The organism is Paenibacillus polymyxa (genome assembly GCF_001719045.1).
GTDB classification, from domain to species: Bacteria; Bacillota; Bacilli; order Paenibacillales; family Paenibacillaceae; genus Paenibacillus; species Paenibacillus polymyxa_B.
Map to the genome: position 1 here is coordinate 3,718,872 of NZ_CP015423.1, position 230,686 is coordinate 3,949,557.

The following is a 230,686-nucleotide window of genomic DNA, read 5'->3' on the forward strand; positions in this document are numbered from 1 at the left end:
GCTTTTGTCGATGCGGATCTGGTGACAGGAGTGCCAGATTCCAGTATTTCGGCTGCGATTGGTTATGCTGAGCAGACAGGTATTCCTTATGAGCTGGGTATGATTAAAAATAAATACACTGGACGTACCTTCATTCAGCCGAGTCAGGAGTTACGCGAGCAGGGTGTGAAAATGAAGCTGAGCGCTGTACGACGTGTTGTTGAAGGTAAACGAGTCATTATGATCGACGATTCTATTGTCCGGGGCACTACATCCCGCCGAATCGTGAATATGTTGCGGGATGCAGGGGCACTGGAGGTACATGTACGTATTACCTCACCGCCTTTCAAAAACCCGTGCTTCTACGGTATTGACACGCCGGATCGCCGGGAGCTGATTGCTTCATCCAAAACCGTCGAGGAAATTCGTGAGGAAATTAACGCCGATTCGCTTTACTTTATGAGCGCCGAGGGTTTGATTGCCGCTGTAGGTGGATATAACGAACAGGATTACAAAGGCGGCTTGTGCCTAGCCTGTTTCGATAATGATTACCCGACTCAGGTAGATTTCAAAGGTGAAGAAAAGTTCGGATGTAGTTGTTGAGAAAAGGGAACAAAAGAGGCACAGTGGTGCATGGCAGGAATGGGGATGGCGGTTTTGAGGGGGAGCACTCCGCGTTTGGAAGGTTCTTACGATCGCTGTTGCCGCTGGATTCCCGAATTGGAATAACCCCTTAGAGGGTTGGAATCCAGCGGCAAAGGCGAACGCTTCGCTTCTCCAGAATCCTTCCACCCGCTCCGTTCCTCAGATGTGCAGCATTTTGCAGCAGTGCCTGTACCTCTTTGGTTCCCACCGGGAAGAGGATAGGTAAGGTCGTTAAAAACTCATGGCATAACTATTTCATGCCATGAGTTTTTAACGGGCGGCTTTACAAGCCGCCCGTGAGCCAGCGAAGCTCAACAGCAGGCAAGGCGAAGCTGCCTGCCTCAAAGGGCAAAGAAGCGAGCGGCTCGTAGGCGCCGTTCACTTCTTGTCCGGCACGTCCCCGCCTTTGCGAAGCAAACAGACCGGGACGTGCCCGCCGCCGTGAAGGCGGCCACGCACCAAAGCGTGTCTTTGTGAATTGCGGGAATGACCCGCAATTCACAAAGGACAACACGCGACTCACAGCACGAACCAACCACCAAGCAGCACCCAACCTTACACATCTGACCAATTCTTGAGGGGTCCAGGGGGAGCAGCCCCATGGAATCCTCCCTATTAGGGAGGACTTAGGAGGGTCAATCATTTGAAGGAGTGTTCATGAATGTCCGAAGCATACAAAAACGCAGGGGTAGATATCGCTGCCGGTAATGAAGCAGTAGAACGGATGAAAAAGCACGTTAAACGTACCTTCCGTCCCGAAGTGCTGACGGACTTGGGCGGATTCGGTGCATTGTTCGGCCTGAATAAGGATAAGTACGAGGAGCCTGTACTCGTTTCCGGTACCGATGGTGTCGGCACGAAGCTAAAGCTTGCTTTCGCAATGGATCGTCATGACACCATTGGTATTGACGCGGTTGCGATGTGTGTAAACGACATTGTCGTCGGGGGAGCGGAGCCACTCTTTTTTCTGGATTACCTCGCTTGTGACAAGGTTGTGCCCGAGAAAATTGAAGCTATAGTCGCTGGAATCGCAGAGGGATGCCATCAATCGGGCTGTGCGCTGGTCGGCGGTGAAACCGCAGAAATGCCAGGGATGTATAGCGAGGGTGAATATGATATTGCCGGATTCACGGTAGGGATTGTAGATAAAAGCAAAATTATCAACGGTAGCTCCATTGCTCCCGGAGATACAGTGATCGGTCTGGCCTCCAGTGGAGTTCACAGTAACGGCTTCTCCCTGGTGCGCAAGCTGTTATTGGAACAGCAGGGTTATGATTTGCATGATGAAATCGAAGGCTTGAACGGCAAACTGGGCGATGTACTGCTGGAGCCGACGAAAATTTACGTGAAATCCGTTTTGGCATTGCTGGACAAGGTAAAAGTAAAAGGCATGGCGCATATCACAGGTGGCGGTTTTATTGAAAATATCCCTAGAGTGTTACCGGATCACGTCAATGTGGATATAGAATACGGCACTTGGCCGATTTTGCCAATCTTCCAGCTCATGCAGGAAAAAGGCGCAATCTCCAACAAAGACATGTTCACAACCTTTAATATGGGAATTGGGATGGTAATCGTTGTAGGCGAAGAGCATGCACAGACTGCACTGGAAGTTCTGAAGGAACAGGGCGAAGCTGCATATGTGATCGGAAAAGTAACGGAAGGCAGTTCTATCGTGACCTTTACGGGAGCAGAGGTGTAATGAACGAGTACCGGATTGCTGTTTTTGCATCAGGCGAAGGGACGAATTTTCAGTCATTGGTGGATGCGGCTGCGCGAGGAGAACTGGGCGGCGCCTCGGTAGAATTGCTCATCTGTGACAAGCCTGCGGCTACTGCCGTAGCTAGAGCACAGAAAGCTGGAATTGCGTGCCATACTTTTCGACCCAAGGAATATCCTTCTCGAGAAGACTATGAGCGTGAATTGGTGGCTTTACTGGAGCAGAAATCGATTGATCTCATCGTGTTAGCTGGCTACATGCGTTTGCTATCCAGCGTCATGGTCGATGCCTACGCAGGAAAAATTATTAATATTCATCCGTCACTACTTCCGGCATTTCCAGGGAAAGATGCTGTTGGACAGGCATTGACCTATGGGGTCAAGGTAAGTGGCGTTACCGTTCATTTTGTGGACGGGGGCATGGACACGGGAGCCATTATTGCCCAGCGTGTCGTGGAAGTTGACGACCATGATACAGCGGAATCTTTATCCGCAGCCATTCAATCCGTGGAACGTCAGCTATATCCAGAGGTAGTTGGCAAATTGGCCCAAGGTAAAATCCAATTAAATGGTCGCAAAGTGATTTCACTTCTCTAAGAATGATTGTAATTTGTCATATCATTGTCATATCAAGGATGCTGTACAGGCATTTTCCGATATTTCTCGGGAAATAAAATGATAAAAGAGAATTTTGCAAAATTCTGAAAGAGCTAAAGGAGGAGACAGGGTGAGTATTAAAAGAGCGCTCGTCAGCGTATCGGATAAGCGGGGGATCGTGGAATTTTGCCGCGAGTTGTCCAAATTGGGTGTGGAGATCGTTTCGACAGGGGGAACGAGCAGCTTGTTGTCGAAGGAGGGCATTCCCGTCATCGGTATTTCAGAGGTAACGGGTTTTCCTGAAATTATGGATGGACGTGTTAAAACACTCCACCCTGCGGTACACAGCGGCTTGCTGGCTGTTCGGGATAATGAAGAGCATCAGCGTCAGATGAAAGAACTTGGATTGGGTTATATTGATCTGGTCGTTGTGAATCTGTATCCTTTTGCGGAAACGATCGCCAAACCCGGTGTAACTTATGAGGACGCGATTGAAAATATCGACATCGGCGGTCCAACGATGCTTCGTTCTGCGGCAAAAAATCATGCTTTTGTCAGTGTGGTAGTCGATGCTGATGACTATAGCACAGTGTTGGAGGAAATCCGTAAGGATGGCGATACGGAGCTCAATACCCGTAAGCGTTTGGCCGCAAAAGTTTTCCGTCATACGGCGTCATACGACGCTTTGATATCCGATTATTTGTCGAATGTGACAGGCGAGCCGTTGCCTGAGCGTTACACTGTAACCTATGAAAAAATTCAGGATTTGCGTTATGGCGAAAATCCACATCAGCAGGCGGCATTTTACCGTGAGCCATTGGCGGCAAAGGGTACGCTGACAACAGCGAAACAACTTCACGGCAAAGAGCTGTCTTACAATAACATCAATGATGCTAATGCCGCTTTGCAAATCGTCAAAGAATTCAGCGAACCTACCGTAGTAGCAGTTAAGCATATGAATCCTTGTGGTGTGGGAATTGGCGGAAGTATTTACGAAGCGTACAGCAAGGCGTATGCAGCTGATCCAACCTCGATTTTCGGTGGCATCGTAGCGGCTAACCGGATTATTGATGGTGATACAGCGAATAAGCTGAGTGAGATCTTTTTGGAAATTGTACTGGCACCGGGCTTTACGAAAGAAGCATTGGAGATTTTAACGAAAAAGAAAAATATTCGTTTGCTTGATCTGGGTGAGCTTTCCCGGTCTGAACAGGCAGAGAGCCGTTTCGTCGTGACTTCCATTGAAGGCGGTATGGTAGTTCAGCAAAATGACATTCACGCTGTAGATTCGGATGCACTTACAATTGTAACGGAGCGGGCACCATCCGAGGAAGAACTGAAACAGCTTTTGTTTAGCTGGAAAGTGGTTAAGCATGTGAAATCCAACGCCATCGTACTGGCGGCAGATAATATGACCATTGGCGTAGGCGCAGGACAAATGAACCGTGTCGGTGCGGCCAAGATTGCTATCGAGCAGGCCGGTGACAAAGCAAAAGGTGCCGTACTGGCATCCGATGCATTTTTCCCGATGGGCGATACGTTGGAGTTGGCAGCTAAAGCAGGCATCACAGCAGTTATTCAACCGGGTGGCTCCATTAAAGACGAAGAGTCCATCAAAGTTGCTAACGAATACGGCATTGCCATGGTCTTTACAGGCGTACGTCATTTCAAGCACTAACTTGTATGAGTTGAGGATGCAGCAGCATTTTCACCTGAACAATCTTAATGGGAGCGGGAGGAAACACCTGAATGGATATTTTGGTTATCGGAGGGGGCGGCCGCGAACATGCAATTGTGTGGGCGCTGAAGAAAAGCCCCAAGGCCGGGCAAATCTATTGTGCACCAGGCAATGCTGGTATCGGACAGTTAGCGGAGTGCGTGCCGATTCCGGTGAGTGACTTTGACGCGCTGACAGAGCTGGCGGAATCCAAAAAGGTAGGACTTGTCGTGGTTGGTCCCGATGATCCACTGGCAGATGGCATTGTGGATGCTTTTGAAGCGAAAGGCATTCCAGTATTCGGACCGCGTAAAAATGCAGCGGAAATTGAAGGCAGTAAAATCTTCATGAAGGATTTACTGCACAAATATCATATTCCGACAGCAACCTATCGCAAGTTTTATACTTATGAAGAAGCACATGCATACTTGAAGGAACAACCGATTCCGGTTGTCATTAAGGCAGACGGACTCGCGGCAGGCAAAGGGGTAACGGTCGCTTACTCGATGGAGGAAGCGGAAAAGGCTCTCTCCGACATTATGGTGACCAAGGTGTTTGGTGAAGCCGGGGCACAGGTCGTGATCGAGGAGTTTCTGGCTGGTCAGGAAATGTCGATTCTCTCCTTTGTCGACGGTGAAACGGTTCGTCCGATGGCCGCGGCCCAAGACCACAAGCCCATTTTTGATGGTGACAAAGGGCCGAATACAGGTGGCATGGGTACGTATTCTCCGTTGCCTCACATAGCCAATTCTATTATTGAGGAAGCTATTGAGACGATTATTAAGCCGACGGCCAAGGCCATGGTTGCTGAAGGGCGCCCGTTCCGAGGTGTATTATTTGCCGGATTGATGATTTCGCCGGACGGCAAGCCAAAGACCATTGAGTTTAATGCACGTTTCGGTGATCCGGAAACTCAAGTGGTTCTGCCTCGTTTAAAATCCGATCTGCTCGATATTTTTCTTGCTGCTGTAAATGGCACGCTGGATCAGGTGGAGATCGAGTGGAAGGATGAAGCGGCGGTATGTGTGGTGCTGGCATCTGGAGGTTATCCTGGAGCTTACGCCAAAGGTGTACCTATCCACGGATTGGAACAGGTAGACGAAGCTATCGTGTTCCATGCTGGAACGGGCATCAACGAACAGGGTGAGTGGGTAACGAACGGCGGACGTGTATTAGGTGTGGTCGGCTTGGGACGTGATATTGCCGGGGCACGGAACAAAGCTTACGAACAGGCGGATCGTATTACCTTTGAAGGTAAACAAAACCGTACGGACATTGCGGCAAAAGCATTGCTGTAGCAGCGATATAAAGGATAAAGAGAACCTCTGTGGAGGTTCTCTTTTTGTTCAAAGGAAATAAAGTTGTAGACTGAGAAAATAAAGCGTTTTCTTAGTGCTTAGATTACAGCAACAAGGAATTCCCCCTAAAAAGGTTGTTTTAGTTCATTCAAATGATTAAACTAACGGTTAATAGTAGGTTCAAGTAATCGATGAGACGAAGAGGGGGAAACCGAAATGAAGACGATCAAGTGCATGATGGACCACCTGTACTGGGCGGACGGACGCATCTTGGACGCGCTCGAGGAGAGTGAGACGAAGAACAAGGACCTTCTGAAGCTGGTTCGGCACGTCGCGGTCGCGGAACGAGTCTGGCTGTCCCGATTGCAGGGCAAGGGCAGCGCGCAATATTCATTGTGGGAGGAAGCAGAAGACCTGACGGCGATCCGGACGATGTTCGAAGAAAACGCCGAGCAATATCGCGTCTATATCGAAGGGCTCGAGGAATCCGAGTTGGACGAGATGATCGACTATGCGAACCAGAGCGGGGTTCCGTTCCGAACGTCCGTCCGGGACATCCTGTCGCAGGTCCTCTTACATGGGCAATATCACCGGGGACAGATCAACCGGGCGCTTCGGATCGAATCGGCAGAGCCTGTCCAAATCGATTACATCACGTTCGCGAGGCTCAGAGCCTAATAATCACCATTACTCGGAATGGGATTGACATTGAACGACGGTATGATAGCTCAACAAATTGCTTTTACCATATAAGAACAATATGCTAATGTATATTAGCAGACGATGATATTTTATAAGTGATAAGAACCTACACTGCCTTATTTAGGATCAAAGAGAGCCCATACCCTTATAAATTGGAAAATTAATTTGCTTCCAAATACGGTTATGGGCTTATTTACTTTTCATAAGCACTACATTAGACTGCCGGTACTTGTTTAAGCTAACGGGCAGGGGAGTTACAATATGTAGAATTGTAGGATAACCAACTCGATGGAAATATTATGTCATTCAAAAAGAGTATAACGATTCTTTACTGATCGTTCTCAATATGTTATATTAATTGAGGGAGGGAGATTGGAATGGCGAGAAGCAAGGAGTTTGAAGAGAAAGAAGTCTTGGATAAGGCGATGCGGCTCTTTTGGGAGCAGGGGTACGAGAAAACGTCCATGACCGAGTTGGTTGAGCATATGGGTATTCATCGAAGAAGCTTGTATGATACTTTTGGAGATAAGCATAATCTGTTCCTGAAAGCGATGGATCGGTTTGACGACAAAATCAGCGCCGCGCTTGCAGGAGGGGTTAAAGGATCCAAGACCGCATCGGAGGCATTACAGTTTATTTTTGGTTTTATGATCGACGGGGATGAGGACTCGCCAGCCGGCTGCTTAATGGTGAATTCGGCCGTAGAATTGGCGGCGCGTGACGTCGAGGTGGATAACAAGTCCACGAAAGCATTCACGACAGCAGAGCAATTGCTCAGGGAGATTATTCTTTGGGGACAACGTGACGGTGAATTCACCTCCACATACAATGCTGAGGAATTGGCGGAATACCTGCATAATGTATGGATTGGGTTAAGGGTAATGGCAAGAACCTCGGCTTCCAGAGAAAAGCTTCACCGTATTACTCATATTTCGATGAAGATCCTGGAATAATAAGGGTAATTGTTAGTCAGTTCAGATGTGAAGTATCCCTTCTGTTAATCCAGCTCTTTCAGATCGAGTTATCTTACGCCTAATTTAGAATGAACATTCTAAAAACGCCGAAAGAAGCTCTAAAGCATAGTTTACAATGAAGTTTATCAGCGCAGTTAAAACAACAAACAACACAACACATAAAAACAACAGAGTAAGGCACTCAGCATTTTTTTTAACGATTTTAAGAATGACCGTTCTCGTTAGAAAACAAGTATCGAGTAAAACTCGCTTACCGTAATTACTACGTATCAAAACGCAGACCAAATAGCTTCAAGAAAACAATTTCACAAACAAAATACAATAAAAGGAGCACATGAAAATGAATATTTCTCAACAAGTTGCATTTGTCACTGGCGCGAACCGAGGTTTTGGTCGCCATCTTGCCCTTGAACTTCTATCCAGAGGGGCTAAGGTGTATGCCGGAGCAAGAAATCCGCAGTCCATTGACATTCCCGGTGCAATTCCTGTAAAGCTTGATATTACGAACCCTCAAGAGGTAGCGGCAGCTGCTATGGCCGCTCAAGATGTTACGCTTCTGATCAACAATGCAGGCTCGGCTACAGGAGCTACTTTGCTTGACGGTGATCTCGATCAAATACAGTTGGAATTTAATACGCACTTCTTTGGCACATTATCCATGATTCGCAATTTCGCACCTATTCTTATTAATAATGGTGGGGGATCCATACTGAATATCCTTTCCGCATTATCATGGTTCAGTAGTGGCGGGAGTGAAGGCGCTTATTCGGCTGCAAAGGCGGCTGCGTGGGCAATGACGAACGAGTTGCGCTTAAATCTGTATCCTCAAAATGTGAGAGTAGCTGGCTTGCATGTGGGCTTTATGGATACAGACATGACGTCAGGCGTTGAAGCTCCGAAGTCCAACCCTGCTGATATTGCAAAAATTGCAATTGATGGAATAGAGTCCGATAGCTTTGAAATTCTTGCTGATGAACCGAGCCGTCAACTCCAGCGTGCTCTCGCTGGCGGTGTAGCTGCTATTTACCCACAGCTTAAATGATGAGCAAAACTGTACTAATTACCGGAGCGTCGGGTGGAATTGGAAAAGAGCTGGCGGATCGTTTCGCCAAAGACGGATACGATTTGGTGCTGGTCGCACGCAGCGAGGACAAGCTCGTGGATCTCGCGGGGGAATATCGGAAAAAGTACCGTGTCCAAACGACATACATCGCCAAAGATGTTGCATTACCTGGCGTGGCAGAGGAAATCTACAGGGAGCTTAAAGAAAAAGGGATCACCGTCGACTTTCTTGTTAATAATGCGGGCTTCGGCTTGTACGGGGAATTCTTGGAGACACAGTTGGAGCAAGAGATGAATATGATCGACATTAATATCAAGGCTCTGACTGTAATGACTAAGGTGTTCTTACCGGATATGGTCAAAAGGCAGCAAGGGGGCGTGCTGAATGTGGCTTCGTTGGTGGCTTTTTTTCCTGGACCACTGATGGCAGTTTACTATGCGACAAAAGCGTACGTACTATCGTTCACTGAGGCTTTGGAGAATGAGCTGCGCGGCACAGGCGTGACTGTGTCCGCACTCTGTCCGGGAGCGACAGCGACTGGCTTTGTCGATCGTGCTGGGCTAGCCACCTCAAAGCTGTTTAGAAGCGGCGTCATGGAGGTTGGGCAGGTGGCTGACATAGGATATCGCGAATTCTTGCGGGGCAAGACTTTAATCATAACAGGGGGGCGCAACAAGTTCATGGCGTTCTTGCCGCGGTTGCTGCCTCGCAAGCTCATGACAAATGCGGTCAGATCCGCACAGGCTAAAGTGGAGCGATAATCGAAAGACATTGGAGTTAATAAACTCAATTCAAAGAGGGGGTTTTAAAATGGAAAAACTGTGGAGCAAAACGAAATTGGCAACCTGGAATTACCCCATCGGTTAGCGATGGCACCAATGACACGTAGTAGAGCGCAAGAGGATGGTACGCCGGGAGAGCTAACTTCCCATTATTATGCTCAAAGAGCATCGATGGGTTTAATTATTACTGAAGGCACACAACCTTCTGATGATGGTCAAGGTTACTTAAGGTCACCGGGCATCTATACGGAAAAGCATATTGAAGGTTGGAAAAAGGTTACGGATGCGGTACATGAAGAAGGTGGATTTATATTTATCCAATTAATGCATGTCGGTCGTGTTTCGCACCCCGACAATACACCACATCATCGTCAACCCGTTGCACCATCTGCGATCGCACCCGGTGTAGAAATGTTTACGGCTAAAGGGATGCAGGAAATAACCGTTCCAAGAGAGTTAAGTGAAGAAAATATCCAGACGACAATTGCAGACTTCCGGAAAGCAGCAGCGGCAGCTATTAAAGCAGGAGCCGACGGCGTTGAAATTCATGGAGCAAATGGTTATCTGATTAATCAATTTATTGGGGAGAATTCTAATATGGTCATTAGCTAATCCGGACTTAGTTGAACGTCTTAAAGAAGGCTTTCCTTTGAATGAAGCAGATCGTAAAACATTGTACTCTGGTAACGGAAGCGAGGGTTACACAGATTATCCTACGATGAAAGAACTTCAATCTCAACATCAGTAAAGAATAACATGGATATTGCTTTATGATGGCGTACAAGTTAAAGTACGCCATCAATTTTTCCAATAAACGAATGTGGAATTAAGATAAATGAGAAAAGGAGAAGATGAAGAATTGAAAGCTGCGCAAATGCAAAAATATTCAAAACAAATCCAATTAGAAATAAACAATATAAAAATACCGGAAATCAATAACCATGAGGTTCTTATCAAAGTAAAAGCTGCAGGTGTAAATCCCTTAGACATTCTTATTTTAAATGGTAGTATTCGCATGATTGCCGATTATGACTTCCCTTTAACTTTAGGAAACGAACTATCCGGCGTTATTGAGGCTGTTGGAAAAGATGTTGTGAAATGCAAGGTTGGAGATCCCGTTTATACGAGGCTGCCAATAAATAAAATCGGAGCTTTTGCTGAGTATGCGGCAGTCAATGAGGATGCGATTTCCGTTATGCCTAAAAATCTTTCTTTTATTGAGGCCGCCGCGGTACCCCTCACGGCTTTGACTGCATATCAAGCCTTGCATGATGTACTTCATGTTCAACCCGATAAAAAACTATTTATTTCTGGAGGAACCGGCGGCTTTGGTACGATGGCTATCCCGATTGCCAAATCGATGGGGTTATATGTGATTACGAGCGGCAGTGAAAGAGGGAGATCACGAACACTGTCCATCGGCGCTGATCAATTCATTAACTATAAAGAGGAAAATTATTTTGATTTGCTATCTAATATCGATTATGTTATCGATACATTGGGGGCAAAAGAAATTAAAACGGAACTTGCTATTCTCAAACCCCAAGGGAAATTGGTATCATTGAAGGCTTTACCCAATTACCGCTTTGCTGCTGAAAATAACTTTCCAATATGGAAAAAGCTATTGTTTGGTTTAGTAGGTGCTCGTTTAGATCGATTAGCAGTTAAACAGAATAAAGAATATCGATTCTTATTCGTGTCCGCTAATGGCAGGCAATTACAAAAACTGACGAAACTAGTTGAGGATGAAGATATTAAGCCCGCTATAGATTCAGTTTATAATTTTGATGACATTAACATGGCTTTAAATAAAGTTTCTACTGGCCACTCCGAAGGAAAAGTGATAGTAACCTTCTAAGGAGAGGATATATGAATTTTGGAAATACGCTCGAAAGGTGCCTTGGCATAACCCCACATTCACGCTTCGTAGCATGGAGCAGCAAAACTTTATTTTCTTCTGACACTTTTTTCTTTGACAAAAGTATACTTATCCTATAGGATTAAAAATACAAAACTGACTGACTGATCAATCGGGAGGAGGGAACCCATGCAGCCACGGAAGGCGAAGCAGTCCGAGACCGTCCCAAATGACCAACCTTCCGAGCACGCGGGGGAAGAAACAGACCGCAGAACACAGCTTCTTCACATTGCATTGAAGCGGTTCGCCGAGCAGGGTTACCATCAAACGAAGATTTCAGATATCGTGGTAGAGGCGGGAGTAGCCCAAGGCACGTTTTATTGGCATTTTAAAAGCAAAGAGGCACTGGCGCTGGAGATTATCGCTACCGGTCGTGAACAACTACTGTCAGCGATTGGACAGGGATATCGCCGTGATGCGGGAACGCTGGCTGATATGGTTAAGGCATCGGAGGCGCTGTTTGTTCGGTTATTTGATTTTGCATTGGAGAACCGCTATCTGATGGGTTTGCTGCTGATCGGCAGTGGTGTCGATGAACCGGTGCGCCAGAGTATCCGAGAGACAAGGGCCGCGATGGAGCTGGCATTCCGGCGTAATATGGAAAGAGCGATCGAGCTGAACATGTTGCCTGCTGAATTGGATGTCGAATTAAGGGCGGCACTACTCATGAGTATGATCGAAGGTGTCATTACACGCTGGCTATTCGGTTCAGAGGGAACATATGACCACATCACGCAGATAACTGCTAAAAGATTGGCAGCAGAGGCGGCTAATTTTGAGTTTTATGGACTATTAGGTCAAAGCTAGAGGGTCAACATCGCATGAATGGCTAGTTGGCAACAAATAACATAGCCAAATCACATATATGAACTCAATCATTTACATCCAGACAGGAGAGAAGGATACATGAAAACACGTAAAAAAGGGTTCTTGGTAACTACACTCATGGCTGTGGCATTGTTCAGCCTTGTGCTGAGCGCTTGCGGTACTAAGCCAGAAGCTTCTAATACTAGCAATGGAGCGGGTAGCAGTAATGTGGCAGCGAGTAACCAGCTCGAAGCAATCAAGAAGGCTGGTGTAATTAAGGTAGGCATGATGGGCACCTATCCGCCGTACAATTTCTTGAACGATAACAAGGAATTGGACGGATTTGATGTGGATATCGCCAAAGAATTGGCGAAGCGGATTGGAGTGAAACCGGAGTTCACGGCACAAGAATTCTCGGGACTGGTTCCAAGTTTGCAAAAGAAAAAATTCGATGCAGTGATTAGTCAGGTGACGATTACAGAGGATCGTAAGAAGGCTATTGACTTCACAGAGCCTTATATCACAAACAATGTAAACATTATCGTAAACAGCAAAACAAATGATATTACCAAGCTGGAGGACTTTAAAGGCAAAACCATTGGTGTCGGCTTGGGAACGAATGATGAATCTTATCTGCGGAATGAAGTACTGCCGAAGGTAGGCGATTTTGAGATTAAAACGTATGATGATGTCATTACTTCCTTAAAGGATCTAAACTCTGGTCGTATTGACGCAACAATCAACAATCTGTATGCTCTCAAGCCCATTATCGATAAAAACGGGTTTCAAATTAAAGCCGTAGGCGAGCCGATTAAGTCGGATCAAGCGGGTGTAGCCATTAACCAGAAAACTCCTGAGCTCAAAGAAGCCTTGAACAAGGCTTTGAAGGAAATGAAGGAAGACGGCACTTACAAAACAATTTTCAAAAAATGGTTTGGCGAGGAGCCAAAAGAATAACGTAAGCCTGTTAGAGGCGTCTGGCTCCAGTCTTGGCTTTCATGCTGACATGGGGCCACTCGTCTGAAAGAAGGGAATATAACCAATGCTTGAATTAATGTGGGAGAACGTCCCTTTTTTATTAAAGGGTGCTTATTATACGCTATATATTACGATTGTCTCTATGTTTTTTGGCCTAATCATTGGTTTGATTGTTGCTGTGGCCCGGTTGAAGGGGAATCGACCTGTTCGATGGCTGGCGCGCATGTATGTATCGATCATTCGGGGGACGCCGGTTTTGGTGCAGATTGCGGTCATTTATTATGGACTGGATGATTATGGAATATCATTCGGATCGCTGACAGCTGCTTGTCTGGCACTTAGCATTAATACAGGGGCGTACTTATCGGAGACGTTCCGTGGAGCTATTTTAGCCGTACCCCAGGGACAGACCGAGGCAGCTTATGCAACGGGAATGTCGCCCGGTCAAACGATGTGGCGTATTATTCTTCCTCAGGCGGTACGGATCGCAATTGCACCGATGGGGAATACATTTGTAGGTATGCTTAAAGAAACGTCGCTGGTGTCGTTTATCGGGGTCAGTGAATTGATGCGGCAGGCACAGCTTTTACAGGCGCAGTATTTGCTTTACATGCCGTTTCTGCTCGAAATTGGCCTGATGTACTGGATTATGAGCATTGGATTCTCCGCTATACTGGAGCGGGTGGAAAAGCGTCTGGCTCGAGCTTATTAAGGTGGAGATGATAGATGATGATAACAACTAACGGATTAGGTAAACGATTCGGACAGGTAGAGGTTCTGAAAAGCATTGATTTTCAGGTTGCCGCTCGTGAAATCGTCGTATTACTCGGCCCGAGCGGTTCAGGTAAAAGTACCTTGCTGCGCTGCCTGAACGGTCTGGAAGAGCTGTCTTCCGGCAAGTTTGAGGTGAATGGGGTTGAGGTCGATGCTACGGCTCCCGTTCGTGTCCGCCAAGCAGCCATTCGTGAGATTCGCAAACAGACAGGGATGGTGTTTCAGCAATTCAATCTGTATCCGCACAAAACCGCAATCGGCAATGTCATTGAAGGACTGCTGACAGTAAAAAAAATGCCGCGCGACAAGGCTATGTCCATCGGACAACGGTTGTTGGAGCGGGTGGGGTTATCGGACAAGCAGGATGTACATCCTTCACGTCTGTCCGGTGGACAACAGCAACGAGTCGCCATTGCGCGTGCGCTGGCGATGGACCCGGCGATTATGCTGTTCGACGAGCCGACATCGGCGCTTGATCCCGAGCTGGTAGGGGAAGTGCTGGGTGTTATGCGAGAGCTGGCTCAAGACGGAATGACGATGGTCGTCGTTACTCATGAGATGAAATTTGCTCGCGAGGTGGCGGACAAGGTCGTATTTATGGCAGATGGTATCATTTTGGAGGAGGCAGCGCCACAGGTGTTTTTTGACACTCCCCAGCATGAGAGAACACAGAAATTTTTACGCCAAATCAGTGAATTTTAAAGTAAGATCGAGGATAAATCATAGATTATTAAGATGGAAAGAAGGCCTTTGAACATGAAAGTATCTACAACTTGGCACGGCAAACGCGCGTTTACTTCGGAGGGACCATCCGGTTATTCTGTAGGGATGGATGCTACGGCGGCTTATGGCGGTGATGGTAAAGGGATGACACCCATGGAACTGCTGTTGGCGGGTCTGGCGGGATGTATGGGCATTGATATTACGATGATATTGGATCGTTTCTTGTCGGACATTACTCGCATCGATATTGACGCAGAAGGTACGCGCAAGGAAGAAATGCCGACAGGCTTTACAGCGATTGATCTGACATTCCACGTAGATGGAGATATTCCAGATTACCGCGTATGGAAAGCGATTCAGATGGGGAAGGAAAAATATTGTGCGGTATCCGATTCCTTAAAAGCGGAAATTCGGATGCACCTCATATTGAATGGAACCGAAGTACCCTATCCAGCATAAGTGTCGAAGGATAGTGAAAGAGAGTCAGCCTGTGTTATATACAGGAGGCTCTCTTTTTTATGTTATTTGAAAATATGACACGTAATGAAACTTTTTGTACTGTGTTTTCGTTTAAAATAGAAATTGAAATATAAAAATGGGAAAATAAACCTGTGTGTGAAGTGCATACGGGGGGAGGTAATAGTGAAACGAAAGCGCCTTATTGTGGTAGCAACTAGTTTGGCTACAGTGCTCATTGTTATGGGTATAGCGGCAGGCTTACTATCTTTCATGCAGAATCAAGTGGCTAATCCCTCGAATACCGTCCGGCCCACAACTGCGATTGCAGCTGACGTTAAGGAAGAAACGAAGGAACAGGATGCTGCCCGCCGTTTACTTCATTTTGTGGAAGCGAATGCAGAAAAAGTTTCGATTACGATTCTGAGAGATGGAAAAAAGTTGGCAGGCCAAGAAGAAAATCGGATGATGCCTTTGGCGAGCACCGTCAAAACAATCATTGCGATCGAATATGCCAAGCAAGCGATGGTGGGTAAGATTAACCCGGACGGGAGAGTGAAGCTGATTTCGCTGGAAAGGTTTTATTTGCCGGGTTTGGATGGGGGTGCTCATACGGCGTGGCTACAGAATATGGAGGCTAAAGGGCGGATACAGAATGAAACTGTATCTGTACGAGACGTCGCCAAGGGGATGATTCAATTTAGTTCCAACGCCAATGCGGAGTATTTAATGGACAAACTGGGAGTGGATGCGATCAATCGGACGAGAGCCAAAATGGGGCTGCAAAATCATGATCCCATTTATCCGTTTGTATCCTCCATTTTGATTCCCTACGAATGGATGAGGGAGAGCCAAGGTGAGAATTGGAATAATACAAAGAATAATATTTCTGCCAAAGAAGCCATTCAGGCGATGTCTGATACGGAATTTCGCCGATATGCCCGCGTGATTCATAACAAGCTGCGCCGTGATGTGAGTGGTTCTTACAAGAGAAACGCAGATATTACGACTTGGTATGATCAGGAGTATGATCGTATCAATACGGATCGCTTTGTAGCTTCAACGACAGCCGAGTATGCCTCTTTAATGAGTAAGCTGAATCGTCGTCAAGGGTTCACAAAAGCTGAGCAAAAGTTATTGTCCGAGGTCTTGGAGGAACCATTTATGGTTCTTCCTGAAAACCAGCAATCCCTGAAACATACTGGGCAAAAAGGTGGCTCCACGGCCTATGCTTTGACACTGGCCATGTATGCGACAGATAAGGAAGGGCATACGACAGAGCTAGCTGTCTTTTTTAACGATTTGGACCCAAGCACAAATGCCAGCTTTCCCGAAATGATAAATGATTTTAAAAAGAGGCTACTGCATGATGAATCGTTTAGAAAAGAAGTTAATCGGCGTATCGGTGTACAGGTGGAGAGGTAGCACAGCTAAACGCTAGGGTATAGTACTGCGTTTAGCTGCGCTGCGCAACTTCTTATCCTCAGCCTATCCGCTGTCTTTTTGTTTGCGTTCCCGCAGCAATAGATACAAAAAATATGGCGCGCCAATGACGGCTGTCACGATGCCAGCGGGAATTTCGAGCGGCGGCTTCAGACCTCGTCCCAGCGCGTCAGCAAGGACGAGAATCAGGGCGCCGATCATCGCCGAACCGGGCAATAGATAGCGGTGGCGATTGCCAAATAACCGCCGTGCCAGATGCGGTGCCAGCAGTCCAATAAATCCGATGGAGCCGATGGCAGCGACACAGGAGGCAGCCAAGGCGACTGACACGGCTAGCAGTCCTGTACGCACACGCTTCACGCTAAGTCCCAGCCCAGCAGAGCTTTCCTCATCTAGGCTCATAATGTCCAGCTTGCGCTGTAGTGTATAGGCGAGAGGCAGCAATACGATTAACCACGGCAGTAGCCCATACACTTCGTCCCAGCCTTTGCCCCACAGACTTCCAGCTAGCCAAGTGAGCGTGTCGCTGGCTTCGAGTGGATACTTGACCAGTATATAATCGGTCGCAGCCTGAAAAATAGCGCCCACCGCCAGTCCGGTCAAGGCTAGCATATTGGGACGCATGCCTCCCTTCATCGAAAGCTGTACGAGCAACAGTGCAGCTAGCCCAGCCCCGACAAAGGCGGCTACAGGCAGCAGCGCCACTGGGGATGAGGGCAGCAGCACGATGACGAGAACCGCCGCAAAGCCGGCCCCCTTGGAGACACCTACCACATCTGGCGAGGCTAGCGGGTTGCGGATCATGCCTTGCAGCAGAACACCGGCTACTGCCAGCCCAGCTCCGGCCATGATGGCCAGCAGACCGCGTGGCAGCCGATAATGATGAACGATGAACCAGGAAGAGGCACTCCGGTCCGTCAGAGCCTTGATCAGCTCAGAGGGCGTAATGTAGGTGCTGCCCACGCCTATAGCTATAAAAGCAACACCTAGCATGAGCGCGAGTAAAATCCACAGTTTTTTCATCGTGAAGCCCTCCCGTTCTTATGCGCCAGATATAAAAAGAAGGGCGCACCCACCAGCGCGGTTACAATGCCAACAGGTGATTCATAAGGAAATGCAATAAATCGTCCAAGCACGTCTGCATATGTCAGCAGCAGAGCTCCGAAGATTGCAGACAGGGGAATGACCCGTTTGTAATTGTCGCCTGTAAACATCTTGATGATATTCGGTACCATCAAGCCTACAAAGCCGATGGAACCGGCTACCGCTATGGCAGAGCCTGCCAGCATAATCACTGAGGCCGAGGCCAGTAGACGGACAAGACGTACGTTTTGTCCCAATCCCTGTGCGACCTCCGTCCCGAGGCTCAGCACAGATAGCGAGGGGGCCAGCGCCAGCGCAAGAATCATACCCACGGCGAACCATGGTAGCACCAGACGCGTGTCGGCCCAAGTGGACCCGTCGATGGCTCCGGCGAGCCAATACAGCACATCAGATATTTGCTCGTTGAACACGAGCAGTCCTTGGGTGATGGAGGCCAGCAACAGATGCACGGCCATCCCGGCAAGGGCCAACTTGACCGGCGTCATGCCCGCCGTTCCGGCCAGCCCGTATACGAAGGAGCCACCTGCGATGGCCCCGGCAAAAGCAAAATAAATACTGCCGGACGATCCGATATTCGGCAGCAGCACGACGGACAGCACGACAGCCAGCGAAGCGCCTGAGCTGACCCCGAATACCTGCGGCGAAGCCAACGGGTTGCGTGTGATGGCCTGCATCAGGGTTCCAGCCACGGCAAGCCCGGCCCCGACAATTAGGCCAATAACGGCACGCGGTAGGCGTACCGTCAAGACAATGAGCTGATCCTTAGACGGATGCTCCGTGAACAGCGCAGTCAGCATGGTGGGGATGTCCATCCTGACTGGGCCAATCGCCACGCTAAGCAGCAATCCAGCCAGCAACGCAGCGATAAGTGCAAAGAAGACCGGCTTATTCAGCCGGTCGCGTGAGGCTTGTCCGATCAACGGGAGCCGTCTCCTTTACTTTGCGCGGGATACAGAAGCGAAATGGCTTGCTCCAGTATTTTTTCGGCTGAGCCGAGTCCACGGTATCGGGTCCACAGTGCCCGGTTTACTTCGTAAACTTCCCCTTTTTTGACGGCCGTAATGTTTTGCCAAAGCGGGTTTTGCTTCCATTCCGCAATCAGCTTCTCATCGGCTTCCACCAAAAAGATCACATCAGGATCCGCTTGTGAAATTTGCTCCAGCGTCAGCTTGACGGTAGGCTCGCTTGTATTTTGAAGGGCATTGTGGATACCCGCTTGCTCCAGTAGTTGTCCATCAAAGGATGAAGCGCCGTGAGCCGATAGTGAATCAGAACGGAATACCCCTAGTAATACGCTGCGTGGCTCACCAGCTTTGATGCCTTCTTTCAACTTTTCCATTGTAGCTTTATGCGTAGCGAGAATTTGCTCGCCTTTTTCCTTCTCACCCAACGCATCGGCGATGACACCGAAGGATGCCAAGTTTTGTTCATAGGAGGAATTGCGGCTCTTTAGAACAATGGTCGGAGCAATCTCACTAAGTTCTTTGTATATGCTTTTATGACGATTCAGATCAGCAATAATCAAATCCGGCTTCAAGGAGCTGATCGTTTCCAGGTTTGGTTGTTTGCGTGTGCCTACTGGTGTGAAGTCGATTTTCTTGCCGAGCAGCCCATCAATATCATCGTCATTTTCCTGAGCTATACCGACAGGAGTTACGCCCAGTTGGGTTGTGGCATCGACAAAAGAGAATTCCAGGGTTACGATTCTTTTGGGTGTACCTGTAACTTTGGTTTCTCCCATCTCATGTTTAATGATTCGAGTGTCGCCTGTTGCTTGAGGTGCTACTGCGCTGTTATCTTGTGACTGGCTTCCACATCCCGCCATAATGACCGTCAGTAGTGCCAGGACCGCTGCAAGCAGCATACCTGTGCGCAGTGGTTGTTTCGGTGTTGCCATATGTTATCCCCCGTTCCAGTATGATTATCAGAGAAACTGATAATCATTATCAATCAACTAACTAACTGTTGATCATTCTAGCAATCGGGAAGGAGGACGTAAATAATGTGGTTATTTAAACCGTTTTGATCGATTAAGTGAATTAAATTCAATAAAATTATGAATAGGAGGAGGGGGAAGTACCAGGACATCAGAGTTGGACGGTTTATGCATCCCTCCGCTGTCGGCGATAGATACGCTCCGGTCTGCCGACGGTTCCGTACACCTGATCGTGGTGCGCGTCGCCACTTTCCACTAAATACTCCAGATACCTTCTGGCTGTAGAACGGCTCATATCCAGCTCAATTCCCACTGTACCCGTAGTCACCTCACCCCGTCGATTCAGGAGATCTAGCACTTTGTCGCAAGTTACTTTATCAATGCCTTTGGCCCATAGTTCTCCAACTCCGTTCCCCGCCATCCGACCGGTGCCCGCGCTTTGAAGCAAACTGTCAATTTCAGATTGTTCGACTGTGGATTGTTCCTCTTGCCATGTTGTGATTTGTCGCCGAAATCGGGCATATTCCTCCAAGGTCGCACGCAATCTCTCGAATATAAGCGGCTTTACGATAAAATCAAACACGCCTGCTCGAACGGCTTGTACCACTGTTTCAGCTTCTTTGGCGGCAGTCAGCATAATAACATCTGTACCCGGATAGTGTTGCTTGATGAACGATAGCAGGGTTAGACCATCCGTGTCAGGAAAATAAACATCCAGCACGACTAGAGGAGGACGGAGCACGTCCAGTTGAAGTTTTGCCTCAAATTCGTTCGTCGCGATTGCACATACGGTGAACCCGTCCACCTTTTCAATAAATCGGCGGTTAATCTCCGCAATTCGCGGATCATCTTCAATAATAAGAACCTCAATGTCCGATACAACCCGCTCATTCATGGGCATAACCTCCTTTTGCATCATTACTCGTATCTGTCCTAATTAAAGGAATGTATACCTCAAAAATACTTCCTCCACCAGGACGTTTGTGCACTTCTATAGAGCCGCCCATTCGTTCAGTGTACTCCAGCACGAGAGCAAGGCCATATCCATGTCCTGCTTCTGCTTTGGTCGAAGCTCCTCTGACAAACAACTTTTCTTGGATATCGTCCGAAATTCCCGATCCGTTATCCGCAACTTCGACGATGATGGCTTCAGTCGTTTCTTCAAGCCGGAACCAGACCTGTCCGTCAGAGATGTAGGACATCGCAACAGCTTCCATGGCATTGTCCAGCAGGTTTCCGGCTATGGAAGCGAGAAAGGACCACTCCAACGTAGGGGACTGGGTTGAGAATGCTCCTTTAATATCAGAATGGAGTAAAACCCCTTTTTCCAGCGCCTGTTTCTTCTTACCGATCAGTAGGCTGGCGATGATTGAATCGGTGAGGAGAGCTGTGCCAATCGGCCTGTGTACACGATATTCCTCTGATTCCTGGGTGATAAAGTCCACCGCTTCGTCATAACACTCCAACTGAATCAGGCCGGATATGAGATACAGCCGATTGGCGTATTCGTGTGTTTGTGATCGCAGTACTTCCGCGTAATCTTTGACCTCTGTCAACTGTTGTGTCATGTGGAGCAGTTCGGTCTTGTCACGCAGACTGGCAACCGTGCCCATGATGCGACCGGAACGATCCTGGATCGGCACACGGCTGACGACTACAATTCGCTGCTGGACCTCAATTTCCTTATTCCATATGTCCTGTCCCTGATCTTGCCCCATCGTTGAATGCTCTACTGTGTAATCGGCAACAAGCATATCAACCAGTACATCTGGAACACCTGTCAAGTGGCGAAGGTCGCATCCGTAGATAGAGGTTTCCGCGGGGAGTCCGATCAAGCGAGCTGCCTGTGGATTGGCAAGTGTGATTTGTCCGTTACTATTCACCGCGATAATTCCTTCGCCGATGGACTCAATAATAGCTTGCTTTTCCTGGTACAGCCGTCCGATTTCCACTGGCTCCAGTCCATGCAGTGCGCGGCGTACCCGTTGCGCTATAACCAGGCTTCCCAATATGCCGATCATCAGCGCGCCCACCATAAACCAGAGCCATGCATATGTGTATGTACGAATATTTTGCTGCACATCTGTCATTAAAAAACCTACAGAGACGAGCCCGATGGCCTTACCTTGCGTATCATAAACGGCTGTTTTGGCGCGTATTGACGGTCCGAGAGAGCCCGTCGATTCAGTGATAAAGGACTGCCCTTGCAGTACCTTATCATTCATGGGGTCTATCATAGGCGTGCCGATGCGCTCTGGGTTTACATGCCACTGCCGGATGAGATGACGATCAGCAATAGTAATAAAATCAGCGCCGCTGCTGGCTTGGACAGGTTTTATGACCTCGTTGATACGCGAACGCAATTGCGTCGTCTCAGTCTGCTCCAGAGCGTCTCTGACCTGCGCATCTACGGCGAGGGTATTGGCGACGGTGAGCGCCCTTTCTCCGATTTCATCATATAGAGCGGACGTGATCATATATCGAAAGGATAATCCCAACAGCCCGGTAACTACCAGTACTAAAAGGGATATAAATACCATTAGTTTTGTCTGAAAACGCATATGCCTTCACCGCCGTTAAACAAAATATAGGAGGAACGGATCTGCCGATCTTCTCCCCCATACGATCTATTTTACTGTATTACAGAAACGCCCGCACTTTTATTCTTTCGAAAGAATGGTCTATAATAGAAATAGTTACATAATACGAGGAGGAACATAAAATGATTATTATTCATGCCGATATGAAAGTTTTACCTGAAAAAAGAGAGGCTTTTTTGCAACAAACCGAAGGGCTGGTCAGCGCATCCCAAGCTGAAGAAGGCAATGTACGCTACACGTTAATGCAGGATCTGAATGATCCCAACGCATTTACGATGGTTGAAGAGTGGAAAGATGCTGCTGCTGTAGATTTCCATAATAATTCTGCCCATTTCCAGGCATTTGTTGCCGCGGCTAAAGAATTGTTGGCTGCTCCGCTTCAAGTGAATGCTTTTCAGGATGCAACTAAACTGTAATCATCCCGTTGGATCATTCATAATCAGGAACAGGAGGAATAGACATGGGGAACATTGCGGATACAACTGTACTGAATAACGGAGTTCAGATGCCTTGGCTCGGTTTTGGTACTTACAAGGCGGAAGGCAATGAGGTCTACGAAGCGGTCAAAACAGCTATTGGGGTCGGTTACCGTCACATTGATACAGCGGCGATCTACGGTAACGAGGAACTGGTTGGACAAGCCATTCGTGATAGTGGGACGTCTAGAGAAAATCTGTTTGTAACCACCAAGCTATGGAATCAGGATCAGGGCTACGATTCAACACTGCGTGCCTTTGAGGAAAGCCGTAAGCGGCTGGGTCTGGATATCATTGATCTGTATCTCATTCATTGGCCTGGCAAGGATAAGTACAAGGAAACCTGGAAGGCATTCGAACGACTGTATGAAGAAGGAAGCGTACGCGCTATCGGAGTTAGTAACTTCCAAGTTCACCATCTCGAAGACCTCCTCAAAGACAGCAACATGGTTCCTGTCATCAACCAAGTGGAGCTTCACCCTCGTCTGACTCAACAAGAACTGCATCAATACTGCCGGGAGCACCAGATTCAGCTTGAATCGTGGAGTCCACTGATGAAGGGGAAATTAACCGAGCAAGCGGACATCGTTGAGATTGCTGCCAAATACGGTAAAACCTCTTCGCAGGTTATTTTGCGTTGGCATCTGGATCGGGGGATTGTGACGATTCCCAAATCTGTAACCCCGCATCGTATTCGCGAAAATGCTGATTTATTCGACTTTGAATTGACGGCTGAGGATATTGAACGAATCAATGGTCTTCATCTGGATGAGCGTGTTGGCACGCATCCCGATAAGCTGCTGTTCTAATATTAAAGATTAAATGTACAAAGAACCTCCTATTCTACGTTAATCGTGGATGGGAGGTTCTTTTTTTATTTATGCATTGGGATCATCTCATACGCTTTTGTCCGTTTGGACAGAGTTACCACGTCCTGTATCCTACTGTTGATTTAATTTGCGATGCAGGAGGAAGGAGTAGAGGATGGGGGTGACGACGGATATACCCAGCCCGGTGAGAAAAATGACCGTCCCGGCCACTCCACCGACCCATGCCGCTACCAAGCCCGAAGCACCACCGAGCATCATCATAGGTCCGCCGAAACGGTGCGTTTTACGCCACACCTCGGGGTTAGACAGAGTCCACGGCGTGCGGATACCGAAGGTATAGTTCGGCTGTACCTGAGTCAGAAAATTACCCATCACCATCAGCAGCAGGCCTATTATCCCCAAAATTACAGCATTCATTTGCAGTCGTATGTTCAGGTTATACAGCAGCATTCCCCAACCGGCTATAGCGAGAATGAGCGAAGTGCCTACACGCGTAACCTCATAGGCTTTAGCAAATTTCTCGAAATTTGCTCTGTTGGGGTCCATGTAGCGGGATAGCCGAAGGAGCAAAGGCACCAGCCCCAACAGCACCAGCATGAGAATAGAACTGTTTTTACTCATATACCCGTCTGCTGTATTGTCAAAGCTAAAATGAGAGGCCAGCACATCGGGAAGCCGGTTATACAGTAGTAAAGCGCCTATAGCAGGTGATAAGGCAATCAAAGTCGTCAAAACATCCGTCAAGCTCCAACGTGTTCGCAATTTCATTCAGATTCCTCCGCATCCTTAATATGATTTACATTTTTCTTGGCAGGGGTATCAGAGTGGGCGATACTGAACATCCAACCGATGACATCCGCCACAACCGTTGTATGCAGGGTGTAGATAATGTTTTGCCCCTGTCGTTCATCCAGCACCAGCCCAGCCTGCTTCAGGATATTGAGATGGTGGGAGATACTGGGCTTACTAATTTGAAAATGTTCAGCCACTTCGCCTGCGCTCATACTTTTCTCCTTTAAAAGCTGTAAGATTGTACGCCGGGTCGGATCAGCCAAAGCTTTGAAGGCATCGTTCAAAATACATTTCCTCCTTTAGATATTTAGATAATATTCTAAATATCTAACATCATAGTAAAATAGAGCTATACTACATGTCAATGGAACAAGTCATCATTTTAGAAAAAAGATTTAGATCAGACTCATTAGGTTTGTAAAAGGCAGCGAAGTTGGCTATAATTAATTTATAATAAAAATAAGAATCTTAATTTAAAGAAAATTGAGGAGGAAATATAAATGAAACACGTATTTCGTAAAGGAACTCATCCGCAAGCCCCAGTTATTTTGCTGTTGCATGGTACAGGCGGGAACGAACAAGACCTGATACCTTTGGCTGAGATGGTAGCACCGGGAGCTTCTGTATTAGGCGTGAGAGGAAATGTGCTGGAAAATGGGATGCCGCGTTTCTTTCGCCGTTTGGCAGAAGGAGTGTTCGACATTGAGGATCTCGTATTTCGCACCAAAGAATTGAGCGAATTTGTGGACACAGCTGCAGAGCAATACGATTTTGATCGTAATAACGTGGTGGCTCTTGGCTATTCCAATGGTGCAAACATAGCCGCCAGCATGCTCTTTCACGATGCAAAAGCGTTACGTGGAGCTATTTTACACCATGCAATGGTGCCGTTGCGTGGGCTGGATTTGCCCGCTTTGAATGGTATCCCTGTATTTTTATCTTCCGGTGAGAATGATCCCATTGTTCCGATTTCGGAATCTCAGGAGCTGCAAGCATTATTGGAAGGGGCCGGAGCGCAGGTGGAAGCATATTGGGAACGCAATGGTCATCAATTGACGCGGACTGAAGCCGAAGCCGCAGGAAAGTGGTTTGGGGAGCATTTTAATGCATAAAATGATCCGATAGCGATCAAGCTACGGATTAGCGCTCTACTGAGCGACCCCATTATTAGGAGGCGACAAACGAATGGCAAAACCAGATAATCGAGCCGACAATGTTGAACATTTGCAACAAAGTATTCAGAACACACAGCAGAACCTGCATGAAGCTGAAGGATATCTAAACGAATTTTCCTCTGAAATCAGCAACGAGGAGCGTAAGCAGATCGAAGAAAAAAATAATCGTCGTAAAGAAAGTATTAGATCATTTCGGGAAGAAGTGAAGGACGAAGCAGCACATTCGCAAGAATAATTTAAAAAGCGCGACCCAATTCCGAGTTTCAATTGGAATTGGGTCGTTTTTTTATGCAAAAATCATCATAGCCTCATACAATTCATTTTCCCCCTATAATGCAAGGGGGACGCTAATCTGCATTGAAAATAAATATTTTATAAATAATGTTGTTGTAAACTAATTTGTATTGATGTTAAATAATAAAAGAAAGCGCAATCATTTATGAATTAGGATTTCATCATGCGAAGGGGGAAGGATATGCTGCTGCAAAGAAAAAGCATGGCTTTGATGCTTATGGCGGTGGTTTTGATGGCTGGACTGCTGCAAGGCTGTTCTTTCAAGACCGATGAAAAGGATGGGCCGGGAACAGAACTTGTATTATGGACGTTCAATGAACTGCATGAGAAGTTTTTTCTGCAAATGGCTGACCAATGGAACCAACAGCACCCTGATGAACTGATTAATTTGAAAGCGAATACATTCCCCTATGACAACCACCACAGCAAGCTGTCGATTGCGCTGCAATCAGGGGTGGGAGCGCCGGATATCGCGGATATCGAGGTGAACAAGATCGGTAATTTCCTCAAAGGGATACCGCAACTGGTCCCACTCAATCCGGTGATTGACCCAGAGATCAAAAACATTGTGCCTTCCAGAGTACAGATTTACGGTAAAGACGGGAAGTATTACGGTATTGATTTCCATGTCGGGGCCGAAGTGATGTATTACAATAAAGAAATTTTGGATCAGGCGGGGGTAGACCCGGATTCCATCGTCACCTGGGCAGACTATGCTGCTGCAGGCAAGCAAGTGCTGGCGAAAACAGGCAAGCCGATGGCGACCCTGGAAACGAATGACCTGTGGAACTATTGGCCGATGATCTCCCAGCAGAATTCGGATTTTCTGGATGACAAGGGCGAGTTAACGCTGGATAACGAAACGAATATTAAAACACTCGAGTTTCTTCAGCAGATGGTAAAAGACAAAATCGCTATTCCCGCACCAGGCGGCGGGCACCACATGGAGGAATACTACGGGTTTATGAACAAAGGTGGGGCCGCTTCGGTATGGATGCCGATGTGGTATATGGGACGTTTTACGGATTACATGCCTGACCTGAAAGGGAAAATCATCATCAGACCCATGCCAGCGTGGGAAAAAGGCGGTTTTCGCTCAGCGGGTATGGGCGGAACCGGAACAGTAGTCACGAACCAATCAGAGCACCAAGATCTGGCGATGCGCTTTCTAGCCTTTGCCAAGCTATCCAAGCAAGGGAATGTGGAGATCTGGAAGCAGCTTGGTTTTGATCCCATCCGCAGTGAAGTGTGGACCATGCCGGAAGCCAAAGCCAAGAATAAATTTACGGAGTATTTCGGAACGAATATTTTTGACACGCTCATCGAAGTCAAAGATGAAATCAATGCGGTGCATATCGGACCGAAAACACCTGATATTGCCAGTGCTGTGCGCAATAAAATACTTTATCGGACACTACAGAATGGCGAAGATCCAGCCACGGTGCTACATGAGCTGGCAGATGAACTGAGATAGACCCCAACAGGAAAGGGAGTGAGATTCATGGCAACGCCCGTTCATACGAACGCTAATGTACCGACAGGTCAGCCGCCACAACCTCAGCGTCCGACCAGAAGCCGATGGAGTCGCTTTATTCATTCCAGCCGTACGGCACCGTATGTGTTTGTCCTTCCATTTTTACTGTCCTTTGCGCTATTTTTTGCCTATCCAGTCATCTCGACGGTCATTATGAGCTTTCAGGAAGTCCTGCCAGGGATAACAACTTATGTTGGACTGGAAAATTATAAGGACTTAATCAATCCTACGTTTGGAAAGGCGATATTGAATAGCGTCCTGTATACGCTGCTTACACTAGTCGTGCTGATTCCTCTGCCGCTGGTATTGGCAGTATTGCTGAATTCGCCTAAAATGCCGGGCAGAGGGTTGTTTCGCTCCGTGATGTTTATACCTGCACTAACCTCGGTGGTGGTAGCAGGAACGATCTTCCGCCTCATGTTCGGGGAATTGGATGGTTCGCTGATGAACTCCCTGTTGGGGGTATTCGGTCTGGAGCCTTACAAATGGCTAATGAATGCGAACACCGGCTTTTTAGCGTTGATTGTGCTGGCCTTGTGGAGATGGTTGGGCGTAAATATGTTGTACTACATGTCGGGACTCCAGAACATTCCTCCTGAGTTGTATGAGGCTGCGCAGATTGATGGAGCCAGTCGTTTCGATTCATTTTGGCGGATTACGATTCCTATGCTGAAACCAGTAACGATCTACGTATTTACGATTAGCATTTATGCGGGTTTGTCTATGTTTACGGAGAGCTACATGTTGTGGAACGGAAATAACTCTCCGAACGATATTGGTTTAACAATTGTTGGCTATCTCTATCGCCAAGGTCTAGAGCAGAACAGTATGGGCTTCGGAGCTGCGGTGGGCATTGTATTGCTCGTATTTACACTAGTGCTGAACCTGATCCAGCTCAAATTTTTCGGCATGTTCCGGAAGGAGGATTAAGCGATGGCTCAGAAACAAAAAGGCTCGTTATCCGCATTGCTCGTTGTCCTGTTTATTCTATTTGCCGGATTTGCCCTGTTTCCGCTATTTGCTGTGACGCTTGCCTCGTTCAAGCCATCGACGGAGCTATTGCGCTACGGATTGAATCTTAAGCTGGAGTGGGACATCATGTCCCTGAAAAACTATGCGTTCATCTTTCAGGGGACGACGGATTATTTTCAATGGTACTGGAACAGTATTGTCATTACCGTCTTGTTTACGGTGTTATGTCTGATATTGTCCGCGATGGTAGGCTATGGTCTGGAGATGTACCGTTTTAGATTGAAAAATGTGATTTTCACACTGGTGCTGGTCGTGATGATGATCCCGGTAGAAATTATCATGCTGCCGCTCTACAAGCTAATGATCGGCATGAAGCTGATCAATACGGTATGGGGTGTAATTCTACCATTTGTCGTTGCGCCGATCCCGATCTTTTTCTTCCGTCAATATTTGAGTGGTGTTCCCAAGGACTTCATGGATGCTGCGCGGGTTGACGGCTGTTCAGAATATGGCATTTTCGTACGGATTATGATGCCTCTGATGGCGCCTGCATTTGCGGCAATGGCTATTTTGCAGGCGATGAACAGTTGGAATAACTTCCTCTGGCCGATGATTGTATTGCGTACCAACGACATGCTGACACTGCCAATTGGACTGTCCAGTCTGCTGACGCCATATGGCAACAATTATGATGTGCTGATCGCGGGGTCCGTTTTGGCTATTTTACCGATTCTCGTCGTGTTCCTGTTCTTCCAGCGTTACTTTATTGAAGGGATGACGGCAGGTGGAGTAAAAGGATAATCGGAAAGGTATTAAATAGAGCAATGGAGTACAAGAAATGTGCAACGTCAGAAAAGGCTGATCGGGCATTGTCCCGGTCTGCCTTTTTTTTAGATTCGATTGATTTTCATTCTCATTTTCATGACGATCATCTGCACAAGCTATGGGTAAACGTGGTATGATATTTGAAAGATTTCAAATACAGAAATATTCAGGCGGAGCGTGGAGAACCTATGGAACCAACAGAAACCCAGAAAACTGACCCGGCCATGGCGTCAGCCGTTGGCATGGAGGATATTGTACGAGCGCATCATATGCTGCGTGAGGTGATTGTACGTACACCTTTACAGAGGGATGCCGTCCTATCGGCCAAATATAACTGTAATGTGTATCTGAAAAGAGAGGATCTCCAAGTCGTGCGGTCCTTTAAAATCCGTGGAGCTTACAACATGATCCGCAGCTTGACTCCTGAGCAAATGGAAAAAGGCATCGTGTGTGCGAGTGCGGGGAATCATGCGCAAGGTGTGGCTTTTTCATGTAACGCACTTGGTATCCACGGTAAAATATTTATGCCGAGTACAACGCCTAATCAGAAGGTGAAGCAGGTTCGTCGCTTTGGCGGTAACAGTGTAGAGGTCATTCTGACCGGAGACACGTTTGACGATGCTTATGATGAGGCCATGAAGGTGTGCAGCGAGCAGGCAATGACCTTCATCCATCCGTTCGATCAGCCGAAAATTATTGCGGGCAATGGTACGATTGCGATGGAAGTGATGGAGAGCCTAGATACACCTATGGACTATGTGTTCGTAACGATTGGCGGCGGCGGTTTGGCGGCAGGCGTAGGTACGTATGTTAAAACCGTGAGTCCGTCCACCAAGGTAATTGGCGTGGAGCCCCTCGGTGCGGCGTCGATGACGGAAGCGATGCGTTTGCGCAAGGTCGTTACACTGGATCAAATAGACAAGTTTGTTGACGGAGCTGCGGTGAAGCGTGTGGGTCAGCTGACATACGATATTTGTAAACACACCTTGGACGATATTGTGAAGGTACCGGAAGGCAAAGCATGTACCGCGATTCTGGAACTGTATAATGAAAATGCGATTGTTGTGGAGCCTGCGGGTTCACTGCCTGTTGCAGCACTTGATTTGTATCGCGAGCAAATTCAAGGCAAAACGGTTGTCTGTATCGTCAGCGGTGGTAACAACGATATAGATCGTATGCAGGAGATTAAGGAACGGTCCCTAATTTACGAAGGACTGAAGCATTATTTTATGGTGAATTTCCCGCAAAGAGCCGGGGCACTGCGTGAGTTTCTACAGGATGTGCTTGGACCGGACGACGATATTACTAGGTTTGAATATACGAAAAAGAATGATAAGGAAAATGGACCAGCTCTGGTCGGCATTGAGCTGTTCCACAAGGAAGACTATCTTCCTTTAATTGAACGAATGAACCGCAAGGGGCTTAAATATACGGAACTGAACAAAAACGAAAATCTATTTAATATGTTAATTTAAAAAGGAGCCTACGGGCTCCGTTTTATGTATAATGCATAGTTTATAAATTTCTTTTTATTTGAAATAAAGCGTTTACAAAACTGATTATGATAGGTTAATATATGGGTAACTTCATAAGTATAAACACTAACGTAATAGATGTGTCACCTGATTTTTATTATAAGATACTCATTCGGAGGTGCGTAAGAATGTTGGAAGCATGGAAAAAATCAGTACAGAGTAAATTGACCCGAACGGCGTTTGCTGCTGTAACCTCGGCTGCTTTAATGCTGTCAGTGATGCCATCTGCATCCGCAGAGCATTGGGCGTTAACTGGCGATGTGGCAGTGCATGATCCGTCTATTACGAAGGAAGGCAACGCATGGTATATTTTCTCCACAGGGCAGGGGATACAGGTTCAAAGATCGGACGACGGACGCAATTTTTACAGATTGCCGCAAATATTCCTGTCGCCCCTATCATGGTGGAAAACGTATGTACCTAAGCAGAAGCCTAATGATGTATGGGCACCGGATGCTCAAAAGTACAATGGACGAGTATGGGTTTACTACTCCATTTCTACTATGGGGTCCCGCACTTCGGCCATCGGATTGACTTCTGCGACGAGCATAGGAGCGGGAAGCTGGAGAGATGACGGATTGGTGCTGCGTACGACGCAATCTGACGATTATAATGCCATTGACCCGAATTTGGTCATTGACACTTCCGGTAACCCATGGCTTTCCTTCGGTTCATGGAATACGGGTCTGAAAATTACTCGTTTGGACAAGAATACGATGAAACCTACGGGCCAGATCTATTCTATCGCTAAGCGTACCGCTGGTGGTTTGGAAGCGCCACATGTTACATACCGCGATGGCTATTACTATCTGTTTGCTTCCATTGATAACTGCTGCCAAGGGGTAAATAGTAATTACAAAATCATTTACGGTCGCTCCAAGAATATCACCGGACCCTATGTAGACAAGAGCGGTAAGAATCTGATGGATGGCGGCGGAACCGTACTGGATGCAGGGAATGACCGTTGGAAGGGACCGGGCGGACAATCTATCTATAACAACAGTGTAATTGCGCGTCATGCCTATGATGCCACCGATGACGGAAATCCAAAGCTTCTGATTAGTGATTTGAAATGGGATTCGGCAGGCTGGCCTACGTACTAAAGAGAGGACGGTTTGGAGTCACCTGTGTAGTAAAATCATATAGATATATTCAAAAACTGTTCCTCCTTAAGGGGAACAGTTTTTGGCTTGCAATGTCATAGAAACATGCTATTATGTATCAAGTTGATAATAATTATCATTATCGTTATGAAAGATGTGATGATTTTCAGGTACGGAGGGAGTGACCTCACCAAATGCAGTCTAAAGACAGCATGGACAAACATACAGATCTGACAGAGAGGGAAGTTCCTAAAGTAGTCATAACAGCACCTCCAGTTCTTCGAGCGGGTAGGATTCGGCAGGCGTTGTTGTTCACAGCTTCGGCAGTATTGTTGGCTTTGGCCATATTCGCCGCCATTTCTCTCGGAGCCAAGGACTTGACCGTAAGCACCGTGTGGTCGGCAGTATTTCACTATGATCGTTCGCTAATGACACATCAGATCATTCACGAGCTGAGATTACCGCGTGTACTGGGTGCAGCTGTTATTGGAGCTGCGCTGGCGGTGGCAGGCTCTCTGATTCAGGGTATTACACGCAACCCGCTGGGAGATACAGGTGTGCTGGGCATTAACGCAGGAGCGATGTTTGTAGTTGCTGTGAGTTTTGCCTTTTTCCCCAATCTACCTTATGGGACGTTAATTGTATTGTCGTTCCTGGGGGCGCTGATGAGTACCTTACTAGTATTTGGTCTGGGAGCATCTGCACCGGGAGGATTGACACCTATGAGATTGACGGTGTCTGGAGCTGTGACGGCTGCCTTGTTAGGTTCCATGACTTCGGGGATTGCGATTTATTTTGATCTAAGTCAGGATTTAGCCTTCTGGTATGCGGGTGGTGTAGCCGGGATTAAATGGTCGCAGCTTGAGATTCTTGCACCGATTTTACTTATGGTGATCGCCTGGTCTATGGGGCTGGCACGTTCCATTTCGCTGATTTCGATGGGCGATGAGGTGGCGTTAAACCTTGGGTTAAATCTCAGGCGTATCCGACTTTTGGGTCTGCTGACCGTGGTGGTACTGGCGGGACTGTCCGTATCGGCTGCCGGGGCCATCGGCTTTGTAGGTTTGGTTATCCCACATATTGCTCGCAAGCTGATCGGTGTGGATTATCGCCAGATTGTACCGTTGTCTGCGTTATTGGGAGCCGTGCTGCTGGTGCTGGCTGATTTGGGAGCGAGAATGGCGAATCCGCCGGAGGAGCTAGCTATCGGAATTATGGTGTCTTTTATCGGAGTGCCCTTTTTCCTCTTTCTCGCCCGTAAGGAAAGGAGGGATTTGTAGTGAGTCGCTCTTTAGGGACCGGGGATACAAGAACGACAAAGGCTTGGCTCGTCTGTTTGGTATTGGCGGGAATCAGCTTTGTTGTCATTGTTCTGGGTTTGAATACCGGAACCATTCGTATTCCACCGCTACGCGTGCTGGATACGTTGTTTGGCGGTGGCAGTGGACGTGATCATATTGTTCTGTTCGAGTATCGTTTGCCTCGTATCGTTGTAACGGTGCTGGCTGGAGCGGGACTAGGCGCAGCCGGGGCGGTCATGCAAGGCTTGTCACGGAACGCACTCGCTGATCCCGGAGTTCTGGGACTTCACGCAGGGGCAGCGTTGGGGCTGGTAATGTTCGTTAGCTTTTTTCGCGATCTGGACGGATCAGCCGCCGTTCTGATCCCCTTGTTTACCTTTGCAGGAGGTGTCATTGCGGCCGTGCTGATTGTTTTGTTGTCCTATAGCCGCAACAGAGGAATCGTGCCCGTGCGTCTGATTTTGTCCGGCATCGGTGTAGCCTCGGGTCTTAGCGCCATAACGCTGTATTGGTCGTTGCGGCTAGATGAGGATACGTACGCATTTACTGCACGTTGGTTGGCTGGCAGCGTTTGGGGCCGGGATTGGATACATGCAGCGGCTTTGCTGCCTTGGATTGTCATTGTACTGCCCTACGTTCTGTCGCAGACGCGCAGTCTGAACAACCTGTCGTTGGGCGACGAGACCGCAGCTGGAATCGGCACAAGTGTGAAGCGGCAGCGCCTATTACTGCTGGGCGCAGCCGTGGCTCTATCCAGTGCCAGCGTATCCATGGCCGGAGGCATCGGTTTTATTGGGCTGATTGCACCTCATCTGGCTCGCCGTCTGGTTGGGCCGATGTACCAGCATTTGCTGCCAGTAGCTTGTTTGGTCGGGGTCGTCATTCTGGTCACCGCAGATACGATTGGGCGTTCGGTGTTTCAGCCGAATGCGATTCCCGCAGGTGTGGTGGTTGCTGTGGTAGGGGCTCCGTATTTTTTATTCCTGCTGTCCCGAACAAAATGACAGAAGGAATAGATACATATGAAATCATATGGTACAAATGATACAACCCGCTGAAATTAATAACTGAGTAGAAGCCTTCTATATTGATCATTATAATGTAGAGTTTCTGTGGCATAGGAGAGAGTAATCATGAGAAAGCACAAATTTGAGGGTTCAGGTTTTAAACGTTCATGGATAGTCACAACTCTTGTTGTATGCATGATCATGTTGTCCGCTTGCGGTCAAGCAGCCGACAAGCAGGCTACCGATACGAAAGCGGCTGGCAGTGCGCAGACAACCATTAGTGCGGATTCGCGTATTGCTTCGATGTCTATTCATTTGACGAACAACCTGCTGGCATTGGGCATTACTCCGGCTGGTTCGGTCATTGGCGGAGATGTGAAGGATTTTCTGCCCCATGTAAAAGATCGTCTTCAAAATACCCGTAAGCTAGGTGTTGTCACAGACCCGGATATGGAAGCGGTACTGGAGCTTCAACCTGATCATATTTTCTTGGATAAAAAATATTCGGGAACCGATGTGGCCAAGTTTGAAAAAATTGCGCCAACCGAAGTTTTTGATCTGGATGAAGGCACATGGAAGGATCAATTAAAAAAAATATCCGTTATGGTCAAACATGAAGCACAGGCAGACGCATTTCTAAAAGACTATGATACACAGAAGGAACGAGTCAAAAAGCTGATTCATTCAAAAATTGGGGACGGAACGGTTATGGCTGTACGTGTGACGGCGAAAGAGGTCCGTGTTATGGGGATGAAGCGTCCGGTAGGACCGCTGTTGTATCAGGACTTGGGCTTGAAGCCAGCCAAAGGTGTAGAAAAGATCAACAAGGCTTATCAGGTTGTTTCCCAAGAGGTTTTACCGGATTATGATGCTGATGCGATCCTTGTTATCATCAGTAAAGGCGCGGATGCCCAAAAGGTATACAAGCAGCTGGAAGGAAATACAGTATGGCAAGGTCTCAAGGCGGTGAAGCAAGGGCATGTCTACATGTTGGACGGACAACCTTGGCTGGACTATTCCGCGATGGGACATAAAATTGCTCTGGATAATGCAGAACAACTATTTTCCAAATAAGTTCTAAAGTATATCAAGCCGTATTCCCCCATGGAGCTTCTTGTAGGCCAGGAATACGGCTTTTTGGCGCACACCCCAGCTGTAAGTCGGTTGCCTGATCGAAATGAAAAGGAGCTGCTGCGATCCAAAATGAGGCAGCTCCATATAATGAGAATTGCGGGCTATGAACGTTTTTTACGCAGAAAAATCGGTTTGAGTCCAATAAATCCAATGGCGGCGAGAATTAAATTCACCCAAGGTGAGATTCTGAATACTGGCAGTACACTGCGCAGCGCCAGTCCGGCGACAAGAATCACGACAACTAACACAACATACATCAAGATGGATTTAAGATTCATCTGGGGCTTTACAGGGGCATGGTCTGGTTGTTGTGTCTCCTCGCCTTCTTCGGGACGGTCCATAAAATTCATCAGAGCTTCAACGAGTAGAATGGCTCCTGCGGCGATGATGATAAGGGTGGATAGGCTGATTTTTTCAAAGGGTTTGATATCCCCACCTGTAAAGGTGACAAACCATCCGATAATTGCCTGTGTCAAGAAAAACATAGACAAGGCAATCCATGCAATAAGCGTATAATTTTTTGCTTTATTCATTTCTTCCTCCTGCTTTATGAGCGTATCCCGGGCTGATGGAACCGCCATTTCGTAACAAAGACAGTATACGTGAGGAAGCGTCGGATGGCAAAAGACTTTATCTATAAAATGTATATTACCGCTGCATTCTCCTCAAACTGGATACAGGGTGAGCACATAGAGCAACCTGAATATAAACGTTAAGGGGTGTGGCATCATGAAACTGGAGAACCAGGCAGATTATTCAGTCCAAAAACGACTGGCAAACGCTTCGAACGGGAATAGCGGGGTGGCCTCGTCTACAAATGTGAGTCACCGGAGCGTTCAAGGATCATCTCCAACGTACCGTATACTGGACGATATCGAAGTGGCTGAGGATACAGAATTTGCGGGTGAACTAGGTGCACAGAACTACCGCAGCCTGTGGCATGAGGATGAACATAACGGCGCCTCTTGTAAGCTGGAGTGGGAGGGACGAACGGAGACCCACCAAATGTTTAGGAACAGCTACGAATAACGAATGTCTACTTTAATGTAGTGGATTCACTCTAATAAATGTAGTATAGCGTTCTCCGGAATCGCATCGGGGAGCGCTATTTGTTTACTTTTTTTACGATGTGAACTGACAGGTTGACAAGGAAGCAGGGCGATGATAGACTGACTTTATTATAAAATCTTATTAATCTTATCGGAATTAAAGTGAATGAATATCCTGGATGGATATTCCACGTTACGATATGAGTTTGAATTCATAAATGTGTAGTGAAGCTTGAAACAGGGGGAATCAGGATGGAACGGCAAATTGGAATTCGCTTTGAACATGAAGAACTGGCAGCAACAATTCATTATCCAAACCGTACAAATGAGGGAGATCGTCAGAAAAGGGTTCCTCTCGTTGTTATATGTCACGGTTTTGTAGGCAATCGTATCGGAGTAGATCGATTATTCGTCAAGACTGCGCGTGAACTGGCCGAAGGGGGATACTTTGTCCTGCGCTTTGATTTTGCCGGTTGTGGAGAAAGCACGGGGGAATATGGCAAGCAGGGGTTAGAGTCCATGATTAATCAGACACGTACCGTGTTGGATTACGCTGTCAATTGCGCGGACATTGACCCGACCAAGGTGACGCTGATCGGTCACAGTCTGGGGGGCGCGGTAGCCCTTCTCACAGCCGTACGGGACAAGAGAGTACAAAATCTGGTTCTTTGGTCCGCAGTGGGCTATCCGTTCAACGACATTGTCAAAATTACGGAGCGAAGCGTGTACGATGAGTCTGTTAAAACTGGTCATGCCGACTATTTGGGCTATAAGTTTACGCCTGCTTATTTTGAGTCGTTAGCTCAATTTCAGCCGTTCCAGGAGGCCGTTAAATTTAACGGAGATGTGCTCGTTGTTCATGGCACCTCGGATGATATTATTCCTGTGGATTATGCATTTCTGTTTCAAAAGATATTCTGGATGCGTCCAGAGGGACGCTGTGATAAAGAGATTATTTTCCAGGGAGATCACACTTTCTCGTCAGGTAAAGAGCGTCAACGGCTGATTGATCGGACGCTTGAATGGCTGGATGAACAGGAAAATATTCAACGGGATTGGCAGCACTGGATGATCTGATTTCAGTGTGTAACGGATTGTATTGGAAATTGCGCCTCCGCCGGAGTAAAATGGAAGAGTAACACTATACTGGCGTGTGGAGGTTGGCAGCGATGACATTACCCTCAATTTTTGTTGCGCATGGTTCACCGACACTGGCTGTAGAAAATAACGCATATACCAGCTTTCTTGCAAAGCTGGGCGCGAGCCTGCCCCGACCCAAAGGAATTGTCATTTTTTCCGCGCATTGGGATAGCCCCGATCAATGTATTGGCGCGGATGATCAGCATGCAGCGTTGCACGATTTCTATGGCTTTCCCGAAGAAATGTACTCAATTGATTACCCTGCACCAGGCGATCCCAAGCTGTATGAGGAGATAGAGCATCTGTTCAGTCAGCATAACCTGTTCCACCAGCCTGTTCGGAACCGAGGACTGGATCATGGAGCATGGGTGGTTTTGCGGCATATATATCCTGATGCAGACATACCGGTCGTACCCTTATCCATTGATTCTCGGCGCGCTCCCCAGGAGCAATACGAGATTGGGCGGATGCTGGCGCCGTTGCGAAAACAAGGAATTTTGATTATCGGTAGCGGTGGATTGGTCCACAACTTGCGGACACTCAAGCAGACGAGTGAGCCAGCTGATTGGGCCGTTCAATATGATGACTGGATTGCACAGCAGCTTCAAGACTGGAATTTGCGTCACCTATTCCAATATGACAAGAAGGCTCCATATGCCAAACAGGCGGTACCTTCTTATGGAATAGAGCATTTTTCACCTTTGTTTTATGCGATGGGGGCTGCGGATCATGAGCGCTCCGCGCGTAAGCTTTTTCAATCGTATGTCCTTGGCTCGTTAAGTCTCAATTGTTGGGCTTTTGGTCAAGAAAGTGATACGTAAATGTAAAAAAAGAACTTCCGAATCCACATGGTGTGTGGGAATGGAAGTTCTTTTGTGTATTTTGCGTCTTCGATTAATTAGAAGGCACGTGTATCGTGAGCATAACAGCGCAAAAAAAATAACCATTATCCCGGAGGATAACGGTTATTTTGGGATGGTTAAGCTATTTTTCGACTAGGGTCCGCTGGAAAGGTATCTTTATTTTTACGAAACAGTCCACGCAGGAAGGGCAGTACCCAACGGTCAAAGCCAATTCTTCCGGCATTTGCACCAGCAACTACAAGGAAGATTTCAAACAGCAGGTAGATTGCATTGGTGCTTACTGTACCCGAGAACAGGAACGAGAAGTTCATAACCATAGCCATCAAAGCAGCCAGTGTAGTCAATGTACCGAGAAGCAGGCCAACCCCGACCAAGAACTCACCCAATGGGATCAGGACGTTGAACAAACCTACATTCGGCAGGGCAAAGGCTTCCAGGAACGATCCCCACCAGCCTTGTACAGCGGGATGGTCTCCACCTGTTTTAGCAATGGCCCCCGAGATAAATCCGCCTGCATCGAATCCACCTGTCAGCTTTTCAAGTCCGTGGGTCATCCATTCATAACCTAGATAAACCCGTACTACAGTCAGCAACCACATTGCGACTTTGTTTTCACGCAACCAGCTGTTAAACATTCAAACCACTCCTCTTTCTTAATCTATAATGTTGGTTGTATTTCATTTTGTTGGGGATGATCATCTTTGCTACACCTTTATTGTAGTAGGTTCAGTTACAGTTATTTGTGATAAAAATCACAAAGTCTGAATATTTTTTAAATTTTAATGTCTTTAGATAAGTATTCTATAGAGTGGTTACGCTTCAATCAAGACAAAAACAGGAAATAAAGCTTATAATGAGAAAAATAACTAAGTGGAGGGATGAACTTGTCCGGGCCCATTTCCCAACGAAATCATTGGTTGCGTGTGATGGCCTCAGCTCTGTTATGCATGACGCTGATGTCTTGTACTGCTATGTCGAATACGGGTGAATCTGATTCCGTTCCCCAACCGACCAAGCAAGTAACAGAGAAGGAGGCGCTTGAACCGCCGAAGGAGCAGTCTATTCCGGCATTTACAGCTCCGCTTACCGGTCTTCCGGTGGAGCAGCCTGTTTTGGAGCGGCCGCTCGCTGTCATGATTAACAATGCTCCGGCTGCACGTCCACAGGCAGGACTTAGCCAGGCAGACATGGTATATGAAGTTCTTGCAGAAGGCGGGATTACCCGTCTGGTCGCTTTTTTCCAAAGTCATGGTGGAGATGTAAAGATCGGACCGGTCCGTAGCATTCGACCGTATTTGATTGAGCTGGGCGAAACCTATGGTGCGTTGCCTATACACGCAGGGGGAAGCACAGATGCCTATGCGATTTTACAGCAGCAGCGGAAGGAACATCTGGATGAGATTTCAAATGGAGGGGCTTACTTCTGGCGAAGCAAAGATCGTCGTCCTCCACATAATTTATACACAGACGTGAACAGACTGCGCAAAGGAAGCGATAGTAAAGGGTATGCCAAGCATACGGACGTTCCAGTATATTCTTACCTTAAATCCGGTGAAACCCCAGTTATGGTGGACGAGACAGTAGCATCTTTGCAAATTCGGTTTTTGCTTAAAAGCTATCGGGTATCTTATACCTATGATCCAGCAAATCAACAATATAAGCGTTTTGTGAACGAAAAGTCACATGTGGATCAAAATAATAACCAACAGCTCTCAGCAGCCAATGTTATTGTAATGAGCGCTAGACATCGAACGTTGGATGATGTGGGCAGATTAAGTGTTGAGCTGGACGGCAGTGGAGAGGCCATGGTGTTTCAACAAGGACAGTTAATACAGGCTGAGTGGCAGCATACACCAGGCGATGCGATTCGTTTTATGAAAAATGGGGTTGAAATCCCGTTAACGCCAGGTACATCCTATATACATGTGGTACCTGCAGATACTTCACTAAAGGAACATGTAACCATAGCAGCAAATTAGAAAACGAAATACACCTTTTTAGGAAAAAATTGTCGGATAATGACCTTCCATGTCGGGCACTGTATACGTATGTCGTGAAATTTGCTTTTACAAACATTACAAAAACATTGATGAGTGTGATAAGATAGCAAAGGTTGTCTATTGCAGTCGAAACAGGTTGCGGATATTTTCGTAAAGGGGTAATCGTTATGAGATTGAAGAAAAAGGATATATTCTTCGAGACGTTGGAAAATATGGCAGATACGATCGTGCAAGCAGCCGATTATTTTGCCCAACATACTTCAAATCTTCAGGATGTGACTTTGTTTACAAATGAAATGAAGAAGTATGAAAATAAGTGTGATGATTACACACACACGATTATTACTGAGCTGAACAAGACCTTCATTACGCCGTTGGAACGCGACGACATCATGGAACTGACAACAACCATGGATGATGTGTTGGACGGTCTTGAAGCGACGGCTTCTCGTTTTTATATGTACAACATTACGGAGCCGGACGAGTATATTGTGCAGTTCGCTGATATTCTGCGTCAATCATCTTACGAAATTCAGAAAGCTGTACATTTGCTTTCGCAGAAAAAATTGCTGGCCATTCGTGAATACACTATTCGCCTGAATGATTTGGAAAATCAGGGGGATGAATTATTGCGTATATGCATCAAAAACCTGTTTGCAACTGTAACTGACCCTATTGAACTGATTAAACGCAAAGAATTGTACGAACGCCTTGAAACGACAACGGATTCATGCGAGGATGTTGCAAATATGCTGGAATCCATCATTATGCGTAACTCGTAAGGGAGTCCTTTTACATGGATACAAGTTTACTGGTATTGGGTATTGTTATTTTTCTTGCTCTGGCATTTGACTTTATTAATGGTTTTCATGATACGGCGAACGCGATTGCAACTTCGGTATCGACCCGTGCATTGACCCCGCGACGTGCGATTATTATGGCTGCGGTCATGAACTTTCTCGGGGCAATATTGTTTACAGGCGTTGCGAAGACCATTGGTGGAAGTGTCGCTGATCCAACCAAGCTTACGAATGGAATTGATATCGTCATTGCGACGCTGATCGCTGCGATTATCTGGAACCTCTTAACCTGGTGGTTCGGTATTCCTTCATCCTCTTCTCATGCACTAATTGGTGCATTGGCTGGAGCGGTGTATGTAGGTGCGGGATCGGATAAATTAAACTGGAGCGGCTTCATCGGGATTGTCGAAGGACTTATTTTCTCCCCGTTGATTGCTTTTGTTGTCGGTTACATCGTGATGATAATTTTAAAATACATCTTCGCTCGTCGTAGTCCGCATACGGTAAACAAAGGGTTTCGTACAATGCAGGTCATTACGGCAGCGCTTCAGTCGTTCACGCATGGTACGAATGATGCTCAAAAGGCGATGGGGATTATTACATTCGCACTCGTTTCGGCGGGGTATCAGGACCATTTGGAAGTACCCATGTGGGTGAAAATTTCAGCCGCAACAGCCATGGCGCTGGGTACGTCTATCGGGGGCTGGAAAATCATCAAGACGATGGGAACCAAGATTTTTAAAATCGAGCCAATTAACGGATTCGCAGCCGACATTTCGGGAGCCTCTGTTATTTTCACAGCTACATTGCTTCATTTGCCCGTAAGTACCACTCATGCCATTACTTCGGCTATTTTGGGTGTGGGTTCTGCGAAGCGTTTTTCCGCTGTGCGTTGGTCGCTGGCCGGTCGAATTATTATTACTTGGGTGATAACGATACCGATTGCTGCGCTGTTATCTGGATTGATTTTCAAAATTCTTTTCTAGTTCATTATTATTTCTTGAAAAATAGGTACACACTATAGAATACACAATAAGCTTCCGTCCGCTTTTTGCGGCAGGGGCTTATTGGCATTCTGGGGCAAAACGGCTTCTTCAAAGTTTACACCTCCAGATAGTTCCATGAAATGTTTTTCAAAAATACCTGACATCAAAGTAGTCAATTTTTAATAACTCCTGTAGAATAAACAGAAAACTTTGAACCGTTCAACTGACTGGAGGAAATTATGCAAAAATCTAGAAAACTAATAGCACTCATGATTTGTTTGTTTTTTGTGGTTGCCCTGGCTGGTAATTTCGGTGTAGTGGCACATGCAGAAAATAAAACAAAGTATGATATCGGCACGGATACAACGTTCGCGCCTTTTGAGTTTGAAGATGTAGATGGTAAATTTGTCGGAATCGACATGGATTTGCTGGCAGCTATTGCCAAGGATCAGAATTTTGAATATACGATTAAGCCTCTTGGCTTTAACGCGGCAGTGCAGGCCCTTGAAACGAATCAAGTGGATGGTGTCATTGCCGGGATGAGTATTACCGATGAACGTAAGCGGAAATTTGATTTTTCCGAGCCTTATTTTGATTCAGGCGTCGTCATGGCGGTCCGCAAGGATAATGATACGGTTAAACGCTATGAGGACTTGAAAGGACAGCGTGTCGCTGTCAAAACAGGAACGGAAGGTTACACATTCGCAGAATCGATTAAGGCCAAATACGGCTTTACTACAGTACCGTTCGATGATTCTTCTCAAATGTATGATGAAGTCAAAACAGGTAATTCGGTTGCCTGCTTTGATGACTATCCGGTACTGGCATATGGTGTAAACCAGAATAACGGCCTTAAGCTGGTAACAGATAAGGAAAAAGGTGCTTCTTACGGGTTTGCTGTTAACCAAGGCAAGAACCAGGAGTTGCTGGAGAAATTTAATGCAGGGCTTGTTAATCTGCGCAATAGCGGGGAATACGATAAAATTTTGGCCAAATATCTTGGCGAATCGGGCAAAGGTGTGGCGCCTGTAGAGACCAGCCGCTGGGGACTGATTTCCGCTTCGCTGCCTTCGCTGATTAAGGGCATGGGAAATACGTTGCTGTACACACTTGTATCTTTACTCGTAGCCTTTATCCTAGGGTTGGTGTTTGGCTTTATGAAAGTAAGCCATAACAAGGTGTTCCGTGGTATTGCAACTGTATTCGTCGATATATTCCGCGGTATTCCGCTGATCGTGCTCGCTTTCTTTATTTACTTTGGTATTCCACAGGCACTGGATTTCAAAATGCCGCTTTTTGTCGCGGCTGTACTGACATTATCCCTGAATGCGGGTGCGTATGTAACTGAGATTATCCGTGGTGGTATTCAGTCCATTGATCCGGGACAAATGGAAGCAGCTCGTTCGCTTGGTCTACCCTATCGGACGGCTATGCTTAAAATCATTTTGCCACAAGCTGTGAAAATCATGATCCCGTCGTTTATCAATCAGTTGGTTATTACGTTGAAGGATACGTCCATTTTGTCTGTTATCGGTCTGGTCGAGTTGACCCAATCGGGTAAGATCATTATTGCGCGGACATTCCAATCCTTTGATATTTGGCTGGTAGTAGCGGTGATGTATCTTATCGTCATTACAGTTCTGACCAAAATTTCCAACCGTCTCGAAGGGAGAGTTCGCCGTGGGTAAAATTATCGTTAAAAACCTGAAAAAAAGCTATGGTAGTAATCAAGTATTAAAGGGCATCGATATGCAAGTACGTGAAGGCGAGGTTGTTTGTGTCATTGGCCCCTCTGGTTCGGGAAAAAGTACGTTTTTGCGTTGTATGAACATGCTTGAAGAAATTACCGCAGGTGAGGTCATTGTGGATGACTACAACTTGAGTGACAAAAACGTGGACATTAACAAAGTCCGTGAAAATATAGGTATGGTATTTCAACATTTTAATTTGTTTCCGCATATGACCGTGCTCAAGAACATTATGTTCGCGCCGACTGAACTGGGGAAACAGTCCAAGGCAGAGGCCCGGGAAACGGCTATGAAGCTGCTGGATCGTGTAGGTTTGGCCGATAAGGCAGATGCACTGCCAGGACAGCTTTCCGGCGGTCAGAAGCAGCGTGTGGCGATTGCACGTGCGCTGGCAATGAATCCAGACATTATGCTGTTCGACGAGCCGACCTCGGCGCTTGATCCTGAAATGGTAGGCGAAGTGCTGGGCGTAATGAAAGATCTGGCGCGTGAAGGCATGACGATGATGATCGTAACGCATGAGATGGGTTTTGCACGCGAAGTAAGCGACCGTGTTGTGTTTATGGACGGTGGTTACATCGTAGAAGAAGGAACGCCACAAGAGGTATTTGGTAATCCGAAAAACGAGCGGACTATTAGTTTCTTGGAAAAGGTATTGTAAGAGGATTAAAAGTGAGGCAGGGTTTGTGTTTGTAGGCGGGGATCTCGTTGTGAGACGCTCCGCGATCCATTTGATCTTTCGATCGCTGTTGCCCCTGAATTTTTGGATTGTATAGGACCTTATAAGGTGAAAATTCAGAGGCAAAGGCGAACGCTGCCGCTTCTACAGATTCAAATGGACCGCTACGCTACTGCCGCTAAACCCGCTCCTTCTTGTTCTTGCAAAAGTCTGTCCCATTCATTCGGGGGAGCAGGAGGAGGAATTAGCACATCGCTTTGATTGCTGCGTCGAGGGAAATAGCGAGACAAGCAACATATGACTGCGTAATGGCGCTTGTGTACATCTCTATAGAGCGCGAGTGATTTTCATTTTTGATGTTTATTTTCATAAATGGAGGGCTTGCTTTGAAGATAAGGACTGCTCATCATGAGGATATTCCGGCTTTGGCTTATCTAATGGAGGAGCTTGGTTATCCTACGACTGTAGAAGATATGAAGATGAGATATGATCGTATCGCTTCTGACCCTAACTACCATACTCTGGTGGCTGAAGATGAAGGGGAAGTCGTTGGGATGGTTGGACTACATGCTGGTAACTTTTATGAAAGAAATGAAGATTACGCGCGTATCGTCGTTTTTGTGATGGATTCAAAACATCGTAATAAAGGCATCGGGAAGGCGTTAAATGAGGAAGCGGAAGCTTGGGCTAAAGAGAACGGGTTGGTTGCCATTGCTTTGAACAGTGGTAATCGAAGTGAGCGACAGGATGCTCATCATTTTTATCGCCGATTAGGATATGAAGCGACAAGCACAGGATTTGTAAAAAAGATTTAATTTATAATGAATTGATTATTTTATAAGGATATCTTGGGAGGCATGTTGGCCTGGAGATATCCTTTTCTTTATTAAAAGGAATACAGGACTTGAGATTGGTATAATGTTAATTGGCTTATATAAAATATAAATAACATAACAGACGCGAAGTGTAAGCGAGGGGGACGTACGGTGATACGTACATTGACTATAGGTCATGATCATCAGGTAACAGTGGGAAAACCATTGGATCAGATCGTCATGGAGGATTACATATGGATGTGGGTAGATTTTAGCGAGCCTACAGATCGAGAGACGGAGCTGCTGACGAGTTACTTTCATTTTCACCCATTGGCTGTGGAGGATTGTATGCATGTTCTGCAACGTCCCAAATTGGATTATTACGAGGATGTGCAGTTTCTGGTCGTGCATGCGCTTGATGTAGATACGTTAGCTGCGGAAGAAGTGGATATGTTTATTAGCAGTCGTTTTTTGGTTACATATCACCATCATGAGTTAGAGGAGCTGGATCAAGCCTGGGAGCGGATTGTCCAGCATGCGAATGAACGTAAAATATGGTCGCGAGGGCCGCTGTCTGCAGCCTACACGGTGATGGACAAGCTGGTAGATAACTATTTTCCGAGCCTTTTTATGATTGAGGATGAATTGGCCGAGCTGGAGGGCTTGGGCGGTCGCGAATCCGTAGAGGAATTAATGAAGCAGGTGTTTGACCTGCGTGGCAGGCTGCTCAAGCTACGCCGTACCATCGTACCCATGCGTGATCTGATGTACCGAGTTTTGAATTCGCAGCATGTGCAGGGCCAAGGAGATCATATGGCTTATTTTACCGATATATATGATCATTTATTGAAGCTGACAGACATGCTGGAGGCCGACCGCGAGATGACAGCCGACCTGAGGGACAGTTATATATCGCTCAATTCCAATCGCATGAATTCAATTATGAAGACGCTGACCGTAATTACGACCGTCTTTATGCCCTTGACGCTGATTGCAGGAATTTATGGTATGAATTTTTCGAATATGCCCGAGTTGACCTGGAAATATGGATATTTTGGTGTACTGTTCTTCATGTTTTTGTTGAGTGTTGCAATGGTGGTCTGGTTTATGCGCCGTGGCTGGTTCAAATAGTATAGTCTACTTTCTTTTGCGCTTGCGCGGACGTCTGCGCGGGGTAGTGGTGCTTTTGCGCTGCGTCTTTTTCCGGCGTGGGCGTGGTGGTGTGTATTCATCCAATTCCTCGGTGATATCTGTGGCAGAATTTTTGCTCGCGGATTTGCCGAATGCTGGGAGCGAGCCCATAATCAGCTTCGCCATTGGAGCAAATTGCTGCACACTAGACATAACCTTTTGCACCTTGCCGACCGTAGCAACAATTCCATCAATGCCACCCATACGGTCAATGAAGCCTTTGATTTCGTTGAGATTACCGAGGTTGCCAAGACCCCCAAGCAGTCCTCCTTTGGCTGGAACCGGGTCTGGTGTGACCACGGCAGAATCCGTAATACTCGCTGGCGCCTCGTAAGGAACCAGCCCGGAAGAACCGGCTTGCGGAACCTCGTTGTATGGATCGAGTCCGGGATAAGGAGATGAACTATACGGATCGGAAAGGGAACGCTGTAGCGGCCTCCGATGATAGTAGTGTCCAGGCATGAGATCACATTCCTTTGCAGGTTGATACTCTACTGTATGTTACAAACGCACAGTGGGTTTAGGCGCGTGTCCCGAAATCAGGTATAAAAGCGGATTTGGGCATTCGTACGGTACGTTTCTATGGTCATAATGTTGTTCTGTAATGCGTGAAACCGTTAATGCTTGAAAAACCGACTATTCCTCGGGTACAATGAGGAGAGATCGTAACCTTGGGAGATGATAATCCATGCAGCTTAAAAAGCTTAATGATAAAAGTATTGATCAATTGTTCGAAGCTATTTTAACTCTTAAAAATTTGGAAGAGTGCTATGTATTTTTTGATGATCTGTGCACGATTAATGAAATTCAATCCCTCTCCCAACGTCTAGAGGTTGCCCGTATGCTAGGCAAAGGCAGCACATATAATCAGATTGAAGCAGAGACGGGGGCCAGCACAGCTACCATTTCACGTGTTAAACGTTGTCTGAACTATGGTAATGACGGGTACAAAATGACTCTGGAACGTCTGGGACGCTAATGCGGAGCCCTGGGATACTGGTAATCAGCCATGGCTCTAGGGAGCCATATTGGGTGGAACAGGTGGATCAGGCAGTTGCGAAGCTTCATTTGTCGGAAGAAATGCCGATAGAGGTTTCATTTTTGGAAACGGTTAAAGGAAGATTGATTCAAAATGGTATTGACCGTCTGGAAGCTTTGGGTGTAACAGATATATTGGTTATACCTTTGTTTGTGTCATCAGGCAGTACGCATGTAGATGAGATTAGCTATGCGCTGGGTGTCAAAGATGCGCCAGACAAAGAAACAGATTTGGAGCCGTTTCGACTGAAGGCGCAAGTGCATTTTGGCAGCCCGCTGGATGACGGAGAAGATGTTGCCCGCATGGTGTGGGACAAGGTTCGCCCGCTATCAGCCGACCCTGCGAGAGAGGTTATTTTACTCGTAGGTCACGGCAGTGTGCACAACGGCTTTTTTCAGCGCTGGGAGCAGGGGGTTTCTTCGTTGGCCCGTACGGTGCAAAGCGTGAGCGGTATCATCACGGACCACGCTTTGCTAAATCCCGAGAGTGTGTACGACAAGGCAGCGTATTGGAATCAGGAGCGGGGTCATGATGTTATTGTGGCACCGCTATTTTTGAGTTCGGGATATTTTACAAGTCGTATGATTCCTAAACGCTTGCAGGGACTCGAATACCGTTATTCAGGAGCCCCTTTATTACCGCATCCTTTGCTCACAAGCTGGATGGATAGACAAATTCGTGAATTATTGCAAAGTGTGCAGAAGCAAGCAAGGTCAAGTCATAGGTAGTCTGGTTCGGCTATAGCGTCATCTTAGCCTTAAATTTCTTTATTTGGGCAAAGTCTGGCTTCTTTTATTGTAAAAGAGGTCTTTTTCCAGTATGATGATATTTTGTACAGACTGAATGTGATGAACTGCTATGTGAATATAAATATCATTAAATATACGGGTGGCGTAACGGAATGAAAAGAGCTAGATTAATCTATAATCCGACCTCTGGGCGTGAGGAAATGAAGCGTCGTCTTGCGGATGTTTTGCAGCGCCTAGATGAAGGGGGTATTGAAGCCTCTTGCCATGCAACTACGGGTGAAGGGGACGCAACGCGTGCCGCAATAGAGGCCATTGAGCGTGGGTATGACATGATTATCGCCGCTGGTGGCGACGGTACATTGTATGAGGTCATTAACGGGATGGCTGAAAGAGAAAACCGCCCGCCCCTAGGTGTGTTTCCTCTGGGGACGACGAATGATTTCGCCAGAGCACTGGGCATCCCCAAGCACTGGGAGGATTATTGCGACCTCGTTATTCGTCAAAATCCGAAGCCGCTGGATATCGGAAAAGCGAACGACCGCTACTTTATCAACATTGCAGGCGGGGGAACTTTAACCGAGCTTACGTATGAAGTTCCGAGCAAGCTCAAAACGATGATTGGCCAGTTGGCGTATTATTTTAAAGGTATGGAGAAGATGGTCAGCCTTGCTCCACAGGAGCTGATCATCAAGGCATCGGGTCAGGAAGTGATTCACGACGAGTTTATGCTCTTCCTGATTGCGAATACGAATTCGGTGGGCGGGTTTGAAAAGCTTGCTCCTGGGGCGACAATAGATGATGGACTGCTCGATGTCATCGCTGTGCGGAAATGTAATCTGGCGGAGATGATCCGATTGGTAACCCTTGCGCTGCGTGGTGAGCATTTGCAGGATAAGAAGATTGTTTATTTTAAAACAGATTACATGGAAGTGACCTCACCCGGCTATGTCCAGCTCAATCTGGATGGCGAACTAGGGGGCACCTTGCCAGCGACTTTCCGGAATTTGCCGCATCATTTGAATGTTTTCCGGTGAGGAATGATGAGGAAATATTTCCGCTTCCGGGCGGCAATGCAATATAGTATATGGAATGCAGAGTAGGTAGTTGTTTTTTGTGTGAACATATTGGTTCTTGCCGTTCTCCGTGGGGAGTAACGGCATTTTCGAGTTGATATTTGTATGTTTAGATGAACGTTCAAATTAGACGTCCGAAAGAAAATATTGCATAAAAAGAAGATCAGAAAGAAGTGACAATCATGACGAATAACCGTAGCGGACGTGGAAAAAGCCGCCGGAATGCAGCATCAGCAACTCCATCCAATCGTATTCGATCCAGTGTAGAGCGTAGCGATCTGCCTGTACAAAAGAATGATGAGGCCGTGATAGACATCATCGGCATGAACCACGATGGTGAGGGCGTAGGACGTGTCGAGGGTTTTACGCTGTTCGTTCCAGGTGCGTTACCGGGTGAAAAGGTTCGAGTAAAGGTGTTAAAAACGAAAAAGCAGTATGGGTATGCCAAGCTGCTAGATATCGCGCAGGCTAGCCCTGACCGGATCGCAGCACCGTGCGCCATCTACGATCAATGCGGTGGCTGCCAGATCCAGCATATGAGCTACGAAGCGCAGCTCAGCTGGAAACGCCAGCATGTCGTGGATGTGCTGGAGCGTATCGGGAAGCTGAGTGTGGCTACAGAGCCCAGTGAGCATACTGCACAGGTTTTGGCTGCTTCTGCGGATACAGATGGTGAGGCCGATACATTCTCGACTTCTGATTCGGCCATGAATGCGGATGGAAATGTCGACAGCATGTCGCGTGTACATGGCGTAGTCGTGCATCCTACACTCGGTATGAGTGAGCCTTGGCGATACCGCAACAAAGCCCAGGTGCCAATTGGTGTCACCGAGGGCGGGCTTGTGGGCGGTTTTTATGCACGTGGCAGCCATCGTATCGTGGATATGAACACCTGTCTCATTCAGGATGAGCGTAATGACGAAGTTGTCGCACGTGTGAAAGAGATTGGACGAGTGCTGGGCATCAGTGCATATAATGAAGAAACCGGACGCGGGCTGCTGCGCCATGTCGTTGTAAAGACTGCTTTTCGCACAGGTGAAATGATGCTGGTGCTCGTGACGAATGGGCGAGATATTCCGCATGCAGATGCGTGGATCGGCAGTATCCGTGAGCATATCCCACACGTGGCAAGCATATGCCAGAACGTGAATACGAAGCGAACGAACGTTATTTTTGGCGACGAGACTCGTGTACTGTGGGGTCGTGACGTGATCTACGACTACATTGGAAACGTACAGTTTGCGATTTCCCCAAGATCCTTTTATCAGGTGAATCCCGTACAAACAGAAGTGCTGTATAGCAAAACCGTCGAATATGCCGGGCTCACGGGCAAAGAAACGGTAATTGATGCGTATTGCGGCATTGGCACGATTTCTTTGTTCCTCGCTCAGCATGCGGATCAGGTGTATGGGGTCGAGATCGTTAAAGAAGCCATCGACGATGCACGAAGTAATGCGCTGTTGAACGAAATGCGCAATGTGAAATTTGAGGTAGGCGCGTCCGAAGACGTCATTCCTGCATGGAAAGAGCAAGGGATCACAGCTGATGTTATCGTTGTCGATCCGCCCCGTAAGGGCTGTGATCCACGCCTGCTCGACACCATTCTAGAGATGAAGCCAGAGCGTGTGGTGTATGTATCCTGTAACCCAAGCACACTGGCGCGGGATCTAAGGATATTGGAGGATGGCGGGTATAGTACAGTGGAAGTGCAACCCGTAGATATGTTTCCGCATACGGTTCATGTGGAGAGTGTGGCGATGCTGGTTAAGGATTTTATGGCCCATGCGTTACAGAAAACAGATTAAATGAATGTAGGATATAAAGTGATTTAAATAAATTGTCTCATCTTTCAAAAAGAAAGCCTGACAGCCGCAAATACTGGTAGTAGGCTTTGAGAACATAGAAGGATACATGTCCTGGAGCAAATTGAAGCAACAGCTGGAGAGTTTCCTCTGTCCTGCGTTATATGGAAAGGTCGAATACTGGGCAACCAGTTATCGGTATTTACCTGATAAATCTGGAATTTGTTATATTGCTGTAGATAAAAAGAACGTAATCAATATGAGTGATATAACGAGCTCGATCAGATGGTATCAGTCGGAGCAGGAAATTAAGAATGATCCAGATATCCAAGTTCCTATCAACAAAGAAGAAATTGAAGCGGTCAGAAAAGATACCAAGGGAATTGTTCCAGAGGATCGTCTATGGTAACTATAAAACATATAACTTTTTTAGTTATAATGATTTTAAAATATGGACTAGTTGGGGACCAGATGGAAGCCATGTTTCCAAAACAAATGTCCCTATCACAGGTTTATACACATCCCTAGCTATAAGTAACATAAACGCTTTTGCTACTTCTCATGCCAGTATGAAATATAATTTGGCTCAAACTTTGATTGCTCTTGGTGTAGCGGCAGTTACATGGGAAACAGTTGTAGGATTAGTTGGCTCTGGACTTACTGGAGCAGCATCAGCGGCTGGTGTGGTTAATGATCGTTCACAAGCTAGATCAAGTCTTAAACAAGCATATAATTATATTCAACGTATGTAATTTTCGGCTGAAGAGTAATAAAATTAGCAAAGGTGATATTAAACCTTTGCTAATTTTATTTTAAAGGGGGACATGCAAATATGGTTTTCGTTATTATCTCAATAGTATCTTTCTTACTACTATTTTTTCTGATTTATAGAATTATTAAATATAAGACAAGGAAATATAACCGTGAAAACTTTGGACTATCACTAATTATGCTTCTTATTCTAGTAGGAAGAATATATATCAATACAGGAGAATCTAATCTAAAACCCTTGCTAATAGGTTATACATTTTTGTTCTCTGTTTTATTATTAATTTTTTTATTTGGTATGATTCGTAAGAAAAATAGTAAGCAATGAACGGAAATTGACCGTTTCTATGAGCTACTGATGATAACTATTTAATGCGTTGGTGAAGAAGATAACCATTCTCTCACCAGCGCATTTTGTTTTTACCTTGAAAAATGGAATGAGTATGGATGAAATACTGGACTAAAAAAATCATGGGCTAATGCAATCAATAGCTAACGAGCAACCGTGGGTTGTATGACGGGAAGAATCAATCGAATCCCGTCTTTCACTCCTTCCATATACATGGATTGTTGTCCTGACTTAGCTGATCGCCTATGGCTTCTTCCCATTCAGATAGCAGATGCTGGATATCCTCATTTTGGTTGGTTTTGAATTGATCCATTTGAGTGAATAAGTTTTTTTCCTCTGTTGAACATGAAGCCTGTTGTTCACTAGCAAGTTCATATTGATAAAATCTATGGCGTAATGCTTCTAAGAACCAATCTGGCCAATCTGACATAACACATTTCCCTCCCGTTGTTGAAGTGTGTGTATGTTAACTCTGATGGGGAGGGATGGCAAGTCATTGTTTTGTGTAAGTTAGTTGTTGGAGTTTTATCAGGAATAGTTAATTTGGTTTAATACGTTTTTAATTCGCTTTTCCAAATCCATTTGTTCCTCTTCTAATAATTGCTCTTGAAAAATATTTTTTATGTTAAACTGTTGTAATTCTTGTCTAATCTTTTGCAGAGCATCTGTCTGTGCTAATTTATGAGTTAATAAATTTTCAGCTAGCGTTGTATACACGATTATCTTTTCACTTAATGTATTTTTACAATCACGTTCAAAGCGTTGAAATGCACTAATAAAAATTTCATCTGCAGTTACATTTTCTATGTTTATTTGATTGAAAAATTCATTAACTTCGTCTGTCAATTCAGAATAGTACCAACATACCCTCGGATAGTAATCTGGTTTTTTATTTTCAAGTTCAGGTAATACCTTTTCTTTTCGAGAACGCAGATCATTGTATTGCACTATTGTTAATTTTTGTTCTTGTTCTATTAAATTGAAGTCTAATTCAGATAGTATTTTAATCATATGCTCTTTAAAAGTATGCAAAATTCTTGAATGGGAAACTAAAATTTCTGTAAGTGCTACATAAATAATTGCTTTGTCGGTTTCGCTTTCTTTAGCTAACATGTCATATTCATTAAATGTTCTTGCAATTGCCTCCTTTTTACTCATTTTTTCATCATCTTTAAATTCTTCGTAAGTTTCATTGATATATTCTAAATATTCTTCATACCCGTAAACCATATTTATAAAAACCTCCAGAGTTATTTTGAAGAAATGCGTTTATCACCATTATGAACAACTTCAATTGTAATATTAGGATACTTTTTATCAAATTTCTGAATGATTTGATTACAACTGGCACATGTATCTTTTTCTGTAAATAGTTTGATTTTCCCTGTTGCGTTAGGATTATCACCTAATCTATGCGCCACATCATTTAATATTTTATACTCTGTATCAGCATCCCTTAAGTAAATATTTCCGGCGGCATCAGGAGCCTCGGTTGCCTTAAATATTGGGTTGTCAGGCTTAAAAGAAAATTCTTCAGTCCCAGGAATTTTTTTATTGGAATTATGAATTCCACTATGTGAATAGAAGTCTGTTTTACTGACTCCTGAAACTTCTACTTCTGCGTAAGCAAAATTACCTGCTTCTTTATATTTATTTGACAATTTCCCCCTAGCTTCTGCCACTTTATCAATAACATGTTGATTTACTTTTGGATCAATTTGACTGGTTGGAAATCTTTTTGTGCGCTGAGCAGCTTTCCCGGTTCCCTCAATCCCTGCATCTTTATTGGGCTTTGGGTTTGAGAGTTGGGGTGCTTCTGTTTTTTCATTTATGATTTTAGGACCTGGATGAACAGGTTCTTTAACTGGTGAATTTAGTATGGTTTTCGGCTTAAAAAATGAACCGGCTCCCTCAACCATCCCTGCTACACTAATGATATTGGACAAATGGTCTGGTGACAAAGGATCTTCAGGTGTCAAAGCTCCACGTATAGCCTCTGTTATTCCAAATGTAGCAAAATTGATTGCGTCACTACCAGAGTTACCTTGATTACGTCCGCGCTCCATATAGGCTTGATACAATCCTTTAGGTATACCAAATGACCAATAATCTAAAAATTCACCAATGGAGTTTAATTGATTTTGAGCCCTTACGTTATTAGCCTGCTCTATGCCTTTGTATAATTCAGCAAGGCTGTTTGCTGTTTTTTGAGAAGCATGTGCCTGCTCCATGGCTATTTGACTTTTTATCATCGCGCTGCTACCCGTATAATCCAGGTAACGATCCCACCAAGACTTAGGCTTCTCAACTTGTTGTTTAGGCTGCTGCTGTGCCATGCGGCTGTCGTAATCGGCTCTCCAGCGTTTTTTTACATCTTCCGGAACTTGCTGATACGCATGAACCATGGCATTCGATTCTTTCAGTAGGTTTTGAACTAGTTCCAATGTGCCACCGGAATTCACAATATGACGTGCACTCGTATACACTTTCCCTAGAATCCACTTGTTATAATAGGCTTGTTTAGCTTTCTCATGCTCGTGTAGACTGATCAACCCTTGCATGGCCAAACCAGCCAAGTATTTTAATGGGTGAACTTCGCTCCCCTTGCTACTGCCTCCAACGGTAGGGGTTCCTTTGCTCCGAACAGGGATCGCTGCGGTTGCTCTCAGAATCACACCTCCTGCAGGTCCACTTAGCGCTCCTGCAACAACGCCAGCCACTTTTCCCATCACTGGAATGGAGCCTAGTAGCTTGGACACCGTACCCATCAAGGCATTCGCCTGTTTAAGCTCTGCTGGACTTGTGACTTTTGCTTTAGGGGAAGAGGCTTGGCTACTAGATGAATCCTTGGCTGCTGACTGGGCTGCTTCATAGGCTTTGATGCTCATGAGTGGCGGCTCAGGCACAGGAGGGAGGTCAGCCACGAAAACAGGAGCCTTCACCGTACCTTCCTGATAAATCACTGGAGCTTTGGTATCCGTCTCACCATCCAGTACCATGCTGCTGGCTCCACCTTTTAAGTATAGCGCCGTGCCAGCTTCGAGTGATAGTTCCTCGCCTGCACCCAGCTTCACATGACCACCCTGAATCTGCACATTCCCCGGACTGTCGATCGTAATGCCGTTACTTTCATGCAGTGTAATGGAAAATTCACCGGAGGTGGATAGAGTCAGCTCATGCTCAGACATTTCTACGCCGCTACCTTGCACATGTTGCCATACCTTCACATTCGGCTGTCCATTGGTGTGGCGTTGTTGTCGCAGTGAATCCGTGACATAGGCATCTTGTTCGCGGTGTGTTGGCAGATACAATTCCACCTGTTCCCCGATTTCAGGCATATCGTACCAGCCACTATGTTCTTCGGCGACATAACGGGTGGACACCGGAAACCAGCAGGCTTTAGTAGGATCTTGCTTCGGGTCAATGTCTAGTTGAAGCTGTACGAAATCCTGTTGTACCTTGAGCACCGTTCCTGTCAACGAAATTCCGGTGGCCTGATCGTTTTCATACCGAGCATAGCGGATATCCTGTTCGGCTTGAAGATCATAACGAGTACGCAGTAAACCATCTGTTAACGTTGTCACGGCTCGAACCACGACCAGCTCTTTGCCTTGTCCAATGGGTAACGTGATGAGGTCACCCAGCGCATAGTATTGTAGGCTTTCGATCATATAGGTGACATACGAGCCAGCACGTTCTCCGGGCTTTTCCGCATCCAACTCATGAAACGTTTTCCGTACTCGATAAAATACATCCCGTTCCACCTTATGCTGCTTGCCTTCTGGCATCCCGAAGAAAACCTTGGGCGAGGCTGCGGTTACCTCTGGCACAAGTACGGAACCAAAGCGAGAAGCGAGGCGTTTTAAAAACGCCCAATCGGTCTCATCATATTGTAAAACAAATGTCTCTAGTTTGGCATAATTGCTTACCGTATCAATGGCATCTCCGTACTTATATTTTCGAACCAGTGCTGTGACCAGATCATCATAAGTACGGTGAATATCTTGATAGGAGCGTCTTTTACGTTTAATATCCATCTGGTATGAATGGGAAGCGGCCTCCAGTTCAAATGTATACACGCCTCGCACACAGTGTACGGACATACGTGTAACAATCCCATGGAACAACCTTCTCAACGATTGTCCCTGATCATTCAACTGACGGATCACAATGGGCTCTTGCTCCATATCCTGTCCGATGCATACAGCTCCTTGTTCTTCGGAGAGCATGCCACTGATATGTAAAAAGGCATGATCATTAATGGTGCGTGTTATTTGAAGTTGTTCGATGTGTAGTGGCTGAAAGGGACCATAAAAGCGTAGACTTTCATATCCGATCCCATCTGATAATACGCTCAAGTGAGTTCAAGACTCCTTTCTATATGTGATGGGTATTTCCAAGTGAAGCACGTCATTTTGCAATTGCTTCTGATTATAGAAGCAGCAGATGGGTGTACCTGTCAGTCAAGATAGATATGTATTACAAGGTTTGTACGTTATAAAGGGATGAGAGGTGATATTTAATAAACAACCCAGCATATGTATGTATCGGTTAAAAGAGAGATTTAGTTTACAGAATGACCCATTGGTTGGGAGATTTACTATGTTTATTTTTAGAAGTAGGAGTATGAGAGGGAAGTGTAACATGAGTTAATATAGGAATATGGTAATGCGCCAAATGATTTGCCATTTGGATGCTTTTCATGCTGCCAAAACAGATACTTAAAACCAAAATGATGCCCTATCCAAACGATCTAAATTTAAAAATAATGGAGTGATAGAATGATAAGAGGACTTGTACTTTTAACTGGTGGGAATATTGAAGATTACTTACCAGACTTGTATGACTGGGGTCTTTCTGAAACCCAAACAGAGCAACATACTTGCCGACCCATAAACGAACTACCTCCATATAAAAATTATAAAGAGAATGTACTGAAGAGACTTGCGAATGGGCTATTAATATACATCTTAGTTGATAGAGCTAATAATAAACGGATAGGCAAAATACAGCTTTTTGACTATAATTCTCGGAATAAGTGCCGAGGTCGGATACTACTTGCCTTTAAACATAGAAAACAAGGACATGCAAATGTATTACTTGAGTTATTTATAGCCTATTGGAAACCTGTGAGGCTGGGGGACACTCCCAAGGCTGATAATATGCTTGAATGAAAAACTAGAAATACAATCTATATTGCGGTTAATTTACGGTGATTTTTATGGATTTTAATGGTAGAATTGATATATAAGTTAAGATATGAGCAACCAATAAAGATTGGTGGGGTGAACATGCAAATTTCTTTTTACAATGAATACATGAAATTGGAGCAAGATGGTCGTGAGACTTATTTAATTTACAATAGTCTATCTAACGGTTTTGGTGAAATTCAAAAAGAATTGTATAATGCGTTCGTTACAAGTGATACATCTTACCTTGCACATTGTGAAGAGATTGAGCATTTGATTCGGGGGCAATTTGTATACCAAGATCCAACTAATGAGCTAGAACAAATGGAGCAACGCTTCACTAAGATACGAAATCAAGAAGATAGGCTAAATCTAACGATTCTTCCTACATTTAATTGCAACTTTAGATGCTCTTACTGTTATGAAAAGCTAACCGAGAAATCAGGTAATCGTGCTTTTACAGATGGAATACAACAGGATATCCTGTCGTATGTACAACAATCCATGCAAGATCCACATTTAAAATATGTCTCCGTGAACTGGACAGGTGGAGAACCGCTGCTTGAATTTAACAAGGTAACTGCTTTGATGGAGAAAATGAACGCAATGGCGGTAGCGAACCAAGTTGAAATCGTACATAACATGGTGAGTAATGGATATTTGCTGACTAGGAAACGAGCCCAGATATTAAAGGATCTAGGTCTGAAAAAAATTCAAATTACTCTGGACGGGAGCCGAAGCAATCACGATCAACGGAGAGTATTAACTAACCAGCAAGGAACATTTGACAAAATTATAAATAATATTAGGGACTCTTGTGATTTAATTCACATGGTTTTACGCTCTAACGTAGACCATCGTAATGTAGGGTCGTTTGACGAATATATAGAGTACTTGGGTAAACAGGATTTTAAGCATAAGGTGGACATTTATTTTTCTCCTACCACGGATTACGATACAGGTGGATGTTCAAGTAGTGGGGGTTGTTTTGCGAATAAAGAATTTTCGGGGATTATTTTAGAATTGTATAGTAAGGCGCTGAATAATGGTCTTCACATTTCCTACTATCCTAAATATGAACCGGTGATTTGTGCTGCAATTTCAAAGAATGCGATGGTCATACAGCCGGATGGCTGGATTCAAAAGTGTTGGGACACAGTTGGGAATCCTAAACATGCAATTGGACACATAAGTGACGTCGCCAAAGCAAAGAGGGATAAAGACAAATGGATGGAATTTACTCCTTACACCGTACCTAAATGTCGTAGTTGTTCTGTTCTACCTTTATGTGGTGGAGGATGTGCGCAGCAGTCGTTTGAGAGTGCAGATAAGCAGCCTATCTGCTGTGAATACAAATATAATTTAAATGAGATGCTGAAATTTAATTTTCAACAGCTTAATATGTAAGCGCTAGCTTTACAGGGATTGCTTTAATTCTTATGAAAGGAGGTGAGAAAATGCGCTGGATCGTAGAACCTCAAGCTGTTCAAAACTCTATTGAGCCTAATGGATGTCTCGTACGTAATAGTAATGGTTGTGTCCTCTACTGGTAAGGAATTATGAATTATTATACTTCATCGCCGTCTGTTCATTGATTGGACAGACGGTTATTTCTCTACATGAGCCATGGTTGAAGATGTATAAAATATGGGGGTTGAAATATGAATACCATATTAATTATAGATCAATTACGCCATTCTGGGGAGTCTATCCAAACATGGATTGGAAATGAGCAACAAATGAATGGAACGCTTGTACATTCTATTACACAGGCCCTCGAACAGTTCAGGATACATAGTTTCGATCTTTGTATTTACATTGGACACAAGTCGTTGCCAGAAGAGGTGGAGTGCATTCGTCGACTACCCAATATCTCAATATTATTCGTCGGAAGTATTGATGGCTATCCAGCAATAGATAGACTTTTACATATCGGCGTCACAGCATTTATAGATCAGGAATCATCTCCCGAAGAGTTACTTAGAGCTGTTAATTCTGTTTTGAATGGAATGGCAGTTCTTCCTGTGCATTTACTTCATCAATTGCACCAGCGGGAAGGAATGAAGGATTATGTACTACTTAACAGGAAAGAACGCTCGATTTTAGAATGGATTGCAGAGGGAAAAAGCAATAAGGAGCTTGCCACGATCTTTTGCGTTAGCCAAAGAACGATCGAATATTATTTAACAAATATCTACATTAAATTCAAAGTTAGTTCTAGGTGTGAGGCAGTCGTTGCAGCTAAAGATAGGGGAATCATTAATGTATAGAAGCTCATGGTCATTCTGATGGAGGTTATAGAATGAAATTATTCCTGCTGAAATACAAAAATAAATTAATATTACTTATTCTATTAATTACCGTGTCAAGTTTAACAAATATGTATATGGCCTTTATATTCAGAGGATTGGTAGATGTCGTTACGTCAGAACATGGGCAGAAGTTTGCTGAAAAGGCGTTGTGGGCTGTTTCCTTTATTATTGTAAGCACTTCGTTTAGATTGTTAACCAGTTTAGCATATGCTTCTTACATAAAAAAGACGATGCTTTATTTAAAAAAAGTTGTTTTTCGGCATATAATTGGTAAAAGTATGACGCAGTTTTCGGAGCATAACAGTGCCAAATATATATCTGTGTTTAACAATGACCTCAAGATTATTGAAGATGATTATTTTAGAAATATATTTAATTTCATTGGTATTATCATTTCATTCATAGCCTCTTTAATTGCGTTACTACTCCTTAGTCCTTCTATAGTGATTGCACTGCTGGTACTTACTTTTTTATCTATGTTCATCCCACGCCTGTTTGAGCGAAAACTGATACACGGGAAAAGGAGAATTGTGGAATCATTGGAGAAATTCACAGTTAAAATGAATGGTATGTACTCCGGGTTTGCAATTATAAAAAGTTTTGGCATTGAGGGATATATAAAGGAACAATATGATTTCATTAATAGAGAAGTGGAAAACAACAAATACAATTTTGCTAAACTGAGTGCCAGTGTTAATTCACTCAGTGATTTGTTCGGAGGATTTATGTTTATTTCAGTATTTATTATTGGGAGTTTTCTTACTATACGAAATTCCATTACATTGGGGACGATGATTGCTTGTGTCCAGTTAACTAATAATGTGGTAAATCCAATCCAAATGAGTATTCAATATGTTGCTCAAATCCGATCATTACGTGACGTTTCAACAAAGATTACGGATATACTATACACAGACTCTCAAGACATGACATATATTCACAAAACAACAATTGAGAGTGGAATTCTCCTTCAAGACGTATCCTTCGGTTATACCAAGGAGGGTTATGTTCTTCAACATTTAAATATGCAGTTAGAACAAGGCAAAAAATACGCTTTGGTAGGAGCTAGTGGTTCCGGGAAATCAACGATACTCAAGCTTCTTATGAAGCAATATGAGACATACGAAGGCACGATCAGTGTGGATGACGTAGATCTAAAAAAAGTTGCTACCGAAAATTGGTGTCGACTGCAATCGGTATTACAACAGGATGTTTTCCTATTCGATACAAGTATACAAGAGAATATTACATTGTATGGACCCTATGAAAAAAATGAAATGGACGATGTCATCCTCCAATCTGGATTGAGTGAGCTTATCACTAAACTTCCGAAGGGTATTGATACACAAGTAGGAGAAAACGGAAGTGTACTATCCGGGGGAGAAAAGCAAAGAATAGCCATTGCCAGAACGTTGATGCGGCATACACCTCTGGTACTCATGGATGAGCCCACATCTGCGCTTGATGCCAAGACGGCATATGAGATTGAAGAAACATTATTGAATTTGGAAAAGAGAACTTGTGTCATCGTTACCCATAGACTGTCAAGATATGTATTGGAACGTTATGATCTTATCTACATGTTTGACAATGGAGCTATTGTTGAGCAAGGGACGTTTCATGAACTGTTGGAAAGGAAGGGCAGCTTCTATACTATGTATGCAAAAGCAGGAGAGGCAGAAGTAAAAGGGTGGATGCAAGATTCAAGCTTGGCTCTTAGTCAAAGTGACCTCTAAAAATATGTTTTTTGGGTAACATTACTATATCCCTTCCATCGTCTCGACGCATGTGGAGTGCGTGGTAGTAATATATCGAGATCAGAAGCATTGAAGTACACAAGGTAATGCTTTTCATTGTTAGTGAGGAATAGTACTTCTGAGTTTTTACTTAAAAATTCTATCATACTGAAGCTCAGGCGGGAACAATGCTTGAGCTTTGTTTCATTAACGATAGATTCAATTTTTTATTTTTAAACCTTATCTTAAAGGACATCCCCACAAGCCGGATTCATCCGTCATTCAAGATATCACTTGCCAATTGGGAACACCGCAGTGTCGTTCCAGACAACGTCATCGTGTGGTGATGTTTCAAGAGTTTGAAGGTCGGGCAATTCGAGTGGTTACCGATTTCATGTAGCTGACCAAAGAACAAATCGCGCAGATGTATAAAGATCAGTGGCAGATTGAAGTCTTCTTCCGTTGGGTCACGTAACATTTGAATATTCCAACCTTGTTTGGCACGCGGGAAATGCGGTCTATGGACACTATTCTGTGCTCTCATGGCCTATATCCTGCTCAAATAGCTATTTGTCATTTCTCAAACAACGTTTCCCAAACATGATATTCTTTCCTTTGCCCGATTTTCTCGTCTATTTCTCCTGCAATAACTACCGGTGGAATGGCTGATCCAGATCCAGCATATTCTTCTCAAAAGTGTCTCTGATTTTATGGGTTAAATTGCTTATATTGGTTAATCAACAGGCGTGATTGCAAATAAACATCAACCTCTCGTCCCAAGAGGTATTAATCTGGTTTTGTCGAAATATAAGATAATAGATTAGCTTGATGATGAGGAAAAAGCTTTTATATAGCAGATATCCTTATTTGAGGCAAACAAAGGGGACTTGTTGTAATGAAGCGAAATAAAAAAGAGGAGAGATTTAATGAAGTCACTCAATTACTTCGTGGGATTGTTAATAAAGCGAGAAATGACCAACTAGCATTTGATTCAGTGTTCTCTAGTGATCTTGACTTGCTTTTTACGACTTCCAATTGGGGATTTAGAGAGATAACACTTGTCATAGCAATTGCTCGATTACTCAATAGAGATTATAAGGCATCGGAAGCATTCTATAATTGTAATCCACGACCTTTATTTGAACAACCGATTCGCCATATTTTATCTGAGAATAATATTCCTCATAGAAAATCGGGACCTTTGAACGTGGCAAAAGCTACGGTGGGTATAAATGATGAATGGGCTGGTCAAAGAAGGCCAGCAAACGTTGCAGCGGCGGTAGTTCGGTTAGTTAAATGGATAGAAAATGCACAGCATGAGGAGCTAGAAAACTTTACTGTTTGTCTTTTGGCAAGACTTCTTAACGAATCTAAAAAAGCTGAAGCATTGAATATTAATATTGAACCTCAAACAGATCCAGATTTTTTATACATGATTTGTAATAGGCTTATTAAAGAAGTGCCCGACGCGGGAAACACGCCTCAACGTATATTTGGTCTATTGCTTCATTCTTATCACGAGATTTTGAATACGGGTATAAAAGTTACTGGATATAAAGATAGAGCATCAACTACGAGTACTACAAGCAAAAAGCCGGGGGATGTGAATGAAGAAACAAGGGAAGGACTGATCCTTAAAGTATATGAAGTAACAGTTAAGCCTTTTGACCAGCAACGTATTATTGAATCTTTCGAAGCTTTAAAAGCTTATGATGAAATGCATAACACATATACAAACGAAGTTATCGTTATCTGCAGAAAATGTGATATACCTAGTGAGTTATCAATAACAGCGCTGAATGGGGTGCTTGGTAAGTATATTTATCAAGATATAATTTATTATTTTGTTGATATTTTTGAATGGATGCATCTTCATTTAGTTACAATGCCAAATGAGAGTAAGCTCTTTTTCTATAAAGAAATAAATGATTATATAAGTGATGTCAATACCTCTATGAAAGTGAAGAGTCTTTGGATGGAATTGAATTCTGATATTCACCACGAAAAGGTTTGAGATGAAGTTAAGAGTAGACTCAATTGATCCAGTATAAAAAATGGAAGGAATGTTAAATAAGATTGGCTATGATTTTAAAGGGAAAATTAATGATCTTGGTCAAGTTAAAAGATCTGAGCGAAGAAAACTAGGAGAAGTATTTGCTTTAAATGAACATATAAAAGGTATGATTCTTGTCATGTTGAGCAATCAAAGGCTATAGGGACATATAGTTAAAAATATTGAAAAAATAACCGATATCTTTTTCGGTTTTGAAAAAGATAAAATAAAACTGGTATTTAAAAAGCTTTTAGCACAGCAGCTTAAAGATATTAAGTGTGGAAATAGAGCAATAGATAAACAGATGGATTAGACTATAATATTTCAATTTTTGAGAGAATTGAAGTTGTATATCGCAGTTTAGATAATTTTGTTCTGAGCGATGAGCCTAACCTTTTAGTGAGGGAATTAGGACAAGGTAGAAATTATAAGCTTAAACAAATGGGATTATTCCTGTCCTTGAGTATTTAAGAATGTTAGTATTCAGACAGACCTTCTAGTCTATTCTGTATACTCGTCGTATCATAAGCAACGAGCGACTAAATTTTTATGGTGGATATCCCTCAGAAAAAGATACTGTTGAATTGCTTAACAAAATTGTTAAAGAGTCTAAGGTAAGGTGGCTCTTCTTACTTAAACTTGATGTGGTTATATTGTGCTTTTATTGCGGTAACGTATGTGGAAGTAGTCCGAAGTGCCATATGTGAATTACAAAACCACCGTATTGGAAGTGAAAAGTATTTATAAAAATAAATTAGTGAAAAATGATTTTGTGAATCAAGTTATATACAATGAGAATGTTTTACTACTTTCTTCGTCTGATTCGAGGCTTGAAAAATTAATTTATTTGATTGGAAATTTGGAACTGAACTCAGATAAAGATTATTTCACAGCACTAGCAACCTCCATTATAGGACAGCAGCTGTCTTCTAAAGCGGCTACTACTATCCGTAAACGGGTAAGCCTATTATGTAATGGTGTAATTACACCAGAATCTATAATATCAATACCATACGACGATTTAAGAGCCGCGGGTTTATCTAAAGCCAAAACCGAATATATCAAGGACTTAGCTGAGAAAGTTTATACAAAAAAAATAGATTTCAATGAGATCTGTCTAAAAGAGGACAATGAAATAATAAGTAGTTTAACTGAAGTAAAAGGTATAGGGAAATGGACGACGGAGATGTTTTTAATATTTGCTTTAAATCGCGTAAATGTTATGTCCTACGCTGATGCAGGACTGCAAAGAGCAGCCAGATGGCTTTATAATTCACCTGAGATACCAAAGTATAACTATCTACAAAAAGTTGAATCTTCATGGGAGCCATTTAAAAGTATTGCATCTCTGTATTTATGGGAATCAATTGATAGAGGTTATGTAGATTCGGGTAATAGCTTGGATGAGTTATTTCTTAAAAAGATACAAACTAAAGAACCCCCGATTAATTAACCGGGGGTCTTGTATTTCTATTCAATAAAGCCATGTTTTCGTGCTGTATTTTGTAAGTAAGTGATGGTGTCGTCTTTCATTCTTGCTTCACGTGTTAGTTCCATTAATGTGGAGAAGAAAAGTTCTATACTTGTTGGTGGAATTTGTGAAAGATAGAATTTGATAAACTTTTTATGAGACATGAAGGTTAAGTAAACCCCTTTAAGCGCGGCAGCGTCTATTAGTTCTTGCTTAGACGCTTCTTGAAGCATGGCTCTTGGACCAGAGACAAAAATTAATCGATTGAAGCCAGAGTCAACGACTTTTCTAACTGCATGTGCAACATCTTCTTGTTTATATAGTTTATCTTTTGCTTCGAAAGCATACAACATTTTATTATTTAGGTAAACATCAATATCACTAACTTCTTTAGATGAGGCGCCAGATTGGTTAACTACATGAACTTCAACCTTAGTTTTTCCTGCTAAAGCCATGGTATGAAGTTTCACTAAAACACCTACAGTTAGTACCAGGGTCTCTCCACCACATGCTTGTTCAAGAAGGTCATTGAGGAAAAGGTCCATTTCAGTCAAGGTTGGAATTTTTGCTGCCTGTACTGTACTTGACTTTCTAATTTCCAAAAATTTAATGAAACAACATGCGATAGCATCAGTAAGAGCATCAAATGCTTCTTGTTGAGTTTGGATTTGCGGTAAGAATGTACAGAGTAAATCAAGTAGCATTTGATCGTTTCCTCTACGAACTGGGTTAGAGGGATTAAGCTCTGGTGCCCGAGCAGGTTTATTGAGAAATGGCTCATTAGAGCTTCCCAAACCACCATTAAAATATTTGCGTTCAAAAGGTACTAACAGATTATGACACAGACTTCTTGCATCATATGCTCCATCTAGCTGTGAACCTGCTTGTAAGCAAAGAGCATTTACTTTCGGATTAGTTGCTTTTGCTAAAAGTGCTGTGACAAGGATATAACGGAAAGTCAAATGAGTGCCAAATAATACAGTTTGGATATTTTTTGAAAATGGCGATTGCCAGCTGTAGCCTTTGGTTGTTGCTCGTTCTATTGCTTTTACTAAAACTTCAGTCGCTTGATTCTTATCTACACGAACTTCACTCAATTGTATAACCCCCAGAGATATATTTTACCACTTTAAAACAGAACATATGTTTGCTATACTGACTTATACCTTTGCTTATAGTACAATAAAAAAATGAATAAAGTTGGAGTTGATTAATTTGAGCACATATACTGGTTTATCTTTGTTCTCTGGTGCAGGCGGAATGGATGTTGGTTTCAAAAAAGCAGGAGTAAATATCGTCTGGTCAAATGAACTAGATAAAGATGCCTGCAACACTTATGAAGCCAATCATCCTGAGTCCACCCTGTTCAGAGGTGATATCCGTAATGCTTTTAATGAGTTAGAGGCATATAAAGGAACGGATATTATTTTTGGAGGACCTCCATGTCAGGGCTTTTCTGTCGCAGGAAAGATGGACCCGAATGATGAACGAAGTACTCTAATTTGGACTTATCTTGATGTAGTCCGGATTATTAAACCTAAAGCTTTTGTACTTGAGAATGTGAGTGCATTAGCTAAGCTAGAAAAATGGAAAGATGTAAGGACGAAAATGTTTCAAATTGCAAATGAAATGGGCTATAGTTGTTATCCGTTTCTGCTTAATTCTTCAAATTACGGTGTTCCACAAAAAAGAGAGCGTGTTTTTTTCATCGGTTTATTGAATAAGGATATTGACGTAGAAAAGATGTTGAAAAGAATTAATGTTCAAGAGAAGCCCATTAAGACAATTAGAGAAACCATATCACATCTAGGACCAGCAGGGTCACCAAATAACCCACATACTTGTGAAGCACGTATTACCCTTGCTTCAAACCCAGTTTTGAGAAAGTCTCCATACGCAGGTATGATTTTCAATGGAATGGGAAGACCATTAGACATAGAAGGTATCGCTAATACACTTCCTGCTTCGATGGGAGGAAATAAAACCCCTATCATTGATGAAGCACTTTTGTATCATTCTGCTAGTGATAACTGGATTGTAGACTATCACAGCAAATTAATGGAAGGCATAATGCCAGAGTTCACAGATGCGCCTTCTAGATTAAGAAGAATTACGCTTAAGGAAGCAGCGTTGATACAAACATTCCCAGAAGATTATATCTTTAAAGGAAGTAAATCCGCTGTATATCGTCAGATTGGAAATGCAGTACCTTGTCTTTTAGCTCAAGCAGTTGCGTCTGCAGTTATTGATGAACTTGATAGCAAACCCATAGATTTTAACTTATCTGGACAAATATCAATTGATTCATACCTTCAAAAGTCCCAGAAAAATTTAGAAGAATATATTTCCATATAGTCTATTATACCTGATTTCGTTACTTAAACAAGAGTCGTCAAAGAAGCTTCATTCAGTAGTTGTGCTTAATACGCATTATATCTTGAGTTGGTCGAAAGCGATGAGAACCGATTTGATATTTTAAAATTGGTCCTCATCGCCTTTTTTTTATAATTCTTTACCTCTGTCAATAGACTAGATACATAAAACTGAGGAATCACGAAGTGGATCAGTGTATGTTCGTATTGTTGCGTGGAAACCAACGATTCTGAGCGTGTACAGGCCTATTAGGCTTGCTAGGTCAAGCCAGACCCGATCTGTTGGGATATACGTAATATCGGTTATATAGACTTAGTTTGCCGTTCGTGGCAAAGGTTTGATTCAAAACATTCTCGGCTACAGGCAGATCATGTTTGGAGGTTGTCGTTGTCTTGTATTTGCATATACCTCAATTTTGAATGCATTTATTATCGTATTATCGATATCCTGTATCCAGTATTTAGTATAACTCCAAACTTAACTCTTGTAATGCGAACGTATATTCCATATAATTAGATACGAACGTTTGTTTCTGTTTATGACTTAGATACAAAATCCATCAGTATGGAACGTTCACTACCATATCACACAAACTACTAAACAGGAGGCCAAAATTTGTCCAGCAATCCAACGAGCAATCAATACCAAATCAAACTATTCCACTTTAACGAGATCACTCATGTAGGCGACCAACTTTGTGCGCCACAATCCAGCACTCGTACCATCACCGTATCGAACAGTATCTACCTCGATCAACTCCAACGAGTCGTAGCAGAACACGATCCTTCCACCGATGTTACCGATGTTATCTTTATGCTCAAATCTGACCAAATTGACGTAGACGATCCATCTCAACTTGCTCTGTTTGAACGTATGTTACGAGAGGGCATCTACTATAATGGAGAGGGATATGTCCGTTCGATCAAGTCACCTGCGATGGGACGTACTCAGAGGACAGAATTTATCCAAGAAAAGTATGTTGCTGATCTGCACAAACACATTACACTCGGCAAGATGCCACCACTCACCAATATCCATAAGTAGGAAGCAGCATTGGGTGTGAGTCGTTCGGCAGCACAGCCAGTACCGTACATTCCACGTATTGTCGTGATTCCAGATTATGAAAAGGATGAAATCATTGAAGATGTGTGGAAAGTGGAAAAATGTGCTGAGGACCCCAAGCAACAGAAGTTGGTATTCGATGAAAAGGCGAAGCAACGTGAATATTTCAAAGCGAAGAAAGAATTGAAGCCATCAAAGGAACAATTACATAAATTAGAACGTATACCGAATAAAACGATCTCGTGGAATGGCCGCACAAAGTCTGTTCCTGATCAAAATGAATATAAAACTTTCAATGGATGGAATAAACAGAATCGTCGCGTGAAGCTAGAAGCAATTCCTTTTCCTGCTCGTTCAGTTATGTATGATGACGAACTATATCCTTGTTATTCCATCGAGCAAACGGAAGAAATACCAATCATAGCAATCAATGAAGAGTCCATCGGATTCAAGCGAGTGGAGTATCCACAGTATGAAAATAAGAATGTTCAATTTTTCGATGGTCAAGGTTTAATGAGCTTTCAGTTTGCAGAGCGTATTGGACAACATCTGAACCTATCCTATTCACCCAATGCAGTTCAGGGTAGACTTCCATATATCAAGGGTAACTTTATCCGTTTTGATCTGATGAAATGGTTCAAGGAAAACAACGTGACCGAGATAAAGGATGTTTTTGGTGAATTACAGCCTGTCATCGACAAAGAGGGTCGTCCTATTGATCTCATCCTCACCAAGTCCTGTTTTAAAGCATGGCATCAATACAATGAGGAACAAGCTAAGCCTAAATGTTTGTTTGAAAATATAGCGGAATATGAAGAATTACTGAAAGTACATAATCATAATCACTTTTGGGTCGCCAATTATGCGAAGCCAGCATACCAGATGAACGCCTACACACCACTGACATACCAATATATTCACGCGTTGAATCTTACACTGAACGATTTATATCAATTAGCTACGCCTCTAATGGATGTCATCAAACGAGTATTACATGGACAAAAAAATGACACCCATGGAAAGTGGCTTCGAGATATTGCGTACACGAAAGCGTTCCTACATATGCTAGTCCAAGAAGATGATGAATCTAAAGATGTAGACGAGGAATCCGACGAACAGGAAGATGAAATAGAACGAGGTCAGAAGAAGCAATTTATAAATGAAATCATCCAAGCCATTGATTTGAATGAACTGATGCTGTATGACGGAAACGTCCGCAAATTCATCGTGAAGCAAGCCATGCTGAAAGTACAGGATATGTTGAAAGGTCGTATTCCGATCCGTGGCTGCTACTTTTATCTGACAAACGATCCGATTGCATTCATGGAGCATGCCAGCGCAATTCCAGTAAAAGGTGTGCTAAAGAAGAACCAGGCTTTTATGAATCGGAAACGTGGAATGCATGCGCTATTCCGTTCACCGTTAACGATATTTAATGAAGTTGGCAAGCTATATTTTGTACACGTACATAACCGATATATGCGTCATTTAGACAATGTAATTGTGCTGAACTGTTGTGATTTAACACTGGCAAGGCTCGGACTAGGAGATGTGGACGGGGACACGGCTCTCTGTACGAATGATCCGACCATACTCTCAGCAGTGATCGACGCGCCTACGACCATCAATGAAGATGATAAAAAAGTAGCTGCTCCTGTACCGAATAATATGGATAGTATCATCAAGATGGAATTGAAGAGTCTACATAACCTGACGGGTAGATGTACGAATGTGAATACGTATTTTCAGAATCTGGCTTTGGAGGAAGGGAGCCTTCAAGCACGGGTTTTGGAAAACTCAGTTTTAAAATTTCTCCAAGGCCAAATCATTGATGCAACCAAAAATGGACTGGAAGTTGAAATTCCATATGTGCTGGATCGTCTGGCTATCCAGATGCCGTATTTCTTTCGTTTCGTGAATGGTGGTAAAGCGGAGGATTATCAGCACTCGACGAAATCGCCGTTTAATCAATTTTGCATTGTGGCAGAAAAGTATATAGATGAAACGTTTAACATGAAAGATGGCAAATTGGATCAGTCCATTTTCAGCATCGAGAGTACGAGACAATTATTACAGGATATGAGCAAGGTAAGCCAGCCCAAGTTTCTGAGCTATCTAGCCCACATTGAACCGCTGTATACAGAATACAACGAGCAGAAAAATAAAATTAATCATCGCCAAAAGGAATTTAATGAACTGAAAAAATGGGAACGTGATAATGATACTCGGAAAGCGATCAGTGCTGAATACGCCAAGTTAAGAGAGAAGTACAAGGCTCAGTGTGAGGAGATCTGTCCGTACCCTTCGATACTTGCCAGTGTAGCTGTGGAGATCGCTTATCAAAATTATGGAACGTACTCCTTTGCATGGTTGTTTGTAGATGGACTACTGGAAAATCTAAAGCAGCATGAAAATGTCATAAAGGGGGAAGTACGAAAGGTGAAACGGCTAACGAATCGAAATGTGGAAGCTAAGGAGCTTACCGTTCAAGCTGGCATTGCTACAATAGATAATGTGGAGTTTCTATTGAATGTGCCAGACGGTGTGTATTCATTATTTGAAATCATGGGACAATTCTTTATTGGATATGAAGCTGAAAGGGAAAGCGTAGTACAAACCAGTCATACGCCTTTTATGCTGGACGAGAAAAGTACAAGACGAATATTGAGGAATTATCTGCTTGGCTTCAGTACATTGAAAAAGTCTCAGGAAGAATCGCAGTTGGTAGCTGACCAGGTATTAGGCAAGAAATTACAGATTCAGGTGGTCGAGTATGGATATGTTCATATTGTAGATGAGCATGGGGAAAGGAAATGTATAATTCCGCGAGATCAGGCCATTCGCCGAGAGGAAGGGTTATCCTTACTGGATTTTGGCGGAGCGACAATTGAATTTATCAGGATTGAAAAAGTAACGAAATCAAGCTTTATCAAATAAAACTAAATCATAGGTCTGTCATGATCTGGCGCCTGTTAACACGGGCGCTTGGGTGACACCTGATATAGGTGCGATCCCACAATGACAGGAGTGAACCTAAATGAACTATTTCTATTGTTATGATATTCATTTGTTTAATTATCTGACGAGTAAGGGGTTCTCGTTTATAACGAAGGCACGACACTATAAGACGAATGTTTTATTTTCCATGTATCTGAAAACGCCAGAACTATCTGTAGCCATTGATGAATGGGAAGCAACAAATCATTAAAATGTAAATGTTAGAAATGATGTGAGGAGCATTTTATGAGAATTGATGATTATAAGCCAAAGCAAAATGTAACTGAGAAGATAAACGGGGAGGAAGCTGAATGGAAATATGGAGATATCGTTTTAATCAGTAGTGGCACGGCATCGGGCAAATCCTTCTTTATCCGAAACAAGCTGGAAGAATTAGCGGATCAGCAAAATGTGAACATACTTTTATTAGTCAATCGAAGGAATTTGTATGATCAGAATAAGGAAGCTATCGAGGATACCTCAAGAATCAAAGTTGAATTATACCAAACGATTGAAAATCGGCTAGACAATGATGAAGAGTACGATTTTTCTCCCTATACATACATTGTGTGTGATGAGTCGCATTACTTTACTACGGACAGTGGATTTAATGATAATTCCGATGATTCTCTTCAAGCTATTCTCGGATTACAATCTCAAATTAGGATTTTTATGTCCGCAACAGGTCATGTGTTATTCTCTTACATCAAGAATCAATACAGACGTAAGCTCAAACAAAAAGGTAATAAAATATGGACGTACTCCATTCCAATTAAATTTAATCAAATTGCATCGTTATCCTTCTACACAGACTTTTATGCAGTAGAAAAACTAATTGAGCACAAATTCAATAAAGCTGACGATAAAATTATATATTTTGCAGACACGATCCAAAAGGCTTTTGAGCTTTACCAGAAGTATGACGATTCATTATTCGTATGCAGTAAAAGCAGCAGCAAAAACAGAAAGTATCTCAAACATGTAGATGATGATCAAGTGGAGTCCATGGTCAAGCAAAATAGGTTTGACTGTAAATATTTATTCACCACTACGGTACTTGATAATGGTTTTGATTTGAAGGATGAGCAAATTAAATTAATTGTATGCGATATATTTGACGTGGATACGATGCTACAGTGTATTGGGCGAAAGAGATTCAAGAATGACCAGGATAAGGTTCATGTGGTGTTGCTGAATCGAAATAATCGAAATTTGAATAATTACTTGAATTCAGTCCAGATGAAACTGGATGAAGCAGACGCTTTTATACATGGTGGAGTTGAAGAATGGAAAAAGCTAGTGGGTAAATTTTCGAGGAAATCCAATCACATCATTAAAGACAACGCAATAAGTGATGGAAAATATAAATCGAAGAAGACAGTGTCCAGAGTTAAATATCTTCAAGCTGTAGCTACGAGAGATCGGCTTAAAGCAATGCTGGATCAGAACAGAGAAACCAATAATTTCAGGGAAGAAAGTGGAGGGAAAAAGGAAAGCGATGCCTATATGATGTACATTTCGAACTTATTACATAAAAATAAAATCACGTTGATTGAGAAACGATTTGAGCAAGAAGAATTATGTAGCTATTTAGACACGATAGTCGGTAAAAGAATATACAAAGAGGGTCAAAAACAAGTCATAGAAAAATTTGATATCAAGGATTATCGAGGTAGATTACAAAAGGATATTAGCCAATTACAATCCTACCTCCAATCGAATCAATTAAAATATGCGATTGGTAGTTTTCCAGATAACCGAAAAAAGTTAGAAGATGGAAGCAACAACCCCCATAAAGGGAAGCGATATTGGTTAGTCAGCAAATTTAACGAATAGTCGGTTGCAACAAAAAAATCGAATTTTTCTTCATTTGGATATTGCCAAAAAGATAGCATATATAAGGATTTTTTTAATCTTGGACCGCAAATTGTGGAGTAATGCTATATATATACATATATCCATGATTTGCTGTCCAGATGATAAAAAAGTCAATGGAATCAACCGTTTTATGAAATGTAAAAAAGCAAAAAAATGAGACAAACCAAAATTGAGCCGCAAAAGGGTGAATTGCCGAAGGCAAGAGGGAAAACGGCGGCAGGTCGATGAATACCGATTACGAAGCGTAGCGAAGTGGTTTTTATCGAGATGGTGAGAGAGTTTCCCTTTATGTGGGTACAAACGTTAAGATCAAAAGAAACCGTCAACAAAAATTTGTAAACAAATTATTTCTTTCCGTAGCCATCCAACATCGTTGGCTGTCTTCATTTTATTTTTTGAACATGATAGATTGACGTGACCCTACTTTTGTATATATAGGGGAAACTGAGGTCAGTCCATTGATATAGCCTAAACTTAGAAAGAATGAAATGGAGAAATGGTCTTTACCTCATGTCTAAGACATCTATTCATTTGTAGTCAGGCTGCTTATTTTAAAATTTTCGTTTTACAGATTGAAATTAATCTTGTTGAATGTACGTTTATATTTGCAAAATTTTAAAATTGAAAAAGCTGGGCTTACAAAGTTTGAGATGTGTCACGTGACACAATGAGCAAATTTACAACTACAAATTAGATACACGGGAACTCTGGCTATTGGCTAGGGTTTCTTTTTCATTTAGAGAGGAGTAACAAGAATGCTATTAATGTTGCAAGCAATAATCGTAGAAATATCACGATTTATTACTGTAGTTGGTGTGTTTTTCACTTGGATGTGGATTGCAGCCTTTTTAAAAGCGGGTTTAGAAAAGGGGATCAAGTGGATTGGAAATCAAATTCGTAAACGTAGAAACGTTAAATCCGTACATAAAAAAACGCCAGAAATAATGAGAAAGCTGTAGACATAAAGGAGCAAGTGATATAAATGAAATGGATGAAATTGAAGATCGATCAACTGGTACATGCCGAATATAATCCAAGGAAGGATTTAAAAGCGGGTGATCCAGAGTTTGAAAAGATCAGGAATAGTGTAATGGAATTCGGTTATTGTGAACCGATTATTTGTAATAGTGATTATACCATTGTAGGAGGCCACCAACGTGCCAAAGTGTTAAAGGCACTCGGATACGCTGAAGTCGATTGTGTCATAGTGGATGTGAATAAGTCGAAAGAGAAAGCTCTGAACATAGCGCTCAACAAAATTACAGGGGAATGGGACTTTGACGCACTGGCTACATTATTAGATGAGTTAAAAGAAGCAGAATATAATATTGAGCTAACTGGCTTTGATTGGTCTGAAGCGGAGAAGTTGTTGGATACATTACATGAAGAAAATGTGGATGAAGAAGATGATTTTAATCTAGAAGAAGCATTACCTGAACATCCGATCACTCGAAAAGGTGACATTTGGCTACTTGGGAAGCATAGGCTAATATGCGGAGATTCGACTAAACCGCAGGATATTGAAACGTTAATGGATGGCAAGAAGGCTCAGCTTATTGTAACTGATCCACCTTATAATGTGGATTATACGGGCAAGACGAAGAATGCATTGAAAATAGAGAACGATAAGATGGACAATCACCAATTTTATGATTTCCTATTGGCAGCTTATACTCGAATGTTTGAAGTAGCAGATGATGGAGCAAGTATTTATGTGTTCCATGCGGATAGTGAAGGTTTGAATTTTAGGAAGGCATTTATTGAAGCTGGATTCAAACTGGCACAATGCTGCATATGGGCAAAGCAAGCGATGGTAATGGGGAGACAAGATTATCACTGGATGCACGAACCCGTATTATATGGTTGGAAGCCGACAGGTGGACACTACTGGAACAGTGATCGTAAGCAAACGACATTATGGCAATTTGATCGCCCCTTTCGGAATGAATATCATCCCACGATGAAGCCGATTCCCTTGATTAGCTACCCGATTAAAAACTCAAGTAAACTTGGTGATATCGTATTTGATCCATTCGGTGGTTCAGGTTCAGCGTTAATTGCTTGTGAGGAAACGGATCGGCTTTGCTATACCAGCGAGCTTGATCCCAAATATGTAGATGTGATTGTAAGTAGATATATTGCTCATGTTGGTGACAATAGCAGTGTATATTTGATTCGGGAAGGTAAGCAATATAGCTACCAAGAAGTTGTTGCTGAGTCGGCAAGGTCAGAGGTATCATGTGCTGACTAAACCGAAAGGGTGATTGAATTGGGTAAGGCAAAAGTGAATATGGTGATTCGATTCCTGAAGGGCATGCAAGCCGAAAAGGTAAATGTGCTAGGGACGGAGGCTCAGGAGGATAATGAGTTGATTCAGAAGGTGATTGAGGATATCGAATTGTTTTACGAGGCTGAGTTAGAAGGGTAAGCTGATACATATGGGGAATGGCCGATAGTGGCTGTTCCCTTTTTTCGTGATGGAGGTGAACAGAATGAGCAAAAATAGTAACAATCCCAAAAGAAACAAGCCTAAGATACTGACCAAGTATGATCAATTTGTTGTGCCAAGGCTGAAGGATATTCCCGTTTGGGTACGTGAAGGAGCCACAGATGAAGAGATTGCTAGGCGACTAAACATTCATATCTGGACATTAGGCGACTATCGCAGGAAGCATCCCAAATTTGCAGAAGTATTGGAACGCCCAACTAAGTGGGAAACCCATGTATATCCTCGGTTAGCGGAAATCCAGCAATGGTTCGAAGAAGGCGTGAATGCAGAGGACATTATCAAGAAACTCGATATAGGTAAAACGACTTGGTACGAGTATATAGATAAACATCCGATGCTGGCTGAACTAGTCAAATGGAGCAGATCTGTCCCTATATCCCACGTGGAAAATTCACTTTTGAAAGCTGCAACAGGGTATGAATATGAAGAAATAAAAACCATCATTGAAGAGGACAAAAATGGAAAAAAGAAGACGCGTATCGAGAAAGTAAAACGATATCAGCCTCCCAATCCGACAGCGATGATCTTCTACTTAAAGAACCGTGCTCCAAATGAGTGGAATGATCGCCGTGAGCTGGTGGTGAATACGAAGGCATTGGAACAAGAACGGAAGCAGCTATTTTTGGATATGATTGAAGCGGATGTAGTGGATGCCGACTATGAAGCTATTGAGGAATCGGTTGAGATTGAGGAAGGATATATGGAGCCGGATAATTCACAGCCATAACGTTATGCCGTCAGTATTTTTATAGATAAACGCCAGTTTCAGCCCTGAATTAGCCTGTAAATTGCCCAAACTAAGTGCATAAGATAAGTTATGCAATCAGTGGACTTTCCCCCACATCAACGGTATGATGTGACACACAAGCGAAGGGTGGGGGCGAATATGGACTATATTCAAGGGTTTGAAGCACATTTACGGAGCAAGGATCGAAGCAAGAACACAGTTTCGTGCTACATCCGGGACGTGTTGCAGTTTATAACCTGGTATCAAAGGAAAACGGAATATGGACTGGACAAGTGGATTGAATTGGATGGCGTGGAGTACAAGAAATATCTGCAAAGCACCAATCAAGCGATACTCACCATCAACCGCAAGATTGCCAGTATCAACGTATTTGCTCAGTGGATGCACCAACAAGGATATATTAAGGAAGAAATACATATCGAAGCGGTAAGGAACAAGGTTGTTCGGCAATACAAAGGGTTAGCAGAAAAGGATTTGTGGAAGCTGCGGAATGAAATTCACCGTATGGGTAATCGGATGCACATTTGTATGATCGAATTATTGATTGGGACTGGCATACGAGTAAGCGAATTGGTTGGCATCAAGCTGAAGGATATTGAAATAAGCGAACGCAAAGGATTATTGAAGGTATTCGGCAAAGGAAACTCCTTCCGCACCATTCCATTAAATAAGGATGTGCGAAAAGCCATTACTCGGTATCTTGAAGTCAGACCACACAGTGAATCAGAATATCTATGTATTGGGCAGCGTGGAGCATTGGAACGAAATGCGATTAACCTGATTCTGAACAAATACGGGGATCGGATCAATGTAAAGGTCACACCACATATGCTCAGACATACACTTGGCTATAAGCTGGTGAAGACGACTCCTTTGACGACCATTCAGCAAATCCTTGGACATGATCACGTAGCAACAACCAATATCTATACCCTAACAACACAGCAGGATATGGCTGAAGCATTGGCAAATATCGAGTGGTGAGCAGCCACTCTTTTTGTCGTGGATAGGAGGGGGGCTTCTATGTAGATAAACGGAGCCGCCAGCAAAGGGTGCAGAAATTTTTGTGATGATTTTATAGTGAATTTGAGAAAGGAGTTATACCCATTGAAACAATAAAGCAAGAAGAGCAGCGACAGGCTGAGCTGCTTAAGCAGTATATGGAGAAGCATTTCAAGCCGCCCAAAATGAAACAACTGATCAAAACGTTCTCTTTCTCTGAACTACGTAAGCTTATTGGTGAGATGGATATTGAGTTTTTCGCTTTAGCCTATTTTCCTAAATACTTTGATCGAGCATTTGGCAAGTTTCACAAAGAGCTATTCACGGAATTAAGACATATGCTTGCGAATACAGGACTGATTACAGCTTTCGGACTCCCAAGGGAGCATGGAAAGTCAACGATCAGTTCTTTTTTATTTCCGCTGTATGCCACACTTTATGATAAATCACAGTTTACATTGATCATATCTGCCACAGAACAAATTGCATTGCCCTTCTTGGACATGATCAAAGATGAGCTGGAAACCAATCAGATGCTGATTGAGGATTTCGGGATTCGTAAAGGGAGCCGCTGGAACAACAATGAAATATGGCTGAAGAGTAAAGGTGGACTGGACTCCTGCATTATGATTCGTGGGATTGACGGTAGTCTGAGAGGTATTCACTATAAGCATCATCGCCCTACGCTGGTATTAATGGATGATTTGCTTAAGGAAGATACCGCACGATCCGAAGCCAAACGAGAACAAATTAAAAATACATTTACGGATGTCATCTTGCCTATTGGAACAAGGGATACGAATATTCTGATCTGTGGAACCATTTTGAATGAAGAAGATATCATGGCTGATCTGCTCAAGGGTAAAATTCCAGGTGTGCGAAGTGTTCGTAAGGCAGCCGTACTTCAATTTTCAGAACGGGATGATCTGTGGTCAGAGTGGGAACGAATGTATAATAACTTGCAAGACGAGGACAGGATCAATACGGCCTTGTCTTTTTTTATGGCGAATGAGGAGGAAATGCTGGAGGGTACGAAAATCCTATGGAACGAGTATTTGGACTATTATTATTTGATGTGCAAGAAGCAAGCTATGGGAGAAAAAAGTTTCTATAAAGAATTACAAAACGATCCGCGTTCAACCGATGAATACATATTTCAGAATCTCATGTATTGGGACAGGTTGCCTGAATTTGAGGATATGGAAATGGCCATGTACATTGATCCAGCCATTAAAGCCGGGAAGAAAAATGACTATTCGGCTATTTCAATTATTGGTCAGCACCGAAAGACAAAGCAGATGTATGTGGTGGATGGAAATATTTATAAACTGCTGCCGGATGATTTATTCCACGTGGCTATTGAAAAATTAAATCTTTATCCTGTAGATAAGCTGGGCTTTGAAGTGAATCAGGCACAAAGCTATATGAAGCAAAAGTTTGAAGAAGAGCTATGGAAAGCGAAGATACATACACCCGTGGAAAGTGTACATTCCAAGGGGCAGAAGCATGAACGTATTATTAGCTTGGAGCCGGAAGTGAAGAAGGGTCATATTCTATTCAATGCAGATAACCTTAGGTACAACCATCAGGTGAAGGATTACAATCGAAATTGTACATACGACGATGCGCCAGACAGTTTATATGGAGCAGTTCAATTGATTCAGTCGGTCAAGAGTCTGATATTTTATGATAGAAGCTTATTATTTTGAGGGTTCTGCTAAAAAAAATATTTACTGAATCACTCGTTAAGCAAATGGACAGTTACCTTCAATAACCATAAAGATTGGATGTAAATGTTTAGCATTTGGTGTCGCCGTTCGTTTAAGGCCTTAGGCTCTTGCCATTTTTTAACCTTTAGATAGGCAAGTGCATAGAATGAAAATAAACGATGAAATGTTGAGAGGAGAATGAATATTGTACCGTAATTCATGCTATCCATATCAATGGAATACTCCAATGCATGACAATTGGAATAACATCCGTTGGAGTAATAATTGGAATGGTCATTATTATAATGGGGTCAACGCGAACGGGTATCCTTATAAATCAACAGATTATGGGCAAAGACCATTTGTAGTAAATATTGACCAAGCTACTAAGCAAAATAATACTTACCGCACCGCTTTGTGGACAGGGAAACACCTTCAAGTAACCCTGATGAGTATTAATGTTGGAGATGATATTGGCTTAGAAGTTCATCCCACAACAGATCAATTCATACGTATTGAAGAAGGTCAGGGACTTGTTCAGATGGGTGAAAGTAAAGATAATTTGAATTTTCAAGCGATGGCCTGTGGTGGGTATGCAATTATGATACCTGCTGGAACATGGCACAACGTTACCAATACGGGGAATACCCCGCTTAAAATATACGTCATCTATGCTCCGCCTGAGCATCCATATGGTACGGTTCATGTAACAAAAGCGGATGCCATGTCTGCTGAATAAAGCCAATATTATTAATGAATCAAGTAAATGAGGGTGGAATGAATTACTAACGGTGAACGCTAGTTCAACAAGGAACTACCTTATTAAAAGGTGGTTCTTTATTTATTTAAGCAACAATTACACAGCCCATTTTGAAAGGAAGGACCTATTTGCAAATTACCGAACAAATCATATTAGATTGTCTAAATGAACTCCACTCAACTGCATTAGTTAAACAGAAATACTCAGACTACTACAATGGTCAGCATGCTATTTTCAAGAACTATGCCATGCAAGAAAGTCGAAGCAACCAAAAGCTCATTTTTAATTTCCTACGTAAGTTCGTAGATAACGAAGTGGGCTATCTGCTTGGAAAGCCAGTAAACTATGTGTCCAAGTCGGATCAGGATGAAGCCATACATAAAATAGATGTGCATATGAACCATTGGGATAAGGAGCATAATTTACAGCTTCGGAAACAATCCGAAATCTTCGGTGAGAGCTTCGAATTGAACTATATTGATTCGGATGGTCAGTTCTCAGCCACAGTATTATCTCCTTTGAATGCGTTTGTGTTAGAGGACGGAACAGCAGAACGAAATGTATTACTTGGCTTACATAAATTTACGAGAAGGTTTGATAAGCAGGTATATTTGGACGTGTATACCGATCATGAAATCCTACACTATACAATCGACAGTGATGATAAAGGCAATCAAATAAAGCAGGACCAAGCAACTGAATTGAAATATATCGGCAAACATAATCACATCTTTGGAAGAGTCCCGCTTATCTCCTGTCCAGCCAATACGGAGAGAAAAAGTGGCTTCCAGGATGTGATTTCTTTATTTGATGCCTACAATGCGTTGAATTCAGACTTGGTCAATGAAATCGCAGATCATCGCAACGCCTATCTCGTGATTGAGAATGCGAAGCTGGAAGCTGAAGATTTATTGAATATGAAGAAGATGGGCATTATTCAAGTTCCGGCTGGAGGAAAGGTAAGTTGGCTTACGAAGGAGATTAACGATTCTTTTGTGAAGAACGAGCTGGACAATATTGAACGCAAAATCTTCGACATGATGGATCAGGTCAACTTCAATGAAAACTGGGCCAGTAATACATCTTCCTTAGCGCTGCGAAACAAGCTGCTTAATCTGGAGAATCGAGTGGCGATGCGTGAAGCGTTGATGGAAAAAGCGATCAAGCAGCGGGTACGGAATTTCTTCACGTTTCTGCACATTAAAGAAGGCATTCAATATGATTACCGGAATATTGCGGTGAAGTTTACTCGTAATTTGCCGACAGACTTGGTTGGGATGGCTGATGTGATCGTTAAATTGCAGCAAGTGGTCTCACAGGAAACACTGCTAACACTGTTACCGTTTGTAGAGAATCCCAAGCTGGAATTCAATAAATTTCATTCGGAGCAGCAACGATTAATTGCTACGGATAAGGAGGTCTCAAATGCAGAATAAAAATAGCATCAAACGGCTGGTGAAGAATAATTGTGCGTGTTATCTCGGAGCAAAGCATGGTACCCCAAACTATTGCTGTTTACAGGATGGCCCATGTGTATTTTTCGTCCAAGCCGATGTTCTTCCCCGTTGTAGCTATTTTGAAAATGGAGTTTTGCCAATGGATGGGAAACTGGATCAAGAATATAAGTCTGAACGTAATGTAGAGACTGAGCCTAAGACAGCGAAGCCGAGGGTGAACTGTACACGTTGTGGAGGAACATTTTTGACAAACTCGAATCGGCAGAAATATTGTGAGAAGTGTAGAGGTAAGGCGAGAAAAGAAAATATTAGGATACGTGTTCGGAAGTTTAGACAAAAAGACGGCTCGATGTAACGCTTTAGAGGTGGGAAAAGCCCTATAAACAAAGGGTTAAAAATAGGCGAAAATGAGGAGTTGGCATGCTTGTGCCTTTTCGTCACTTTTGCGTTTTCTAATGCGTTACATGATTGTCCTGAACATGATATTCAATATTATACAGTTTCAGCATACATATACGTTTCTGAAGTTTAGGCAAACAATAGGCTTGATGTAACGCTTCAGGCTATCCAAAATCCGCATAAACAAAGGTTGAAATATAGGTAAAAGTGGGGAGTTGGTATGTTTGTACCTTTTCCTCGTTTTTGTGATTTCTAAAGCGTTACATTGCTGTCCTGAACATGACATTAAACGGTTCAAACATACATAAGCGTGTTCGGTTCTGTGAGTCGAATGGGCGATAAAGGAGATTATCGAAAATGAATTTAGAACAAATAAAGCAGTTGATTGAAGAAAACCAAACGAATGAGGAATGGCAAACGTATCTTCAGGGTTTGAATCCGTATAGCGTAGAAGGGATAGAAAAATTCATTCAATCAAATCAGCAAGCAAAAAGTTGGTTCGATAGCACGGTGGACAAACGATCAACCAAATCGTTGGAAACGTGGAAGACCAATCATCTGGAGAGTGCAGTGGATGCTGAGATCAAGAAGCGATTCCCGGCTAAGGATGAGAAAGAAATCGAAGTTGAGAAGCTACGAGCTGAAGTCGAAAATATGAAGCTAGAGAAGCAACGTGAACGCTTAACCAGTCAAGCAATTAAAATTGCATCCGAAAAGAAACTTCCACTCCCGTTAGTGGATTTTTTTATTGGTGCAGATGAAGAAGGGACGACAGCGAATTTAGCAATGTTGGAACAATCGCTACAACTGGCTATCCAACAGCAAGTCGAGCAACGACTCAAAGGGGATGGCTATACTCCTCCGGCTGGTTCAACGAATAGCACATTTACATTGGATGCGATTAAAGGCATGTCGTCAAACGAGATCAATCAGCATTGGGATCAAGTCAAGCAAGCATTACAAAACAAACAATAATAAACGAAAAGGATAGGGTGAATAGATATGTCAGTACAAAATTTTATTCCTACGATTTGGAGCGCACGTTTAAATGAAAGTCTGAAAAAGAATTTGGTATATGGGAACGTGGTCAACACTGATTATGAAGGTGAGATTAAAGGTCAGGGTTCCACAGTGAAAATTAATTCCATTGGGGCAATAACGATTGGCAATTATGACAAGGTAGCTGGAATCGGGAATCCACAGGAACTAGATGCTATGCAAAAAACGTTGGTGATCGATCAGGCGAAGTATTTTAATTTTCAGGTGGATGATGTCGATGCTGCTCAAGCGAATGTAAATCTACTGGATGGTGGAATCGTGGAAGCTTCCTATGGACTCGCCAATGTAGTGGATCAGTATCTTGCTGGATTCTACACAGAGGTTAAAGCTGAGAATACAATTGGTAACGATACAACGCCTATAATTCCAACTTCTTCAAAGGCGTATGATTTACTGATTGATTTAGGCGTACTATTGGACGAAAATAATGTACCTGAATCGGAACGATTTGTTGTGGTTCCAGCATGGTATTATGGCTTGCTACTGAAAGATGCTCGTTTTACGAAAGACCCAAATATTATCCGCACAGGTTATGTGGGAGATATTGATGGCATGACCGTTTACAAATCCAACAATGTACCAAATACCACAGGAGCCAAGTATAAACTCATCGCAGGTCATAAGAGTGCGATTTCGTTTGCAGGTCAAGTAGATTCGGTTGAAGCCTTCAGACCAGAGAAGCAATTCTCGGATGCAGTGAAAGGGTTGCAAGTGTTTGGAGCCAAATGTATCAAGCCGGAAGCTCTCGCTGTACTCACAGCCAATAAGTCTTAATTGAGAATGGGATCATATGAAAACACATTATAATAGAAGAAACACGTTTAGGGTGTCCGCTTTGTATGCCCTTATTTTCATTTTTGGAGGGTGATAAGATGTGGTTTTTGAATCAGGAAACAGGCTGCACATGGGAAGTAACAGATCAGGAGCTGATACTGCGGTTACAGGCCAGTGGACATTATGAGCAAGTAGAGGAACCTAAACAGGATAAGACGGAGCAGGATATACCCCAAACGAAAGCTCAAGCTACCAAGAGCATGAAGCGTACCGAGAAGGAACAGTTAAAGGAGGTACAGGAGACAGCACATGAGTGAGCTAATGGATTTGATGAAACGATTATTAGGCATGGAACCAACAGACAAATCCAAGGATGATATCCTGATCCATTATTTGAATAAAGCGAGGAGTAACATTTATGGCTATTGTAATGTGGCGACACTGCCTGTGGAATATGATCATGTCATGGTCGATTATGCGGTGTTTCTTTATAAGAATAGGGATTCGGTTGGACTTATAAATAAACAGGAGGGAGAGCGATCAGCTAACTATGAAACAGGCATTCCGACAAGTATTCGATTGGCTCTTCCTCTACCTAAAATCAAGGTCGGAACAGATTAATGTTCTATGATACGAACCTGAAAATTTTAGATGTTACTCATTTCAACTCTGTTCTGTCAGTAATGGCAGATGTACAACCTTATCGCAAAAGTTTTTCATTTGAAGATGGTTACATACTAGAGACGACATATCGAGCTTTCTGTCCATTGGAATCTTTATTGCAATTAAACGGCTATGTTCGAATTGGCAAGGATATTTTTATTATTTTAGACATAAAAGAATGGAGCGATTATATGGAGTTGTACCTGTATCGCTGTAAGGCAGATTTTGCATTGGAGGTAGAGAAATGACACGGAGCTTAGAGCCGATGCTTGATTTCTTCCTACGAGAGAAAGGCGAACTTGTGCATATTAACAGTGTAAAGCAGCTTGCTCTGATCCGGGTTGCGACAGATACCATTCAAATGACTGATGAAAAAATCATTCGAGCAGCAACACCTTTACATACAGGTGATATCGTTGATTATCGTGATGAACGATATTTAATTACCAGTCAAGCGGATCAAAATGAAAAGTCGTGTCGAGGCAGGATGAAAAAGTGTAATCAATGGCTAGCTTTAAACTGGGATGGACAAGTGAAATGGTTTGATGCTGTGGTAGAAGCCAGAACGTTTTCAACGGAAACAGGTAAAGTTATCTCCATGCCAGAGGGAAATATTATAGTTAGGCTACAAGACAATGCAGACACGAGGGGTATTAGATTAAGTCAACGATTTTATATGACTCATCAGCCGTTTAAAATAGTGGGAATGGATCGTATCCTAAATGGCATCATCCTGTTAAGCTGCACATTAGATAGCATAAATACAGCTTATGATGACGTGGAAAATAACATTGCGGACAAATGGAAGTACGAGACTGCTCACACATACTCATTACATATACATCAGGGGACGATAGCTCATGTACCTCTAAACGAAACAATACCGTTGAATGTAACTGCTACGGATAATGGGAATGAGATAGCCAATCCGACGATTACCTATACATCCAGTGATCCGAGTATAATTAGCGTAGACCAGCATGGACAGGTTATGGGCATTGCTTTGGGACAAGCAAGTATTACTGCGAAACTAACGTATCACCCAACAGTACTAAGTACCATTGAAATGAGAGTTGTCGAAACAGGAACACATTTCTATGCGATAACCATTACGGGCAATTCAGTTCTAAAAACAGGCCAAAGCGTCTCATACGTCAGTCATATCTATGATCATGGAGTGGAAGTGTTTGACCAGTCGGTAGAGTGGAGCCTACAGAATCAAGATGATTCAACTCCGATCATGGGGAGCGTAACTGCAAGTACAGGAAACAGTGTAACCATAAAAGCAAGAAGCAGTAGTGGAGCGAACAATAAAGCCCTTGTGTTGACTGTCACCTTAGTAAGTGATCCTAGCATGACCATAGAAAAGACCATTAGCCTTAAAAATTTATTTTGAGCATTATATCTATTGGCTTGCCTTAGAGGGAGCCATTTTCATTTTAAAGGAGCCACATACATATGCAACGAAAATCCATCGACTACCTACTCAGTCTGAGCCTATTAAAACAATTGAGATTACAAAATGTAATTACAGAAGAAGAGTTTAGAGAAATTGATGAGCTGAATAAAAAGTCTTTCAAGTAGCTATCACATGGACAGAAATGGACTTGATGATGTGCCGCAAGCATTATACCATGTGACCGTATAAAGAAGATATCGAAGGGAGAAACACCTATGGCCCAAGCCGCAACCACAAAAAAAGTCGTCGTCGTTCCCATTAAAACGATGGACATCGTAGAGGGAATTCAATCTATTCAAAAGAAGAAAGTCGCTGCCTATTGTCGGGTCAGTACAGATTCCGAGGAGCAAAAGGAGAGCTATACGAATCAGGTCAATTATTATACCCAATATATTCAAAACAACTTGGAATGGGAAATGGCGGATATTTTCGCAGATGAGGGCATCAGTGGAACCAACACCAAAAATAGAACGCATTTTAATCGGATGATACAGGATGCTCGAAACGGTAAACTGGATCTGATTCTGGTCAAGTCGATTTCGAGATTTGCTAGGAATACACTGGATTTATTGAAATATGTACGGGAACTTAAAAGTCTTGGAGTGGCTGTATTCTTTGAACGGGAGAATATTAATACACTGGATACCACAGGTGAAGTATTGCTGACCATCCTGAGTTCCCTTGCCCAAGACGAGAGTCGAAACATTTCTGAAAACAGTCGATGGGGCATATTACGAGGCTTCCAAAACGGCAAAGTCTTCTGCAACACCACTCGCTTCCTCGGCTATGATAAGGATGAACATGGTGAATTGGTGATTAACGAGCCAGAAGCAGAGATTGTGCGGCGCATATATGAGGAGTATCTAGAAGGAAAAAGCTATCAGGCGATAGCCAGAGGCTTGATGCGAGATCACATTAAAACAGTCACGGGTGGCGATACGTGGTGGGATTCCTCCATTACCTTAATTCTGACCAATGAGAAATATTACGGAGCCTTGCTTCAGCAAAAGACGGTAACCGTTGATTTTCTAACCCATAAACGGATCAAGAATAAGGGACAAGAGCAGCAATATTTTATAGAGGATAACCACGAACCGATTGTATCCAAAGAAATATTTGAAGCGGTGCAAAAAGAGAAGAAACGGAGAGCCAAGCTGAAAGGGAGTGTGATGGGGGAGAGTAAAAGATACTCCAGCAAATATGCACTGAGCAGTAAAGTATGTTGTGGATGCTGTGGAGCCATTTTTAAACGCCGAACCTGGAACAGCAATAACCCATCCAAAAAAGTGGTATGGCAGTGCAAAACGTATGTCAATGAGGGTAAAACAGCATGTGATGCCAAATCGGTTGATGAGCAAGTTTTACATTCCGCGTTTGTGCGATTGTTCAACCGGATGTATGAGAATAAGAAAAGATTGATTAAAACGCTGAAAGCCAATATTGAATCGGTACTTTCCAGCAGAGTAGAGCAAGAACCGCTATTGAACATCGAAGGACAGATGCAACAATTGAAATCCGACTTGAAGGAATTGGTGAATCTGAAGCTACGGAATCAGATTGACGAGATTATATATGATGAAGAGACGAACAGACTTTCCAGTGAGCTAAACGAGCTACGGCAACAGATGCTGATATTAGAGGAGGAAGAGGATCAGAAAGCAAAAATCAAGGAGCGAGTCGATGAAATCATTCGAGTACTAATCTCACGGCAAGATATACTAAAACAATTTGATGATAACCTATTCAATGCGTTGGTGGAGAAGATCACGATTCTCTCACCAGCGCATTTTGTTTTTACCTTGAAAAGTGGAATGAGCATAGACGAAATACTGGACTAAAAAATCATAGACTAAAGTGATCAAAAGCTAACGAGTAACTGTGGATTGTATGACGGGAAGAACCAAACGCATCCCGTCTTTTACTCCTTCCATATAGATGGACTGTTTGTCCTGACTTAGCTGATAACCTATGGCTTCTTCCCATTCAGATAGCAGACGTTGGATATCCTCGTTTTGGTTGGTTTTGAATTGGTCCATTTGAGTGAATAAGTTTTTTTCCTCTGTTGAACATGAAGCCTGTTGTTCACTGGCTAGTTCTAGCTGATAAAAACGTTGGCGTAGTGCTTCTCGAAACCAATCTGGCCAATTTGACATGGTACATTTTCCCTCCCGTTGTTGAAGTGTGTGTATGTTAACTCTGATGGGGAGGGATGGCAAGTCATTGTTTTTGCGTGAAAAAAGGCTCATCCCTAACTCATGATTCAAGTTGGGATAAGCCTTTGAAAGTTTATCAAGTGTTTGTCAAGTTTTTAAATGTTTGGTTTGTGGGTTTTATTGTACGATCTTGTCGTTGGGGTTGTAAACAAATTTACACTAAATTATTAATAGACTTGAGTAATGATTTCATAACATGTTCATTCCAATTATTCTTCTAACATATCAAGAAAACTATTTACATTATCAGCGATTTTTTCTGTAACTGGATCATATTCGTCTGACTCCTCATTGTACCAAATACAAATTACTGGGTCGGTTTTACTTTCGCTAAAATCTAGACAAATGAAATCACCTGCAAATAGGGCTGCAAATGGTACTAATTCAGCACCTGTTATGTCTCCATCGGAAAGTATTCTTTCATCTAACTGACTGAAAACAACCTTGATGTCATACATCCCTTTGTCGTGTTCGCCTGGATTGTCCAATAAACAAAGAAAACGATCAACTACATACCTATTAGATTTATATTCAAAAAATCTAGTTATTGGAATAGCACCATTGTTTTTTGATATAAAATCTATAAAATCTTTAGGAAACTTAATTTCGAAATTCTCTTCCACACGCATAATTAAATTGCTATCTGGAAGAGGGGAAATTATACTTTCATTCTGTGTTTTCAAAATATTTCACCTCTCAAATTAATGTCGTGGAGCGTCTGCCCAGTGTCCTCTTGTTCTTCCCCCATTATGCTTAGTGATATTATGAACACCAAATGGTACAAGTTGCATTAATCCACCTTCTTCATTATGATGCCAAGTTGTTCCTTGTGGTTGTACCTTATTTGGCAATCTATCATTCAACCACTTAAATTGTGCATCATCTGTTGCTTTCCATAGTTCCTTTGGAAGAACATCTTCATGTAGTACCACACCTGCTCTTTTAAAGTCTGCATATCCAAATTTCAATCCGTCTATTTTCTTCACTTCAACCTTAGGAATATCATGATGTAATTCTAAAGCTCGTTCTTTTATCATCTTTCTTTGGTTTGAGGATAATCTACCAACAAAGTCATCTTGCCATGACCATGGTTTATTTGATTTTACTATATCTCCATAAATTAATGCATAATCATCAAGAACATTTTCAAATTTTTTATTCCCTTTGGCGAATTCTTTTATGTTTTCAAGATTAGCTGCTCTATTTTCAATTGCTTTAGAAGCATTACCCGTCCCCTTAGTGCTCTTGCCCGTGTACTTTCCTGATTCTAACGCATCAATCTGTTTTTGTCTCTCAGGCGAAATTTTTGCACCGGAACCTTTAGAAGGTGGGACGTCAGGACCAGGATCATGAAACCGATAATGACCTCTATCTGTTGCGAGGATCGGCGATCTTTTAGTTATACGGATATTCATCTTTCGGGATATACTTTGCAAGTAATTCCCCAAGGATTCAAAATTGGTTGGAAAACGGATGGCATTCGTTTTGAATTTTCCATCTCCAGCCTTGGCAAGGGCAGATTCAGCTTTTGCTGTATCTCCGAATAATCCCGGCGAACCACCTTTACCGGCATTCTTTTCTCCAGCTTCCTTGGCGCCTTTAGATAAGGAGGCTTCTTCTTTACCCAGCTTTCCGAGATTTCTAACTAACTTTGTACCGCCTTTAAGAACTGTATAAATATCTGCTGCACGTTCCACGGCTTTTATACTGTCATATCCTGCATCGTAACTTTCCTGTTTGGTATCGGTATATGGGTTGGGGAAGAAGTTATCCAATTTTTTTACAAAAGGTTCTGTGATGCCGTCCCATACAAAGTTAGCATCTTTTTTCACTTCATTTCCAACGTCCTTAATTCCTTGTTTTACACTGGAGGAATCCTTAATAACTTCCACATACTTGGTACCTTTCTCAACGCCCAATTCTATACCATGCTGAATACCTTCGAAAGTTTCATTACGTCTCAAGATTCCTTCTGGCAAGATAAAACGTAAAGCAAGAGGAACTGTTACAAGATCCGCTATATCGACAAACGAATCCCACATTCCTTTTGCAAAATCCAAACCCGCATCCCATTCTCCCTTGAGGGTCGCGCCTACGTTTTCCTTAACACGTGCTGCCATCACGCCTTGAATTCCCTTTTCAGCGACTTGCTTCTCAAAATCAGACAAAATCGGTTCTGGGTAGTATTGATGGAGGGAAGCTTTAAGTTGGATTTCTGAACTTACGCTGTTAACTTCCTGCTCCAAATCCAGTGTATCGGTTGTTGTATTCAAGTGTAAGCCGTTGGTTCCTTGCAGCAGGATGCTACCTGCCGAAAGACTAAGACTGCCTGTGGCTTGAATTTGTATACGTTGGGTGCTGTTCAGGCTGACACCGTTATGGGTATTCATGGAAATGTACAGTGACCCTTCCTGCGCACTCATCGACAGTTCAGAGTTCCCTAAGGAAATTTCTTTTCCTTGCGGGTTCGCAAAGGATTTGACTCGGGATCGGCAGTTTTACGCTGGTGGCGTTCTGCTGGTGATTCGACCACAGCACCTTGGGCTGCGTGAGATGAAGGGACAGCAACGCTGGATGGTTTCGTTCGAACCGATTGTATGACCATCGCATCGTCTTCGTCTGCACTTGGAAAATACAGCTTCACCTGCGCACCTTTTTCCGGCATTAGATACCACACCTGATTCCCTTCAGCAGAATAGGGGAACCATTGGGCATCCTTGGGATTCTGCTGATCGTCTATATCCAAATGCAACCGAACCTGATTCCGGCTGACATCTAGTATTTTTCCTTCAATAGCCGCGCCAATGATGGTACGATTATAGATTTTAGGGACCTTCAAGCCTTGTGACAATGCGCATTCATACGACCAGGTCATTAAACCGCGAATCAACTGTCCTTCACGTTTGGTGATGACGTAGGTTTCGTGATTGCGCTCCACTTCATCTCCCAATTGCAGCATTCGATCCCACTCAAAGGTATACCGAGTATAGTCTGCAATATGGGCAGATCTCCAGCCGTTAGCCTCCTGATCCAGATAGGGAGCAATCTTGCGCTGCAACGCAAAAGGAACCTCTTTCAAATGAATATGCTGTCTGGCTTGCGGAATACCGATCCAAATTTGCGCATGGTGTGAAACGACATTAGGGACGAGAAGGGCTCCCACATGCGAAGCCAGCCGTTTTAAAAAAGTCCAATCGGTCTCCTGATACTGCAACATAAACTGGCCTGTCGCTTTTTTCTCAAAAGCTTCATCAATCTTGTCCGAGCCCTTATAATCGGCCAGCACTGCGTCGACGATTTCAACATATTTCTGGTTTATGTGCTGAAAGGAGCGGTTTTTGAGCTGCGTATCCAGTTTAAAACTATGAGAAATGACGTCGAGAGTTACCACGATCTCCTGATGTCTGTGCTCCACATCTAAGCAGTATAGTTGTCCCATAAATAAGGGATGCTTCTGATCTTTGGCATCGGAATACCATAGCTCAACTTCGTCGTCACTGCTTGCTTTGGTAATGATTGTGTCTGCTTGATCGGCTTCTAGACTACCCGTGATCACCAGTCTAGCATGTTCTCCCAGCTCGTGACTCATATGGACGTTGTGAAGACGCAGCTTGCCATAGGGCCAAGTGACATGTAAGTGCTGATAGGTAAAGCGGTCTTTCGCTACGATGTTCATCCTTAATCTCCTTGCTTGATAAAATCAACCATCCTGTCCGTCATCTGTAATGGAGATGATACCTCCACCACCAGATCCCGTGCTGTCTGCACCAAAAAAGGAGGATATCGCCTCTTGTACACCTTGACAGCTACACATTAAGGTCGAATTGTTGAGTAGGGCAGGCGCCCCCTCAATCAATACGTCTTCCTTACCGCCTGTCCACTTGGACCCAAACGCAATCTCCGGTTCACAGGGAAGACCCTGCTTCAATTTACACAATCCAAAAGCATTGATTTTGCTAATATTGGCTCCACAAATGGCATCGTCCACGTTCAGAACGGGTTTATCTTTAATGAAAACACCGTGGCTGTACATCATATTGAGCACACCAGGGTCTGTGCCTTGACTGCACTGTAGCTTGGCTCCTCTCACCACATAAGAATGTTCTCCGCTGAGTGCACCTTGAGCCAGAGCTTTAATAAGTAAAGGTAAAAACATACAAGTACCTCCTTGAATAAAAGGTATAAAATCAAGAAAGCTCCGACCATGTTGCGGTGTGCAGCATGGCATAGGTTAAGGGAAACCAGAGGGGAGCATCCTCCAGCTTAAATTGGCAACTTCCGATCACAGCCTTGCCATGCCAGGAACGCACAAAGACAATCTGATAATAGGGAGAGGGGGAAACTAGAAAAATAGCTTCATAACAACCAATGATGGTATCTTGAATAGAAAGAGCCTTTTCATCCACGAGCTTCATACTTGGTTGTGCGCGACTCGTTTGCTCAATCATCTGCTGTTGATAGATTTCTATTTGCGTGGGGTCCAGTTCTTGCCTGCTTTGGTGCAGACCTAACAGGATTCCACCCAGCTTGTCCTGAACAACGAAGCTTTTCGACGGATCTACCGTCTGTCCAGCCCGAACTTCTGGAATAAGAGAGTCAGGCAGGGAAATGGTGTGTTGATTTTCAAAGACAGAAAGGGTTTGAAATCGAATTTCCTGTTCATTCGGTAGGGTTAGTGAGCCTTTCAAAATTCCCTCCATCGCTTCTTCAATAGATATCATCATCCAGCCTTCATTGTTTTCCGCTGTACTTAATTGCTCTTTCAATATTTGTTGATGATGCAGTTTCAAAAAAAATTCATCCCAATACTCCGTCAAGGTTAAACCTCCTTATAAGAGTTCTAGCTTTTGTAGCCGAAAACCACTCAAACTCCGCCGCAGCAAACTTTCAGCAGCCTCCAAGCTAACAATGAAATAGGGTTCCCTCACGTTAGACAGTCGAAAAAAATGGTGTCCATTTACCTTTTGACTATCCAGCACAAGTCGTTTTAAGGTTTGGTCGTGCGCATAAAATTCAGTCTGTTCTGAAATGCCATCGACAGAGGGAACGGATGAAATCCAATATAATTCTTGACGGCTAGGTTCCCGGTTCACGATATACACCTGTTTAAAACGAGCTTGTGTATTGTATAGTTCTAGAATCCGTTTCATAGAATCGGAAAATAGCGGTTGTGAGGGTGAAAACGGTAGCCAGTCCGTGTACTCGGCATCTTCTGTCGCATGAACATCTAAAACCTGAGCCGGAGGCATGCCAACAAATGGCGTTTTAAAAAGGTCTAAATTCATCGGTTTAATGTTTCGGGAAATACGATGATCATCGACCAGCACATAATAATGGCGCATACACATTCCTCCTTATTCCGTCCACACAATAGATTGACGCTGTGCTTCGCTTAATTTCCAATACTGTTGGTACTTTCGTGGGACAAGAGTTCCTTTCATCGAAGCCCCCTCAAAATATGCATGTTCAAACGAATGTACATCTGTAAAATCAGCCCCATCCAGGTTGGCGTGTTCGAAATGAAGCCCACATAGCCCCGGCACCCGAACTCCATGTTCCCGATACGGCTGTCCGCTGGCACTATTGAAGTTAGCACCTCTCAAATCGCTATATCTAAAATCCGTATCGGTCAGTAGGCATCCCTGAAAGTTGCCTCCTTCCAGATTCGCTCGTTGCCAGATGCTTCCGATCAATATGCAGCTGTGAAACTGGCTTCCCCGTAAGTCACTGTGGCTAAAATCGTTATAGCGCAAATCCTTTTGCATCAGGTGAAGGTGGGGAAGAGAAAGCCGCTTTAGGTTTTCGTAAACATAGGGTTCTTCTTCACTGGAATGTATCAATTGCTCTTTCACATGATCTGCAAGAAGTGCTTCCTGATCTTCGACATATAGATTCTCGCTGATATCCTTGTACTCGCCCGTTCGGATAGCTAAACGATCAGCTTTATAAATGGCGAGATACTCAGGCATTTGAACCACTTCTGCCATCCCTAAGCGCAGGAGGGAGTTCACAAACTGGTGAAAAAAAGGAGCGGATTCCAACATCAGTCGTTCAACGTCCACTGAAGTGATCGTCCCCATATATATTTTTCGTTCCTGCTCCAAGGTTTCCAACATGGCATTCATCGGTGCATAGGCCCATGACGCGTCATAAGCTAACTTACAATCCGAAACATCTTCATACCATTCAGCAGAATAAGCCTCTACTATATATAAGTAGGATTGCTCAAGAATCTGCGTGCGCAAGAAAGAATAGTGGATATATCCAATCGGTTCTTTTTGACCTTGTTGCTGCATGCCTAGAATGTGTATACATAAATCCCTGAACGAATTGTTGAAGTCCGAAATGAGCTGATCCTGACAACGTTGGAACTTGTTCTCCAGCGTGTCTAGCTGTAATTCCAGTAAGGGTGTAAAATGATGTTCCTTAAAATGGTGTAACGCTGCTTGTTTATCCATCTACTAACCTCCCGTTAGTTCATCTTGATTTCCGTACCGGAGAAGGTCGTTTTATCATCCAGCGTAATGGTATTGCCTTTACCAGATAGCTCGATTTTTCCGGCGGAAAGCTGGATGTTGCCGGAACTCATAACGATATCGGAGGTCGCGCTAATACTCACATTTTTTCCGCTTACAATATCAATGCCCGTTTTATCGTTAATGACAATGGACATGCCGTTGCCGGAGATGACGATTTGATCCGGGGCGAGCATGATTTCTTTGCCGTATTTGGTTCGTAGTGTCTTAATTGCAGGGTCAGCCATTCGATCTGGCGCAGGAGCTGCTGCGGACAATGCTGAAGAAGACTTTGATCCGGCAGACGAAGCAGAAGCAGTCCCATGTCCAGAAGCGGCAGAAGATTTTCCCGCAGAAGGCTGCGGTTCTCTTTTAACTGAACTGATCGCGTACCCTTCTTCTTCCTTATAACTAGGAAAATAGATACGAATGCTGTCCCCGTCCTCAGGCATACAATACCAGCCCGTGTTATCCGCAGATGCATAAATGGTAGAGTAGGGAAACCAGTAATCGGTATTGGGGTCCTGCTGGTCGTCCATATCAAGCTGGGCGCGAATTTTGTCTCGACGGACACTCAGCACCTTGCCATGAATGGAAGCGCCGATAATAGAGCGATTGTAGTCTTTAATCGGACGTAGACCGCTTCGTGGTGACAGCTTGGCGGTATGGGTCAGCACCCCGTCTTTCATCTCCGTTAGCACCTCAGCGACCAGCAAAAGGTGGCCTTGAAAGGTCACTTCGTAGCCAGGCTCCAGCAGCTTCTCCGTTTCGACTTCATACTGGATAAAATCCGCATCACGCACACCGGGGATATGGTTTTCAGAGGCCGTTTGAAAATCCGCGACCCGTTTGGTGACTTTATAATTGGTGGATTGTATTTCTCCCTTGCTCAGACCCATAGGCAGGCCAAAATAAAACTTCGGTACGCCATAGCCCACCGCAGGAATGAGTGGAGAGTAGAAGTGGGAAGCCATCCGTTTCAGAAATTGCCAATCGGTTTCATCATATTGCATGATAAATGTGCCGATGGGTTTCTTGTGGGACACGACATCCATGGCTTCTGCCTTAGGGTAGCTGGATACAATACTTTCGATCAGACCCGTATAGGTGAGCTTGGGGTTCTGGAAAGAGCGTTGATGCCGCTTGATATCCAGTTCATAGGTATGAGATATGGCTTCAAAGGTCAGATAATGAACCCCGTGAACGACCTTCTCCTCGACATCTAAGGCAATACCTCGAAACAAGGGTTGTCGGTTTCCATTTTTATCCGTGACAAAAGCTTTGACCTGAGTTTCTTCATCCGAAGCACGTACATACAGCTCTCGCTTTTTCTCCGAGATGATACCTGTACAGATCATTCGGGCATGGTCATTAACTGTTTTTAAAATTTTAAGTTCATGAAGGCGAACGAATTCATAAGGCATGATTTCGATATGACCGTAAGTCACGATATTTTCCATAGGTGTCTCCTTCTATAGTTGTGTTTAGTAAGTGACATTCTAAATCCAGCATATGTATTTATCAGTTAAAAGAGAGATTTAGTTTACAGAATGACCCATTGGTTGCGGTATTTACAATGTGTATTTCTGGAAGGGAGAGGTATGGGAAGAGAGAAAGCTGACAGTAATTTTGAGCAATTGCCTTCCAAAGTCAGGAACGGGGCTAATTTAATTGTGATTAAGGTTTCGGGTAAATTAAATATAGGCTCATATGGAACTAGTGGGATCGATAGAAGTGAAGGGAGAACGGGCATCATCTAGAAAAAGGAGTGTTGTGAGAAGGAATGGTTTTTGATATTATAGGTAATATATATAATAAAAAGGAATATATCCCTTTCGCAGTCTCGACACATGTGGAGTGTTGTTCACTATTGGTCAGGAAAGACTAATAGTTTAGGTGTATTGGCATATACAGCAACGGAGCAACAATTGTCATTACAGGTAGAGACTTGTGGAGGCGGCTGTATCGCTTTCACGCAAAACACATGATACCAATAAGGTAGATGTGATTAAGAATGCCTTAAAGCATTTTTAAGTAATTTAATATTGGATACGAAAACAAAAAGTTGTTTGCTCTTTAACGGGGTAGGCAACTTTTTCTATATAAAATTTACTATCACTATGATTTCTACATAAAAAAACGTAATTTTTTTAAATTAATAAAATCATTGCTTGCATTTTCGGAAACAATCTTATAAGATACAAGCAACAACGATAAAAGTTAATTTAAGAAAGGCACAAATTTATATGAAGAGATTAGATAGTATAGTAGAGTTCGTGAGTGGTTCACCGCAATTTAGGATTATAGAAGTGGTTGATGATAATGCACCACTTTACACCTATTATGGACAACAAGATATTGAAGATGATTTGGTTGGTATTGATTCAAATGGTAGTGACAGCAAACAAGTACGAACCTTGGATAAGGTCAGTACGCTATGTCAAGGGGATATTGTTTTTAGTTTGATATCGGGAAAATCTACTATAGTTGGTGTGGAGCATCAGGGATATCTATACACGCAAAACTACGTTAAATTAGTAACTAATGAAAAGGTTGATTCAAAATATCTTGTTTACTTACTTAATGAAGATAAATTCATTAAGAAACAGTTTCAAATGGGGCTGCAGGGGTCTCAAGTTCTAAAATACACACTGAAACAAGTGAAAGAGCTTGAGCTACCAGATCTGCCAACAATAGAAAAACAGCGGATGATCGGTGAACTCTATTTCAACCAATTGCGACTAGAAGCATTGAAAATTAGAGCGGCAAATTTGGAAACTACCATAGTATTAGAAAAGCTTAGGGGGGCAATCAATAAATGACCGAGAATCAATTTGAAACAGAATTAATTCAATACCTGACGAGTCGCACAATTGTAGAACAAGAACATCCTGAAGGAACGAGTAACTTTGATATCAAAGAATCAAGTGCTGGCTACATAGTGAAAACAAAATTATGGAAATACGAACCGCATATTAAATCTACAGAACAACTCTGGAATAATTTCAAGGCGATCCTGGAACAACACAATCAGAATACGCTTGACCATCCTTTAAGTGTTGTGGAATTTAATCAAGTTAAGAAAATTATCTCTGATATTCAGACCCCCTATGAAGCAGGGCAGTTCTTATATGGTTTAAATGGGGTTTCGCAAATCGAAATAGATTTAGATGATGGACGTCATGTGTTTCTTACTGTATTTGATCAAAAACAAATAGGGGCTGGAGATACCGTTTATCAAGTGGTCAATCAAATCAAACGACCATCAGTGATCACAGGAAAAGGAGAATGTCGTTTTGACACAACTCTCTTAATTAATGGTTTACCAATCATTCAAATTGAAGAAAAGCGTGATACGCGTAATGTCGATGAAGCGCTCAATCAGATGCAGCAATATGCTGCAGATCATCAGTATCGTGATATTTTCTCAACCTTGCAAATTTTGGTGGCAATGACACCAAATAATGTGAAGTATATGGCGAATACGACGGCAGATAAATTTAATAAGGATTTTGCTTTTAACTGGCAACGCAAGAGCGACAATACCATCGTGCGTAACTGGAAAGAATTTGCTGATTCTATGCTTTCGATTCCAATGGCGCATCAAATGGCTACTAACTACATGATTTTGGACGGAACAAAGAACAAACAAACGTTGAAAGTGATGCGTCCGTATCAAGTGTATGCGACACAAAATGTGATCGAGGGCTTGAAACGTTCAGATTTTGAACTTGGTACCAATAAAATCGGTTATATCTGGCACACAACGGGATCTGGTAAAACGATCACAAGCTTCAAAACGGCATGGCTGGCAAGTCGTATGCCGAAGGTGGACAAGGTTGTCTTTGTTGTGGATAGAATTGCTTTAACCAAGCAAACCAATGAAAATTACAAAGCCTATGATCCTGATGCGACAGAAGACACATTTGGTAGCGTTCAAAACACAGACAATACGACTGATTTGAGTCGCAAGCTTAAAAGTAAAGACAATAGCATTATTGTTACTTCGGTTCAAAAACTAGATACCTTGGTGAAACGCAAAACCTTTCAAGCTCCAGATAAGAATATCGTATTTATCGTGGACGAAGCCCATCGTTCAACTGGTGGTGACTCATTCAAGAATATCCAAAAAGCTTTTAAGAAATCTGCTTGGGTAGGCTATACGGGGACACCGATGTTTGATGAAACGACCACTGGTCTTCGAACAGAAGATATTTTTGGTCCACTATTACATGCATATACCATTCGTGAAGCGATTGCTGACCGTAATGTGTTAGGATTCAAGGTGGATTTTGAGACAACAATTGACGAAAAACAAATGAAAGAACAATATCTTCCTGCGTTCTACCGTGAACGCTATCCCAACTGGAATGAAGAACGAATTCAAGAGAAAATCAACAATCTCTCCCAGGAAGATATGGATGATGCTGTTGAACCCAGTTTCTACGATGAAAATTTGGATCATATCAAATTAGTAGTGCAAGACATTTTCAAAAATTGGCGTAATCGTTCTAACGAAGGCAAGTATAATGCTTTGTTCACAACTCATGTGGGTGGTGGTAAAGCAAGTACGCCAATGGCAATGATGTATTTTAAGGAGTTTCAACGTATCAACGAAGAAAATAAGATGAATGGCGGACAAACATTAAAAGTTGCGGTGACATTTAGTCAAAACACGTCAAACAATGATAGTATGCTTGCTACGAATCAAGGTTTGCACTATGCCATGACAGCTTATAATGCTGAATTTGGCACATCTTTTGGAATGGATGATGTTTCTGGCTATACCCAAGACGTGACTTCGCGATTAAATAAATCGGTCACCGATCGAAATTTCCTCGATTTGGTTATTGTGGTTGACCAATTATTGACTGGTTTTGATGCACCTGAACTTAACACGCTTTATGTGGATCGAACCTTAAAAGGCGCGGGGTTAATTCAAGCTTATTCAAGAACGAATCGTATTGCAGATATGCAAGAGAAGCCATGGGGGCGTGTGGTAAATTACCGATGGCCTGCGCAAAATGAGAAGTTGATGAATAAAGCGCTTGCCGTTTATGCGAATAAAGACTCAGCCATTCTGTCTGAAGAAGATCAACGTGAATCTAATCAGAAAGATGGTATCATTGCCAAACCATTTGAAGATGTATTTAATGAAGTGAAAGAAGTGGTGGGGAAGCTAGGTAGCTTAACGACTGATTTTCAACAGTTGCCTCCATCTGAAAAGAAAAAGGACGAGATGCTCGATCTGCTCCGTGAATATAACAGAGGGATGGCAAAATTAAAGCAATATGATTCCGATGAAGTTGATGGTGAAAAAGTCGGATTTAACTATGATGATCGAGATGAGTTAATAGAGAAGCTGGGAATGACTTCAGATCAAGAGAAAATGTTAACAACCGTTTTAACGAATGAATTGAAGTCACATATTGCTAAAGAGAAGAAAATCCCTATCTATCAAATCGAACTGCGGATGACACATGTGAAGGATATTAGAGTTGACTATGATTATCTTACTGAACTCGTGGAACGATTATTGAACGAAGTCCACGAAGGCAAAGATGAAGAGGCCAAAGAGACGCAAGAAAAAATCAACCAATTTGCGAATGGGTTGGATGATCGTAACTATGCGACTAAAATTATGAATGCAGCTACTGCAATTATCAAAGGTCACTTCCCACCTGCAGGCTCTGACTTCAAGTATCCTGTGAAGCTGAGTGACAGTGAACATATTATCCAGCAAGCGAACAACGTCAGCCTGGATCGAAGGTTTCTTGACTTCCGAGTGAAGTGGGGAATCACAGATATTATCACAAGTGCTCAAATGCGAGAGCTGTTTAGTCGTCATCGCTACGGAGAGAAAGATTTGGATGATACGGGTCAAATTCGTGACATTATCGCTCAAGCCAGCTCTGACTACATGACACTGGCTCATGATGAGAGCGTGCAGTCTTTAGCTAGAATGAAATATCGCAACGGTTTGCGCGACGCAATTTATGAGCTAGCGGATGAGTTGGCAGAAAGTTAACCTGGTTGAAACTGTTCAATAAGGGATGCAGATGGGAGATTGTGATGAACGAAATACAATTTTTAATGTATGATGCCGATGAAAAAGTGGTTAGTGCAGAAATTGCACATACCACTCAACACGGTGCAATGGAAGGAAAAACACAAACAAAGCCAGTGAAATATTACACTTGGTTGCCATTATTTCAGTTGGCTATCGTGTAAATTCGCAAAAGGCAACGAAGTTCCGTATATGGGCAACGGATGTCTTAAAAGAATACATCCAAAAAGGTTTTAAAATTGATGTTGAACGTATGAAACAAGGTGAGCATGTTTTTGGCAAGGATTCTGCTCGAAGATGAGGTTTTATTGGGAATGCAGGACATTGCGAAAAGCATTGATGATATTCTTAACATTCAATCGCTATGAAATCTTGGATGGAAATGGGCACATTTCACAAAGGCAGCTAAGGAAAAGGCTATTGGCGAGTATAAAGAATTCAACAAGCATCAAAAAATAGTTTCTGATTTTGATAGAGTAATTAAGACCATACAGGGAGAGCAGAAATGAGCGAACATAAAGAAAATGTACCTAAATTAAGGTTTCCTGGATTTACTGATGCTTGGGAACATCGTAGGTTGGGGGAGCTATGTGATGAGTTCCAAAGTGGAAAGAATATCAAATCAGAGGATATTAGGGATGAAGGCAGATACCCTGTGTTTGGTGGTAATGGACTTCGCGGATGCACAAACACTTATAATCACGATGGATTATATGCACTTATCGGAAGGCAAGGTGCACTCTGCGGAAACATGAATATCTCCTATGGAAAAGCCTATTTTACGGAACATGCTATTGCTGTCAAAGGTAACAAAAACAACGAAACAAGGTTTTTATTTTATCTTTTAGGCGAGATGAATCTCGGTCAATATTCGGGTCAATCTGCACAGCCGGGATTGGCAGTTAATAAACTTATAGCACTGTCTGCGTTTGTTCCCTCTTTTGCAGAACAAGCTCAAATCAGCGCATTCTTCAAACAACTCGACCACCTCATCACCCTTCATCAGCGTAAGTTAAATAACGTAAAAAAATTGAAGGCTGGGTTGCTCCAAAAAATGTTTCCGAAAAATGGCGAAGATTTTCCCGAAATTCGTTTCCCTGGATTCACTGACGCTTGGAAACAGCGTAGGTTTGATTTGGTGTTTGACCCAATACCGAACAACTCTTTTTCAAGAGCAGATTTAAACTATGACGAAGGCAAAATAAAGAGTGTCCATTACGGCGATATTCTCGTCAAATATGGTGCCGTTACTGATTGCCGCAAAGATGTGATACCGTTCATTACAGGAGCTGAGGTCTCCGATCATCAGAGCCAACTTCTCCAAAACGGTGATGTGCTGATTGCCGATGCTGCCGAGGATAAAACGGTTGGCAAAGTTACAGAAATAACAGGAATTATTGACATTCCTGTAGTATCAGGATTACACACTATAGCTTGCAGACCGAAGGTGAAAATGCAGCCCAACTATCTTGGATACTATATGAACTCACCATCATATTATCAACAATTATTACCGCTCATGCAGGGAATCAAGGTCCTTTCGCTAAGTAGGACGAATCTTGCCAAAACAATCATTTGCTTTCCGACTTCGGCGCAGGAACAGTCGCTAATTGGAAAAGTGTTTGCTAATGTCGACCACCTCATCACCCTTCATCAGCGTAAGCTAGAACACTTGCAAGAGCAGAAGAAAGCACTACTACAACAGATGTTTATCTAGGAGGAAAATAACAATATGAGCAATAATCTACAAACCATCACAACAAAACTGTGGGCGATGGCAAATGAGCTTCGTGGAAGCATGGATGCTGCAGAATATAAGAACTACATTTTAGCCTTTATGTTTTATCGTTACCTGTCAGAACATCAAGAACAGTACTTAGTTAAAAATAATGTTATTGATGTTGCCGTTGGTGAAACGATCAATAGTGCCTACTTAGAACAAGCGAATGGTGACGATTTGAATGATTACTTAGAAGATATTTCTGCAAGTTTAGGCTATGCCATTGCACCGCTTGATACTTGGGAATCTTTAGTTCATAAGATTGATAATAGCATGGTGATTCCAAGTGATTATCAAACTATTTTTGATAACTTCAATCGAAACGCTGAATTAAATAAAGAAGCTGCGAAAGATTTTCGTGGCGTATTTAACGACATTAATCTTGGAGACTCGCGTCTAGGCTCTTCTACCAATGAACGTGCAAAATCACTTAACCGAATTGTAAAGCTTGTTCATGGCATTGAATACAAGGGTGAAGATAACAAGGATATTCTTGGCGCAATCTATGAATACCTAATCGGTCAATTTGCAGCAAGTGCAGGTAAAAAAGGTGGAGAGTTCTACACACCCCATGAAGTGTCTAAAGTATTGGCTAAAATCGTAACGGACGGTGTAGAAGAATCGGAACATACTTTTTCGGTGTATGACCCGACTTGTGGATCTGGGTCATTGCTGTTAACGGTTCAAGGTGAGCTACCTGGTGGAAATAAACCCGGGGCGATTAAATTTTTTGGTCAAGAAAAGAATACGACAACATACAACTTGGCCCGTATGAATCTGATGATGCATGGTGTTTCATTTAATAACATAACTCTGTCTAATGCTGACACACTTGAAAGTGATTGGCCTGATGGACCAGATGCCCAAGGAACTGACCACCCACGCTCATTTGATGCCGTGGTTGCGAATCCTCCTTATTCTGCTCATTGGGACAATAGCGAAACGAAACTCAAAGATCCACGTTTTAGGGAATATGGTAAACTCGCTCCTAGAACTAAAGCGGATTATGCATTCATTTTACACAGCTTGTATCATTTGAATGATACTGGAACAATGGCGATTGTATTACCGCATGGTGTCTTGTTCCGTGGTGCAGCAGAAGGTGCGATTCGCCAAACGATCATTGAGAAAAACTACCTTGATACCGTTATAGGCTTACCTGCCAACTTGTTTTACGGCGTATCCATCCCAACTACGGTTTTAGTATTCAAGAAAAATCGTAAAACAAAAGACATCTTGTTTATCGATGCAAGCAATGAATTTGATAAAGGTAAAAATCAAAACAAACTTACTGATAAAAACATCAATAAGATTATCGAAACGTACCGAAATCGTGTGGATGTTGATAAATATGCTCACGTGGCATCACTTGAAGAAATCAAAGAAAACGAGTTTAACTTAAATATTCCTCGCTACGTGGATACGTTTGAAGAAGAGCAAGTCATTGACCTTGCCGAAGTGAGTAAGCTTTTAGAACAAGATAAACAAGAAATCGCTGAACTTGAAGCCAAAATCAATGAACAGCTGAAAATTTTGGGTATTCATGTGTAGAAATTGACGAAAAGGGTCAAGGATATTATTCCTCGGCTCTTTTTTTAAGCCATTCGCTTGGGAACGGCGTAAGCTGGGGGGAAGTTATGCCGTGCAGTATTTCTATGAACTGCGGCGCAGTACGTTATAGAAGATGGCAAGGAGGGGCGGAGCTCTTCCTTTTTTTGCGAGTCTTTTGGGGAGTATGCTCCTCAATTGAGTATGATATACTCATTTAGATGTCTATGCTTAACATACACTGCCGTTTGAACTACGTTGCTTAAACATGTTATATGTGAAGAAGAAGCAAGGACATGAAGAGGTTAGCTTTACCATTTTGGGACCAAAGATTTGTCCTGGTATTTATAGAGGAGTTTTTGATATGACGAATAATTTTTGGCGTGATTTGCCACGACCTTTTTTTATACTGGCACCGATGGAAGATGTGACGGATGTTGTGTTTCGCCATGTCGTAAGTGAAGCAGCCAGACCGGATGTGTTTTTTACGGAGTTTGCGAATACAGAGAGTTATTGTCACCCGGAGGGGAACAAAAGTGTACGCGGGCGTTTGACTTTTACAGAGGATGAACAGCCCATGGTGGCCCATATCTGGGGAGATAAGCCGGAATATTTCCGTGAAATGAGCATCGGTGTGGCGAAAGAAGGCTTCAAAGGCATCGATATTAATATGGGTTGTCCTGTAGCGAATGTAGCCGAGAATGGGAAGGGAAGCGGCCTGATCTGCCGTCCCGAAATCGCAGCGGATATCATTCAGGCCGCCAAAGCCGGGGGACTGCCCGTCAGTGTAAAAACAAGGCTCGGTTTCACTACCGTAGACGAATGGCGCGACTGGTTGACCCATATTTTGAAACAAGACATTGTGAATTTGTCCATTCATCTGCGGACCAGAGAGGAAATGAGCAAAGTAGACGCTCACTGGGAACTGATTCCGGAGATTAAGAAACTTCGTGATGAGGTGGCACCAGATACACTGCTGACCATTAACGGAGATATTCCGGACCGTCAGACAGGCCTGAAGCTCGCTGAGCAATATGGAGTGGATGGCATTATGATTGGGCGTGGTATTTTCCAGAATCCATTTGCGTTTGAGAAGGAGCCGAAGGAACACAGCAGTGAGGAATTACTTGAATTGCTGCGGCTTCATCTAGATCTCCATGATCATTATTCAGCGCAGGAGCCACGTTCGTTCAGCCCTCTCGCCCGCTTCTTCAAAATATATGTCCGTGGATTCCGAGGGGCAAGTGAACTCAGAAACAGCTTAGTGAACGCCAAATCAACAAGTGAAGTGCGTACATTGCTTGATGAGTTTGGAAGCAAGGATCATGATGAGGTAGAGGAACGTGAAAATTAAATTGCCAAGTTGGGGCACGGGCTGTTAGTAGGCATTGAAAACATAGGAGGATATATGTCCTGGAGTAAATTGAAGCAACAACTGGAGAGCTTCCGCTGTCCTGCGTTAGACGGAAGGGTCGAATACCGAGCGACCAGTTACCGTTATTTGCCTGATAAGTCTGGAATTTGTTATATAACTGTAGATAAGAAGAACATACTCAATATGAATGATATCACTAGTCCAATCAAATGGTATCAGACGGAGTTGGAAATCAAGAATGATCCCAATATCGAAGTTCCTATCAGCAATGAAGAAATTGAAGCGGTCAGAAAAGATACTAATGGGAACGTTCCGGAGGATCGTCTACAAGTAATTGCAAGAGGTAGAAAAATATCAGAACATGCAAAGGAGCTTTTGTCAGCACAGGCCTCATTAAGCAAGTCTAATTTTAATGTTGTAGCTAATAAGTTTTTAACTACTTCTATAGAGGACAGCTTAGAGAGTAATGATATCTTATTGAATATTCTAGCTTTAGTGGACAGACGAGTTGGAAAAAAGCGAATATTAAACATGACCGAGAAGATGAAGCTAAAGCATCCCAGTGTGCAGTATTTTTATGAACTACGGCGTAGTACGTTATGAAAATAAACAACTTCCATTGATGGGGGCACGTCGTTTTAGGGTTGGGTGCTGTTCATTGTTACTGCATTACACAATGGCAAATAATTTGGATGTCTGGGAAAACAGCAAAGAGGGCCGGTGTGCCCCTCTTATTTTCGTGATGCTGAGCATTTTTGTTTATTTACAGAAAGTGTAGCACTTCATTTTCACAATTGAACATCATAAAAAAACTTTTTTCTCATTTAATGATCTTGCTATATTCGATAAAAGCTGAATTGTATTTCTTATCTCATGTTCCGTAGTGTCTGGGTGAATTGCACAGATTCTGAGAACAGTTTTTCCATTGAGTTGTGTCGTAAGCACAGTGGCATATCCATTCGCCACCATTTCTTGGGAGATCCTTTTGTTGAGTGAATCTAATTCTTGGTCCGATAGCCCAGTTGGCGCATATCGAAAATTAACAATCGCTAACTGTGCGGGGCATACAATCTCCCAATGATTATGTTTTTTGATTTCATCTTCAGCCCATTCTGCGAGTTGAACTCCATGCTCTATAACTTCACTGACAGCATCCGTTCCTAAAGCTTGCAGTGTCACCCATAGTTTCAAACTTCGAGCAGGCCGGGTCAACTCAGGACCCAGATCCCAATAATTCATATGTTCTTCATCAGTCTCGGCATCTTTCAAATACTCTGGATGTGTGCTGAAGCAATTTTCGAGGTGCTGCTTTTCTTTGGCTAAAACCACGCTACAGGAATAGGTCTGCATTAGCCATTTGTGTGCATCCCAGGTGATACTATCTGAACGCGATATCCCGCTCAAAAGAGACTTATATTTCGAAGAAGCCAAAATCGACGCACCGTAAGCTCCATCCACGTGTAACCAAATATTATGTTTTTCACATAGGTCAGCAATTTCGTTTAATGGGTCAATGCTTCCCGTATTGGTTGTGCCTGCCGTGGCAATGATTGCAAAAGGCTTCATCCCAGCCGCTTGATCATCCATTATTTTTTTTTCTAAGGCTGAAACATCCATACGAAAATTTGTATCACTTGGAACCTTCCTGATTTGATCACTGCGGAATCCGAGGATGCGTAACCCTTTGGCGACCGATGAATGAGTTTGATCTGAAACATAAGCAGTTCCAATGGCATATTCCTGCTCGGATAACCTTGCATTGCGTGCAGCCGCTAAAGCAGTCAAATTCGACAGCGATCCGCCCGACAGAAATATGCCTCCAGCAGTATTGGGATATCCTGCTTGGTCACACATCCACCGGATCACTTCCCCCTCTAAAAGGCTTGCGCTCGAACTCAGCATCCAGCTTCCGGTATGGGTATTATAGGCGCTGGTCATGATATCTCCTAACCACGAGTAAAGAGACATTGGACCAGGAACCAATGCGAAAAAGCGAGGGTGTTGCATGAAGGTTTGGTGAGGATAGACGTTTTTCCTCATTTCATCGACTACCTCTTTTACTGGTCTTCCTTTTTTGGGAAAACCAATTTCCTTTAAATGAGCTATCGTATCCTCATCTGCAATGTTGATTACTTTTTGAGATCGAATGTTATTATTTTCTGCTATAAATGAATGTATGAACTGTTCAATAATCTCACCTAATTGCTGATTTGGTTCTTGATTCATTATAAGCATCTCCTTTGCTTAACTTCAACCAAAGTATAATATAACATCTGTTGTCATATTGTGAGATTCACCGATTTCATCATTACGTTTATTTTTAGGCACTTGGCTATTACATAAATTAATTTTCAAGGTCAAAGATGGCTATACAACGGGGCTTGCTGGAATGGAGTTGTTAAAAGATTTGAATTTTATGCTTTTCTAGATACATTGCAAAATGTGATTAATCATATAAAGCAGAAAATGGCTAGTTTGATATCCAGAATATTGAATTCGTTTTATCGAGTTTATTTCTGCTGTTATGCTAAACCCACCCCGTAAACTCCAGTATAGACGCTTTCGCAGATTGCGCTTCGGATTGTGCCCCTTTACGCCATTCTTTTGGCGGCTTTCCCATAAGCCTGGAGAAGCAACGATTGAAGCTGGAAATGGAGTGAAAACCGACTTGTTCGGAGATCGAAAGAATAGAATCCTCCGTGCTTTTTAACTGCTTGCAAGCCTCTTCGATTCGGGTGCTGTTTAGGAAATCGAGAGGCGACGTCCCCATAATTTCATGGAATTTTCTTCGGAAATGAGTTGTACTTAAATGGCACAGATCGGCCAAAAAATCCATGGTAATGGGGTTCATATAGTTTTTCGTGATGTACTCCAGAACCGGAGAAATGACAAAATCGCTTTTCAGGCTATGCTCTGTTTCTTGATCTGCCAACAGTTCATTCCTGGAATGAATTCTAAGGAGTTCTATGTAAAGGGATAGCAATAAGCCGTAGGCACTTTCCTGATAGTAAGGATTCTGCTGTTTTAATTCCTCTACGATTGAAGTCGCAAGTGTATAAACCTTGGGATACTGCTCCTTATCCAATATACAGTTTTTTCCCTTCACCACCCACAAATTTGGCTCGAAGTTGCTGTAAGCACTTTTAAATGAATGTTGAAAGAGGTCCTCTGGCGAAAAAAAGATATAAGACCAAAGGCTGGATGTATTTGGTGAACTGTATGTGGTATGAGGAAGATACCTGGGGATGAAGGTCACATCGCCGGCTTTGAAGGGTATTGATTCTCCTTTGATCTCCATGTTGCCGCTATCTGAATAGCATATACCAATCTCCAAATGGTTATGGAAATGGAGATGTTCACTTTTAATATCTGAAATCTTCCAACGTTCACCGCTTAATAGCAAGACAGGGAAATTTATGGGCAAGCTGTAGTGTCGATATTCTATAACGGGCTTCTTTTTTCTGGGCATATTCAATACCCCCATGACTTTGATTTTAACCAGCAGATATACATCAGGATTTTGCAAAATTCGATTCCAATCGCTCCAAGGTGCAATATATAGACGAACTAGACCATTTCGATCTATATATTGTTTATTGGAAGTCGCTTATTGGATTTTTGCAAAATCCTCACATAAATGATTGGAATTGCGCAGTTTTGTTGCGAATATGCTTAGATGGAGACTATTTTACTGCGTACAATGGAATAAGTAAAGCGTTTCCAAAGCAGTGACGAACAGCTCTCAAGCGCCTTTGGGGGCGTGTGCAAAAGAGAGGAGAACATAGATGCTTCAATTAAATTATGACAAGGAAGAGATATTAAAAGTCATCGACAAAGTCGTCAGAAAAACAATGGCGATGGATTTGACGTGGGACTGGCCTTGCGGTGTGGCTTATTATGGTGTATCCACGGCCTATACAAAAACAGGAAATAAAGACTATTTGAATATGCTTAAGCAGTGGGCGGATGAATATATCGAGCTGGGCCTGCCGCACTGGACGGTAAACACATGTGCTATGGGCCATATGCTGATCACATTGTATGAAGAAACAGGGGACCAGAAATATTGGGATATTGTGATGAGCAAGGTGGATTATATTCGGAACCATGCTCTCAGGTTTGGAGACAATGTTTTGCAGCATACGGTATCCGTTGCTAATGATTTTCCAGAACAGGCATGGGCGGATACGTTGTTTATGGCGGCATTTTTTCTGCTACGTGTAGGTACCAAATTAAAAGATGAGGAAATGATCCAAGATGCCTTAAATCAGTATTACTGGCATATCAAATACCTGCAAGACCCTAGTAGCGGTCTCTGGTACCATGGCTACAATAATGTCAAGCAGGACCATATGTCCGGATTTTTCTGGGGTAGAGCGAATGCTTGGGGAGCCTATACCATGTCGCAAGTTAAAATTCATTTGAAAGACTGGTATTTATATCCGCAGTGCATGGACGTGGAGTGTTCACTTCGGGATCAACTGGCGGCACTGAAGGGGGTTCAAACGGAGAACGGCCTGTGGCGGACGGTACTGGATGACGAGGAGTCCTACGAAGAAGTGTCTGCATCTTGCGGAATCGCGGCAGCCATGATCAATAACGGCAATCCGCTGCATACCAAATACGTGCAAAAGGCATTGGAGGGCATCTTGAACCATATTAGCGAGGACGGACGGGTACTAGGTGTGTCGGGCGGCACAGCGGTTATGAAAGATCGGGATGGGTATCGGAATATTCCAAAAGACTGGATTCAGGGCTGGGGTCAAGGCCTGGCATTGGCCTTTCTGTCTGATATGTTGAATTAGGAGGGAACCAAGTTGTCCAAACAAACTACGGGGAACTTTACACTACCGGGAGAATCCGGTTATGAGGCGCTGACCCTGAAATTAGCTGAACGGTGGGGTGCCGATGTCATCCGTGATAGTGACGGCACGCAATTGTCCGATGAGATTATTAACGCTGGGTACGGCATATATTCGACAATCTGTATCATCAGAGATCATAATGAGTGGGCGTCCCACCATCTGGATAAGCTGCAGCAGTGTTTTTTAATTACAAATCCGAAGGTAGCTGTACAAGATTATGTATCCATCTATCTGATGGAGGATTTTTTTGCTGAACAATTCAAAGTTAATGATTCCAAAGAGGCGTTTAATTATTGGCAGGTTTTTGACAGAACGACCGGAGAGGAAGTTCCAAGAGAACAGTGGAATTATGAAAGGGAATCCGGAAATGTGGTCATTACCGGAATTGTTCCTTGGCATAAATACACGGTAAGCTTTATGGCCTACCGGATCTGGGAAGAGATTTCCATGTACAATCACACAACGAATCATTGGGACAAAGAGCATTTGATGCAGATTGATCCCATCTATGCAGAAACGCAAAAATATCTGCTGGATTGGATGGAAGATTGGTGTCTCCATCATAAGGAAACCACGGTTGTTCGGTTTACCTCCTTATTTTATAATTTCGCCTGGGTCTGGGGCAGCAGTGAGCGCAATCGCCATCTGTTCTCTGACTGGGGTTCATACGATTTTACGGTAAGCTCAAGAGCGCTTGATCTGTTTGCCAAGAAATACGGGTATTCGATGACTGCCGAGGATTTTGTGAATGGCGGGAAATACCGCGTCAGTCATATCCCGGCTGAGCAGCGCAAGCTGGATTGGATGGCATTTATCAATGATTTTGTAATCGAATTTGGCAAGAAATTAATTGACATTGTGCATAGGCACGACAAGCTTGCCTATGTTTTTTATGATGACAGTTGGGTTGGCATGGAGCCTTACAATGACCGTTTTCAAGAGTTTGGATTTGACGGGTTGATTAAATGTGTATTCTCAGGATACGAGGCGAGGCTCTGTTCAGGTGTAAAAGTGAATACGCATGAGATTCGGCTGCATCCATACTTATTTCCAGTTGGTTTAGGCGGGCTTCCTACCTTTATGGAAGGGGGAAATCCCACGCTGGATGCCAAAAAGTATTGGATTAATATCCGGCGCGCCTTGCTGCGGGAGCCTATTGACCGGATTGGACTGGGCGGATATTTGCACCTTGTAGAGCCTTACCCGGATTTTTGTGATTATATCGAAAAGATTGCCAATGAGTTCAGAGAAATTAAAGAACTACATCATGAAGGCAAACCCTATCACATGAAGACGAAGGTAGCTATTTTGCATAGCTGGGGAAAATTGAGATCGTGGACATTGTCTGGACATTTCCATGAAACGTATATGCATGATTTGATTCAGGTCAATGAAGCTTTATCCGGATTGCCGATTGAAGTGCAGTTCATTGATTTTGAAGATATCCGTCAGGGAATTCTACAGGATTGTGATGTAGTGATCAATGCCGGCTCTGCTGGTTCAGCATGGAGTGGTGGGGAGCACTGGAATGACAACAAGTGTGTGGACTTACTGACGAAATGGGTTTATGAGGGTGGTACCTTTATTGGCATCAACCAGCCTTCTGCGGTCGAAGGCCACGACAGCTTTTTCAGAATGGCACATGTTCTTGGACTGGATGAGGATACAGGCTCCAGAGTAGGTCATGGAAGATGGGCATACGAGGCTAGGGATGAGCATGGTTTGGTGCCTGAGGGAGCCAGTATAACGCCAAAGAATAGCATTTATCTTACGGATGGGTCAGCTGCGGTAGTGGAGGAAACGAGTGGTATGATAGCATTGTCTACTCATGCCTTTGGTAAAGGAAAGGGGATCTACCTTCCTTCTTTCGAATTCAGCTGGGAGAACACAAGGTTGCTGCTGAATATAATTCGGTTTGCAGGCAATGAGTTACATGAAACGAAGTACATTACAGATAACCTATATACAGAGTGTGCTTATTATCCAGAAAGTAAAATATTGGTTGTTATTAACAATAGCGATGAACTTCAAAGAACGACGATTGAAACGGAATATGGCAAACAAACCATGGAATTAGATCCGTATGACACCATGATCACCCATATCGGCTTAACAAAATCGGTATAGGAACGGAAAATAATGAGAAGTAGCGGTATCAAGCCCTCCTTTATTTTAAGGAAGGGCTTTTTGTTTCAGCACCTCCAGAAAATCAAGCTAATTTACCGGGGATTTTGTCCATTCAAAAGTATCTCCCCATCATTAACTATAAGTAGAACAATTAAGGAGATGATTTCTTTGAGAAAGGCAACCTTAATGAAAATTAAAAATGCGGAAGCAAAGTTGGGAAGAAAGCTAAAGAAAAGAAGTCACGTGGTTATGAATCTTAAAAAAGCCATTCGTGTAACTCAACTTGGAGATGGATTCGCACGCTTCACTTTCGCTCCGATCACTATTTCTCCTAATAGCTTTAGAAGCACTACGATTAACGGTAACGCCTACAATCTGATTAGCGGTGCATGGACTTTCTCTGGAAATGAACAAGGGTTTCTTCTCAATAATTATTCCGCGGCCGAAGACAGATGGGTATTTACTGCATGGAATCCAACTGGATTCACAAGAACGGTATCCTATGCTGTTATCGCCAAACGGAAGCCATAATTCAAATGTCATCGTTAGCAAGGAAAAGGAGCGTGAGCCTTCTTTTCCTTGCTAAAATGTAGAGGAAATGTTGAACAAACCTTCGATGATCTTATAATTTTTGATAGTGGTTTAAGAGGTGCTCAACTCTATCTTTAATAATCTGTTTTAAAGATTCTGGCTTCACTGATCGTACATAATGACCATATCTCATAAAATAATGAGCGATAAACTCCTCTTCTCCAGGATTATAAAATCCCTTAATGACTGTCTTATCACCATTTTCTATTTTCATAGAAGGATAATGTTCTTTATAAAAAATATCCTTGGCTTGTTCTACAATCTCTACTTCAAAGTCAATGCTCTTCTCGGATTGATACATTTCTAATGAACGACTAAGGAGTTCATCTATAGAAAAGCGAGAATTGTTCTCCTCTTCTTCTACAAAGGTGATTCGATCACACCTGAAAACTCTATATTTATTCGTATGTAACTCTATTCCAGTAGCATACCATTGGCCAAACTTAGCGGAAATTTTGAAAAATTGAACATAGTAACTTTTGTTCTGATTATTTTTTACATATTTAACTTTACACGTACTCTCATTAAGAATGCTTGTTAAAATTTTATCTAAATAGCGACTAACATGATTATGCTGATATATTTCAAATTGTAGAACCTTTTTCATTTTATGAATCTGGTTTATTTGTATTTTAGAAAGACAGTGTTCAAACTTTTCATTCAGTTGATTAACACTTAAGTGAAAGGGGGTGGATTGATAAGCTTCTAACGTCAACATTGCAAAGTACAGAGCATACACTTCATCCATCGTAAAAATAATGGGGGATAACAATCTATTTTTTAGGATACCATATCGTCCATGTCTGCCATGTTCCGAAAAAATAGGCATACCTAGTTGTTCCAATGAACTAATATCTCGTAGAGCTGTACTTTTTGAGATATGGTATTTATCCATTAGGTCATTTAAATTAAAAAACTCTCGACTGTTTAAGTATCTGATCATGTCATTTAATCTTTCTGATTTCTTCATCTAAATCTCCTTATAAAGGTGTCATATTTTGATACCTTTTTATATGATAATAAGTTCAAGGGAATAGATCAAATTCATAAGATATCTACACATATAAAAGGAGACTGATACCATGAGTACAACATTAGAAGTAGCTATTTTCTTATCCATGAACGGAAAGGCAAAAGAAGCTATACATTTTTACAAAAAACATCTCAACGCAAAGGAATTGTTTCTTGTTACCTATCAAGACATGGCCCAACGTGACAGCTCCATACAGCTTACTGATGAAAATAAAAATTATATTTCTCATTCAGTCTTAGCAATCGGAAAAACAAAGGTAATGATAGCAGAAGATACAATGAATCCCAGTGAAGAATATACAGTAGGGAATAATACTTCATTATGTATTCAAAGTGCTGACCTAGAAGAAATTAAACGTTTTTATGATAGCTTAATTACAGATGATCGAGTGAAAATTATTGTGCCTTTATCAAATAATGTGTTTAGCCAAGCCTACGGTATTATTGAAGACCCGTTCGGTATTCAAATACAATTAATGTTTGATAATCGATTATAATAAAAAAAGCAATTTCCATGTTTAATAATTGGATAATAAATGGACAGAAGTAAAAACTAAAATGGGAAAACCTAAGATACGCAGCAGAAAAGGAGACACTATGACGGAGAAAAAAGAAATAGCAGATCAAATAGGGTGGAACTTCGACAACAGTTATTCTCGTTTGCCGGAATCATTGTTTACAAAGCTCAACCTGACTCCTGTCCGCTCACCCAAGCTGATTATACTTAATCATCCGTTGGCAGCATCACTGGGGTTGAACGGTACAGCGCTGCAAAGGAATGATGGCGTAGCGGGGCTGGCCGGTAACCAGGTTCCAGAAGGAGCCGCACCTCTTGCTCAAGCTTACGCAGGGCATCAATTCGGGCATTTTAACATGTTAGGAGACGGTCGTGCTCTGCTGCTTGGCGAACAGATCACTCCCTTGGGTGAACGGGTTGATATTCAGCTCAAGGGCTCAGGCAGAACGCCATACTCCCGTGGTGGTGACGGCCGTGCGGCACTTGGTCCGATGCTTCGCGAATACATCATCAGTGAGGCGATGCATGCGTTAGGTATTGCTACCACCCGCAGCTTGGCGGTGGTATCCACGGGTGAGTCGATCATCCGGGAAACCGAGCAGCCCGGAGCCATTCTGACCCGTGTGGCTGGCAGTCATCTTCGCGTCGGCACCTTTCAATACGTCTCAGCATGGGGCACGTCCCAAGATCTCCGTGCTCTGGCTGATTATACCTTGGAAAGACACTACCCGGAAGTTGCCAATGACGAAAACCGTTACCTTTCACTGCTTCAGGAAGTGATTAAGCGTCAAGCCGAGCTGATTGCCAAATGGCAGCTAGTTGGTTTTATTCATGGGGTGATGAACACCGACAATATGACCCTTAGCGGAGAAACCATTGATTATGGTCCTTGCGCCTTCATGGATACCTATGATCCTGAGACGGTGTTCAGTTCCATCGACAGGCAGGGACGCTATGCTTATGCCAATCAGCCGCATATTGCTGCGTGGAATCTCGCGAGATTTGCTGAGACGCTCTTGCCACTGCTGCATGACAACAGGGAGCAGGCTGTCACACTGGCTGAGGATGCAATTTCAGATTTTGTAAAAATGTTTCACCATCATTGGCTTGCAGGAATGCGGGCGAAGCTAGGGATCTTTAACGAAGAGCAGGAGGATGAATCTCTTATTGAGGAGCTTCTGAGTATCATGCAGAAGCATCGTGCCGACTACACCAATACCTTCCGTGCCCTAACTTTGAACAAGCTGGAGGATACGCTTCTGTTCAGCACTGCGGAATTTACCCAGTGGCACGAGCAGTGGCAGGCGAGACTGGGCAGACAGCAGGAATCACAAGCCTCCTCGCGTCAGCTGATGCGCAGCAGTAATCCTGCAATCATCCCACGCAACCACCGGGTAGAAGAAGCACTAGAAGCTGCGGTGGAACGAGAAGACTACCGTGTGATGGAGCAGCTTCTTGAAGTTCTTTCGAACCCTTATGCCTACTCTACCGAACAGGAAATTTACTCTACATTGCCTGAGGAATCCACCTGTCCTTATCGAACCTACTGTGGTACCTGATGTGGAGCGAACGATTTGAAGATAATCTATATCATGCGTTGGTGGAGAAGATAGCCATTCTCTCACCAGCGCATTTTGTTTTTATAGGGGGAGGTTGCACCTGATTAATCCAGTTCCTGACCGTCATTTTCGATCTGTATGTGCCCGCAATAAAGACATTGATGCGTACAGTTCTGCGTAAGAGCAGGCTGGCCTTCGATGCGCATGTCGCTTTTTCCGTTCAACCAAGGCATCGTAAGGACTGGAATACACGGGGCCTTTTTCACTCCATAAATATCGACCATCTCACTGGCTTGCACAGCCGGATTCAGCGGACTGGAGCAATTCCCAAAAGATTTTATGTTCACACCAGGTACATAATCTCCAATATTCATCTGTGCTTTATTTTTAACATACACCCCGTGGCTAAAAGGGCGCTTCAAACGCGTAGGCTGTGTACCGTAACTACAGCTTAAAATCGCACCTGCCACGACATAGCTTTTTTTCGCACCTGTTCCAGGCTGCACACTTGCTTCTTCCATACGGCTTATTCCTCCTTTGTGGCCATCTCCACTTTTTGCACACGAACACCTGTAAATGGACGACGCAGCAGACTTTCCGCTACCGCGAGATTGATATAGATATGTGCTTCCAACAAGCCGGCGATCCGAAATATAGACGGTTCGATTTTCTCGTACTTAAGTACCAGCTGCTTCAAGGTATGGTCGGGATACCACTCGGTTTGTGAGGAAAGACAGTCCACCACAGGTGGACGCAGTACCCAGTACACATCCTGCCTGGCTTGCTGAAAATCGGTAAGTATAGCGGCCTTCCATTCCAGCTCTGGCATGTATTTTTCCAACAGGGCTTTCATGGAGTCTGAAACCAGCGGCAAAGGGAACTCCAGAAAATCCGGATAGACGGTTCGTGGATCTGTATGTACTGCTAAAAATAGGGGAGTGTCCTCTGTCTGAATGGTATGACCCGAAAGGATATCTTCCACCTGCAAGGGAGCTAGGGGCGCAGTCTCCACCTGATGCTTTACGCGCTCGTCCACCATGAGTCGGTAATACCTCATGACATCCACTCCCCTTTACTCACTGCATCTGTTACCTGTGTAGCCAGTGGCGTTTCTACAGCAGCAAGGCCAATAGCTTGGCTTAGTTGGTCATCTGTAAAGATTACCCGGTGTAGTTTTGCTCCTGTAAAATTAGCTTTTACTAAACGTGCACCTATAAACGAAGCGTCAGTAACATCGGCTCCTATAAAGCAGGCACCTGTTAGATCCGCGCCGTTAAATAATGCTCTTTGCAGCGCGGCATCTTGGAAAGCAGCTCCTTGAAGCTGTGCATGTTGAAAACTAGCTCCCTGTAAATTAGCTCTTGTAAAATCCACTCCATCCAATCCTAACGGTTCCCAATCCAGCCAAGCATCCGATCCATATTCGCTATTGCTTATAACTTCGTCCAGTACAGCCTCTTGCAGGGAACAGCCACTGAAATCGGCTCCGTGAAGCAGGCTGTGCGAAAAGTCTGTTCCATCTAGCTGAGCTTCTCGCCATACTGTGCCTACGAGGATACAGTGATGCAATCGACTTTGTTGCATCCCGATCTGGCGAAAGACTGTATAGCGAAAATCCAAGGAGCTGTAATCTCCATCCGATAGTTGAACTTGAGACAGTGTTTGGTAGCTGTAGGCCGATTCTTCTTTTTCCTCCAGCCAAGACTTTATTATGTTTGCATCCATAGGTCTTCGATCTTCCCGGTACACGGAGACACTATGATCCATATACTCTCCGACGCGAATCTCAACAGCTTCTTCACGATCCAACGTCTCAAACTCTGGTAGGTCGACTGCTTGCTTCATAGCCTGACGAACCAGACTAACGATCATCGTATGAAGATATCCCGCTGCTTCCAGCATGATCTGTTCTAATTCAAGTTCGGAAAGGGAGACTTGCTGCTTCAAAGTTTCAGCCCCAAGCTGTTCACGTAATTGAGTCCAATAGAGAAAAATCCAACTTGCATCGTACTCCAACTGAACGGGCTCAGCATCAAGCATCCATAAGGCATCCGTAGCTTCAACAAGATAAACGGGCTTCTGTTCAAGCCATGTGGTGCGCAGCATAGAGTAGGTGATGTAACCAATATGACCTTTACGACCTGTGAGTTGTTTTTGCCGAACCAGCTCACAAAAGGCGCGAAAATGTTCTACTATATGCTGTAATCTTTGTGTTTGTGTTGATTTACATTTCAACGCCCATTCTTTGCGAATGAAAGACCAAGCTTGATGAAGAGCCGCTTGTTGCTGATCTAACAGATCTGTTTGCTTTTCCATTTCTAATCATCCTTAATTTGACTTCACTTCGCTGCCTTTCATGTCTGCCGACCCACTTAATTCGATATGACTGCCATTACAATCCATCCGGAGCTGACTACCTGCGGACAGACTCATCGTCTTCCCCGCAGATAGGCTGAGATTGCCTCCCGCCGTAATATTCACCTGTTTGCTGCTCGCAATATGAATGCCTTCTTTATCGTCCAGTTTGATATAAATAGCGCCGTCCTTACCTGTAACGACCAGTTCATCCGGTCCCAGTCGAATTTCCTTGCCATGCGGGGTACGCCATATTTTCATTTGCGGATTGGAAAAATGGTTATGCGTACTCTTGCGGTCTGCCCGTCTCACGGCACTACCTGCTACGCCGTCTTCTTCCCGACTACCGGGGAAATAGAGGGAAACTGAATCGCCTTTTTCTGGCATGACGTACCAACCGGTATGACCACCGCCACTGTACACGGTAGAATAGTTGAACCAGTGTGCTTGGTTTGTGTCCTGTTGTTCATCACAATCCAGATGAATGCGCACTTGATCCTGACGTACGTCCAGCACAATACCGCTTAATGAAGCTCCTGCCAGCTTATCCTGGTAGTAGCTTTTTTGCCGAAATCCCTGGTAAGAACCTAACACATACTGATGCCGCAGCAGTCCTTGGCTCATGGCGGTGTAGGCTTCCATCACATACAGGTTATGCCCCTGAAAATTCAACTGAGCGCCCAAGTCGAGTACCTCATCCGTTTCTACCTCATAAAAAATAAAATCATGTTCACTCAGTTTGGTTTGTTCATTCTCCTGAAAATAACGAAAAGGTAGCAACTGCTTACGTACGGTATAACGGGTATGATCCAGTATCGCCTGTGCAGGACTGTCCTCAATACCAAAATAAAATTTGGGACTGTCAAAACGAGCTACAGGCATCAGACTTGTATGATAACGGGAGGCTATGCGTCTTAAAAATGCCCAGTCTGTCTCCTGATACTGAATGGCAAGCCGCCCGATGGCTTCTCCGCCAGTAGCCCCGTCGATCACATCCAGCCCTTCATAGTCCTTACCTATGTGCTCCAGCATTTGAGGAATCGTCATTTTCGTATACTGAAAAGAACGAGTACGCTGCTTCATGTCCATCCGGTACGTATGGGAAATGGCTTCCACCTCCAGATAGTACACACCTCGCACGACTTTTACCTCAACTGAGAGGGCAATCCCACTAAATAGCGGCTTGCTTGCGCCAGATTCATCTTGTTGGCTGACTTCAATGATGGTATTTTTTTCTGTCGTTTCCACGTAACTGTCTTGCAAGTCTTCGGGGATAACACCTGTAAAATAAAGCCGAGTATGCTCGTTAACTTTTTTCGTTAAGGTGAGCTCTTCTAGATCCATTTGTTCATAAGGGTGAATTTGAATTTGATCGTATCCCAGACTCATGGTGTAGTCATTCCTTTCTCATTTATAGAATAGGCGGAGGGTGGAAGGACAGAAAGGGATTGAACCCAGTATTCTGCTACAGGTAACCAGACTTCGAGATCTGCCTCCAGACAGCTAAAGGAACCTATGACAACTCGTCCATTGTGGATAAAGAGCAGCATTTCGTTGTATAGATTACCGTCGATCCCCGCCACCACAAAACGAATCTGTCCAACTGAAAGTCCGGAACAGTTGGTGACCATTTCGGTACCTAACCAGTTGCGAATCGGTTGTACAGACCGTAGAATATCCGCCATTTGCTCTACAAAATTGGGCAGTTCTTCCGCTTCCAGAGCGGTATCTGTAGGATTAAAAGTGATATTGATGGTCTCCTCAGATGAGGTATAAATGACCTTTGGTCGATGCTCTGAAGGATATTTGATTATAGCTTGCTCCATTGGCATAGGAGTAAAGGACTTGGGGATGTAGAAACCAATCTCTCCGTGTAGTATTGTAATGGGCTCCAACGTGAGATAATCATTTTCAACATGAAGTAGCTTTGTTTCTTCAAACATGGAACCGTCCTGTTCCGATTTCTGAGTTTGAGCTGGGATGGATTTCACATTATCGTTATTAGCTGTCTTCTGATCCACCATTTTAGCTTTGAGGCTAAGTATATGCTCGTCTAGATAGTTCATAGAAAGCCCCCTTTTAGGAAAAATACGCGTTTGTACTTGAATATGTAAAGATGAGAGGAGATATTTAAGTACAGAACCAACATATGTATTTATCGGTTAAAAGAGAGATTTAGTTTACAAAATGAACCATTCGTTGGAGGAGCATTGTTCAATATTAGATTCTATTTCATTCCATAACGCCTTTTTGCCGTAATAATTCGGTTGTAGTATTCCAAAGTAGGCGTTGCATCTTGATATCCCCACCAGGATATGTCGGCACAATCGGCTTACCAGTACCAACATTAAAATATCCGCCTGTCACTTCTTGATATTGGGATTCTGTTGCTAAACGAATAATGATGTCCGCTCCTTTCCGTGGGTCTCCGATATGCAAAGCGTTCAATATTTTCGCAAGTATCGAAGAAAATCCTAACTCGCGACCAAGGCCGGTAACGTTAAAGCCTGGATTAAGTGCGTTAACTACGATTCCAGTTCCATCTAGCTGACGTCCAAGTTCTTCTGTAAACATGATATTAAGAAGCTTGGTCTTTCCGTATATCTTAGATGAACCTCTTGCGGTAAATACAGATGTATCTGTTAAATCCTCCGGTAATTTTAATTCACCATGGTTGCGTGATGCTTCAGAAGCCACATTGACGATCCTAGCATTAGTGGATTCCATGAGTGAATTGAGTAGTGTATGCGTTAACAGCCACGGGGCAAGATAGTTTACGGCTATCATTTCTGCCAAACCCTCTGAGGTTATTCGCTGTTCAAATCCATGTAATCCAGCATTGTTCACTAATACATCAATCTTTGGATAATTAGCTTTAATTTCATCTCCCATACGTTTGACATCTTTCATAAGAGACAGGTCCCCGAAAAAAAAGTCTACCTTTGTACTTGGCGCCAGATCTTTTAAAATATTTTTAGTCATTTCAGCACGTTTTTCATTTCTGGCTGTTAAGACTAGATGTGTCCCACGTTTGGCTAATTCAATTGCTACCCATTGTCCAAGACCGTTAGTAGCACCAGTGATTACAATAATCGGGTATATCGACATATAGATCATCCTCCAAATTCTCGATCCAATTACATCCATATTCATGTCTATGCTTTACGGTTGTGGATGCTTTATAATGTAGATCTTCTGCTTGACACTTACCAAAGTTGAAAATATGATTGATATATATCAAGTATATGTATTTTGATTGATATATGTCAAATATATATTCGAACTCATTCAAATAAGGTGGAGACATATGGATAATAAAACTCAACATCCAGATTCTACAAGAGAGCAATTAGAACTGAATCTTGGTGAACAACTTAATGCACTTATAAGCGCGTCGCATGCACTCAATGTAAAAACTGCGGCACTTTTCGATCCATCATTACAACCTGCAGCTTTTCTGATTGTACGTTGTCTCCTGTCATACGGTCCGGCAAGCGCTACATTTTTGGCGGAATCCACCGCTATGGATCGAAGCTCTGTCAGCCGTCTTGTTACTCAGCTTAAACACTTGAATTATGTAAAAAGTGAAACTCATCCTGAGGATCGTCGGGGAGTGTTGATATCCCTGACAGCCAATGGTCGTGAAAAAGCCTTGGAAGCTTTAAAAGAAAAAGAAAAAGAGTTTTATCAACGTATTTCAACATGGGGGGATTCTAAACTTAAAGCGTTCATCGAGATGCTGAAGTGTTTTAACGGGTATGATTGCGAGGATTAATGATTCAACATAAAGCATCATATGATGAAAAAAGGAGGCATTTCAAAAGTGAAAGAAAAAAATGTTAGGGAAATTAGAGTCTCTGATTATCATGATATTTATTTGTTGAACCAAGATTTTAACCCCAATATATATCTATTTCCTGAAGAAAAAGTAAAAGAGAAGATTGAAATGATTATAAAAAAATCAAAAGATGTGATCTTTGTTTATGAAGAAAATAACGAGGTGTTAGGATATATTCATGGAAGCCCACATGAATTACTTTTTTCTGAATCTTTGGTAAATGTACTAGGATTTGTTGTTAAAGAAAAGTATAGAAATCAAGGTGTAGGTAGCATGTTGATTGAGCGTCTTGAACAGTGGGGGAAGTCCCATGGATTTTCCGGGATCAAACTGTTATCTCATCCAAGTAGGATACAGGCTCACAGGTTCTACGAACGACGTGGCTATATGTTTACCAAGGATCAAAAAAATTTTATAAAAAATCTCAAATAAATACATATTCACTAGTTATATCACAAGGCAATGTTTGAAATGTTGCTCTTTCATTCGGATTTCATGTTTTCCACTGTATGAATACAGATTTAAATAGGCTTAATATCGTGATATTTATCATTGAAAAAATATGTATGTTTAGCACTCTAATGCATTGCATTAAATTGACCATTGTTCAGAAAATATGAATAGCCTTCCTTTCCATTTCATGCCTAAAAATGTCTGCTAATTAGCAGTTGTATTTAGGCGTTTTTTGTCATACAATGCATCTAATGCTACGGACTCGGTCTTAGAAACAGTAAGGTTTGGACGGTAAATAGGACGTGGTTTCCTTGTATATTTACGAATCGTGGAACTACTTTGTAGTCGTTCACTCACGACCACGTCAGTCTGAAAAATTAATAATGTTTGGGGACAGTTTTCCGGATCATTAGCGTTTGATGATGAACATATACGAAGGGGAGCGTTCTTTTGGAATCGAAACAATTAACGAGAGGGCTAAAGCCACGGCACGTTGAGTTGATTGCGCTTGGAGGTACGATTGGCGTCGGTTTGTTTATGGGGTCGGCAAGTACGATAAAATGGGCAGGTCCCTCAGTGCTGTTGGCATATCTCTTAGCTGGGATTATTATGTTTTTTGTCATGCGGATCATGGGGGAAATGCTGATTCTTGAACCGGTGACAGGCTCATTCGCTACATTTGCTCATAAATATATCAGCCCTTTAGCCGGTTTCTTGACCGCCTGGAGCTATTGGTTTTTATGGGTTACCGTAGGGATGGCAGAAGTCACTGCGATTGGGGTATATGTGGGCTACTGGTTCCCAGATATCCCGCAATGGTTGCCGGCTTTGGCAGGTGTAATTATTATTGCATTGGCCAATTTGGCGGCTGTGAAATTTTATGGAGAATTTGAGTTTTGGTTTGCGATGATTAAAATTGTCGCCATTATCTTCATGCTAGTAGTTGGTACGGGGATGATCTTCTTTGGACTCGGTAACGGTGGACAACCGATAGGTCTATCCAATCTGTACAGCCAGGGAGGCTTCTTTGCAGGTGGTTTGAAAGGGTTCCTATTTGCACTCTGCATTGTAACAGCGGCTTACCAAGGGATAGAGATGGTGGGTATTACGGCAGGTGAAGCTGAAAATCCGAAGATGACACTGCGAAAAGCCATTAAAAACATCATCTGGCGTATTTTGATTTTCTACGTGGGTGCAATCTTTGTCATTGTTACGATTTATCCTTGGAACCAAATAGGCGAGATCGGCAGCCCATTTGTTCTGACTTTTGCCAAGGTAGGAATTGTGGCTGCTGCGGGTATCATTAACTTTGTTGTACTTACAGCTGCGATGTCTGGTTGTAACAGTGGTATTTACAGTGCGGGCAGAATGTTATATACATTGGCTAAGAACGGACAAGCTCCTAAGTTCTTTGGGAAAGTTTCTCCAAGCGGCGTCCCTAGAAATAGTATAATAACGACCATTTCCTTGCTGCTGGTAGGGGTGTTATTTAACTATTTAATGCCTGATTCCAAACTGTTTCTGTATATTTACAGCGCCAGTGTTCTTCCAGGCATGGTACCGTGGTTTGCATTAGCCATCAGTCAATTTAAATTCAGGAAAAAGTGGAAGGACGAAATGAAGGATCACACCTTTAAATCTCGTTTTTTTCCGATCAGTAATTACATCACTATTGTCTTTTTGTTGCTTGTGATCGTTGGAATGTGGTTTAATCCAGACACACGCTTGTCGTTGATTGTCGGGGCAACATTCATGGCGATCGTCATTGTTGGATATTTCGTCTTTGGCATAGGAAAGCGGCAGAGAATTGAAGAATTAGAGGAAAACTAAAAGATTGCTAAATACGTAACATTTGCCGAGCGCAATTCAGATGATCCTGAGTTCGCTCGGCTTTTCTTTTATATGACGAGGGAGGGGCTACGAAAGGGTTGTTACTGAGGTATAGAACCTGTGGTTATCCTGTTCGCACTACAAGTGTAAATACAAATACAAAAAAAGTGAGAACGAAAATGGAGAAGTTGATTATTGCTACACTCTTACGATTGGCCTTAAGCTCTGTAATTCCAGAAAATAAAAATATAAACCCTAGAAAAAATTGCGCGATTTTGTATGAGTCCCTATAGGTGTCTGGGTATGCGAGTGATAAAAAGGAAGAGATCATAACAACTACAGCAAATATTAAAGTGAGGATTCGGTATATATCCATTTTCTTGAACATAGATAAGTTCCCCCTTCCTATATAACGCCTAGTACATTATATATTTTAAAGGTCAGACCGTGGGACTTCAAATAAATACAAAAAAAGGAGGGAAAATGATACTGGATAAGAGAAGAAACTAAGTGACATTAAAAACCCTTCCGTGAATGAAAAAGCCTTCGTTGCGGCCTATCAAAAAGCAAGGGATGAGACCAATAATCTTATGGATCTATTAAACATTATGGTGTCTACGGAAATGGAAAAACGTCTCAAAGCAGCAACCGAGCAGCAGAATACAGGCCAATAGCTTAAATCATCATTTTTTGAAATAATACCCATACGTACCCGATCCGAGAGAGAAAGCTCAAATTATCTTGAGAACAGCCTAATATGGAAAGGACATAATTTATCCATACTTTCTTCTAATATTTAACTGTTGATAGATTTATTGAAAAGCTATAATGCTAATGATGATTTGAGTGTACTTGGAGAAAAGAGGTTGAGGGTATGAAGTTGAAAAAATGGCCGTTAGTATTCATGATAGGTATTCTCATGCTGTTATCCGTAGGCTGGAACAGTGGAGTATCTTATGCGAAATATTATTACGAATACACTTGGGATCAGTACAAGGGGACTGAAATCAAGACGTACAGGCTGACACCAGTAGCTGGAAGAGCCGGATTCATGGATCAGGAAAAGGCCTTAGCTGCTATTGGCAAAACCCCGAATGTGTATGGAAAGTTCAGTGGCTATAGAACAGAGAAAACAACTGAAATTGCAACCAAGAGTGTAACAGATGAGGTTTATAAATATGCAGTTGTTGATTTTATTAGCGACAAGGAGCCAGAAACTGTAGAATACGTTAATCCAAAAGGTGGAGTTCCTCATACATGGAACGGAACCGATGAGATTCGAATTTTTATGAGAGGGTCTGAGGCAGCTTCTTTGGCAGAGCTGTTTTATGAGGGAACTCCAAGTGAAGGACGCTATCATTTTAATGCTGACGATGTCTACTTAGTTACATTCTGGTCCAGCACAGTAAAACCAATCACTGAAATGTCTGCTGAAGCACTAGTTGAGGAAGGCCCCCCTACGCTTATAAATCGAGAGTTGGTAGGCCAAATAAAAGACAGAGATCCTGCTGCTTATCCGCAAAACGGAACTTTAAACGGCTACTTTTATGTTTATAAGGGTTCAGAGTTTAAAGAGAATTAAAACAGCAGACAGGATTTTATAAGTATATATGTACACGAGAACGAGATAACATTTTGTATTCTCCAAGCGAATGCGGATACAGATGTTATCTCTTTTTTTATTTGTATACGGGATCAACATAGTAACTCAAAAAGATGATAAATATTTAATTGCCAATGAAAACCATTGTTTAGTGATAGGGAATTACGGCTTAAAAAAAGATGGTGAATAGACAGGATAGTAGATTGCCAAAACCACTTTTTTTACTGGCTTTATTCAATCCTAGGGAGATTATTCCGATAATTCAAGTATATACAGTTTGGTGTTAACAGTAATGAAAAACCGATTGAAAACAAGAGAGATTAATTTTCAAAGTTGATATGAAAGTACAGGCGAAAGTGGCTCAGTGCTATCTAGTAAAGGAGGTGTAATGATTCCGAATAATGAATTATGAAAAAAAGTTAAAACAAATTAGGCATTACATGGCTGGTTTACTGGCTGTCTGGTTGTTCTGTATACATAGTGCGCCTGTTTTTGCGGACAGAGCCTTTAACGATATCGGACATTCCTATGCAGCTGATGCGATTGAGGCCATGGCTGCTCAAGGTTATGTTACGGGTTATCAGGATGGGAGCTTTCGACCTTTACATTTTATCTCGCGACAGGAATGGGCAAGCATTTTCGCTAAAACCTTAAAGCGAACATCGAATAACAGAGGCGTAACTTCTTTTCGTGATGTGTCACCATGGGCTCTACCTTATGTACAGGCCTTACAGGAAGAGAGCATTACGAAAGGAATTAGTGATCAATTATTCGGTGCCAAGCACAATATGACTCGTCAGGATATGGCCGTTTGGTATGCCCGCTATTTTGGTGTTACTGAAAATACCCGATCGGCTGGTATATCCAGTTTTGTGGATCAATCTGATATATCAGATTATGCACAAACGAGCGTATGGCTGATGGAACGGCTGGAACTGATCGAGGGAGATACGAATCACTATTTCCATCCTAAAGAGTCTGTGAGACGGCAGGATGCCACGCTGGTTGCTTATCGAATATGGTTAGGCGGTGACGGTCTGAGAGAACGTGCCAAGCGTTTGCTAGGGTCATTAGGAGATGGAACTGCAACGATGCCTCAGACGACCAGCCAACAAGAATCGAAGAAGATCGAGGTCGATGTGACACCGGAAATTAGTCAACAACCTGTGAATTCGGAAGTCGAGGAGCCTAAAAGGCATCGCCCAAGCCCTGATTCACCAGTATCTCCGGTGACACCACCAGAACCGAAGCCGGAACCGTCGGTGACACCGCCGGGACCTAAACCCAAACCACCAGTAATTCCGGTAGATCCACCGGATCATTCTTCGGATTTTCTGGTAGATGAGGTCGTAATCAAGGCGCAGGAGCTGGTAAATCAACCGGAAACATACCCTTCATATCAGCTATCTTTTCAGCTCTACAATAAAGGGCGACCCGTAAGCATTCCTGCTGCCAGCGTCACAAGTGTTACGTACACATTTAGTGATGGGTTAGGTATTTTTGATGAACAAGGGAAAATTGCGCATCCCGAAAATATTCCGGTTGCGGACAGCTTCATTCCTGTAGAAATGAAGGTCACCGTTGCCAAACCTTATCAGGTCCTTACAGCTCAGGCCAAGCTGATCGTGAAAGGGAAGACTCCGCCGGCAGAGCCACCGAACGTAATCAGGTCCGTATACTTGGCTACGTATACCATTTCAGAGGCTGCTACTTTAGATCCTGCTGCTTGGAATATGTCCTACGTATTTCATAATGCTAATGGAGAGGTTATAGCTCCTGGATTGCTGCCCTCAGACTTGATACTTCGGGTAGAGGATTCCAGAGGGATATTTGATGAGGATGGAAAAATTGCTAACCTGCATTTGATTCCGGTAGTAAATTCGGTCATTCCATTAAAAATCACGGTTGAGTCGCCATCTCAAGGGGTTCTCTTCACATCCGATGCGGAATTAACAGTAGAACCCGGGGAACGCAAAAAGCAATACTTTGCTGTCTCCATCATGCTGCAGGGAAGCGCGACGACGGTAGATCAAATCAAGCAAGCGCGTCAATTGCTGATGGACCACTTTGGTCCTAATATCAAAGTGACGTGGGCGATGGAAAACGGATTTGTTTTTGTAGAAGCAAATCGCCCGCAGCTTAGACAGGTTTTGGCATACGTTGATCAATATGACGACGAAGTCGGAATGTTGGATGGGTATCCGAACCAGTTGAAGTTTCCTATTTGGGAAGCAAAGATGGATGAGTGGTTGTATATGTATCGTTATAATGCATTCAATGAGCTGCACCAATCCGGTACAATGGGATCACCATCTGTGTTTGAAAGCATGGATACAGACCAATATCGGAAGTATCTGCCGAAATCATTGACCAGCTTTACGGTGAATCCCGAACAGACTCAATGGCTTAAAGATCACTATCGGATTACATCCGCGATGGGATGGTCGGCTACACAATATAATGTCAACGGTATGTATGGTGAGGGCTCTCCATTGATGCCTTACTGGTCCCATAAGGACAATCCGATTGTTCCCGCACAGGGACTTGCAGATAATAGCGGTACCGTATTCATGAACTCGGTTACGATTGATCCGATTGGATCACGCTATACGAAAGATTCCTCACGCTGGACTCTTCATCCGCTTGACCCATATGTGACTGAGACGGATGCAGCACCACAACTGTATATAGTACAGCAATATTTGGATAACCCTTATCAACGTATAAATACGGTAAACTACTTGTCCATTATTTTGGACATCAACGCACTTGCCAACACCCATAACATGGCTCCAATATGGGAGAATTTTGTGAACCACTTCCCTGTTGATCGCAAGGTTGAGATTGTAGGCGTGGACGGGCTGAAACAGATTTATGAATCGGTAGCTGGATTGAGTAATGATCATACGGAGTTTACGCTCATGTTTAGAGGCTCAGGTATTAAGACGGCTATGGATTCCAATAATTCACCAGCAAATCTGCGCTATTTGTGGACCGAAAATGCCTCACAGCGGATTATTTTATCCAAAGAGGATGGAGATGCGGCATGGTCCATTATTGACTTTACCGATTATACCCGAAAACCGGTTCCGAAGATGGACTACAACTTGGATGGTCACACGGACGTAAGCTATGTCACCGGAAGGAACTTCAAGCTATGTCCAACGGCTCCTTTAACAGTGGATGAAATTCAACGCGTAAAGGATCGTTTGAAGGATATTTACTTTGCAGAAGAAGTAAATTATCAGTAAGTAATTGGAAAGAGTTAAGAGCTGAGGTTTTATGAAAAGGGGGTGTCCCCACAGCCATCGAAATGGCTGTGGGGACACCCCTTTGTTTTAGAGAAAAGGTTTTACACCCATTCAATAACCTGATCTATAGATCGCCGGGTTTTGCCGCGCGGCTCGTTCAGACGGTATCCAAATGCCACCATACAGGAAATACCGAAATGTTCGGCATCCATAATGCCTTCTTCGGAGAGTATGCGTTCGATTTCCTGTTTATTAAAACCTTCGATAGGACAGGAATCAATGCCGATTTGAGCTGCGGCAGTCATCATGTTGCCCAGTGCGATGTAGGTTTGGCGGCAGCCCCACTCGAACAAGGCTCTTTTATTTTCCTCCAGCCCAAAATCAGATTTTAGAAAGGCATCATACACTTTCTCTCTGCCTTGAATCACTTCAGCGGGTAATTGCTGTACGTTCTCCATCATACTCTTGATATAATCGGAGGAGGCTACCATATCTTCAGGAAGTCTAGAGAGGATGAGTACAAAATGGCTGGCTGTTGGCAGTTGTTTTTGCGCCCCCCAAGAGTAAGGCAGCAGCTTCTCACGCATAGCTTTACTCTGAACGACAACAAATTTCCAAGGTTCAAAGCCAAATGAGCTTGGAGATAAACGACCGGTTTCAAGAATAAAATCAAAATCGGAATCGCTAATTTTCTTATGACTATCAAATTCCTTCGTTGCATGTCTGAACTCGTATGCAGATAAGATTTGATCTTTAGTAGTAGTTAAGGTTTCCATCGTTATTCCACTCCTTATGGATGTGATTAAAATTGACGCTTACCAAGTGACATGCTTAATATTAGAATATACATGATCGTTTTTGAAGTACGCACATTAATGTGCTGTAGTATATAAAATGATACCAAGGAGGAGAAAAGCCTATGCGCAATCGGAAAGGCGGCTTTGGGGAATGTACCGCTGGAAATGATCAGGCGTGTCCAGTTGAGTTCACGCTGGACGTGATTGGGGGCAAATGGAAAGGGATTATTCTATATCATCTTATGTATGGGACTAAGCGATTTAGTGATTTTCGGCGGATCTGTCCGGGAATTACTCAGCGTATGCTGACACTCCAATTGCGCGAGCTGGAAGAGGACGGAGTCGTTCACCGTGAAGTCTACCAACAGGTTCCTCCTAAGGTCGAATACTCTCTAACTGAATTTGGAAAAACGCTGATCCCGATTATTAACCTGATGAAGGATTGGGGAGAAGAATATAAAACAAAACAGCGATCATTAGAAAGCAGTCTTCAGCAGCCTAGCCCCAATGTGTAGGTTTTTGAGACGGCTCCACGAAAAAAGACCTGGCCATCATTTTTTGGCAGGTCTTTTGTTTTTTAAAGTGAAATGATGCAAAGTTCGTTTTTCAGTTGACAGCAAGGACGACGCTTGATATATTTCTTACGATATTGATAATCATTATCATCTGTATGGGAGATCATCTCCACAATATATAGGGGGCTAATCAGTTGAAAAGAAAATCGTATTTTATGATGACAGCTATGTTACTTGTATTGTTTGTATTCATCAGCGCTTGCGGCGGAAATAATAATGGAAGTAGTCCGGCTTCATCTTCAGAAGATAAGCAAGAGTCGGCTACTACTGGAGAGACTAGAAGCTTTAAAACGGTTAAAGGGGATATTCAAATTCCTGCTAAGCCACAGCGCATTGTAACGGATTTTTACGGCGGAGAATTGCTGTCCGTGGGTGCTAACGTGGTGGGTGTGGAGCCGACTGCGTTTCAAAATCCTTTTCTGACCGATTTGCTGAAGGAAAAAGGAACCAAAGAGGTGGGCGATCCGACCAATTTGGAAAAGACGCTGGAACTCAAACCCGATCTGATCGTGGTTATGAAGGATACGAATTATGAGGCTTTGTCTAAAATCGCACCTACCCTGTACATTCCGTACGGTACGACGACTAATATCTATGATACGGTTAAGCTGTTCGGCGATATCACTGGGGAAAAGGAGAAGGCTGAGCAATTTATTGCTGCATTTGATAAAAAGGCCGCTGAAGGTCGCGCACGTCTTAAAGGTGTGATTGACGAAAAGGCAACTTTCGGTTTGTATGAGCTGACGGACAAGCACGCACTTTGGATCTTTGGTGACAATGCGGGTCGCGGCGGCCAAGCTGTATACAATGCGCTTAAACTGAACATGCCAAAGAAAACAGTGAACTCCAAGGAACAAACGGTGCAGCTTTCGATGGAGGTATTGCCACAGTATGACGCAGATTATATGTTCCTGACTACGTATGACCCCGAGAAAAAGGGTGACGCGCTCAAACAACTAAAGTCGTCCGCTGTGTGGGGGAATCTTCCAGCGGTGAAGAACAATAGAGTGTTCTTTAACGATTTTGATACGTATTATCGCTATGATCCAATCGCTATTACCGGGCAAATTGATATGATCGTAGATATGCTGGTCGAAAGAGAAAAAGAGAATAAAGCTAAACAATAGATGTGAGATTCTGCGTTGTAATGAATTGCCCAAAACAGATAGGAATTCGCATATTATACGCAGTATATAGCATTAAAAACCAGTCCAACATGAATCATGTTTGGACTGGTTTTTAATTTACTATTTTGTCGTAATTTCAATAGTATCTTCTTTTTGTATCCAATCAGGCTATTTTTTAATGAGTAAGCAGAATATATTGGTTCGAACAGGTTAAACACGGTTATGAGCAATCTAATTCGCTATTCGACTGCGCACCATCAACAAGGTTTGTTCTTTGATCTGTCCGATTTCACGGATGAGTGCGGCTGTCTTGGTCTCATAGGAGTATTTGACATCCAAATCTTTCAGCGAAGCAAGGTTAATGTCGACGGTAAGCAGGGCGGATTGAGCGGCGGCTTCGAACAGGATCGCGCCGATGCCAAGATCCGAAATCACATTTTTATTGGATATTTCCACAATGTTGTAGGCTTGCGACAATCCGTCCCGGCATACTTCCAGCAGGCGCATGGGTGCCTCAATGGCAGCGATCACCGCTGTCTGTAAGGAATGGGTACGATAGCGCTTTTCTTCGTCCGTTTCCTTGGGCAAACGCAGCGCGGTCATGTACTGTTCAAAGGATTGGATGTCTGCGGCCATTAGTTCCTCACAATGTGTAGACAATCCTTCCATGCTGCTAATGACGTCCGTGATTTGTTCATGGATATGCGCATATTTTTCTCCTTGTGAAAGATTGGCGGTCATAGAGGTCATAGCCGCGCCTAGTGCCGCAGCCAGTGCGGATACACTTCCTCCGCCGGGGGTAGGCGCTGCACTTGCAGCCTCTTTTAGAAAATGCCCGATGGAATGATTCCACGACAGTTCACTCATGAATAGACCACCTCTCTGGAGTAGTGTTGCAGATGTATTGCTTTGAGCAGATTTTTGTATAAAATCGCAGTTGTTAAGGTGCCAACACCGCCGGGAACCGGAGAAATGGCATGGACCTTTTCCCCAACGTCTAAAGCGGCATCCCCCACTATTTTTCCCTCTAGCGTCTCATTAATTCCCGCATCTACCAAAATCAGACCGGGATGAACCATATCCTGTGTGATCACATCAGGGCATCCGACTGCGACGAAGGCAATGTCTGCATGGCTCAGATGCTCTGCAATATCACGTGTACCTGCATGACAGGCGGTAACGGTGGCATTTTCTCTTTGCAACATGTGGAAAAGGGGAAGTCCCACTGTCTGTCCGATGCCCACGAGAGTGACATTTTTGCCTGCCAATGTGTGACCGTAATGCTTAAGTAGCTCGATACAGGCTTGAGGTGTTGCGGGATATAGTCCGGCGTCACCTGTTACGGTAGCCAGCTTGTTATCAGGTGTAATTCCATCAATATCCTTGTAGGGGGCGATGGATTGTTTAATAACGGAGGCGGAAAGATGTTGGGGAAGCGGCAGTTCCAGCATAATGCCATGTACATGGGGTGCATTGTTCAGACTGCCGATCAGGTGCAGTAGCTCGGTTTCGCTAACATGACGATCAAAAGTATGAAGATGAAATGAGATGCCCAGCTTCTCCGCTATTTTTTGCTTGGTCCGGGCATAGTAGGCAGAAGCCGGATCGCCTTCTACCAATAGTGTCGCCAGATGGGGACGGTGTCCTTGCTGCTTCATTTCTTCTACCTGTGAACGGATCGTTGCATATACTTGCTCAGCTGCTTCTTTGGATTTCATGATAATAGCCATAGTCCGAGCCTCCTCTGAATTTATCGCATGATTTATCAACAGGGTGTCATGGTCTTGTAAAACGAAAAAAAGTATTTGCACAAGGTCGTCAAGACAGACGAATCCTCTGCAAATACTTCTCCCAGGCGAACGGTACGCTTTTTTTGTATGCTCCCTCGTGGTTCATTCCACTGACTTCGCCAGTCACATACAGCGTTATTATGTCTTATATTTTAACAAATAATCCTCAGAAAAGAAACCCGCGAACATTTGGAAAACGGGTTATGTTACTTGTCTATATGACAAATGTCATATACCCGAGCTGACGTTTATGACTACAGCGTCTACAGTCTTCACCTTATACTGAGATTAGATCAACATGTACGCCTAACAGGATCAAGGTATAGGCGTCATTTTAAAGGAGGATCATAATGAGTATGACACAACTCCCATTAGCCCAATTGAAAAAAAATATGGCTCCCTACGAGAAAATAAACACGAAATCCAGCGTTCTGCAACTCATCAATACTTTGGGTCCACTGATCCTATTGTGGTATGCTGCTTATCTTAGCCTGTCGGTTTCGTACTGGCTGACGCTTCCCATTGCCATTGTTGCATCGGGGTTTGTGGTACGGACGTTTATTATTTTTCATGATTGTGGTCATCAATCCTTCTTCAAAAGCCGCAAGCTGAACGACATTGTGGGAACGATTACAGGTATTATTACGCTCTGTCCTTATCATCAATGGAAAAATAGTCACGCGATCCACCATGCAACCAGCAGTAATCTGGATAAAAGAGGCACAGGTGACATGTGGGTGCTTACGGTAGAAGAGTACACAGAGGCTTCCACATGGACACGGCTGGCCTATCGCATATATCGAAATCCTTGGGTTATGTTCGGACTAGGTCCGATCTATACTTTTTTGATTTCCTATCGCTTTAATATCAAGACAGCCAAACGCAAGGAAAAAATGAACACTCATGTGACGAATATATCCATCGTTGCATTGTATGCACTGTTGTGCTGGGCTATTGGATGGCAGGCCTTCCTTCTCGTACAGGCACCTATCTTTTTTGTATCCGGTATGTTGGGCATCTGGTTGTTCTATGTACAACATCAATTTGAGGATTCGTATTTTGAGCATGATGAAGAGTGGAGTTATATTAATGCAGCCGTAGAAGGCAGTTCTTACTACAAGCTTCCTAAAGTATTGCAATGGATTACGGGGAATATCGGATTTCATCACGTTCATCATTTGAGCCCCAAAGTGCCAAATTATAATTTGGAAAAAGCGCATGAAGCGACACCGTTACTTCAAAAAGCAACCACGATCACAGTAAGTAGCAGTCTGCAATCATTGAAATTCCGACTTTGGGATGAAAATACGAAAACCTTTTTGACCTTTAAACAAGTGAAGCCGCTCCTCAGCAAACGTGTTGCAGTTACGAAACCCATCCCTACACCTGTTGTAAGCACAGAAAGAAAATAACGTTGTACAAAACTTGGTATGATATGATAAGAGATATAAGTCAAGTGAAGTAGAAGAGGGTGGCAGGATGCAAAAATGGTATCAGATTTTTCAAAGAAATACTGGACTTAGCCCTTATGTGTGGGTCGTCTTTTATATCCTGCCCTTTTACTACTTTAGCTCTTCATCTACAAGTCATATTATTCTGGGTACTGCAATTATTTTGGTGTTTTTTGCATGTTATGTATTGGCTTTTGTCTCGAAAGGCTGGCTCATATACTTTTGGACCAGTGTACAAATTGCCATATCGATTACCATGACACTGCTGTTTAGCTATATGTATTTTTCCATATTTATCGCCTATCTGATCGGTAATATTAAAAGTAAGGCTGCATTTACGACGCTGTATATTATTTTAATGGTTATTACGATTGGATTGATCAATTACGGTTTTGTTTCTCAGAATCCCGTTTTTATTAAACAGATTCCTTTTATCCTGCTCAATCTGATCGGTGTGATTCTCCTTCCGATTACGAATTTTAATCGCAACAAAAGCGATCGGCTCCAAGTCCAATTAGAAGATGCCAATAAGAAAATATCGGAATTGATTAAGCTGGAGGAACGGCAAAGAATTGCGCGTGACCTGCACGATACCTTAGGTCAGAAGCTGTCACTCATCGGGCTGAAGAGCGATTTGGCGGGCAAACTGATGGATCAGTACCCGGAGCGTGCTCATGCTGAAATTAACGATGTTCGTCTCACGGCGAGAAGCGCACTAAAAGAGGTGCGGGAAATGGTTACTCAAATGCGCGGTATGCGACTAGAGGATGAACTGCTACGTATTCGGCAGATTTTAAAGGCTGCTCACATTGAATTGACTCTAGAGGGCGACCCGAAGCTGGAGCATACATCATTAATGAATGAAAATGTCCTTAGTATGTGTATGAAGGAAGCAGTGACAAATGTGGTTAAGCACAGTGGAGCCACCGCTTGTTCCATCACCATTGAGCCGTCTCGTAAGGAATTAACCCTTCGGATTCAGGATAATGGAGTCGGTATTACGAGAGAAAATGGAACCTTTCGTGGAAACGGCCTGAAAGGTATGAAAGAAAGGCTCGAATTCGTGAACGGATGTATGGAGCTGCGTTCAGATCAGGGAACGACCTTGGTCATTAAAGTGCCCAATATCACTGAAAAGCCGAATGAGGAGGTGGGGCCATGATTCGAATTGTCATCGCGGAGGACCAGCGTATGCTGCTGGGTGCTCTAGCCTCCCTGCTGGACTTGGAAGAGGACATGAAAGTAGTCGGAAAAGCAAGCAACGGGGAAGAAGCTTTAGAGCTGGTGAAGCTGCATCAGCCCGATATATGCATTATGGACATCGAAATGCCGATCAAGAGCGGATTGGATGCGGCTGAGGAACTCAAAGGCTTGAACTGCAAGGTGCTGATTTTAACTACGTTTGCTCGCCCCGGGTATTTTGAACGAGCGATCAAGGCGGGGACACACGGTTATCTGCTCAAGGACAGTCCCAGTGAAGAGCTGGCTTCCTCCATTCGAAGTATTATGGCAGGTCGGCGTATCTATGCTCCGGAACTGGTCGATGATGCTTATGCCGAAGTCAACCCGCTAACAGAGCGTGAAAAAACCGTTTTGGCGCTCATTGCTGACGGAAAGAACACAAAAGAGATTGCTGGTGAACTGTATTTAACGACAGGGACGGTGCGCAATTATATTTCAGTCATTCTCGATAAGCTGGGTGTCAGTAACCGGATTGAGGCAATTACACGTTTTAACGAAAAAGGTTGGTTTAAATGAGAAACAGGGACGCTATGAAGCAAAATGTAGCGCTCTGTTTTTTTGTTTTATCCATAGATTTGGTATGCCTTTAGCGTACTACCTTGTGATACAATAGGATAGTTGTCCACAGGATGGACTGGAGTACAAGGAGGAGCAGAACCCCATGAAACAAGCCCCATTTATAGCCGTTGAAGGGCCGATCGGAGCAGGTAAAACGACGTTAGCTTCGATGCTTTCAACCGAGCTACATTTGCCGATGATCAAAGAGATTGTCGAGGAGAACCCATTTCTCGATAAATTTTATCAAAATATAGATGAGTGGAGTTTTCAGCTGGAAATGTTCTTTCTCTGCAATCGGTACAAGCAGCTGGAGGATACAGGTCTGCAATATATCGAGAAAGCTCAGCCCGTTATTTCTGATTACCATATCTACAAGAATTTAATTTTTGCTGAACGTACGCTTAAGGGTGTGAAGCTCGAAAAATATCGTCAAATCTATCATTTGCTCACAGATGATATGCCTAAGCCGGACATTATCATTTATATCAGAGCAGATTTGGATACCTTGCTGGGGAGAATTCGCAAGCGTGCACGCTCTTTTGAACAGGAGATGGACCCCGCCTATCTGGAGCAATTGATCATAGATTATGATAAAGGCATGCAGTTTCTCGCTGAACAGTCCCCTTCCCCTCGTATATTGACCGTGAACGGGAATGAAATTGATTTTGTAGAAAATCAGGCACAATTTAAACAAATTGTTTCCGATGTAAAGGAGCTTATATAGTGAATAATTACAACATTCCTGCGAGTGCCCTGATTACGGTAGCGGGCACAGTGGGTGTAGGTAAATCCACGCTGACTGGTGCTTTGGCCGGACGCCTTGGTTTTAAGACCTCTTTGGAGCAGGTCGATCATAATCCCTATCTGGAGAAATTTTATCATGATTTCGAAAGATGGAGCTTTCATTTGCAAATTTATTTTCTCGCGGAACGCTTCAAGGAACAAAAGAATATCTTCTTGTCTGGTGGAGGTTTTGTACAGGATCGTTCTATTTATGAGGACACAGGCATTTTTGCGAAAATGCATGCCGATCAGGGAACGATGAACCCTACCGATTATGAAACGTATACTAGCCTGTTTGAGGCGATGGTGATGACACCGTTTTTCCCACACCCTGATGTGTTGATCTATTTGGAGGGCAGCTTGCCTTCCATACTGAGTCGGATTGAGGAGCGTGGTCGCGAGATGGAGATCCAGACCGAGCGATCCTATTGGGAGCAAATGCATCGCAGATATTCCAATTGGATCAACGAATTTGATGCCTGTCCTGTACTGCGTCTGAACATTGATGAGTATGATGTACACGACCCAGCTTCCATGGATGCCATTTTGGAAGAAGTAGGAAAAGTGATATCAAAAAAATAGAGATATAACCCCAAATAAATGACAGGGACTGTGGTACAATCAGTATAAATTATGCTGATAGACTACAGTCTTTTTTTGTCGAATGAACATGTTGAGGCATGAGATATGAATAACGGTATAGTGGACAAGTTTAGGCTGGAATGCGAGAATAGGTACATATGAATTGTAATGACTCACGGGAAGGATGGGATACTGTGATGCGTTTTGGTATTGTTGGAACCAACTGGATAACAGAGAGGTTTATTCAAGCTGCGATGGAGACGGACGAATTTTCCCTGACGGCGGTATACTCACGCACAGAGGATAAGGGCAAAGCTTTTGCTGACAAATATAACAGCCAGCCGGAGGTTTTTACAGACCTGGCGCAAATGGCCGCAAGTGATCAGGTCGATGCCGTATATATTGCCAGCCCCAATTCCTTACATGCGGAGCAGGCGATCTTATGTATGAATCACGGAAAGCACGTGTTGTGTGAGAAACCCTTTGCGTCTAATGCAGCAGAGGTGAAGAGCATGATCGAAGCCGCGCGCAACAACGATGTTCTGCTGATGGAGGCCGTTAAATCCACACTGATGCCTAACTTTAAAATAATAAAGGATCATATGTATAAATTAGGCCGGGTTCGGCGTTATTTTGCAAGCTACTGTCAATACTCCTCACGCTTTGATGCTTTTAAGCAAGGTAAGGTATTGAATGCGTTTAATCCGGCCTTTTCCAATGGTTCCTTGATGGACCTTGGAGTGTATTGTTTGTATCCTATGGTGACTTTGTTCGGCAAACCTGAGGAGGTTCGGGCGGTTGGTGTACTTTTATCCTCTGGTGTCGATGGCGAGGGCAGTATCGTGATGAAGTATCCTGATATGGATGCTATCGTCATGTATTCCAAAATTACAGATTCCTATCTGCCTGCTGAAATTCAGGGTGAGAATGGAACGATGGTGATCGACAAAATCAGCCAGCCCTATGAGGTGAAAATTCATTATCGGGACGGCACAATTGAGGATCTAACCAAAGCTCAGACGCGTGAGCCAATGTATTATGAAATTCAGGAATTTATTGATTTGATCAAGAGTGGTGAACGCAACAGTTCCATTAACTCCTTGGAGTGTTCACTTACAGTCGCTGAAGTGATGGAGGAGGCAAGACAACAATTCGGCCTTCGTTATGAAGCAGATTTGAAAAATACTTCTGCACATTAGTCTGTGGAATGATCGAGATTGCAATGCACAAAGGGCTGCCGGTTTGCAAACTTTGCAAATATACGGTTAGCCTTATTTGGCTTTGTAGCCCTAAAAGTGTAAGCAATTGTGATGACAGGAGTCAGAAGGCTATATTCATTTTTTATTGACAGATTCTCCTTCTTGTCTTAAGGTGTTAACAATGCAATATACAGTTAAATAATCCCACCTTCGGTCAAACGAAGATTAGGGAGTTTTTTTAGGGTATAAATCCGATTAAATCCACCGGATTACTAAAATGGGATAGAGGAATACATACATTGTAGACGTAAGGAGGAAGCAGTTTGATAAAGTTTGAACAAGTTAGCAAAATATTTACCTTACCCAATCGTAAGGTAAATGCTCTCGAAAAGGTTTCGTTATCGGTTGAAAAAGGAGAAATTTTCGGCGTGATTGGCTTTAGCGGTGCAGGTAAAAGTACGCTGCTGCGGCTTGTCAATTTACTGGAACGCCCCTCAGAGGGACGAATTGTCGTTAATGATCAGGATGTTACTCAGATACGTCCTAAGGAACTAAGGAATTTAAGAAGACGGATCGGGATGGTATTCCAAACCTTTAATTTGTTTAACTCTCGTACTGTATATGGGAATCTGGCTTATCCTCTAAAACTGGCTAAACTGCCCAAGACACAGGTAGATGCTCGTGTTAAGGAGCTGCTGCAATTTGTTGGATTGGAGGACAAAGCGGATTCCTATCCGGAGCAGTTATCTGGCGGGCAAAAGCAACGGGTCGGCATTGCCAGAGCACTGGCGAATTCGCCCGATATTCTCATCTGTGATGAAGCGACCTCGGCCCTCGACCCGGAAACGACAGAAGATATATTGAGGCTGCTGAAAAAAGTAAATGAAGAGTACCAGATTACGATCTTGCTCATTACCCATGAAATGAATGTGATTCGCAGTATTTGTGACCGTGTGGCGGTGATGGAGAATGGTAGGGTGATTGAGCAGGGCAGTGTGTTCGATGTATTTGCCAATCCACAGACGAAGACGACGAAAAATTTTATTCGCTCTGTACTGAATGATCAGCTTTCACCCAAACTGCTGAACAAGATTCGGGAGCATCATGCCGGCCGATTGTACAGACTTGTTTTTCGGGGTGGGGCGACCAGTGAACCGGTGCTTTCTAGAGCGACACGGAAGCATAATCTGGATTACAACATTGTATATGGAAGTATTAATGAGCTACAGGGAGCGCTGTTCGGAAGTTTAATTGTCGAGTTAATCGGTGCAGACGATGAAGTTAACAAGGTCGTGGAGGAACTACGAACGACGGTGGAAGTCAGGGAGGTCGTCGATCATGAGAGTTAATTGGGATACATTTTGGCTCAAGGTAGTGGAGGCTACAGGGGAAACGCTTTTGATGGTTGTTGTCACGCTGATTTTTGCCAGTATTCTGGGGCTTATGATTGGTTTAGTACTGTATGTGACACGTAAAGGGAGCTTGTTTGAAAACAAATTTGTGTTTATGTTTCTGAATTTGCTGATTAATATCATTCGCCCGATTCCGTTTATCATTTTTTTAGTGGCGATTAGCCCGTTTACGCGTTTAATCATGGGAACCACGATTGGAACCTCGGCGGCTATTTTCCCAATGACTATTGTAGCGGCCTTTGCTGTAGCGAGAATTGTGGAAAATAATCTGGTCTCCATAGATCCGGGCATGATAGAAGCTGCCAAGGCACTGGGTGCGACTCCATTTCAGATCATCACGGGTGTGTTGATTCGGGAAGCGCTGGGACCTTTGATTCTTGGGTTGACGTTTATTACCGTGGCCTTGATTGATTTCTCTGCCATGGCTGGTACGGTGGGCGGAGGAGGCCTTGGGAATCTGGCAATGACCTATGGTTATCAACGATTCGATACCTCGGTCATGATTGTCACGATTGTTTTGCTGATTATTTTTGTACAGGTCGCCCAATATGCGGGGAACTACTTGTCTCGTAAATTTCTACGGCGCTAATGGTAACAGAGTATTATACATAACGATTAAAGGGGAAATGAAAATGAAAAAAATATTTCGCTTGGGTTTACTAGCTATTCTTAGTGTAGCGGTTCTATCTGCTTGCTCGGCTAACGGTTCGGGCTCAAATGCAAATGAAAAAGTACATGTTAAAATCGGGGTTTCAGGATCTGAGGACACGTATTGGGATGTGCTCAAGAAGAAAGCAGAGGCCAAAAACATTGAAATTGAGCTGATCAGTTTCTCGGATTATACATTACCCAATAAGGCGCTCGCCAATAAAGAGGTAGATTTGAATTCCTTTCAACATTTGGCCTTTCTCAGTCAGTTTAATGTAGAAAATGATGTGAATATCGTCCCTATTGGTGCAACGATTATCGCTCCGATGGCACTATACTCTGAAAAATTCAAAAACGTATCGGATATTCCTGACGGCTCAAAAATTGCTATACCGGATGATCCCTCCAATCAGGGACGGGCTTTAAAACTGCTCCAGTCTGCAGGGCTGATTAAGTTGAAGCAGGATGCGGGCCTGTATCCAACCACGGATGAAATAGAAGGTAATCCTAAAAAGCTGGAGATTGTCCCAGTTGTTGCCCAGCAGACGCCGCGCGTCTTGTCTGATGTAGCCGCCTCAGCTGTGAACAGCGGTGTTGCTACGGATGCTGGGCTCAAGCTGGACGGAGCCATCTACAAGGATGATGCAAGCAGCGAAGAAGCGAAGCCATATGTGAACGTGTTTGCTGCCCGTGCGGAGGATAAGGATAATGCGACTTACAAAACGATCGTGGATTTGTACCATGATGCTGATGTAGCCGAGGCGGTAAAACAGGATTCCAAAGGAGCTAACGTCGTGGTAGACCAGTCTGCCGAAGAGCTACAGGCCACATTGGATAAGCTGGTAGCAGATGTTAAAGCACAAAAGAAATAAGAATGTTGAACAGAAGTAGGGTTGGAAGCATACTAATCTATTTTCGAAACGAGGAGAGATTGCGATGAGTACAACGAATACGGTCGATACACATAGACAGCGGATTATTGAGAAAATTGAGGAGTCTCGTCAGCTTTACACGGAAACGAGCCGGTTTATTCATGCTAATCCCGAAATCGGCAATCAAGAATTTCAAGCTTCCCAGGCACTGACGGGTATTTTAGAGCAAGCGGGGTTTGAGGTAACTCGTAATGTAGCGGGACACGAAACCGGATTTGTTGCACGTAAGGCTTCTGCTAGGCCAGGTCCGAAAATCGGATACTTGGCTGAATATGATGCATTGCCCGGTCTGGGCCATGCTTGTGGCCACAATATTATCGGAACCGCAAGCACGGCAGCAGCCATCGCCTTGGCGCAGGTGATCGACGAAACGGGAGGTGAGGTGTATGTGTTCGGTACACCAGCGGAAGAAGGCGGTCCTAATGGTAGTGCAAAAGGCAGCTTCGTGAAGCACGGGCTGTTCGAAGGGATTGATGCTGCACTGATGGTTCATCCATCCGGTGTGACCCGGCTGACCTCACCAAGTCTGGCAGTTGATCCGCTAGATTTTCATTTTTACGGCAAAGCGGCTCATGCCGCAGGATCACCAGAGCAGGGAATCAATGCGCTCGATGCGGTGCTACAGTTGTTCAGCGGTATCAATGCTTTGCGTCAGCAACTGCCGACCGATGTGCGTATTCATGGCATCATTACGCATGGAGGAGACGCGCCCAATATCATTCCGGACTATGCGTCGGCACGCTTTTTCATTCGGGCAAGTACTTGGCAGCGCACAGAGGAGGTTTCCACGAAAGTTCGCCATATCGCAGATGCTGCTGCTTTGGCAACAGGAGCCACTGTGAAAATCGAACGTTTTCAAAATGAAGTGCGTGATTTCATTCTGAACGATACGCTGGACGAGGTTGTAGGTCGTGAACTGGAAGCGCTGGGAGAACAGCTGGATCGTGGCCCTCGTGCCGGACTGGGTTCGACGGATGCGGGGAATGTGAGCCATGTTATCCCGACTGCACATGCTTACATTAAGATCGGTCCAGATGATCTCATCGCTCATACGGTGGAATTCAGGGAAGCGGCTGGCTCTGAACAGGGTGAGGAAGCCTTAGTGACTGGAGCCAAAGCGTTAGCCTTGTCAGGCTTGGAGCTACTGGTGAATGAAACACTACTGGTTGCGGTGAAGGAAGATTTTAAGCGTACGCATTCAGTGGCACAGTAAGCCAAATCCACACAGGGCATAGCAGAGCCGTCTAATATGAGTGTTATAGTTGAAGAGGATATCCTTCAGTCTGGTTGGCTGCATGGATATCCTTTTTCATTTTCTTATAAGCTGCTATCCTTGCTCCTCAATCGCTAGGTCACTCATAACCTCATTTTTACAAAGTACTATATTTCCAAAAACAACGTATTAACAATTGATTGTTATGATCATAATTATAACTTTTACATATTTAACCGCAAAGAGGAGTGTACACATGTTTAAGAAGTTTCAAAAATGGTCAGCAACATCTATGTCTATTGCTCTTATGCTAGGTTTGATTACTGGTCCGTCTGCTTCGCCTGTCTATGCTGAATCACCAGGGAACACAGATGGTATTAGCAAAGTTACAGCTACATTTTATGGAGACACAAAAGGCTCCAAAGGGTTTACCTGGTATACTTCAAAACTGCTCACGAACAGCACTGTTCAAGTAATAAAGAAAACGGATTCAGAAGCTGATTTTAAGAGTGCTATCGCATTCGTAGGCGCTTCTTCTCCATCGACCAATTCTGCAGAAGAGCTTGTCCATAAAGCCGTAGCTACAGGTCTTCAAGCGAACACAACTTATTATTATCGTGTGGGTGATGCAACGCGCGGGATATGGAGCGAAACAGGTACGTTTCAAACGGCTCCTAAGAGCGGTGAATTTACCTTCATTGATCTAGCTGATACACAAGCAAAAAGCGAAGATGAAGCCATATTGTCTTCACAGACGCTCGAAAAAGCACTTCAAACTGTAGGTAATGCTCAGTTTGTAGTCCACAACGGAGATATCGTAGACACCGGTACCAAAGAAGAACAGTGGGACTGGTTGTTGGGACATTCACAAAAAAGTCTTTTGAATACAACCATTGTTCCTTCAGCAGGTAATCACGAGGATGAGAACTACGCTTTTTATGATCACTTTAATATTAATGGACCAGCTGGTTCTGCTACTAAAACAGGAGCATACTACTCCTTTGATTACAGCAATGCTCACTTTATTGTACTGAACTCCAATGAGGACTCAGAGAAATATGCCAATTTTTCTGAAGATCAAGTTGAATGGTTAGAGAAAGATGCTGCGGCAGCCAAAAGGGCAGGTGCAAAGTGGATTATTGTTAACATTCATAAAGGTCCCTATACCACCTCTAATCATGCAACAGACTCTGACATCATAGATAGTAACGGAGTTCGTAACCAGATTGCACCTTTAATGGCTGAGCTGGATATCGACTTTGTTGTGCAAGGGCACGATCATATTTACGCTCGTACGAAACCAATCAATCAAGAGGGTAAAGCAACAACGCCAACAAAAGTAAAAGATACATTAAATGAAAAGACAATTGAATACAGTGTGAATCCAGACGGAAGTATCTATGTCATCCCAGCAACCGCTGGCCCCAAAGTTTACTACAAGAACCCAAGCGAAAAACTTGGAGATAAGTACTATAATCTCTTTGAACTAGCTGAAGAGAATCATGCGGCAGTATATGGCCCAGATCCGAGTGACAATCGTAGACCTACACGAGGACAGGTACAGAATTTTGTTGGCATCACCATAGACGGAAACAAACTTACAGCCGTAACGTATGAAATTGATCAAAACAAAAATGATGCCAAACCTTTTATTGTGGATCAATTCGGAATCATCAAAAAAGATTGGTATAATTGATTTCATAGTTTCTAAATGATTATAAAAGGATATCCTACAGTCTGGTTGGCTGCATGGGTATCCTTTTTCATTTTCTTAGGGGATATCTACTATTGTACTTGTAATACTTACGCCCTGTTCGGAAGCTGGTAAAACGTACATAATGCAATTAACGACTTTACAAGTTTAAACATGGAGTGACTTACAGGAGGATGAAACGACGATGGCTTATCAAGAAATCAATGGAGTACGAGTATGGGGAGCACCTGATCCAGGGGCATTATCTCAAGCCCGTACATGTGCCGAAAACGGCAATGTGATTCAGGCGCTGCTGATGGCAGATCATCATAAAGGCTACAGTCAGCCGATTGGCGGTGTGATGGTATATGACGGACAAATTTCGCCTTCAGGTGTCGGGTATGATATCGGTTGCGGGAATAAGGCGGTAAGAACCAAGCTATTTGCAGCAGATATTATGCCGCGTATTTCAGCCGTGATGGATGAGATTGCACGTCATATTTCGTTTGGCGTAGGCCGTGTGAATGCGATTCAGGTAGACCATGAGCTGTTCGATGACCCGGACTGGGGGGTATATGCAGCGATAGGGAAACAAGAACATGACAAACTGAAGTCCTTAGCGAGAGAACAGCTGGGTACAGTAGGGAGTGGCAATCATTTTGTTGATATATTCGTGGAGGAAGCGACAGGGCGGGTCTGGATTGCCAATCATTTCGGCAGTCGGGGCTTTGGCCACAAAACAGCAAGTGGGTTTCTAAACTTGGCCGCTGGACGAGAGTTTCTCGGAAAGGCGCCGGGAGAGCATATGGATCAGCCGCCTGTGCTGCTGGATATGAACAGTGAGCTGGGGGACATGTACTATCGTGCGATGCGTCTTGCCGGACGCTATGCGTATGCGGGACGTGACTATGTGATAGAACAAGTGCTTGGTATTATGGGAACCGAAGCGGACTTTACTGTGCATAATCACCATAATTACGCATGGAAAGAACAGCATGATGGGCGTGACACCATTGTGGTCCGCAAAGGCGCTACTCCCTCGGCACCTGGCCAGATTGGCTTTATTGGAGGAAGCATGGGCGATATTTCGGTAATTGTGCGTGGAAGAGATACGGTAGAAAATCGGGATTCCTACTATAGTACAGTCCATGGCGCAGGTCGTATTATGAGTCGTACCCAGGCAGCCGGTAAAATGAATTGGAAAACCCGTACACGGAGTGGTGGACAAATCACAGACGTACAGATGAAGGAGGCCGTTCGGAACTATGGTGTCCAGCTGCGCGGAGCCGGTACAGATGAAAGCCCGTTCGTCTACCGTAAACTGCGCGAGGTACTGGATGCTCATTCCGAGACCGTGGAAGTTATGCATGAACTGAAGCCTATTGGGGTATGCATGGCTGGGGCCAATGAATTTGACCCTTATAAGGATTAATCAAAAGACTATGCCTGGCAGAAGTGTTCATTCGCCGAGCATAGTCTTTTGAGTACATGCATGAGTATATAATAGAAGGAATTCATTGCTTAGTGCACTTGTTAGCAGCTCTATGTCTACAGCTTATCAGCAAAAAGCTGTTCTTTAATATAAGCGACTGGCATCTCTTGGCCTGTCCACAGTTCGAAGGCCAATGCGCCCTGCCACAGCATCATGCCCAGACCGTTAATGGCAGTTGCACCTACGGATTCGGCTTGTTCCATCAGCTTGGATTTAGCTGGGCTGTACACTACATCGGTTACGATCAGGTCGGAACGAAGCATGGACACATCTTCAATCACACTTTTGCCTTCCAGCGGTTTCATACCAACACCTGTACCGTTAGCGAGAATATGACTTGTGCGGATCTCTTCACGTAGCTGTTCTTGATTTTCCAATGGATAGATATTCGCCTTGACTTGGGTGTGTTTCATATCTTCATTAATAATACGGACATTCTCTTCTGCACGAGCAAAGAACTGATCGTTACGGGCAAAGATTGAAATTTCAGCCAGACCTGCTTGAGCCGCTTCAATAGCAATCGGTGTAGCTGCGCCGCCAGAGCCGACAAGTGTCATTTTCTTACCTTTGAGGTCAATGCCGTGTTCACGCAAGTTGCGAACATAACCAGATCCATCTGTACTGTAGCCTTTCAGTATACCATCTGTGTTTACGACGGTGTTGACGGCACCTGTAAATTTAGCGCTGTCGTCCAGCTCGTCAAGGTACTGTAATATAGCTGTTTTGTTAGGCATGGACACGTTATAACCACGTATGTTCAGAGCGCGCATCCCCCGTACCACTTCTTCAAGTTGTTCGTTTCCTACTTCAAAGGCCATATACGCGTTATTCAGGCCCAGCTTTTCAAACGCAAGATTATGCATAGCCGGGGACAAAGAGTGTCCGATTGGTGTAGCAAGCAGTCCGATTAATTGTGTTCTTCCGTCAATACGTCCAGCATTTTTCATAATATAAGCCTCCAAGTAATCTGTGTGGTTTAATGAAACACTTTTTTATATCGATAAGCAACAAACAAGGCCAGCAAAATACTGACTACAGCAATCGCAATATCCAGAATGAATACCGAGGTAATTCCCAAACTTTTGGACATGCCCCCGGTAGCCAAAGGCATCAGAATGAACGAAAGACTGGCTGCTATGTTCACGAGAGAAGTCGTAGTGCCTTTGTTCTTGCGGAAAAATTCCGTCATAACCGTGAGGGCAATTTGGAATATGCCTGCGGTAGACAAGCCGATCAGGAATGAACTGATCAAAGTAGCGACAGGATTGTGCCATGTAATTAAAGCCAGCAAAGAAAGCAGGGCAATAAGCGGATATACAATCATGACAGTAATCGGTTTAATGAATCTACCAAGTACCACAGCTAACAGAATAACGGAAACCAATGAACCTATACTATAGTAGCTCAGCAGTTTAATGGCACTGGCTTTGTCCATGCCCAGGGCCTCTTGTCCAAAGGTAGGAAGCCATAGCTGTACGATCATGAACAATACAGTAGAAGTAAAACCGATAATAATCAGAGATAAACCTTCTTGCCAAAACTTAGGCTCGCTGCGGAAAGTATCTGTGGATTGGGCAGCCTCGGTTGAAGCCTTTTGTTCCTCTGCTTTGTGGTTGGGGAAAGCTGTCATCGACAAGAAGATACCGTTCAGCAGATAAATCCCTGCTGGAATAAAGAAGGAGTATCCATAGAACATGTCGTGATTAATAAAGAAAGCAATCATGAATGGAATCACAATGGCACCGATTGAGATGGATGCTTTGACCAGTACCGTTGCAGACCCGGCTTTTTTTCCAAAGCCTTCAATTAATGCAGGATACGTTCCTGCATCCATCATAGAGTTGCAAAGCCCTGCGATAATAGCAAACACGAATGCCAACGTATAGTTAGGCGCAAGCGGAATGCCGATCAGGAAGATTAAATAAGCAAATGATGCAATAACAATGAGTGGTTTTCTTCCGTATTTGTCTGACATTTTTCCGGCTACCCCGAGAGCGAGCAGCTTACCGATCCCAATCGCGGACACCAGATAGCCGATGGCTGCTTTATCCGTGTTCAATTGAACGGTCAGGAAGCTCATATTCGACGATAGAATAACATTGATCATACCCAGAAGAAAATAGTTGATGTAAAGCCCTGCTGCCATTCTGATATAAGGATTTTTCATAAGTGTAACTCCCAACTTAAATTTTAGATCAATGGCCTAGGTAGGCATCGTCCAGCTGTATTACATTACGCCTACAGATAAGTGAAATTATTCACATTCTTTCTATGTCATTATTATATAAGGAGTGTTATTATAAATCCAATGCATATTTTTATCGTTTTTCATAGTTTGGGTCTATAATTTAAAATATGAATTAAAGAAGGAGAGTACATAATTATGAACCTGAAGCACTTACAATATTTTCGTGTACTTGCGGAGATGGAGCATTTTACCCAGGCAGCTGTGCGACTATGTATTACACAACCCAGTTTAAGTCATGCGATTTCAGAATTAGAAAAAGATTTGGGAGTTCATCTGTTCGAGAAGCAGGGGAGAAATATTCGGTTAAACAAATACGGACGATTTTTCCTAAAGTATGTGGAGCACGCGATGGATGAATTAGAAAAGGGAGAGCATAATTTACGAGAGTTAGTGAGTCCAAGCCATGGAAATATAGATTTGGCGTTCATTTACACGTTAGGCTCACACTTCATTCCAGCGATCATTCAAGCCTTTTCAGCTCTGGATGCCCATAAAGATATCTCCTTTTCGTTTCACCAAGGGAATACGAACGATATTATCCAGGGGCTAAAGCAGGAACATTATGATGTGGCGTTCTGCTCTCACATGGAAAATGAACCGGATGTGGAGTTTATTCCGTTGGCTCAGCAGGAACTGGTTGTCATTGTTTCGCCTGATCATCCACTGGCGTCTCTAGACCAAATTGATCTTAAGGATACGGCAGATTATCCGGTGATCTTCTTCAACAAAAAGAGTGGGGTGCGGCCCATTATTGAAAATTTGTTCGCCAAAGCGGGTGTTACGCCACAGATTATTTGCGAGATTGAAGAGGATACAGCAATGGCAGGACTGGTGTCTGTCAATTACGGAATTGGGGTTATGCCTCGCATTTCATCGTTAGATTATTTTAACGTCAAAACATTGCCTATTGTAAATCCAGAATACGAGCGTTTTATCTACCTAGCCAGCATCAAAAATAGATATTTATCCCCGGCAGTAGTGGACTTTCGGAACTTTGCACTAAGTTACGGCAAGGAGTTCTATCTGAAAACGCATCAGCGCGTCTAGGCTGAGCTCCCGCAATATTTAAACTTGATAAATCTTAAAATGTGTTCTATACTTCATCATCGACACAGGTAATGTGAAATGATTCACATTTTTGATACTACAAGACTTACTTACAAAAGCAGGTGAATTCATGATGAAACGTTCTTCTTTTCCAGTGGCGACAGGCCTTTATGTAAACTATCTTTTGTTCGGCATGTTTAATATTATGCTAGCGTCCCACATGTCTTTTTTAACAGAGCATTTGCATACAGATCAGGCGGGCATCAGTCTCTTGGTTTCTGCGATGGGATTTGGCAGGCTGTTTACGCTGTACATATCCGGCGTGCTCTCCGACCGTTATGGTCGTAAGCCGTTTATTGTGGCAGCAGGGCTACTGATGGCTGTATTCTTGGTCGGTATACCGCTGAGTCCCAGCTTTGAGATGGCGATCGTACTGGCAGTGCTGGCAGGTGTAGCGAATTCTTTTCTTGATTCAGGTACTTATCCAGCGCTGATCGAAGCTTTCCCCCAATCCTCTGGTTCGGCTACAGTGTTAGTGAGAGGTTTTATATCCGTCGGGGCGGCATTTTTGCCGTTAATGATTATCTTTTTTATGAATCACGACATTTTCTACGGGTTCTCTTTCTTTTTACCAGCCCTCATATTTGCTTTAAATGCAATTTACTTGTTCAAGATGAAGTTCCCAGACATGCGGGTTCAGTCACCCAAGAAGCCAGTTGGTGATACTTCTGTATCAAGCGTTGAGCAAACGGGAAAATTGGAGACAAATGACCGAAGTAAGCCGCGGTTTTGGCAGGAGGGGCTATGTCTTATCTTGCTCGGATTTACGGGACCTACCTTGCTTTATATTGTGCAATTATGGTTGCCTACTTTTGGACAACAGTTTATCGGTATGACCGAATCAGAGTCTCTCAGATTATTAGTTTATTACAATGTCGGTTCGCTGATTTCCGTGTTTGTATTGGTAATTGTGTTAAGAAAATGGGTTAAACCTGTTCACATTATTCTTATTTATCCATGTATTTCCTTGTTGGCTTTTGGAGCGCTTCTTCTTTTCAAGTCAGGGGCGGCGGCCATTATTTGTGCGAGTGTCATTGGGTTTTCAATATCGGGTGTACTCCAGCTGACGTTAACTGTAATGAGTGAATTTTTTAGTCAACGAAAAGGACAGATTACTGGGTTTGTTTATACAGCAACCTCGCTGTCATACACGATCATTCCTGTGTTTACAGGCTTTCTTTTGAAACATTCTCAGATATCGAGTGTTTTTATGCTAGCTATTATTGTGAATGTGCTAGGGATCGTACTGGCGGTGTTTGTTAATTTTCGGTACAGTTTAGTTTTTCCAGCAAGTCGCAAATTGTCCCCTAAAATCGTACTGGATACCAAATAAATGACGACAGGACCTAATCATCTGCATGCTTATTCAGAATGCGTTATACTATGAATTATTGTACATGTTCGACCTGAAACTGTAATTTGGGAGTGAGATAGAGATGGCTAAAATCGTAAAGGTGAGAGATGTTCTGATCGGTGAAGGAGCGCCAAAAATTTGTGTGCCCATGGTGGGAGAAACGTTGGAGCAGTTGAAGGAAGAGGCCACTTATTTGCGTACGCTCGACCTGGATATCGTGGAGTGGAGAGTCGATTTTTTCGAGCATGTGGAGGATTTGAAAAAGGTGAAAGCTGCCTTACATGAAATTCGGTCTATTTTAGCAAATATTCCGCTCGTATTTACGTTCCGTAGCGCTCGGGAAGGCGGAGAAAAGGAAATCAGTGCGGCGAGTTATGTGGAATTGAACCGTACAGTAGCCGAAACGGGACAAGTTGAACTTATTGATGTAGAGCTTTTTAATGAGGAAGCTGATGTGAAGACGCTGGTAGAAGCAGCACATAAGCATAACGTATATGTGATTATATCTAATCATGATTTTCATAAGACGCCGTCGAAGGAGGAGATTGTGTCCCGGTTACGCAAGGCGCAGGAATTAGGAGGCGATCTGCCTAAGATAGCAGTGATGCCGACCAATACAGCCGATGTTCTCACTTTGCTGGATGCCACACGTACCATGGCAGAAGAGCATGCAGATCGGCCGATTATTACGATGTCGATGGCGGGGAAAGGTGTCGTGAGCCGCCTGACCGGAGAACTGTTTGGTTCGGCTCTGACCTTTGGTGCTGCTAAGAAAGCTTCCGCTCCGGGGCAGATTCCTGTCACTGAACTGAGAGAGATATTGACGGTGCTGCATAGCCATTCTTAAAAGATGGATAGCATTACTCGCCAGTCAGTAATATATTCGTAGTGAACCAAAAAGGAGGGCCCCATGCGGTAAGCATGCTGGAGCCCTCCTTTTTGGTGTAACTCTTAATTCAATCCCCGAGTAGGTTCATATAACTCCCAACCTAGATTCAGCGTTTGAATAATATAGTCTGCGACTTCTTCCGCATCCAACTGATCCGTATCGATCTTGGAGTGATTCACCGCGTAAATGTCCTGTCTGGAACGGAAAAGATCTTCAATTTCCCCTAAAGTCTTGTTTTGTAGATTGGGGCGGGTGTCAATCAGCATCTTAAGCCGATCTTTCCAGGAATCCCAATTCAAATCCAAGAAGAAAACAATCGATGAAGCCAAACAAGCTTGCTTCACCTCTTCCTGTAAAAATGCACCACCGCCAACGGAAATGATTTTAAGGCGTGTGTTGCTGCACAGCTTCAAAATATGCTCTTTTTCAATCTCACGGAAACGTTTCTCTCCATAAGTTTTGAAAATCTCGGTTGTTGGCATGTTGTACTCTTGTTCAATCTCCTGGTCAATATCCACGAAATCGCGATACAGCTTGCGCGCTAGATGGGAACCGATCGTTGTTTTGCCTACACCCATAAAGCCGATGAGCACAATATTTTGTTCTTTTAATGGAATCTCACTATTGTTTTGCACGATAACCACTCTTTTCTCACCAGTAATGTTGAGATGTAACGCTTCAAAGCACTAAATACATTATACGTTCATCCAACGTGTCATTCAATAGTATAGATCACATCAAAAATAAGGTATAGGACGGAAAAGAGCTTGTGAATACCATTATAGTGATCTAGAGTAAGTCAACGAGACTAGATATTCAAGTCTTGTAATGCGTAAATTGCTGAAAGGCAACTTTGTACAAGTATAAAAAAGGCAAAATTGTGTACTTAATTGAAAAAAAGCATGTATTTTGCCGAAAAATATATTGAAATTACTGGAAGTAGGATTATAATAGAATTATACAAATTGTAAATGTAATCGCTCTATTTACAATTTGTGTGTACCTGAATTTATAGAATGTAGTTACTTTGAACCAAAAACCAAGTATACATATGCAAATAGTATAATAATGCTTTATAGACATGTATCGGTCAATGGGTTCATTGTACGAAGGTGGTGATACGGTCTACGCGTTCTAGTCAACGAAGAATTGGAACAATAAAAAAGTATCTACGAGAGGGATGAATTGAAATGAAAACAAACACAGCTAAAGTATTGAAAAAGGGAATCAGTATCGCTTTATCAGGAATGTTGGTCGCTTTATTTGTCGGCAATTATTCTGCACATGCAGCACCAGAAGTCGTTCATAAGACCATACTTGTTAAAGCTGGAGAAGTATACGATGGTAAAGGCAAGACTGTAGTGGCTGATCCCGATACCTTGGGAGACGGAAGCCAGAAAGAGGCTCAAAAGCCTATTTTCAAGCTTGAAAATAATGCAACTCTGAAAAATGTGACCATCGCTGCCCCTGCTGCGGATGGTGTGCATGTATATGGCAACGGAACTATTTCCAACGTAACGTGGGAGGATGTAGGTGAAGATGCCTTGACGCTTAAAGAACCAGGCACGGTAAACATTACGGGCGGTGGAGCGTTCCATGCGTACGATAAAGTATTCCAAATTAATGCCGAAGGCACGATTAACATTAAAAACTTTAGAGCCGATGATATCGGAAAGCTGGTTCGCCAACTTGGGGGCTCTACATTCAGAGTGAATATGACTTTGGATAACTCGGATATTTCCAATGTAAAGGACTCGATCCTGAGATCGGATGGTCCTAACAGCAAAGCTAAAATTACGAACACTCGTTATCACAATGTGAAACAATTGTTCAAAGGCTTTAAGTCTGGTAATACGAGCGAGTCCGGCAATACTCAATATTAATCGGTATAGAATAGAGTAAGGATAGGAGTATGGATGTGATAAGGGGCTGCCAACAGGTCGCGTGATCTGCTTGGGCAAGCCCCTTTTTGGGTACAGCGAGTTACCCCAAGATGATCTGGGCTTCGTTCGGAACGAGGACTATGATATGATCGTGCTATTACATTTTATACAAAAAAGTTGGGTGGCTATGAATCCTTTTCATCAATATGTGAATGTTGACGGCACCTTAAATGATACGCTGGTGCGGAATCGTGAGGTTTTATATACAGGTACGAATGGCCGGCATGTGGAACGTTTTTACGTTTCCTCCTCTGAAAGTTATATATTTAAACCGCTAACCAACGATGGTCAGGAAGGGCGTGAGAGATGGGTGTATGAGCATGTGCTTCCTGCGTTATCACCGATCTATCCTCGATTGCTAGCCTGGTCTGATGCAGGTGCGGATGGCGGAGGAGAATGGATGGTTTTTGAGGACCTTGGTTCGTTACATCATCTACACGCAGACGAAACTTTATTGCGAGCTGTTGGACTTGTTGCATGGTGGCATGCTTTGCCGACAGATCGTTTTGCTGGGATGCCGTTACGGGGACCAAAGCCACTTATTCAGGAGATGGTTTCCGAGCTATACACGCGCAAGCCGGATGTGTTAAAGCTTTGCAGCTCACTGGGTTTATCTAAGCAACAGATGCGGCGTATATATGTACAGCTGGAGCATGTATCTTTTTCACAGCAGCTTGTACTGTCTCATGGTGATCTTCATCCGGGGAACTATGCGCTGAGCGGGGAACGGCTTATGGTACTGGATTGGGAGCATGCTCATCTGAACACACCGCTGTGGGATGTATATCATCTGATCGATATGTCCCATCCGTTGTTTCCCCGACGCATGACGTCCGAATTGCGTATTCGTATGCTGGACACATACGTGGAGCAGCTGGAGCTGTTGGGGAAAAGAGTGGATCGAACGGCATTTATGCTGGAATATGGCATGTTTGCGGTGGTATTTTCGCTCTGGATGCTGTTGTTAATCACAAGTGATTTGCAAAGGATTGGAACGAACCTGCATAGAAACGCCGACAAATGGTCAAAAGAGCAATTAGAGTCCCAGTTGGATGAAACGTTAGCCTGTTTGAACCAATGTGCAGCAATGATGGATTGGGGACAAGCCCAACAATGTAGATAGTAGCTTAAGACATAGACTGTGTTTAGTTAGCTAAAGAAGGTAGGGAATATATCCATGAAAAAAGTCGGTTTAGTCATGAGAAAAATACAATTTGCTGAAGCGCAGGGTCCACGTATTTTCGCAGAGCGTCTGAAGCAGATCGGGTTGGAATTGGGGGTGGACATCGTATTTGTCTCACCGGAGCGCCATGTGAGCAGCCATGACTGGCTTCCGGGCTATGAGCACGAAAAGGGCGACCTGGTCAACTATGACGTCGTACTGGACCAACTCCATGAGCAGCAGATTGAGCACGTTATTTATACGGTATCTGGCTTTACCTATTTAAATATGTTTTTTAAAAACAGCGTGCTTTTTCCGCATAGTTTTCCAGATCCGGCGCTTACAGGCTATGAGATGATGAAGCCTTTTTATCAGATCGTGGACAAGGCTATTGTACAGACTGCCTTTCTCAAGCAGGAGATGGCTTCGAAGTTTGGCGTAACCGATGTGACAGTCATCCCGATCGGATTCAATGAACGTCTGGTGGAAAAGCATTTTGATTCCTCGCAAGTGATAGAGAACCGGGTGATGTGGATTGGTAGAGATGAGGAGAACCGACGTCCGGATTTGGTACTGGAGTATGCGAGGCATAATCCTGACAAGGATGTCTATATGGTATTTGGCGGTGAACGCTACAAGGAAAGTATGAAGAAGTACGATATCCCGGACAATGTTAAACTTCAATTTGCGTTGACGCAAGATGAGGTGTTTGCACTGATGAACACGGCGAAGGTGTATTGGAGCTGCTCCAAATTCGATACATTCGCAATGCCGCTGACCGAAGCGCTCGCTATGGGGAAAATCGTCGTGAAGCCAGAGCATCCTTGCTATGGACATATCAGCTCTACGCATTCTTTTTCAGGGAATGAGAAAAACTGGTTCGAGCTGGTCAATATGGCTGCCGCCTCACCGCGTCGGGTTTCTACAGAAAATCAGGCATACGCCATGGAACAGTTTTCAAGTCAGGTGATGAAGCAGGGCTATCGGGACTTTTTTGATCATTGGTTAAGCTGAACGGCGAGGCAAAATACTATGGTTGCAACAAGCGTCTGAATGTCCAGTGTGAAATAAAAATAACCCGCAAGGTAGTCACTTTTTTAAAAAATGTCCATCTTGCGGGTTACGGTTCATTGTGTTTTTTCAAAGGGGCTTTGTAGTGTTTGCAACCAGGTTGCGCCTTTTATTGGCGAATTCTTTGACTTATCGTTTGGACTTTACTGGAACTGGGGTTCCTTTTTTAAATCGAGTCGGTCTTCTCTGAATTCTGTTAATGCCGGAGTCCTCCGATTTGGAAGGTAACGCTCTACGAGTTGTCTTTGTTGTCAGTAAGCTTTGGTTGGTTCTGCTAAACTCAACAGTGTAATTGTCTACAGATGAATCAATGGCAAGGCGGCGCATCCCCACTCGTCTGGATGATCCTCTGCTATCGTTCCAACACCAATGAAAATCATGGCTAGTATTTCTCGGAAGCCATGTGCGGTACGTGCCACGCCATGTATTTCTGGAGTGATCTTCAGCATAATAATAGAATGTGGTTCCCCCTACAGACCCGCTCCATATTTCTCTCGTATCACCAGGCTCTAGCCGATACCAGCCCATTTTAGAATAATTCATGGGATGACAGTCGGAATCAGGATAAGCATAGGCAGCAAAGATCGTGTTACTCGTGTGGTTTGTAAAAAAAAGGCTCATCATACACACTTTTTTCCTCATAAATTTGTATTGCAATGCATACTATGAGGAATTTAGAAGAAGAGAGTGGACAATATCTCTCAATCTATGAAAAATGAACCAATCGTTTACGTCCAACTTGCTGTTTTTAGAGATATGCCGCCATTTATTGTTCTCCGGTTGATAGCTGTACACTGTCCAACAAACAGAACGATTCTATGACTGTATCTCCGCTGTTGCTTCAGTATGAGCCGTCTTACGATCCACAATGTAGCTAACTATCATGAGTAGCAGACCGCCGACAGTGATTAGCGATGCAACCCATGGAATAGCGGCTAGCCCCATTTGATTAATAACGACTCCCCCGATAAAAGCGCCGCCTGCGTTACCCAGATTCAATGCGGAATGACTGGAGGTAGAAGCAAGCAAAGGAGCCTCATAGGCCAGATTCATGATGCGAACCTGAATACCCGGCATGATGCCGAACGCAGCAATGCCCCAGATAAAGACGGTAATGACGGCCAATACCTGGCTTTGAAGCGTAAATGTCAGAATGGCCAAAATAATAGCCAGTACAGCATAGTTTGCGATCAGAGATGGAAGTAGTCTCCAATCCGCAAGCTTGCCGCCAACGATATTGCCGATCGTTACCCCTAGGCCAAACAGGACGAGAATCCAGGTAATGCTATGTTCGGCAAAGCCACTAATGTCCGTAAGCAAAGGCGTAATGTACGTAAAGACAGTGAACAGACTACCACAACCGACTGCACCTGTGAGCAGCATCAGCAGCACTTTTGGATTAAACAGGCTTTTGACTTCTTGTTTGAGACTGGAAGGCTTGTCCTGGTGAATTACCGGAATGTAACGAATGATACCAAAGAGAGAAATCAAGCCGATGACCACAATAGCTCCAAAGGAAGCACGCCAGCCGAGTTGTTGTCCGATAAAGGTTCCAAAGGGCACACCAATAATGTTCGCCACGGTCAAACCGGTCAGCACCATAGAAATGGCACCCGCGCGCTTGTCAGGACGAACCAGTCGGGCAGCGATCAGGGAACCGGCTCCCAAAAAGGTTCCGTGCGATAATGCAGTAGCCATACGGGCCGCAATCAGAAATTCGTAATTGGGAGCAATGACGGAAAAAAGATTGCCTAAAATGAATATGGTCATTAGTAGGCATAGCAGCTTTTTCTGCGGAACCTTATGGGTTAATACAGTAAGCACAGGCGCACCAATGGCTACACCAAGCGCATAACTGGTGATTAACTGCCCGGCTTGCGGAATCGTAACATGAAGATCATGGGCTACATTGGGCAGTAGTCCCATAATGACGAATTCAGTCATGCCGATGGCGAAGGCACCAAGGGTCAACCATAGCAAGGAGGGGGGAAAGCGATTTGCTGTCATATTTTGTTGATTACTCATAAGTGTCTTGTATCCTCCTGGAAAAATAGTAATGCGAGTATATCATTACAGGCGATATCTGGCGACCCATTTTGCAAGAATTTTACATACTAAGCTGATGAGTTTTATGTAATTTACAAAAGCGACAGGTAGGAAGGAGCCAAGTATGTTATTTTGGTAGTATGATATTAAGATCGTAAATGACGCTGTAAGGAACGATCTAAGGAGGATACAACGATGGCACCTAAAGTGGTACAGAGTATTACAGATTTAATAGGAGATACACCTTGTGTAAGACTCCAACGGCTCACAGGGCCGCAGGATGCGGAAGTGTATGTGAAGCTGGAGTATTTTAATCCAAGCGGCAGTGTTAAAGATCGGGCGGCGGGCAACCTGATTGCCGAGGCTGAAAAGGCAGGACATCTAAAGCCGGGAGGCACCATTATTGAGCCGACGAGTGGCAACACGGGAATTGGTCTTGCGATGAATGCGGCAGCCCGAGGTTACCGTGCGGTTTTGGTGATGCCCTCGAATATGACGAAGGAACGGATCAATATTTTGAAAGCCTACGGGGCTGAGGTTGTACTGACACCAGCGGAAGAACGGATGCCAGGAGCGATTCGCAAGGCACTCGAACTGGGGGCTGAAATTAAAGGGAGCTTTATCCCGCATCAATTTGAAAATGAGGCAAATCCCGATATCCACCGTACGACGACGGCACTGGAAATTTTGGAACAGACGGAAGGGAAGCTGGATGTGTTCGTCGCTTCTTCGGGAACGGGCGGTACCATTACGGGAACAGGTGAAGTGCTACGTCAGCATTTGCCGGATCTGCGGATTGTTGTAGTTGAGCCGAAGGGTTCGCCAGTGCTATCTGGAGGAAAACCCGGTCCACATAAGCTGGTTGGCACCAGTCCAGGCTTTGTTCCCACCGTGCTGAATACGGAAGTGTATGACGAAATCGTGCAGGTTTCCGATGAGGATGCGATTGCAATGACACGAGCGATTGCTGCCCAGGAAGGGATTCTGGTTGGTCCCTCTAGCGGAGCTACGATATGGACGGCGATTCAGGAAGCGCGGCGTTTGGGAGCAGGCAAACGGGTACTTTGCATTGCCCCGGATACCGGAGAACGTTATCTGAGCATGGGGATATTCGGATAAAAAGATGTGGATGGGGACCAAAGTGATACACGACCGTAAGTAAGTGGTAAAATAGGTGTGTGATAGCGGTTCCACGAACTATTCATATGTGGATGAAGCAGGGAATATTTTGAGGGTTGAAGGAGGAGCAGCATGAAGATTATGCCTTTACAGAAACGTGGAATCTCCGATAGTCGGCTGGCGCTCGGTTGTATGCCTTTTGGTGGAGAATGGAGCCATGCACCGTTTACGCAGGAGCATGTCGTTGAAGCGGAAAGAGCTGTAGAAGCCGCACAATCCATTGGGATTACGATGTTCGATCATGCGGATATCTATCGTATTGGGAAAGCGGAAGAGATTTTCGGCCGGATTTTAAAGGGACAGCCGGGCTTGCGTGAACAAATCGTAATTCAGTCCAAATGCGGCATTTTTCTGCCAGATGGTACGCTCCCGGGCCGCTTTGATTTCTCATATGCTCATATTATGGAGTCCGTGGATGGTATCCTGAAGCGTCTGGGTACCGAATATTTGGACATCCTGCTGCTGCATCGCCCTGATCCGCTGGTAGAGCCGGAAGAAGTAGCGAAGGCGTTCAGCGAGCTTAAGACATCTGGCAAAGTACGGCATTTTGGCGTTTCCAATATGAATGTAAGCCAAATTCGGTTTCTGGAACGGAGCCTAACGGAGCCGCTGATCGTTAATCAGCTGGAAATGAGCCTGGCCCATCTGCATTTTATAGATCAGACAGTACATGTGAACCAGCAGGCAGGGACAAATGTACATTTTGGCGAAGGTTTGCTGGAATATTGCCAAACCGAGGATATTCAGCTCCAAGCCTGGGGACCGCTGGCGCAGGGACGTTTTAGCGGAGGTCCTTTGGAAGGGCAGCCTGAGCATGTCGTTAAGACGGCAAAACGGGTGCAGAAGCTAGCTTCTGAAAAGGAAACGACACGTGAGGCGATCGTCCTTGGCTGGCTTATGAAACATCCGGCACGGATTCAGCCCGTCCTTGGCAGCGCCAATCCTGAACGAATCAAGGCATGTCAGGATGCGGAACGCCAGAGCGAGCTGATGACCCGTGAGGAATGGTATGAATTGTATGTCAGTGCGCGCGGACAAGCCTTGCCGTAACTGGTACTGCGGACCCGTTTGTTACAGCAGGCGTATGTGGATGTAAGTGTATGACCTTGTTTATACGAACTGTAGTTTAATAAGGCCCTCCCTTCGTCTCATTAACAGACGGAGGGAGGGCCTATTTACATGGAGGCATCTCATATTTCCTCAGTAGCTATTCTTCTTCGTAGCGTGCAAGGGCCTTGGACGTTGTTTCCTTCATTCGTGAAATCAGCCGGGAGCCTTGGACGACCTTGACACGTTTGCCAAGGAAACGGATTTTGGATAGCACATATTCACATTCGTCTGCCTGGAAGGTGAGCGTAATACGATAGGTATCTGCTTCCTGAACATATTCGACCTCTTTTTCAAAGCAGGAAAAAGCATATAAAATACGAGACATTTCACCGTTGTATATGGGAATAATTTCGATGATGCCTTGCTCTTTGCGCGACTCCAGTATATCGAGTATACGTCGGGTGAATTTTTCGGCCTCTTCGGGTAGAAGCTCATCTTCCGTGATGTTCACGATATTAGACAGCTTGGTAGACATGAGCGCGCGGTGTCTGCGGTTATACCACAGCAGGCTCCATTCTTTTTTGACCATGGAGAACTCCAGCTTATATGGAAAACCGGACATTTGCTCATGCATGCGTCCGTTGCGCAGTTTGTAGGTCATACAGATGCCTGAACGGGACCGCAGAATGGGACGCAATTCACGCAGGAGTGGATGATATACCGAGACAGCAGGGATACCTGCTTTTTCCCGCAAACTTCCATCGGCCTCCAGCGGCTCGTCGTCTGTGAGCATCTGCCGAAGCTTATCAAGCGTAGACGGGGTGAAAGCCTCTATTGCTGCCGAGTCTGTCAGCATAGATTGGAGCCAGACTCTTTCCTGTGATGTGGTAGCAAAAGCGCCCGATTCATCCAGCCGAGAGACGATCTGATAGTTAAATATTTTCTCGAACAGGCTCATAATAGGCTTGCAGCTCCTTCCATTCCTGTCTGAATTCCTTACGCAGCCGCTGGGGCTCCAATACCTCACAGCTTGATCCGAAGCTGCGAATCCACGGCTTAATCTCGGTGATTCCATTCACTGTGATTTCATAGATAAAGGATTCACTTTCTTCCTCCGCAATCGTACCCCACTGTCCCTGTGACAGCACACGTTCCCGAATAAAGTTGCGCTTCGCGCCCTCAGGATTAAAAAAACGTACCCGTACCTTCACAGGACGACCGGTATCAACAAGCCAGCTGTACCGCATTTTTTCTTCCAACACCGCTAGCAGATCGGCATGAAACTGCTCTGGTACAGGCTTGCCCTCCACCAATTGAGTCATGCCCTCCATACGAAACTTCATGATTCCTTTACCGCCTACATGACCAAGAACATACCAACGTCCATATTGATGATCATAGATGACTTGCAGGGGCAGAATGGTATGTTCACGGCCCTCCGTCTCTTTTTCAAACAGCGGGTTTGTGTTCTGTGACCCGTACATGCTTCGTTTGGATGTCGAAAAATATAAAAAAGTTACACAGCGACGTTGCCGAATGGCATGCAGAAGCGGATGAATATGGGCTTCGTCCAGAATGCGTGAATAATAGTGGTATTTATATAAAAAAGGTTCAATCATATCCCGATCTCCGGCTTGACGGCGCATAGCTTTTTTTAGATGATCTCGCAACAGATATCCCTGAACAGAGGGAAGCTGGGTGTTGGCCATAATGTCTACAAAATCATATAAGTCCAGTAATTCCTCGTCCGTCAGTCCTGTCACCAGATCGTTGCGGACAGCATAGCGGTAAGGTCTGCCGCCGGGCTCCTTGCGAACCACGCCCACTTCGACCAGATATTTCAGATCGGAACGAATCGTTTTTTCATCCGGCAGCGAACTGTCGGAAGGCCGCCCGTTGCAGCAAGCATCCAGCAATTCCATAGTGGTCAGAGGCTGTGACTGTAGCGCTGTCAGCAGAAGAGATAAGCGGACGCTTTCTGATTCCTTGAGCGATTTAGCCCGAAACAAGAATAAAAGTAATGGATCAGCGGATTCGTAATAATTAAAGCGCAGCATCTCATTAAAATCATGTCCCTGGTTCTCAGGCAACTGTTGTTGTACGGATTGGACGATTTCCTTGAGACGCCTGATTGTTTTATCAAAGGTATGCACTGAAATGCCCAGTCTGTCTGCAAATTGCTGCCGATTATAAGCGCCGCTGGTCAGTGTGAGCATGCGCAGGAATTGAATTTCTTTATCAAAACTCTCTCTCGCCATGATGCATTCCCCGTTTCTGTTGCCGTTCTCCGAAAGCAAGTATCCCTTTATTCTAACAGGGAAGGGATGCAGGAAAAAGGGAATTTATTCATCTTTGTAATACTTTCACCATGTTCACGACTTCCAAAATAAAGCATCATAGGGATATAAGATAGCACGATGAAATAAGAAGCAATACATAACAGAAGGGGGATGCAACATGTTTGGACGGGAGAGAAAACGGCTATGCGTCTTCGCCGCTTATTAATAGATGAAACGGATGAGTCGATTAGAGAACAGATTCGGGAAATACTTTAATGATAAGGGAGGGAACAACATGACAGATGTGAAGTATGGGCAGGGTTACATTCAACCAGAAATGCGCGAAACGATTTTGCGTGAGCTGCGCGCGTTGGAGCAGGAGGAGCAAATACGTATTATATACGCCTGTGAATCAGGCAGTCGGGCATGGGGGTTTCCTTCACAGGACAGTGACTATGATGTACGATTTATCTATGTAAGACCCATAGAATGGTATTTGTCTATTTTTGATAAGCGGGATGTGATTGAGCGGCCAATCAGCAATTTGCTGGATATGAACGGCTGGGATTTGAAAAAGGCACTCCATTTGTTTCGCAAATCCAATCCGCCTTTGCTGGAATGGCTGCAATCTCCGATTCCCTATCTGGAGCAGTATTCAGTGGCTGACCAGATTCGTGCGATATCGCCGTTAACCTTCTCTCCGAAGTCCTGTATGTACCATTATCTGAATATGGCGCGGGGAAACTATCGGGATTATTTGCAAGGAGAACAGGTGAAAATTAAAAAGTACTTTTATGTACTACGCCCACTGTTGGCCTGTGGCTGGATTGAACGTTACAACAGCATGCCTCCGATTGAATTTGGAGACTTGCTAGAGGAATTAATTCCGTCAGATACAGAACTTTATCAGGTGATCAGGCATTTGCTGCAACGTAAAAAAGCGGGCGAGGAACTGGATATTGAGCCACAGCTTTCGGTGGTGAATGATTTTATCCAGCAGCAAATTGCTTATTTTGAACAAAAGGCGCCCTTGCTTCAGCATGTGGAGAGTGGACGGGATCAGCAGTTGGATGATTTGTTCCGCACTGCGGTGAATGAAGTATGGAAAGCATAAGCTGGGAAGGAGAAGTGGAGTATGCACATCACGCTAAAAGCAACCGGAACCCATGCAGGGGTGATTTCGCATTTGCTTGCTAAGAATCCTTACAATACGTATGATCGCACAGAAAAAGGCGCACGTGTACGCATGGTGTACACCGTTTTTACCCAGGAAGAGGCTGAGATCGTCATTCAGGCCTCGCCAGATTCGATTGATTTGGTCAAAAACAGTCCAGACAGCTATGACATTACACAATATATTAATGACCGGGAGTTTGTAACCAGCAGCTTATTTTGCACTTATATTCGTGGCTCGCTTGGCACGGCCCTGAACGGCAAACCCAAGGAAGACTATGTAGGATGGGTGACGCACCCTTTTGCGCTGGAGTTATCGTTTGGGCCCGTTGCTTCGGATTTGCCGGATTCTGTGGTGGAGGGACTATTTGCTCCGCTGGGTTATCAAGTGGCCATAGAACGAGGGGAAGCGGACTATTCTTTTCAGCTGAAAAATCGAAGCACCGTCAGATATGTCACGTTAAGTGGTCATCAGACGGTGCAGTATGCGTTGCGTCAGTTATTGCTGTTGATTCCGGTGCTGGATAATTATAAGCACTACTATATTAGTGAAGAAGAGTTTGACAAGCTGAGACGTTACGGTGAGGGCTGGCTGCCAGAGCATCCACTACGCGAGCTGATCATTCGACGCACGCTTCGTTTTACCAATCTGATTGAGCAATTTGAGCGATCTGATTCTGTTTCTGCTGAAACAACAGGTACAAAAAAACACATTGAAAAGGATACTGTCCAAGCTCAAAAGGATAAGCACGAACAGGTTCAACAGCAAGAACAGCCACAGGAGGAAGGGAAGCAGCAGCCTACTGTGCGGCTGAATGAACTGCGATATCAAGCCATAATGGACGTGATTCGCAAGCTGCCTCGAAGACAGAAAATCGTAGATTTTGGTTCAGGGGAAGGGAAGCTATCGGCTCGGATGGCCCGAATGACTGGCATTGAAGAGATTTGGGCTGTCGAGCCGTCTGCGTATGCACAAGTGAGAGCCATGGAGCGTTTTGCCAAGCTGGAAAGGCATGCTGACGCGATCAGCCCTACACCCATGATGGGCTCTCTCTTTTATTATGATGAACAATTGCGGGGCAAAGATGTGATGATTCTATGTGAGGTCATTGAGCATGTGGATGAGCATCGTCTGAACCGGGTGATGAAGACGATTGTGACGGAGTATCAGCCGGGCGTGCTGATCGTGACGACTCCCAATCGTGAATATAATGAAGTGTATCGTATGAATCAGCAAGAGCTGCGGCATGGCGATCACCGTTTTGAATGGAGTAGAAGCGAGTTTCAGGAACGATGTGAGCAGTGGATTGCGGAAGCTCCTTATTCGGTAGCGCTGAAGGGGATCGGAGAAGAGGTCGAAGGCTTTGGACAACCGACCCAAATGGCTATATTTACGCGCAGAAAGGAGCAGAAGGAAGCATGAGCAATTCATCCAAACGTACGATTCATTTACCGCATGCTGGACTGATTGTGTTGGTTGGGGCCTCCAACAGTGGCAAAACCACATTATTGGACAGGCTGGTGAGCGAAGAGATTCTACTGGAGACGGAAGTGGTATCCTCGGATCATTTTCGCAAGCTGGTCGGAGATACGGAATTTATAGACTGGAGTGGACTTCCAAGGCTGGAATCGGATGTACTGTTCTATGAGTATCAGCAAATGTCAGCCAAGGCGTTTGAGGCGATGGATACGATTCTGGCTATGCGCTGTCGCTTGAATAAGCTGACGGTTGTGGATGCCACTCATTTGTATGCTGAGGATCGTCAAAAATATGTACAGCTGGCAGCCAAGGCGCATGTTCCTGTTATGGCCTTGGTACTGGATGTACCCGAAGCTGTGCTGCTGGAACGGGATTTAGGCAGGGAGCATCCGCGTGGCCGCCAACGGGTCAAGCAGCAGGCACAGCTGTTAAAGCGGAACCTGCGTGGTATCCGTGAGGAAGGCTTTAACGCTTGCTATATCCTTAAGGATATAGAAGAAATGAATTTTGTCCGCCGTGCGCAGCCACTATTTCATGAGATTGGCTCAGGTATTGACATCATTGGTGATATCCATGGGTGCTACCGTGAGATGCTGGAAGTGATAGAGCAGCTAGGATATACGGAAGATACGGAAGGACTATACCATCATCCAGATGGCAGAAGACTGGTATCTGTCGGGGACGTAATGAGCCGTGGCCCAGAATCGTTACAAGCGGTGCAGTTCTGGAAAAAGCACGTGGATGCCGGACTAGCGTATATGATTGACAGTAATCATGGCTGGAAAATCGGCCGTTATCTCGATGGAAGAAAGGTGACTCTCAGTCATGGGGATGAACGATTTGCAGAGAAACTGGCCCAGTATGAACAAAAAGCGGGCAAGGCAGCGGCGGAACAGCTTAGAAGTGAGTTGAGAGATTTTCTGCTACATGCACCTTCTCATCTTATTTTTGGCAGAAATGGATTGCGACACGTGGTCGTGGCTCATGCCGGGATTAAGGATCATTTTATTGGCAAACAGTCGGCACGTATTTCTGATTATTGCCGCTATGGAGATACGGAGGGGCAGGATGCGAACGGAAAACCGATCCGCAAGGATTGGTTCGTAGACCATGAATCGGGAGAAATAGTAGTATGGGGACATGATCCGAGACCGCAGCCTACCCTTGTGAATCAGACGGTGAATATTGATCAGGGTGTGGTATTTGGCGGTATGCTGACTGCTTATCGTTATCCGGAAAAGGAATTTGTCAGCGTTCCGGCACATGAGAACTATGCGAATGATCCCGATAGCCCACTTGTCCGGTGGCAGAGAAAACGGTTTTCCCCGCCGAATTTACGCAAGCTCATCGCTGGTTACAGTGTGCTGACGGAATCGTATGGCGAAGTGCGCGTACAAGGAGAATGGATCAAATCCGCTATAGATACCGTGTCACATGTAACTGTACCCATGGAGGAACTGGTATATATTCCACCGACGATGAGTCCTGCTCCAACGGTGTCTGCAGAGGCAGGATATCTGGAGCATCCACGTGAGGCGCTGGCTTATTATCGCGGGCAAGGAGTACAAACGATGGTGGCCGAGAAAAAACATATGGGTAGCCGGGCTATTTTGCTATTATTCAAAAACGAACAGGCTGCTGTTCAATATGTAGGCTACCCGACATTGGGCACGATCTACAGTCGGAGCGGGAGAGCTTTCTTTGAACAAAGCCTTGGGAAGCAAGTGCTGGAAAAGCTAAATGTGGATCTACGGACTGCTGGATATTTTGAACGGAACCAGACGGATTTTGTGTTGCTGGATGCGGAAATTGTACCGTGGAATCTCAAGGCTCGGGAACTGATTGCTGCACAGTATGCCCATGTGGGGGAAGCAGCTCTGCTGGATCGCAGTAAGCTGGTAGACAAGCTGAAGCAGGCAGAGGTTGCAGGCCGAGAGGTTGGAGACTGGTTGGAGGAAATGGAACAGAAGTACGCGAATGCCGTAACGTTTCAAGAGGCTTTTCAAAAATATTGCTGGGATGTGGACGGTCTGGATGAAATTCGTATCGCACCGTTCCATACGCTGGCACACAGCGGAAAGACTTTTTTCGACCATTCTCATATTTGGCATATGGAGCAAAACCGGGAGCTGGCTGGGCTGTCTTCCCTATTTATGGAGACAGAGTATCGCGTGATCACGGACGAAGCAAGCGAGGAAGAGGTCATTCGCTGGTGGAACGAGATGACAGAGGATGGTCATGAGGGGATTGTGATCAAACCGGAACGCTTTTTGATGAAAAATCGGGACAAGATGATTCAGCCTGCAATCAAGGTGAGAGGCCGGAAGTATTTGCACATCATTTACGGTATGGATTATCTTGCCCCTGAGAATTTAAAGCGTCTGAAGCAGCGTCGAACGAACAAAAAGGAGCGTCATGCCCTGATGGAAGGAGCGCTTGGTGTGGAAGGCGTAGAACGTTTTGTCCGCAAGGATACGGTAGATCGTATTCATGAATGCGTCCTTGCCGCGCTATCTCTGGAATCGGAGCCGATTGATCCGAGATTGTAGTTTGCGAAGGAGGGATTGAGATGGAAAGGGGTACACCGTTAATTGATATTGGTGTGAACTTGATGCACCGTTCGTTTCATGCAGTTCGGGAACAGGTGGTGGAGAGAGCCGCGGCTGTAGGGATTTCACCGCTGATTATTACCGGGACCAGTGTCCGCAGCAGTCGGGAGGCTTCTCAGTATGCAGCACGTTATCCGGGCAAGCTGTATGCGACAGCTGGCGTGCATCCCCATGATGCCAAAGACTGCAACGCAGACACGATTCAGCAGCTCCGCCAGTTGGCGGGTCAGCCGCAGGTTGTATCCATAGGGGAATGCGGATTGGACTATAACCGTGATTTTTCGCCACGTGATGTGCAGCGTCGATGGTTTGGCGAGCAAATCCAACTGGCGGGTGAGCTGAATATGCCGTTATTTCTGCATGAACGAGATGCACATGAGGACCTTGTCGCTATGCTTCGGGAGTATCAAGGGCTTGTGGATAAAGCGGTAGTGCATTGTTTTACTGGCACTGAACAGGAATTGCATACGTATGTAGAAATGGGACTGTATATCGGGATCACCGGCTGGATTTGCGACGAACGGCGTGGCAAACATCTGCGTGAACTGGTCAGAGATATTCCCTTGGACCGTCTGATGATTGAAACGGATGCTCCATTTTTGACCCCGCGTAATTTGCCCGTGAAGCCCAAAGAAGGGCGTAATGAGCCCGTGTATCTCGCTCATATTGCTGCTACGGTTGCCGAATGTACAGGTCGAAGCATGATGGAGATCGAAATCGCCACGACGGAGACAGCCAAACGTTTCTTCGGATTATAGGATTGTCAAAGCCATAGATGTGGTATATATTATAGTGAATTAAAAGAGCATTGTCGGGAGCTTGAGAAAGTCAGGCTGAGAGGGTGGCCCTTGCCACTGACCGTGAAATCTGATCTGGGTAATGCCAGCGTAGAGAAACCAAGAACACTATACAGGAATGCCGCTTGTTTTGCGGTTGTCGATAGATTCAATGTATGTCCTAGCATTTTACCTTGACCCTGACTTTGGCTTGGTATCAGTGTAGTAGCTTAGACTACTGGTTATATAAGGCATATCGACGAATGATGTTTTGTATGGTGCTTCACCTTTTACTGCGCATAAAGCTTGCCTGGAGATTCAGCTCCAGACAAGCTTTTTTTATGGCCAAGAGGCCAATTATAAGGAAAAAGGGGAGCACGCAATAATGAATACTGCTGTAAGAGCGTCCAAAGGGTTGAAGCTGACTGATATTTTGGTCACGATTGTGATATCTGTTGTGTTCGGGTTGGTCTACAAAATATGGGGACCTGCCTATGATTTGATGAAACCATTTGGTCTACACGCCGAGCAACTGATGTATGGCATGTGGTTTATGGCAGGCACGTTTGCTTATCTCATCATTCGCAAGCCGGGTGTTGCGATTTTGGCAGAGGTGGCAGCGGCGACGGTCAGCGCTTTTTTGGGAAGCGAATGGGGCATGTCCACCTTGTACTATGGCCTGCTGCAAGGCTTGGGAGCGGAGCTGTTTTTTGCGGCTTTTCTGTATCGGAACGCAAACCTGTGGGTTGCTTCGTTAGCTGCGGCCGGGGCGGCTGTCACTTCTCTGATTTTAGACTTCAGTTACGGGTATATTGATCAGCTATCGACCTGGAACTATGTTTTGTATATTGGATTTCGGATGATTGGCAGTATTGTGATTGCCGGGGTATTCGCGTTCTATCTGGCTAAGGCATTGGAGGTAACCGGAGTTACACGAAGTTTGAGACCTGCAACGGAACAAGATTATAAGGGGCTGGATTGATGAGCCGGGCAACCGAAGATGTGGTGGCTTCGATCACCCGTCTACGGTTGAAATTCCCCGGTGAGCAAGAGCTGCTTTTTCACAATATGTCTTTGTCTGTCCACAAGGGGGAAAAGCTGCTGCTACTGGGACCGAGTGGATGCGGTAAATCAACACTGCTCCAAGTGTTAAGCGGTCTGATTCCACGCACGATAGAAGTGCCCATGAAATGCGATGCTGCTGTAATCCCAAGTGTCTCAGGTATTGTATTTCAAGATCCTGATACGCAGTTCTGTATGTCATATGCAGACGAGGAACTGGCTTTTGTGTTGGAAAATAATCAGGTTCCCCGGGAACAGATGCAATCCCGTATTCGCGAGCTGCTGATACAGGTTGGTCTATCGACGGATGATATACACATGCCCATTGGCAACATGTCACAGGGAATGAAGCAGCGTTTGGCGATTGCGTCTGTGCTGGCTATGGAGCCAGAAGTGCTTTTTCTGGATGAGCCGACGGCTTTGTTGGACGAGGAAGGCACTACACAGGTGTGGGATACCATTCGCAATATTTCGGTAGACCAGACACTGGTGATCGTAGAGCATAAAATTAATGAAATCGTCCACGATGTGGATCGGATTGTAGTGCTTTCTGCCCAAGGGGAGATCATTGCGGATGGAAGGGCGGAAGAAGTATTTCATGTGCATCGGCAGGCATTGTCCGAGTATGGCGTGTGGTACCCGGGAGTATGGAATGAATCGTCTTCGCCACGTTGGAGTGAATCAGTGACACAGCAGAATGGTACGGGGAATGGTACGGGGATTGATTTGCTGGAGCTGGAACATTTTAGTGGTCTCCGCGGTTTAAGTTCAGTGATTTATGTGGAGCATGTCCAGGTGAAGCCTGGAGACTGGATTGGCGTGGTCGGTGAAAACGGGGCTGGCAAAAGCTCGCTGCTGCTCTCCATGATGCGTTTACTTCGCACACAGGGACGTTATAGCGTGCGCGGAATTGAGGCAGGCAGTACGGAACAACTGGCAGAGCGTATCGGGTTCGCGTTTCAAAATCCCGAGCTGCAATTCGTAACGCATACCGTACGAAAGGAACTAGAGTATTCGTTACCCAAGAGCTTGTTTAGTGCTGAACAGTGCCGGGAGCGGGTGGATCGGATGCTCGTACAGTTCGGATTGGAGCGGCTGGACGAGCGTCATCCGTATCAGCTTTCGTTAGGCCAAAAAAGGCGGTTGAGTATTGCTACGGCCATGATCCGTGAGCCGGAAGTGTTGCTGCTGGATGAACCGACTTTTGGTCAGGATGCGCAAAATACCTTTGTCATGCTGGATATGTTGGAGCAGTTGAGAGCGGCAGGCACGGCCATTGTGATGGTCACGCATGACCCGGAAATTGTCCGTCGATATTGTACCGATATATGGCGGATTCAGAAAGGGGAACTACAGTATGAACCTGTCCTTTCCCCATCATAAAACATGGCTGCATCGCGTGAATCCGGGCTTAAAGCTCGTGTTGTTTTCCATACTGTTTGTGGTCGTTATAGTCATTCATGATCCGAATGTCATGTTTAATGTTGCGTGTACTATGTTGCTGCTGCTTGTCTGGTCAGGCCATCCATGGAAGCGGCTGCTGCTGTACGGATCTCCCTTTATATTGGTGTTTATTTCAACTTCAACGGGCATGATGATGTTCGGCAAAGGGGTGACGACCTGGTGGTCATGGGGCTTGATCCATGTGACGCAGGAAAGCTTTTACCGAGGCATGCATCTGGGCTTTCGTGCGCTGAGTATGGCTGCGGTAGGGTTGCTGTTTGGTTTAACGACTCGTCCGGTGGACCTTTTTTATTCACTGATGCAGCAATGGAGGCTCCCTCCGAAGTATGCGTACAGCTTCTTGGCAGCCATGCGGTTAATGCCCATGATGGTGGAGGAATTCCAGGCATTGAGACAAGCACACCGCATTCGAGGCTTACATCAGCATGTGTCCAAATGGAATATGTATGCCACACTCCGCAGATATGCGATTCCGCTGCTCGCTCAAAGTATCCGGCGTGCGCAGCGCATTGCTATTGCTATGGAAGCCAAGGGTTTTGCTAATGAAACCAAGCGCACGTATTATTATGCGATTGGCTATTCGGCTGTAGATATTTTATTTGTTTTCTATTTTGTGGTGATGCTTACGCTGGCTTGGGGACTCGGTATCCGCTATCCTTATGTAGGGGTATGGGATGTACGTTAATTGTTGTCAAAATGCTTTGCCCGTTTTCTGCTCTGTGGTATATTAATGCAATGGGAATTGACGGCTCGTACAGACCCGCCCGGGCTGGCGGGCTTATTACATTTTCCCGCAGAAATGGATCATCAGGAGGCCAAGTTTCATGATTACGCTGCATCAGGTAAGCAAGCATTATACCACCTCAAGCGGCCAATTTCATGCGGTTCAATCCGTGTCCCTTCAAGTGGAGGAGGGGGAAATTCACGGTATCATAGGTGCCAGCGGTGCCGGCAAGTCTACGTTGCTCCGGTTGATGAATGTATTGGAAAGGCCGGATGAGGGAAACGTGGTTGTAAACGGGGAAGAGCTGACTAGCATGCCGGAAAAACGTCTCCGAGAAGCGCGGCGATCCATAGGGATGATTTTTCAGCATTATCATCTTGTTCACAATCGGACGGTCAGTGGAAATGTGGCAATGCCGTTAGAGCTGGCAGGTGTCGCGAAAAAAGAGAGAGCGGAACGTGTGCGCGAATGCCTGCAATTCGTCGGTTTAGCTGATAAAGCAGAACAGTATCCGGCACAACTGAGCGGAGGCCAAAAGCAACGTGTGGCGATAGCCAGAGCGCTGGCGAATCGACCTGCGGTGCTGCTGTGTGATGAGCCAACCTCGGCGCTTGATCCGCAGACGACCGCGGATATTTTGGGCGTGTTACGGGAGATCAACCGTGAACTGGGAGTTACTATTGTAATCGTAACGCACGATATGGACGTGGTACGCAATATTTGTACCCGTGTATCAGAAATGCGAGATGGGCAGCTACTTTCAACGCAGCGTGTAGCTGACACCGCGGTAGGTTCAACAGCGGGAGCAGGTGAAGCTGATGAATGAAATGCTGAGCATCATTGCGCAATATCAGTCTGAGATATGGAAAGCCATCGGAGAGACGTTTATCATGGTGGGGATTTCTATCGCAGCAGCTGTACTGTTAGGGCTTCCGGCAGGAACGATTTTGTATTTGTGTGGTAAAGGGCAAAAATATGAAAATCGACTGCTGTTCACCCTATTGAACAGTGTGGTCAATGTTATCCGCTCATTCCCATTTTTGCTGCTCGTCGTGTTTATGATTCCATTTACACGTCTGGTCGTAGGGACGGCGCTGGGCACGATGGCTGCAACGGTTCCCTTGTCAGTGGTGGCCATCGCCTATTATTCGAGGCTGGTGGAGCAATCATTGCTCGAGGTGCCCAAAGGTGTAATTGAAGCCGCTACTTCTATGGGGGCATCCACCCTCCAGCTTATTTTTAAATTTCTGTACGTGGAGGCTCGTTCCGGGCTTGTACTGGGTTTGACCACGTCCACCATTAGCTTCATCTCCTACTCCACGGTGATGGGCATTGTGGGCGGCGGCGGGGTAGGCGATTTTGCCATCCGCTACGGTTACCAGCGTTTTGAAACAGGCTTGATGGCGTTCACCATCGTTGTCATGATTATTTTCGTACAAACGATCCAGTTCACCGGAAGCACCATATCCCGCCGGATCGACAAGCGGTAAGAGGTTAATGAATCTCTTCATTAACAATTGCACAACTCACTATGGGAAATAAAAATGACTTTACAGTACCTCAAAAGCGGAGCGGGCAGAATTGTTCTGGAGAAGCGTCAGTGTTCGCCTTTGAAATGGGATTCTAACCTATAAATTGTGTTACAAATCAGAGAGAATCCCATTTCAACAGCGATCAGAAGAACAATCTGCACGTGAAGCGGCTGCGGCTCCCACTGTAACTCATTTTTTATCTTCCTAATCACAATTTACTTGGAGGTTCCTCATCAAATGAGTCGGAAAAACAACATGAAAACGAACTTGAAATTACTTACACTATTTGCTGTCGTTATGCTACTGGTTGCCGGATGCGGTGGTCAAAAGCAGGCTGCTCCAGAAACACAGTCTAAAGAAGCAAATTCCCAAAAAGAAGTGACCTTGAAAGTAGCAACGCTAATCCCACCGATGACAGATGTGCTGGATATCGTGAAGCCGCTGCTTAAACAGGACGGAGTCAATCTGGAAATCGTCGTGCTTTCAGACAATATCCAACCGAACAACGCATTGGCAAGCCGGGAAGTAGATGCTAACTTCTTTCAGCATGCTCCTTTTATGCAACAATATAATGAAAGCAACAAGTCTGATTTGGTGGCGATAAAACCTATTTACAACGCTATTTACGGCGCGTACTCCAAAAAATACAAGAACGTTAAAGACCTGCCGGAAGGTGCGACTATTGCCATTGCCAATGACCCGGCCAATACTGGACGTTCTTTAGTAATGATGGAGCAAAACGGTTTGATCAAGCTTAAAGAAGGCGTAGGCTATAATGCTACACAGGCTGATATTATTGAAAATAAGAAAAAATTTGTGTTTAAAGAAGTGGATTTGTTGATGCTAGCGCGGTCACTGGATGATGTGGACATGGCTGCCATGTATCCCGCATATGCCAAGCCGCTCGGTCTGACACCGAAGAAGGACGCGCTGATTACCGAAAAAGACGATACGCACTTTGCCATTAATCTGGTAGCGCGTAAGGATAATGCAGATTCCGATGCTATTCAAAAGCTGGCAAAGCGAATGACTGGACCGGAAGTACGTAAATTTTTTGAGGACAATTACAAGGACAGCGTTGTTCCAGCATTTTAAATAAATAAGTATGTTGAAACATCGTTTTATGATGAAATACGACCTGTATAATGGAAGGAAGTCTGTGAAGAGCAGATGGTCTCCCTTGTGCAGGTCTTTTTTTCACCCTTAATATGGAAAGGAATTATCGAAAACAGGGTATAAAGTCTTATTTTTTAAGGTTTTAGGGTGTTGCACCGCTGCGAATTTTGGTCATAAAGGGCGATGGAGTAATGATAAGGAACATATTAAAATAAAAATACGAACAAACATTCGTTTTCGATTTTGTTAACGATGTTTTTATATGGGTCAAAAAATTCAGCTGACAACGGGCCAAAAGCGTGAATAAAAAGGAAGGGGAACGACATGAAGCTGTTTGTAACTGTAAAAAGTCTGGGAAAGCGCAAGCCCGCACTCGCACGACAGGAAATAGAGCTGAGTCCTGCTCCAGAAACATTGCGAGATTTGATTACTGCAACCGTTGCTCTGAATGTTCAAAAGCTGCGGGAAAAGCAGGAGAGTGTCGCGCTGATTCCGTTCCTTACGGGAGAAGAAGTTCAGGCACAAGGCGAGATAGGCAAAGTGGGATTCGGTTCCATATATAATGATGGTGCCCCGGATATTAAGGATGCCGTGAACACGGCGATGCAGGCATTTGAAGATGGTTTATACAGAGTTTTTGTATGTGACGAGGAAACTATTGAACTCGATACTCCTTTGTCACTTAAGGATGGGAATGAGATTGTATTTATACGCTTCACAATGCTGGCTGGAGGCCTATGGTAGAGGGGGAAACGAAACATGCATCAAGAGAACAATGAGCAGGAATATTTCACCACATTGGAGGAGCGCGCGGCGCAACTGGATGGACCACAACAGGAGTTGGCTCAGTATGTTGTGGAACTGGGTAAGCTTCATTACATACAGGAGAACGAGGAGCCATTTAACGAATGTCAGCGAATATTAAAAGAACGGGCGACAGAAAGCGGAGAACCGCTGTTTAAGCCACTGACAGAGGTATTACATGCTCTAATTGGACAAACAGCGGGCGATGTATTCGCACATCTAACGGAGCATGTGACTGAATCTCCATACAGCACAGGGTATGCGCGCAAACCGTTTCGCACTTCGGATATTACGGCCCATACTTCCCGGATTTATAAAAGAATGGTGCAGTTGATCCGAATGGACTGTATCGGATTCTCCGTAATGGATTATTTAACAAAAAAGGATTATGAACCAGGCAGAGATTACCGGATTCAGGAAACGATTGGTGACTGGATTGCTTATGAGCTGGATCACGGTAATTCACAGGTGCTTGAGGCGTTAAAAGCTATTATTTATGGGGATAATCAGGCGGCGTTACTTACGCGCAATATGATTAAAGGCATGCTCCTGAGTCATCAGGAGGAGAATTATCGCATGATCGGCGAGCTCTTGGCAGCCGCCAAACTCCAGGAGGGATTGCGCCAAAGTATCGTGGAACAAATGGATGAAGGAACCCCGGAGGCTCTAATATATCTGTTGAAGGTAATCATCGACCAAGGCTTCATTCGTTACAGTTCGGTGGTGCGGGCGCTTGCAGTATGGACGGGAATGGGCTTGGAATCCGCCAATCAGCGGGTCGTTCGCCAACTGATCGAGCAGGCATATGAAGCATTGACTCGTAGTGAACTGCGCCAGGAATGGCTGACCAGCTCAAATGCTAATGAAGTTTATATGAGTTTGTGGGCTACGGCAGTACATGAGGAACGTGATTTGTATGGACAGGTTCGGAAACTCATGGAGCAAGGAGCAACCTACCAGAAGATCGTAGCACTGTATGTACTGTCTAACAGTGATAACAAGGATGTGCGCCTCGGAATTGCGAGAGAATATCTGGGTGAAACGGACCAAGAGCTTCAATATTGGATACTGACGAACTATACAAGCAATTATTTTTATGAATGGGTAGAAGGCGGGACGGTCGCGGATCGGATCGTTAAAGTGGTGCGTACTCCTTTGCTGGAGAGCAAAGAGGAGCGGCGTAAGGATTTTGAACGACTTCATAACCTGTTTGTACATATGAAAAAGGGTGAGTCCACCGAGCCCTCCAAGGTGCTGGATTTTGTTAATCTGTATCACCGCTCAGATGCACCTATTCAAAAAATGCTGTATCTCGCTGGTTATGATATGGATGCTTCCTGGATTGGGGAAATCATAGCCTTAAAGGAACAGATTAGCCCTAATCTGCGTGGTGAACTGTTGAATCATTTTGTGCAAAAACCTGAGGATGCGGTACAACGTGATTTTATTTTTTCCAGTTTGTCTGACAAAAGTATGAGTATCCGTGAGTTCGCTGTGGCCAAGGCACGTAAGCTGACGCTGTCGGAACCAGAAATGCAACAAATGGAAGCCTTATTAAAGCTCAAGACGGGATCATTGCGCCAAAGTGTCATTGGTGTGCTGCTCTCACAATCGGAAGAGCCGCTCGCTGGCTCATTGGAACGCTTGCTGCGTGCTAAGGCAGAGCTGCAACGATTGGGTGGACTGGAAGTATTGACGAAGATATATGCAGACCCGGATCGTGCCGAACAGTATGAAAGCCTGCGGACTTTGGCGGATATCATTCAGCAACCTACAGCCAAAGAGGAGCAACTGCTGTCCAAGCTGGGACAGGAGGATGCTTATACAGGGGCTAACGGTTTTGGACTGTACGATCCGAATGTCAAGGAAGCTTGGCTGGAAGAGAAAGTTGATCTGGGTGATTTTCGATTGGCCGATGTTTTTGTTAGTCCATTGGAGAAGCTCAAGCAGTTCTTGAGCGGACTGGACGAGCTTGTTCATCATCATCGTGATGTGGAATATACTGCGGAGTATTATTCGGGCTACAAAGATACATTGCTTATCGGGACGAACCTTCGTCCTCTACGGCTGGTTCAGATCGATGAAGAAGTAGATTCCAGACTGTCTTTATATCCTCTCTATGAGGAGTGGGACCGTTATTTGCAGGAAAGCGGCATGGAAGCGCGTGAACTGCTGGAGCTTGTTTTTTATGACCGATTAGAGCCTATGGACCGAACGCTGGATCGCTATTATCGATACTTTTCTTTTAACATGGACTATTCAGAACAAAGCAAGCACAAGCTGCTGGAAGGATGGCGTAAAGATTTCGCTGAGCAAATGTATCCTTTGGATCGCATTAACGAGGTACAGAAGTGGATGGCAGAACTGACCTATTCCGATCAGGTAAGCACATTAGTTAATGCTTATTTTATGGACACATCCGGTGACCAAACATTTGACGTAATTGACCTTGCTTTAAATTCACTAATGCAAGGCATGCCTAAGGACAGACCTGAAGAGGATATGGGAATGCTCCATCTATTGTCTGGCCCGTGGGTGGCACTGGAGAAGGGGCAGGTCCATGATGATGAGTCCTTTAAGCGCTTTTTCCATACCTTTGTGAACTACGCAGAACTGCCAGGAGCGGAAAATCGTTTTTATTCTCCGCTGGATCTGGAGGATTACTTCAAAGCATATGAAAAAGGGTTGATCGGTATAGGGGAAGTGTATCGGGAGCTGCTGGCTGGTAGTGAAAGCAGAAGACATATGAGTTCCTTAACCAATGCCCGCAATACATGGATTTCTAGCAGACCAGAATTTTTGGAGATACGTCGTACGGTTATTGATCGACTGCTAGAGGTTGAATTGGTTCGAGGCGATTTGCCTACCGAGGCTACGCCAAAGGTTATGGGCTTGAGCCAATTTGAAGGTATGGATTATTTCATCCGTATTCTGGAGGGTCTCGACAAGGAAACGTTTGTGCGTGGTTATGTGTACGGCTACGGTGATCGTATTACCAAAAAGGAATCGTTCAGCCACTTGCTCAAGGCATGTTATCCGAGTGAGGGCGAGGATGCCACATTGCTCAAGGAAAAGCTGAAGAACACTAAAATTACAGATAAACGTCTGCTGGAGGCGGCTATGTATGCACCGCAGTGGATTGAGATTGTAGCAGACTATCTCGGTTGGGAAGGGCTTCGCAGTGCGGCATGGTATTTCCATGCACATATCAATGAAGGTTTTTCGGCCGAGAAGGAAACGATTGTAGCTCATTATTCGCCGATTGCTCCGCAAGATTTTAATGATGGTGCCTTCGATATTCACTGGTTTCATGAGGCCTATGAGACGTTGGGCGAGGAACGTTTTGACCTGCTGTACGATTGTGCCAAGTATATTTCGGCTGGAGCCAATCATCGTCGATCCCAGTTGTTTGCAGATGCGACGCTGGGTAAGCTCAAACGGAGTGAAATGGAAAAATCAGTGGAGGACAAGCGAAACAAAGACCATTTGCTGACCTACAGTCTGATTCCACTTGCTCAGCCGCCTGAACCAGATATACGCGAACGTTATGATTTTATCCAGAGGTTTCTGGAACAAAGCAAAAAATTCGGGGCACAGCGTAAGTCCAGTGAGGCACTCGTTTCACGGATTGCGCTCGGGAATTTGGCACGTAACGCAGGCTATGATGACGTAACCCGTCTCGTATGGGACATGGAAGCTCGTAAGCTGGATGATCTTCGGTCTTATTTTGAGCCACATGCTTTGGACGAGGCTACAACGGTGCAGCTCGTCATTGATACTGAAGGAGCGGCAGATATTGAAATTGTCAGCAAAGGCAAGACGCTGAAATCCATTCCGGCTCGTTTCAAGAAGGATGAGTATGTTACGTCGCTGAAGGAGCTTAAAGGAGATCTAGTGGATCAGTACCGCAGAGCTCGCAAAGAATTGGAACGCTCTATGGAGTCTGGTACGACCTTTATGGTGAAGGAATTGAGAGGATTGCTGGGTAATCCTGTGCTTGCTCCGTTGGTGCGGACACTGGTGTTCAAGGCTGATGATCACCTCGGATATTTTAATGAGGAAACGTTGGTATTGACGGCTCCTTTTGCTGAACAGCATACTATAGGAGAAGAGGACAAGCTGATTATTGCCCATCCCCTTCATTTGTTCGAAAGTGGTCGTTGGAGCGACTTCCAGAAGGACTTATTCGACCGCCAGATACGCCAGCCATTTAAGCAGGTGTTCCGTGAGCTGTACTTGCTGAATGCTGATGAACGTGCAAATGCGACCGTTTCCCATCGATATGCAGGACACCAGGTACAGCCGAATAAAACGGTATCCCTATTGAAAGGTCGCCAATGGACAGTCAGCTATGAGGACGGACTTCAGAAGGTGTACTATGCTGAGAACCTGATTGCGAACCTGTATGCCATGGCGGACTGGTTCTCACCAGCGGATACCGAGGCTCCTACACTGGAGACAGTGCAGTTCTTTGATCGGACAACGTATAAGAGCGTACCGTTGAACGAAGTTCCTCCTGTTCTGTTCTCCGAAGTTATGCGGGATGTGGATCTGGTCGTCAGTGTTGCCCATGTAGGTGGCGTTGATCCAGAGGCCAGTCTGACGACCATTGAAATGCGTAGGGTTATTGTGCAGGAATCACTTCGCCTGCTGAAAATTAGCAATGTACGCTTGGATGGGAATTATGCACGTGTAGATGGGACTCTTGGCGAATATGCTGTGCATCTGGGAAGCGGGGGTGTCTACAAGCAAGCGAAGGGAGCACTGCATATTATCCCGGTGCATTCGCAGCATCGTGGACGCATCTTCCTGCCGTTTCTGGACGAGGACCCAAGAACAGCTGAGATTCTATCCAAAGTTGTGTTGTTGGCCGAGGATCAGAAGATCAAGGACCCGCAAATTCTTACACAGCTTCAAGCGTAGAATAAAATTCTGATATATATAGATTCATAATTAACTCAACGTTCGCACCTAAACAATGATTTCGCATCCTCGACTGTGTAGGTGGAAACTTAGTTTAGTTGCGGAGGTTGAGTTATTTAATATTGAGCGTGCATCAAGCGCGAATAAGGAGATATGGGTAATATTTTAGGTTCTGTGGTTTGATAGGAATCTAACAGTATAACAATTGACGATCATAGGAGAACACAACGATGTTTAAAAGTATCTTTCTAAAAGAGTACTCAACTGAGTATCAATCACAAGTTGTTGATTTAATTTTACATATTCAAAAAGATGAATATGATATCGCCATAACCAAAGAAGATCAGCCAGATTTGCTTGATATTGAAAACTTTTATCAGCGTGGTAACGGCAACTTCTGGGTGGCTCTTAGTGAAGGAAACGTAGTAGGGACTATAGCTTTGTTAGATATTGGGAACCGTAAGACAGCACTCAGAAAGATGTTTGTAAAACAAAACTATAGAGGTAAAACATTCAATGTTTCGAATCAATTATTGCATCATGCCATAGGATGGGCTAGGGAAAGGTCTATTGAAGAAATCTATCTTGGAACAACACCACAATTCGTAGCAGCTCATCGTTTTTATGAGAAGAACGGCTTTGTTAGTATAGCTCCTGGAGAATTGCCGATTGGTTTTCCGGTCATGAAAGTGGATAAAAAGTTTTACAGATACGTCATTCAATAATGGGTATAAATGAAGATGCTGCTAGGCCACAAAAGAAACCGTCGTCTAGCAGATGCTTCTTTTGTTTAGGACAGGCGTTTGCTAGAATAAAAGGGTATGTTGTAAGTCAACGTTAACCAAATTGCTGGGAGGGACACACGTATGAGCAAAAAGATTAAATGGGGAATTGTCGGCACAGGCTGGATCTCAGATCAATTTGTGGCGGATTTGGCGCATGTTACGAATGGAGAAGGGTATGCTGTTGGATCACGCACTATTGAAAGCGCTACCGAATTTGCAGCTAAGCATCAAATATCAAGGGCTTACGGGAGCTATGAGGAATTAGCACAAGATCCCGAGATAGATGCTATTTACGTAGGGACTCCTCATCCTTTTCATAAAGAGAATGTTCTGATGGCTCTTCGGGCGGGCAAAGCAGTCTTGTGTGAGAAACCCTTCACCGTCAATAGCAAAGAATTGGAGGAAATGATCGGCTTTGCACGTGAGCGTAAGCTATTCCTGATGGAAGCAATGTGGACACGTTTTTTGCCTCCGATTCGCCAAGTGCGGGAGTGGATACATGCGGGACACATTGGTGAGGTAAAGCTGGTTAAGGCGGAATTTGGTTTTCGGGTAGATTGGAACCCGGAGGGGCGGCTTTTGAACCCTGAGCTGGGCGGAGGTGCTCTATTAGATGCAGGGATTTATCCGGTTTCTTTTGCTTCAATGGTCTTCGGCCCTGAACCTGAGCATGTATGGAGCACTGCTCATATCGGAGAGACAGGCGTTGACGAGACATTTTCGATCTTGCTGGATTATGGAAAAGGACGCACGGCTATGCTTAACGGGGCAGTCCGTCTCGGATTGACGAATGAGGCATACATCCATGGAACAAAGGGCTATATCCACATTCCGTCATTCCTGAACAGCACATCGGCTACTTTAGTTGTGGACGGTGAAGAGGCACAAAACTTTCAGGATGACCGATCCTCTACAGGCTATGCCTTTGAAGCAGAAGAAGTCGGGCGTTGCTTGAACGAAGGCTTGCTCGAAAGTTCTACTATTTCTTTGGATGAATCATTAGGAATTATGAAACTGATGGATCAGATTCGTTCACAGTGGGGGCTTCGGTATCCGTTTGAATAATCATATTAATTCCAGGGACCTTTCAGGTTCTCTGGAATTTTTTGTTTGTGGGCGTTTTTTTATACCAGGATTTTGCAAAATTCGATTCCAATCGCTCCGAAGTGCAATATATAGACGAACTAAACCATTCCGATCATACATAATTATTTCCAATTCCCAAATAGCGACTTTGGTCGCACGATAGGTAACGCCATATGAGTCAATCAAGAGTGGGACATATGAATCATTTTTTGTGATTTAAATTAGTTAAAAAATAGTCATTAAAAAGTTACAAAAGTGTAATTTTATTATCAGTTAACTGAATTGTGAGCGCTCTCTTTTTATGGAGAAGAATGAAGGTCCTAGTGCCGTACTTCCAAAAACTTTCAATGAAATTTTCGAAAATGTACGGTAGGGTGGTAAACGTGTCACTTGAGCCATTGCGGCTTTTGCTGACTTGCTTGCTTATCCCGTGGCTCTCGATTCTTGTCGGAGCTCGCAGGATCGAGAGCCTTTGCAAGCCTGTGAGAGTTGAATAGGCATTCACCTTATGACCTAACATCAAGGAGGAATTACAAACGTGAAAGTGAAATCAACATGGTTGTTCCGTATGGTGATGATGACAGTTATCGCGGCTGTTGTGATCGGACCTATGAATATTGCAGGAGCGGCAGGAAGCCAGACAGATCGGCCTTGGATGAACACGGCCCTGTCGGCTGAGAAACGGACAGCGTTGCTGCTGCAAGAAATGACGCTGGAAGAAAAAATAGATTTGGTGACTGGTAAGGTCAACAATTACTATGGATTTTATAATAATTCGATGGGGCGGTTGGGTATTCCGGCGCTGACGATGGCAGATGGACCTGCGGGTGTGCGCATCGCCAATCCAGATGTGCAGGACAAGCAATCTACTGCGTTGCCTGCTCCAATTGCGTTGGCTGCAACGTGGGATACCCAAGCTGCCAAACAGTATGGTGATTTGATCGGAGACGAGGCTTTTAATACAACTCATAATGTTGCGCTTGGACCGGGGATGGATATTGCCCGTATTCCATGGGGATCGCGAAACTTTGAATCTATGGGTGAGGACCCGCTACTGCAATCGCAAATGGCGACCGCTTATGTCAAAGGTATACAAAGCCACCCTGTTTTGGCGACTGCGAAACATTACCTTATGAATAATCAGGAAACGGAGCGCTTCACGACGAATGTCAAAGTCAGTGACCGTGCGTTGCATGAGATTTACATACGCCCGTTCCAAGAAGTCATCGCCAAGGCAGATTTGGGAGGGGCCATGTGCTCCTTTAACAAGGTCAACGGCGAGTCTGCTTGTGAGAACAAAACTCTTTTGACGGACCTCTTGAAGAAGGAGCTGAAATTCAAGGGCTTCGTGATGAGTGATTACGGTGCGAACCTGAGTACAGTCGAATCGGCAAATAGCGGATTGGACCTGGAAACACCGGGTACACCATATGGTAAATGGGGAGATCAGCTGCTGGCGGCTGTTAAGAATGGCAAGGTAAGTGAAAAAACGATTGATGATAAGGCTGGGCGCATTCTGGTGCAAATGTTCAGCAAAGGTTTATTCGATCACCCGGCTCAAAATAATCAAATTGATGCCCGTGACCATGGCAAAACAGCCCGTCAATTGGCTGAGGAAAGTATGGTACTGCTTCAAAATAAAAACAATGCATTACCGTTGTCTAAAGATAAACTCAAGTCCATTGCTGTGATTGGCCCCGATGCAGATAACGGCACTGTGGCAGGCGGAGGCAGTTCGTTGGTGAACCCGACGTATACCGTGAGTCCGTTAGAGGGCATCCGCAATCGTGTCGGCAAAGGAGTTACCGTCCAATATGCACCGGGCACAGACCCGATCTCTGCAGGAGACATTATGCCAGGGCCATCTGCTGTTCCGTCTTCACTGTTGACTACATCTGATCAGAAAGAGGATATCAGTGTTGGATATGCGACTTATGGAGATGGCGAACAGGGGCTTCGAGGCGAATACTGGAAGAATAACAAGATGGAAGGCAATCCGATTCTTGTACGCAATGATGACCAAGTCAATATGAACCTTGGATTTTATAATTATCAGGGCTTCAATGCGAAGTCCCCTAAAGTTCCCAATACACCAACGACACTGAACGGCTTGATATCTGCACGCTGGACAGGGGCAATTGCAGCTCCCAAGGATGGTGACTATGCATTGTCATTAACCAGTTTGGGATCAAGCAAGCTATATCTCGACGATAAGCTATTCGTGGATAATCAAGGTGAAAAGCTGGGCACTACGAAGAAAAACATCTCCCTTAAAGCGGGTGAAAAGCACAAGATACGTATTGAATACCGCGCTGATTATCCGACAAATGGTCGTGATTCGGGTGGTATGGTTCGTCTGGGCTGGGAACCTCCGGTAGATACGTCAGATAAGTTGATTGATAACGCTGTAAAATTGGCAAAAAAATCGGATGTTGCGATTGTTGTTACGCGTACGTATGAGAGCGAAGGATATGTTGAGCGTTCCGATATGGAACTGCCGAACAATCAGGATCGGCTGATCCGTGCGGTTGCGGCTGCAAATCCGAAAACCATTGTCGTACAAATGAGCGGCAGAGCCGTGCAAATGGATACCTGGCAGGACAAAGTCCCTTCCATCGTACAAGCATGGTTTGCTGGACAAGAGCAAGGAAATGCTATAGCGCGCGTCTTATTCGGTGATGTGAATCCTTCTGGTAAATTGCCGGTAACTTTCCCGGTTAACGAGCAGTCTACACCCGTGTCCTCACCAGAGAAGTTTCCAGGCGTGAACGGTATAGGTGACTATTCAGATGGTATTTTTGTAGGCTATCGTGGGTATGAGAAATCGGGTATTCAACCGGCGTTCTCCTTCGGACACGGTTTATCCTATACGACATTCGGATATAGTGATCTGAAAACAAAACAGCATGCGAGTGGAAAAAAATCCGATCGTACGAGTTCCGTCGAAGTTTCGCTAAAATTGAAGAACACTGGCAAAACAGCCGGAGCTGAGGTTGTACAGGTGTACAGCGGTAAGCTTCCGACAAACGTAGAGACTCCTTCCCGTCAACTGGCAGGCTGGTCCAAGGTAGAGTTGAAGCCGGGTCAAGAGAAGAAGGTACGCATTAAGCTCGACCCGAAAGCTTTCTCTTATTGGGATGAAAAGTCCAAAGCATGGGTTATGCCAGCGGGTGAAGTGCCCATTTATGTGGGTAGCTCCTCACAGGATTTACGACTGACAGGAAGTGTTACGATTCCGGCAACCTCTACAGAAAAAGCAAAAAAGTAATCCCGTTACATTTGTTTTAAAATGGTTATATTCAAGAGAGCGCGGGCACAAGCACCGGCTCTCTTTTTGCTATCGGTATGCAAACGTCCAACAGGTATGCAAAGGGAAACCCAAGTGAAAGCTGAAATAGTAGGGAGGATGGGGACAGGCTAATGATAGGGAGAGGGGGATATAGATGAAGAAACTCCAAAAGCAACGACGTACTGACATCTGGCTGCTTATAGCTGCAGTAGCCATTTTGATCTGTGCGGTCCTGGTCAGTATGGCTATACGGAATGTTCCGGGGCCGAAAGCAGAAAATAACGTCAACATGTGGCTAACAACACCCGACCCGGCGAATCGCCTAACCCAACAAACCCCGATCCGTTGGGATAAGGATAACAGTAAAGGAAATGCAGCGAATGCGGATACACTGACGATTGAGATTAAGCCAGATATTCATTATCAGACGATGGAGGGATTTGGCGCAGCGGTGTCCGGTTCATCCGCATACCTGATGAATCATGGCATGTCTGCTAATCAGCGTGATCAGCTGCTAAATGATTTGTTTACAGCTAGTGGCATTCAACTAAGTTATATTCGCCATACCATTGGTGCCTCAGATTATTCCGTAGATGAACAGGGACAGCCTGGTAGCTATACCTATGACGATGTGGCAACAGGCAAGGACTATGAGCTGAATCATTTCTCCATCGCCAAGGATCGGGATGTGATCGATGTATTGAAGCAAATCCTGAGAAGAAACCAGGATTTAAAGATTATGGGAACCCCATGGACAGCTCCGCCCTGGATGAAATATGGGGAGCAGATTTATAACGGCTGGTATTTGGACTATACCGATCCGCGCGTCTACCAGGCGTATGCTGACTATTTTGTTCGTTATCTACAGGCTTATGCGAACGAGGGAATTCCGATTCAGGCGATTTCCATTCAAAATGAGCCAGAATTCACGACGCCCAAGTATCCCAGCATGAGTATGGGAGCAGCAGAACAGGCGAATTTTATTAAACAATATCTGGGTCCCACCCTAAATCGAAACCATTTATCTACTCACATTATTGCCTTTGACCATAACTGGGATACAGGGAGCGAATATGCCAAGACCGTGTTAGGAGATGAACAGGCTCGAAACTATACGCACGGAACGGCCTTCCATTGCTACAAAGGAGAGCCCACAGCGATGACAGATGTGCATAATGCTTTCCCTGATAAGCCTGTATATATGACAGAATGTAGTGGGGGAGCGTGGAGTCCGGGCTTTGGAGATAATTTGAGCTGGGATATGTCCAAGCTGATCATTGGTGCACCCCGGAACTGGTCGCAAAATGTCCTCTTTTGGAATATCGCACTTGACCCGTCCGGGGGTCCGACCAATGGGGGGTGCGCCAACTGTAGAGGTGTAGTGACCATCGACCCGTTAAGCGGTGCAGTTACGAAAAATGTGGAGTACTATGCGATTGGGCACGCCAGCAAATTTGTCCGTCCAGGTGCGGTACGTATTGATTCTACACATTATAGTGGGAGTATTGAAACGGTCGCCTATCGCAACCCCGACGGTACGCTTGTCCTGATTGCCGCCAATACGGGAGAGAACACAAAGACATTTAAGGTTCGGCAGGGAAATAAGGTTTTCAAATCTACCCTTCCATCCAAGTCCGCGGCTACCTTTCAATGGAATTCTACGGCTTCCTGACACGGCCTGTACATCAACGTTTTAGAGCGCTTAGCCCACGGGTGAGCGCTCTTTTTTCATTTGCTACAAAACCCAGACTGCGAAAAAAATTTAATATTGTTCAGAATTGGTTCAGAGGCGGATGATAAGATCTTTTCACTAATAACAAGAATGAACCGTTTACGGGGGATAGTCTGATGAATCAAGAAACGAATAAAGAATGGCAAAAAGTGCTGATGGTGACGTTGCTGGCAGGTATGGCATGGGGACCCCATTATTTGACTTTTTTAAGAGTCCAGCTTAAGTAGGTCGTAGGAGTTGCTGGCAGAGCGACTATATTTCAGGTTCATCAAGAACCACAGGAGGCATCTCTTTTGTTTTTTTCACAATATGTCGATGGTGGAGACGGTCGCATCGTGCTGCAATTGTTTTACAACCGAGAATGTGACTTCTCTCATAAATTAGAAGGATATGAGCTGGAGGTTCACCAATTCATGAAAAACGCGAACCGTATGAACGTATCCAGCATAGCACTATATCCGGTTAATCCAGTAATACCGTATCTGATCATAAATAGCTCCTTTTACGATTTCATGGATGTGACGAATGTTGCCTATTTTAATCAAGAGGGTCATTTCTATAACCCAAATGAATTTAATACGGTCGCATATGTACTCAAATATCATGAAACTATACCCGAAAGGTACTTATCAATATGTAGGCAGGCATACACCTTAATCGGTGTGTTTGTCTGAGCTCGCTGTCTTTTGAAGACAGGTCATGAATTCTTATAAAGGTGTAACCCATCAACTATCGTGGGTTACGCCTTTTTGAATACTGAGCATTTTGTATTGATCCAAGCCTTTACTGTACAAGGAGATTTTCAACATGAAACAGGGGCATGGGGAGTTCTTCCGCAGCAGTATCAATATGCTTGAACAATGTACCCAACTGAATTACAATACAATTGATAATGATTTTTAATATCAATTAGAATGAAAAGGGGGAGTTGGACTACATGTTTGGATTGACCAAAAAGCTACATATTTATACAGCACTTATTCTGTTGATATCGGTGCTGGCTGGTTGTGCCTCGGGTGGAACTACAGGGACAACAGACCCTTCAAGTAAGTCTGCAAGTGGTAATGAGAGCAATGCAGCAGGCAGTGGTGCGGACGAGCAGACCAGAGTTATCAAACATGCCATGGGTGAAACGACAGTTAAGGGAACTCCGAAGAGGATTGTAACCTTGTTCCAGGGTGCCAATGATGTTGTTGTTGCACTTGGTGTTAAGCCAACGGGTGTTGTGGAATCCTGGGTTCAGCAACCCGTATATAAATATTTGAGAGATGATCTGGATGGTGTGACGCAAGTAGGTCAGGAATCACAGCCGAACCTGGAAGAGATCAACAAATTGAAGCCGGATCTAATCATTGCCACCAAAACAAGACATGAGGATATCTATGATCAACTGTCCCAGATTGCTCCAACGGTAGTTACCGAGACTTTGTTTGACTGGAAAGAGACGGTAAAGACGGCTGGTGAAGCGATGAATATGAAGGAACAGTCGGACAAGTTGCTTGCTGATTGGGATGCAAGGGTAGCGGATTTTAAAGGCAAAATGGGTGACCGTCTTCCCATTGAAGCGACTATTACGAATTTTAGAGCCGATCAGGTTCGCATTTTCTATATGGGATACGCCGGAAAAATATTGAAAGAGCTTGGATTTACCAGACCGCCTGGACATGATGAAGACACCTGGGGGGTGGAGTTGACCTCGAAAGAGAACATCCCGGATATGAACGCAGATATGATCTTCAACTTTAATTCAGGCACGGAAACAGAAGCTATTGAGAAAAACTATAAGGATTGGACCAGCAGTCCGCTCTGGAAAAATCTCGATGCGGTGAAGAATAATAAGCTAGTACAGGTTGATGAGGTGGCCTGGAACATGGGGGGCGGATACACATCGGCCAACATGATGCTGGACGACCTATACAAGCAGTTCAATCTGAACTAATGGGAGCAAGACCTGCCATGTACCAGGACATTCGTATACGAAGCGTATGGGCAGGCAGGTCTTTTTGCATTTCACGGATGAAAGAGTGAGAATATGTTTCCCCTTTTTACGAAGGCAAGTACGAAAATTTATGGACTATCCGGCTTATTCATTTTGTTATTACTCGCCTGTGTAGCCAGCATGATACTGGGACGTACACACATAACATTTCAAATAGCAGTGAATGCACTACAACACTATGACGAAAGCTCAGTGGAGCATGTCGTACTTCTGACGGAACGTTTGCCACGCACAATTATTGCCGCTGTTGTTGGTGCAAGTTTGGCGGTGGCGGGAGGACTCATGCAAGCGCTAACTCGTAATCCGCTCGCTTCACCAAGTGTGTTTGGGATCAATGCGGGTGCCATCTTTTTTATCGTTATTGCCATCGTGGTGCTGTCGGTGTCCTCGCTCAGTACGATGATGTGGTTTGGTTTTGCCGGGGCAACCATCGCAACAGTGATTGTGTACGCGCTTGGGTCCATCGGTCGTGATGGTCTGACTCCCATCAAGATTGTGCTGGCGGGTACCGCTATCTCTGCACTTTTTGCTTCGTTCACACAGGCAATCCTGGTCCTGGATGGAACGGGATTACAGGACGTGTTGTTCTGGCTTGCAGGTTCAGTGAGCGGTCGAACACTTGACATGCTGTATCCTGTACTGCCATATATGACGGTTGCCGCTGTGATATCCCTGTTTATGGGTCGGGCGATCAATCTGCTTTTGACCGGTGATGATATCGCCAAAGGCATGGGACAGAACGTGCTACTGGTTAAGGTACTTATGGGAGCCGTTACAGTATTGCTGGCCGGTGGTTCTGTTGCGGTGGCCGGTTCGATTGGTCTGGTAGGATTAGTCGTACCGCATATCATGCGGGCGTTTGTAGGCAACGACTACCGCTGGCTTGTTCCCTACTGTATTCTGGGCGGCGCCATTTTGTTATTGGCGGCGGATGTGGTTGCACGGCTGATCATCATGCCGCAGGAAGTTCCGCTTGGCGTTATGACAGCGCTCATTGGTGGTCCCTTCTTCGTCTATATTGCCCGCAAAGGGGGGACGAAGATATGAGGAAGATGATTACTTTTCGCAATAAAAAAGATACGTTATCCTTGCAAATGGAGCGCAAATCGCTGCTCATTATCGGAATCTGTATGGTTTTGATATTGATTGCATCCATTGCAGGAACCAGTGTGGGTAATGATTTTATATCTCCGCTGAATGTGCTACAGACGATTTTCGGTCTGGGCGCAGGTGATCATGACTTTGTCGTGTTGACGCTAAGGCTGCCGCGTGTGCTGTTATCGTTGCTTGTTGGTGCAGCACTAGGCATGTCTGGTGCCCTCTTGCAGGGGATTATCCGTAATCCGCTCGCTTCACCGGATGTGATCGGGATAACGGGAGGAGCTGCCGTTGCCGCTGTAGGTTTTGTCACCCTGCTGGGTGGAACCATCAGTATCAAGCTGTTGCCGTTGTTTGCCATTGTGGGGGCGATGATTACCGCAATCATCATTTATCTTCTTGCCTGGAAAAAAGGAGTTAGCCCGATTCGACTAGTGTTGATCGGAATCGGAGTGTCAGCCATTACGGGGGCCGGGACCACCTTCATGCTGATCCTTAGTCCATTCTATACGGCTGGTCAGGCGTATATCTGGCTGACGGGGAGTGTGTATGGCGCATCGTGGACCGATGTTAGAACGATCATCCCGGTGATTGTAATCGTGCTTCCGTTGGCGATCTGGTTTGCCCGCAGTCTGAACGCACAGGAATTCGGGGATGATCTGGCCACCGGGCTGGGGGTCACTGTACAGCGTCATCGTTCAGCGCTGCTACTGTGCAGTGTACTGCTGGCCGGGGCTGCTGTAGCTGTCGCGGGGACGATTGGTTTTGTTGGTCTGATTGCGCCGCATATTGCCCGGAAGCTGGTAGGGCGCATGTTTGGCAGCATGCTCATCGTTTCGGGACTGGTCGGTGCCCTGCTTGTGTTTGCTGCTGATCTGATTGCCCGTACGGTATTTCTGCCGCTCGATGTTCCGGCAGGGGTATTTACCGCCGGGGTAGGAGCACCGTTTTTCCTGTATCTGTTGTTCAAGAATCGAAATCAGTTTTGAGGAGGAAAATGCTGTGAGTATTCTGGAAGCCAAGGACCTTACGATCGCCTATGGCGCAGAGCCTATTATTGAGAATTTGAACCTGACTATTCCCAAGGGGAAAACTACTGTCCTGATTGGCAGCAACGGTTGCGGGAAGTCCACCTTGCTGCGAACGATGGCGCGACTGCTGAAGTCCAGTTCAGGCTCGGTACTGCTGGATGGCGAGGAGATTGCGAAGTTGCCTACCAAGGAAATTTCAAGACGTATGTCCATTCTGCCGCAAGGTCCTTCTGCTCCAGAGGGACTGACGGTAAACCAACTGGTTCGGCAAGGGCGGTACCCACACCAGACATGGCTGAAACAGTGGTCCGGTGAGGACGAACGCATGGTCAGGCTTGCGCTGGAATCCACACATCTGACTGCTCTGGCTGATCGGCCCGTGGACGCATTATCTGGCGGACAACGCCAGCGCGCCTGGATTGCGATGACACTCGCACAGGGAACAGAAACCCTGCTGCTGGATGAACCAACGACTTATCTGGATATGACCCATCAGATTGATATTCTGGATCTGCTGTTCGATTTGAATGAACAGGAGGGGCGCACCATAGTGATGGTGCTTCATGATCTGAATCTTGCGTGTCGCTATGCTCACCATATTGTGGCTGTCCACAACAAGTCCATCTACGCGGAAGGAAAACCGGAAGACATTGTTACGCAGGACATGGTCCGCGCGGTCTTCCAGATGGAGTGCGACATTACGGTTGATCCGCTGTTTGGCACACCCATGTGCATTCCGCACGGGAAGGGAAGGAAGTTAAATGAAACCACACGCTACAGCCACTTGGCTTGATGATCAAGAGATGCAGGCCTTGGCTGCCGAATACCGTCTGACCTGGGAGCCTTCGACAGATCGTACATTTTCGATGCCATTTACGGACTTGCTGGACCCGTCCAAAAGCCTGAACTATTTGCAAGGGGTGAGAGGCATCTTTGAGACGGACTCCGAAACGGCTACTGTATCGCTCTTTGCTAAACGATATGCTTACTTGATCACAGCTTCGGGTCTCTATGCCATGTCACGCTTCAACAAAGGCCTGAATTATGAGATTGCCAACGGCACGATTGAATCCAGTTATCAGGGAGAGGCATGGCTTCCCAAGGCTCGGCTGACCGATTGGCAGACGACCTCACCAGAGGCGGATCAGCGTGACGTATGGAGAGATCAGGTGATTGAACAGATGTTCGCCGGCAATCTGGCCAAGGTATGGCAATCGCTGTCCAAGGCAACCCGGATTTCCCGTTCAGTCCTGTGGGAGAACACGGCCATTTACGTATACTGGCTCTATGAGAACAAGTTTGCCGAAGGAGCCACGCCTGAAGAAAAGCAGCGTGTCGAAGAGGACTTCCATTATCTAATTTGTGATGCACCTGCGCATCTCTTTGGTGAATCCCGTAACCCGCTCAAGCAGTTTAATACGCCCAAACGGGCAACAGCTGTCTCAGATACACCTATTCGTGTACGCAAAACTTGTTGTTTCTATTATCTCGCCGCAGATGATCCAGAAGATTACTGCCCCACCTGCCCCAAATTAAAGCATTAATACCGATGATTATCATCCACATCCCCAGCCTATACTTCATTGCATCTCATACAGCGAATAGCACAGGCAAGCTTATAACATAACGAAATTCAGAGCTTGCCTTATTTGTTGTGTGGGGGTTATATCATCAATTGAGACTAAACCATGCCTAGAATAGCTGTTTTTATAACATTAATCAAAGATATTTATAACATCTAGTAGGATAAACGTATTTTTTCTATAAGATGCAGTGAGACATTATGATTACTTGTTTAATCTTATTTTTGGAGGTGTTTTCAACTGTTTCTGGGTTTAAGTAAAGTAGCCGCACAAATGTGTTGGGGCTTTGTTCATCAAAATTATGAATAGGAGCCGTCTTGTAAGGATATGCCCAATCCGCCATTTGGGCGGATTGTCTAAGGACATGCTGCTTAAGGTATCTGGTAGATTTCGCCATGGAGCACCAATTGAGCCGCCCAAAGCATAGCATTTAGTATGTGTCGATTGTCCACGGAGGTATGTCCTATTTGTGGTTTTCTTTCAGGTGGAAACATCTTGGATTTCGTATCATGTATTCATCTAATTTTTTTAACCTATTTATTCCTCGTTGAGCAGTTTGAGGACACAGCCTAGTTTGAAATATAAAAAAACTTTTTAGGACTCTTATTTTCTCTCCAATAACTCACTATAGTAGTCGGATATTCCATTTACTCCCATTAATTTATGAGCTGGAATACCCGAAATTCTCATAACGGAAGATTTCGAAATAGCTATATCATGATTTTTCAAATATTCGATTGCTTTTTTGAGTTTTTCTTTGTTCTCTATTGTGACTCAAATTGCTCAGCAGCTTTCCAACACTTAGATATTTGAGCCTCGTCATCTTTCTCTTGAAAAGACTTTCTTGAAGCAGCAATCAAATGATTTAAACCAGAATCATGTAGTGTTTCAGGAGAAATACCACTCTGAACAAAGAAATCTTCCATAGAACACAATCTATTTTGTTTTTCACAGTCTTTTAGATATTTAGCTAGTAATGTATTTATGTTTTTATGGACGTGTGGTCCTCTCTCACGTTTCGGTAAGTTTATTAGCAAATGTTGAACTTCTTTTTGATAGTAACCGTTTAATTCCTATTTTACTAACTTCCCTGTTAGTTGAATAAGAGTACAATTTGTGATTTTATTAGGAGGACAGGAATTGATGCATCAGCACAACGACTTTCGCACATAAGACTTATCGGAGGAATTTATGGATAATAAAAGGTGCTTTTCAATTGGGGAAGTTTCTAGATTAAAAAATGTTACGATAAAAGCCTTACGTTATTATCATAATATTGGCTTGTTGATACCTACATACATTAATTCCAATAACGGTTATCGCTATTATACAATTGATCAATTCATCTATCTGGATATTATAAAAATTTGTAAGCAAAGTAATGTAAGTGTTAAAGAAATTAAAGCCTTATTTGCTAAAGCCGATACTAATTACCTTAAACTTTACTTAGAACAGAAAAAAGAAGAAATTCATAAAGAAATAAAGAAATTAGAACAACTTAATAAACGAATAGAACTATTAAGGGCAGCTATTCATTCATCTGAAGATGAACTTATGAACAATGGATTTAATATTCAGACATTTGAAGACAGATACTTTTTAAGTTTACCTACACAAGGTGGAGAACTTAATAAGATAAAGTCATTCGATAAATTAGATGAAAAATTAGGCGAATTTGCAGCCCATACGTTTCAGTATGGATTAATTTTTTCATGTCACTATGATAATTGGGAAATCAGTGATGTATTTCGTCTAATAACATCAGATGATTATAGACTACTTAAAGATACCTCTAATGTACCTGAATTACCCAAGGGAGAATATTTAACTGTTAATTGTACGAGAGATACTGAAATTGAAACATTTCAATTAGTAAAAGAATATTTGAAGAAAAACAGTTTGACGTGTAATAAGGTTTATATGTTTTATTTAGTGACAGATGTTTTTAATCAATATAATCACTTCTCCCAATTTCAAATAAGTCTAAAGCCCACCCCATAAATGAAGTGGACTGACTTTTAGCTTAAAGTTTGTATTCATAAATAAAATTTGTATTTTCGAGTTTACCGATAGGTAGATTAAATACAGTTGCTTTTTCATCAAGACGGACAAACCCATTATGATCATAGAATCCATAGTTACACATTGTGTCTGTATACAGATAAATTTTATTTGCTTTTGTATCTCTTAAGTAAGAGATGAGCTCATTAAATAATTTTTTTCCTACCTTTTTTCCTCTAGCTTCTTCAGAAACAGCAAAGAATTCTAAGCAACCCTGAAACTCATTTTCTTTTCCTTTAATTAACTTGCTGTTTGCCTCATTAGTCATGGAGGTGAGTTCAACAAATACTTTTCGTTCTATGTCATTTAGATTTAAGAGTTGTAGCAATTCACTTGTATAATCTTCTTGTAGCAATCTATAAGATGTTGCTTCACCAACTCTTGAACCAAAAATTACACCAATGACTTCTCCATCTAATGTAGCTACTCTTCCAAAAGTACTTCTGTTTAATATTGGACTTATGAACATCATTGTAACTGCTGCATTTATGATGCTCTCATCCTCGATAAAATCTTTTGCGTTCCAAGTATCTGCAATAATTGCTTTAATAGGTTCTATATCCTCTTTTCTAATGTCTCTAATATCTAAGTTCATTTTGACTTCCTCCTTTTAATTGATTAGCTTACAAATTGAGTTTAATGTCTCCTCTAATGGGGAGAGTCAAGTATTTATTGCAATGCTTTTTTTCAACTAACCGTTTATTGAATAAAAAAAGCTCTCCTTATTTCAGGAAAGCCGCCAATAGTATAATAAAAATGTAAATTCCCTAAAATAGGCCCGTAAGTATATTGAAAAAGAACAAAATTCTGCCGACGGTTAATACTACAAGTCGATACTCATCTTGTTAAAATATCTTTTTTCATTTTATTCCCGTCTTTACTCGCTTTACGGGCATTTGCGTTGTCTCATTTGGATGTTATAAGCTGTCTCATTCGATAATTTAATTAGTCTCAATTGATGTTATAACCCACATTGTGCCCATTGTTCCATGTACAATCCTTCATTTGGGGATTCTCTCCCTGCAAAAACATCTTTTTTTTCCTAAAAAGCTTATTATTGACAAGGTGAATGAAATTGCCATAAAATAGATTTTGTTTGAAAATGATAATCATTATCAATATAGTTTCCATCAAATCAATCCGATGAAAGCACAACCAGGAGCGAACGCCTTCATTCGGTCGGGGAGGATTTTCATTGTTTCCGAAAGGAATTCATAATCTGCAAAACCGACTCATCATAAGCAAAGCAAGAGAAATGGGAATGAACTGCGAGCCACTTCTCGCAGAATGTGAAGATTTTCTGGAATTGTCCTATGGGGACAAGCGCAGAGTCATTAATAAAACCAGATCGCATCGTCTACCCTTGATCGCTGGACTGCTCGCTAAGAACAAGCAGGTATGTAATATGCTACTGCATGAGCGGGGAATGCCTGTGCCGCCGTTTATCGTTATCAAGGCAATGGGTGACAAGGCAGCGCAGTTTCTGAAACTGCATCGTTCCGTTGTGGTGAAGCCGCTGGACGCAAGCGGCAGTGCAGGTGTGACACTGGACGTTCGAACAAACGAGGAACTGGAAGCGGCTATTGCCCGGGCGGGTACCCATAGTAACAGCATCATGCTACAGCAATTCATAACGGGTTTGGATTATAGGGTACTGATCATTAACGGGGAAGTGGCAGCAGTAAATGAGTATCGGCCTGTCTTTGTAGAAGGGGACGGCACCTCAACCATCCGGGCGTTGATTCGAATGTTGAATCATAAGCGAATCCAGCAGACCCGTATAGGGAAGTTCGAGGCCTTTCCCAAGATTGATGAAGACGCAGAGCCTTTGCGAAAGGTTCTGCTTGGACAGGGAATCACGCTCGAGGAGGTACCTGCGGCAGGAAGAGAGATCGAGCTATATGATCTTCGCAATTCGGCCGCCGGAAACATCAGTGAGTTTTATGTGGACTGTACGGAAGCGATTTTCCCTGATAATGCACAAATGGCAATTAAAGCCGCAGAAGCTCTCCAGATTGATGTGGCTGGCATTGATATCCGTTGTGGGGATATCGGCCAGCCGCTGACAGCAGATCAGGGAGGCATTCTGGAAGTCAACGCATTGCCGGACCTGACGCACCATGTCTTTCCCTTTGGGGGAACCACACGTGATGTCGTCCGATTGTACCTGGAATATCTTTTTCAAATGGAACATCATTTCGAAAAGTCGATTGCAGAATAAGGGCAATTCATTGCCTGTTATGGCTCAATGTCCCGCTTACTTTGTTCTCGCGCCTATGGTGTGGTCGGTACATTCGAATGTGTGTGCCCACCCGCCGCAAGCGGTGGCATCCATCCAGCATTCTGCTGCTGGTCACCAGTGCAGGTCTCTGGATGATAGGTCTGCTAAAGACTTGCCGGGGTCGGAACACCAGCGAATATGGCCCGATGGGCGGCACTGAAAGAGGTTAGTAGGCTCTCGGCTGTGCCATCCTGTTGGCCTTGTCCCTCGTTTTATTTATAACCCGAAAGAAGGTTGGCAACATTGTTCGAGATGGAAAACAGGCTCAGGTCTGAAGCAGAGCAGCAGGCGAATGTACACTCTTGTAAGCTGCTGCTCAATTGTTATCTCCGGGAGCTTGCGGTGGAGAAGGAAGGCGACATTCGGATTAATCCAGATGCGATGACGTACGCAGTTGCTTTTCAGGCCAGCGGGGTGACGATAACCGGACAATTAGCGTATTACTCGGCTATGGGTGAGCATGAGTACCGAAACATACAACAGCTTCACGGGCAAGCGGTGCATTATCAGGACCTGGTTCGCTGGATCACCCGGGAGCTGAGTGAAGACACGGCGTATGGAAACAGTCGGCATGAGCAAGGTGGGTTGACCCGTGCGGCTGCTGTGCGTGATTTTGCGGAAAAGGTAGATAACAGCGTGAATAATCTTGCGCTGTATATCGAGCAGGCTGCTGGACTTGGCATGTATGATTACTGTACTTCCGAACAGTCTCTGGTGTATGGACATCCCTTTCATCCGTTTCCAAAAAACTCCAAAGGTTTCACTGAACACGACGTACGGATGTACAGCCCGGAACTGCGTACCTCGTTCCAACTCTGTTACGTTGCTGTGAGGAAGGACGTATATAGGCAGGAATGGGTAGATGATCCCACCAGGATCAATCTGCATGCTAGCCTGCACGGGCATGTGGAACAAGTTTGGGAAGCGGAGTGCGGTGAGCATGGGGATGAGTATGAACTGCTGCCTGTCCATCCCTGGCAGTATACGTACGTGTTGAGCATGTCCGAGGTCCAGCAGTATATTCTGGACAAGAAACTCATTCCGATAGGCAGCTGTGGACCGAGGGCCTACCCGACCTCCTCGGTACGCACCGTCTATATCCCAGAGCTAAATTGCAATATCAAGCTGTCGCTGAACATACAGATTACCAACATGATTCGCACCAATAGTGCGGAGCAGATGCGAAGGACGCTGGACGCCTCCAGGTACGTCAGGCAGCAGAATTGCTTCGGTGCAGATCAGCATACGCTTATTGCCTATGAGACAGGTGTAGCCACTTGTGATTTTCAGGAGGAAGAATTAACGAGTCTGTTTACTGTCGCATACAGACCGATTGAGTTTGACCCGGAATGTACTTATGTCCTGTCGAGTCTGGTAGAAGCTCCCTTGCCGGGAATGCAATCACGACTCATGACGATGCTGGGTGGCGTACGTGCTGAAGCCGAGCGCTGGTTTGCACGTTATCTGACCTTGTCTTTGCTGCCCATTGTACGAGCGGCCGGAGAGCGAGGCATTCACTTTGAAGCTCATTTGCAAAATACTCTCGTGACGCTAAGAGACGGAATGCCTGAGGCATTTATCGTGCGTGACTTGGAAGGAGTCAGTGTCGATGAGGAGCTGATGCATGAGGTGGATACCGATCCCTCTAAATTGTTGTTTTATCCACGGGACAAGGCTTGGGCGAGGACATCCTATTACTTTATCATCAATCATTTGGGTTCCCTCATTCATGCGATGGCAAGGGATGTGAACGTACCGGAGGAGCATTTCTGGACAAAGGTTCGCGAAGTGCTGGTGAAGGAACTAGACCGAACTGGAAACGTATATGTGCGGCATTTGCTGACCGCGGACAGTTTTCTGGCGAAACAAAATCTGGTGAGCTGTCTCAAGGGGATCAGTCAGACCCCGGCGTATGTGCCGGTGAGCAATATAATGAACCGAATAGGGAGTGAAGTGGCGTGGGGTTCATAGGGTACAGGGCTGAGAAAGGTCACAAGACGGCAGTATACACGGATGTACAGGAACGGATCATGCGGCAGACGCTGGAAGCCATGTGGTTCGAGGGTATCCTTGACTGTAAGGTGGATGGGAACGAATGGCGCACTGTGGGGCGGAATACGTCAGGGCAGGCTGTGACATACAGCTGTGAGGCGGAGCAGAAATTTTCATTTGGCCGAGTGAAGGTGGCGAAGGGCTCGATTCGAAGAGAGGGCGTGCCCTGCACCGATCTGGATCTGTTTCTGGAGGAAATGGTACTGAACCTTCTGGAGGGTGCGAATGTGACGGCCTTCATTCAGGAATTGCTGGAGACGATGGCGAAGGACAGCCAGTGCCGGGCTTTGCTGCCTGAGAAGATTCCGGATAAAGACCGACACTATGATGCCCTCGAAAGCCATATGAGCGACGGTCATCTCTACCATCCAAGCTACAAGTCGAGGCTTGGCTTCACCCTAAAAGACAATCTTGCTTACGGTCCAGAGTTTAACTCGGATGTGACCGTATACTGGATTGCCGTGAAAGAAGGACTTGTGCAAACGGCTCTCTCCACAGGCTACACGTCAGAACAGTTGGTGAGACAACATCTCACAGAGGCGGATATCAGCCGATTTGATCGGATGCTTCAGTCGGAAGATACTGAGGGGAATCGCTATATATTCATTCCTGTTCATCCATGGCAATGGGAACACCAGCTGGAATCGGTGTTTGCCCGGCAACGAATGGACAAAGATATCGTTTTTCTCGGCCCTTCGGCATCAGCTTATCGCGCCCAGCAGTCCATTCGTTCCCTGTCGAACCGAATGAATCCAGAAGCGCCTTATCTCAAGCTGGCACTGAGTATTACCAATACGTCCAGTACACGTATTCTCGCACAACACACGACCCAGAACGCACCGCTGATCAGCGACTGGCTGGAAGCACTCATTCGGGAGGATGAGTTGCTGCAACGGGAACAGTTTGCCATTCTGAAAGAAATCATGGGACTCTCGCTCCGGTACGAGAACTTGCCTGCAATCCAGTATGGACGAGCGTATGGCACAATCGGGGCGATCTGGCGTGAAAATGTATCTGTTCATCTGCAAGAAGGCGAGACAGCTTGGCCCTTAAATGCACTTATGCTAGTACAGTCGAACGGGGTACCGTTTATCCAGGGTGCAGTTGAGCGTCATGGCATTCAGAAGTGGAGTGAAGCCCTCGTTCGAACGGTATCGCTGCCCATTATTCATCTGCTCTATGCACACGGCATTGCGCTGGAATCGCATGCCCAGAACATCATTCTGGTGCTGGAAAATGATCTGCCGAAACGGATTATCATCAAGGATCTTCACGATGGTGTCCGCTATGTACCTGAGAAGTTGCTGAACCCAGAAAGAGCCCCGAAGCTGCACCCCGAACCGGAGACCCATCACAAGTTCAATCGGTATTCCTTTATCTACGCAAGTGATGTGTCGGAAGTCCGGGACTATACGTATGATGCGTTCTTTTTTATCTGCATGACGGATATTGCGCTGACGCTGGAGAAGTTCGGTCTGACGGAAGAAGCGTTCTGGCAACTGTGCGCGGCTACGATTATGGACTACCAGCGGGAGCATCCAGAGTATGAGGAGCGGTTCGAGTGGTTTGATCTTTTTGCTGAGGATGCGCTGATTGAAGAGATGACCAAGCGCCGCCTGTATGGGGACGGGGAGTTGTATTTCCGTAAGGTCAGCAACCCGCTGAAGTTGGCGAAGGACATTTTCGGATGAGAACCAACAAGCTGAAGGAGAAAATTGAACGTAAACAGCCGGTGTTCGGCCTTTTTGTCTCTATCCCGCATCCGGTCATCATCGAGATGATTGGACATGCGGAGTATGATTTTGTAATTATCGACCTGGAACATGCCGCAACGAATATGGAATCGGTGGAAGAGCTGGTTCGTGCTGCGGAACTGGCAGGGATGACCCCGCTGGTACGCATCTCAAAGGTAGAGCGAGTAGAGATTCTAAAGGTATTGGATTGCGGCGCACAAGGCATCGTCATACCTCATGTGGAACAGCGGGAGCAGGTGGAGGAAGCGGTTCGTCATGCGTATTATCATCCGCTTGGCATGCGGAGCCTGAACAGTGGGCGACCGGGGGTATTCGGCAAGTATCCACTCACTGGGTATATTCAGGAAGCGAATGAACAGGTGATGGTTGTACCGATGATCGAAAGTGTGGAGGGCGTCCGGCAAAGTGCGAGCATTCTATCTCATCCCCAGGTGAGCTGGGTATTGGAGGGGGCGGCAGACCTGTCGCAATCACTTGGCGTACCGTGGCAGACGGAACATCCAGACGTGCAACGTTCGCTAGGTGCATTACATGAAGCCGCGAAGCAGTGCCAGGTACCGTATGCAACGGTGGCCAGAAGCAAGGAAGGCATGGCGCTGTGGGCGGAACGGGGGGCATACATATACGTGTTGGGCGATGACCGGAATACGGCTTTTCGGGCGTACGAACAGAAACGGAATGACTATGGAAATGCGGGTGGACTGATATGAAATCAAGCGTATGGACTATGATCCATGAACTGCAAAAAGATAGTGAAGACCCGGTATGTGCTTATGTTTACGATCTGGCTGGTATTCAGGAGCAGGTCCGTCACATGCTGCACACGCTGCCTGGAGGCATACGGCTGTTCTATGCCATAAAGGCCAATCCCGATTCTCGAATTATTGAGGCTTTGCTGCCCTGGGTTCACGGGTTCGAGGTAGCTTCCATTGGCGAGTTGCTTAAGGTGAGGAGCGTAAGTAGTGAGGTTCCAATCCTGTTTGGCGGTCCGGGGAAAAAAGAGAATGAGTTGAAGCAGGCTATCGAGCATCAGGTGCGTTTTATTCATGTGGAGAGCCTGCTGGAACTGCGGCGTGTCATCGCCATTGCTACAAGGAGAGGAGAGGAAGTTCGCGTTCTGCTGCGGATCAATCTAAGAAGTAGCACATTGCCACGGACCCGGATTGTAATGGGCGGTGGTCCGAGTCCATTCGGCATGGATGAGGAGAGCGTGGAGGAAGCAGTCCGGGTCATTCGTGAGGAAGGTGCGGGTTCGGTGCGTTTATGCGGATTTCATTTTCACTCGTTATCGAACAATGTGGACGCAAGACTGCATGCCGAGATGATCGAGCTGTATTTGCAAAAGGCGGAGATGTGGCAGCAGACATATGACCTGCATCTTGAAGTAATTAACGCTGGAGGCGGGTTTGGTGTCACATATGATGGTAGCCCCGGGTTCGATTGGTCCCTGTTCACATCCCTGATTGAGCGAAGTGAAGCTAGAGGGCGCCTTGCTTCACGCGGCATACAGTTGTATTTCGAGCCGGGTCGCATGCTTGTCGCTGACCACGGTTATTATGCGGCAGAGGTTACGGATATCAAAACATCGCATGGTCAGCATTTTGCCGTGTTAAGAGGAGGTACACATCATAATCGTCTGCCCGCATCATGGGGACACAACCATCCATTTCACATTATGTCTACGGACCGTTGGGGGCATTCGTTTGCAAGACCAGAGGTACGGGACAACAAAGTTCACGTGGTCGGAGAACTGTGCACACCCAAGGATCGTATGCATTCAGATGCGGAAGTAGAGCGGCTACGTGTAGGCGATATTATTGTGTTCGAGAAGTCGGGAGCCTATTGCTGGACCATCTCGCATCATGATTTTCTGGGTCATCCGCACCCGGCATTCCATTATTTGACGGAGGACGACAACCATGTCAACAGTGATGAAGCGTGCCAGTCTGCAAGACGCTGAGCGCCGGATTATGGAGGATCTGATCAATGCATTTCTGACCGAGCAATTGCTTCCGCTGGAAGGGCATCCGTTCATTGAACTCTCTACTTCACCAGAACCGTTCCGCCGAATGTTTCTGGGGGATGGTAATGGAGGTCCTCCGCAGAGCGGACGAGGAATAGCTGACGGACTCGACGGCAATGTCGCAGGCAAGGATAAGCAGGATGAGAATGGAACAGGTAGGCATAGTGGACAGCTTATGTTGCATCTGAAAGGGATTTTGTTTCTGGTGGAAGCAGGAAAAAGGCAGGGATATCAATGGGTACAAGGTTCACCTGTCTATGGAGAGACACCGGATGGAGGCTGGAAGCTCCTTGAATCTCCAGCAGTCGTAGGACAGGGTGTGCTTCGGATGACGCTTTCCGATGAAGCATACGCGCATCCCGGGGTTGCGGAATTCTTGACAGGCGTGGAAATAGCCACCGAGCAATTGGCACTGGGACTCCAGCAAGTGCAAGGGCTGGGAGAACAAGTTCCGTTCATTGCCTACGATTGGTTTATCAAGGGAGAGCAGGTTGCAGCGCTACGAGATCGTCCATTTCACCCCACCTCTAAGGCCAAGGTGGGATTCACAGAAGCGGATGTGGCCCGGTATGCAGCGGAATTCAGGAAGGAGATCCCGCTGCGATGGGTGGCGGTGCGTTGGGATGCCGTACAACAGGGATGTGGGGAAGGGCTGTCCACACTGGATGTACTGGATGAAGAACAGCGGAGCAGGCTGGAAGCAGAATTGGCCCGGAAAGGCCTGAATCTGCAAGAATACATGCCCATGCCAGTACATCCATGGCAGATGGAGCATATCATCTTGCCGCGTTTTACTGGAGAGATCGCGGACGGCACCATCATTGTACTGGATATCGAATTGGGAGAGGTGCAGGCGACATCGTCCCTGCGCTCGATGGCTCCGATGGAGGAATCCACACAGATGCTCAAGCTTCCGGTCAGTGTGTTGTCTCTCGGGGCCGCCCGCTATCTCCCGGTGGTGAAGCTGCTGAATGGTTTGGCTGGGGAGAAGATATTACGACAGGCGGTGGCCTGTGATGAATCGCTCACAGGTAAAGTGTGGCTCTGCGAGGAACGGAACTGGTGGGGATACATGCCGGAATCCATGGGATTGTTCGATGATCATCCTCGCCATCTGGCCGCCCAGATTCGCATCTATCCGCCAATGTTGCTGGAAGAAGGTGTGCAGGTCATTCCCATGGCTGCGCTTGGGGTGACGCTGGAAGGTCGCCATATGTTATCCGACCTGCTGGGCAGAGCGTTAACCAGTGAAGAGGTTATAGGGTTCTACACCGATCTAACGGCGTTATTCTATGATGTGGTGATGCGGTTGTTCAAGGTAGGTGTTGTACCCGAAATTCACGGTCAGAACTGCTGCGTGGTCCTGCGGGACGGACAGGTGAACGGCCTGTTATTCCGTGACCACGATTCCGTACGTTTGCATCAGCCGTATCTGGACAAACACGGCATTGCGGACCCGGGTTATCATATTCGGCCAGGATACTCGAACAGCTTGTATAATGAGACGATCCGCAAGCTGATCTTCTACGTGCAGTCGCTGGGCACGCAGGTAAACCTGGCTGCGATTATGGAAGCGCTAAGCGAGGTGTATCCTATCCCGGAAGCGAAGTTATGGGATATTACCGAGCAGGCGTGGAAGGAAGCGCTACGGGTGGTGCCGCTTCCCGAAGCTGACCGGGCCGAGCTGTTCCAAGCGGTATTCGAGAGCAGGGAATGGCCGGTGAAGCTCATTGTGCGTCCGCTGCTGGAAGCGGACGGGGTGCCTGGGGCGATGCCATCGGGCAAAGGCACAGGGCATAATCCTTTTTACAAAGGATAGAGTTGTGGCTAGAATGTTAGTTTAGATAGGGTGGGCGATGACGGAGGTGACCCGGTGTAATCGGGTTGCCTTTTTTAGGTAAGAGTTCATTGATAGCAGTGAGTGCAGTCACATAGACACATACAAAAACATGACTATAATGAACACATAGTTAAAATTTAGTCTTTATGGAGCTGACGGCTCCAAACATCTCACTTACAAAGGAGAGAATTCATCTCATGAGCATACATTTAGAATTGGATTCCTTGTCCGTTGAAAGGCTAGAAATGGCCCTTTCAGGACGACCGGGAATGTTCAAGTTGTTTTATGACACCGAGGATTGCGGATGCAATGGCGTACTTGTCATCTTGGTTGTCACTACGCCGAATGCAACTGATAAAGTAGTTCAGTCTGAGCCTTATTCTTTTTGGGTAGATCGCCAGCAGGAGCAGCAGTTCGATAGCAGAATGCGGCTTGAGGCAGACCCTAGTTACCCGTCATTCAAGCTAAGCAGTGATGCCGGTATATTTAGTAGCAACATTAGAATTAAAGATGTCCGCATAAAATCGTCTGAGGAGTGATATGGAATGGAAAAGGATAATAGCGATGGGTAAACCATCCATTCAGAACTAGCACCAAACTCCAAAAGACGAACCTGATCCAGCCCAATTGGAAGAGGTTCGTCTTTTGCGTTATATACAATTCGTTCCTCAAAAAAACGAAGTGTTTAGTGGGCTGCTCTGAAGTGGTACAATAACCTTTATGATAATCGGAGAAGGACGTTGAGAAGATGAAAAACTTGCTCGTTTCGGGCTATCGTGCCCATGAGCTGAATATTTTCAGTCAGAAGCACGAAGGCATTCCATATATTAAAAAGGCGATTGCAGGCAGGCTTATTCCCCTGATTGAAGAAGGGCTGGAATGGGTGATTACCCCCGGTCAATACGGGGTGGATTTGTGGGCCTGTGAGGTCGTTACTGCACTAAAACAGCAATATCCCCACCTGAAATGCTCTATTATGATGGCTTATCAAAATATGGAAGAGAAATGGAAAGAGGACAAAAAGGAATATTTTCAGCAGATTTGTGCCGAAGTTGACTATGTGGGAGTAGTTAGTCGTCAGCCCTATCAGGGAATATGGCAACTCAAGGCACGGGATGAACTCCTTTTCCGCAAAACAGACGGTTTATTGCTTGTTTACGATGAGGATGCCGGAGAGGGCAGCCCACGTTTTATGAAGGAACTTGCATTGAAAAAACAACAGGCAGAGGACTATCAGTATATCAGCATCAGCTCGGAGGATATCCAGAGTATCGCGGATGAAGAAAGATTATTCATGGACCTCTGATTTTTAAAGCATTAGCCCGGATTTTTGAACAAAAAGGACGTGCTCGTCCCTTTACATCAATGTAAGCGCTATCATAAAATTTAAACAACAATAACTTATCAGTCACATAAAATAAATTTATTGAAAATACAAACCATGAAAGGAGCTAATGATTCAGATGAACAAAAGGTTTCGGTATACTGCGTTGCTCTGTCTCGGTGTTATGTTGAGTGGAGTGGTCACCCCGATGGATAGCCAGGTCTCTGCTGCCTCTACGAGGCAAATGGAAAAGCTGAACCGTGGAGCCGTCGCTGTTAAGGTGCGTGAGGGTGTACTGGTGAGCTGGCGCTTGCTGGGCACGGAAGCGGATTCGGTCGGCTTTAATTTGTACAGAGGGACAAGCAAGGTGAACGATGCGCCGATTACATCGAGAACCAACTTTTTGGACAAGGCAGGTACGACCTCATCTTCGTATATCGTTCGTGCCGTGGTCAATGGAGCAGAGCAGGCCGCTTCTCCTGCGGTGAAGGTATGGAACAACAACTATCTGGATGTTCCGATCCAGCAGCCCGCGGGAGGCACAACCCCGGATAATGTGAACTACACGTACCACGCCAATGATGCCAGCGTAGGGGATCTCGATGGAGATGGCGAGTATGAGATTGTGTTAAAATGGGACCCTTCCAATGCCAAGGATAATTCGCAATCCGGTTATACAGGAAATGTATTTTTGGATGGCTACGAGCTGGATGGAACACGCAAATGGCGGATCGACCTGGGACGGAACATACGGGCTGGAGCCCACTACACGCAATTTCTCGTTTATGATTTTGATGGAGATGGCAAAGCAGAGATCGTATGCAAAACAGCAGACGGCACGTTAGATGGTACAGGTGTAAAGATTGGGGACGCTTCGGCTGATCATCGAAACACGAGCGGATATATTTTAAAAGGTTCCGAGTTTCTAACTGTGTTCTCAGGTGATACAGGCAAGGCTCTTAGTACGATTGACTATGTGCCACCGCGCGGAACGGTATCGAGCTGGGGAGACAATTATGGTAACCGTGTAGATCGTTTTCTTGCCGGGGTTGCTTATCTGGATGGCGTGAGACCCAGCATTGTGATGGCACGTGGTTATTACACCCGCACCGTTCTGGTCGCATATGATTGGCGGAACGGCAACCTGAGCCGACGCTGGACCTTTGACAGCAACAGCTCCACCAATGCTGGAACGGCTGGACAGGGGAACCACAGTTTGAGCGTGGCGGATGTGGATGGAGATGATAAGGATGAGATCGTGTATGGCTCGCTGGTTGTAGACGATAACGGAGCGAAGCTGGCTAACACGGGGATGGGGCATGGAGATGCACTTCATGTTGGCGATCTGGACCCCGACCGTTCAGGTTATGAAGTGTTCAAGGTGAACGAGGACAAAAATGCCACCTACGGAGCTGCCATGTACGACCCGCGTAATGGAAATATTTTATGGGGCGTAAATACAGGCAAGGATACCGGAAGAGGCATGTCGGCAGACATTGACCCGCGGACTAAAGGGAACGAGCAGTGGGCACCGGGTATTGGTTTGCGTTCAGCCAAGGGACAGCTCATTACCAACACGCTACCGTCATCCATTAATTTTGGCATCTGGTGGGATGGGGATCTCCTCCGTGAACTGCTGGATCATACCTCATCAAGCGCTGGAAAAATAGACAAGTGGAACTATACGAACTCGACTACTTCCAACTTGCTTACGGCAACAGGAACGAGTTCCAATAACGGAACCAAAGGAACGCCGTCCTTGCAGGCCGATCTGTTCGGTGACTGGCGTGAGGAAGTCATTTGGCGCAAAAGTGATAATTCGGCGCTGCGTATCTACACAACACCATACGAGTCAGAACACCGATTCTACACGCTTATGCATGATCCAGTGTATCGCCTGAGTGTTGTCTGGCAGAACGTAGCTTATAATCAGCCGCCGCACACCGGGTTTTATCTGGGAGAAGGGATGTTCAAGCCCCAGCAGCCGAATATATATACTCCTTGATATGTCGTTCGGTAGTGGTCTGAAAGCAGGTAGAATGAACAAGAACAGAGAGGGCTCCAAGCTAATTGGAGCTCTTTTTGTCATGACAGCCCACAAGATAACGTATGATTTCCATAAAAATGGGAACATTAGTTCTTATTGGTGGAACATATGTATGAAAAAGGAGGCGGAATCGGTGAGTTCTTTAACGACTGAAGCCATGATCGAGCTCGTAACTAATGTCGGATTCCCTGCTGCATTAAGTCTAATTCTGTTAAAATACATTCTCGTCACTTTGAGTCGCAGATTGGAGGAGCTGGACCGATCTGTTAAGCAAATGTCGCTATCCTTGGAAGAGATGGAGGCAAAGCAGTTGAAACAGTCAGAACAACCGTCCCCGGCAAATACGGACAAACTTCGTGCAGAATGAACAAAAAAAGGCAAATAGAAACAATTTAGCAACCCAATCGAGAAGCGAAATTCTTATAATAGAAACGTGTGCAGTTTATGCAGACATATGATTATGGAGGTGTATATGAGTATGAAAATAAATACGAAGCTATCCGCGCTATGCATTGCGGCCACACTTATGAGCGTGGCGCAGGCCGCCGCTGCCGCGTCCGCCGTGACTGCTCCAGCGAAAGCGACGCAACCGAGCGTGGCCAGTCCGGCCGCATCCGTCCCAGCTCAGGTGCCAGCACCCGTAGCGTCTGCGCCGGCTACGACGCCAGCCCCGGCGCAAGCGCCGTCGGTTCCAGCCACCTCGACCCCGGCCGCAGCCGCAGGTTCTGCCAAAGCCGCTACACCCGCAGCTCCGTCTGCACCAGCACAGCGTCCATCCACATCGGTAGCGCCAGCGGCTGCTCCGTCCGTACCGTCGACTGTGAAGCCGTCTAAGCCGCAACAGCCGTCCACTTCGGCGCCAGCAGCCGCGGCTTCCAGCGTGAAACCGACGCAGCTGGACAAGCTGAATCACGAGAGTGCGGTTCCGCTTGTGCTGGAGGCGCAGTCTCGTTATCAGTATGCGATCAGTGGTGGCAGCCCGGTGGGTGAGGCGTTCCAGTTGAACGGTAAAAGCTACCGCTATCTGTCCGAGGATATCGGCACGAAGACCAAGCTGATCAACTATTTGACGCAGGCCTATACCAAACAGGCCAGTGAGCAATTTGTCGGCAAATTTTTCGTTGAAGTCAACGGCAGACTAGCTCAGTTGAACGCAGATGGCGGAAATTTGCTAGAGTTCAGCCGGGCTACGGCGAAAATGGTAACCATGACTCCGGTGAAGCGCAGCTACCTGCTGACCGTGCCTTATCCGGCAGAAACCAAGCAGGCGAATGCGAAAATCACCGTGAATTTTGAAAAGGTCGGCAGCTACTGGAGAATCAGCTCCGCGCCGCATGTCATTTTCTAAATTAAGATTTTGCAACAAGCTTCATATGGGGTAAAGTGATGTTAAGGCTTGTTTCGTAAGCCCCAATTCAATGCAGGGGAGTGCTGTGCAATGATGACACCCATCAAGGTAAAAGACGTTAAGGATATTGAAAAAATCAATCAAATCGTTTCGAATTATACCTATGATATCTGGATTCATGGCAAAAGCGGCATGGCAGATGCCAAATCCATTTTAGGCATGTATGTGCTGAAGCTGGATGAACCGCTAACTCTGGTTGTACCTGACAATGTTAATCCCAAGAAGCTGTTCAAGGAGTTGGAGGAATTTATCCATTTTCCTGCTCAAGAAGGATAAGAGGCAAGAAAGCACCTGCTCTATTACTAAAATAACGCAAAGAAGCCGTGGAACCTAAGTCCCACGGCTTCTTTTTTTAGTGTTCTTTCTCGTCCAAAAACGGGAGATTCACCGAATAGTACATAACCCCCATAAGCAGCACGCCGCCAACCAGATTTCCGAGCGTGACCGGAACGAGATTATGGATCACGCCAGCGACAGAAACCGTACCCGGATGATCCAGCACGAGCGCAATGGCGAAAGTACACATATTAGCCACACTATGCTCATATCCCGAAATGAAAAAGCAGAACACAAACAGCATCATGGCAAACATCTTTGCGCCATTTTCCTTCATAAACATTGGAACAAAAAAGGCAAGACATACCAGCCAATTACACAAAATAGCTCGGAAGAATAGCTGCATTGCAGGCGCTTCCATTTTATGCTCAACCACGCTCAGTAGAAAGCTGTTCACGCTGGAGGAGTCAAACAGCCCGGTCAAGTAAATAAGGAGCGCAAATACCCCCGCACCCAGCAAATTACCGCCATAGCTGGCAGCCCATAATCGAAGCACCTGCCCCCAGCGCAGCTTTTTACGGAGCGCAGCATAAGTGTAATAGAAGGTGTTACCTGTAAACAAATCCCCGCCGCCGTAAGCGATCAGAATGATGGCCGCTCCGAACGTGAGTGCCGCCATGGGATAAGTGAATGGAGAATGCTCCATGTAAAAAAAGTTGCCCGTCTTGAAGGCTACAATAACGCCGAACCCGATGAACATACTCGCCAGCATGGAACGTGCCAAATACCGGAGTAGGCTCTGCTTGTAAATTTTGTACTTCTTCATGGCTAGCTGTTCGACATTGCGTAAGCCTTCCGTCTCCATATTTAAGGACAACCTCCTATTTTCTCATATGTAAGTCTTTAAACAGACTTTATTTTTTCCGAAACATGTCCAGTCTATCAGCAATCCTGTTAGCTTAACAAACCAAGTTTTTGCAGTCCGTACAAAATACCGTCTTCATCTGCGCGTTTTGTGACCATTTTAGCTGCGGCTTTGGCTTCATCACAGCCGTTGCCCATCGCGACGCTGTTATGTATAGCTGTCAGCATCTCCACATCATTTAAGCCATCGCCAAAGGCGTATTGATTTTGATCGGCAATGCCCAGTCTGGACGTAATTTCGCGGATGCCCTTCGCTTTGGAGCCAGAATGAGGAACAACGTCCACAGAACTCGGATGCCAGCGCACAAAGTCAAACGCCTTGAATACCGCTTCATAGAAAGGCTCTTCTTCTGCTGTACACATCAACAGCGTCTGATAAATATCTCTTCCTTGGAAATAGAGTGGATCGTATCCAACTGAAATCTTGGCCTTAAGCGTTTGGACCGATCTCTCCACAAGCTCATCGTTAGGGATATTGGCCTTCATATCCATATGATCCATATATACGAGAGCATGATTATGTGTGAGAGCCAGGTCGGTCATCGCTTGCAACGCTTCTCTGTTCAGCGGATTGGTAGCGACCACTTCCCCGCGAAGCACGACATATTGCCCATTAAAGCTGACGTAGGAGTCAATTTCCAACTGCTCGCGAATATCTTTAAACATAAAAGGCGCACGGCCTGTTGCGATGGCCACCTCATGTCCCAGATCTTTCAAAGCAAAGACGGCTTTTTCTGCCGTTAACGGCATTTTCTTGTCATCGTCCAGTAACGTACCGTCGATATCAAAAAAGATAATTTTTTTGTCTGACATGTCCATACACCTGACTTTCAATAATGTATTGTCGAAATGAACTCATATGGATTCATTATATCAAAGGAACTGCTTCTGAATACACAAATACGTATAAATCCTCATGAATGTCCGACCTCTATAGCTTACAATATGAAATAAGGATTACTGTAAAATATAATTTCTATCTCCTATTTTCTTAGATGGGATGTGATCACCATGACAAAAATCCAAGTCACACCGGAGCAGCTGGACAACGTGGCCTCCCAATTTGCCAATGCCCACGGCACACTGTATAACCAGTTAAACGGCCTGGATAGCACAATGAACCGCCTTCACAGCCAGTGGGATGGTATGGAGAGAAATCGTTTTTATAATGACTATCGTACGGCTAAATATACACTTTCTTCGGTATTAAATAAGGTTCAATCCATTGAAATTGAGCTGAAAAGCATCGCTTCGAAGTTTAGAAATGCGGATGGTGAAAGCACACGTGGCTTCTGGACAGCCCTAGCAGCGGCAATGAACGCTAGCGCAGCGCTGGCAGGCAGTGGAGAGGCTGGAGATCATGGTGGAGAAATTGCCAAGCCGCCCAAAAACATAGACGAATGGGATCAGGCAGACGCGGATAAATATCATCAATATGAGGAACTACTGAAAAACGCCGAGGCCATCGGCGACAAGCAGGTTATGCAGAAAATTCACGACCAGATGAATGTCCTGCAGCTGCAATATGAAGACTCGGTTACCCGTACAGATTACAATACAGGAGAGACCTCTAAGATCACATCCGATTCCCTTGTCGCTGTCACCGAACTGACAGGTAAAGACGGAAGCAAGACGGATATATCTATAGATAAAAAAGGGAATGTTGTGAGTTACGAGCAAAATACGGATAAATACGATTACTGGGTCCAAAAGCATACCCAATCCGCCGGAGAGCACGCTCTAGGTAAAACGGCCCAGACCGTCACCGGATATGGAATAGGTCTTATTTTGTCGCGCGGGGCTGGTGTTAGTGGAGCAGGTTCGGGCATCGGTTCTGGCGCAGCCTCCGGCTGGGGGGAACACGTCGTCGGCATTGGTGGCGGCATGCTCAGTGACAAAGTACTTTTCTCTGTACCCGATGAGGGCGAAACCCGTACCATGATCTACCGAACGAATAAAGAAACGGGACATATTGAAAATATGGTCGTTGTCACCAAAGGTGAGAATGAAATGGAGTATCGCTATTGGGAGGATTATAACTAGGTCTTGAGCTGTGAACGATGATAACGTGAATAGGAGTATCTATAAAATCTACAGTCTTTTTTTCTGGAACAGGTGAGCGGCAGTTGGAAACTGTCAACTCGCTAGCTGGAGAAGTCTGTAGATTTTTTTGTTTACCAATTTTTTCGGAGTTGGTGAGAGGCACAGTGCTTCTGTTAAATTGGAAGGCTGTGCCTTTCTATCAACTCTACCATTTCACAGACTTGCAATTGGGGTACCAAATGATGGATGATAGAAGAGGGGATTTTATGTAGAAAATAGGGCTAAAGATAGAGAGGATACCAAGAATAAATAGATCGTATTTACCGTATTTTTGTATATTATTGTAGAAAAAGATCGTAATTCAGGTTATAGTAAAGGAAGAAATTAACTAGGATGCATTTTACTCAAATACGTAATTGTGGAGGTAACCATGAGTACATTTAAAAATTGGCTGAATACAACTAAAAAAGGACTTGGAGACCAAGTTAAAAAATTTAAGAATAAAGATTTTATGGAAGCTGTTGTTGCAGGTTGTGCATTAGTAGCTTTTGCTGACGGTACGATTAGTCCAGAAGAGAAAACAAAAATGGCCGGATACATAAATATCAGTGAAGAATTGAAAGTGTTTGATATGGGTGAGGTCATTAACCGTTTCAATCACTATGTAGCGAACTTTGAATTTTCACCTCAAATCGGTAAACAGGAAGCACTGAAGGCGATTGGTAAATTGAATGGCAAGCCTGAAGTAGGCCGACTCGTCGTTGGCGTATGTAGCGCTATTGGCGCAGCTGATGGTGACTTTGATGCCAATGAGCAGCGAATTGTGGCTGAGATTTGCGGCGCGCTTGGTTTGAATCCGTCTGAATTTAGTCTGTAAATTTTACGGAAGGGAGGTGTGTTAATCAGTGGCTGTAATTAATCTGGTCAAGGGCCAGAAAGTTGATTTGACCAAAGGCAACACAGGACTAACCAAGGTTATAGCAGGATTGGGATGGGACCCTGTACAGTCCAAAGGATTTTTTGGTATCAAGAAGCAACCGAACATTGATTGTGATGCTTCTGCCATTTTGCTGGACGCCAACGGAAAACTGACTCAGTCAGATAACGTAGTGTGTTTCCACAATAAAAAAAGTCCATGCGGCTCTGTCGTGCATTCCGGTGATAATCTGACCGGACAAGGCGACGGTGATGATGAACAAATTGCGATTGACCTGGCACGTATTCCTGCCAATGTCGACAAAGTGCTTGTTGTTGTGAATATATATGATTGCGTAAACCGGAAACAGGATTTCGGCATGATCGAGAAGGCGTATATCCGCATTCTGGATGGTGCTAATTCCAAGGAACTGGTGACGTTTAATTTATCTGATAATTATGAGGGGCTGACCGCACTGGTCTGTGGAGAACTCTATCGTCATAACAACGAATGGAAGTTTGCTGCAATCGGTGAAGGAACCCATGCCGTACATATTGATGTGCTGGCTCAGCGTTATATGTAATTTTAGTTGCTCATACAAAACTTAATGTGAAAAGGGGTTCTTACTCATGGCAATTAACTTATCCAAAGGTCAAAAAATTGATTTGACGAAAACAAATCCAGGTTTGTCCAAAATTATGGTTGGACTCGGTTGGGACACAAACAAATACGATGGCGGTAAAGATTTTGACCTGGACGTATCCGTATTTTTGGCTAATGCGGAAGGTAAAGTAGAATCCGATAAGAACTTTGTCTTTTTTAATAACCCACAAAATGAGAACGGTTCTGTCGTTCATACAGGGGATAACCGCACAGGTGATGGCGACGGAGATGACGAGCAAATTAAAATTGATTTGGGTAGCGTGCCAGCTAACGTTGAAAAGATCGCTTTTACGATTACAATCTATGAAGCACAAGAACGCAGCCAAAACTTTGGACAAGTGTCCCGTGCTTATGCTCGTATCGTAAACGAAGCAAACAATGAAGAATTGATCCGCTTTGATCTGGGAGAAGATTTCTCGATCGAAACAGGCGTTGTTGTAGGCGAACTGTATCGTCATAGCGGTGAGTGGAAGTTCAATGCCATTGGTAGCGGCTACCAAGATGGTCTTGCAGGACTGACACGCGATTACGGTTTGGCATAAAAAAATCTATACAACGAAAGCAGGTATGCGGAATGACCATTAGCCTTTCCAAAGGACAACGTATTGATCTGACCAAAACGAATCCCGGCTTGACTCGTGTCGTTGTAGGTCTTGGATGGGATACGAATAAATACAGTGGTGGCGCAGACTTTGACCTGGATGCTTCGGCTTTCCTACTTTATGAAGACGGTAAAGCTAAAGCAGCGGATGATTTTGTATTTTACAACAACCCGACAGGCGGAGCAGGATCGGTTACTCATACGGGCGATAACCGCACAGGTGAGGGCGATGGGGATGACGAGCAAATCATCGTTGATTTCTCGAAGATTCCTGCGAACATCCACCGTATCGGGATCACGGTTACCATTTATGATTACGAGGCTCGCGCGCAAAACTTTGGTCAAGTGTCCAATGCTTTTGTACGTGTGGTAGATGCGGCAACAGATCGTGAAGTGCTGCGCTACGATTTGGGAGAAGATTTTTCCACCGAAACGGCCGTCGTATTCTGTGAATTTTACCGTCAGAATGCGGACTGGAAATTCCAGGCTATCGGTAGTGGCTTTGCTGGTGGATTGGGTGCGCTTGCTAAAAACTATGGCTTGGACGCTCAATAATATCCACTTGGGGTGGTGTCCATAGGGCGCTACCCTTTCTTTTTAAGCTATTACATTAGCGTACGCTGACACATGACAAACCGACAGAAAGGTGACACAATCATGGCTGTTATCGTAGTAAAGGGACAGAAGGCGGATTTGACGAAAACAAATCCGGGCCTGACCCATGTCAACGTAGGGATTGGCTGGGAGTCCCCAGCGTCTCTGGAGCTGGATACTTCGGCATTTTTGCTGGGTTCTGGAGGAAAAGTATCGGGCGATGAGGACTTAATTTTTTATAACAATCCGACCACGCCCTTTATCACCTATTCAGACGGACAACAGTCCGGTGATAAAAAGCAATTTGCCCTTGATCTGACGCGAATTCCTGCAAATATCGAGAAGATTGCGTTTACGCTGACGATTTATGATGCGGATCAGAAACGGCAAAATTTTGGACAGGTTCAAGGTGGGTTCATTCGTTTTGCTCATCCGGTTAGCGGAGAGGTTTTGCGGTTTAATTTGGACAGTGGATTTACAGTGGAAACGGCGATTGTCATTGGTGAACTGTATCGTCATAACGGAGAATGGAAATTCAACGCGATTGGCGCAGGTTTTTCCGGTGGATTGGATGCGTTGTGCGTTAATTTTGGGATTGAAGTGGAAAATAATCCGGCTCCTCCCACGCCAGTGCCTACACCTCCTCCAGCGCCTCGACCAGCACCAACGCCGCCACCAGTACCACCTGCTCCGAAGCCAGAGCCATCTGCAACACCAGTGAATCTGAATTTGCGAAAAATTGAGCTGAAGAAGAAGGGCGATACCATCAACCTGAAAAAAGGCTCAGGCGGATTGGGTGAAATCCTGATCAATCTGAACTGGAATCAGGTGCAGCAAAGCAAGGGCTTTTTCAATCGCGGTTCCAAGGGTGTGGATCTGGATCTGGGCTGCTTGTATGAGATGAAGAACGGAGATAAAGGCGTTGTGCAAGCGCTCGGGGAAGTTTTCGGTTCTCTAAATCGCTTCCCGTACATTGCTCTGGATGGCGACGACCGTACAGGCTCTGTGAAAACAGGGGAAAATCTTCGCATTAATGGTGCTAAAATTTCTGAAATTAAGCGAATTTTGGTGTTTACCTTCATCTATGAAGGAGTCACGAACTGGTCACAAGCGGACGGGGTAGTCACGCTGTACCAGAAGGATGGGCCGGACATTATCGTTCACATGAATGAACATGACAATCGCAAAGGGATGTGTGCGATTGCCATGATTCAAAATGTAAACGATGAAACGTTCAGCATTGAAAGACTCGTGCAGTTCTATGGCGGCCATCGTGAGTTGGATCGGGCATATAACTGGGGCATGCGCTGGTCGCAGGGTAGCAAATAAATTGAATTATCGGAGGCACTCTTTTCATGTTGAATGATTTGTTTAAAAATATCAGCGAAAACTACGGCCATTTCTTTTCATGGAGTGATGTTGTAGCTACGCTTACTGATCCAGTGAGTTGGGGGATTATAGGAACTCTCATTTTGCTGGAAGGACTTTTATCGGCGGATAACGCCTTGGTTCTCGCAGTTATGGTTAAACACTTACCTAAGGAACAACAGAAGAGAGCCTTATTTTACGGGATTTTGGGTGCGTATATATTCAGGTTCCTGGCTATCGGCTTGGGTACATTCCTGATTAAGTTCACCCTGATTAAGGTACTGGGTGCGGCTTATCTGCTCTATATCGCTTATAAGGGCTTATTCAAGTCCGAAGGTGATGGAGAAGTGAAAAACAAACCTACTTCTTTTTGGAAAACCGTATTAATGGTCGAACTGATGGATATTGCCTTCAGTATTGACAGCGTCATTGCCGCTTTCGGTGTGAGCGAGAAAGTATGGGTTCTGTTCCTGGGTGGTATTCTCGGCGTTCTGATGATGCGTGGTGTTGCTCAAGTGTTCCTCAAGCTCATTGATAAATTTCCGGAACTGGAACAGACAGCCTTTATTATGATCGCCATTATCGGGGGTAAAATGCTGGCTGCTGCTTTTGGCTTTCATATGTCGCAGGTTTTATTCTTCGGCATTTTGATTGCTGTCTTTGTAGGCACAATGGTTATCAGCTCGGCGAAAAGAAAGAAAAAGGCCGACAAAGAGGCTTAATGTACAAAGTATAGCGAAATCCCTCCTGAAACTAAGGGGGGATTTCTTTTATACCCGAAGCACAGGGCTTCAGTCAGGCAAGAAAGAGCAAGAGGAGGGGAAGGGCCCTGAAATATTTTAATGATTTAACCTCTGAGGAAGTAGAAGCGATCTTTTATACTCCACCGTTGGAGTTTCATAACCATTCTCCCAAAAGTATATTGGCTTATGCGATAGGAGCGGCTTTGTACATGCCAGCGACCCGCTCGGAAGTAGCAGAAGAGATCAAAAATGGAAAACATGAAGGGCTAACAACGGTCATTCTGGATCTGGAGGATGCTATAGGGGATCAGCAGGTCGGGCAGGCAGAACAATCGCTGGCACAGCAGCTGCTTCAACTATTGTCCTATGTACGGACGGGGATGATGAGTGAACAGCAATTACCTTTGTTATTTGTGCGTGTGCGCTCTGTGGAGCAGTTGGAACGACTATTGAACGGTTTGGGTGAATCTTTGTCGCTGCTCACGGGCTTTGTCTTACCCAAGTTCTCTTCGGATAATGGACGAGCGTATTTTGCACTCATTGCTGAATATAACCGGAATATGCATACAGGGGCAGGAAGCGAAAGCAACATGCCTGTGCTGTATGGATTACCGATTCTTGAAAGCTCCAAAATTATTTATCGGGAAACCCGCTGGAATGAGCTGCTGTCGATTAAGGAAATTTTGGACGAGTACCAGGAATATGTGCTCAATGTACGAATTGGGGCAACCGATTTCTCCAGCCTATATGGACTGAGACGCAGCCCGGATATTACGATTTATGAAATTGCCGTCATTCGGGATTGCATCGCAGATATTATTAACTTGTTTGGACGCGTGGGCTCAAATTATGTCATTTCCGGTCCTGTGTGGGAATATTTTTCTCACCGAGAACGTGTCTTTAAACCTCAATTAAGAGTGTCTCCTTTCGAAGATGCACTTGGAAAGCCGGGACGACACTTGCGGATGGACTTCATCTCAGATGCCGTAGACGGACTGATCCGAGAAGTTATGATGGACAAGGAGAATGGGATTATTGGCAAAACGATTATTCATCCCTCCCATATTAAACCGGTACAGGCCATGTATGCGGTGACACATGAAGAGTATATGGATGCACTTGAAATTGTTGAGCGTAACGACGGTAGTCTGGGTGTATTCAAAAGTACCTATGCCAACAAAATGAATGAAATTAAGCCGCATTTGAATTGGGCTCATCGTATTATCAATAGATCAAAAGTATACGGGGTGTTACATGAACAACAACATTTTGTCAGTCTCTTACCCAACCACGAAAACACATCTGCTGCCAATTCTGGAGCAGTTCGGCGTTAAAATTACGGAGACACATAATCCATTCCGCCTTCCTGTGGACAAGCTGTTTGCGATGGCGGCACGGGTCAATAAAAAGCGTTCGTTTTTATTTGTCAGCAAGGTGCTGGGCAAGCATATTCCGGTAAACCCATACACCTCTCTGCTCAGTGGTGCGGCGCTGGCGATTCTACTATATAAGGAGCTTGTCCCACAAGCGGGACAACAGATGGATGAACTGATAGGAGAGGCCGTGAGAGGACTTCTTGACCCGGACTATGCGAAAGAGGCCTACCGAAAGTTGATGGATGAGCGTTTAGCTTTTGCTTTTACAGAGCCGATCAAGTTTGTTGGTTTTGCCGAGACGGCTACAGCACTGGGACACAGCATGTATCGGTTGTTTGACGACGGAGCCTCGTATATTCATACGACGCGCGAGGATATTCCGGGCCTTCGGCCTATTATTCGGTTTGAAGAAGAGCATTCGCACGCTGTTGATCATCGTTGCTATGCACTGGATGAAGATGCTTTTGCGGGAGATGGCCCGATTGTGCTGGTAGATGATGAAATTACGACGGGAAAAACAACGCTTAATATCATACGGGATATTCAGGAGCATTTTCCGCGTAAACAGTATGTGATTGCTTCGTTATTGGATTGGCGAACAGACAGCGATGAGCAGGCTTTCACTGACCTGGAGGCAGAGCTAGGCATTACGATTACGCCTTTAAGCTTGCTCAAAGGAAAGATTGAGGTACAGGGAGTACCGATACTGGATCACGCAGCATATGCCGGACAGGCTGGGCACCCAGAACATGCAGCCACTAGCATGGCAGAGGTTAATAAAGACGCTTCTGGAGTAATTGACCACCGTTTTGAAAAGGATACTTCCGGTTTTGAACGGGTAGTACACAGTTCCATGTCAACAGACGGGTACGCCAATACAGCTCCTTATCTAAAATATACAGGCCGTTTTGGTCTACATTCCGCTGACAATTCAGCATTGGATGCAGAAATCACGCGCACAGCTGAACGACTGAACCAACTTCGTTCTGGGCAACGCACGCTGGTTATGGGCACGGGAGAATTCATGTACATTCCAATGCGGATTGCAGCAGAGCTAGGCCCGGATGTGTATTTTCAATCGACGACACGCAGCCCGGTGTATCCCCACCGTGAAGAAGGGTATGGCGTCGTTTGTGGTGTGACATATCCTTCGCCTGAGGACAGTACGGTACGCAATTTTATTTATAATGTAGACCCCGGCCAGTATGACGAAATATTCGTTTTGATGGAAAGGGAGTCAGACCCAGGGCGGATGAAACCCATGCTGGAGGCTTTGACCCGTCTGGGCTGCGATAAAGTGCATGTTGTTTATTTTAACGGTTTAACTAGACAGGAGAGTAAAGGAGCGCGGATATGAAGCAAGCACTTATGGAGCAAATACAGCAGAAGAACATTCATCCGCCCGAACCGCTGGGCAGTTATCCTGCCTCGGATGTCACTTTTTTATTGAAGGATTTGAGCCGGGTTACGTTGGAAAAAGGGACGGAGGATCGTGAAGAGGCGATTCAGTCGGGAGTCCATTATTCAGAAATGCTGCCAGTGGAATACGAGCCCACAGCAGAGTATATTGCACTGTTTCACGATACGCTTGCCCAATCTGCCAAAAAGGTTGCATTAGCGGCAGCTTCTGTGGCTGAGATGATTGTGAGAAAAAGAGGCCTGAACACGGCGATTGTTTCTCTGGCTAGAGCAGGGACGCCCATTGGTATCCTGATCAAGCGTTATATTGACTGGAAGTATGGCGTATCCTTGCCGCATTACAGCATTTCTATTATTCGTGGCAAAGGCATTGACCGGAATGCGATTTTATACATTTTACAGCAGCATGGGCTGGGGATTGAACTTCAGTTTGTTGATGGCTGGACGGGGAAAGGGGCGATTCGCCAGGTATTGATTGAGGCCTGTCGTGAGATGAACGCGGATTACGGGTTGCGTCTAAATGATGATCTGGCGGTGCTGGCCGATCCGGGCAGATGTTCGGAAACCTTTGGTACACGAGAGGATTATTTGATCCCAAGTGCTTGTCTGAATTCGACTGTATCCGGTTTGATGAGTCGGACGGTATTACGCGACGATCTTATAGGCCCGGACGATTTCCATGGAGCCAAATTTTATGAATCCTGGCGGTCAGTGGATCAGTCCAATACGTTTGTGGATACGATATCCGGGTACTTTCAAGACGTGGCTGATACGGCAGTTGCATATGCAGAACAAATGACATTGAACCCGTCTGCGGTGACATGGCAAGGCTTACGGGATATAGAGGCGATTCAGCAGGCATTTGGTATTCGGGATATCAATCTGGTCAAGCCCGGAGTGGGGGAGACGACTCGTGTACTACTGCGCAGGGTGCCGTGGAAAATTCTGATTGACCGCGAAGATAATCCGAATCTTCAGCATATTATGCTGCTGGCCAAGGACCGTGGAGTGCCTGTAGAGGTATTTGAAGGATTGACTTATTCCTGCTGCGGAATTATCAAGCCGCTCAAGGGGGGACAAGAATGATCTACGCAAGTGACTTGGATCAGACACTGATTTACTCCAAACGTTCGCTTGGCGTACCGCTGGAGTCTCCTGGGCTGTTGCCTGCGGAACAGATAGACGGGGCGACATCGGCTTTTATTTCTGAACAAGCCCTGCAATGGCTAAAGACACTGCCTGAAGATGTGATGTTTATGCCCGTGACGACTCGGACGATGGAACAGTATCGACGAATCACTGTGTTTCAGACGGAGTTGGTTCCCGCATATGCCGTGACGAGTAATGGTGGAAACATCATCGTCGGAGGCGAGGTGGATCGAGAGTGGAATCGGCGTATTCATGAACAAGTACGCCGTGATGGTGCTCATGCGGAAGAAGCACGTCAGGTGTTCGGACAGGTGCTGCATGAAGACTGGGTGGTAAACGAGCGCTTTTGCGATGAGTTATTCTATGCTTTCATGATTGAACGGGATCGTATGCCGCTGGAACAGGTGCTGGAGAAGGCGCGAATCATGCGTGAAATGGGCTGGGAGGTATCCATTCAAGGTCGTAAGGTGTATTTGGTACCTGCGGCCGTGAATAAACAAGCAGCCGTGAAGCACATCCGCAATCTCACGAATGGAGGGGCAGTGGTTGCGTCCGGTGACTCTTTGCTAGACCGTTGTTTGCTGGACTATGCCGATTATGCGATTGCTCCGCGTCATGGTGAATTGTATCGGGAACAGCTGCGGGATAAGCTGGAGGTCAATTACCGTTTTACAGAAGTGTCGGGGGTTTATGCAGCGGACGAAATCATGGCGTATGTTCATGCAATACACCGGAGTGTATTCGCAGCTCAAACTTCATTTTCAGAATAGATAGGGGACGTGGCTCTGTGAAGAAGGTTAAGGTGTATTTTAACCGCTGGTTTTCAGTGGCGTATCATTATATGAATGCTATTCGTAACAATGAGGACGGTATTCCGTTCGAGATCTATGCGACACACTCAGATCCGCAGCACATGGCGCTACAGGCCAGTGATATAGCTGAAGTAGAGCCTCGCACCAGTGGTGTGGAGTACGCACGGTTTTGCGCTGATTTTTGTAGGCGGCACGGAATTGATGTCTTTATCCCACGGTGGAATATGCTCGATATTAGCAAGCATCTTTATTTGTTCGATGATATTGGGACAAAAGTGATGGTATGCCAAGATACCGAACTGCTGGAGCAACTGATGGAAAAGGATCTGTTTTATGAATCCATTCGTCAAAAGGACATTGTCACGATTCCCGACTATGCCATTGCCAGCAATGCCGAGCAGTTTAAACAGGCTTATGAGTCGTTAATAGCACTTGGGCATAAGGTATGCTTCAAGCCATGCAATGCAGAAGGCGGGATGGGCTTTCGTATCATCAACAATGAACGTAATCCGCTGGAGGAGCTGTTCGGCCATGCGCTGAATCATATTTCTTTCGAGGAGGCACATCGCGTATTGTCATCCACAGAATCATTTTCCAATCTGATGGTGATGGAGCTGCTGGAGGGATACGAATACAGTATTGACTGCCTGGCTGACCGGAACGGAAAACTGCTAGCGGCAGTTCCGCGTAGGAAAGCAGGAGGACGATTACGGCTGCTGGAGCAGCATTCCGAGCTGTTGAAGGTGGCACAGAAGGTCGCTGAGGCGTATCACATTCCGTACAATTATAACATTCAGGTAAAATATAACGGCGAGCATGCCAAGTTGCTAGAGATCAATCCGCGGATGTCCGGAGGACTTCATGTATCATGTTTGTCGGGTATCAATTTTCCTTATCTAGCGGTGAAATCGGCTTTGGGTCATGAGATCGGTTCACTTCATCCGCAATACGACATTTTAGCCAGTCATATCGAGCAGCCAATCACCATACGTAAATCCGTACATTGACACACACAAATATTGTTTTCTACAATATGGTAAGGGTTTACGTCAGGAGGTACAAGCTATGACGTCAAAAATGTGGGGTGCCACGATTGCTGTGGTTAGCTACCTGATTGCGCTTTTACTAAGTTTTTGGTTGCCACTGTTTGTGTGTTTGGCGATTCCGATCATTGGTTTGGGAGGATACAGTGCCATCATGGCCGTTCGCCATCCTCGCCCCAATCTGACCGGTTCCGTGATTCCGGTGGTGCAGGAGCAGGTCGGTGAGACACAGCAGCATGAAAAGGAAGCTACCGTTCGACCGGAGTCTATGACAGGACAAGTACGTCAACCAGATCAGGTGAGCAGTGAATTTGCTCAGGTGATGGAGTATTTGGAGGTCCTGGAGGACATGGTGATCTCCGAGGGACAGAAGGATACGCTTGATAACGAGATTGTCGAGAAGGCGCTGGCTCTATTTGCACGTTTGCAGCGGGTCATTCCGCTTTTGCATGAACTGAACAACAGCGAAGTGAATCATACGGTTCGGAGATTGATTTTGAAGGATTTGAACGGACTGATTAATCCGTTTCTTCGGCTCAGCGGCGATGCGAAGCGGACCAACCGGAGGACGTTATTAAACGGATTACGGGATGTGGACAGCAAAATATCGGTAATTGTATCTACGGTGGAGCATAAGGATCTGCTGGAATTACAGAGCAAAGCGGAGCTTATTCACCAGCGATATAGCAGTTCCGAATTGTAGACGATTTTTTGAGAGAATAAAAAAAGTAGCAGAATAGCTGCTCTGAATAACAACGATTAGACTTGGGTAACAGTTGTTTTCAGAATAGGAGGTAGCGTATGGCGACCCCATGGGCTGAATTGAAAAAAGAAGATGAACAAAAGGTGACTGAGGAGGCTTCACAGCTGATTCAGAAGGTATCACAAAGCGATGTCATGAGCTTGGATACCTTAATGGATGATATCGGTAAGCTGGGGGTTAAAACGCAGGAACGTGCGGGGCAGACCCTTAAAATGCTGGATCGTCCGGTAAACGACCTCATGTCCGGTGATCGGGCTGAGGTATCCAATATGATCTTAAAGCTACGTGATGAATGCGAAACGCTCCAGCAGAGCAAAAATATGAGCTTTTTTGGCAAGCTGCTGCGTAAAAGCCCGTTAAAAAACTACATTTACAAGTATCAGTCGGTGAAGACGAACATCGAGAAAATCATTACTGCCTTGAGAGATGGTAAAGATAATCTGGAAGAAAACATCGTCAGCATGAGACAGTTGAAGAAGGCTTCCATTGAAGAAATCTACAATTTACAGACGAAGATTGCCTTTGGTAATCGCCTGAAAGAACTGTTTGAGACCGAGATTGCCAAGCCGGAAAATGAAAACCGTAAGCCTCATCTGGAGCGGGGATTGCGCAAGGTGGTTACTCGTACGCAGTCGATGACTGAAATGATTTTGTTATATAATCAGGCGATTGCGGCAACGGATATTATTAATGATAACAATGATAAACTGATTGATTCTGTAAATAATGCGATTGATAAAACATCGAATCTGATCACTGTATCGGCTATGATCGCGATGGCGCTGGCGGATCAGGATAAAATCATTTCAGCCGTCGATGCGACCAACCGTACGATTGAAGATCAATTCAAGGAAAATGCGAAGCTTCTCAAAACGACGACCGAGAGAACGACAGATTTGCTTAGCAAGCCTTCTATGTCACTGGAGGCTGTGAATCAGGCGATTGGTGATTTGGTATCTGCTTTGGATCTGTCTGAAAAATCAAACCGTCGGATTATTGAAAGCTGCCACGATTATACAAGTAAAATGACAGCAATCAATGCCAACCTCAGCCAACGTCTGGGGATCGAAGGGAAAGAACCATCCAAACCGCTGAAGGATAGCAATTCCTCTGAGGGTCTGAGCTCGTTTTTGAACTGATGACAATGTAGAATAATAGACCCAATCTATGAAAAAGACGCCGGGATGACTCCGAAAGGCGTCTTTTTTTGGTTTGGCAGCAGCTAATAAAGGACATGATGAACATACATAGCATTCTCGTGCATAAACTCTTAAAAAGCGAATGACAAAAGGAGAGAGCGAGCGTATGATGTCCTTTATTTTAGGGTGTGTGATTGTCTATTTACTCGTAGCTGTCAGTAGCGAAAAAGCAGATTCAATTGTGGAGTTAAATGATTCTGTGAAATAAAATTTTTTATTGAAAATCATGCATTTTCTGATAGGATAGAGTTAAATATTGGAATCCCAAAGGAGAATGCATGCTGGAATTTTCATTTGAAATCATCGACGAATCGAAAATTAACATTGTATATCAGTATGGAAGCAGCAGCTTCAATTTTAATTTGTTTTTTAACTACGGTGTGTGGACGCTGCATCCTTTTGACGGGATTCTGCTGCAGAACAAGGAAATGTGCCGTCTGATCGTTACGGATCTGTTTAAGAACAAAGATTTTCATGTCATGCTGGCGCGCGAAAATATTTTATTATCAACCCTGCGTACCTCTATTGATCTCAATCCCGAAACTCGGGGAGATCGATATCAGGAACAGGAATTTGATGAGCTGTCTGATTTTGCTGAGACACACAGCTTTGAAGAGGTACTGCAAATAGAGCAGGATTCCGTTCGCGAGCGTATAGATTTCTTCCAAAACATCATTCAAAAAATGTATATGGAAGGATTCGGCCCGGAAGACAATGATTTTAACAAGGTACAAGCTATTCTTCGCATTTATAAGGCTGCACATGACCAACTCGGAGAATTGAGCGACTTTCCCCTGAGAGGCGACGAACGACGCAGATGGTAGACTAGACGGGCTAGGGTATACATCATAGAGGAGCGTGGGGAACATGAGCAGTATTTCTTTACTTAAAAAGAATGCGCAACTGGTACTGACTAAAAAGAATCTAACAAATGTAACTGCAAGAGTTGGATTGGTGCTCGATATTTCAGGATCTATGAGAAGCTTGTACAAAAATGGTACTGTTCAAAAGGTGTTGGAACGAATTGTTGCAGTAGCGAGTTCTTTGGATGATGATGGTGTACTGGACGTATGGGTGTATGATCACCGTTTTTCGCGTTTGCCGTCCGTTACCGAAAATGACGTTGACAACTATGTTGAAAAACATATTTTGTCCAATGATTATTTGCCCAAGTTCGGTCGTAATGATGAGCCACCTGTGATGCGCGATGTTATCGCCAAATACACCAAGGAAGAACCCTCTTCTGATCCGGCCTTTGTTATTTTTATTAATGATGGCGGTGTGAAGCGTGGAAAAGGAGATAATATCGACAACGCAGTCATTGATTCGTCAGGAGAGCCGATTTTCTGGCAATTTATCGGTGTGGGTGAATCCGATTTTGGCGTATTAAAGAAGCTGGACAATATAGAGGGCCGTGTGGTAGATAACGCTAACTTCTTCCAAATTCAAGATATCGAATCTATGGAAGACAATGAATTGTACGAACTATTGCTTAACGAGTTCCCATCATGGTTACAGGAAGCGAAGGAAAAGCAGATTTATTAAGGCTACTAAGTGTTGTACTATGAGCCCTTCTCAAAGCTTAATATATCAAAAATGCAAAAAGAGAGAGTTCCGCTAGCAAACGCTTTGCGAAACTCTCATTTTTATTGATTGTCAGTTTCTAAAAAAGTTCAGGCCAAGTTATTAACCTCGGACTATCACTTCCCAGCTACACACGCTCTAAAAACGTATAGAGGCCCTACGGCGGTTGCCAGCGGAGCGGGCAGAATTGTTCTGAAGAAGCGAAGCGTTCGCCTTTATCCCCGGATTTTACCCTTACAGGTTCTATTCAATAGAAATCCGGGGATAACAGCGATCGGAAGAACAATCTGCACGCGCAGCGCCCACCAACCGACCAAAGGCTTCTAATCGTTTTAACCTATCTCATCCCCATTAATATCATCGAGCAAAGGATAAGCCCCGTCCCGCACCCCGAAGTATATACCTTGAGGTGGCGGAACATGGATGTTTTCCAGGCTGACAGAGATTCATCGGAACGTAAACGTTCATTTTCCTCCCGTAATGCCTTGGATTGACGAATGAACAACTGTCTGATGTCGGCAAATCCCCGCAGGAAGAGGGTTAGAAAACCGCTTTGCAGAACGTGGAAGATTGCACCGATCACCAAGCCCAGCAACCCCAACAGGAATAGCAGATTTGCAGTAGCCATGTTTTCACGACCATACAAGAGATGGGGGATGGCGTACAGAAATCCTAAAGTACCGACAATCAGGGCAGTGAGCCCGAAACGTAAAATCATTATTTTTCGACCCGTTTCGCAAAGCGCAGGTCTGGGTTCGAACGAGCATCAAATACGATACCTTGAATCTTAGGACTGATTAATGCGGTGTCCGCAGAGAACTGGATCGGAATAATCGGCAGATCTTCCATCAATACGTCTTCTGCCTGGTGGAGCTGTTCAAAGCGTTTTGCCGGATCAAGCTCAAAGGTTGAGGATTCAATCAGTTTGTCATACTCCGGGTTGCTCCAGTTGGTAAAGTTGTTCGAATTTTTGGAAGTATAATGCCCCAATACGCCGAGTGGATCCAGGAAGTTTCCTTCCCAGCCCATACGAGCGATCTGGAAGTTCTTCTGTTTAAAGGTATCAATGTACGTTTTCCATTCCTGATTCTCCAGCGTCACTGCAACGCCCAGGTTCGTTTTCAGCATTTCCTGAATCGCTTCAGCTACTTTTTTATGCTTGTCCGAAGTGTTGTATTTAAAGGTGATCGGTGGCAGCTGGGTCAAACCTTCTTCTTTCAGACCTTCGGCCAGCAATTGTTTCGCTTTCGCAGCGTCAAACTCATAGTATTTTTTCGGTGCTTCATCACGGAAGTCCTTGCCGGATGGCGTTGTTGTTCCGTATGGAACATAACCGTAAGCCGGAGTTTCGCCACCTTTGGTTACGCTAGTAGCCAGTGCTTCGCGGTCAATCGCGTAGGCAATGGCCTGTCTGATTTTTTTATTGTCAAACGGCTTTTGTTTTACGTTAAAAGAATAGGTATACACACTGAAAGATGGATGCGACAGGAATTCCTTGTTGCTCTTTTCCTGATCCAGGGTATCTACGGGAAGGCTCAAAATCAGATCCAGATCGCCCGTTTTGTACATTTGATAATAAGTTGTGGAGTCTTGAACCATTTTAAAATTAATCGTTGCCATTGTAATGGCATCTTTGTTCCAGAATTGATCGTTTTTCGCCAGCGTAATCTGCTCGTTATGTTTCCATTCCTTGGCTACATACGCACCGTTGCCGACCATTGTGCCCGCTTCTGCTGCCCATTTGTCATTTTTCTCAACAACCGATTGGTTTACTGGCAGATAGGCATGACCCACTGCGATCGTTGGGAAGAAGCTCAGCGGTGATTTCAGTTCAACTACCAGAGTTTTATCATCTTTTGCTGTAACACCCACGTCTTCAATTTTACCTTTGCCTGTGTTGTACGCTTCGGCACCTTTGATGTAGTAGAGGGCAGAAGGATCGTAGGCAGCTGTTTTCGGATTCAGTACCCGTTTCCAGGAGTATTCAAAATCCTTAGCTGTCAGTGGGTCACCATTCGACCATTTTGCACCGTCACGGATCGTAAAGGTGTAGGTTTTACCGTCAGGAGATACGTCTACTTTGCTGGCAGCGCCTTCTACGATTTTACCGGCCTTATCGTATGTATACAGCCCTTCGTACAAGTTATCAATCACAAAGTAGGACGTTGTATCTGATGCGAAAGCAGGGTCTAGCGTATAAGGCTCTCCACCTGCCAGATTGGCAGTAATTTCTTGCGGGATATCTGCTTGAGGCGCGGCGGACGGGTCGTTGCTTGCTGTTTTGTCCGTATTACCAGAGCATCCAGCCAAAGCCGTTACGGCCAAAAGTAAGATGATCGTCATCCAATGCATTTTTTTCATCGTGGTTTTCCTCCATTACTGTGATAAGTTATGCCAAAAATAAGGTACACCGTACCGGGGGTTATTCATCCTCCTTTCCCGCAGGTATGCCGCGTGTGCGCACTTCGATAAAGGAATTGCCGTTTTTCCTGAGGTTAGGCAAGAAGCTGCGGATCATGGTGACACCCCTCCTTGTCCAATTTGGATCTCTCTGTTGTTAATGTTGTGAGCGCGGATCAAGCGCATCCTGAAGCCCGTCTCCAAGTGTATTGAACGCCAGCATGGTGAGCGATATCATCAGCCCTGGGAAGAATAGGCGCCACCATTGACCGCTTAAAATAACGCCAAGTGAATCGTTAGCCATCGTCCCCCAGCTGGCCGAAGGAGACTGAATCCCCAGACCGAGAAAGCTCAGAAACGATTCGGCAAAAATAGCCGATGGAATAGTGAACGTCAAATTCACGATAATGATTGCCGCTGCGTTTGGTAGCAAATGTCTGAAGATAATACGTGAATGAGATGTCCCCAAGCTACGGGCTGCTAACACATATTCCTGCTGCTTCAGCTGTAAGATTTGCCCACGCACTACACGGGCCATACCGACCCAGCCAGTAATGGATAA

General features: G+C 44.6%; 215 protein-coding genes, 2 pseudogenes and 2 riboswitches (2 of these 219 only partly in view). Of the genes and pseudogenes, 164 read left to right on the forward strand and 53 right to left on the reverse strand.

Features of this window, described 5'->3' with window-relative positions:
* Nucleotides 1-582, forward strand: the 3' portion of a protein-coding gene (gene purF / locus AOU00_RS16600) for an amidophosphoribosyltransferase (protein WP_069291121.1). The gene continues 900 nt to the left of window position 1, outside the view; the window shows 582 of its 1,482 coding nt (coding positions 901-1,482); its start codon lies off the left edge, out of view; the stop codon is at nt 580-582.
* A 325-nt stretch (nt 583-907) separates the two neighbouring features.
* Here purF and AOU00_RS16605 read toward each other — a convergent pair whose 3' ends face one another.
* Entirely contained in the window at nt 908-1,147 is a 240-nt protein-coding gene (locus AOU00_RS16605; RefSeq protein WP_155765243.1) for a hypothetical protein, read from the reverse strand.
* Between the two features lie 138 nt (nt 1,148-1,285).
* On the opposite strand from AOU00_RS16605, the gene purM reads away from it, so the two are divergent.
* The 16 genes from purM (at nt 1,286) to AOU00_RS16685 (ending at nt 16,557) form a co-directional block, all read left to right on the forward strand.
* Nucleotides 1,286-2,326, forward strand: a complete 1,041-nt coding sequence (gene purM / locus AOU00_RS16610) for a phosphoribosylformylglycinamidine cyclo-ligase (RefSeq protein ID WP_061832069.1) — start codon at nt 1,286-1,288, stop codon at nt 2,324-2,326.
* Nucleotides 2,326-2,940: a phosphoribosylglycinamide formyltransferase gene (gene purN / locus AOU00_RS16615; RefSeq protein ID WP_061832070.1), complete on the forward strand. Its 615-nt coding sequence runs from the start codon at nt 2,326-2,328 to the stop codon at nt 2,938-2,940. Before purM ends, purN begins: the two co-directional genes overlap by 1 nt.
* A gap of 130 nt (nt 2,941-3,070) precedes the next feature.
* Nucleotides 3,071-4,618, forward strand: coding sequence for a bifunctional phosphoribosylaminoimidazolecarboxamide formyltransferase/IMP cyclohydrolase (purH, locus tag AOU00_RS16620; RefSeq protein WP_061832071.1), 1,548 nt, complete (start codon nt 3,071-3,073; stop codon nt 4,616-4,618).
* Between the two features lie 71 nt (nt 4,619-4,689).
* The gene (purD, locus tag AOU00_RS16625; protein ID WP_061832072.1) at nt 4,690-5,955 is read left to right on the forward strand and encodes a phosphoribosylamine--glycine ligase; all 1,266 of its coding nucleotides are present in this window, start codon (nt 4,690-4,692) and stop codon (nt 5,953-5,955) included.
* Nucleotides 5,956-6,171: 216 nt separating this feature from the next.
* Nucleotides 6,172-6,633: a DinB family protein gene (locus AOU00_RS16630; RefSeq protein WP_061832073.1), complete on the forward strand. Its 462-nt coding sequence runs from the start codon at nt 6,172-6,174 to the stop codon at nt 6,631-6,633.
* Between the two features lie 401 nt (nt 6,634-7,034).
* On the forward strand, nt 7,035-7,610 hold the full coding sequence (locus AOU00_RS16635; RefSeq protein WP_061832074.1) for a TetR/AcrR family transcriptional regulator: 576 nt from the start codon (nt 7,035-7,037) through the stop codon (nt 7,608-7,610).
* A 361-nt stretch (nt 7,611-7,971) separates the two neighbouring features.
* On the forward strand, nt 7,972-8,673 hold the full coding sequence (locus tag AOU00_RS16640) for an SDR family oxidoreductase (RefSeq protein ID WP_025723270.1): 702 nt from the start codon (nt 7,972-7,974) through the stop codon (nt 8,671-8,673).
* Nucleotides 8,670-9,455 carry an SDR family NAD(P)-dependent oxidoreductase gene (locus tag AOU00_RS16645; RefSeq protein ID WP_061832075.1) on the forward strand — a complete coding sequence of 262 codons (786 nt, stop codon included), beginning with the start codon at nt 8,670-8,672 and terminating at the stop codon, nt 9,453-9,455. Before AOU00_RS16640 ends, AOU00_RS16645 begins: the two co-directional genes overlap by 4 nt.
* A gap of 60 nt (nt 9,456-9,515) precedes the next feature.
* On the forward strand, nt 9,516-10,088 hold the full coding sequence (locus tag AOU00_RS16650; RefSeq protein WP_237166194.1) for an oxidoreductase: 573 nt from the start codon (nt 9,516-9,518) through the stop codon (nt 10,086-10,088).
* 223 nt (nt 10,089-10,311) lie between these two features.
* Entirely contained in the window at nt 10,312-11,334 is a 1,023-nt protein-coding gene (locus AOU00_RS16655; protein WP_172828293.1) for an NADP-dependent oxidoreductase, read from the forward strand.
* Nucleotides 11,335-11,523: 189 nt separating this feature from the next.
* A complete protein-coding gene (locus AOU00_RS16660) occupies nt 11,524-12,201 on the forward strand; it encodes a TetR/AcrR family transcriptional regulator (protein ID WP_069291123.1) in 678 nt (225 codons plus the stop codon).
* Between the two features lie 99 nt (nt 12,202-12,300).
* The gene (locus tag AOU00_RS16665) at nt 12,301-13,158 is read left to right on the forward strand and encodes a substrate-binding periplasmic protein (protein ID WP_061832077.1); all 858 of its coding nucleotides are present in this window, start codon (nt 12,301-12,303) and stop codon (nt 13,156-13,158) included.
* A gap of 85 nt (nt 13,159-13,243) precedes the next feature.
* Entirely contained in the window at nt 13,244-13,891 is a 648-nt protein-coding gene (locus AOU00_RS16670; RefSeq protein ID WP_069291124.1) for an amino acid ABC transporter permease, read from the forward strand.
* A gap of 14 nt (nt 13,892-13,905) precedes the next feature.
* Nucleotides 13,906-14,655 (forward strand): amino acid ABC transporter ATP-binding protein, encoded by a 750-nt coding sequence (locus AOU00_RS16675; protein ID WP_081330720.1) that lies wholly within the window; start codon nt 13,906-13,908, stop codon nt 14,653-14,655.
* 54 nt (nt 14,656-14,709) lie between these two features.
* Entirely contained in the window at nt 14,710-15,135 is a 426-nt protein-coding gene (locus AOU00_RS16680) for an OsmC family protein (protein ID WP_023987060.1), read from the forward strand.
* Nucleotides 15,136-15,318: 183 nt separating this feature from the next.
* On the forward strand, nt 15,319-16,557 hold the full coding sequence (locus AOU00_RS16685; RefSeq protein WP_069291125.1) for a serine hydrolase: 1,239 nt from the start codon (nt 15,319-15,321) through the stop codon (nt 16,555-16,557).
* Nucleotides 16,558-16,620: 63 nt separating this feature from the next.
* Here the strand turns inward: AOU00_RS16685 and AOU00_RS16690 are convergent, their stop codons facing one another.
* From AOU00_RS16690 to AOU00_RS16710, 5 genes are all read right to left on the reverse strand, one after another.
* Nucleotides 16,621-17,598, reverse strand: coding sequence for a FecCD family ABC transporter permease (locus AOU00_RS16690; RefSeq protein WP_069291126.1), 978 nt, complete (start codon nt 17,596-17,598; stop codon nt 16,621-16,623).
* A complete protein-coding gene (locus tag AOU00_RS16695; protein ID WP_069291127.1) occupies nt 17,595-18,599 on the reverse strand; it encodes a FecCD family ABC transporter permease in 1,005 nt (334 codons plus the stop codon). The genes AOU00_RS16690 and AOU00_RS16695 overlap by 4 nt, the downstream gene beginning before the upstream one ends.
* Nucleotides 18,596-19,576 carry an ABC transporter substrate-binding protein gene (locus AOU00_RS16700; protein ID WP_069291128.1) on the reverse strand — a complete coding sequence of 327 codons (981 nt, stop codon included), beginning with the start codon at nt 19,574-19,576 and terminating at the stop codon, nt 18,596-18,598. Before AOU00_RS16700 ends, AOU00_RS16695 begins: the two co-directional genes overlap by 4 nt.
* Nucleotides 19,577-19,781: 205 nt before the next feature.
* Nucleotides 19,782-20,510: a response regulator gene (locus AOU00_RS16705; RefSeq protein WP_069291129.1), complete on the reverse strand. Its 729-nt coding sequence runs from the start codon at nt 20,508-20,510 to the stop codon at nt 19,782-19,784.
* The gene (locus tag AOU00_RS16710) at nt 20,503-22,176 is read right to left on the reverse strand and encodes an ATP-binding protein (RefSeq protein WP_069291130.1); all 1,674 of its coding nucleotides are present in this window, start codon (nt 22,174-22,176) and stop codon (nt 20,503-20,505) included. Before AOU00_RS16710 ends, AOU00_RS16705 begins: the two co-directional genes overlap by 8 nt.
* 161 nt (nt 22,177-22,337) lie before the next feature.
* On the opposite strand from AOU00_RS16710, the gene AOU00_RS16715 reads away from it, so the two are divergent.
* Both AOU00_RS16715 and AOU00_RS16720 read left to right on the forward strand, forming a co-directional pair.
* Nucleotides 22,338-22,631, forward strand: coding sequence for a putative quinol monooxygenase (locus tag AOU00_RS16715; protein ID WP_061830873.1), 294 nt, complete (start codon nt 22,338-22,340; stop codon nt 22,629-22,631).
* A 44-nt stretch (nt 22,632-22,675) separates the two neighbouring features.
* Entirely contained in the window at nt 22,676-23,500 is an 825-nt protein-coding gene (locus AOU00_RS16720; protein WP_061830871.1) for an aldo/keto reductase, read from the forward strand.
* A 132-nt stretch (nt 23,501-23,632) separates the two neighbouring features.
* Here AOU00_RS16720 and AOU00_RS16725 read toward each other — a convergent pair whose 3' ends face one another.
* Entirely contained in the window at nt 23,633-24,289 is a 657-nt protein-coding gene (locus AOU00_RS16725; RefSeq protein ID WP_061830869.1) for an SdpI family protein, read from the reverse strand.
* Nucleotides 24,286-24,597, reverse strand: coding sequence for an autorepressor SdpR family transcription factor (locus AOU00_RS16730; protein WP_061830867.1), 312 nt, complete (start codon nt 24,595-24,597; stop codon nt 24,286-24,288). The genes AOU00_RS16725 and AOU00_RS16730 overlap by 4 nt, the downstream gene beginning before the upstream one ends.
* A gap of 216 nt (nt 24,598-24,813) precedes the next feature.
* On the opposite strand from AOU00_RS16730, the gene AOU00_RS16735 reads away from it, so the two are divergent.
* The 10 genes from AOU00_RS16735 (at nt 24,814) to AOU00_RS16780 (ending at nt 35,133) form a co-directional block, all read left to right on the forward strand.
* Nucleotides 24,814-25,425 carry an alpha/beta hydrolase gene (locus tag AOU00_RS16735; protein WP_061830865.1) on the forward strand — a complete coding sequence of 204 codons (612 nt, stop codon included), beginning with the start codon at nt 24,814-24,816 and terminating at the stop codon, nt 25,423-25,425.
* 73 nt (nt 25,426-25,498) lie between these two features.
* Entirely contained in the window at nt 25,499-25,723 is a 225-nt protein-coding gene (gene tlp / locus AOU00_RS16740) for a small acid-soluble spore protein Tlp (protein ID WP_013308822.1), read from the forward strand.
* 240 nt (nt 25,724-25,963) lie between these two features.
* A complete protein-coding gene (locus AOU00_RS16745) occupies nt 25,964-27,256 on the forward strand; it encodes an ABC transporter substrate-binding protein (RefSeq protein WP_061830863.1) in 1,293 nt (430 codons plus the stop codon).
* 27 nt (nt 27,257-27,283) lie between these two features.
* Nucleotides 27,284-28,246 carry a carbohydrate ABC transporter permease gene (locus tag AOU00_RS16750; RefSeq protein WP_023987071.1) on the forward strand — a complete coding sequence of 321 codons (963 nt, stop codon included), beginning with the start codon at nt 27,284-27,286 and terminating at the stop codon, nt 28,244-28,246.
* 3 nt (nt 28,247-28,249) lie between these two features.
* Nucleotides 28,250-29,089, forward strand: coding sequence for a carbohydrate ABC transporter permease (locus AOU00_RS16755; protein WP_029517136.1), 840 nt, complete (start codon nt 28,250-28,252; stop codon nt 29,087-29,089).
* Between the two features lie 212 nt (nt 29,090-29,301).
* The gene (ilvA, locus tag AOU00_RS16760) at nt 29,302-30,588 is read left to right on the forward strand and encodes a threonine ammonia-lyase IlvA (protein ID WP_061830889.1); all 1,287 of its coding nucleotides are present in this window, start codon (nt 29,302-29,304) and stop codon (nt 30,586-30,588) included.
* Nucleotides 30,589-30,776: 188 nt separating this feature from the next.
* The gene (locus tag AOU00_RS16765) at nt 30,777-31,751 is read left to right on the forward strand and encodes an arabinan endo-1,5-alpha-L-arabinosidase AbnA (protein ID WP_069291131.1); all 975 of its coding nucleotides are present in this window, start codon (nt 30,777-30,779) and stop codon (nt 31,749-31,751) included.
* A gap of 260 nt (nt 31,752-32,011) precedes the next feature.
* Nucleotides 32,012-33,031, forward strand: a complete 1,020-nt coding sequence (locus AOU00_RS16770; RefSeq protein ID WP_420488441.1) for a FecCD family ABC transporter permease — start codon at nt 32,012-32,014, stop codon at nt 33,029-33,031.
* Nucleotides 33,031-34,056, forward strand: coding sequence for a FecCD family ABC transporter permease (locus tag AOU00_RS16775; protein ID WP_069291133.1), 1,026 nt, complete (start codon nt 33,031-33,033; stop codon nt 34,054-34,056). Before AOU00_RS16770 ends, AOU00_RS16775 begins: the two co-directional genes overlap by 1 nt.
* A gap of 129 nt (nt 34,057-34,185) precedes the next feature.
* Complete coding sequence (locus AOU00_RS16780) at nt 34,186-35,133, forward strand: ABC transporter substrate-binding protein (RefSeq protein WP_061830855.1); 948 nt, start codon at nt 34,186-34,188, stop codon at nt 35,131-35,133.
* 161 nt (nt 35,134-35,294) lie between these two features.
* On the opposite strand, the gene AOU00_RS16785 is transcribed toward AOU00_RS16780, so the two are convergent.
* The gene (locus AOU00_RS16785; RefSeq protein ID WP_013308831.1) at nt 35,295-35,726 is read right to left on the reverse strand and encodes a hypothetical protein; all 432 of its coding nucleotides are present in this window, start codon (nt 35,724-35,726) and stop codon (nt 35,295-35,297) included.
* Nucleotides 35,727-35,922: 196 nt separating this feature from the next.
* Here AOU00_RS16785 and AOU00_RS16790 point away from each other — a divergent pair, with 196 nt between their 5' ends.
* The 3 genes from AOU00_RS16790 to AOU00_RS16800 all read left to right on the forward strand — a co-directional run bounded on the left by AOU00_RS16790 (nt 35,923) and on the right by AOU00_RS16800 (nt 38,203).
* Nucleotides 35,923-36,222, forward strand: a complete 300-nt coding sequence (locus tag AOU00_RS16790; protein WP_013308832.1) for a hypothetical protein — start codon at nt 35,923-35,925, stop codon at nt 36,220-36,222.
* Between the two features lie 272 nt (nt 36,223-36,494).
* Complete coding sequence (locus AOU00_RS16795; protein WP_061830854.1) at nt 36,495-37,319, forward strand: alpha/beta hydrolase; 825 nt, start codon at nt 36,495-36,497, stop codon at nt 37,317-37,319.
* Nucleotides 37,320-37,411: 92 nt separating this feature from the next.
* Nucleotides 37,412-38,203: a dioxygenase family protein gene (locus tag AOU00_RS16800; protein WP_061830852.1), complete on the forward strand. Its 792-nt coding sequence runs from the start codon at nt 37,412-37,414 to the stop codon at nt 38,201-38,203.
* 158 nt (nt 38,204-38,361) lie between these two features.
* Here the strand turns inward: AOU00_RS16800 and AOU00_RS16805 are convergent, their stop codons facing one another.
* Nucleotides 38,362-38,880, reverse strand: coding sequence for a DoxX family membrane protein (locus AOU00_RS16805; RefSeq protein WP_023987083.1), 519 nt, complete (start codon nt 38,878-38,880; stop codon nt 38,362-38,364).
* A 249-nt stretch (nt 38,881-39,129) separates the two neighbouring features.
* On the opposite strand from AOU00_RS16805, the gene AOU00_RS16810 reads away from it, so the two are divergent.
* The 3 genes from AOU00_RS16810 (at nt 39,130) to AOU00_RS16820 (ending at nt 42,031) form a co-directional block, all read left to right on the forward strand.
* The gene (locus tag AOU00_RS16810) at nt 39,130-40,224 is read left to right on the forward strand and encodes a DUF3048 domain-containing protein (protein ID WP_069291134.1); all 1,095 of its coding nucleotides are present in this window, start codon (nt 39,130-39,132) and stop codon (nt 40,222-40,224) included.
* 188 nt (nt 40,225-40,412) lie between these two features.
* Nucleotides 40,413-41,027 carry a DUF47 domain-containing protein gene (locus AOU00_RS16815; protein ID WP_069291135.1) on the forward strand — a complete coding sequence of 205 codons (615 nt, stop codon included), beginning with the start codon at nt 40,413-40,415 and terminating at the stop codon, nt 41,025-41,027.
* 14 nt (nt 41,028-41,041) lie between these two features.
* Nucleotides 41,042-42,031, forward strand: coding sequence for an inorganic phosphate transporter (locus AOU00_RS16820; RefSeq protein ID WP_039272398.1), 990 nt, complete (start codon nt 41,042-41,044; stop codon nt 42,029-42,031).
* Nucleotides 42,032-42,063: 32 nt separating this feature from the next.
* On the opposite strand, the gene AOU00_RS26310 is transcribed toward AOU00_RS16820, so the two are convergent.
* On the reverse strand, nt 42,064-42,207 hold the full coding sequence (locus tag AOU00_RS26310; RefSeq protein WP_155765244.1) for a hypothetical protein: 144 nt from the start codon (nt 42,205-42,207) through the stop codon (nt 42,064-42,066).
* Between the two features lie 63 nt (nt 42,208-42,270).
* On the opposite strand from AOU00_RS26310, the gene AOU00_RS16825 reads away from it, so the two are divergent.
* The 4 genes from AOU00_RS16825 (at nt 42,271) to corA (ending at nt 46,404) form a co-directional block, all read left to right on the forward strand.
* Nucleotides 42,271-43,719, forward strand: a complete 1,449-nt coding sequence (locus tag AOU00_RS16825) for an amino acid ABC transporter substrate-binding protein/permease (protein ID WP_023987086.1) — start codon at nt 42,271-42,273, stop codon at nt 43,717-43,719.
* A complete protein-coding gene (locus tag AOU00_RS16830) occupies nt 43,712-44,440 on the forward strand; it encodes an amino acid ABC transporter ATP-binding protein (protein ID WP_061830844.1) in 729 nt (242 codons plus the stop codon). The genes AOU00_RS16825 and AOU00_RS16830 overlap by 8 nt, the downstream gene beginning before the upstream one ends.
* Nucleotides 44,441-44,844: 404 nt before the next feature.
* Nucleotides 44,845-45,273 (forward strand): GNAT family N-acetyltransferase, encoded by a 429-nt coding sequence (locus AOU00_RS16835; protein ID WP_069291136.1) that lies wholly within the window; start codon nt 44,845-44,847, stop codon nt 45,271-45,273.
* 171 nt (nt 45,274-45,444) lie between these two features.
* Nucleotides 45,445-46,404, forward strand: a complete 960-nt coding sequence (corA, locus tag AOU00_RS16840) for a magnesium/cobalt transporter CorA (protein ID WP_061830842.1) — start codon at nt 45,445-45,447, stop codon at nt 46,402-46,404.
* A gap of 6 nt (nt 46,405-46,410) precedes the next feature.
* Here corA and AOU00_RS16845 read toward each other — a convergent pair whose 3' ends face one another.
* The gene (locus tag AOU00_RS16845) at nt 46,411-46,926 is read right to left on the reverse strand and encodes a hypothetical protein (RefSeq protein WP_061830840.1); all 516 of its coding nucleotides are present in this window, start codon (nt 46,924-46,926) and stop codon (nt 46,411-46,413) included.
* A 226-nt stretch (nt 46,927-47,152) separates the two neighbouring features.
* Here AOU00_RS16845 and AOU00_RS16850 point away from each other — a divergent pair, with 226 nt between their 5' ends.
* The 6 genes and pseudogenes from AOU00_RS16850 to AOU00_RS26315 all read left to right on the forward strand — a co-directional run bounded on the left by AOU00_RS16850 (nt 47,153) and on the right by AOU00_RS26315 (nt 51,879).
* Nucleotides 47,153-47,443 carry a YerC/YecD family TrpR-related protein gene (locus AOU00_RS16850; protein WP_007428885.1) on the forward strand — a complete coding sequence of 97 codons (291 nt, stop codon included), beginning with the start codon at nt 47,153-47,155 and terminating at the stop codon, nt 47,441-47,443.
* Nucleotides 47,443-48,231 carry a sirohydrochlorin chelatase gene (locus AOU00_RS16855; protein ID WP_081330722.1) on the forward strand — a complete coding sequence of 263 codons (789 nt, stop codon included), beginning with the start codon at nt 47,443-47,445 and terminating at the stop codon, nt 48,229-48,231. The genes AOU00_RS16850 and AOU00_RS16855 overlap by 1 nt, the downstream gene beginning before the upstream one ends.
* A gap of 173 nt (nt 48,232-48,404) precedes the next feature.
* On the forward strand, nt 48,405-49,286 hold the full coding sequence (locus tag AOU00_RS16860) for a diacylglycerol kinase (RefSeq protein ID WP_013308843.1): 882 nt from the start codon (nt 48,405-48,407) through the stop codon (nt 49,284-49,286).
* 221 nt (nt 49,287-49,507) lie between these two features.
* The gene (gene rlmD / locus AOU00_RS16865; protein WP_069291138.1) at nt 49,508-51,130 is read left to right on the forward strand and encodes a 23S rRNA (uracil(1939)-C(5))-methyltransferase RlmD; all 1,623 of its coding nucleotides are present in this window, start codon (nt 49,508-49,510) and stop codon (nt 51,128-51,130) included.
* A gap of 106 nt (nt 51,131-51,236) precedes the next feature.
* Nucleotides 51,237-51,530, forward strand: a pseudogene (locus AOU00_RS16870) (SF0329 family protein); the annotation flags it as partial.
* Nucleotides 51,511-51,879, forward strand: a complete 369-nt coding sequence (locus tag AOU00_RS26315) for a hypothetical protein (RefSeq protein ID WP_155729738.1) — start codon at nt 51,511-51,513, stop codon at nt 51,877-51,879. The pseudogene AOU00_RS16870 and the gene AOU00_RS26315, both read left to right, overlap by 20 nt.
* A 561-nt stretch (nt 51,880-52,440) precedes the next feature.
* Here AOU00_RS26315 and AOU00_RS26640 read toward each other — a convergent pair.
* The 3 genes from AOU00_RS26640 to AOU00_RS16885 all read right to left on the reverse strand — a co-directional run bounded on the left by AOU00_RS26640 (nt 52,441) and on the right by AOU00_RS16885 (nt 56,602).
* A complete protein-coding gene (locus AOU00_RS26640) occupies nt 52,441-52,674 on the reverse strand; it encodes a hypothetical protein (RefSeq protein WP_231109468.1) in 234 nt (77 codons plus the stop codon).
* 98 nt (nt 52,675-52,772) lie between these two features.
* Nucleotides 52,773-53,474 (reverse strand): Imm3 family immunity protein, encoded by a 702-nt coding sequence (locus tag AOU00_RS16880; protein ID WP_061830832.1) that lies wholly within the window; start codon nt 53,472-53,474, stop codon nt 52,773-52,775.
* Nucleotides 53,475-53,494: 20 nt separating this feature from the next.
* On the reverse strand, nt 53,495-56,602 hold the full coding sequence (locus tag AOU00_RS16885; protein WP_069291139.1) for a deaminase domain-containing protein: 3,108 nt from the start codon (nt 56,600-56,602) through the stop codon (nt 53,495-53,497).
* 960 nt (nt 56,603-57,562) lie between these two features.
* Here AOU00_RS16885 and AOU00_RS16895 point away from each other — a divergent pair.
* From AOU00_RS16895 to AOU00_RS16905, 3 genes are all read left to right on the forward strand, one after another.
* Nucleotides 57,563-58,840, forward strand: a complete 1,278-nt coding sequence (locus AOU00_RS16895; protein ID WP_172828294.1) for a radical SAM/SPASM domain-containing protein — start codon at nt 57,563-57,565, stop codon at nt 58,838-58,840.
* Between the two features lie 254 nt (nt 58,841-59,094).
* Nucleotides 59,095-59,703, forward strand: a complete 609-nt coding sequence (locus tag AOU00_RS16900) for a response regulator transcription factor (RefSeq protein WP_069291141.1) — start codon at nt 59,095-59,097, stop codon at nt 59,701-59,703.
* 32 nt (nt 59,704-59,735) lie between these two features.
* Complete coding sequence (locus AOU00_RS16905) at nt 59,736-61,481, forward strand: ABC transporter ATP-binding protein (protein ID WP_061830822.1); 1,746 nt, start codon at nt 59,736-59,738, stop codon at nt 61,479-61,481.
* A gap of 271 nt (nt 61,482-61,752) precedes the next feature.
* Here AOU00_RS16905 and AOU00_RS26320 read toward each other — a convergent pair whose 3' ends face one another.
* Nucleotides 61,753-62,025 (reverse strand): hypothetical protein, encoded by a 273-nt coding sequence (locus AOU00_RS26320; RefSeq protein ID WP_010348711.1) that lies wholly within the window; start codon nt 62,023-62,025, stop codon nt 61,753-61,755.
* Nucleotides 62,026-62,376: 351 nt separating this feature from the next.
* Between AOU00_RS26320 and AOU00_RS16910 the strand changes: the two genes are divergently transcribed.
* The 3 genes from AOU00_RS16910 (at nt 62,377) to AOU00_RS16915 (ending at nt 64,987) form a co-directional block, all read left to right on the forward strand.
* On the forward strand, nt 62,377-63,495 hold the full coding sequence (locus AOU00_RS16910; RefSeq protein ID WP_061831848.1) for a hypothetical protein: 1,119 nt from the start codon (nt 62,377-62,379) through the stop codon (nt 63,493-63,495).
* A 40-nt stretch (nt 63,496-63,535) separates the two neighbouring features.
* Complete coding sequence (locus AOU00_RS26325) at nt 63,536-63,697, forward strand: hypothetical protein (RefSeq protein WP_155765245.1); 162 nt, start codon at nt 63,536-63,538, stop codon at nt 63,695-63,697.
* Between the two features lie 531 nt (nt 63,698-64,228).
* Complete coding sequence (locus tag AOU00_RS16915) at nt 64,229-64,987, forward strand: DNA-3-methyladenine glycosylase family protein (RefSeq protein WP_069291142.1); 759 nt, start codon at nt 64,229-64,231, stop codon at nt 64,985-64,987.
* Nucleotides 64,988-65,004: 17 nt separating this feature from the next.
* Here the strand turns inward: AOU00_RS16915 and AOU00_RS16920 are convergent, their stop codons facing one another.
* Nucleotides 65,005-66,102, reverse strand: a complete 1,098-nt coding sequence (locus AOU00_RS16920) for a restriction endonuclease, SacI family (protein WP_010348708.1) — start codon at nt 66,100-66,102, stop codon at nt 65,005-65,007.
* A 118-nt stretch (nt 66,103-66,220) separates the two neighbouring features.
* Between AOU00_RS16920 and AOU00_RS16925 the strand changes: the two genes are divergently transcribed.
* The 21 genes from AOU00_RS16925 to AOU00_RS17010 all read left to right on the forward strand — a co-directional run bounded on the left by AOU00_RS16925 (nt 66,221) and on the right by AOU00_RS17010 (nt 87,692).
* Nucleotides 66,221-67,360 (forward strand): DNA cytosine methyltransferase, encoded by a 1,140-nt coding sequence (locus AOU00_RS16925; RefSeq protein ID WP_081112518.1) that lies wholly within the window; start codon nt 66,221-66,223, stop codon nt 67,358-67,360.
* Between the two features lie 633 nt (nt 67,361-67,993).
* Nucleotides 67,994-68,422: a hypothetical protein gene (locus tag AOU00_RS27125; RefSeq protein WP_237166195.1), complete on the forward strand. Its 429-nt coding sequence runs from the start codon at nt 67,994-67,996 to the stop codon at nt 68,420-68,422.
* A gap of 15 nt (nt 68,423-68,437) precedes the next feature.
* Nucleotides 68,438-71,377, forward strand: coding sequence for an RNA dependent RNA polymerase (locus AOU00_RS16930; RefSeq protein WP_237166196.1), 2,940 nt, complete (start codon nt 68,438-68,440; stop codon nt 71,375-71,377).
* 100 nt (nt 71,378-71,477) lie between these two features.
* Nucleotides 71,478-71,648, forward strand: a complete 171-nt coding sequence (locus AOU00_RS26645) for a hypothetical protein (protein ID WP_172828295.1) — start codon at nt 71,478-71,480, stop codon at nt 71,646-71,648.
* A 35-nt stretch (nt 71,649-71,683) separates the two neighbouring features.
* Nucleotides 71,684-73,273: a DEAD/DEAH box helicase gene (locus AOU00_RS16935; protein WP_029515594.1), complete on the forward strand. Its 1,590-nt coding sequence runs from the start codon at nt 71,684-71,686 to the stop codon at nt 73,271-73,273.
* A 797-nt stretch (nt 73,274-74,070) separates the two neighbouring features.
* A complete protein-coding gene (locus AOU00_RS16940; protein WP_029515593.1) occupies nt 74,071-74,274 on the forward strand; it encodes a hypothetical protein in 204 nt (67 codons plus the stop codon).
* A 23-nt stretch (nt 74,275-74,297) separates the two neighbouring features.
* Nucleotides 74,298-75,566 carry a site-specific DNA-methyltransferase gene (locus tag AOU00_RS16945; RefSeq protein ID WP_029515592.1) on the forward strand — a complete coding sequence of 423 codons (1,269 nt, stop codon included), beginning with the start codon at nt 74,298-74,300 and terminating at the stop codon, nt 75,564-75,566.
* Between the two features lie 18 nt (nt 75,567-75,584).
* Nucleotides 75,585-75,743, forward strand: coding sequence for a hypothetical protein (locus tag AOU00_RS26650; RefSeq protein WP_172828296.1), 159 nt, complete (start codon nt 75,585-75,587; stop codon nt 75,741-75,743).
* Between the two features lie 64 nt (nt 75,744-75,807).
* Nucleotides 75,808-76,551, forward strand: a complete 744-nt coding sequence (locus AOU00_RS16950; RefSeq protein ID WP_029515591.1) for a hypothetical protein — start codon at nt 75,808-75,810, stop codon at nt 76,549-76,551.
* A gap of 159 nt (nt 76,552-76,710) precedes the next feature.
* Nucleotides 76,711-77,556 carry a tyrosine-type recombinase/integrase gene (locus AOU00_RS16955; RefSeq protein ID WP_029515590.1) on the forward strand — a complete coding sequence of 282 codons (846 nt, stop codon included), beginning with the start codon at nt 76,711-76,713 and terminating at the stop codon, nt 77,554-77,556.
* A gap of 176 nt (nt 77,557-77,732) precedes the next feature.
* The gene (gene terL, locus AOU00_RS16960) at nt 77,733-79,283 is read left to right on the forward strand and encodes a phage terminase large subunit (RefSeq protein ID WP_029515589.1); all 1,551 of its coding nucleotides are present in this window, start codon (nt 77,733-77,735) and stop codon (nt 79,281-79,283) included.
* A gap of 205 nt (nt 79,284-79,488) precedes the next feature.
* Nucleotides 79,489-80,022 carry a cupin domain-containing protein gene (locus AOU00_RS16965; protein WP_029515588.1) on the forward strand — a complete coding sequence of 178 codons (534 nt, stop codon included), beginning with the start codon at nt 79,489-79,491 and terminating at the stop codon, nt 80,020-80,022.
* A 149-nt stretch (nt 80,023-80,171) separates the two neighbouring features.
* Nucleotides 80,172-81,479 (forward strand): phage portal protein, encoded by a 1,308-nt coding sequence (locus tag AOU00_RS16970; protein ID WP_069291143.1) that lies wholly within the window; start codon nt 80,172-80,174, stop codon nt 81,477-81,479.
* A 777-nt stretch (nt 81,480-82,256) separates the two neighbouring features.
* A complete protein-coding gene (locus tag AOU00_RS16980; protein ID WP_029515585.1) occupies nt 82,257-82,874 on the forward strand; it encodes a DUF4355 domain-containing protein in 618 nt (205 codons plus the stop codon).
* Nucleotides 82,875-82,901: 27 nt separating this feature from the next.
* The gene (locus AOU00_RS16985; protein WP_029515584.1) at nt 82,902-83,732 is read left to right on the forward strand and encodes a phage major capsid protein; all 831 of its coding nucleotides are present in this window, start codon (nt 82,902-82,904) and stop codon (nt 83,730-83,732) included.
* A 98-nt stretch (nt 83,733-83,830) separates the two neighbouring features.
* Nucleotides 83,831-84,049, forward strand: a complete 219-nt coding sequence (locus AOU00_RS16990; protein WP_029515583.1) for a hypothetical protein — start codon at nt 83,831-83,833, stop codon at nt 84,047-84,049.
* Nucleotides 84,042-84,353 carry a phage head-tail connector protein gene (locus AOU00_RS16995; RefSeq protein WP_029515582.1) on the forward strand — a complete coding sequence of 104 codons (312 nt, stop codon included), beginning with the start codon at nt 84,042-84,044 and terminating at the stop codon, nt 84,351-84,353. Before AOU00_RS16990 ends, AOU00_RS16995 begins: the two co-directional genes overlap by 8 nt.
* Before the next feature lie 62 nt (nt 84,354-84,415).
* Complete coding sequence (locus AOU00_RS17000) at nt 84,416-84,643, forward strand: hypothetical protein (RefSeq protein WP_237166197.1); 228 nt, start codon at nt 84,416-84,418, stop codon at nt 84,641-84,643.
* Nucleotides 84,640-85,791, forward strand: a complete 1,152-nt coding sequence (locus tag AOU00_RS17005; protein WP_029515580.1) for an Ig-like domain-containing protein — start codon at nt 84,640-84,642, stop codon at nt 85,789-85,791. The genes AOU00_RS17000 and AOU00_RS17005 overlap by 4 nt, the downstream gene beginning before the upstream one ends.
* 62 nt (nt 85,792-85,853) lie before the next feature.
* Entirely contained in the window at nt 85,854-85,979 is a 126-nt protein-coding gene (locus AOU00_RS27600; RefSeq protein ID WP_269142007.1) for an SHOCT domain-containing protein, read from the forward strand.
* A 90-nt stretch (nt 85,980-86,069) separates the two neighbouring features.
* Nucleotides 86,070-87,692 (forward strand): recombinase family protein, encoded by a 1,623-nt coding sequence (locus AOU00_RS17010; protein ID WP_029515579.1) that lies wholly within the window; start codon nt 86,070-86,072, stop codon nt 87,690-87,692.
* Nucleotides 87,693-87,719: 27 nt separating this feature from the next.
* Here the strand turns inward: AOU00_RS17010 and AOU00_RS26655 are convergent, their stop codons facing one another.
* From AOU00_RS26655 to AOU00_RS17055, 9 genes are all read right to left on the reverse strand, one after another.
* Complete coding sequence (locus tag AOU00_RS26655; protein ID WP_029515578.1) at nt 87,720-88,007, reverse strand: hypothetical protein; 288 nt, start codon at nt 88,005-88,007, stop codon at nt 87,720-87,722.
* A 269-nt stretch (nt 88,008-88,276) separates the two neighbouring features.
* Nucleotides 88,277-88,750, reverse strand: coding sequence for an SMI1/KNR4 family protein (locus AOU00_RS17020; RefSeq protein ID WP_029515577.1), 474 nt, complete (start codon nt 88,748-88,750; stop codon nt 88,277-88,279).
* Between the two features lie 18 nt (nt 88,751-88,768).
* Complete coding sequence (locus tag AOU00_RS27130) at nt 88,769-90,490, reverse strand: HNH endonuclease signature motif containing protein (RefSeq protein ID WP_237166198.1); 1,722 nt, start codon at nt 90,488-90,490, stop codon at nt 88,769-88,771.
* Nucleotides 90,491-90,507: 17 nt separating this feature from the next.
* A complete protein-coding gene (locus AOU00_RS27135; protein WP_069291145.1) occupies nt 90,508-91,743 on the reverse strand; it encodes a contractile injection system protein, VgrG/Pvc8 family in 1,236 nt (411 codons plus the stop codon).
* Nucleotides 91,744-91,767: 24 nt separating this feature from the next.
* Nucleotides 91,768-92,223, reverse strand: coding sequence for a DUF4280 domain-containing protein (locus AOU00_RS17035; protein ID WP_023989777.1), 456 nt, complete (start codon nt 92,221-92,223; stop codon nt 91,768-91,770).
* Between the two features lie 31 nt (nt 92,224-92,254).
* Nucleotides 92,255-92,884 (reverse strand): hypothetical protein, encoded by a 630-nt coding sequence (locus AOU00_RS17040; protein ID WP_061831626.1) that lies wholly within the window; start codon nt 92,882-92,884, stop codon nt 92,255-92,257.
* A 12-nt stretch (nt 92,885-92,896) separates the two neighbouring features.
* A complete protein-coding gene (locus AOU00_RS17045; RefSeq protein WP_029515572.1) occupies nt 92,897-93,409 on the reverse strand; it encodes an imm11 family protein in 513 nt (170 codons plus the stop codon).
* A 12-nt stretch (nt 93,410-93,421) separates the two neighbouring features.
* Complete coding sequence (locus AOU00_RS17050) at nt 93,422-94,525, reverse strand: pentapeptide repeat-containing protein (RefSeq protein ID WP_069291146.1); 1,104 nt, start codon at nt 94,523-94,525, stop codon at nt 93,422-93,424.
* A gap of 14 nt (nt 94,526-94,539) precedes the next feature.
* The gene (locus AOU00_RS17055; RefSeq protein ID WP_061831624.1) at nt 94,540-96,042 is read right to left on the reverse strand and encodes a hypothetical protein; all 1,503 of its coding nucleotides are present in this window, start codon (nt 96,040-96,042) and stop codon (nt 94,540-94,542) included.
* An 816-nt stretch (nt 96,043-96,858) separates the two neighbouring features.
* Here AOU00_RS17055 and AOU00_RS17060 point away from each other — a divergent pair.
* From AOU00_RS17060 to AOU00_RS17085, 8 genes are all read left to right on the forward strand, one after another.
* Nucleotides 96,859-97,404, forward strand: coding sequence for a restriction endonuclease subunit S domain-containing protein (locus AOU00_RS17060; RefSeq protein WP_237166199.1), 546 nt, complete (start codon nt 96,859-96,861; stop codon nt 97,402-97,404).
* A complete protein-coding gene (locus AOU00_RS17065; RefSeq protein ID WP_069291148.1) occupies nt 97,401-100,610 on the forward strand; it encodes a type I restriction endonuclease subunit R in 3,210 nt (1,069 codons plus the stop codon). Before AOU00_RS17060 ends, AOU00_RS17065 begins: the two co-directional genes overlap by 4 nt.
* A 44-nt stretch (nt 100,611-100,654) precedes the next feature.
* Entirely contained in the window at nt 100,655-100,813 is a 159-nt protein-coding gene (locus AOU00_RS27140; RefSeq protein WP_172828297.1) for a hypothetical protein, read from the forward strand.
* Nucleotides 100,780-100,950 (forward strand): RhuM family protein, encoded by a 171-nt coding sequence (gene rhuM, locus AOU00_RS27710; RefSeq protein WP_420488430.1) that lies wholly within the window; start codon nt 100,780-100,782, stop codon nt 100,948-100,950. Before AOU00_RS27140 ends, rhuM begins: the two co-directional genes overlap by 34 nt.
* 204 nt (nt 100,951-101,154) lie before the next feature.
* Nucleotides 101,155-102,366, forward strand: coding sequence for a restriction endonuclease subunit S (locus AOU00_RS17070; protein ID WP_081330723.1), 1,212 nt, complete (start codon nt 101,155-101,157; stop codon nt 102,364-102,366).
* A gap of 15 nt (nt 102,367-102,381) precedes the next feature.
* On the forward strand, nt 102,382-103,980 hold the full coding sequence (locus AOU00_RS17075; protein ID WP_069291149.1) for a type I restriction-modification system subunit M: 1,599 nt from the start codon (nt 102,382-102,384) through the stop codon (nt 103,978-103,980).
* Nucleotides 103,981-104,341: 361 nt separating this feature from the next.
* The gene (locus AOU00_RS17080; RefSeq protein ID WP_069291150.1) at nt 104,342-105,331 is read left to right on the forward strand and encodes a tRNA dihydrouridine synthase; all 990 of its coding nucleotides are present in this window, start codon (nt 104,342-104,344) and stop codon (nt 105,329-105,331) included.
* Between the two features lie 54 nt (nt 105,332-105,385).
* The gene (locus tag AOU00_RS17085) at nt 105,386-105,955 is read left to right on the forward strand and encodes an SF0329 family protein (protein WP_069291151.1); all 570 of its coding nucleotides are present in this window, start codon (nt 105,386-105,388) and stop codon (nt 105,953-105,955) included.
* A 198-nt stretch (nt 105,956-106,153) separates the two neighbouring features.
* Here AOU00_RS17085 and AOU00_RS17090 read toward each other — a convergent pair whose 3' ends face one another.
* Nucleotides 106,154-107,578 carry a pyridoxal phosphate-dependent decarboxylase family protein gene (locus AOU00_RS17090; protein WP_237166200.1) on the reverse strand — a complete coding sequence of 475 codons (1,425 nt, stop codon included), beginning with the start codon at nt 107,576-107,578 and terminating at the stop codon, nt 106,154-106,156.
* Nucleotides 107,579-107,879: 301 nt separating this feature from the next.
* Nucleotides 107,880-108,821, reverse strand: a complete 942-nt coding sequence (locus AOU00_RS17095) for an AraC family transcriptional regulator (protein ID WP_069292069.1) — start codon at nt 108,819-108,821, stop codon at nt 107,880-107,882.
* Between the two features lie 316 nt (nt 108,822-109,137).
* On the opposite strand from AOU00_RS17095, the gene AOU00_RS17100 reads away from it, so the two are divergent.
* From AOU00_RS17100 to AOU00_RS17110, 3 genes are all read left to right on the forward strand, one after another.
* Entirely contained in the window at nt 109,138-110,157 is a 1,020-nt protein-coding gene (locus tag AOU00_RS17100) for a glycoside hydrolase family 88/105 protein (protein WP_069291152.1), read from the forward strand.
* A 12-nt stretch (nt 110,158-110,169) separates the two neighbouring features.
* The gene (gene gnpA / locus AOU00_RS17105; RefSeq protein WP_069291153.1) at nt 110,170-112,344 is read left to right on the forward strand and encodes a 1,3-beta-galactosyl-N-acetylhexosamine phosphorylase; all 2,175 of its coding nucleotides are present in this window, start codon (nt 110,170-110,172) and stop codon (nt 112,342-112,344) included.
* A gap of 159 nt (nt 112,345-112,503) precedes the next feature.
* Nucleotides 112,504-112,875, forward strand: a complete 372-nt coding sequence (locus AOU00_RS17110; protein ID WP_231109497.1) for a hypothetical protein — start codon at nt 112,504-112,506, stop codon at nt 112,873-112,875.
* Nucleotides 112,876-112,966: 91 nt separating this feature from the next.
* On the opposite strand, the gene AOU00_RS17115 is transcribed toward AOU00_RS17110, so the two are convergent.
* The gene (locus tag AOU00_RS17115; protein WP_069291154.1) at nt 112,967-113,905 is read right to left on the reverse strand and encodes a helix-turn-helix transcriptional regulator; all 939 of its coding nucleotides are present in this window, start codon (nt 113,903-113,905) and stop codon (nt 112,967-112,969) included.
* A gap of 112 nt (nt 113,906-114,017) precedes the next feature.
* Between AOU00_RS17115 and AOU00_RS17120 the strand changes: the two genes are divergently transcribed.
* Nucleotides 114,018-114,464, forward strand: coding sequence for a VOC family protein (locus tag AOU00_RS17120; RefSeq protein WP_069291155.1), 447 nt, complete (start codon nt 114,018-114,020; stop codon nt 114,462-114,464).
* Between the two features lie 100 nt (nt 114,465-114,564).
* Nucleotides 114,565-116,043 (forward strand): protein adenylyltransferase SelO, encoded by a 1,479-nt coding sequence (locus AOU00_RS17125; RefSeq protein WP_069291156.1) that lies wholly within the window; start codon nt 114,565-114,567, stop codon nt 116,041-116,043.
* 104 nt (nt 116,044-116,147) lie between these two features.
* Here the strand turns inward: AOU00_RS17125 and AOU00_RS17130 are convergent, their stop codons facing one another.
* From AOU00_RS17130 to AOU00_RS17155, 6 genes are all read right to left on the reverse strand, one after another.
* The gene (locus AOU00_RS17130; protein WP_013308879.1) at nt 116,148-116,564 is read right to left on the reverse strand and encodes a DUF4280 domain-containing protein; all 417 of its coding nucleotides are present in this window, start codon (nt 116,562-116,564) and stop codon (nt 116,148-116,150) included.
* Between the two features lie 5 nt (nt 116,565-116,569).
* A complete protein-coding gene (locus tag AOU00_RS17135) occupies nt 116,570-117,100 on the reverse strand; it encodes a hypothetical protein (RefSeq protein WP_172828298.1) in 531 nt (176 codons plus the stop codon).
* Nucleotides 117,097-118,359, reverse strand: a complete 1,263-nt coding sequence (locus AOU00_RS17140) for a pentapeptide repeat-containing protein (protein ID WP_069291157.1) — start codon at nt 118,357-118,359, stop codon at nt 117,097-117,099. Before AOU00_RS17140 ends, AOU00_RS17135 begins: the two co-directional genes overlap by 4 nt.
* Nucleotides 118,360-118,371: 12 nt before the next feature.
* A complete protein-coding gene (locus tag AOU00_RS17145) occupies nt 118,372-119,787 on the reverse strand; it encodes a phage baseplate assembly protein V (RefSeq protein WP_069291158.1) in 1,416 nt (471 codons plus the stop codon).
* Nucleotides 119,784-120,464: a hypothetical protein gene (locus tag AOU00_RS17150; protein ID WP_069291159.1), complete on the reverse strand. Its 681-nt coding sequence runs from the start codon at nt 120,462-120,464 to the stop codon at nt 119,784-119,786. Before AOU00_RS17150 ends, AOU00_RS17145 begins: the two co-directional genes overlap by 4 nt.
* Before the next feature lie 166 nt (nt 120,465-120,630).
* A complete protein-coding gene (locus AOU00_RS17155) occupies nt 120,631-121,506 on the reverse strand; it encodes an SDR family NAD(P)-dependent oxidoreductase (RefSeq protein ID WP_069291160.1) in 876 nt (291 codons plus the stop codon).
* Nucleotides 121,507-121,705: 199 nt separating this feature from the next.
* Between AOU00_RS17155 and AOU00_RS17160 the strand changes: the two genes are divergently transcribed.
* From AOU00_RS17160 to AOU00_RS17185, 6 genes are all read left to right on the forward strand, one after another.
* On the forward strand, nt 121,706-122,173 hold the full coding sequence (locus tag AOU00_RS17160) for a MarR family winged helix-turn-helix transcriptional regulator (RefSeq protein WP_069291161.1): 468 nt from the start codon (nt 121,706-121,708) through the stop codon (nt 122,171-122,173).
* 48 nt (nt 122,174-122,221) lie between these two features.
* Nucleotides 122,222-122,668: a GNAT family N-acetyltransferase gene (locus AOU00_RS17165; RefSeq protein ID WP_069291162.1), complete on the forward strand. Its 447-nt coding sequence runs from the start codon at nt 122,222-122,224 to the stop codon at nt 122,666-122,668.
* A gap of 471 nt (nt 122,669-123,139) precedes the next feature.
* Nucleotides 123,140-124,519: an amino acid permease gene (locus AOU00_RS17170; RefSeq protein ID WP_061831603.1), complete on the forward strand. Its 1,380-nt coding sequence runs from the start codon at nt 123,140-123,142 to the stop codon at nt 124,517-124,519.
* A gap of 530 nt (nt 124,520-125,049) precedes the next feature.
* Nucleotides 125,050-125,193, forward strand: a complete 144-nt coding sequence (locus tag AOU00_RS25895; RefSeq protein ID WP_155765246.1) for a hypothetical protein — start codon at nt 125,050-125,052, stop codon at nt 125,191-125,193.
* A gap of 200 nt (nt 125,194-125,393) precedes the next feature.
* Entirely contained in the window at nt 125,394-126,101 is a 708-nt protein-coding gene (locus tag AOU00_RS17180; protein WP_069291164.1) for a hypothetical protein, read from the forward strand.
* Between the two features lie 422 nt (nt 126,102-126,523).
* Nucleotides 126,524-129,373 (forward strand): S-layer homology domain-containing protein, encoded by a 2,850-nt coding sequence (locus AOU00_RS17185; protein WP_069291165.1) that lies wholly within the window; start codon nt 126,524-126,526, stop codon nt 129,371-129,373.
* Between the two features lie 101 nt (nt 129,374-129,474).
* Here AOU00_RS17185 and AOU00_RS17190 read toward each other — a convergent pair whose 3' ends face one another.
* Nucleotides 129,475-130,149 (reverse strand): NAD(P)H-dependent oxidoreductase, encoded by a 675-nt coding sequence (locus AOU00_RS17190; protein ID WP_069291166.1) that lies wholly within the window; start codon nt 130,147-130,149, stop codon nt 129,475-129,477.
* A gap of 143 nt (nt 130,150-130,292) precedes the next feature.
* Between AOU00_RS17190 and AOU00_RS17195 the strand changes: the two genes are divergently transcribed.
* Nucleotides 130,293-130,685 (forward strand): winged helix-turn-helix transcriptional regulator, encoded by a 393-nt coding sequence (locus tag AOU00_RS17195; RefSeq protein WP_069291167.1) that lies wholly within the window; start codon nt 130,293-130,295, stop codon nt 130,683-130,685.
* Between the two features lie 194 nt (nt 130,686-130,879).
* Nucleotides 130,880-131,872, forward strand: coding sequence for an ABC transporter substrate-binding protein (locus AOU00_RS17200; protein WP_081330724.1), 993 nt, complete (start codon nt 130,880-130,882; stop codon nt 131,870-131,872).
* A 231-nt stretch (nt 131,873-132,103) separates the two neighbouring features.
* Here the strand turns inward: AOU00_RS17200 and AOU00_RS17205 are convergent, their stop codons facing one another.
* On the reverse strand, nt 132,104-132,739 hold the full coding sequence (locus tag AOU00_RS17205; RefSeq protein WP_069291168.1) for a cyclodeaminase/cyclohydrolase family protein: 636 nt from the start codon (nt 132,737-132,739) through the stop codon (nt 132,104-132,106).
* On the reverse strand, nt 132,736-133,602 hold the full coding sequence (locus AOU00_RS17210; RefSeq protein WP_069291169.1) for a bifunctional 5,10-methylenetetrahydrofolate dehydrogenase/5,10-methenyltetrahydrofolate cyclohydrolase: 867 nt from the start codon (nt 133,600-133,602) through the stop codon (nt 132,736-132,738). Before AOU00_RS17210 ends, AOU00_RS17205 begins: the two co-directional genes overlap by 4 nt.
* 112 nt (nt 133,603-133,714) lie before the next feature.
* Nucleotides 133,715-133,799, reverse strand: a riboswitch (ZMP/ZTP riboswitch).
* Nucleotides 133,800-134,012: 213 nt separating this feature from the next.
* Here AOU00_RS17210 and AOU00_RS17215 point away from each other — a divergent pair.
* The 12 genes from AOU00_RS17215 (at nt 134,013) to AOU00_RS17270 (ending at nt 146,807) form a co-directional block, all read left to right on the forward strand.
* The gene (locus AOU00_RS17215; protein ID WP_013308916.1) at nt 134,013-135,074 is read left to right on the forward strand and encodes a Delta(5) desaturase DesA; all 1,062 of its coding nucleotides are present in this window, start codon (nt 134,013-134,015) and stop codon (nt 135,072-135,074) included.
* 67 nt (nt 135,075-135,141) lie between these two features.
* Entirely contained in the window at nt 135,142-136,275 is a 1,134-nt protein-coding gene (locus AOU00_RS17220; RefSeq protein WP_069291170.1) for a sensor histidine kinase, read from the forward strand.
* On the forward strand, nt 136,272-136,871 hold the full coding sequence (locus tag AOU00_RS17225; protein WP_025683815.1) for a response regulator transcription factor: 600 nt from the start codon (nt 136,272-136,274) through the stop codon (nt 136,869-136,871). The genes AOU00_RS17220 and AOU00_RS17225 overlap by 4 nt, the downstream gene beginning before the upstream one ends.
* Before the next feature lie 145 nt (nt 136,872-137,016).
* Nucleotides 137,017-137,637 (forward strand): deoxynucleoside kinase, encoded by a 621-nt coding sequence (locus AOU00_RS17230; protein ID WP_061830657.1) that lies wholly within the window; start codon nt 137,017-137,019, stop codon nt 137,635-137,637.
* Entirely contained in the window at nt 137,637-138,278 is a 642-nt protein-coding gene (locus AOU00_RS17235) for a deoxynucleoside kinase (RefSeq protein WP_069291171.1), read from the forward strand. The genes AOU00_RS17230 and AOU00_RS17235 overlap by 1 nt, the downstream gene beginning before the upstream one ends.
* 197 nt (nt 138,279-138,475) lie before the next feature.
* The gene (locus AOU00_RS17240) at nt 138,476-139,477 is read left to right on the forward strand and encodes a Gfo/Idh/MocA family protein (protein ID WP_061830653.1); all 1,002 of its coding nucleotides are present in this window, start codon (nt 138,476-138,478) and stop codon (nt 139,475-139,477) included.
* A 323-nt stretch (nt 139,478-139,800) separates the two neighbouring features.
* Nucleotides 139,801-140,826 carry a methionine ABC transporter ATP-binding protein gene (locus AOU00_RS17245; protein WP_069291172.1) on the forward strand — a complete coding sequence of 342 codons (1,026 nt, stop codon included), beginning with the start codon at nt 139,801-139,803 and terminating at the stop codon, nt 140,824-140,826.
* Complete coding sequence (locus tag AOU00_RS17250; RefSeq protein ID WP_069291173.1) at nt 140,816-141,478, forward strand: methionine ABC transporter permease; 663 nt, start codon at nt 140,816-140,818, stop codon at nt 141,476-141,478. The genes AOU00_RS17245 and AOU00_RS17250 overlap by 11 nt, the downstream gene beginning before the upstream one ends.
* A gap of 43 nt (nt 141,479-141,521) precedes the next feature.
* Nucleotides 141,522-142,409, forward strand: coding sequence for a MetQ/NlpA family ABC transporter substrate-binding protein (locus tag AOU00_RS17255; protein ID WP_023987134.1), 888 nt, complete (start codon nt 141,522-141,524; stop codon nt 142,407-142,409).
* A 64-nt stretch (nt 142,410-142,473) separates the two neighbouring features.
* Nucleotides 142,474-143,682: a M20 family metallopeptidase gene (locus AOU00_RS17260; RefSeq protein WP_069291174.1), complete on the forward strand. Its 1,209-nt coding sequence runs from the start codon at nt 142,474-142,476 to the stop codon at nt 143,680-143,682.
* A 256-nt stretch (nt 143,683-143,938) separates the two neighbouring features.
* Nucleotides 143,939-145,378, forward strand: coding sequence for a purple acid phosphatase family protein (locus AOU00_RS17265; protein ID WP_069291175.1), 1,440 nt, complete (start codon nt 143,939-143,941; stop codon nt 145,376-145,378).
* Between the two features lie 202 nt (nt 145,379-145,580).
* Nucleotides 145,581-146,807: an RtcB family protein gene (locus AOU00_RS17270; RefSeq protein WP_069291176.1), complete on the forward strand. Its 1,227-nt coding sequence runs from the start codon at nt 145,581-145,583 to the stop codon at nt 146,805-146,807.
* A 116-nt stretch (nt 146,808-146,923) separates the two neighbouring features.
* On the opposite strand, the gene AOU00_RS17275 is transcribed toward AOU00_RS17270, so the two are convergent.
* Both AOU00_RS17275 and AOU00_RS17280 read right to left on the reverse strand, forming a co-directional pair.
* Entirely contained in the window at nt 146,924-147,814 is an 891-nt protein-coding gene (locus tag AOU00_RS17275; protein WP_069291177.1) for a shikimate dehydrogenase, read from the reverse strand.
* A 29-nt stretch (nt 147,815-147,843) separates the two neighbouring features.
* Nucleotides 147,844-149,034 carry an MFS transporter gene (locus tag AOU00_RS17280; RefSeq protein ID WP_069291178.1) on the reverse strand — a complete coding sequence of 397 codons (1,191 nt, stop codon included), beginning with the start codon at nt 149,032-149,034 and terminating at the stop codon, nt 147,844-147,846.
* Between the two features lie 216 nt (nt 149,035-149,250).
* Between AOU00_RS17280 and AOU00_RS17285 the strand changes: the two genes are divergently transcribed.
* The 3 genes from AOU00_RS17285 (at nt 149,251) to aroD (ending at nt 152,423) form a co-directional block, all read left to right on the forward strand.
* The gene (locus AOU00_RS17285) at nt 149,251-150,162 is read left to right on the forward strand and encodes a LysR family transcriptional regulator (RefSeq protein ID WP_069291179.1); all 912 of its coding nucleotides are present in this window, start codon (nt 149,251-149,253) and stop codon (nt 150,160-150,162) included.
* Between the two features lie 130 nt (nt 150,163-150,292).
* Nucleotides 150,293-151,555, forward strand: coding sequence for an MFS transporter (locus AOU00_RS17290; protein WP_081330725.1), 1,263 nt, complete (start codon nt 150,293-150,295; stop codon nt 151,553-151,555).
* Nucleotides 151,556-151,658: 103 nt separating this feature from the next.
* Nucleotides 151,659-152,423 carry a type I 3-dehydroquinate dehydratase gene (gene aroD / locus AOU00_RS17295; RefSeq protein WP_069291181.1) on the forward strand — a complete coding sequence of 255 codons (765 nt, stop codon included), beginning with the start codon at nt 151,659-151,661 and terminating at the stop codon, nt 152,421-152,423.
* Nucleotides 152,424-152,527: 104 nt separating this feature from the next.
* Here aroD and AOU00_RS17300 read toward each other — a convergent pair whose 3' ends face one another.
* On the reverse strand, nt 152,528-153,100 hold the full coding sequence (locus AOU00_RS17300) for a shikimate kinase (RefSeq protein ID WP_029517614.1): 573 nt from the start codon (nt 153,098-153,100) through the stop codon (nt 152,528-152,530).
* Nucleotides 153,101-153,655: 555 nt separating this feature from the next.
* Between AOU00_RS17300 and AOU00_RS17305 the strand changes: the two genes are divergently transcribed.
* The 3 genes from AOU00_RS17305 to AOU00_RS17315 all read left to right on the forward strand — a co-directional run bounded on the left by AOU00_RS17305 (nt 153,656) and on the right by AOU00_RS17315 (nt 156,584).
* Nucleotides 153,656-154,348, forward strand: coding sequence for a pectate lyase (locus tag AOU00_RS17305; protein ID WP_061830632.1), 693 nt, complete (start codon nt 153,656-153,658; stop codon nt 154,346-154,348).
* Nucleotides 154,349-154,493: 145 nt separating this feature from the next.
* Entirely contained in the window at nt 154,494-155,531 is a 1,038-nt protein-coding gene (locus tag AOU00_RS17310) for an aminoglycoside phosphotransferase family protein (RefSeq protein ID WP_172828343.1), read from the forward strand.
* Nucleotides 155,532-155,585: 54 nt separating this feature from the next.
* Nucleotides 155,586-156,584: a glycosyltransferase gene (locus tag AOU00_RS17315; protein ID WP_069291182.1), complete on the forward strand. Its 999-nt coding sequence runs from the start codon at nt 155,586-155,588 to the stop codon at nt 156,582-156,584.
* Nucleotides 156,585-156,937: 353 nt separating this feature from the next.
* On the opposite strand, the gene AOU00_RS27145 is transcribed toward AOU00_RS17315, so the two are convergent.
* From AOU00_RS27145 to AOU00_RS17320, 3 genes and pseudogenes are all read right to left on the reverse strand, one after another.
* Nucleotides 156,938-157,090 carry a hypothetical protein gene (locus AOU00_RS27145; protein WP_237166202.1) on the reverse strand — a complete coding sequence of 51 codons (153 nt, stop codon included), beginning with the start codon at nt 157,088-157,090 and terminating at the stop codon, nt 156,938-156,940.
* Between the two features lie 19 nt (nt 157,091-157,109).
* Nucleotides 157,110-157,283 (reverse strand): annotated as a pseudogene (locus AOU00_RS27715) (hypothetical protein); the annotation flags it as partial.
* Between the two features lie 174 nt (nt 157,284-157,457).
* Nucleotides 157,458-158,666, reverse strand: coding sequence for an MFS transporter (locus tag AOU00_RS17320; RefSeq protein WP_069291183.1), 1,209 nt, complete (start codon nt 158,664-158,666; stop codon nt 157,458-157,460).
* A gap of 216 nt (nt 158,667-158,882) precedes the next feature.
* Between AOU00_RS17320 and cysK the strand changes: the two genes are divergently transcribed.
* Nucleotides 158,883-159,806, forward strand: coding sequence for a cysteine synthase A (gene cysK, locus AOU00_RS17325; protein ID WP_069291184.1), 924 nt, complete (start codon nt 158,883-158,885; stop codon nt 159,804-159,806).
* 132 nt (nt 159,807-159,938) lie between these two features.
* Nucleotides 159,939-160,916 (forward strand): aldo/keto reductase, encoded by a 978-nt coding sequence (locus AOU00_RS17330; protein WP_069291185.1) that lies wholly within the window; start codon nt 159,939-159,941, stop codon nt 160,914-160,916.
* 157 nt (nt 160,917-161,073) lie between these two features.
* Here AOU00_RS17330 and AOU00_RS17335 read toward each other — a convergent pair whose 3' ends face one another.
* Both AOU00_RS17335 and AOU00_RS17340 read right to left on the reverse strand, forming a co-directional pair.
* Entirely contained in the window at nt 161,074-161,874 is an 801-nt protein-coding gene (locus AOU00_RS17335) for a WYL domain-containing protein (protein WP_069291186.1), read from the reverse strand.
* Nucleotides 161,849-163,174 (reverse strand): helix-turn-helix transcriptional regulator, encoded by a 1,326-nt coding sequence (locus AOU00_RS17340; RefSeq protein WP_069291187.1) that lies wholly within the window; start codon nt 163,172-163,174, stop codon nt 161,849-161,851. The genes AOU00_RS17335 and AOU00_RS17340 overlap by 26 nt, the downstream gene beginning before the upstream one ends.
* Before the next feature lie 316 nt (nt 163,175-163,490).
* Between AOU00_RS17340 and AOU00_RS17345 the strand changes: the two genes are divergently transcribed.
* From AOU00_RS17345 to AOU00_RS17450, 22 genes are all read left to right on the forward strand, one after another.
* A complete protein-coding gene (locus AOU00_RS17345; protein WP_069291188.1) occupies nt 163,491-164,309 on the forward strand; it encodes a nucleotidyltransferase domain-containing protein in 819 nt (272 codons plus the stop codon).
* A gap of 21 nt (nt 164,310-164,330) precedes the next feature.
* Nucleotides 164,331-165,791: a 3' terminal RNA ribose 2'-O-methyltransferase Hen1 gene (locus AOU00_RS17350; RefSeq protein ID WP_069291189.1), complete on the forward strand. Its 1,461-nt coding sequence runs from the start codon at nt 164,331-164,333 to the stop codon at nt 165,789-165,791.
* Entirely contained in the window at nt 165,788-168,397 is a 2,610-nt protein-coding gene (locus AOU00_RS17355) for a polynucleotide kinase-phosphatase (RefSeq protein ID WP_069291190.1), read from the forward strand. Before AOU00_RS17350 ends, AOU00_RS17355 begins: the two co-directional genes overlap by 4 nt.
* Before the next feature lie 20 nt (nt 168,398-168,417).
* Nucleotides 168,418-169,215 carry a TatD family hydrolase gene (locus tag AOU00_RS17360; protein ID WP_069291191.1) on the forward strand — a complete coding sequence of 266 codons (798 nt, stop codon included), beginning with the start codon at nt 168,418-168,420 and terminating at the stop codon, nt 169,213-169,215.
* A 43-nt stretch (nt 169,216-169,258) separates the two neighbouring features.
* A riboswitch (TPP riboswitch) is annotated at nt 169,259-169,370 on the forward strand.
* 248 nt (nt 169,371-169,618) lie between these two features.
* Nucleotides 169,619-170,215, forward strand: coding sequence for an ECF transporter S component (locus tag AOU00_RS17365; protein WP_061830613.1), 597 nt, complete (start codon nt 169,619-169,621; stop codon nt 170,213-170,215).
* On the forward strand, nt 170,215-171,678 hold the full coding sequence (locus tag AOU00_RS17370) for an ABC transporter ATP-binding protein (RefSeq protein ID WP_069291192.1): 1,464 nt from the start codon (nt 170,215-170,217) through the stop codon (nt 171,676-171,678). The genes AOU00_RS17365 and AOU00_RS17370 overlap by 1 nt, the downstream gene beginning before the upstream one ends.
* Entirely contained in the window at nt 171,653-172,444 is a 792-nt protein-coding gene (locus AOU00_RS17375) for an energy-coupling factor transporter transmembrane component T family protein (RefSeq protein ID WP_069291193.1), read from the forward strand. The genes AOU00_RS17370 and AOU00_RS17375 overlap by 26 nt, the downstream gene beginning before the upstream one ends.
* 139 nt (nt 172,445-172,583) lie before the next feature.
* Nucleotides 172,584-173,309: a methionine ABC transporter ATP-binding protein gene (locus tag AOU00_RS17380; RefSeq protein ID WP_069291194.1), complete on the forward strand. Its 726-nt coding sequence runs from the start codon at nt 172,584-172,586 to the stop codon at nt 173,307-173,309.
* Complete coding sequence (locus tag AOU00_RS17385; RefSeq protein WP_013308947.1) at nt 173,302-173,973, forward strand: methionine ABC transporter permease; 672 nt, start codon at nt 173,302-173,304, stop codon at nt 173,971-173,973. Before AOU00_RS17380 ends, AOU00_RS17385 begins: the two co-directional genes overlap by 8 nt.
* A 279-nt stretch (nt 173,974-174,252) precedes the next feature.
* A complete protein-coding gene (locus AOU00_RS17390; RefSeq protein WP_061830605.1) occupies nt 174,253-175,110 on the forward strand; it encodes a MetQ/NlpA family ABC transporter substrate-binding protein in 858 nt (285 codons plus the stop codon).
* Nucleotides 175,111-175,455: 345 nt separating this feature from the next.
* A complete protein-coding gene (locus AOU00_RS17395; protein ID WP_069291195.1) occupies nt 175,456-175,875 on the forward strand; it encodes a hypothetical protein in 420 nt (139 codons plus the stop codon).
* A gap of 15 nt (nt 175,876-175,890) precedes the next feature.
* Nucleotides 175,891-180,858, forward strand: coding sequence for a DUF4132 domain-containing protein (locus AOU00_RS17400; protein WP_069291196.1), 4,968 nt, complete (start codon nt 175,891-175,893; stop codon nt 180,856-180,858).
* A gap of 230 nt (nt 180,859-181,088) precedes the next feature.
* Nucleotides 181,089-181,583: a GNAT family N-acetyltransferase gene (locus AOU00_RS17405; RefSeq protein WP_069291197.1), complete on the forward strand. Its 495-nt coding sequence runs from the start codon at nt 181,089-181,091 to the stop codon at nt 181,581-181,583.
* A 141-nt stretch (nt 181,584-181,724) separates the two neighbouring features.
* Nucleotides 181,725-182,708, forward strand: coding sequence for a Gfo/Idh/MocA family protein (locus tag AOU00_RS17410; protein ID WP_069291198.1), 984 nt, complete (start codon nt 181,725-181,727; stop codon nt 182,706-182,708).
* A gap of 559 nt (nt 182,709-183,267) precedes the next feature.
* The gene (locus tag AOU00_RS17415) at nt 183,268-185,997 is read left to right on the forward strand and encodes a beta-glucosidase (protein ID WP_069291199.1); all 2,730 of its coding nucleotides are present in this window, start codon (nt 183,268-183,270) and stop codon (nt 185,995-185,997) included.
* 175 nt (nt 185,998-186,172) lie between these two features.
* Nucleotides 186,173-187,690, forward strand: a complete 1,518-nt coding sequence (locus AOU00_RS17420) for a glycoside hydrolase family 30 protein (RefSeq protein WP_061830593.1) — start codon at nt 186,173-186,175, stop codon at nt 187,688-187,690.
* Between the two features lie 353 nt (nt 187,691-188,043).
* Nucleotides 188,044-188,424, forward strand: coding sequence for a hypothetical protein (locus AOU00_RS17425; RefSeq protein ID WP_231109459.1), 381 nt, complete (start codon nt 188,044-188,046; stop codon nt 188,422-188,424).
* 263 nt (nt 188,425-188,687) lie between these two features.
* Nucleotides 188,688-189,689 (forward strand): ABC transporter substrate-binding protein, encoded by a 1,002-nt coding sequence (locus AOU00_RS17430; protein WP_061830591.1) that lies wholly within the window; start codon nt 188,688-188,690, stop codon nt 189,687-189,689.
* Between the two features lie 93 nt (nt 189,690-189,782).
* A complete protein-coding gene (locus tag AOU00_RS17435; protein WP_069291200.1) occupies nt 189,783-190,796 on the forward strand; it encodes a FecCD family ABC transporter permease in 1,014 nt (337 codons plus the stop codon).
* Nucleotides 190,793-191,836 carry a FecCD family ABC transporter permease gene (locus AOU00_RS17440; protein WP_061830587.1) on the forward strand — a complete coding sequence of 348 codons (1,044 nt, stop codon included), beginning with the start codon at nt 190,793-190,795 and terminating at the stop codon, nt 191,834-191,836. The genes AOU00_RS17435 and AOU00_RS17440 overlap by 4 nt, the downstream gene beginning before the upstream one ends.
* Nucleotides 191,837-191,849: 13 nt before the next feature.
* Nucleotides 191,850-192,671: an ABC transporter ATP-binding protein gene (locus tag AOU00_RS17445; protein ID WP_061830585.1), complete on the forward strand. Its 822-nt coding sequence runs from the start codon at nt 191,850-191,852 to the stop codon at nt 192,669-192,671.
* Complete coding sequence (locus AOU00_RS17450) at nt 192,640-193,422, forward strand: IucA/IucC family C-terminal-domain containing protein (RefSeq protein WP_231109458.1); 783 nt, start codon at nt 192,640-192,642, stop codon at nt 193,420-193,422. The genes AOU00_RS17445 and AOU00_RS17450 overlap by 32 nt, the downstream gene beginning before the upstream one ends.
* 803 nt (nt 193,423-194,225) lie before the next feature.
* Here AOU00_RS17450 and AOU00_RS26675 read toward each other — a convergent pair.
* Nucleotides 194,226-194,387 (reverse strand): hypothetical protein, encoded by a 162-nt coding sequence (locus AOU00_RS26675; protein WP_172828301.1) that lies wholly within the window; start codon nt 194,385-194,387, stop codon nt 194,226-194,228.
* Nucleotides 194,388-194,652: 265 nt separating this feature from the next.
* Here AOU00_RS26675 and AOU00_RS17460 point away from each other — a divergent pair, with 265 nt between their 5' ends.
* A complete protein-coding gene (locus AOU00_RS17460; protein ID WP_069291201.1) occupies nt 194,653-195,462 on the forward strand; it encodes a MerR family transcriptional regulator in 810 nt (269 codons plus the stop codon).
* A 22-nt stretch (nt 195,463-195,484) separates the two neighbouring features.
* Here AOU00_RS17460 and AOU00_RS17465 read toward each other — a convergent pair whose 3' ends face one another.
* Complete coding sequence (locus tag AOU00_RS17465) at nt 195,485-196,117, reverse strand: GNAT family N-acetyltransferase (RefSeq protein ID WP_061830579.1); 633 nt, start codon at nt 196,115-196,117, stop codon at nt 195,485-195,487.
* A 600-nt stretch (nt 196,118-196,717) separates the two neighbouring features.
* On the opposite strand from AOU00_RS17465, the gene AOU00_RS17470 reads away from it, so the two are divergent.
* The 12 genes from AOU00_RS17470 to AOU00_RS17525 all read left to right on the forward strand — a co-directional run bounded on the left by AOU00_RS17470 (nt 196,718) and on the right by AOU00_RS17525 (nt 210,527).
* Nucleotides 196,718-197,743, forward strand: a complete 1,026-nt coding sequence (locus tag AOU00_RS17470; protein WP_069291202.1) for an ATP-grasp domain-containing protein — start codon at nt 196,718-196,720, stop codon at nt 197,741-197,743.
* Between the two features lie 312 nt (nt 197,744-198,055).
* Entirely contained in the window at nt 198,056-199,774 is a 1,719-nt protein-coding gene (locus AOU00_RS17475) for an IucA/IucC family protein (protein ID WP_237166401.1), read from the forward strand.
* Complete coding sequence (locus tag AOU00_RS17480; RefSeq protein ID WP_069291204.1) at nt 199,762-201,546, forward strand: IucA/IucC family protein; 1,785 nt, start codon at nt 199,762-199,764, stop codon at nt 201,544-201,546. The genes AOU00_RS17475 and AOU00_RS17480 overlap by 13 nt, the downstream gene beginning before the upstream one ends.
* Nucleotides 201,543-202,319, forward strand: coding sequence for an HpcH/HpaI aldolase family protein (locus AOU00_RS17485; RefSeq protein ID WP_069291205.1), 777 nt, complete (start codon nt 201,543-201,545; stop codon nt 202,317-202,319). Before AOU00_RS17480 ends, AOU00_RS17485 begins: the two co-directional genes overlap by 4 nt.
* Nucleotides 202,316-203,569 carry a type III PLP-dependent enzyme gene (locus AOU00_RS17490; protein ID WP_069291206.1) on the forward strand — a complete coding sequence of 418 codons (1,254 nt, stop codon included), beginning with the start codon at nt 202,316-202,318 and terminating at the stop codon, nt 203,567-203,569. The genes AOU00_RS17485 and AOU00_RS17490 overlap by 4 nt, the downstream gene beginning before the upstream one ends.
* A complete protein-coding gene (locus AOU00_RS17495) occupies nt 203,529-205,451 on the forward strand; it encodes an IucA/IucC family protein (protein ID WP_069291207.1) in 1,923 nt (640 codons plus the stop codon). The genes AOU00_RS17490 and AOU00_RS17495 overlap by 41 nt, the downstream gene beginning before the upstream one ends.
* Before the next feature lie 218 nt (nt 205,452-205,669).
* A complete protein-coding gene (locus AOU00_RS17500; protein WP_069291208.1) occupies nt 205,670-206,011 on the forward strand; it encodes an iron-sulfur cluster biosynthesis family protein in 342 nt (113 codons plus the stop codon).
* Between the two features lie 209 nt (nt 206,012-206,220).
* Entirely contained in the window at nt 206,221-206,778 is a 558-nt protein-coding gene (locus AOU00_RS17505) for an SLOG family protein (protein WP_069291209.1), read from the forward strand.
* A gap of 157 nt (nt 206,779-206,935) precedes the next feature.
* Nucleotides 206,936-208,801: a rhamnogalacturonan lyase gene (locus tag AOU00_RS17510; RefSeq protein ID WP_420488431.1), complete on the forward strand. Its 1,866-nt coding sequence runs from the start codon at nt 206,936-206,938 to the stop codon at nt 208,799-208,801.
* A gap of 175 nt (nt 208,802-208,976) precedes the next feature.
* On the forward strand, nt 208,977-209,210 hold the full coding sequence (locus tag AOU00_RS17515; RefSeq protein WP_069292074.1) for a hypothetical protein: 234 nt from the start codon (nt 208,977-208,979) through the stop codon (nt 209,208-209,210).
* Nucleotides 209,211-209,321: 111 nt separating this feature from the next.
* Complete coding sequence (locus AOU00_RS17520; protein ID WP_069291210.1) at nt 209,322-210,191, forward strand: DL-endopeptidase inhibitor IseA family protein; 870 nt, start codon at nt 209,322-209,324, stop codon at nt 210,189-210,191.
* A gap of 90 nt (nt 210,192-210,281) precedes the next feature.
* Nucleotides 210,282-210,527, forward strand: coding sequence for an HPr family phosphocarrier protein (locus tag AOU00_RS17525; protein ID WP_023987189.1), 246 nt, complete (start codon nt 210,282-210,284; stop codon nt 210,525-210,527).
* A gap of 76 nt (nt 210,528-210,603) precedes the next feature.
* On the opposite strand, the gene AOU00_RS17530 is transcribed toward AOU00_RS17525, so the two are convergent.
* Both AOU00_RS17530 and AOU00_RS17535 read right to left on the reverse strand, forming a co-directional pair.
* The gene (locus tag AOU00_RS17530) at nt 210,604-211,392 is read right to left on the reverse strand and encodes a formate/nitrite transporter family protein (RefSeq protein WP_029517571.1); all 789 of its coding nucleotides are present in this window, start codon (nt 211,390-211,392) and stop codon (nt 210,604-210,606) included.
* An 89-nt stretch (nt 211,393-211,481) separates the two neighbouring features.
* Nucleotides 211,482-212,264, reverse strand: a complete 783-nt coding sequence (locus AOU00_RS17535; protein WP_069291211.1) for a Cof-type HAD-IIB family hydrolase — start codon at nt 212,262-212,264, stop codon at nt 211,482-211,484.
* A gap of 198 nt (nt 212,265-212,462) precedes the next feature.
* On the opposite strand from AOU00_RS17535, the gene AOU00_RS17540 reads away from it, so the two are divergent.
* The 16 genes from AOU00_RS17540 to AOU00_RS17615 all read left to right on the forward strand — a co-directional run bounded on the left by AOU00_RS17540 (nt 212,463) and on the right by AOU00_RS17615 (nt 227,685).
* A complete protein-coding gene (locus AOU00_RS17540) occupies nt 212,463-213,494 on the forward strand; it encodes a WXG100 family type VII secretion target (protein WP_069291212.1) in 1,032 nt (343 codons plus the stop codon).
* A gap of 430 nt (nt 213,495-213,924) precedes the next feature.
* On the forward strand, nt 213,925-214,371 hold the full coding sequence (locus AOU00_RS17545; RefSeq protein WP_013308968.1) for a tellurite resistance TerB family protein: 447 nt from the start codon (nt 213,925-213,927) through the stop codon (nt 214,369-214,371).
* 28 nt (nt 214,372-214,399) lie between these two features.
* Nucleotides 214,400-214,993, forward strand: a complete 594-nt coding sequence (locus AOU00_RS17550) for a TerD family protein (RefSeq protein ID WP_061831758.1) — start codon at nt 214,400-214,402, stop codon at nt 214,991-214,993.
* A 46-nt stretch (nt 214,994-215,039) separates the two neighbouring features.
* Complete coding sequence (locus tag AOU00_RS17555; RefSeq protein ID WP_061831757.1) at nt 215,040-215,615, forward strand: TerD family protein; 576 nt, start codon at nt 215,040-215,042, stop codon at nt 215,613-215,615.
* Nucleotides 215,616-215,647: 32 nt separating this feature from the next.
* Nucleotides 215,648-216,229 carry a TerD family protein gene (locus tag AOU00_RS17560; protein WP_023987194.1) on the forward strand — a complete coding sequence of 194 codons (582 nt, stop codon included), beginning with the start codon at nt 215,648-215,650 and terminating at the stop codon, nt 216,227-216,229.
* A gap of 102 nt (nt 216,230-216,331) precedes the next feature.
* Complete coding sequence (locus tag AOU00_RS17565; protein WP_069291213.1) at nt 216,332-217,597, forward strand: TerD family protein; 1,266 nt, start codon at nt 216,332-216,334, stop codon at nt 217,595-217,597.
* Nucleotides 217,598-217,623: 26 nt separating this feature from the next.
* Nucleotides 217,624-218,358 (forward strand): TerC family protein, encoded by a 735-nt coding sequence (locus AOU00_RS17570; protein WP_023987196.1) that lies wholly within the window; start codon nt 217,624-217,626, stop codon nt 218,356-218,358.
* Nucleotides 218,359-218,525: 167 nt separating this feature from the next.
* On the forward strand, nt 218,526-219,713 hold the full coding sequence (locus AOU00_RS17575; protein ID WP_069291214.1) for an HpcH/HpaI aldolase/citrate lyase family protein: 1,188 nt from the start codon (nt 218,526-218,528) through the stop codon (nt 219,711-219,713).
* 52 nt (nt 219,714-219,765) lie between these two features.
* Nucleotides 219,766-221,112 (forward strand): phosphoribosyltransferase family protein, encoded by a 1,347-nt coding sequence (locus tag AOU00_RS17580; protein WP_069292075.1) that lies wholly within the window; start codon nt 219,766-219,768, stop codon nt 221,110-221,112.
* On the forward strand, nt 221,109-222,260 hold the full coding sequence (locus AOU00_RS17585) for a cysteine protease StiP family protein (protein WP_061831754.1): 1,152 nt from the start codon (nt 221,109-221,111) through the stop codon (nt 222,258-222,260). The genes AOU00_RS17580 and AOU00_RS17585 overlap by 4 nt, the downstream gene beginning before the upstream one ends.
* Complete coding sequence (locus AOU00_RS17590) at nt 222,257-223,093, forward strand: HAD family hydrolase (RefSeq protein ID WP_069291215.1); 837 nt, start codon at nt 222,257-222,259, stop codon at nt 223,091-223,093. Before AOU00_RS17585 ends, AOU00_RS17590 begins: the two co-directional genes overlap by 4 nt.
* A gap of 17 nt (nt 223,094-223,110) precedes the next feature.
* Nucleotides 223,111-224,142: an ATP-grasp domain-containing protein gene (locus AOU00_RS17595; protein WP_061831752.1), complete on the forward strand. Its 1,032-nt coding sequence runs from the start codon at nt 223,111-223,113 to the stop codon at nt 224,140-224,142.
* 58 nt (nt 224,143-224,200) lie between these two features.
* Nucleotides 224,201-224,881, forward strand: coding sequence for a hypothetical protein (locus tag AOU00_RS17600; protein ID WP_061831751.1), 681 nt, complete (start codon nt 224,201-224,203; stop codon nt 224,879-224,881).
* A 98-nt stretch (nt 224,882-224,979) separates the two neighbouring features.
* On the forward strand, nt 224,980-226,080 hold the full coding sequence (locus tag AOU00_RS17605; protein WP_061831750.1) for a toxic anion resistance protein: 1,101 nt from the start codon (nt 224,980-224,982) through the stop codon (nt 226,078-226,080).
* Nucleotides 226,081-226,418: 338 nt separating this feature from the next.
* On the forward strand, nt 226,419-226,964 hold the full coding sequence (locus tag AOU00_RS17610; RefSeq protein WP_061831749.1) for a hypothetical protein: 546 nt from the start codon (nt 226,419-226,421) through the stop codon (nt 226,962-226,964).
* Nucleotides 226,965-227,007: 43 nt separating this feature from the next.
* A complete protein-coding gene (locus AOU00_RS17615) occupies nt 227,008-227,685 on the forward strand; it encodes a vWA domain-containing protein (RefSeq protein ID WP_061831748.1) in 678 nt (225 codons plus the stop codon).
* Nucleotides 227,686-228,061: 376 nt separating this feature from the next.
* Here the strand turns inward: AOU00_RS17615 and AOU00_RS17620 are convergent, their stop codons facing one another.
* The 3 genes from AOU00_RS17620 to AOU00_RS17630 form a co-directional block, all read right to left on the reverse strand.
* On the reverse strand, nt 228,062-228,442 hold the full coding sequence (locus AOU00_RS17620) for a DUF3899 domain-containing protein (protein ID WP_061831747.1): 381 nt from the start codon (nt 228,440-228,442) through the stop codon (nt 228,062-228,064).
* On the reverse strand, nt 228,442-230,085 hold the full coding sequence (locus AOU00_RS17625; protein ID WP_069291216.1) for a peptide ABC transporter substrate-binding protein: 1,644 nt from the start codon (nt 230,083-230,085) through the stop codon (nt 228,442-228,444). Before AOU00_RS17625 ends, AOU00_RS17620 begins: the two co-directional genes overlap by 1 nt.
* Before the next feature lie 196 nt (nt 230,086-230,281).
* Nucleotides 230,282-230,686, reverse strand: partial view of an ABC transporter permease gene (locus AOU00_RS17630; RefSeq protein ID WP_069291217.1) — the 3' portion only. It continues 546 nt past the right edge of the window; only the last 405 of its 951 coding nucleotides appear in the window; its start codon lies beyond the right edge, outside the window; its stop codon occupies nt 230,282-230,284.

Excerpts from the sequence above, each read along its gene's own strand:
- AOU00_RS16940 (WP_029515593.1), top strand. The coding sequence starts at position 74,071 with ATGCTATTAATGTTGCAAGCAATAATCGTAGAAATATCACGATTTATT.
- AOU00_RS16680 (WP_023987060.1), top strand. The coding sequence starts at position 14,710 with ATGAAAGTATCTACAACTTGGCACGGCAAACGCGCGTTTACTTCGGAG.
- AOU00_RS17100 (WP_069291152.1), top strand. The coding sequence starts at position 109,138 with ATGCTTCAATTAAATTATGACAAGGAAGAGATATTAAAAGTCATCGAC.
- AOU00_RS17205 (WP_069291168.1), bottom strand. The coding sequence starts at position 132,739 with ATGAGTGAACTGTCGTGGAATCATTCCATCGGGCATTTTCTAAAAGAG.
- AOU00_RS16805 (WP_023987083.1), bottom strand. The coding sequence starts at position 38,880 with ATGTTTAACAGCTGGTTGCGTGAAAACAAAGTCGCAATGTGGTTGCTG.
- AOU00_RS16735 (WP_061830865.1), top strand. The coding sequence starts at position 24,814 with ATGAAACACGTATTTCGTAAAGGAACTCATCCGCAAGCCCCAGTTATT.
- AOU00_RS17405 (WP_069291197.1), top strand. The coding sequence starts at position 181,089 with ATGTTTAAAAGTATCTTTCTAAAAGAGTACTCAACTGAGTATCAATCA.
- AOU00_RS17110 (WP_231109497.1), top strand. The coding sequence starts at position 112,504 with ATGATTTCTTTGAGAAAGGCAACCTTAATGAAAATTAAAAATGCGGAA.
- AOU00_RS17260 (WP_069291174.1), top strand. The coding sequence starts at position 142,474 with ATGAGTACAACGAATACGGTCGATACACATAGACAGCGGATTATTGAG.
- AOU00_RS16845 (WP_061830840.1), bottom strand. The coding sequence starts at position 46,926 with ATGCCTGGACACTACTATCATCGGAGGCCGCTACAGCGTTCCCTTTCC.
- AOU00_RS17070 (WP_081330723.1), top strand. The coding sequence starts at position 101,155 with ATGAGCGAACATAAAGAAAATGTACCTAAATTAAGGTTTCCTGGATTT.
- AOU00_RS17010 (WP_029515579.1), top strand. The coding sequence starts at position 86,070 with ATGGCCCAAGCCGCAACCACAAAAAAAGTCGTCGTCGTTCCCATTAAA.
- AOU00_RS17580 (WP_069292075.1), top strand. The coding sequence starts at position 219,766 with ATGGCGGCACGGGTCAATAAAAAGCGTTCGTTTTTATTTGTCAGCAAG.
- AOU00_RS17155 (WP_069291160.1), bottom strand. The coding sequence starts at position 121,506 with ATGTCGATATACCCGATTATTGTAATCACTGGTGCTACTAACGGTCTT.
- AOU00_RS16955 (WP_029515590.1), top strand. The coding sequence starts at position 76,711 with ATGGACTATATTCAAGGGTTTGAAGCACATTTACGGAGCAAGGATCGA.
- AOU00_RS17605 (WP_061831750.1), top strand. The coding sequence starts at position 224,980 with ATGGCGACCCCATGGGCTGAATTGAAAAAAGAAGATGAACAAAAGGTG.
- AOU00_RS16750 (WP_023987071.1), top strand. The coding sequence starts at position 27,284 with ATGGCAACGCCCGTTCATACGAACGCTAATGTACCGACAGGTCAGCCG.
- AOU00_RS17490 (WP_069291206.1), top strand. The coding sequence starts at position 202,316 with ATGAAATCAAGCGTATGGACTATGATCCATGAACTGCAAAAAGATAGT.
- AOU00_RS27140 (WP_172828297.1), top strand. The coding sequence starts at position 100,655 with ATGAACGAAATACAATTTTTAATGTATGATGCCGATGAAAAAGTGGTT.
- AOU00_RS16895 (WP_172828294.1), top strand. The coding sequence starts at position 57,563 with ATGAAATTGGAGCAAGATGGTCGTGAGACTTATTTAATTTACAATAGT.
- AOU00_RS26675 (WP_172828301.1), bottom strand. The coding sequence starts at position 194,387 with ATGGAAGATTTCTTTGTTCAGAGTGGTATTTCTCCTGAAACACTACAT.
- AOU00_RS17305 (WP_061830632.1), top strand. The coding sequence starts at position 153,656 with ATGAAAACAAACACAGCTAAAGTATTGAAAAAGGGAATCAGTATCGCT.
- AOU00_RS17545 (WP_013308968.1), top strand. The coding sequence starts at position 213,925 with ATGAGTACATTTAAAAATTGGCTGAATACAACTAAAAAAGGACTTGGA.
- AOU00_RS17310 (WP_172828343.1), top strand. The coding sequence starts at position 154,494 with ATGATCGTGCTATTACATTTTATACAAAAAAGTTGGGTGGCTATGAAT.
- AOU00_RS17290 (WP_081330725.1), top strand. The coding sequence starts at position 150,293 with ATGATGAAACGTTCTTCTTTTCCAGTGGCGACAGGCCTTTATGTAAAC.
- AOU00_RS17055 (WP_061831624.1), bottom strand. The coding sequence starts at position 96,042 with ATGGAAAATATCGTGACTTACGGTCATATCGAAATCATGCCTTATGAA.
- AOU00_RS17505 (WP_069291209.1), top strand. The coding sequence starts at position 206,221 with ATGAAAAACTTGCTCGTTTCGGGCTATCGTGCCCATGAGCTGAATATT.
- AOU00_RS17270 (WP_069291176.1), top strand. The coding sequence starts at position 145,581 with ATGGCTTATCAAGAAATCAATGGAGTACGAGTATGGGGAGCACCTGAT.
- AOU00_RS17555 (WP_061831757.1), top strand. The coding sequence starts at position 215,040 with ATGGCAATTAACTTATCCAAAGGTCAAAAAATTGATTTGACGAAAACA.
- AOU00_RS17240 (WP_061830653.1), top strand. The coding sequence starts at position 138,476 with ATGCGTTTTGGTATTGTTGGAACCAACTGGATAACAGAGAGGTTTATT.
- cysK (WP_069291184.1), top strand. The coding sequence starts at position 158,883 with ATGGCACCTAAAGTGGTACAGAGTATTACAGATTTAATAGGAGATACA.
- AOU00_RS26325 (WP_155765245.1), top strand. The coding sequence starts at position 63,536 with ATGGAAGGAATGTTAAATAAGATTGGCTATGATTTTAAAGGGAAAATT.
- AOU00_RS17000 (WP_237166197.1), top strand. The coding sequence starts at position 84,416 with ATGGCAGATGTACAACCTTATCGCAAAAGTTTTTCATTTGAAGATGGT.
- AOU00_RS17585 (WP_061831754.1), top strand. The coding sequence starts at position 221,109 with ATGAAGCAAGCACTTATGGAGCAAATACAGCAGAAGAACATTCATCCG.
- AOU00_RS17420 (WP_061830593.1), top strand. The coding sequence starts at position 186,173 with ATGAAGAAACTCCAAAAGCAACGACGTACTGACATCTGGCTGCTTATA.
- AOU00_RS16755 (WP_029517136.1), top strand. The coding sequence starts at position 28,250 with ATGGCTCAGAAACAAAAAGGCTCGTTATCCGCATTGCTCGTTGTCCTG.
- AOU00_RS16720 (WP_061830871.1), top strand. The coding sequence starts at position 22,676 with ATGGGGAACATTGCGGATACAACTGTACTGAATAACGGAGTTCAGATG.
- AOU00_RS17450 (WP_231109458.1), top strand. The coding sequence starts at position 192,640 with ATGAAACCACACGCTACAGCCACTTGGCTTGATGATCAAGAGATGCAG.
- AOU00_RS16715 (WP_061830873.1), top strand. The coding sequence starts at position 22,338 with ATGATTATTATTCATGCCGATATGAAAGTTTTACCTGAAAAAAGAGAG.
- AOU00_RS17495 (WP_069291207.1), top strand. The coding sequence starts at position 203,529 with ATGTCAACAGTGATGAAGCGTGCCAGTCTGCAAGACGCTGAGCGCCGG.
- AOU00_RS17390 (WP_061830605.1), top strand. The coding sequence starts at position 174,253 with ATGAGTCGGAAAAACAACATGAAAACGAACTTGAAATTACTTACACTA.
- AOU00_RS17485 (WP_069291205.1), top strand. The coding sequence starts at position 201,543 with ATGAGAACCAACAAGCTGAAGGAGAAAATTGAACGTAAACAGCCGGTG.
- AOU00_RS16785 (WP_013308831.1), bottom strand. The coding sequence starts at position 35,726 with ATGAATAAAGCAAAAAATTATACGCTTATTGCATGGATTGCCTTGTCT.
- AOU00_RS17380 (WP_069291194.1), top strand. The coding sequence starts at position 172,584 with ATGATTACGCTGCATCAGGTAAGCAAGCATTATACCACCTCAAGCGGC.
- AOU00_RS16950 (WP_029515591.1), top strand. The coding sequence starts at position 75,808 with ATGAGCAAAAATAGTAACAATCCCAAAAGAAACAAGCCTAAGATACTG.
- AOU00_RS16640 (WP_025723270.1), top strand. The coding sequence starts at position 7,972 with ATGAATATTTCTCAACAAGTTGCATTTGTCACTGGCGCGAACCGAGGT.
- AOU00_RS16660 (WP_069291123.1), top strand. The coding sequence starts at position 11,524 with ATGCAGCCACGGAAGGCGAAGCAGTCCGAGACCGTCCCAAATGACCAA.
- AOU00_RS17120 (WP_069291155.1), top strand. The coding sequence starts at position 114,018 with ATGAGTACAACATTAGAAGTAGCTATTTTCTTATCCATGAACGGAAAG.
- AOU00_RS17440 (WP_061830587.1), top strand. The coding sequence starts at position 190,793 with ATGAGGAAGATGATTACTTTTCGCAATAAAAAAGATACGTTATCCTTG.
- AOU00_RS17190 (WP_069291166.1), bottom strand. The coding sequence starts at position 130,149 with ATGGAAACCTTAACTACTACTAAAGATCAAATCTTATCTGCATACGAG.
- AOU00_RS16980 (WP_029515585.1), top strand. The coding sequence starts at position 82,257 with ATGAATTTAGAACAAATAAAGCAGTTGATTGAAGAAAACCAAACGAAT.
- AOU00_RS17130 (WP_013308879.1), bottom strand. The coding sequence starts at position 116,564 with ATGGAAGAAGCAAGTGTGCAGCCTGGAACAGGTGCGAAAAAAAGCTAT.
- AOU00_RS16745 (WP_061830863.1), top strand. The coding sequence starts at position 25,964 with ATGCTGCTGCAAAGAAAAAGCATGGCTTTGATGCTTATGGCGGTGGTT.
- AOU00_RS17215 (WP_013308916.1), top strand. The coding sequence starts at position 134,013 with ATGAGTATGACACAACTCCCATTAGCCCAATTGAAAAAAAATATGGCT.
- AOU00_RS17140 (WP_069291157.1), bottom strand. The coding sequence starts at position 118,359 with ATGGAAAAGCAAACAGATCTGTTAGATCAGCAACAAGCGGCTCTTCAT.
- AOU00_RS16850 (WP_007428885.1), top strand. The coding sequence starts at position 47,153 with ATGCAGCTTAAAAAGCTTAATGATAAAAGTATTGATCAATTGTTCGAA.
- AOU00_RS16800 (WP_061830852.1), top strand. The coding sequence starts at position 37,412 with ATGACATTACCCTCAATTTTTGTTGCGCATGGTTCACCGACACTGGCT.
- AOU00_RS17410 (WP_069291198.1), top strand. The coding sequence starts at position 181,725 with ATGAGCAAAAAGATTAAATGGGGAATTGTCGGCACAGGCTGGATCTCA.
- AOU00_RS17160 (WP_069291161.1), top strand. The coding sequence starts at position 121,706 with ATGGATAATAAAACTCAACATCCAGATTCTACAAGAGAGCAATTAGAA.
- AOU00_RS16635 (WP_061832074.1), top strand. The coding sequence starts at position 7,035 with ATGGCGAGAAGCAAGGAGTTTGAAGAGAAAGAAGTCTTGGATAAGGCG.
- AOU00_RS17520 (WP_069291210.1), top strand. The coding sequence starts at position 209,322 with ATGAAAATAAATACGAAGCTATCCGCGCTATGCATTGCGGCCACACTT.
- AOU00_RS17330 (WP_069291185.1), top strand. The coding sequence starts at position 159,939 with ATGAAGATTATGCCTTTACAGAAACGTGGAATCTCCGATAGTCGGCTG.
- AOU00_RS17320 (WP_069291183.1), bottom strand. The coding sequence starts at position 158,666 with ATGAGTAATCAACAAAATATGACAGCAAATCGCTTTCCCCCCTCCTTG.
- AOU00_RS17525 (WP_023987189.1), top strand. The coding sequence starts at position 210,282 with ATGATGACACCCATCAAGGTAAAAGACGTTAAGGATATTGAAAAAATC.
- AOU00_RS16990 (WP_029515583.1), top strand. The coding sequence starts at position 83,831 with ATGTGGTTTTTGAATCAGGAAACAGGCTGCACATGGGAAGTAACAGAT.
- AOU00_RS17210 (WP_069291169.1), bottom strand. The coding sequence starts at position 133,602 with ATGGCTATTATCATGAAATCCAAAGAAGCAGCTGAGCAAGTATATGCA.
- AOU00_RS16825 (WP_023987086.1), top strand. The coding sequence starts at position 42,271 with ATGCAAAAATCTAGAAAACTAATAGCACTCATGATTTGTTTGTTTTTT.
- AOU00_RS16910 (WP_061831848.1), top strand. The coding sequence starts at position 62,377 with ATGAAGCGAAATAAAAAAGAGGAGAGATTTAATGAAGTCACTCAATTA.
- AOU00_RS27145 (WP_237166202.1), bottom strand. The coding sequence starts at position 157,090 with ATGCTGAAGATCACTCCAGAAATACATGGCGTGGCACGTACCGCACAT.
- AOU00_RS17280 (WP_069291178.1), bottom strand. The coding sequence starts at position 149,034 with ATGAAAAATCCTTATATCAGAATGGCAGCAGGGCTTTACATCAACTAT.
- AOU00_RS27600 (WP_269142007.1), top strand. The coding sequence starts at position 85,854 with ATGCAACGAAAATCCATCGACTACCTACTCAGTCTGAGCCTATTAAAA.
- AOU00_RS16665 (WP_061832077.1), top strand. The coding sequence starts at position 12,301 with ATGAAAACACGTAAAAAAGGGTTCTTGGTAACTACACTCATGGCTGTG.
- AOU00_RS26640 (WP_231109468.1), bottom strand. The coding sequence starts at position 52,674 with ATGTCAGATTGGCCAGATTGGTTCTTAGAAGCATTACGCCATAGATTT.
- AOU00_RS16855 (WP_081330722.1), top strand. The coding sequence starts at position 47,443 with ATGCGGAGCCCTGGGATACTGGTAATCAGCCATGGCTCTAGGGAGCCA.
- AOU00_RS17065 (WP_069291148.1), top strand. The coding sequence starts at position 97,401 with ATGACCGAGAATCAATTTGAAACAGAATTAATTCAATACCTGACGAGT.
- AOU00_RS17115 (WP_069291154.1), bottom strand. The coding sequence starts at position 113,905 with ATGAAGAAATCAGAAAGATTAAATGACATGATCAGATACTTAAACAGT.
- AOU00_RS17560 (WP_023987194.1), top strand. The coding sequence starts at position 215,648 with ATGACCATTAGCCTTTCCAAAGGACAACGTATTGATCTGACCAAAACG.
- AOU00_RS16815 (WP_069291135.1), top strand. The coding sequence starts at position 40,413 with ATGAGATTGAAGAAAAAGGATATATTCTTCGAGACGTTGGAAAATATG.
- AOU00_RS16645 (WP_061832075.1), top strand. The coding sequence starts at position 8,670 with ATGATGAGCAAAACTGTACTAATTACCGGAGCGTCGGGTGGAATTGGA.
- AOU00_RS16945 (WP_029515592.1), top strand. The coding sequence starts at position 74,298 with ATGAAATGGATGAAATTGAAGATCGATCAACTGGTACATGCCGAATAT.
- AOU00_RS17225 (WP_025683815.1), top strand. The coding sequence starts at position 136,272 with ATGATTCGAATTGTCATCGCGGAGGACCAGCGTATGCTGCTGGGTGCT.
- AOU00_RS16655 (WP_172828293.1), top strand. The coding sequence starts at position 10,312 with ATGAGAAAAGGAGAAGATGAAGAATTGAAAGCTGCGCAAATGCAAAAA.
- AOU00_RS17615 (WP_061831748.1), top strand. The coding sequence starts at position 227,008 with ATGAGCAGTATTTCTTTACTTAAAAAGAATGCGCAACTGGTACTGACT.
- AOU00_RS17255 (WP_023987134.1), top strand. The coding sequence starts at position 141,522 with ATGAAAAAAATATTTCGCTTGGGTTTACTAGCTATTCTTAGTGTAGCG.
- AOU00_RS17220 (WP_069291170.1), top strand. The coding sequence starts at position 135,142 with ATGCAAAAATGGTATCAGATTTTTCAAAGAAATACTGGACTTAGCCCT.
- AOU00_RS16700 (WP_069291128.1), bottom strand. The coding sequence starts at position 19,576 with ATGGCAACACCGAAACAACCACTGCGCACAGGTATGCTGCTTGCAGCG.
- AOU00_RS16790 (WP_013308832.1), top strand. The coding sequence starts at position 35,923 with ATGAAACTGGAGAACCAGGCAGATTATTCAGTCCAAAAACGACTGGCA.
- AOU00_RS17625 (WP_069291216.1), bottom strand. The coding sequence starts at position 230,085 with ATGAAAAAAATGCATTGGATGACGATCATCTTACTTTTGGCCGTAACG.
- AOU00_RS16860 (WP_013308843.1), top strand. The coding sequence starts at position 48,405 with ATGAAAAGAGCTAGATTAATCTATAATCCGACCTCTGGGCGTGAGGAA.
- AOU00_RS17045 (WP_029515572.1), bottom strand. The coding sequence starts at position 93,409 with ATGCGCCATTATTATGTGCTGGTCGATGATCATCGTATTTCCCGAAAC.
- AOU00_RS17035 (WP_023989777.1), bottom strand. The coding sequence starts at position 92,223 with ATGTTTTTACCTTTACTTATTAAAGCTCTGGCTCAAGGTGCACTCAGC.
- AOU00_RS17570 (WP_023987196.1), top strand. The coding sequence starts at position 217,624 with ATGTTGAATGATTTGTTTAAAAATATCAGCGAAAACTACGGCCATTTC.
- AOU00_RS16900 (WP_069291141.1), top strand. The coding sequence starts at position 59,095 with ATGAATACCATATTAATTATAGATCAATTACGCCATTCTGGGGAGTCT.
- AOU00_RS17095 (WP_069292069.1), bottom strand. The coding sequence starts at position 108,821 with ATGCCCAGAAAAAAGAAGCCCGTTATAGAATATCGACACTACAGCTTG.
- aroD (WP_069291181.1), top strand. The coding sequence starts at position 151,659 with ATGGCTAAAATCGTAAAGGTGAGAGATGTTCTGATCGGTGAAGGAGCG.
- AOU00_RS17610 (WP_061831749.1), top strand. The coding sequence starts at position 226,419 with ATGCTGGAATTTTCATTTGAAATCATCGACGAATCGAAAATTAACATT.
- AOU00_RS17535 (WP_069291211.1), bottom strand. The coding sequence starts at position 212,264 with ATGTCAGACAAAAAAATTATCTTTTTTGATATCGACGGTACGTTACTG.
- AOU00_RS17125 (WP_069291156.1), top strand. The coding sequence starts at position 114,565 with ATGACGGAGAAAAAAGAAATAGCAGATCAAATAGGGTGGAACTTCGAC.
- AOU00_RS17500 (WP_069291208.1), top strand. The coding sequence starts at position 205,670 with ATGAGCATACATTTAGAATTGGATTCCTTGTCCGTTGAAAGGCTAGAA.
- AOU00_RS17315 (WP_069291182.1), top strand. The coding sequence starts at position 155,586 with ATGAAAAAAGTCGGTTTAGTCATGAGAAAAATACAATTTGCTGAAGCG.
- AOU00_RS17250 (WP_069291173.1), top strand. The coding sequence starts at position 140,816 with ATGAGAGTTAATTGGGATACATTTTGGCTCAAGGTAGTGGAGGCTACA.
- AOU00_RS16795 (WP_061830854.1), top strand. The coding sequence starts at position 36,495 with ATGGAACGGCAAATTGGAATTCGCTTTGAACATGAAGAACTGGCAGCA.
- AOU00_RS16995 (WP_029515582.1), top strand. The coding sequence starts at position 84,042 with ATGAGTGAGCTAATGGATTTGATGAAACGATTATTAGGCATGGAACCA.
- AOU00_RS17395 (WP_069291195.1), top strand. The coding sequence starts at position 175,456 with ATGAAGCTGTTTGTAACTGTAAAAAGTCTGGGAAAGCGCAAGCCCGCA.
- AOU00_RS17150 (WP_069291159.1), bottom strand. The coding sequence starts at position 120,464 with ATGAACTATCTAGACGAGCATATACTTAGCCTCAAAGCTAAAATGGTG.
- AOU00_RS17540 (WP_069291212.1), top strand. The coding sequence starts at position 212,463 with ATGACAAAAATCCAAGTCACACCGGAGCAGCTGGACAACGTGGCCTCC.
- AOU00_RS17530 (WP_029517571.1), bottom strand. The coding sequence starts at position 211,392 with ATGGAGACGGAAGGCTTACGCAATGTCGAACAGCTAGCCATGAAGAAG.
- ilvA (WP_061830889.1), top strand. The coding sequence starts at position 29,302 with ATGGAACCAACAGAAACCCAGAAAACTGACCCGGCCATGGCGTCAGCC.
- AOU00_RS17400 (WP_069291196.1), top strand. The coding sequence starts at position 175,891 with ATGCATCAAGAGAACAATGAGCAGGAATATTTCACCACATTGGAGGAG.
- AOU00_RS17600 (WP_061831751.1), top strand. The coding sequence starts at position 224,201 with ATGACGTCAAAAATGTGGGGTGCCACGATTGCTGTGGTTAGCTACCTG.
- AOU00_RS17275 (WP_069291177.1), bottom strand. The coding sequence starts at position 147,814 with ATGAAAAATGCTGGACGTATTGACGGAAGAACACAATTAATCGGACTG.
- AOU00_RS17365 (WP_061830613.1), top strand. The coding sequence starts at position 169,619 with ATGAATACTGCTGTAAGAGCGTCCAAAGGGTTGAAGCTGACTGATATT.
- AOU00_RS16705 (WP_069291129.1), bottom strand. The coding sequence starts at position 20,510 with ATGAATGAGCGGGTTGTATCGGACATTGAGGTTCTTATTATTGAAGAT.
- terL (WP_029515589.1), top strand. The coding sequence starts at position 77,733 with ATGGAGAAGCATTTCAAGCCGCCCAAAATGAAACAACTGATCAAAACG.
- tlp (WP_013308822.1), top strand. The coding sequence starts at position 25,499 with ATGGCAAAACCAGATAATCGAGCCGACAATGTTGAACATTTGCAACAA.
- AOU00_RS16690 (WP_069291126.1), bottom strand. The coding sequence starts at position 17,598 with ATGAAAAAACTGTGGATTTTACTCGCGCTCATGCTAGGTGTTGCTTTT.
- AOU00_RS17050 (WP_069291146.1), bottom strand. The coding sequence starts at position 94,525 with ATGGATAAACAAGCAGCGTTACACCATTTTAAGGAACATCATTTTACA.
- AOU00_RS17510 (WP_420488431.1), top strand. The coding sequence starts at position 206,936 with ATGAACAAAAGGTTTCGGTATACTGCGTTGCTCTGTCTCGGTGTTATG.
- AOU00_RS17265 (WP_069291175.1), top strand. The coding sequence starts at position 143,939 with ATGTTTAAGAAGTTTCAAAAATGGTCAGCAACATCTATGTCTATTGCT.
- AOU00_RS17375 (WP_069291193.1), top strand. The coding sequence starts at position 171,653 with ATGAACCTGTCCTTTCCCCATCATAAAACATGGCTGCATCGCGTGAAT.
- AOU00_RS17005 (WP_029515580.1), top strand. The coding sequence starts at position 84,640 with ATGACACGGAGCTTAGAGCCGATGCTTGATTTCTTCCTACGAGAGAAA.
- AOU00_RS16985 (WP_029515584.1), top strand. The coding sequence starts at position 82,902 with ATGTCAGTACAAAATTTTATTCCTACGATTTGGAGCGCACGTTTAAAT.
- AOU00_RS17355 (WP_069291190.1), top strand. The coding sequence starts at position 165,788 with ATGAGCAATTCATCCAAACGTACGATTCATTTACCGCATGCTGGACTG.
- AOU00_RS26645 (WP_172828295.1), top strand. The coding sequence starts at position 71,478 with ATGAACTATTTCTATTGTTATGATATTCATTTGTTTAATTATCTGACG.
- AOU00_RS26320 (WP_010348711.1), bottom strand. The coding sequence starts at position 62,025 with ATGAGAGCACAGAATAGTGTCCATAGACCGCATTTCCCGCGTGCCAAA.
- AOU00_RS16725 (WP_061830869.1), bottom strand. The coding sequence starts at position 24,289 with ATGAAATTGCGAACACGTTGGAGCTTGACGGATGTTTTGACGACTTTG.
- AOU00_RS17360 (WP_069291191.1), top strand. The coding sequence starts at position 168,418 with ATGGAAAGGGGTACACCGTTAATTGATATTGGTGTGAACTTGATGCAC.
- AOU00_RS17590 (WP_069291215.1), top strand. The coding sequence starts at position 222,257 with ATGATCTACGCAAGTGACTTGGATCAGACACTGATTTACTCCAAACGT.
- AOU00_RS17335 (WP_069291186.1), bottom strand. The coding sequence starts at position 161,874 with ATGAGCCTGTTCGAGAAAATATTTAACTATCAGATCGTCTCTCGGCTG.
- purM (WP_061832069.1), top strand. The coding sequence starts at position 1,286 with ATGTCCGAAGCATACAAAAACGCAGGGGTAGATATCGCTGCCGGTAAT.
- AOU00_RS16935 (WP_029515594.1), top strand. The coding sequence starts at position 71,684 with ATGAGAATTGATGATTATAAGCCAAAGCAAAATGTAACTGAGAAGATA.
- rlmD (WP_069291138.1), top strand. The coding sequence starts at position 49,508 with ATGACGAATAACCGTAGCGGACGTGGAAAAAGCCGCCGGAATGCAGCA.
- AOU00_RS17370 (WP_069291192.1), top strand. The coding sequence starts at position 170,215 with ATGAGCCGGGCAACCGAAGATGTGGTGGCTTCGATCACCCGTCTACGG.
- AOU00_RS16710 (WP_069291130.1), bottom strand. The coding sequence starts at position 22,176 with ATGCGTTTTCAGACAAAACTAATGGTATTTATATCCCTTTTAGTACTG.
- AOU00_RS17090 (WP_237166200.1), bottom strand. The coding sequence starts at position 107,578 with ATGAATCAAGAACCAAATCAGCAATTAGGTGAGATTATTGAACAGTTC.
- AOU00_RS26655 (WP_029515578.1), bottom strand. The coding sequence starts at position 88,007 with ATGTCAAATTGGCCAGATTGGTTTCGAGAAGCACTACGCCAACGTTTT.
- AOU00_RS17620 (WP_061831747.1), bottom strand. The coding sequence starts at position 228,442 with ATGATTTTACGTTTCGGGCTCACTGCCCTGATTGTCGGTACTTTAGGA.
- AOU00_RS17135 (WP_172828298.1), bottom strand. The coding sequence starts at position 117,100 with ATGAGGTATTACCGACTCATGGTGGACGAGCGCGTAAAGCATCAGGTG.
- AOU00_RS16630 (WP_061832073.1), top strand. The coding sequence starts at position 6,172 with ATGAAGACGATCAAGTGCATGATGGACCACCTGTACTGGGCGGACGGA.
- AOU00_RS16780 (WP_061830855.1), top strand. The coding sequence starts at position 34,186 with ATGAGAAAGCACAAATTTGAGGGTTCAGGTTTTAAACGTTCATGGATA.
- AOU00_RS27130 (WP_237166198.1), bottom strand. The coding sequence starts at position 90,490 with ATGAGTGCGCAGGAAGGGTCACTGTACATTTCCATGAATACCCATAAC.
- AOU00_RS17475 (WP_237166401.1), top strand. The coding sequence starts at position 198,056 with ATGGAAAACAGGCTCAGGTCTGAAGCAGAGCAGCAGGCGAATGTACAC.
- AOU00_RS27135 (WP_069291145.1), bottom strand. The coding sequence starts at position 91,743 with ATGAACATCGTAGCGAAAGACCGCTTTACCTATCAGCACTTACATGTC.
- AOU00_RS17075 (WP_069291149.1), top strand. The coding sequence starts at position 102,382 with ATGAGCAATAATCTACAAACCATCACAACAAAACTGTGGGCGATGGCA.
- AOU00_RS17080 (WP_069291150.1), top strand. The coding sequence starts at position 104,342 with ATGACGAATAATTTTTGGCGTGATTTGCCACGACCTTTTTTTATACTG.
- AOU00_RS17435 (WP_069291200.1), top strand. The coding sequence starts at position 189,783 with ATGTTTCCCCTTTTTACGAAGGCAAGTACGAAAATTTATGGACTATCC.
- AOU00_RS17285 (WP_069291179.1), top strand. The coding sequence starts at position 149,251 with ATGAACCTGAAGCACTTACAATATTTTCGTGTACTTGCGGAGATGGAG.
- AOU00_RS16670 (WP_069291124.1), top strand. The coding sequence starts at position 13,244 with ATGCTTGAATTAATGTGGGAGAACGTCCCTTTTTTATTAAAGGGTGCT.
- AOU00_RS17145 (WP_069291158.1), bottom strand. The coding sequence starts at position 119,787 with ATGAGTCTGGGATACGATCAAATTCAAATTCACCCTTATGAACAAATG.
- AOU00_RS16880 (WP_061830832.1), bottom strand. The coding sequence starts at position 53,474 with ATGGTTTACGGGTATGAAGAATATTTAGAATATATCAATGAAACTTAC.
- AOU00_RS17385 (WP_013308947.1), top strand. The coding sequence starts at position 173,302 with ATGAATGAAATGCTGAGCATCATTGCGCAATATCAGTCTGAGATATGG.
- purD (WP_061832072.1), top strand. The coding sequence starts at position 4,690 with ATGGATATTTTGGTTATCGGAGGGGGCGGCCGCGAACATGCAATTGTG.
- AOU00_RS17345 (WP_069291188.1), top strand. The coding sequence starts at position 163,491 with ATGACAGATGTGAAGTATGGGCAGGGTTACATTCAACCAGAAATGCGC.
- purN (WP_061832070.1), top strand. The coding sequence starts at position 2,326 with ATGAACGAGTACCGGATTGCTGTTTTTGCATCAGGCGAAGGGACGAAT.
- AOU00_RS17465 (WP_061830579.1), bottom strand. The coding sequence starts at position 196,117 with ATGAACTTAGATATTAGAGACATTAGAAAAGAGGATATAGAACCTATT.
- AOU00_RS16765 (WP_069291131.1), top strand. The coding sequence starts at position 30,777 with ATGTTGGAAGCATGGAAAAAATCAGTACAGAGTAAATTGACCCGAACG.
- AOU00_RS16675 (WP_081330720.1), top strand. The coding sequence starts at position 13,906 with ATGATGATAACAACTAACGGATTAGGTAAACGATTCGGACAGGTAGAG.
- AOU00_RS16905 (WP_061830822.1), top strand. The coding sequence starts at position 59,736 with ATGAAATTATTCCTGCTGAAATACAAAAATAAATTAATATTACTTATT.
- AOU00_RS17195 (WP_069291167.1), top strand. The coding sequence starts at position 130,293 with ATGCGCAATCGGAAAGGCGGCTTTGGGGAATGTACCGCTGGAAATGAT.
- AOU00_RS16820 (WP_039272398.1), top strand. The coding sequence starts at position 41,042 with ATGGATACAAGTTTACTGGTATTGGGTATTGTTATTTTTCTTGCTCTG.
- AOU00_RS17180 (WP_069291164.1), top strand. The coding sequence starts at position 125,394 with ATGAAGTTGAAAAAATGGCCGTTAGTATTCATGATAGGTATTCTCATG.
- AOU00_RS17350 (WP_069291189.1), top strand. The coding sequence starts at position 164,331 with ATGCACATCACGCTAAAAGCAACCGGAACCCATGCAGGGGTGATTTCG.
- AOU00_RS17565 (WP_069291213.1), top strand. The coding sequence starts at position 216,332 with ATGGCTGTTATCGTAGTAAAGGGACAGAAGGCGGATTTGACGAAAACA.
- AOU00_RS17230 (WP_061830657.1), top strand. The coding sequence starts at position 137,017 with ATGAAACAAGCCCCATTTATAGCCGTTGAAGGGCCGATCGGAGCAGGT.
- AOU00_RS17340 (WP_069291187.1), bottom strand. The coding sequence starts at position 163,174 with ATGGCGAGAGAGAGTTTTGATAAAGAAATTCAATTCCTGCGCATGCTC.
- AOU00_RS17185 (WP_069291165.1), top strand. The coding sequence starts at position 126,524 with ATGAATTATGAAAAAAAGTTAAAACAAATTAGGCATTACATGGCTGGT.
- AOU00_RS17085 (WP_069291151.1), top strand. The coding sequence starts at position 105,386 with ATGTCCTGGAGTAAATTGAAGCAACAACTGGAGAGCTTCCGCTGTCCT.
- AOU00_RS17430 (WP_061830591.1), top strand. The coding sequence starts at position 188,688 with ATGTTTGGATTGACCAAAAAGCTACATATTTATACAGCACTTATTCTG.
- AOU00_RS17460 (WP_069291201.1), top strand. The coding sequence starts at position 194,653 with ATGGATAATAAAAGGTGCTTTTCAATTGGGGAAGTTTCTAGATTAAAA.